This window comes from Rhizobium mongolense subsp. loessense, assembly GCF_900099775.1.
In the GTDB taxonomy this organism is placed as follows: domain Bacteria; phylum Pseudomonadota; class Alphaproteobacteria; order Rhizobiales; family Rhizobiaceae; genus Rhizobium; species Rhizobium loessense.
The window spans coordinates 55,479-286,164 of record NZ_FMTM01000005.1; the positions used below are offsets into that span (position 1 = coordinate 55,479).

The window sequence follows — 230,686 nt, forward strand, 5'->3', positions numbered from 1 at the left end:
CGCTTGACCGCCCAGGCGGCAATCACCAGGCCGGCGATGATGAGCTGGAATTGGGCAAGGCTTTCCAGGGAGAGCCGTTCGCCGAGGAAGGCGACGGAGGCGGACGTGCCGCACCGACCAGAGCGGAGTGGAATAGGCAAAGCAGCGGGTCTTGCCAGCATCAATGAAGGTCATCGCTACCATGCCGAGCCCGGTGAAGGCCGCCATCTGCAAGAGGCCGATGCTGCTCGAGACAAAGCGTACAACAGCGAGCCAGAGCGACAGTGCCTGTTCCACCGAAAGCTTCATGATTGGCCAACTCAGTCCCCACAGCAAGATCATGCCGCAGAGGAGGGCAGTGTCGGGAACGGAGCCATTTGTTTTCCGCTGCGACGCTACCCTTGTCATCGCCTTCTACCTCTGCCTAGAGTGGGTAAAGTCATTCAGGAATTGCCGACAAATGAAAGAATCTGCCTCAAGTGACGATGAGCTCGACGCGATCGACCTCAATATCCTTCGTCATCTGCAGAAGAACGGGCGGTTGACGAATGCCGACCTGGCGACCAAGGTCAATATCAGCGCCGCGACCTGTCACCGCCGCACGCAGCGGCTTTTCAAGAAGAAAGCGATCAGGGGTGTCCGCGCCATCATCGATCCCACCGCCATAGACCTGGAAGTGGTGGTGATGGTAGGTGTCGTCCTCGACAGGTCGACACCGGAATCGTTTGCAGCATTCGAGAAGGCCGTGAAGGCCCTGGGTTTCGTCATCGAATGCTATCTGATCGCGGGCGATTACGATTACTTCCTGAAGATCCGCGTGAGCAGCATGCAGGCGTTCAACCGCCTGCACGGGAACCAGTTGCTGACGTTGCCCGGCGTGCGGCAGACCCGCACTTTCTTCGTCATGAAGGAAGTGACCGACAATGCACCCCTGGCCTTTTGACGATCAGCCGTTCCGGTAGGTGTAGCTGTAGCCGTTCAGTGCCGGGGCGCCGCCCAGATGGGCGTAAAGCACTTTCGATCCCTTCGGAAAGAAGCCCTTTTTTGTGAGATCGATGAGGCCCTGCATCGACTTGCCTTCATAGACGGGGTCGGTGATCATCGCTTCGGTGCGTGCGGCAAGGCGGATCGCCTCGTTCGTCTCGTTTGACGGCACGCCATAGGCCGGATAGGCATAGTCGTTGAGGATGACGATCTCGTCTTCGCGCACGGGACGGCCGAGCTCGACGAGTTCGGCGGTGTTGTCGACGATCTGCCGTACCTGGGCCCTCGTCTGTTCCGGCGTACCGGATGCGTCGATGCCGATGACCCGGTCGGCGCGGTTCTGCGCGGCAAAACCGACGATCATGCCGGCCTGGGTCGAGCCGGTCACGACGCAGACGATGATATAGTCGAACTTGACGCCCATTTCGGATTCCTGGCGCTCGACCTCTTCGGCGAAGGCGACATAACCGAGGCCTCCATATTTGTGCACCGAGGCGCCAGCCGGGATGGCATAGGGTTTGCCGCCCTCGTCGATGACCGACTGGATCGCATCTTCCCAGCTCTTGCGGATGCCGATATCGAAGCCGTCGTCGACGATCCGGCTATCGGCGCCCATCAGCCTGGTCATCAGGATGTTGCCGACGCGGTCATAGACGGCATCCTCATGGGGGACCCAGCTCTCCTGCACGAGCCGGCACTTCATGCCGAGTTTGGCTGCCACGGCCGCCACCATGCGGGTATGGTTCGACTGGACGCCGCCGATGGACACCAGCGTATCGGCATTCGAGGCGATGGCATCGGGAATGATGTATTCGAGCTTGCGCAGCTTGTTGCCACCCATGGCGAGACCCGAATTGCAATCCTCGCGCTTTGCCCAGATTTCCACGTCGCCGCCGAGCGCTTTGGTCAGGCGGGGCAGGAACTCAATGGCCGTCGGGCCGAAGGTGAGGGGGTAGCGTTCAAATTTTTCCAGCATCGAGGTCTCCGTCAATCGATGGCAAATTCCTACCATGTTACTTACGAAAGGTGCTTTCTAATGCTGCCGAAAATTGTAGATACTGATCCAAAGGCGAGATAAAAATGACGTTAATATCGCTATCGCTTGCCATCAAATGAAGGATCCTTTCATACGCTGACGGTTGGCCCGCCAGCCGACCTGGATTATTGAGGCCGTTGCGGGCGTGGCCCCATTGGACGGAGCAGGGGTCCCCTCAGGAGGGGCGTCCTGCGGTGAAATGCGGCTCAGCAACGCTGAAAAAAGACGAGCGAGGAGAGGTGGCAAGGATAATCCGAAGAGATATTTTTCATCTGGATCTCCAATGCGATCGCATCATCGCGCGGAGAAAAAGTATATATTGCAAGCCACTTCACCAACGAGAACTTCCCTGCTGCTCCATGTAGAAATGAACCTGTTGCCAAGATTTGGGTCCGGCCCTGGGGCTCTGAACCGAGCAATCTGATCTCGCTTCGCAGCACATCAGCGGTCGAGACAGGCGCCAAGTGTTGTCTTCGCCCTTGCGCGGTGGTAGTATTTAGCTGCAGTGTTGCAGCTTCAACGCGCTCTGCATGTTTTGTCTGCGAGTTGCTTCTGATCAACAGTAGAATCTCTCGCACATGAGGGACATACTCAGAAGCTTATTTTCGTCCGACGCCACTCATTGGCGCCTCCGCCGTCTGTCTTAAACGTGAACGGAAATACTTGGAGGAAAAGATGACCAAGCGCACGATAAGTCTTTCTCTCATAGGCTGCCTTGCCTTGTCCGGCTGCCAATCTGCTGCGACGTCGCAAGGAGGACGCAGTAACGAGTTCGGCTGCATCGCCGGTACGGTCGGCGGCGCGGTCGTCGGCGGATTGCTCGGCGCGACCATTGGCTCGGGGACCGGGCAACTCTGGGCTGTTGGCGGCGGCGCCACGCTGGGCGCTGCGGGCGGCAATGCCTTGACCTGCTATTGATGCGAAGGGGCGGGATGATGAAAAGAGTAGTCCTAGCGACAGGATTGGTTTTTTTTACCGCCATTGCGGCCGCCGCGCAGAATCAACCGATGGCTATGAACCAGGGCCAAATGGACCGGCTCGACCGTAACAAGAATGGAGCGGTCGACCGATCCGAATATCAAGCCTTCATGACGTCGGCGTTCGCGGGCCTGGACAAGAACAAGGACGGCAGCCTGAACTCCGACGAAGTTGCCCGAGTTCTGAATACCCAGCAGTTCGCGGCCTCCGACGCCAACAGCGATGGCAAGGTTAGTCAGAACGAGTTCTTGAATAGGGTGATGTCGGACTTCAAGGCCGCCGACCGCGGCGGCGACGGCAGCCTGCAGTAGCGTAAAAGGCAAAAGCGACCCTAGCGCCAGGGGCAAGCGTGTTTCTGCTCGCCTCTACGCTGCAGCGACGGCCCGGTGCGTTCGTTCCGTTGAGTAACCAGCAGGATGCTGTCAGGCAGCCTCACATAGCTTGTCCCTGTCTTCTGAGGCTCGAGGATGTGGCAATGTAGCATCCAGTCGCCCGGATTATCGGCGCGTTACTGGATGGTGCTGCGGCAGGTTCAGACGCTAGACATCCAGCGCCTTGAAGGAATAGCCATGCAAATGGATCGGGTGGGAGTGGTTCTAGGTGTTGATCAGATCGAAGATCGAAGCAAAGGGAGCTTCCCAGTGACCGACCTTCCCACGACCAAACCTGAGGAGTCAAAATACGACCGGCTGATTGCCGCTGCGCGGGAGGTTGCGCCTGCCATCACGATCGTGGCGCATCCCTGCGACGAGACGTCGTTGCGGGGCGCGCTCGAAGCCGCCGAGAACAGACTGATCGTACCTGTCCTGGTCGGCCCCGCGGCAAAAATTCAGGCGGTCGCCGCGGAGAACGGGCTTGATCTGAAAGAGTACGAAATGGTCGACGTTCCACATAGCCACGCCGCTGCGGCGAAGGCAGTCGTCCTGCTCCGAGAGGGAAAGGGCGAGCTCCTCATGAAGGGCAGCCTGCATACGGACGAACTGATGCGCGAAGTTACGGCCTCCGCCACCGGCCTGCGCACAGAACGCCGCGTCAGCCATGTCTTCGTGATGGATGTGCCTGGCCACGCCGACACGCTTTTCATCACGGATGCGGCGATCAACATCTCTCCCGACCTTGATGCCAAACGTGACATCGTGCAGAACGCAATCGACCTCTGGACGACGGTCGGGCTCGGTCTGCCCCGTGTGGCGATCCTTTCCGCCGTCGAGACCGTGACGACAAAAATACCGTCGACTATCGAAGCCGCAGCGCTATGCAAGATGGCTGAACGCGGCCAGATCACCGGGGGCGTGCTCGATGGCCCGCTCGCATTCGACAATGCGATCAGCCCCGAGGCCGCTCGCATCAAAGGGCTCACGTCGCCCGTCGCGGGCCGGGCACAGATCCTCGTCGTGCCCAACCTTGAGGCGGGGAACATGCTGGCCAAGAACTTGACATTCCTCGCCCATGCGGATGCCGCGGGAATCGTGCTCGGCGCGCGTGTGCCCATCGTGCTGACCTCGCGTGCCGACTCGGTGCGCAGCCGTCTGGCTTCGTGCGCGATCGCTACGCTCTACGCCGCCGCCCGGCCGCGTGCAATACAAGTGGCGGCCTGAACCATGGACGCGATCCTTGTCGTCAACGCCGGCTCGTCAAGCCTGAAATTCCAGATCTTCGAGATCGCCGACACTGGCCCCAAACGCTGCATTCGTGGTCAGATCGATGGCATCGGAGTACGGCCCCGTCTGGCGGCGAGCGCCGCCGACGGAACGATCCTGGTTGATCGCCAATATGCGCCAGAGGTAGTCGGCCACCTACCGGCGGCGATTGCTGAAACCCGTGCGTGGTTGCTGACCCTTAAGGGCTTCACGCTCCGCGCCATTGGACATCGCGTCGTCCATGGCGGCCCGGATTATGCGAAACCGATCCTCATTGACCGGGACACGCTCGACAAGCTTGCGACTTTCCAGGAGCTTGCTCCGCTGCACCAGCCGAACAACCTCGCGCCGATCCGCCTGGCGATGGAAATCAATCCGGATGTGCCCCAGGTCGCCTGTTTCGACACCGCTTTCCATCGCGGCCACGCTCCACATACGGATTGCTACGCCTTGCCCTGGGACTACTACGAGCATGGAGTGCGTCGATACGGCTTTCATGGCCTGTCCTACGAATACATTGCCGAGCAGTTGGCCGAAGTCGCGCCCGGTATCGCCGGTGGACGGATCATCGTTGCCCATCTCGGCAGCGGCGCGTCTATGTGCGCGCTGAAGGCCGGATCCAGCCTCGAAACAACGATGGGCTTTACGGCACTCGATGGCTTGCCGATGAGCACCCGGCCGGGCCAGATGGATCCCGGCGTCGTGCTATATCTGCTCGACCACAGAGGCATGACTACGGGAGAGGTTACGGACCTTCTCTACAGGGCGTCCGGTCTGAAGGGGCTGTCAGGCTTTTCCGGCGACATGCGCGATCTTCTTGCCAGCGATGACCCGCGTGCGGCATTCGCAATCGATCACTTCGTCCATCGTTGTGCGCTCAGCGCCGGCACGCTTGCCGCCGCGCTTGGAGGTCTCGACGCTTTTGTCTTTACGGCGGGCGTCGGGGAGAATTCGCCACCAATCCGCGCCCGCATCGCCGAACGGCTCGCCTGGCTGGGAGCCGAACTCGATCCCGCGGCCAACGAGGCGGGCGCGGTGCTCATTTCCACTCCCGCGAGCCGCGTCGAGCTCTACGTCGTGCCGACGGATGAGGAACTGATGATCGCCCGCCACACGCTTGCACTCATAATAGCACCCTGAGACCCCTGTCTCACAGGCGCCAAGTTGAAACATCCGCCTCGCCTTCGCATTCCCGGCAGATACCAATTGACAGCGATGTCGGGAGTCGGCATCCGCGGGCGTGAGAGATAGAAGCCAAGCGGCATCCAATCTAAAGCCACCCCCCTGAAAATCCTGCACGTCGCAATCCGATCACCAGAGGCTTGCATCGACGCATGATGTTCCAGAGCAAACCGGTTCGGTAGTTTTCGATCATCAGCACGACCGGGCCTTGATCAACGCCGAAGTGATAGGGACTGACCCACCATCCGGTCGGACTGTTTTCCACGGCATAGGTCTGGTTGAACGACGGTTTGAAACCGTAAAGCCGCGTCATGCCAAGCTTCATTCGCGCAAAGTTGCGAACAGTCGGCACGACGATCTCTGGCGCGAACGGCAGCGATGCGACAACGACCCATGGCGCGACGGTGCCATCATCAGGTCCGAAGGGTGCGCCGCGGGCGATGTAGTCGAAGAACTCCCGGTCGACGCCATTGATCGCCCGCTTACCCCAACCTGGTCCGTCACAGGCGGTAAACCCCCAACAATATTCCCCGTAACCCGCAAAACCCATTGGGTTGCGAATTGCATATTCCTGCTGCACGAACGATGCCTGCCGGCTGTTTTCAAAATAGTCGCTGTGGTGCTGGCGCATGAACTCGTCACGAATGCCTCGAAAGTCCACCCACATGTGCGACAGCTGGTGGGTAAAAAGCGGCCCCGAATAAAGCAATTCGCGGCCAAAGATGTTTCTCCATTCATAGCTCGCGGTGTAGGCGGCGTAACTCTCCCGTGGCAATGGATGGGTTGGCGATCCCAACCCGAGAATGTACAGCAGCAGACCCTCATCGTAACCACGCCAACGATAGGGAATAAACCCGCTTTCCGGGTGCCAGCCATGCGTCAAAGTGGGGCCGCCATCGCAAGCCCACATCCAGTCGGCTCGCTCGTAAAGCGCCGTCGCAAGCTGGCGGATTTCTGCCTCATCGGCCGTATCGCCATCAAAATAGGTCGCGGCGGTCAGGGCGCCAGCGAACAGGAAAGCCGAATCGATGGTGGACAGTTCGCATTGCCAGGCCCGGCGGCCCGTTTCGATGTCCAGAAAATGATAGAAAAAGCCCATGTACCCCGATGAATCCAGCTCCGGCCCCTGCGGGCATGCCATCAGGTATCTCAACCGCTTACGGGTTATCTTGGCCGCAAATTGGCGGATAAGGACGCCGCGTTCTACAACTACGGGGATGGTCGCCAACGCCATACCAATTGCCGCGATGCTTGCCGGGGCGTTCGGTTCTGTCTTGTCACGCACCAGGCCGTTGTCCGGGTTCGTGCATTGGAGATAGTACAACAGTGTCGTAAATTGCAGGCGAGCGAGGTCCTGGTCCGTTGGCATGCGGTCGAGATCAGCGTCCGTCGAGAGCGTTTCGGGCATGGCCGCTAACCAATTATAATGTGGACGTCATGCAGACGTCCGTCTTCCACAAGCGGAACGGTTTCGTTCGCGACTGGTTCACCGTCCAGCGTGACGGAGTGCACGCCTCGGCCGATGCCCTTCGCGTTGTCGAATTGGATGCGATAGGTCGCTGATCCATATTGGTATGCGATTTCATAGGCCGGCCAGCCCGCCGGAACGCACGGCTCGAACCGCAGAGACGGCCCTTGCTGGCGAAAGCCGAGGATCGCCTCGAGCGCGACGCGGTAGAACCAACTGGCCGATCCGGTGTACCAGGTCCATCCACCGCGCCCGGTGTGTGGGGGCGCGCCATAGATATCGGCGCTGACCGCATATGGTTCCACTTTGTAGCGTTCGACCTGATCTCTGGTTACGCTATGACAAATCGGATTGATCAGGTTCCAAAGCTTTAAGGAGAGATCGCCGTCGCCCTGCAAAGCCGTTGCCCAGACAACCCAAGTTGCCGCATGCGTGTATTGGCCGCCATTTTCACGGATGCCGGGGACATAGCCCTTGATGTAGCCCGGCTGCAGCAAGCCATCGTCAAAAGGCGGGTCGAAGAGTTTGATCAGCCCGTCCTCTTGGCGTACCAGCCGATCGTAGACCTCACGCATCGCTTTTGAAGTTCGTCCAGCATCGGCTTCGCCCGAAATGACAGCCCAGGCCTGCGGGATGGCGTCGATCTGGCATTCGTCGTTCAGGGACGACCCGAGCGGCGTGCCATCGTCAAAATAGGCGCGGCGATACCAGCCACCGTCCCAGGCGTTGGCTTCAAGGGCTGTGCGCAGGGCTTCGGCCCGTTCGCGGCACCAGGCGGCACGGCTTTGATCTCCCCGTGACGCTGAAATCGTGGCAAATGATTTGAGGACCGTGAGAAAGAACCAGCCGTTCCAGACGCTCTCTCCCCTGCCTTCCGCACCGACCTTGTTCATGCCGTCGTTCCAGTCGCCTGTTCCCATCAGGGGAAGACCGTGACTGCCCAAACGGTAACCATGCTCCAGCGCACGGACGCAGTGCTCGTAGATGGTGCCGGACTGCTTGCTGGTCGCCGGCTGGTTGAAGTCTTCCTCCTGGTCGTCGTTCAGCAGCGGCGACGTGATGTATGGCACCATCTCGTCAAGCAGCTGAACGTCGCCTGTCGTGGACACGTAGTGGTGAACGACAAGGGGCAGGAAATACAAGTCGTCGGTGATCCGGGTACGCACGCCGATGCCGGATGGAGGATGCCACCAATGCTGGACGTCCCCCTCCTCAAATTGGCGTGCTGCCGATCGCAGGATGTGGGAGCGGGTCTCGTTCGGTGTACTATATACCAGCGCCATTACGTCCTGAAGCTGATCCCTGAAACCGTAAGCACCGCCCGACTGATAATTGGAGGTGCGCGCCCAGACGCGGCATGCCAGGACCTGGTACAGCAACCAGCGATTCATCATCAAGTTCAAGCCTGCGTCCGGCGTCGAGACCTGGATCGAGTTCAGAATGTTGTCCCACTGGTGGGAGACCGCCGACAGGCTTGCGGCTGCGCGTTCGAGGTCGGCATACTCGTGAACGAGCCTGCTGACTTCATCGAGGCCGGCAGCCTCTCCAAGTACAAAGACAATCTCTCTGCTTTCGCCGGGGGGCACGGAGATATCCACCATCAGCGCGGCGCAGGGATCCAGCAACGGCCCAAAACGTTCTGCCAGATTGGTTCGTCCCAACGCTGCCGGCCGAAAAACGGAACCGTATTTGCCCAGAAACTCCGTGCGGTCGGAGGTTGCCGACCTCGTCGGCTGACTGGCGGCTGCAAAAGCCAGCTTCCCGGCAAAATCTCCGGCCCAGGGGTTCTTGGCCGTGATCGCACCCGATCTGGCATCCCGCTCGCAGACGATCCGTGTTGCTGTCTCTTCGCGGTGGGTCCCAAGCACCCACTCGGCGAAATAGGTTGCGGTCACGTGCCGAGCTCGGGTGTCGTCGTTGCTAAGCCTGAGATGCATGATCTTGACCGGATCATTAGGCGGGACCGATACCGTCAGCTCTTGATTGAGATGACGGCTGTGGCTTGCAAACCGGCTGTAACCTTGGCCGTGACGAACGGTCACGACTGCACCGGGACCGAGAGGCAGCGGCGTCGGCGTCCAGACATCTCCGGTTTCTTCGTCTCGCAAATAGAGGACCTCGCCCGGCGCATCCGTAACCGGATCGTTCGACCACGGCGTGAGCCGGTTCATCTGGCTGTTCTCCGACCAGGTGTAGCCCAGACCGGCTTCAGTCGTAAGGCAGCCAAAATCAGGGTTTGCGATCACGTTGGTCCAAGGCGCCGGCGGCAGGGCAGGGGCCTGTGGTCTGATCGCGTCCACGAGCACGACATACTCGCTTCCGTCAGGCGTGAAGCCTCCGAATTCGTTCCAGTGCTGCAAATCCTCGACCGGGTCAGGACGGGAAGCTTTGGGTTGATCGCTTACCCGTGCGGCAAAAGAAGGAATTGACGGGACCGGAAAGGGCCGGTTGAGCTGATCGACAAGCTCGCCGGCGCTTCCCAGCAGGACTATGCGCGCCGCCGCGGCGATGGTTCTCAAGGTATCGCTTTCGGTATCGGGCTCGGAAAGGACAAAGATTCCGCCGGGCTTACCAATCACTTCGGCCTGCGGGCCGGATTGCAGCTTTTCGACGAGTCGCTTGGCGCTGGCTGCACCGCCCTCGTCAAAAAGGACGAGGTCAAATCTCAAGCCTTTCCGACGAGCGAAATCGTGGCCCATCATCACCTGACGAACGAGGGCATGATCCCTGTCGCCATTCGCGCGAACCAGCACGATCGGTAGATCGCCGGAGATACCATGCGCCCACAAAGCCGCCCGATCCAATCGATCGCTCTGCAGCGCAGTCACTTGCCGCAGGGCCGGGTTCGCAAATACGACACTCCCGGCCAGACGATTGAACAGCGAGACGTCATCAGGGGTAAGGCTCAACGTCTGAAGCTCGCTTTGATACTTATCCGATGCCTCGGAGAACGCTCGTTCGGCCGCGTCGATCTTGGCGTATCTTTCGGCGATGAGCTGCACGGCTGACTGGTCGTCCGCAGCGCCTGTAACAAAGGCGACGCGCGCTTCGCCGCCTGGGGAGAGATGAACTGTCCGTCGCAAACAGAAAATCGGGTCGAGGACCGGGCCGGTCGTCCCGGAAAGCGGCCCACCCGTGTCGAATATCACGGGGCTTTCTGTCGTTCGGCCCCGGCCAAGAAATCTCAACCGATCAGTTTCATATTGGACCTCTTGGGAAGGCGGCAGGTTCGATGAGGAAACGTGAACTGCCCAAGTGGCCTTTTCCCCAGCGGCACGGGGCCTGCGGCGCGCAAATAAGGCGCCTGACGCCCCGTCATACCGTGTTTCGACAAAAAGTTTGGCAAAACCCGGATGCGCCATGTCCGCACGACGATTGTTCAGGCAGACTTCGGCATAGCTTGTCAGTTCGAGGGTTCGCTCCCGCGCGCCATTGTTCGTGACCGTGAGCATACGCACTTCCGCGTCCACATCGGGCGCCACACAGATTTTCCAGACGATTTCGATGTCACCCGCATGACAGCGGAATTCGGCCCTGTCGCCGTGAAAGGCGTGCTCGTAGACATTTGAAGGCCGAAATAATGGCTGCTTTCCGATGGACCAGAGGTCGTTCCCGGTTAGATCCCGAACGTAACAAAATTGGCCCCAGCAGTCACGGCTGCTGTCCTCGCGCCATCGTGTAATGTCGAGGCCCTGCCACGTTCCGTAACCCGCCCCGGCGGCTGTGACGAGAACACTGTACCGATCGTTGGAAAGCAACGCGACCGCGGAGCCCGGATACGCCAACTCCGCGACGCTATTTTGTCGTGCTGCCTCGGTCGCTCTCGCTGCCACTGGAACCTCCGTTAGGTTGGATGCCGTTGCTCAAGCATTGTCCCCTTCAGTCGAGGTTTTATGGCGGACTCCTGACTTGCCTTTCGAGCCCCATTTCCAGCCGCTTATTGCGGGCATGTCGTCGCCGTACTTCTCGATATATTGCCTGTGTTCGACCAGCTTTTCGTGAATTGCCTGCTTGAAATAGGCCGCACGTGCGCCGAGTTGCGGCAGCCGGTCGATTACGTCCTCGACCAGATGGAAGCGGTCCATATCATTCAGAACTACCATATCGAACGGCGTCGTCGTCGTTCCCTCTTCCTTGTAGCCGCGGACGTGCAGATTGCCGTGGTTGGTGCGGCGGTAGGTGAGCCGGTGGATAAGCCATGGATAGCCATGGAAAGCGAAGATGATCGGTTTGTTCTTGGTAAAGAGGGCATCAAAATCGCGATCCGGCAGCCCGTGCGGATGCTCGGATGGCGGTTGGAGCTTCATCAGGTTTACCACATTGATGACGCGGACTTTCAGCTCCGGCAGATGCTCCCGTATGAGCTCGACTGCAGCAAGTGTCTCGAGCGTTGGAACGTCGCCGCAACATGCCATCACGACGTCAGGTTCGGTGCCCTTGTCGTTGCTCGCCCATTCCCAGATACCAAGGCCCTCGTTGCAATGCTTGATGGCCTGATCCATCGTGAGCCACTGCGGGGCAGGCTGCTTGCCGGCGACTACGACGTTGACGTAGTTGCGGCTGCGCAGGCAGTGATCGGTTACCGAGAGAAGTGTATTGGCATCCGGTGGCAGATATATCCGGACGACGTCTGCCTTTTTGTTGACTACGTGATCGATGAATCCCGGATCTTGATGACTGAAGCCATTGTGGTCTTGCCGCCAGACATGGGAGCTCAGGAAATAGTTAAGCGAGGCGATCGGTCGCCGCCATGGAATGTGGTTGCATACCTTCAGCCATTTGGCGTGCTGGTTGAACATCGAGTCGATGATGTGGATGAAGGCTTCGTAGCAGGAAAAGAAGCCATGCCGGCCGGTTACGAGGTAGCCTTCCAGCCAACCCTGGCATTGATGCTCGCTAAGCACCTCCATCACCCGACCGTCCGGCGCCAGATGATCATCATCCGGATAGATGTCCGCCATGTAGCAGCGGTTGGTGACTTCCAGCACATCCTGCCAGCGATTCGAGTTGTTTTCATCAGGACTGAACAGGCGGAAGTTCTTGCTCTCCATGTTCATCTTCATGATATCACGAAGAAACGCGCCCATCGTCCGCGCAGACTCGGCAATGGTTGCCCCAGGGCTCGGCACGGAGACCGCGTAATCCCGGAAATCGGGCATCTTGAGGTCCCGCAGCAGCAAGCCGCCGTTGGCATGCGGGTTGTCGCTCATTCGGCGGTGCCCTGTAGGAGCAAGCGCTGCCAGCTCCGGTTTGAACCGGCCACCGTCGTCAAACAGTTCTTCGGGGCGGTAGCTCTTCATCCATCCTTCGAGAATACGGATGTGCTCCGCCTTGTCCATGTCGCCCATCGGCACCTGGTGCGACCGCCAATAGCCCTCGGACTTCTTGCCGTCTATCTTAGGCGGGCAGGTCCAGCCCTTGGGTGTGCGGAAAACGATCATCGGCCACATGGGACGTTTCACATTGCCTCGGTCGCGGGCATCTGCCCAGATTTCCTGGATATCCGCCATTGCAGTATCAAGGGCGCCGGCCAATTGTTGGTGCACCTTCGTGGGGTCATCACCCTCGACGAAATACGGCGTGTAGCCCATGCCTTCGAAAAATTTTCGCAGCTCGTCGCGGGGAATGCGGGCTAGGAAGCACGGATTAGCGATCTTGTAGCCGTTTAAGTGTAGGATAGGTAGCACACAGCCGTCGCGTGCAGGATTAAGGAACTTGTTGCTTTGCCAGCCTGTCGCAAGCGGCCCCGTTTCGGCTTCTCCGTCGCCGACAATGCAGGCGACAATCAGATCCGGGTTGTCGAACGCAGCCCCGTAGGCGTGGCTGAGGGCGTAGCCAAGTTCGCCCCCCTCATGGATGCTGCCGGGTGTTTCCGGAGCAACGTGGCTCGGGATGCCGCCTGGGAAGCTGAACTGCTTGAAAAGCCTCCTCATGCCCTCCACGTCTTGGCCAATATTGGGATAAACCTCGCTGTAGGTGCCTTCGAGGTAGGCGTGTGCCACCAACGATGGTCCGCCATGTCCCGGCCCGATGACGTAGATCATGTTGAGATCGTCGCGTTTGATGACGCGATTGAGGTGGGCGTAGAGCATGTTCAAACCTGGCGACGTGCCCCAGTGACCTAACAGTCTTGGCTTTATGTGCTCGCGCTTTAGCGGTTCTTTCAGAAGTGGATTGTCGAGAAGATAGATCTGCCCAACGGACAGATAGTTCGACGCGCGCCAATAGGCGTCCATCGACTGCAATTCTTTCGCCGAAAGGGGGCCGCCCGTTGCCATTTTCTCGTTTCTGGCGACCTTTACAACTCCTGCCGTCTTAAGCGAAACCATGGGTGCCTCCTCCTCTGAGCCAAGATTGCTGCGGTAAGATCTTCCAAGGTGAGAATCGTCGAATTTGCTAGGTGCCCGCTGTTTGTACGAGCGTTGCCCGGCTTGGCGGAGGGATGCTAGGGGCAGGGGCACAGTCTGCAATACGATCGGTATTGACCCCGATGGCCTATCGCATGCAGCTCATTCAGCTTAAGACGCTTGCCGGCCCCGCATTCAAGGCCGGTGAACCGTCATCCATACTTCTGATTCAAGTATGTATAGCCCTGCCGTCAGTCCATTCTTCGTGCCAAGCCAGCAATATGCGAATGATCTAATATTCGCACAAAAAGCGTCCGAAGCACAGTTAAAATCGAAAGCAACGGAGATGTTATTCGAGACGGAGCTATATCGGAAACTGGTGTCGCAGATCCCATTCTGCCTGTCACGGGCTGTCCTCGGGAAAATGCTCAACCACTCCTCTCACGCCGCGGACGCTCTCGGCCGCTACACGCGCTGCCTTCCTGCACTCTGCCGTATCAACGTTTCCCCATAGGTGAGCGACACCGTCGATGACGGTCACGGTCATGTCTTTTCCTTCAAGGCCTGTATTTTCGCTGAGGCGGATCGATATGCTGCGACGGATGGCGTCGTCACCCGGCGCCGTTTCATCGTGGTGCGCCGTAACAATTGCTTTCAAAAGGTCCGCACGACTGACGATGCCGATCAACGCGCCCCCTTTCATAACCGGAATGCGCTTGACGCCATGCTCTTGCATCAACGCAGAGACGCTCACCAGAGACGCATCTTCTTCAACGACGATAGGGTTACGGCTCATGACGTCGGCCACCCGCCAAGCATTGCTTTTAACGTAGGCCTTGGCTCTCTCCTCGGCGGAAAAAGCCTGGTCCCCAAGCTCGTCAATGGCTCCCCGGCCCAACTCCGTTCTCCGTAACAGGTCGCCCTCGCTGATGATCCCGACGAGCTGACCGGCATCGTCAATAACTGGAACACCACTGACGTGATTGGCGAGCATGATCTCGGCGGCTCGCCGAACACTGTTGTCCGGCGACACTCCGACAACCTTCGTGATCATTACGTCTTTAACCAGCATCTCCGCACCACCTTCCCCCCGTGGGCACCGAAGAGGAGACAAAATAAACCTGTTGCGAGCCTTCGACAACTGGTTCACCTGCCTCGCAGAGCCAGGGCGCTAGGCTCCGTCCACGTCCACCTGAATCTTCACCGCACTCCAAGACCGCGTCGCAGCAATCGCGCAATAAGCCTTGCACTAAGCGATATTAGGCAGGAGGCGAGAGCCCTTCCTTTCGAAACAGCCAGTAGTGACCCGGACGGTTCTCCGTCCCCGCCGAAGCAGGATGAAACCGTCTATAACCGTCGCCGCTCACTGGCCAACTTGCGTAGCTTTGCTCGCAGCGATGCTAGTTCCGATTCGCGATAGCAGTGGTATTGTATGGTTGAGCACGAGAGGCCCTGCAATGCAGACCCGATGGAGCATCGTCAAAGGCAGCCCCGCCACCTGGGCTGTGCCGCTGCGGTTGCATCTGAGCGTCATAATCTTGGCGCTATTGGCTTGCACCTCGCTTCCGCTCATCTGGATTACTTACACGCAGGGAAAATTTGCGGCCCTGTCGACCGGCGAAGCCCAAATGCGTCAGATTGGGCTACGGGCGATCGAGGATTATCGCAACGTCTTCCACGGTGGATACTCAGCGGTAGTGACCGCGTCGGCCGTTCCCGAAATGCTGACCGCACCTCCCGATGACGTGCAAGCCAAGCAAAACTTCTTATTAAAACTCTTGCAGTCTTCCTTTCGCGTCGACGGTGTATATGCAGGATATGCCGATGGCGGCTTCATTCAAGCTGTCGACGTGGCGTCCAATCCCGAAACGCGCGCCAGCTTGAGAGCCCCACCAGAGGCCGCATACGCCATGCGGGTCGTCAGCACGGTCTATGGTGCCCCCAGCACTACCTGGGCCTTCTACGATATGGAAATGCGTCTGCTGGTTCGCCGCGCCGATCGTGATGATATCTTCGACCCACGCATTCGCCCCTGGTATCTGGCGGCGGTTGGCGAGGGCGAAACAGTATCTGTCGGACCCTACGTCTCGGCATCGACTCATTTCTTGACCATGACAATTGCGACACCTGCGGGACCGAGCCATCGCGTGGTGATTGGCGCGGACGTGATGCTGGTGACGCTCGGAGAGATTATCGACGTGAGCGCCCTTTCTGAACATGCCCGTGGATATGTCTTTGATCAACAAGGTGATTTGATCGTCCACTCCGACAAGACTCTCATGAGTGAAGTCAGGAGTCGGCTTCGACGCGGCCGAGAGGTGTCGACAGCAGAGCTGGCGCAGGCAGATCCAGCACTTCCGGCAGTCACGAATTTGCTCACGGGAGGCGGCAATACGGGGTCAGGGGCAGTTGTCCATTTTCAGGTAAAGGGACGTGACTACCTGGCACAGGTTTTTGGCGAAGCAGTCGCCGATCTTAGCAGCGTATATACCGTCGTCATAGCGGCGCCGCTCGAAGAGCTTGTCGGGCCGGTCGAAGAGAGGCTGAAGCGCAATCTGGCGATCGCCGCTGCCTGTCTTGCCTTAGGCATCCTAACGGCAATCGTCATCTCCCGGCTTGTCAGTCGATCGCTATATCTGCTCGCCGACGAAGCAACGCATATAGGTAAGCTTGAATTCGGCGAAAGCGGGGTTTCCCATTCCTGGATTTCGGAGGTCAACGCCCTTGCGAAGGCATTGAGTTCTGCGCGCCATGCAATCTGGACGTTTTCGCTTTATGTGCCCCGAGAACTCGTGCGCAGAATTGTCATTGCGGGCCAAGCGGCCGTTGGCGCTGCCGTCCGGCAGGACATTACCGTGCTCTTCACAGACATACGCGACTTCACCACCATTTCCGAAGAGAACTCGCCTGAGGAGGTCGTGGCCCTGCTCTCGGGCTATTTTGAAGCCCTCAACGAGATTGTCGAGCGTCACGGCGGCACGATCGTGCAATATTTGGGGGATGGCGTCCTTGCAATGTGGAACGCACCCTTGCACGACCTCCATCATGTCGAAAATGCTTGCTATTGTGCGCTTGCGATGAAGGCTGCGATCGACGCCATGAACGCCGCAAACGCTGCGGACGGGCGGCCTGTCCTCATCACACGCTTTGGCCTGCACACCGGCCAAGCCGTGGTAGGCAGTGTTGGTGCAGAAACACGCCGGCAATATACCGCCATCGGAGATACCGTAAACATCGCTTCACGTCTCGAGGGTCTCAACCGGCAGTATGGGACCACTATCCTCGTCAGCGGCGCGGTCCGCGATGCAGTTGGCGAGACGTTTGAACTCGTTGCTGTCGGAATGGTCAGCGTCAAAGGACGAACGGGTCAGACGGAACTCTTCGAGCTTAGAGCTTAGGATCCTGCTCAATCCAGCTCCTCGCATCGACCCGGTTTCCGGCCCTTGTGCACCAGCGAACTGTTTTTATCATCCGGACGGCTGATGCCGCCCGGACAACTGAAACTTGAATTCGCTCAAACAAAGATGCCTTCTGTGCTGCCTAGAAGCGCTACGCTTGCGTGTGATGCTGTCGATGGGCACAGCATCTTCGCAGCAGGATGTTCGATGTCCCGAGCTGCGCTACCGCTTCAGGTCCCACGCTTGGCCAGATGCGCGGAGTTCTTCAAGTGTCTTGCCTACGCAACTGCCGGCCTCCTCGCCACCAGTCGCTTTTGCCTGGCCGTCCAATGTGATGTTACCGGCGATTCGATCCGACGCCACATAGGTTGCCACACCATCTGGCGAGATCCTCGAGACGTAGAAGGCGTGATGGGTGTCCTTGTACTTACAATGGATGACCAGCGGAAACTGTGCGAAAGGACTATCTTCGGCGCGAACTTCGGTGGTGTTAGAAAGTGGAAGCCATGCGCTGGCGCCGGCGACCACTGCGACGATCAATTTCAGCGATCCATTTGACCCGCGGCGGGATGCGTATGTCATAATCAAATCCCCTGTGTGCGATCCAGATGAAATTTCCAAAAAAAGCGCCTACGGCCATGTGTCTGGCGGAAGCCGTCCAGATTCGAGATCTCGCCCGCTTCGACCGCTAGTTCGTAAGGGCCATGAGCGTGTCCCGGTCCAGCAATCGAACCGATCACTGCAGTTTGCCGTTACGGCGAATGATGCGTCTTTCGCATAAGTTGGTCAAGGAGCGTACGACGGTTTCGGTTGTGAGGCCAAGATAGTCGGTGATGTCACTGCGTGACATCGTCCAAGCAGTTCTTTCGAGCGGTCAGGTAGATCGCTCTTTCAACCTGCAGGGAAGCATTGTCGTCGCGGCTACGCTCCTTCATCTTGCACGCGTGCCTGATAAAAAGGTTCCAATGGCAGGGTTGTTTGAGCGAGGGAGTATGATCGGGGCTTGCGCGGTCAGGCCTTTTTAACGTCGTGGAGCAGGTCGCCACTCAAATCGAACGACATGCCGACGGATCGCGAAATCAGCGGCGCGGAACCTGTCTGATAGCTGCGCTGCAAGCGCCTGATCGGAGTATTCCGCCCCGGCATACAGGCGACCTTTACTTTCCTCGCGTGGGCTCAATGGCGAGACCCAAGGCTCTCAGTCCGCCAAAGAACCTCTCCTGGTCTTCCTGCCGTTGCAGGCGTAGGGAAACCTCCCGGCGGATGTTGTTCATCATGTCAGGTGCGTGGACATCCAGCCAAACCTTTTCCTGCTTGGCCTCGGCTGTTTTCCCAGCCGCGCCAAGGATCGAAAGGAGCACGAGGCGATGCATGGGATTATATTGCAAATCAGACATGCGGGACCACAGTTCTGCGGCCTGAATATCGTTCCTCATGAGGGCGCACAATGCCATGCCGACTTCGTAATATCCCTTAGGCCTGGCGTTCTTGTTGACGGCGCTGGAAACCAGCTCGCAGCCCGATTGCCACCTTCCGGACATTGCGAGCCGCAAGCCGTACTCACCTGCGACTTCTGTGTCGTTGGGGTTCGTGGCATAGGCCGCCGCGCCGGCTTGCAAGGCTTTATCGATCTCATCGTTGAAGAAACTCACCAACATGAGAGCCTGGAGGACGCGTGCATTGTTGGGGGCAAGGGCTGCCGCCCGCTCTGCGGCGCTGGCAGCGAGTTCGAGCGGCTGGACCGTGGACGATATGCCCAGTTTATAGCGGAATCTCATCTCATCGAGATAGGTCAGAGACAGGAGCGCCCAGGACGTGGCGCTCTTCGGAAATCGCTGCGTTGCTCGTTCCAGGCAATCGCGTGCCGTGTTGTGACTCTGAGTGTTCATCGACTGGCGATAGCTGTAATATGCCATGGTACAGACATGGGCGTCCCAACCTCCGTCCTGGGGCTGCCGAGCGATCGTATCGGTGTCGGTTTGGAAAATGGCGCCATATGGTTCAGCGACAGCGCTGGCGATCTGCTGTCCGACGTCGGCCTGAATCGAAAGCTTGCTCTGAGCCTTAAGATTCGCATCATAGTTGTTGGCCCAGATCACGGCGCCATCGGATTGACGCACTAGTCGGGCGACGGAACGCAGCCGGTCTCCATCGAGTTGGACATTACCCTGCAGCGTGTAGCTGGCCGCGGCGGCATGATCGGTTCTCAATGGCAATGGATCAGAGACGACGACGATGTCATCGAACTTCGCGAGCTGACTGATAATTTCATCCCTCAAGCCATGCGCGATGTCTGAGATCGCAAGCGAGGCACCAGTGTCCGAGAAAACTCCTACGACAACTCTAGGATGAGATTCTTCCGCTGGCGATGCCCCGGGGGCTCGCGATACGGAAAATGGGGGCGCGAGAGCGATGTAGAGAAAAGCTGCGACGATCACCAGAACAGTCCCGAGCACTAGAGGCGTCAGGAATTGCGAACGACGAGGGCCGCGAACTTCACGCTCATGTCTGATGGGTTCGACGCCTTGCGCAACATCGGGACCTTGTACTGGTGATGCCGGCAATCGCACGCCATGAGCGTACTCGAAATGCGGCACGTATCCGCCTTTGGGCACCGTGATAATTACCTCGTCAGCCTGCCCGGCGACGAGATAATAACGCTCGAGTGCCCTTCGTATTCGTCCGGCTTCGATCCGGACGGCGGGATCATTCTGCGGGTCGAATGAAGCCTCCCGACCAAAGACCTCATTTGCAATCGTGAAGGCCTTCAAGAACTCCGATCGCCCTGCCAGGGTCTCGCTTATAATGAATTGCAGGAACATTCGACCCCGTTTCGGCCGGTGGAATTCCTCGCTTGAAAGGATCCGCTCGAGTTGCCGGCAGACTTCTTCAGCCGTCGGTGCAGGGTTGGTGACAGGATTGACTTTTGCGCTGCTCATGGTCGCCCCCAGGCAAAGTCACGTAAAAGCGCCTTTTATCTAAGTCATTTCTAACGCATCATATCTCAGAGCTACGAACGGTTGCAACAGCTACGGCTAATATATGTTAGCATGGGTTCGGGCCAAGGCGGAGATCGTTGTGAGCGGTTGCACAACCCCGTCAACAGGTCTGCCAAGGTTGCGCGCTCCCATCTTGCCCATCACGGTCTCCGGCGCGGATTGCAATGCAAAGTTGTCTCCCTCAACTTATCGACAAGCGAGTGGATCACATCGGCAAAACTGCTGACGACAAGCACCAATGGAATGAGGAGAACGAGGCGGGCCACAGTAATGACGATGGCGACAATGGCTGGCGGGTTTCCGAGAACCCTTGAAAGTGCCTCGAACATCGTCAAGAGGGCCACCGCAAGGATGGCCGACTAGACGGCGATGAGCGCGCGAAAGGAGCGATAAGAAGCAGGGTCCAATAGGCGAAAAGCCCGATAATGCCCGATCTGACAAGATCGCTTACTTTTGCCTCTATGGAAATCTGACCGGCGTCGGATCTCTGCGTCGTCGTATCGCTTGCCTGCTCCATTTTCGCATCCCGTTCCCCCGCATTCCCGGTTCCCGCCTTTTACAGCGTCATGTCGGGCACGACGTGCCGGATACTGCGATCCTCGATATAGTCCGACGGCCGCTTTTGCCGTTTGCCGAGATCCGGTGCCCCAAACTTCACGCGCTCGTAGGGGATCGACTGCAGGATATGCGAGATGCAGTTTATCCGGGCGCGCTCCTTGTCGTCGGAAGGTACGATCCACCACGGCGCGTGATTGCTGTCCGTCATTCGCAGCATCTCGTCGTAGGCACGCGTGTAGTCCCACCAGCGCTGATAGGACTCGACATCCATGGGACTGAGCTTCCACTGCCTGACCGGGTCATCGATCCGGCGCTTGAAGCGGACTTCCTGTTCCTCCTCGCTAACGGTCAGGAAATACTTCAGCAGGATAGTGCCGCTTTCGACGATTGCGGCCTCGAAACGAGGTGCCAATTCAAGAAAGCGCTGCGCCTTCTTCTCGCTGCAGAAGCCCATGACACGATCGACGCCCGCACGATTGTACCAGCTGCGGTCGAAAATCACGATCTCGCCCGCCGCAGGCAAGTGCGCAATGTAGCGCTGCATATAGATCTGCGACTTTTCACGATCGCTGGGAGCGGGCAAGGCGACGACACGAAAAACGCGTGGACTGACCTTCTCCGTCATCCTCTTGATAATGCCGCCCTTGCCGGCGGCATCCCGCCCCTCGAAGATGATGACGATCCGGGCCCCCGATTTCTTCACCCATGCTTGCAGATGCGCCAGTTCGATCTGCAGTCGCTTGAGTTCCTTGTTGTAGTCCCATGACTTCTTTTTCTTTTGCTTTCCCTTGCGTTCCGTCGGCGTCTCTTGGTTCAGGTCATATACTTCGTCCATCGCTTTCTCCATCATCTTCATGTCACTTCGGCATTCACTGCCCTGGGGAGCTCAAGAGCGCTCGCAACGCCTCTTCCCTGCCGTTGAAAAGGTTGTGAGCGCCGATCGTCTCGACGACGCCAGCGCGCTCGAGGATGCCGCGGCTTTCCTCGCCGAGGTCGGCAATTGCAAAGGTTATGTTCCGCCTCGCAAGGGCTTCGGCCACGGCGTCGAATGCGACCGCGCCGGTGCTATCAATATGCGTGATGGCACTGGCATCCAGCACAAAGTACTTCGTTTCGGCAGCGAGTTCCTTTGCAACCGCCATCAGCCGCATGCGCACATAATCGGCGCTGTAGAACAGGACGTCGCCGTGGATCGCGAAGACTGCCGCGCCCTCGACTGGGCGAGCTTCCGGAAAGCGGGCGAGGTCGAAGAAGCCGTGCCGTCCCTCGATGCGGCCAAGCAGGCCATCGCGTGGAAACATCGTCTTGCGCAACAGATAAACGAGGGTTGCGGCAACTGCGACAATCACGCCGTTGAGAACGCCAAAGCTGATTGCGCCCCACATGGCGATCAGCGCGAAGACGAATTCCATGCGGCTGATGCGCCAGATCTTCCTGAGTTCATGAACGTCGATGAGGCTGATGGCCGCCATAGCAAGGATGGCGGCGAGCGCGGGTATCGGAAGTATTCGCAGGGCGCTCTGAAGGAAAACGAGCGCTGCAATGAGGGTGGCCGCAGAAACCAGCCCTGCAGCCTGAGAGATACCGCCGGTCGACAGGTTTATGGCGGTTCTCGAATCCGACATGCTAACGGGAAACGAGCCGAAGAGCCCCGGCGCAATGTTGGCGGCGCCGAGACCGATTAGTTCCTGGTTTGCATCAACATCTTCACCGGCGCGCGATCCAAAGCTTCGGGCGCTCACGATGCCGGCGCCGAAGCTTACGAGAAAGATGGCAGCCGATCCAAGAACGATCTTGTCCAAAGGCATCGTGTAAAATGCCGGCAAGGAAAACGTTGGCAACCCGCTCGGGATGTCACCGACGACGGCAATGCCCCGTCCCTGGAAGTCGAAGAGTGCCGAAAGAATGACGGAGATCACGACGACGAGAACAGGGCCCGGGACCTTAAGATTGGTTGCCTTGATGATCCAAAGCAGCGCGAACATCGACAGGCCGAATAGGAGCGACGGCCAGTGGATGAAGACGGTCTTTCCGAGGATTTCGATGAGCGGGGGAAGCAACCCATCCGACTCGATCTTCACCCCAGTGAAGCGGCCAATCTGCCCGACGAGGATGGAGAGCGACACACCTGCGAAGAATCCAACGAGGATGGGACGGGATAGAAAGCTCGCCAGGACGCCGAGTCGCAGCAGCTTTGCGGCGATGCAGAAGACACCGACGCCTAGGGCCAGGGCCGACGCGATGGCAACCCGATCGACGCTGGCAGCGGCGGGCTCGGCAGCGATGATAATGCCCATCGCAGCAGCGAGCACGGTCATTGTGGCGGCGTCGGGACCGACGATCAGGAGTCGGGAAGGACCGAAGATCGCGTAGGCGATCGGAGCCACGATGCTTGCATAGATGCCGGTTTCCGGCGGCAGACCGGCAATCGCGGGATAGGCGATGGCGCTCGGCAAGCCGACCGCAGCAATCGACAGCCCGGCCGGAATATCACTGCGGAGCCAATCTCGATTGAAACCGGCCAAACCCCGCAACAACGGAAGACTGCCTATCACCGCTTGCTCCTTATTGCTTTGTCATGGCCCCTCGTTCCCGCCATCGCGCCCGCACTCGCCGACGGTCGAAGGGACCGGCGTCTCATTTCAGTGTTCGAGGAATGCGCAGTTCATACAGCTGCTCATGCGCAAAAGCGCCTTCCGGAGAATTGCGACGTGGTGCCAGTGTTCGGTGTAGACGGCGGTAGATCGCTGCCCAGATAAAAAGCAACGGCCAAATGGCATGGAGCGTGAAAAGGCTCACCCATGTCGCAACGCCTATTGCATCCTGAGGGTGATTTCGCGCCATGGCGATCAGATGAGGAATGTCGTGAATTGCGATCACCGCATAGAACAAGGTGGCGACAACGAAGACCAGCACCCCCAAAGCAAAATAGTCGAGAAACACGGCTCCTCCATTTCGGCTTAGCCCAAGCCGAGCCGTTCGATCGCTATCGATGTTGAAATAGTAGACCCGCTTTGACGCAAACGCCCGTAGCATCGCGTAACCTCTATCGATGCAATTGAAGGCGGATGGCTGCTGAAGGATGATCCCGAACGGCCAATTCGGCTGTGCGCTTGAGAATGGCGCAACTGCCGGCGGAAGACCGAACCGGTCTTTCAAGTCCAAAGCGGACCGGCCGTAGGATCGCGTAAGTTACGCCTCTGCCTTCGGCAGCCGTTATATAATGCACCCATCTGCTTAGCGCATTTTGAAGATGGAGGTGGCATGACCTCGTCAGAAAGCAATTCGACCCATTTGTCCGCTCTTGAGACGGCCGAGGCGCATTTCCCCGACCAGAAGAGGCTGGTGCAGCGGCTTTTCTATCTGAATGAGGCATTTCAAAGCATGTGCGAGGATCTGACTGCCGCAGCGGAGGCCTTGGCGCATGTCGAACGCCTACCAGACAGCCTGCGTGAAGCACGGCGAGAAGAATATGCTGCCCTAGTCGATGCCCTTTTGAACGAAATGGGAGAGGCGCTCGCCCAGTCGAAAATCGTGATGTTCAGGCGGCCACCGGACACCAGACCAAGATCTTCGTGAGGCGCGCATAATAAAAAATTGGTTTGATTCAGAGGAGATCGACGCGCGATGAAAGCAATTTACCGCAGGCTGCTCGGCGGACTGTCGGCCCTCGCACTCACTTCATTGCAACCGTGCCCGCTGGCCTACTCCCAGACACCAACACCTACGCCCAGACCCGCGTCCGCGCAGATTGCCGCGGCCGAGACGGAAACCGGCCTGCTTTCGGAGGACGAGCTTGAGGTCCTTGTGGCTCGCATCGCGCTTTATCCGGATGAACTTGTCGGTGCGATCTCCGCGGCGTCGCTGTTTCCGCTACAGATCGTCGAGGCTGCCCGCTTCCTGGAGGCCAAAGAAAAGAACGCCAATCTCAAGCCAAAGGATGATTGGGACGGAAGCGTCATCTCGTTGCTGAACTACCCGGACGTCGTCAAGATGATGAGCGACGACCTCGACTGGACGCAGTCGCTGGCGGAAGCCCTTACCAATCAGCAAAAGGACGTGCTGATCGCCATTCAGCAGCTTCGCGACGAGGCGGTGGCGAAAAATGTTATTAAGACAGACGACAAGATCACCGTGGTGACGGAGAACGAAAACATCGTTATCCGGCCGACCAATCCGGAGAAGGTCTACATCCCGCAATATCCACCCGAAATGTTCTATGAACCAGGCTACGCGGTCGAGCCGATTTCCTACTATCCCGATTCCTACGATAGCTACTACTACCCGGGCGCCGCATTCTTCGCCGGCGCGATCACCGGGATCGCATGGGGGGCCATCGTCAACTGGGACGACTGGGGTGTCTGGGGTGGCGATTGGGATGGCGACTTCGACATCGACTGCAACAACTGCTTCAACGATCGAGACTTCAACGGCAAGGTCAAGTGGAACGACATCGACTGGACCAAGGTGGACCGGAGCAAGCTAAGCATCGGAAAGGATCAGATCGCCAACCTTGATCGTTCGGCCATCAAGTCCAGCCTGCAGTCGGACAGCCGCAACCAGCTGAAGAACAAGGTCAGCGACAGGCAAGGTAACATCGGGCCGGGCACCAGAAACATCGGCGCCCGGGCTGAGGACATCCGCAAGGGCACGGTCGAGGGCTTGAAGGCAAGTCCGAGATCGCAGCCGGGCAATGTCGCCGCCAATCGACCGGGTGCCTCCCGGCCGGAAGCCCGTCGAGGCAATGCGGCCGATCGGACGGGCGCGGCAGCGAGCCGTCCATCAAAGCCGGCTGCGAAAGCAAAGAAGAAGCCAAGCTCACCGAAGATGGCAGCACGGCCCGACAATCGTTCACGTCAGCAAAGTGCCCTCGGCAACGTGCAGTCCGGCCGCCGCGAAGCGGTTGCTTCAAGGAGAGGAGGACAGAGCATGGGAGGGGGGCATCGCGGTCCGCCGCGCGTTGCCCAAAATCGCCCGCCCCCGAGGATGCATGGCGGCGGCGGCCGCGGCGGCGGTCGCGGCGGCGGCGGTCGCGGCGGTAGACGGTAGCTTCGCTGCTTTTCAGATCACCGGAGACAAACCATGAGACGACAGTTGAGATTGATCCCGCTGCTGCTTGGAACGGCTCTCTCCCTTGCTTTCGCAGCCCCGACCACGGCCCAGATGCAAACGGACCTTTCGGAGTTCGCGACTGGAACCCCGCCATCGTTCGACGATCCATCGGCGGCTCTTGAGCGGTTCAAGACCGTACTAAGCGCCGACGATCTCGACGGATTGGCAAATCTCCTTGGCCTGGACTCTGCCAAGCTGCGGTCCAGCACCGAGGCCATGACAAGCTATGGTCTTATCCGCGAGGGTGCTGCGCGGCAATTGCGTCTTCAGGCTCTGGGAGATCGCCAGATCGTTCAAGTGGGAGACGTCTTGTGGCCGTTGCCCTTCCCTTTGTCGCAGGACGAGGACGGCAAGTGGGCATTCGATACTGAGGTCGGACTACAGGAAATCGTCAACCGTCGCATCGGCGCGAATGAGCTCGCAACGATCGAGACCATGCACAACTATGTCACGGCCCAGCGTGAATATGCGTCTGAGGATCGCGATGGGGATGGCATTTACGAATATGCCCAGCGTCTGATCAGTCGTCCCGGTAAGGTGGACGGTCTCTACTGGGATCCGAGCGTGTATGGTGAAGAAAGTCCGGCAAGCGCTCTGGTCGAGAGCGCCGCCTTCGATAAAGCCAAGCGCGGCGAAGGTTACTTTGGATATCGCTATCGCATCCTGACGGGACAGGGAGATAACGTGCTCGGCGGCAAACAAAGCTATGTCGTCAACGGTCACATGACAGCGGGCTTTGCGTTGCTCGCCTGGCCAGTCAAATATCGGGTGACCGGCGTGCAGACATTTATCGTCAATGGGTTGAGCGACATCTACCAACTCGACCTCGGGCCGAAGACGGAAGAGCGGGCCGCGGCAATCAAAGACTTCAATCCTGACGCCAACTGGACGATCGTCCGCGACTAGTTCTGCGAGATACGTCTGCTCGGGGCAGAACCGAGCGCTCGCGGTCGCACGGCGACGTGCGACCATCGCGCGATTGGAGTATTGCTGGGCGCCCGTAACGATCATCCTCCCGCCATGCGAAGGCCAATCGAGCACCGAGCAGCCGCCTGCTCGGGTTATGTGACGGGCGGCTCCCAGGTCAGGAAGAAGCCGACGTCGCCGGGAATCCCTCCCGGGAAATTGATGATGGCGGCTTTAAGGCCGTAGCCCTGGGGCTTTGCTCTTTCTTGAAAGAGATCGTAAAGCTCCTTTGCCTTGCCTTGCAGGGTATTTTGCCAACCGGGCAGGTTGTTGTTGATGCCCCGACCGCTGTCGGTGCAGAGACTGGACGGGAAGCTGTAGATCATCGCCTCGTATTTTCCTTCCGCGGCAGCTTTCATCACCACGCGCTTGATGACCGCACGTTCCGCATCGCCGATGTGCTTCTGGAAAAAATCTTCGACGAACTCTGCATGTTTTTCCGCCTTGCGGGCCTTTATCTTGTCTTCGCGCTCCATCTCCAGAAGCTGAAGTTCTAGGGCCCGTTTGCGCAGCTCCTCCGCACTGGCCATCGACTGAGGGGTCGTCTCACTTGCAGTCATCGCCATGTCCTCCAAAGTTTGAGGAGATGATAGGGCGATTGAAGACGCTAAGGCAGTAAAATACGCCTGCACCAGAGTAGCATACGGTATGTTACGGCTGGCTTTCGGATTGCCCACGGTTGCGATCCGGTTAACAGCCAAGCGGCAAGTCGCGACCTGGCTAGGGCGCGCCCAACATACAAGTCTCGGTAAAATCGACCCCCGCAACCAACGCTTACAAGCAATATCGAGAGGGCAGCTACGAGATCAGCGTGTAACATGCTAAATCTTAAACATGTCAATAAACAAGCTCACTTGGGGCTCTTATGCCGGACAGTCCGCCGGCAGCCTTCGCTTCACGCGACGTGAAGCATTGGCGCTTGGTTTCTGTCTGTGCTGTCTGCCGGCGCGTGGATTTGCGACTGAATCCATTTCGTTGAAAGATATCGGGAGTGGCCTCTTCATTCGTGAGGCGCCGCACGAGGAAGCCACACGGGCCAACAACGGAGGCATTGCAAACACAGGCTTCATCATCGGACGCGACAGCGTGCTCGTGATCGATCCAGGAGGCAGTCTAGCAGACGGGCAATGGCTTCGCTCACAAATCAGGAAACGCACCAACAAGCCGATCCGGCATGTCGTGCTATCCCACGTTCACCCCGATCATTGCTTTGGCGCTTCGGCCTTTGCGGAAGAACAGCCGGAATTTATCGGCCATCACGCTCTGAGCCGAGCTCTCGATGCGCGGGGTAGCTATTACCACGAACGTCTTGTGGAGATTCTCGGACCTGAGAGCGTTGGCGGCATCGTTTATCCTACCCGGGAGATTGAAGATGTGGCCGAAGTTGATCTCGGCGATCGCATTGTCCGGATAACCGCGCATGATACCGCGCACACCGATTGCGACCTGTCGATGTTCGATACATCCACGGGAACGCTGTTTCCTGCAGACCTGCTCTTCGTCGATCGCGTTCCCTCGTTGGATGGTAGCCTGCCCGGATGGTTGAATGAAGCCAAGCGGCTCGAAGGCATTGGTGCCGCTCGAGCAGTCCCGGGTCATGGGCCGGCGATAGTCGACTTCGGACCGGCCATGGCAAAACAGGTGCGCTATCTTACGGTTCTACGCGATGAAACACGCAAGGCGATTGCGGAGGGCGTTGGGATAGACAAGGCCGGTCGAGTGGTCGCTGCCGGGGAGGCCGAAGGCTGGGCGCTGTTCGATGACTATAACGGCCGCAACGTCATTCAAGCTTACAAGGAGCTTGAATGGGAGTAGTATATCATTGAAAGAAGGAGGAGAACATGATGGAGATATTGCGACCGATCTTCGGGGCGGCTCTGATCATGGCGATCTGCGCCGGGCCGGTTCCCGCTGCGGATTCCTCTCAGGCGGATGCCAAGCGGGAGGAGCGCTGGCAACTGATTGCCGATTACCTCTTTGACGATCGGAAAGTTCTCCCGACCGATTCATTGATCAAGATTGATGCGCCAAAGCGCGCGACGGATGCTGCGCTCGTGCCTATCACTCTGACAATGCCCCAAAAAGACAAAATCAAATCGGTTTATCTTGTTATCGATGACAATCCAGCACCGCTGGCCGCTCATGTCACCTTCGGGCCAGCCGCGGACTCTGGCACGTTGCAGCTGCGTGTGCGGATCGACACCTACACAAACGTTCACGCCGTTGCCGAGACGAAAGACGGAAAGCTGTTTTCGACTGCCGCCTTTGTGAAGGCATCGGGCGGCTGCTCGGCGCCTTCCGGCCCCAGCGACGCGGAAGCGATGAAGGGGATGGGGGAAATGAGGATGAAGTTCGCCGAGAGCATTCAGCAGGGAAAATCTGCCGAGGCAACGCTGATGATCCGCCACCCCAACTTCAGCGGAATGCAGATGAACCAGCTCACCCGGCTTTACACGCCGGCGCGTTACCTCGAGAAGATGACTGTCTCCTACGGTGATCAGACCGTCCTGGACATTGTGGGCGATATTTCCCTGTCTACAAATCCCGTAATCGGCTTCAACTTTGTGCCGCGTGGCAACGGGCCAATGAACGTGGTCGCGTCCGACACCAAGGGAGCGCGTTGGGAACAGAGTTTCAAGGTGCCTCCAGCCACGAATTAAGAGGTGCAGACATGCCGAGGCTGATTGGAACCTTGCTAAGGGCTGCCGCCTCACTCGCGATTGCTTTATTTCTGACCGCCGCCAGCACGCAATGGTCCTGGGCCGAAGTGCGCGAGCCGAACGGCTTGTGGACTGGCCCGATGCGGGGGCAGACACCGACGACGCTCAGAGGTGCCATCGTCATCGATCTGGCAGGCCTTGAGGCGCTGATGCCAAAAGATCCAGTGCTTCTCGATGTTGGCCCCGCCGATCAGAAACCGGAGGACTTTCCCAAGGATCGACTTTGGCTGCCGACCCATCGCTCTATCCCGGACGCGGTGTGGTTGCCGGGCGCCGGAACAGCGGCTTTAGGGGCGACGCAAGAGGAAGCTTTTTTTCGTCGCGTAGAGGAACTGACACAGGGCGACAGCTCAAAACCCATCGTCACTTTCTGCCGTCCCGAGTGCTGGGGTAGTTGGAACGCTGGCAAACGGCTGGTGATGAAGGGCTTTACCAGCGTTTATTGGTTTCCAGGCGGCATCAACAGTTGGCAGGAGGTCCACGACACGGTCGAAGTCAAGCCCGATAAGGCTTGGCACCCAGAACCGGCGAAATAGCGTAAGAGAGCCGATACGAAACGCCCTTTAATCCCCGCTTCCGAGATAATCTACTCCGTCCATATACGGACGCCTAGGCTGCCGTTGGGTCAAGCACGGTCATGTCAATTTCCGTGAGTTCCACGCGGCGCTCGAAGGCAATGCCGGCCTCGTCGAAGAGGTGGCAATCGGTGGCGTTGATGCCCGTCACGACAGGCGTATCAGGGCGGATCCCGACACTGCCTGGAAGCATCGCGCAGAAGTTCTCGCCCTCGCCGTTAAGCGCGGCATAGGCGACCGTATGGGCGCCAAGCCGTTCGATAACGGTCGGCGTAACGGTCAGCGAGATGTCGCCGGATCCAAGCTGCACATGCTCCGGCCGGATGCCGAGCGTAAGCGTCTTGCCGATCATTCCCTCGCGCGGAGAAACCGGCAGAGTGACGGTCTGCCCGCCATGGTCCACTTCCACGCCGGCATCGCTGACGCTTTTGCAGGTTACCGGCAGGAAGTTCATTTTCGGATTTCCGATGAAACCGGCAACAAAGAGGTTGGCCGGCTTGTGATAGAGCTCCAGTGGCGCACCGGTCTGCGAGATATCGCCGGCATCCAGCACGACGATGCGGTCGGCCATGGTCATGGCTTCCACCTGATCGTGCGTCACATAAATCATTGTGGCCTTCAACTGGCGATGCAGTTTTGCAAGTTCGATACGCATATCGGCGCGCAGGGCCGCATCGAGGTTCGACAGCGGCTCGTCGAACAGGAATATCTTCGGCTCGCGAACGATGGCGCGGCCGATTGCGACACGCTGGCGCTGGCCGCCGGAGAGCATGCCGGGCTTCTGCTGCAAGCGCTGGTCGAGATGGAGAATGCGCGCCGCATTCTCGACCTTTGCCTTGAGCTTTGCCTCTTCCATCTTCTCGACGCGAAGCGGAAAGGCGATGTTTTCGAATACAGTCATGTGCGGATAAAGCGCGTAGGACTGGAACACCATGGCAATGCCGCGCTTGACCGGCGGCAGGTCGTTGACCCGGATACCGTCGATGACGATGTCGCCGGCAGTTGTCGCATCGAGACCGGCGATCATGCGCAGGAGGGTGGATTTGCCGCAGCCTGAGGGACCGACGAAGACAACGAATTCGCCGTTCTTCACATCGAGCTGCACGCCCTTCAGAACTTCGTAGTCGCCGTAGAATTTCTGCACCTTATTGAGAAAAAGCTGTCCCAAAACCTGTCTCCGGTCGCTGCTGAAGCAGCACTTGCATAATCAGGAAGGATCGCGGGTTGTTGCTCCCCGCGATCCCCATGAAGGCTACTTGAACGCCTCGATTTCGCCAGCAGCCTTCTTGAGTGCGTCGGCAGGCTGAGCCTGACCGGTCACGACGGATTGCACCATCGCAATCATCGAATTCTGGAAGCCCTTGTAGTCGGTGAAAAGGGGTTCCGGACCACCGTAGCTGATGCCGTCGATCAACGGCTTCCAGTAAGGCTTTTCAGTCACCAGCTTGTCGATATTCGGCGACGGACGAAGCGGCGTCAGACCGGATTCGCCGTTAAGCTCATATTCCTCCTGGGGACCGGGAGAGGTGATGAACTTGGCGAATTCGATTGCCTTGTCCTCGACGCCCGAACCCTTGAAGATCGCAAGACTGTCGGTGATGAGCAGAGTGCCCGGTCCCTTGGCCTGCGGGCCAAGCGGCAGGGTCGTGATGCCCCAGTCGATCTTCGTATCCTTCAGGCGGTAGGCAGCACCGGAACCTGCCTGGATCATCGCGACCTTGCCGTCGAGGAAGATGGCGCGGACTTCGTTCTGCTCGTAGGCCGTCGGGCCCTCTTCGGAATAGGGCACGATGCTCTTATAGGCCTCCAGCGCTTTCAGCACTTCGGGGCTATCGAGGGTAATTTTGCCTTCCGCGTCCGTCACCGTGCCGTTGTTGGTGTAAACCCAATGCATGAACTGATGCATTGTGTTGTCGAAGGTCTTGGCCGAAAGGCCGAAGCCGGGGATTCCGGTTTTCTCCTTGATGATCTTGGCATATTCGATTTCCTCGTCCCAGGTCTTCGGCGGCTTCTCCGGATCAAGGCCAGCCTGCTTGAAGAGATCCTTGTTCCAGTAAAGCGCCTTTGTCGAGAAAGCGATCGGAACGCCCCATTGCGTGCCGTCGAAGGTGACGGTGTCGACGATGTGCGGATAGTAGGCCTTCTTTTCCTCGTCGGTCATCGGGACCTCGACGATCAGGTCGTTCTGCGCAAATTCCTTGAGGGTACGCGAACCGACATAGGCCATTGCGACTGGAGTGCCAGCCGCAGCAAGCGTCGTTGCCTTGTCCTGGCACTGGGCCCAGCCAACCACTTCCGGCGCGATCTTCCAGCCGGTGTTCTTTTCTTCCCACTGCTTGATGTACTTCGCATGGATATCGTCGAGCTTGTCGCCACAGTAAATCCAGCTGATCTCCTGGTCGGCGGCTTGGGCTGTGACAGCGGTCAACGCCGTCGAACCGAGCAGGGCGAGTGCCATGAGGCCTGTTCTGATGGTAATACTCACGTTGTGACTCCCATTCTTGTGTTAGCTGTTCACTCGTTTTCTTGGTCTTATTGTTTCACCGCACCGGCGGTCAGCCCGCCGACGAGATAGCGTTGCAGGAAGAAGATGACGACCATCGCCGGCAGGATGCCGACGAAGGAAGCCGCCATCAGTTCGTTCCAGATGACCTCCTGCTTACCGAAATAAGCAAAGAGTCCCACCGGCAGAGGCATGTATTCGGTCTTCGAGTTGAAGGTCAGCGCGAAGATGAATTGCTGCGCATAGGCGCCGATGAAAGTGGTGATCGCCACGACGATGATCCCGGGCATGGCGATCGGCAGGATCACGCGGCGAAGCGTGTAGAAGTGGCTGGCGCCATCCATATACGCGGCTTCATTCAATTCCTGGGGAATGCGGATCATATAGGTCCTGAGAAGCCAGATCGCCGATGGAATGAGGAAGGCCACGCCCGGCACGATCATGGCGAGATAGGTGTTGAGGACGCCCATGCTGCGCATCAGCCGAAAGAGAGGGATCAGGAGTACCGCGCCGGAGAACATGTTGACCGTCAGGAAGGCGCCGAGAAGGATGCCCATGCCCCTGAACTCGAACCTTGCAAAGGCGTAGGACGCCGGGATGACGAGACACAGGACGATTATCGTGACGATGATCGATATGAAGAACGAATTGAAGATATAGCGCCCGAAACCTGGAACGCTGACCCACATCGTTCGGTAGGCCTCGAAGGAGCCGTTCTCCGGCCAGAACCGGTAAGGCGAGGAAAAGAGCTGGCTCAACGGTTTCAGCGATACCAGAAAGCCTTCGACGAAGGGCGAAAGAACGAAGGCTAGAAACAGCGCGATGCCGCAATAGATCAGCACGAGTTCCCACCAGCTGTAACGATCGATCATAGCGGGGCTGCTCATGCGCGCTTCTCCGGGTTGAGACGGCGGGTGACACGGAAATAGGCAAAGCAGAAGAGCGACAGGAAGATGCAGATCAGCACTGCACGTGCAGCACCTTCACCGTATTTCTTGGAGCCGATGGCAGTCTGATAGGTATCGATGATCATTGTGGTCGTTTGACCGCTCGGACCGCCCTGGGTCAGAATCCAGATGATATCGAAGGAATTGAACGTGGCGATCAAAGACAGCATCGACATCGTAATGATCGCCGGGACCATCAGCGGCAGGGTGATGCGGCGGAAACGATAAAATCGGCCGGCGCCATCGGTCCAGGCTGCCTCGTAAAGGTCCTTTGGAATGGATTGGATCGCGGCCAGGAAATAGATGGTGACCAGCGGAACGCCGATCCAGACGTCGGTGATGATCGTTGCCCAGAAGGCGGTGCTCCCGTAAGCGAGGAATGCCACCGGTCCGTCGGTCAGGCCGAAGCGCTGCAGAAGGCCGGAGATCATCCCGAACTGTCCGTTGTACATCCACCCCCACATGAAGATGCCGATCGCCATCGGCACGATCCATGGCGGCATGGTGAGCAGGCGGAAAAGCGAGCGGCCGGGCACGGCAGCGTTGAGCATCGTCGCGCCGAAGGTGCCGATGATCATTTTGATCGATACCGAAAAGAACGTCCATATGAAGGTGCGGAGGATGACTTCCGCAAACGTGGCGTTGAAGATCTTCTCGTAGTTGATCCAGCCGACCCAGTTCGTCGTCTTCCTGAGCGATGCATCGGTGAAGGAAAGAATGAACGTATCGACCAGCGGATAGGCGACGATCGCCATGACGTAAAGGACAGCTGGAAGGAGAAGGATCCAGGCGAAGATGACGGTGCTTTTTTGAACACTCATCCTGCCATCCTCCTCAAGCCGCTCTGGCGTGGAGCGCCTCGTCGAAGCGATCCCACACGGGACGCAGATCGACGACTGTCCTCTTCATCCGTGCCTCGTCCATCGCCAATGCAAGGATGCCCGCCTCGAGCGCATTCAGGGTCGAGACGGGGAGTTCGGTGCCGGTGCGGACGCTGTCGAGCAGGTCGGCGGCCATCTGTTCGTCTGCGCCGTAGTGCTGGGAAAGTTCGGTTGCGGCATACTTGGTCTCGACGATCTTCTTGCCGGTCAGCTGCTCGTGCACGTCGAGATAGCCGCGGACGAAATCGCCTTCCGCCATCCCGCGCGAACCCATGATGGCAAAGCGGCGGAACTGATCGGGAACGTTGAGATTGGTGTGGAAATTCATGCCGACGCCATTTGCATATTCGACGATCGCGACCTGGTAGTCGATGATGTCGGCATCGCTGTCGAAGACCCTGTCCGATCCCATCCAGCCGCTGGGTTTGCGGTGAAAGAGTTCGAGGTCGTTGATCCCTTCACGCGCTGGATCATTTGCAGGAATGAAGCTCTTGCGTCCGCCGAAGCTTGCGACGCGTTCCGCCCTGGCGCCGACCACACCGTTGTAGAGGTCGAGGTCATGGCAGCATTTTTCCAGCATGAAACTGCCGGAATAGCGCTCATAACGTCTCCAGTCGCGCATGAAGAACGCGCCGTGATAGGGTTCGATATGTTCGGATGCCTCGATCGAGACGATCTGGCCGAGCTTGCCGGCTGCCTGGATGGCGCGAAGGTCCTTGTAGAGCGGCGAATACCGCAGCACCAGGCCGACCATCAGCCGTTCATGGCCGAACTTTGCCATTAGCCTGGCGAGTTCGATGCTTTCGGCGATCGTGGTGACGATCGGCTTTTCGCAAAACACCTTCAAGCCGGCCTCAAGGCCCAGCCGGATGTGTTCCAGATGCATGTGGTTGGGCGAGCCGATCATCAGGAGGTCGAGCTTTTCGCCGGCAAGAAGCTCCTGAGGCGACGCGTAGGCCTTGCCGACCGAAATACCCTTTTCCGTCAAGCCGGGGAGACCGGCAGGCTCCGGATCGACATAGCCTGCGATTTCGAAGCTGCTGTCGATAGCCTTGAAGACATAGCCAAGATAGCCGAGCCGGAATCCCAGCCCTACGATTCCCACTTTCATGCTTAAGTCGTTCCCATTTCGTAATTTATTTTCTTCAGGTTGGGGCAAAAATTACAAGTCGTCAACTGTTAACGCGGCTTCTCCCGAAATCATGAAATTAATTTTCATGAGCCGAAAGTGGATCGCGATATCACCCCCGCTTTTCCGTCGGAAGTTTCTCAGATTCGGAGACTTCGCTTGGAGTGGCTATCGGGAGCATGTCGCGATAAATTCCCGGAACGGATCCTTCGATCGGGATCGCGCCAACGCTGCGGCGATAAAATTCCATCGGGCCGGCACCGCCAATGACGCCATAGGCGTAACCCTGGGCGTGCATGTCGAGCAGGGTGGCAATCAGCAAGGCCTGACCGACGCCGTGGCCGCGGGCTGAAACATCCACGCCTGTCGGCCCAAAGAAGCCTTTGGCCGTCGCCTCGTGGCAAGCAAAGCCGATGAGCTCACCGTTTTTGACGGCAACAAAACATGACGGCGGCTGGCGCATTGTGGCAACGGTCGCCTCCGACGCCCATCCGGCGCCAAAGCGCGGCTCGATCCACGAAGTGAGCGCTTTGAGCTCGGGTGCAAGCACCCGGCGGATCAGGATGTCCTGATCTGCCAAACGCTTCTCCAGCACGGGGTTGGGTTTGAGTTCGTAGAGTTTTACCAGCATGTCCATGATTATGTCCTTTGTCTTTCAACCCTTGACCGCGCCTGCCGTCAGACCCGCAACGATGCGGCGCTGGAAGAAAAGCACCACCAAAATGAGGGGGAGGGTAACGGTCACCGAGGCCGCCATGATCTGGCCGAAGGGATATTCGTAGCGGCTGTTTCCGGCAATGAGGCCGATTGCAACCGGCACCGTGCGGTTCTCGTCCGTCAAAGTGAAGGTGAGTGCGAAGAGGAACTCGTTCCACGCCAGGATGAAGGCCAAAATGCCGGTGCTGGCGAGCGACGGACCCATCAGCGGCAGCAGGATCTTCATCAGAATGCGAAAATGCGAGCATCCGTCGATGATTGCCGCTTCTTCCAGCTCACGTGGGAATTCCCGGATGAAGGTCGTGAGGACCCAGGTCGTGAACGGCACTGTCGAGAGAAGATAGGTCAGAACCAGCGCGCTTGGACGATTAAACAAGCCCATCCAGTTGATCAGCTCGAACATGCCGGAGAGAACGACGACCTGCGGAAAGATCGAGATCATCAGGATGATCATCAGCAGTGCCCGGCGCTGCGGAAAATCGATCCTCCCGAGCGCATAAGCGGCACTGAGGCCGATGAAAAGCGACAAGAACGTCGTCGCCACCGCGACATAGGCGGAATTGAGCAGCGAGCCCATGAAGACCGGATTGTCGATCAGCTGCCGGTAGTAGGTGAAATCGAGCGCGGGAACGAGGGCGGCCCGGTAGAGCGCTGCGCCCTGCTTCGTCGAAGACACGAAAGCCCAATAATAGGGGAACAGCGTGTAGATCAGCACGAGCAGGAGCGCTGCGGACTGAAAGAGCCTCACGATGCGTCGCCGCACCCGGTAGTAGGCGGCGGGTTTGCGTACCGTTCTGTAGAGTGCAACGTCCGTCATTTCGTCAGCTCCCCGCTTGCGCGATCGAGACGCAGCGCGCCGATGATGATGATGGCGGCGAGCGCCACCAAGAGGAACACCCATGTCGATGCGGCCGAGCCGACACCCAGCTCCTGAAAGCTGATGAGCCTGTCGCGCGCATAGATCGACACAGTCATGACATTCTCATTGCTGGCAGCCATGACATAGGCAAGGTCGAACATCCGAAGGGCATCGAGCACGCGAAAGAGCACGGCCACCCCGATGGCTGGCCGAAGCATCGGCAAGGTGATCGACCAGAATCGCTTCCACGCCGGAATGCCGTCCACCTCTGCAGCTTCGAATATTTCCGGCGAGATCAACTGCAGTCCGGCGAGGATCAACAGGACCATGAAAGGCGTCGTCATCCACACGTCGGCAAAAATGATGACGCCCATGATCAGCGAGCTGCTCGCCGTCCAGGCTATTCCGTGATCGATAAAGCCCAGTCCGATCAGGATCTTGTTGAGCACCCCGAACTGGTCGTTCAGCATCCATTCCCAGATTTTTGCGGAAACGACGACAGGGATCGCCCAAGGGACCAGGATGGCAGCACGCACCAGCCCCCGTCCGGGGATGGCCTCATTGATCAAAAGCGCAATTGCAAGGCCAAGCACGGTTTCTATCGCAACGGAAATGACCGTGAAGACGATTGTGTTTCTGACGGCCACCCACCAGCTTCTGTCATTAATCACGTCGAGAAAATTATCGATCCCAACCATGGAATAGATAGAAGGATCATCGAGATAGGCATCGGTGAAGGAAAAGAAGAAAGTCCGCGCGAGCGGCCAGACGGCGACGAGCAGCATCACGATGATGACGGGGACGAGAAAAAGCCATGCGGCCAGGTGGTCGCGGCGTGCCAGACGCGCGCTCATTGCTCCACTACCCTTACATTGCTGGCAGTCGCCCTTTTTTGCGGGATCCGCCGGTCCGCCGCGTCGAAGACGAATACCGCATCGTCAGCAAACTTCAGTCCGATCCGCAGGCCGATCATTTCCTTGGCAGGCGGAACATTCACCCGGATCACCCACACGACCTCTTCCGTAATGCGGCAATAGGCAAAATGCTCGTGCCCGAGGTCCTCGACACGCTCCAGGACGCCTGATATGCGCCCGGTGCCGTCGGCTGCGATGGTAAGGGCTTCCGGCCTCACGCCGATGGTCGCTGCCGTTGCATCGGAACCCAGAAATCCTGCGTCAACAGAAAGTCCACCAGGTCCTGCAATCTTCTTGCCGCTGGCGGCGTCTTGCATGGAAACGGACAGGAAGTTCATCCGTGGGCTTCCGATGAAGCTTGCCACGAAGCGGTTGTCTGGCGCGTGGTAAAGGGTTTGCGGCGTACCGACCTGCTCGATGCGCCCGTGATTGAGAACAACGATCCTGTCGGCGAGCGTCATGGCCTCGGACTGATCGTGCGTCACATAGATCATCGTCGTCTTGAGTTCGTCGTGAAGCTTGGCGATCTCCATGCGCATCTCCATGCGCAGATCGGAGTCCAGGTTCGAAAGCGGCTCGTCGAAAAGAAAGATCTCCGGCTGACGGACCAGCGCCCGGCCGATCGCAACACGCTGGCGTTGGCCGCCGGACAACTCTCTCGGACGGCGATCCAGGAGATGATCGACCTTGAGCATTCTTGCAACGGCGAGCACCTTGTCGCTGATGGCGGTCCGCGCAAGACCGAGCGTTTCCAGCGCAAAGCCGATATTGCGAGCAACGCTCATATGCGGATAGAGCGCATAGGATTGGAAGACAAAGGCAACGCCTCTCTTGGAGGCCGGGACGTCGGTGACATCGTCGCCGCCGATGCTGACTGCACCCTTTGTCGGGGACACCAGACCGGCGACGATACGCAGCAAGGTAGACTTGCCGCAACCAGACGGGCCGACAAAGACGATGAACTCGCCGTCCCTGATCCTGAGATCGACATCTTCGATCACGGAATGCGTGCCATAGCTTTTCGAAACGGAGTCCAGTGAAACCGATGCCATCTTACACCCGAATTTGATTATGCTGAAAAGCAACGGCCACTTCAGTGGCCGGCTGCACGGGCAAGCCGGCCGCGCGAGCAGGCAAGGGGACCTGCTCGCACCGGCTTGTCAGAAAAGCCTCAACGGCTCTCCTTCAACTTCTCAAGTCGCGCTGCAAGGGTGCTCAGCCCGGCCTTGATATCGCCACCGCCTGAAAGCATGTCGTGGACCGAGCGATAAAAGGCTTGCGAAACGCGGTTGTAGCTTGTGCCGGTATAGCCTGAGGGACGGCTTGCGCTATCGGCGAAGGCCTGCTGGTTGTCCTTGAGGAAGGGCAATTTTGCCAGCACGTCCGGATCGCTGTAAAGCGCCTGGATCGACGGGTTGTAAGCCGCCTCGATCGCCCGCATCTTCTGCATGTCGGAAGCAGTGATGAAGTTGACGAAATCGGCTGCAACCTCGGGCTTGGCACTGAACTTTGAAACGCCGTAATACATCGGGCCGAGGCAGCCGCTCGACTTTTGGCCCTCCTTGCCGACGGGAAGCGGCATCACGCCGACCTTGTCGATGACAGCACTGCCTTTCTGGTGGCTCGTTCCCCAAACATAAGGCCAGTTACGATGGAAAACTGCGTTTCCTGACTCGAAGATCGCGCGGGAGGCTTCCTCGTCGTAATTCAGCACGCCTTCCGGGCTGATGCTGCCGATCCATCCTTTGGCCTTCTCGATCGCTTCGGCTGCCTGCGGATTGTCGATCGTCACCTTGCCGTCGTCTGAGATGATCGTGCCGCCGCCGTTTGAGGCGACCAGTTCGATCGCGTCGCAGGTAAGACCTTCGTAGCTCTTGGCCTGCCACGCATAGCCCCACATCTCGCCATTGCCGGCGGCGCGTTCCTTGTCCTGAATTTCCTTTGCACTGGCTGCAAGTTCATCCCAGGTCTTCGGCGGCTGCTTGCCGTATTTTTCCAGAAGGTCCTTGCGATAATACATCAGCCCGACATCCATATAGGCGGGCATGGCGACAAGCTTGCCGTCAAGCTTGCCTGCGCCGAGCGTCGAGGCGAAATGCTTGTCCTGGTCTGCCTGCGGCACCAGGGTTGTCAGGTCGAGCAGGTTGTTTTTGAACATGCCGAGCCAGATGACGTCCAGGAACAGCACGTCGATGTCCTTGGATTTCGACGCCAGAAGCTGCTGATAAAGCGGGATGGCATCATCCAGCAAAGCCGGCATCTTGTTGATCTTCGCCTCGTTGCCGGTCTTTTCCTTCCAGGCATTGGCGACCGTCGTACAAAGTTCGAACTCGGTCGGTGAGCAGAATACGGAAATGGTTTCCGCATGGGCGTTCCCGGTCCAAATGCCGACGGAGATGGCTAAAGCAGCAAGACTTCTCTTCAACATGAACTGTTCCCTTTTTGTGATAGCGCTTCGGTATCTATGGAACTCTGTGGCTCCTGGGCACACATTAGGACTGGTTATATCCAGTCATGTCAATATGGACTTTGTCGAGAATTACGTGGAGAGTGGTTGCAAAATGACAGCAAAGGAAAGGGGAACAGGTTTGAACAAGCGTCAGGAGCGCCCGCTTTCCATTATGCCTCAGAGTCTGGTGGATCGCGAAGATCCCCGGCCGCTCCACAAGCAAGTCTATGAAGCGCTTTTGACGTCGATCCGGAACGGTAAGCTGCCGTTGCGGGGAAAATTGCCCTCAGAACGCGAATTAGTTGATCTTTTCGATGTCAGCAGGATTACCATTCGGCACGCAATACGCGAGTTGGTCCAGCAAGGCGTGGTGACGAGCCAGCCGGGCAAAGGGCTCTATGTGGCAGAGCATAGCGGCGGCTTCGAGCTTCAGGTTCTCAAGAGCTTCACCGCCACAGCCATTTCGAACGGCCGCGTTCCCGGACATCGCCTGATCGAGGCACGTGTCCTTCGTGCACCGCTGGAGATCAGCCGGCCGCTTTTCCTGCCGCCCGGTGCCGATGTCGTCGTGCTCTCCCGATTGCGCTTGCTCGATGAGATCCCGGTTGTCATTCAGACGGATTGGCTGCCGGCCGCCCGTGTTCCTGGCCTTCTGGACCTGGATTGGACGGTGGGCAACCGCTCGCTTTATGCAGAGCTGCGCCAGCACCATCACATCCATCCGTCGCGCGGGCAAACAACATTGAGCGCGCGTCTGGCGTCTGCAGACGAGGCGGAGATGCTTGGCTTGCATTCGCCGGCCGCTGTCCTGACCGTCGATCAGATTGCCTTCGACAACCGCAACCGGCCAGTGAACCTCACGGCCCTTGTGCATCACCCGGAACGCTATCCCCTGACGCTCGCGCAATCTGAAACGGGCGACATCGCGCAATATTGAAGAGATGTCGACGTCAAGGGGTTGGTCGTTTGGCGATTGGCCGCTTCGGTAGCAAAAGCCACCATAGTTCCGGCCTTTAGCAATTCAACGGCGACTTTGCTCCGAGTGGCAGCCCTGGAGACATGGATGTTTTCCGTCTATACTTGAGTAATCGGCGTAGAATTCTTTGCTAGTGGCGGAATGTTCGTTCGGGGGCGCCGATGTCTTTCACACCTTCAACAGCGTCTATGGTGTCCTTCGCAGTTATATCGGCGGTTCTTTTCACACAGAGCGATGCCCACCAATCCCGCAGCGCTTGGCCATACCCGCCGTGGTGCTGCAACGGTAAAGACTTCGGTGGAGACTGCGAGGCCATACCCAAATCTCAGGTGAGAAAGGGCGCCAATGGATTCGCTGTCATACTTCATCCGGGAGACCATCACCTGGTGACGAGAAACCAGTTGTTCCTGATCCCTTATGGAGATGAGAAGCCATCTGGGGACAGTGATTTTCACATCTGCCTTCAGCCAACGGACGACCCCAACGAAGCGGATGGGATAGGGCGGGGTGGACGATACCATATGAACTGCTTCTTTGCGCCTCCCGACGGCGTTTGAACGCTGATGCATCCCGGAAGCGTCGCAACCCGCCTTGTCAGGCATAGGCTTTCCTCTACCGACGATCGTCGCCTATCACTAATTGGCCCATGGACGAAATCCATTTGGCTGCTATGTCCCATCGGTAGACCAACGCGGAGAAACTCGATGTCAGAACTCGTGGTGCTCGGTTTCGATACCGCCGACAAGGCGGACGCCATTCTCAACCGGCTTGTCCAACTCGAGAAGGAATACCTTGTCGATCTGGAAGACGCCGTCGTCGCAGTCCGCGACAGCTCGGGCAAGGTCCGACTGAAGCAAAGTATCAACCTTACCGCGGCTGGCGCGGCCAGCGGCGGCGTTTCCGGTGCTCTGTGGGGATCGCTGGTCGGTCTCCTGTTCCTCAACCCGCTTGCGGGCATGGTCCTCGGTGGCGCCTTCGGCGCCGGATCGGGCGCGCTTGCCGGTTCAATAACCGACTATGGGATCGACGACGATCTCATCAAGCGGTTGGCCGAAGCGATTCCGGCCAATAGCTCGGCGCTGTTCCTTCTCGTACGCAAGGCGCAGCCCGAGAAGGTGCTGGAAGCATTCAAGGGTGAGCATGCCAAGGTCCTGCGCTCGTCGCTGTCTCCGGAGCAAGAAGAGCGCCTACGTCAGGCCCTTGCCGCCGAACCGCTCGTGCCATCTGCTCCGCCTTCGTCCAACGTGTGATGGCCGCTGGACCGTTGCGAATAGCGTTGGAAATTTGAAGCTTGTCTTTCGATGGTTGCCTTTGGCTACGGGGGACGCGTCGAAGACCTCGTAGTAAGGACGTAGCCGGTGAAGGTGCGATTTGCGAAGTCTTTCTCGCGATTATTGAAGACGCAAAGGAAGTTTCAGAGCTTCTTCGAAAAGGCTTGGAAAAGTTCGCAGACGAAAACGAGATCCACGTCGACCAGATCGAAAGGCGGCGCAAATCCGGTCCTTAGGGAGGTAGTCGGCTTCGGCAGTAACCCCGGACGCCTTGGAATGAAACTTTTTCTTCCGAAGCGGTTGCCAGCAAAGCCGGCGCTCGTCGTGATCCTTCATGGGTGCCGGCAGACGCCTGAGAGCTTCGACGCTTCAAGTGGATTTTCCAGGCTCGCTGCCCAGCGCGGATTTGTTCTTCTTTATCCGCAACAGAAGAATGCCAACAATGCCCATGGCTGCTTCAACTGGTTTCGGCCAAGTGCAGTGGCGCGCGACCGCGGCGAGCTGATGTCTGTCCGGCAGATGATCGAACATGCGATTGACCGCCATCGGATCGATCGGTCCCGAGTCTACATTGCGGGGTTATCTGCGGGGGGAGCAATGACATCGGCCCTTATCGCAACATATCCCGGCCTTTTTGCCGGTGTCGCAATCGTCGCCGGAATGCCCTTTGGAACCGCAAGGGACGCAGTATCCGCTTTGCGTGCGATGAAATCCGGCACCGCGCCTCCGCCGGGCGGATGGGGCAGCCCTGTCAAAGCGGTTTCGCCTGCGCAGAGAGTATGGCCACCAGTCTCCATATGGCAAGGAACAGAAGACCGCGTGGTGAAGTCCGTTAACGCGAAGGCATGTGTTGCCCAATGGCTCGAGGTCGCCGGCATCCCGGAAGAAGTGCGCCGCACAGTTGTACAGCCCTGGGGTACGCTTGTCCGGTGGGAGCAGGACGGAAGGTCTCGGGTGTTGCTCTACATGTTACAGGGGTTTGGCCATGGGCTTCCAGTGCGGGGCCTCGGGAAAGGCCAGGGGCGAAAGCTCGACCCCTATGTCCTTGATGCGGGTATTTCCGCTCCAGCCGAGCTCATGCGTCTTTGGGGTTTGAAACGGTCCGCTCTTTGAACGTGCCTACTGCCTTCCTTCAGGGCCAGATGGATTGCCCATCGCCGGCGGGCTCTTTTTTGACCATTCAACGCCAGAACCTTTTTGCATCCACGACGTCGTCGAGCGCAGTCTGTGCTTCATCGATCAGCTCTTGCTTGTCGGCATGCGAGATGACCGAGCTCGCAGCCGGATGATCTTCCAGGCCATGCTTCTTCAAGACGCTTGGCCCTGTTGCGAGGTCGTTCAGAGCGCCAAGGTGATCCTGCAGGTCGCCCATCGCCGAAATGAACCGCTTGTGGCGGCGCGCGCCGCGCTTGTCGGGAAAGAGCGAGGCGAAGAACTCGGCTGCATACCTCAGTTTCTTAGCATCCTTGCGGGCCTCATGACGTTGTTCGTCGTCAACCTTTGCAAGGGCACGGCCATGCTTCTTGAGCTTTTTGCGCATCCGGTCGAGCGCCTGACAGGCGAAGTCGACGGCCGCCCCATTGCGATCATCGGCGGTCTCCGGCCGGTCGAGGTACTCACCGCATTGAAGCCATTCGTTGAAGTCGAGCATCAGGGAACGGGCGCGCGAGGACTGAAGGGCGTCGACGACGTCGTCATAGGCGGTGTTTCGCGCGCTCTTCAGCCGCTCATGCATGTCGGCATCCTTGGCCTTGACGAGGAGAACGTCCAGGTTTCGGGCGTCGCCCAGTGTTCCCGCCAGCCACCGGAGCTCGTCCTTCAGGCGCTCTGCTTCTGCATCAGTAAGCAGCGGCTTGTAGAGCGAAAAGGCAGAGCGGAGGCGTCTGAGCGCCACGCGCGCCTGATGGAGAGCCTCCGCATACCTCCGGCAAAGGAGGACATCCTCATTCAGCCTGAATTGCCGGAAGCAGGATTGTGCGATGGTTTGAAAGGATATGACCGCGTTCATGTTCTGGTCCAGATCGACGGGTTCCGCCTTGAACATGAACTGCTGCGGCCCGATGAGCTGATAACCGCGGCCCGCCTTGGACTGAGCGCCGAAACGAACTGGCGCAACGGCTTCGATGCGCCTTGCGAGAACGAACAGATTCTGGCGGTCACCATCCTTTAGCTCAAGCTCGACCTCGCAGATTGGTGTTCTCCGCTCTCCCGAGATTACGGTTCCCTGGTCCACGACCACCTCGATCTGTGACCCGTTCTCGCTCCGGTTCCAGACCCGTCTGTCAACCTGGACATCGAACTGGGGAGTGACGTCGAGGTCAGGTCCGAACTCGGTCTGCAGCGGACTGGAATGATCGAGCAGGGGCGTGTTCGCGGTTAACGGAGTCTCCCATTCCGACCGTGCGAAGAGAGAGGCGCTTGATCCTGTCGCCTTTACCGTCTGCATCAAGGCCTCGCCTGTGCGGCGGATACGCAGGGTGAAGCCTGCCTTGAAGAGCTCATGGTCGGGCGTGTCGAAGTATGTCGAGTGTTGGCTGAGGACGTCTTCTGGCTCTCCGAGAAATTCGGAAGCGAGCAGCTCATTGACCGCTTCAGGTGACAGCTCGAGTTTCAATTCGATTTCGGCAGCCAAGGATGATCTCCAAGGTTCGTTCGAAGCCAGCAGATAGTTCAGCTGTGTCACGGTATCATGAAGGCGACATCTGAGCATTCGATTATAGCGGAAACGGTCGATCTTGCCGAGGCTGGATTCGAGTTGACCCGTTCACCGGGGTGCCGTCCGCTTGACGAGCATGCGCCCATCGAAGGACGACGATGTTACAGGATCGATCGCAGCCGGAAACACCCAGACGTAGACGATCTGCACCAGGCCGGCGCGTTTGCCCTCCGTGCGAAAGCAAGCTGAAGCAATCGGGCCTGTGCCGTTTCCGAAAATCATTCCTCTCGATCTGGGACCGGTCCGTGGACTCCACAACGGCACCGGTAGGGGCGGCTAAATCGTTCCATCTCCGGTGGCGATCTGCTCACGCTCTCGTCATTCAGGATGCCATTGCACTTTCGCGCGCGTTGCGCCGGATTGTCTGGGGCGGCTGGCCAAGCGTCCGCAGAAAAGCCCGGCGCATGCGATCACTATCGGCAAAGCCGGTTTCCTCCGCAATCACGTCCATGGAGTGGCGACCTTGTTCCATCATCAGCCGCGCCGCCTCCACGCGCAGGTTCTCCACGGCTTTGGCGGGTGACTGCCCGGTCTCTGACCGAAAGGCTCGGCTGAACTGACGCGCGCTCAAGCCCGCCGCATCCGCGAGCTCCTCAACCGACAGAAGGCTGCGCAAATTGGCCTTGGCGTAGTCGACCGATTTCTGGATCCGGTCCGACTTCGGGTCCAGTTCAAGCAGCGCCGAAAACTGCGATTGGCCGCCGGCCCTGCGGTGGTAGACCACCAGCTTGCGTGCGACCGATCGAGCGACGTCCTGGCCGTGGTCCTTCTCGACCATGGCGAGGGCCAGGTCGATGCCCGCTGTCATCCCCGCCGACGTCCACACGGTACCGTCGACGATGAAGATGCGATCCTCCTCTACCCTGACAGCCGGGAAACGCTCCCGGAGTTGGCGTGCAAAAGACCAGTGCGTCGTCGCACGCCGCCCATCCAACAGTCCGGATTCCGCAAGGATGAAGGCGCCGGTACAGGGGGCGGCCAGCCGTCGCGCGGTTTGCAAGGAGTGACGCACGAATTCGATCAGCCCGGGTGTCACCGGCTCGATCGTCGTGCCAGCTCCGAACATCACGGTGTCGTAAGCGGTGTGGTGGTCGAAGGCTTTGGTGTTGACCCCAAAGCCAGCGGACGATTTGATCTCGCCGCCGGCTTCGGAAAGCAACTCCATCTCGTAGGCCGGCTCTCCAAGCTGAAGATTGGCGATCTCGAAGACAGTTACCGCTGCAAAACCCAGCACCTGGAATCCTGGGAAGACCACGTAGCCTATTTTGTGCATGAGGCACCACCTTTGTCTGAAACTGCCGTATATATCACATTTACGCCATCGCAAAAAGTCCTGCGCTTTCATGCGAACCGGACGTTGGTCAGATCGATGGACACCAGAAGCGGATTTTCGATGACGTTATCATCCGTGGCCCGCAAGAAAGGCGCGGCGTTTCGTCGGAAACCGGATGCCATCGGCCTCGTCGTAATCGTAGACGCGCCGTGCGGCCGCAAAGCCACCGGCGACTTTGCCACCCCGGCTTTGTTGGGGGGTCGCCACGCAGGTGAGAAGGAGCGGGCGGGTACGCACTCCGGCCTTCGCTAGATTGCGTACCCGTAGACGTCATCGCCGAGATTTATGACGGCAGCGGCTTGCCGGCCTGCTCCTGTACAATGTAGTCGGCGTACCAGTCCGGCCAATTCTCGTCATGCCTGCCGCCGGTTCGCTTCTCGTGTTCGCCGTGGGCGGACGCCGCGCGCCGAAGTGTCGCCGCAAGCTCCGTCGACGAGGTGAACGTCGTAATGTTCGTATCCACGCGTCCAGGCAATCGCTCGGTGACTTCCTGGAGTAGCCATCCGTTGCCGTCCGGATCGCTGAACGAGGCGTAGGAGCGGTAGCTGCGCCGCTCGGGATCGCGACCGCTGACAGGCGGCTGTCCAGGACCGGCGCGGTGGATGATCTCGCTCACGTCCGCGCCACGACCGATGAGTTCGGCGCGCGCGACCTCGATATCCGACACGACGAGATAGAGCCCGCTTGCCGAGCCGGGTGCGGCCGACGTCAACCCCGTGCCGAAATGGATCGAGCTCGGCGAGCCTGGCGGCGTGAACTGCACGACCCGGAATGTATCACCGACGGCAAAGTCGGCGTCGAGCCTCCAACCCAAGCCGTCATAAAAGCGCTTTGCACGATCGACGTTCGAGATGGGGATAACGATGACCTCAAGTTTCAGGTCGGCCGTTTGCACGTTGGGGGTTTTGGTTGCATTGGTCATGGCTTTTTCCTTCTGGCTGGGAAGGCGGCGCGCTGAGCGCGTCCCTTCTTTCTCAAATCGACTAACGCAGCGACCTGAACGAAGCTCGCAACTCTTCAGTGAAGATTTCTGGCTGTTCCCAGGCCGCAAAATGCCCGCCCTTGGGCAGTCGATTGTAGTGGATTAGCTGCGGAAATGCTTTCTCGGTCCAACTGCGGGGAGCGGTATAGATTTCGTCAGGAAAAGCGCTCACCGCGACCGGGATGGTAACGCCCTTGGGAGCGAAGAATGCGAGCTTGCTCTCCCAGAAGAGGCGCCCCGAAGACAGCCCCGTGTTAGTCAGCCAGTAGAGTGTGATGTTGTCGAGGATGTCATCGCGAGTCAGCCCTTCAGAAGCCCCGTCAAAGACGCGGCCGATCAGCTTCTGGCTCTCCGGATCATGGTCAATCATCCACGCGGCAAGGGCGATGGGCGAATCGTCCAGGCCGTAGAGTGTCTGTGGCCGGGCCCCCATTTCCTGTGCATAGCCAACACGGTGCTTGTAGAAGAAATCGAGCTGCTTCCACGCATACTCCTCGTCGCCCGTCAGGCCCGTCGGCTGCGGACCGCCGGCCAGCGCCGCTGAAATGTTGTCGGGAAGCGTGCCGGGCATGTTGGTGTGGATGCCAAGCAGCCCTGCAGGCTTCTGTAGCGCCATCTGCTCGTTGACGGCGTCACCCCAGTCGCCGCCCTGCGCGACATACTTCTTATAACCCAGGCGGTTCATCAGAACGGCCCAGGCCCGGGCGACACGCTGCGGGTCCCAGCCGAGCTCGGTGGGCTTACCGGAAAAGCCGTAACCGGGGATTGATGGAATTATGACGTCAAACGCATCGGCTGCCGTGCCGGCGTGCGCTGTGGGATTGGTCAGCGGATCGATGATCTTCAGCTGCTCTATGATCGAACCGGGCCAGCCATGGGTTATGATGACCGGCAGCGCGTTCGGGTGCTTCGACTTCACATGGATGAAGTGGATGTCGACGCCGTCGATATTCGTCACAAACTGGGGCAGGGCGTTCAGCCTCGCCTCGACCTTTCGCCAGTCATACTGGTTGGCCCAATAGTCGGCGAGCTTCTGCATCGTGGCAAGTCGCACCCCTTGGGTGTCGTCTCCGACAAGCTCCTGGTCTGGCCATCGCGTAGCCTTGACCCGCCGCTGGAGGTCGACTAGGGCCTCGTCGGTGGCACGGAACTGGAAGGGACGGATGGTTTCGTCGATAGCCGGCTGGGCTTCGGACGCACCCTTTGCGGAAGCCTGCGCAACCTCGACGCCACTTCGCTCAGGAAAGTTTGTTTCGGCATGAGCCACGACTGTGGGAATAAAGATTGCGATCGCTCCCGCCAATGCGGTAGCGGCAAGGTGATTGCGCTTGCCAATTATCGAATAGGGTCTCGACATGATCATTCTCCTTGTTTTGAGGATCGACGAAAACGCCGCCGATAGCGCAGCACAATTGAATGGATACCTCTGAGGGCAGGCGCGAATTATTCCCCCACTCGATAGCGGGCGGCGGGCACGCTGTGGGAAAGGTTCGGCATGAGCTTCTGGCGCGCCACTTCGTACGCTTCCCAGTCGGCAACCTCCGGCAGCGACGGGATGGTCACCTTTTCGCCGAGATCGAAGCCTGCAAGAGATGCATCCACCATGTCCTCGGCGGACATGACGATCTCGCTCGGCACATTCTCAAGCGGCCTTCCGGCGATGCCCCAGAAATCGGTTGCCGTAGCGCCCGGAAGAACGGCTTGGACTCGGACATTCTTGTCGGCAAGCTCCTTCTGGAGCGACAGGGTGAGGGCCAGCACGAAGGCTTTGCTTCCGCCGTACACGCCGTTCAGCCGTTCCGGCGCGATAGCGACGATCGAGGCGATGTTGATAATCGCGCCGGTGCCCCGTTTCACGAAGCCGGGCACTGCAGCATAGGTCAGCCGCGTCAGCGCATTGACGTTCAGCGTGATCATCTCTTCCATCTTGTCGATATCGGACGCCAGCAGCGGGGCGGTCGCGCCGATACCGGCATTGTTGACCAACGTGGTGATGCTGGCGTCGGTCCGAAGTACTTTCTCGACGCGGCCGAGATCATCCTTGTTGCCAAGGTCCGCCGCGACCACCTCGACAGCGCGGCCTGTTTCGTCGGTGAGACGCTCGGCGAGCGCATCGAGGCGCTCCTTGTTGCGGGCCACGAGGATCAGGTCAAAGCCCCGGCGCGCCAGCCGATCGGCATAAATCGCGCCAATACCAGAGGAAGCGCCAGTGATGAGTGCGGTGCCCTTCGAGTTCTCAGTCATAAAAATCTCCATCAGGTTGGAATTTCTAGCCCCGATATTAGGACAAGACTTGCACGTCTCAAATGTCGTATATCCGTCGATTCAGGACATCCGGGCGACTACGTCGTCTTAAGGCAAGTAGGATTTTGGCTTGAGGCTCGGGCACCCTTCCCGGAAAGACGGGAAGGTAAAGACAGGGGCTGAACAATGGACCCAGGTTTGGCGCTCGGGCTTGTCTGACCTGAAGGAGCGCTACGGAGGTCGCGCTCGATCGAAACGGAGGCTAAACTCTCCGGCCGGGCGGCATGAACTATCGAACTGCGGTGGGTCGCCGAGGCGAGCGGCCCATGACCCGTTTGTACGCGGTTCTGAAGGGCGACGGACGGGGCAATCGTCGCAACCGATTCGCCCACCTCCCTGTCGGCAAAGCCGGCAATGATCGCGGCAAGTGTCGATTTCAGCGACGCCTGCGCGGTTGATACGGAGCGACACGCGCGGGTGGGACGGGAACCTTCTATGTGCATGGCGTGATCGTATCAGTGATGAAGGGTTTTGGTTTTCGGCGCCAGGATGGGAGTATCATCGCCGGCCGTTGAAGCCGGCAATGATGCTTTCAAGCGCGACGCCGTTTACGATCCGGTCAAAGCAGCCGGATCGTGACGTCGATATTGCCGCGTGTGGCCTTCGAGTATGGGCCGATCTGGTGGGCCTACAGTCGGCCGCATAACCAAGCGTGCGTCCGATAGAAAATCGCAGGCGGGAGGAACTCACCCGAGGTACCCGGAGACGCCATCCCACAACAACTTCAACGCAGTCACCACCAGCAATCCGTAGCAGGCTCGATAGATCTGGTGCTGGTCCAGCATGCCGTGAATCCGCCAGCCGAGCCAAACGCCGCTGGGAATGGCGAGCAGGCAAATCGCCATCAGCGTCCAGTCGCTGCCCGCGGGTCTCACCAGAAGCAGCCATGGTACGGCCTTGGTCGCGTTGCCGACAGTGAAGAACAGACTCGTCGTTCCCGCATAGACTTCCTTGCTGAGGCCGAGGGGCAACAGATACATCGCAAGGGGCGGTCCGCCCGAATGCGCCACCATCGTCGTAATTCCAGAGGTGAGACCGGCGGTGATCGCCTTCGGCGTCGATCGCTGCCGGAACGCCACCTTCCCGCCTCCGGCAAGCCACAGGCCGACGAACATCAAGGTGATAACCGCCATGATGATCGCGATGGCGTGATGATCCAGAAATCGGAACAGCAGATAGCCGAGCCCGATGCCGATCAGCAGTCCAGGCAGCAACCGGACGAGGTCCGGCCTCGACCAGGTCGAGGCCTTCCAGTAGCGCAGCGCGTACAGATCCATCGCGACAAACAACGGTGCGAGCAGGCCGCCGGCCGTCACCGGATCCATCACGATCGACAACAGTGGAATGCCGACAATGGCGAATCCACCGCCGAATGCGCCCTTCATGAAGCAGATCAGGAACACGCCGGCAAAGGCGACGAGGACCGTGGCCGCCGTCAGCTCCGGCGCAACCGATGAGGCTATCATGATAGCCTCGCCCGCTTGGAAGCGGTCATGAGCCCGTAGGCCGCCGCTTCGATCTCGGAACGTGCGAGACCGATATCCTTCAGCGCGTCGTCGTCGAGTTCGCAAAGCCTCGCAATGGCGGCGCGGCGGACGAGAAAGCGAGCGATTTCTTCTGCGGGCCGGATGATGGTTGATAGCATTGTAGACATTGTTGTTCTCCAGTGGTTACTCTGCGGCAATGCGACGCCGTCGGCACAAGCGCTTGTGAAGCGCGGCCGGGTGCTCATTGACTGCAGCGTTGGTAGTGCCGGGTGCAATCCGGTTGACGTAGACAGTATGCTCCGATAAAATCTCGGTGCAATGGAAACATTGAACTCGGTGCAATAATGTCGAAGTCCGAATATCTGAAGCTGGCCGACACCATCGCCGCTGAGATTGCCGATGGCACGCTCAAACCCGGCGACCGCCTGCCGCCGCAGCGCAGCTTTGCCTACGAGCGCAAGATCGCCGCCTCGACGGCGAGCCGCGTCTATGCCGAGCTATTGCGCCGCGGGCTTGTCGTTGGCGAAGTCGGCAGGGGCACCTTCATCTCCGGGGAGGCCAGGCGCGGCGCGGCGGCGCCAAGCGAGCCACGCGGCATCCGGATCGACTTCGAGTTCAACTACCCGGTGCTTGCGGGTCAGACCGCGCTCATAGCGAAAAGTCTGGACGGTCTGGAGACGCCGGCTGCGCTCGATGCCGCATTGAGACAGGCGACCAGCGCCGGAACACCAGCGGTGCGAAGCCTTGCGGCCGCCTATCTTTCGCAGGGCACATGGTCCCCCGATCCGGAACAGCTCGTCTTCACCGGTAATGGGCGGCAGAGCATTGCCGCCGCGCTCGCCGCAGTCGTTTCCACGGGCGGCCGCTGCGGCGTGGAGGCCTTGACCTATCCCTTCATCAAGGGCATCGCCGCCCGCCTGGGTATTTCGCTGGTACCGCTGGCGATGGACGAAGGCGGCGTACGGCCCGACGCGGTGCGAAAGGCGCATCACGAGGCCCATCTCTCGGCGATCTACATTCAGCCCGCGATTCAGAACCCGTTGGGCATGACGATGACCAAGGCGCGCCGGGCCGATCTCCTGCACGTCGTCGAGAATCTCGATCTTCCGATCATCGAAGATCATGTCTACGGCTTCCTCGACGACGAGCCGCCGCTTGCCGCTCTCGCGCCCGATCGCTGCATTGTCATCGACAGTCTCTCCAAGAAGGCCGCGCCGGGCTTAACGCTGGGCTTCATCGTGCCGCCGCCGCGGTTGCGGGAAAGCGTGATGGCCTCGGTGCGTTCGGGTGGGTGGACCGCATCGGGATTCGCGTTTGCGGCGGCGGAGCGGATGATAGGCGACGGCACCGTTGCCGAGCTTGCCAGGCTAAAGCGCCTCGACGCGCGAGCGCGCCAGAATCTCGCGGCCGATCGCCTTTCGAATTTCGAGATCCAGGCCAACCCGAAATGCTATCATCTGTGGCTGACGTTGCCAGCCCACTGGCGCTCGCAGAGTTTTGTCGCTGCCGCGGCCCGACGCGACATTGCGTTAACTCCTTCTACGACCTTCGCCGTCACGCCAGGTCATGCGCCCAACGCCGTCAGGCTCGCTCTGGCGGCGCCGACAATGGATCAACTCGATAGCGGCCTGCACACGCTTGCCGCGATGCTCAATAGCAGCGAGCACGATTTCGACTCGACTGAATAGGAAGGTGGGTCGGCTGTAAAAACGAAGGAAGGACCGGATTTGAAACCCCAGAAACGCTGGTTTTTGAGGGTCTCTAGGAAATATCTGTCGGATTAAACAGGGTCTTCTTTAACGGGCTTTCCCGAGTCAATCCCTTTTTATTTAGCTAATCCCTCGCCGAGGGCTTGCTTCTGTTGGGGTGGACGGCCCCGAACGGCGAAATGTGCCAGAGGGAGTCGTTGTGAACTCAAGCAAAGGGAGCCGTCCGTGGACCATGAGTTTGGGCTGACCGCCGGTAAAGGCACGTCCCATATCCCGCTACTGCTTGAACGGATCATGACTGACGAAACCATTCCAGCCCTGGCACGCGATCTATTCGCATCTCTCGCTGACGAATTTGTGCAGTTAGATGGGCGGCGGAAGAAAGTGGAGGCAAAACTGATAGCCTGGTATCGAATTAACGAATGCTGCCGTCGTCTTGCAAAAACCTCGGGTGTCGAGCCGATCGGGACAGTACTACTGGTGGTGAAAGCGCGCCGGCGCCGGAGTTGTTTGCGTCGGCAAGGCCGTGTGCCGCCTGGATGGGGCTGACGCCCCGGGACCATTCGACTGCATTACGAGGGCCGGAGATGAGGCATTGTGCGAAACGCTGGTTGTGGGCGCGACCGCGGTGTTGCAGCACCTGCGAACGGCTCTGCTCATGATGTCCCGCGATTGCGTTAAGCGGGACGCCTTTTCGAGGCCCGACCGCGCCGAGACCGCCAGTGTCATGAACCTTCATTTACCTCGGATACAGCCGTCGACGAAGAGATGGGCGCATGCGCGGGCTCTGGCTATAATCTCGTCGTCGGAGATGTCGGAGACCTGTCCCAGCATGACAGCGCGCTGGGGTTCCATGGCCATCATTCCTCGCAGCATCCCGGTGGCCAGCGGGACGTCGTCGAGACGGACAGCCTTCAGCTCTACCTGTCTTGTCAACCAGTCTTCCATCGCCTTGCTGGTGCGCTTGATTGCCTGTTCGTAGAACACGGACGCGATTTCCGGAAAGCGATCGGACTCACTGAGGACAAGCCTCGTGATGATGATCGTTTCGGAAGACAGGGTGAGCCTTCCGTAGGCGGCCAGAAGACGTTCCAATCCTTCCTGAAGAGAGAGTCCAGACAGGCTCTGGGAGTCGAGTCCGAGAAAATACCTGCTGATCTTGGTCGAGATGACGTCGGAGAACAGGTCCGCCTTGGCGGGGAACAGCCTATAGAGCGTCTTCGTCGAGACGCCCGCGGTCTGAGCGATCGCGTGAATGCTGGCGGACGCATATCCGGCTTTCTTGAACTGGTCGTTCGCCGCGTCGATGATGACACTTCGCGTCTCCTCGTCGGACCGGACCTGCGGTCTGCCGCGCGAACGTTTCTCTACCTGGGCATTTTGGTGCATCTTCAATTCCAATGTTCCTGTTGGCGCACCATAGTCATAATTTAGGAAAATATCAAGTTTCCTAAACTGATCGAACGTTTCGGTCCACGTCGGTAACGTTTCCAAGCGGCTGGAAAACCTCGTCAGCACCGAGCGGATGGTATAACGAGGGCCCACCGACAACACGGAGACGAGGCGAAGAGCCAGAAAGAGACCCTTTCTGGCCATGCGACCGAGCGAAGGCGCCTACCAGCGCTTCGAGCCGAAGGCTATGCCGAGCCGTGCTCGCGATCGCACCGGCCATCCGGAATTGCGGACAAGATCACTTTTATTTTGGAACATGATAATTTTCCAAATTCTTCTTGACATCGCAAACCTAGCGCATATTTTGGAAAATAGAAGTTTTCCTTAATGTGACCAAGCGGCTGCGGCCCAAGCGACGGCAACCGAAAATCAGGAGTGATCTCAATGGACGAGAACGTTATCGCACTGACTGGCAAGCCCGACCGCAAGGCTGCCGTATCTGAAATACCGGCACAGCCTGCGACTGCGGAAGCCGCACAGCCGGCTATCGCGACACCGGTTGCCGCGCCGACTGCTCTGATCGACGCCAAGAAAAAGGGCGACGGCCTCAAGAAGCTCGCAATGAGCGTCTCGCTCCTCGCGGTCATCGCAGGCGCTGCCTACTACGGCCACAACTACTGGACGGTCGGACGCTTCGAAGTCGCGACCGACGACGCTTATATCAAAGCCGACAACAGCGCGATCGCGCCCAAGATCTCGGGTTACCTTGCCAAGGTTTTCGTCGGCGACAACCAGACGGTCGAAGCCGGGCAGGTCCTTGCGACGATCGACGATCGCGACTACGCGACGGCGCTCGAGCAGGCGAGGGCGGACGTCGATGCGGCGCGTGCCACGGTCGACGCCAAGAAGGCTGCGCTCGAAACCCAGCAGTCCGTGATTGCGGCTGCACAGGCGTCCGTCGAAGTCGACCGCGCCAACGAGACCTTCGCCGAGCAGAACGACAAGCGCTATTCGCGGCTTGCCACCAACGGCTATGCTCCGGTCCAGACGGCGCAGCAGGCGTCGGCCCAGATCGCTGCCAACCGAGCCACCACGGCTCGCGACGTTGCGGCGCTCGAAGGAGCGATGAAGCAGGTTGACATCCTCAAGGCCGAACTGGCCCAGGCGGCCGCTGCGTTGGCACGCGATCAGGCGATCCAGCATCAGGCCGAACTCAATCTTTCATACTCGAATATCGTTGCTCCGATCGACGGCGTCGTCGGCAACCGCACTCTTCGCGTCGGCCAGTACGTCCAGGCAGGCACGCAGCTCATGACGGTTGTCCCGACAAAGGCCGCGTATGTCATCGCGAACTACAAGGAAACGCAGTTGACGGACGTGCACCCCGGACAGCTGGTCGAGATCGACGTCGACATGTTCCCCGGTCGTGTCTATCACGGTCGCGTCGAAAGCCTGGCCCCTGCCAGCGGGCAGGAATTCGCTCTCCTTCCTCCGGACAACGCGACCGGCAACTTCACGAAGGTCGTCCAGCGCATTCCGGTGCGCATCGTACTCGACGCGGAAAGCGCAGCCTCGGGCGATCTCCGCCCCGGCATGTCCGTCACCCCAACCATCGAAACCAAGACCGGCAAATAGCCGCCCGGCGAACCGACAAGGATCCAGGAGGATCAAGTCATGACTAACGTCACAACGTTGCCGACATCAGCCGCAATGCCGGTATCGGCCGGCTCGCAGAAGGCCGGCGCCAAGGAATGGATCGCCGTCCTCGCAGGAATGATCGGCGCCTTCATGGCAATTCTCAACATCCAGATCACAAACGCCTCCCTGCTCGACATCGAAGGCGGCATCGGGACGGGAGTCGACAACGGAGCTTGGATCTCGACCTCGTATCTGATCGGCGAGATTATCGTCATTCCACTGACGGCCTACTTCAGCAGCGTGTTCTCATTCCGGAGATACATTCTGGTGAACACGATCCTGTTCCCGCTTTTCTCGATGGCGTGCGCCTTCACCCACGACCTTAATTCCATGATCGCGATGCGTGGCCTCCAAGGATTCGCCGGTGGCATCCTCATTCCCATGGCATTCACCATGGTCCTGACGAAACTGCCGAAGCCGCAGCAGCCGATCGGCCTTGCGATCTTCGCACTGTCGGTCACCTTTGCACCTGCGATCGGCCCGACGATCGGTGGCTACCTGACCGAGAACTACGGGTGGCAGACGATCTTCTTCATCAACACGATCCCCAGCGCGATTATGGCGGTCGCGCTCGCCGCGACCCTCGACAAGCAGCCCATGCGTCTCGGCCTTCTACGCGAAGGCGACTGGGCGGGCATCTTCACCATGGCGATCGGTCTGGCCGCACTGCAGACGGTGCTCGAAGAGGGCAACAAGGACGACTGGTTCTCGTCGCCGTTCATTCTGAAGCTCAGCGTCGTGGCGTTCGTATTCCTTGCAGCATTCATCTGGATCGAACTGACTGTCGAAAAGCCACTCGTGAAGCTGCGGCTGCTCAAGCAGCGGAACTTCGGCATCGGCGTTGCAGTCAACGTGCTCGTCGGCGTCGCTCTATTCGGCACAGTCTACATCCTTCCCCAATATCTTGGGCAGGTGCAGCGCTACAACGCGCAGGAAATCGGCAACGTCCTGGCATGGACAGGCCTGCCGCAGCTGCTGCTTATTCCGCTGGTTCCGATCATGATGAAGCGTTTCGACGCCCGCTATATCGGCTTCCTTGGCATCAGCATATTTGCGATTAGCTGCTTCATGAACGTCATGCTGTCGCCGGACAATGGGGGCGATCAGTTCTGGATCCCGAACATCGTGCGAGCCATCGGTCAGGCACTCGTGCTGACGCCGATCACCGCGATCACGACGGGCAGCATCGCCCAGGCGGACGCTGCTGCGGCTTCAGGTCTGACGAACATGCTGAGAAACCTCGGCGGCGCCGTCGGGACGGCCACTCTGGGAACCGTCCTCACAAAACGCGAACAGTTCCATTCGAACATCATTGGCCAGTCCATCACGGCCAGCCGAGACGAGGTCAGGCAGCGCCTCGACCAGCTTACGGGCTACTTCCAGTCCCACGGTGTCTCGGACCACGCCAAGGCTACGGGCCAGGCGGTGGTCACTTTGGGCAGGATCGTGAAGCGCCAGGCGCTCATCATGGGCTTCAGCGATACGTTCGCGGTCATCGGCGTCGTGCTCGCGATCGCAGCGGTCGCGCTTCTGCTTACCAAGCGTACGAGTGGCGGCGGCGCCGGAGCGCACTGAGGCCGCCACCCACTATACCTCTGTATATTGTGATCGCGCGGGAGATCAGGGTGAAGCCTGCCTTGAAGAGCTGATGGTCGGCGGTGTCACGGTATCATGAAGGCGACATCTGAGCATGCGATTATAGCGGAAACGGTCGATCTTGCCGAGGCTGGATTCGAGTTGACCCGTTCACCGGGGTGCCGTCCGCTTGACGAGCATGATGGTATGGACGCCCCCTTCCGCCGGAGCCAGCCGCGAAGGATGATGGAGGCGTATCAACCAGGAGGCTCATGATGGAAGCTCAAGTCAGTGTTGTTGGTCTCGATATCGCAAAGTCCGTTTTCCAGGTTCACGCTGCGGATTCTGTTGGCAAAGCCATCATTCGACGCAGGCTCAAACGGGAGGAGGTAGAGACTTTCTTTCGCAAACTCCCACCGTCTCTCGTCGCGCTCGAAGCGTGTCCTGGTTCGCATTTTTGGGCCAGATTGCTTTGTGACATTGGCCATGACGTTCGTCTCCTCCCTGCGCAATATGTGCGGCCCTACGTCAAGACGAACAAGAGCGACGCGGCTGATGCCGAAGCGATCTGCGAGGCAGTCACACGACCGACGATGCGCTTCGTGCCGATCAAGGAAGAGATGCAACAGGAAGTTTTGGTTCTACATCGGGTCAGGGAGATGTTGATCCGCCAACGGACCCAGCTCATCAACTCGATCCGTGGCCACCTTGCCGAATTCGGCATCATTGCTCCCAACCGCGCTCACAACATCGGCCTTCTAACGAAACTGATCGAGGATGAAGAGTTCGACGAGCTACCGGCCGTCGCTCGCCATGCCTTGCGCTATCTGGTCGAACAACTGAGGGAGGTGAAGACGAAGCTCTTCCGCATAGATCGGGATCTTATCAGGGTCGTAAAAGGAAGCGATGCCTGCCGGCGATTGATGACAATTCCTGGGGTAGGTGTTGTTACGGCGACAGCGTTGGTGTCCTCGATGAGAGAGCCTTCTGACTTCAAATCGGGTCGGCATTTTGCCGCCTGGCTCGGGCTTGTCCCGAGGCAGCATTCCACCGGGGGCAAGGAGAACCTTGGAGGGATCAGCAAGCGTGGCGACGGATATCTTCGTCGACTCTTGATCCACGGTAGCCGTTCAATCATGCGCTGGCGCGGTCGTTCTTGGAATTGGCTTTCGAAACTAAGGGACCGTCGCCCGGCAAACGTTGCAGCGGTCGCGATTGCAAATAAAACAGCTCGCGTAGTTTGGGCGTTGCTCATGTTCGGTGGAACCTACGGGCATCCTGGGAAAGGCGCGACAATGAGAGCAGCGTGAGAGTAGCTTAAGTTTCGAATTCGACCCGGACTGGTCGATGTGGTTGCGAGGATAAAAAGCGAGTGATGGCAAAGCCGGGCTAAACCGGGAACCAGCAGAGCCCGTTGGGCGCATCGATCTTCGAGTTCGTGGTGCGTGATTGGGAGCTGGTTTGCGGATCTACCATCAAGGCCGGGGCCGCAGGGTGCGGCACATTTTAGAGGCCGAATAGATGACTGCAGCCACAGGTTTCGCCGGAACGGGTTATTTTACCCTTGCAAAGTCGGGGGCGTCCATAGATGCGCCCATCGAAGGACGACGATGTTACAGGATCGATCGCAGCCGGAAGCACCTGCAGGCGTAGACGATGTGCACCAGGCAGGCGCGGTCTGTTTGCGCCGGGACAGAAAAGGTCAGATCAGGGTTCTTCTGGTGGGCAGCCGCCGCAGCGGACGTTGGGGCCTTCCGAAAGGGCACATCGAGCCCGGTGAAAATTCAAGAACCGCGGCACAACGCGAGGCGTTCGAAGAGGCTGGCGTGACCGGCGTCGTCTCTGAAGAGGTCTTCGGAACCTTTACCTATTTCAAGGACGGCAGCCGCAACCGCTATCGGGTGAAAGTTCATTTGCTTGAGGCGCTGTCTGTCGCCGAATCCTTTCCTGAAAAATCCGTTCGTAAGACGCGCTGGTTTTCGATGAAGGGCGCCATTCGGGAAGCGGCTCAACCCGGATTGCAAAAGCTGCTCCAAAAACTTCTATGATGCGCAACAATGTGCTTGGCGTTGCAGAAATCAGCCAGAAGTATAATTCACGTTCAACATGCTTTGATTTCAATGAAGGACTCCACGCTTTCTGCTCAGGTTTCCTAAACGCTCGACCAGCGGCACCGAATGCGATCTCCGTCGAGGACCAGAGAACCCGACTTACGCCCTGTTGGTCCAAAGCGAGGCAGAATACTGCCGACTCATCGTCGCCGGGAAACCCCAGCAGCCTTCAATTGTTTTCGCAGACGAGCGAGAGCTAATTCGGATTTTGGTCCTGCATTCAAAGATCGCAGTTCGGCAGTTTGCGAGACGCGCTACACTTTGCGGACATCAATAGGTCAAGGTCGGTGGAGGACGGTCCAAACTTCTCATAGAGGCGCTTTGCCTCTTGTTCATCGAGCCGGTATTTCCTGGCAAATTCGTTCACACTGTACGGACGGCCGCGCAGAACCTTTCGCAGCGGCTTCTCCGCATTCAAGACATTGGTCATGATGTCCTCCTCTGACATCCCCGAGGGTGCGCATATCGGCGGTGAAAGAGTTGACTGGCGCCAGTGCGCCAGCCTGAACTTCACCCACGGGATGACGTCACCAACGCATTCGCTGACTGATTGTTTCGTCCCATGCGTTTAAGGCGGCCTTGGAATCGGCCATTCGCGACGAGTCTGTCGACCCGAGGAGGACAAACAGGATCAGGCACGAGGCGATTGTGCTGCGTCGCAAACCAAGCGACTTGATGCCCGTTCACGCTGCCGTTCGATCTGCATCTGACTTCGCACATCGACCGAGCCGCTGAGTTCGCTGCATTTCAAACCTTCTCCGCGACTTCATTCAGGGCGTTCTTCTGCAAACCGACGACCTTGTGCATTGCAAGAAGCCGCACATGAATGTGTATCGGTCATGTCTGAAGCGGATTGGGCAGGCTGATGCGCTGCAGGCAACATGCGGCCCGAAGTTCAGGTGTTTCTGTTGTTAGGCCGCGAGCCTTTGGACATCAATGCGTCGATCGTCGGCCGAAACGGTGATCTCGAAGTGGTCGGCCTGCACAACCTTGCGAATGTTCCGCGGCCGGTGTGCGACGATGTTCACGCCGGCTCTGCGTCGCAGGCTGTCATAAAGGATGCCGGCCACGCCGTTCGAACGCACTTGCTCACCAAGCGCTTGCGACGCGGCGTAGCTGGTGCCGTCATAGATCTCGGGCCGCAGCATCTGCTCTCCACGAATGTCGAGGTAATCTCCAAGCAGGATGGCCATGTAGCTTCGATAGGTGCGCGTCATCGTCGCCACACTGCGCGCAACAGCTTCGCGCCGAAGATGATGGCCAACCTCGGCTGCAGCTGTGCGGAGATCGTCGGCGGCATACCATGCGCCGAGATCGGGGCCGTTAAACCGCATTCCTCCCGGCGCAACATGGAGAAATGCCGCCATCACAATGCTGGAATTGGGGGTGCCGTAGACCCATTCACCCTGGGGAAGTCGTTGGATGCGGTCGGCAACAAGACGGTCATTGGTCCAGCCGGCAAGCTCCATCACCGCTTCGAGATCGGCCGCTGTCGCAACGGTATCAAAAAGCCCGATTGGCGGAAATTGCGATGGGATCAGCCGGTACGAAGGACGCGGCGCCTGAGCAAAACGATCAGTCACCGGAAGACGATGTCCCTGTCTTCGTAAGGCGTGAACGCTTCGTCCAGGATGTTCGGATGCATGTAGATGCCACCCCTTGCCGCATCGAGAAATCGACGAACTGTCATCAGGCCGTCCTGCGTTCCGCTCGTCAGGACGTCGAGTGGGGAGTGGCCGCCGAAAACAAGCGCTTCATGCGGCGTCCGCAGCCACGCAACGCCGACGCGTTCATCGGGAAAGAGGATCCCAAGCGCCTGATGAATGCCGAGCACGGCCGAGATTCGAATGAGGATGTCGACGTCCAGCGTGAAGGCACCATGTTCGCGCGCTTGCTTGGCCCAGTTGTGATAAGTGGATCGGGACGGGTAACCGAGTACAAGCAAGCGCTGCTCTTCGTTCAGGCCCCAAAGATCGGCGATCGCCAGAAAGGTTCGCAGAGCCGGGGCGCTCAACCTTTTGCGGGTTGCCGGAGCAAACCGGTCGGTTTCCAGGCGCTGCGGCTCATGCCTGTCCTGTCGCTCGGTGTGTCGTGCGTGCGGCATTATAGCCTCCAGTCTTGAACTAGACATAGCCCAAATCTGGACATCCGACAAGATCAATTTGGAGCGTTGGTCCGATGAATGCCTGCCCGACGATATGGGCGTTGAGCAAGTCCGTCACCCTTCGGCCCTTCCCACGGCGCGCGCCCAACGGGCTGCAGCCGGGTCGACTAGGGTCACACAACCCAGGCGAGCGCGCCGACTGGTGCCGAGGAAGAACAAGCGCCTAACTGGGCTTTCGGTAAAGTTGCCCTTGTAATTCGGAGATTGCAAAGTTATGTATATCCCAATTGGATATGCAGGAGATGCGCGATGACCAGCTCCACGGTTTTCATCAGTAATCGCAGCCAGGCGGTCCGGCTTCCCAAAGCCGTCGCCTTTCCCGAAAACGTGCATCAGGTCGATATTCTCAAGATCGGCCGCAGCCGGGTAATCGTGCCGCAAGGCAAGCGGTGGGACGATCTGTTTCTGAGCGGGCCGCGCGTCAGCGAGGATTTCCTGAGCGAACGTGAGCAACCGGCAGCGGAAGAACGTGAGCCTTTCTGATGCTCGCCTACATGCTCGACACCAATATCTGCATCTATGTGATGAAAAACTACCCGCTGGAGCTTCGGCAAAAATTCAACACGCTGGCCGAACAGCTTTGTATATCGAGCATCACGCTCGGAGAACTGCATTACGGGGCGGAAAAATCGGCTCGCCGCGTCGAGAACCTGATTGCGATCGAGCAGTTCGTGGCGCGGCTGGAGGTGCTGCCTTTCGGAGACAAGGCGGCGGCGCACTACGGGCAGGTCCGGGCCGAGCTTGAGCGAGCCGGAACGCCTTGCGGTCCCCATGACATGCAGATTGGCGGCCATGCTCGCAGCGAAGGATTGATCGTCGTCACCAACAACATGCGGGAGTTTGCCCGAATGCCAGGTGTCCGGGCGGAAAACTGGGTGTGACCTTCACCCGTTAACCAACCTTGAGCACCGATGGTTCGGCCAGCCTTGCGAGCGCCGACAGCCCGACGAATGCGCAACCCGCAAATGCAGAAGATTTTGCCGCCAGATTTCAAAAGGAACGGCTTGCCATGCACAAGGCATAGCCTGCAATGGCGGCAGATCACGGCGATGGCAAAGGCGCAGGATCGGTGAGCGCAGCGCGGCATAGATAGGCAAACGAAGCCTTAAGACGTCGAGCCAGCGAGAAACCCGACAATGCCCGCGCCGATCTGGCTCACGTGACAAAAGGCCAATCAATTGCTCTTAATTGAGGCGCTATGAGTCGCCCAGTGATGTCACCTTACGCAGGGTTTTAACTCCCCTGGAAGCTGCGAATTTTCTCCAGGATCTCCGGGGCGATCTCAAACCGTCGCGCCTTGCCGCGCCCCATCGAGTTCTTCACGAAGCTCTCCGTCAGGAGTCCGCGCCCGACCAACGGGTCTACCGTTTCGGTTACACCGGTGCGCGTCAAACCCGTAGTTTCGACGATATTTGAAAGCGTTAGCGGCTGATGTCCCTGGTGCATGATGTAGAGGACACTCATCATGCCGATCTGCTTCAACCGCGACTGAGGCGTTTCATCCTCCAGCGGATTGTCAAAAATCTCGTGGAAGATGAAGGCTGAAAAGGCAAGGTTGTGCCATTGGACGTTGAGTGCTCTTGTCATCTGTTTAACTGCATAATATAAGGCTGTATAAATTTCCAGACGATACAGACGCCAGCGGGCATCGTTGGCGTGTTGATTTTGGAGGGACGGCTCATGAAAAACCTTCTGATCAGGACGTTCGTGGCTCTTCTCAATGCCTCGCCATCATATCTCATTTCAGGGAGTCATGCGCGGGCAGATGATTGGGGATGCGAGGTTATCCTATGCCTTTCCAATCCCGGCGGCGCAACGCAATTTACCGAATGCCGCCCGCCGATTGAGAAACTGTGGCGAGAACTTGCAAAGGGGCACGCATTCCCGAGCTGTAACGGCGTTGGTTTTACGGCATCTGCGCCCGGTTACGCCCCTTACTATTGCGACAAAGGCTACCGCTTAACGACGCGAAATGGTGATCGCGGACGGCAGGTAAGCTGCATCTCGACCACACCGCAGACTGTCTCAAACAATGAATGCTACTTAAACAGCGAGCGCGGAGTTCATTCATCCGCCTGGCACTGGAATGACGGGCAGCGACGGTGCCGGCGTTACGTGACAATGCAGCCGCATGTGCGCGCGAAGCCGCACTATGTCGACGTCACCATTGACGGGATCGGAAACCAAAGGGTGTGGTACTAAGCAATGCCAGTCGCCTTCGTCGATCTTGCGCAGGCATGCGCTCCCAACATTGCGATCGAGACGATCGCTGCAGTTGTTAGCCTGGAGAGCAGGTTTCATCCCTATGCCATCCGCATCAACAGTGGCCCACCGCTTTCGGATCAACCGGCATCGAAGGCGGAGGCAATTGAGCTCGCCACTTCCCTCGTTGCGGCGCACCAGGACATTCAGATCGGTCTTGGCGGTCTCGGCTTGGAGGAACTGCACAAGCTGAAGCTTTCCATATCGGATGCGTTCGATCCCTGCCTTAACCTTAAGGCCGGCGCCACTCTTCTCGATGGGTACTATCGCCTTGCCTTGCGCGCGGGCGCCGATGCGGCACAAGCGGAAAACATCATGCTTCAGTCTCACTACGGCCGAGACGATCCGTCGCTGGGCAAACTGGTCCGATATGACGAGCAGGTCCGCCAGGAAATGGTCCGGCTGTCCCCCAAACTGGCGTCGCTTTCCATTGCCGAGCCGCACATTGAAGCTCGCTTCGAGAAGACCGCAGACTTTCAGGACGTGTCCGCGGTCGCAAAACGCCTTCCCCAAGCCGACGAGACCGCTTCATGGGACGTCTTCAATTCCCGGCGGCGATCTTCGGTTCTCGTGTTTCAGAATGATCGATCGGAGCAAAGTGAATGACTTCAAAATCCCGCCTTCGCCCTGTCGCTGCCTCTGCCTTGATGGCCGCGGCCATCGTTGCCTGCATGGTCGAACCGGCCTTCGCCCAGGCCGTAGGCATCGAAACCGTCCTGCAGAATATCGTCGATATGCTGACCGGCAACATCGCCCGCCTGCTTGCGGTCATCGCCGTGATCATCATCTGCATCGCCTGGATGTTCGGCTACATGGATCTGCGCCGTGCCGGCTACTGGATCATCGGCATCGGGGGGATCTTCGGCGCCACCGAACTGGTGAACACCATCGTCGGGAGCTGAGCGACATGGCGACAGCTCCCGACATCGAAGAAGACACCCTGTTCCTGGCCTGCACCCGGCCGGCGATGATTGCCGGTGTGACGATGGAGGCGGTGGGCTTGAACATCATGCTGACGACGATCCTCTACATCACGGCGGGATCGATTGCCTATGCGCTGGTCGGCGTCGTCTCACATTTCATGTCCCGCACGCTCGTCAAGCACGACCATAACATGTTCCGGATCCTGTTTTCCTGGATGGAGACCCGCGGTCGATCGCGCAACACGTCCTATTGGGGCGGGGCCACGCTCTCGCCGCTCAGGCTCACCAGACACTATGACGAAAGGGACCTAAGCCTTGCCTAGAAACGCAACGCTTCGATCCCGCGAACTCGGGCCGGAGACCTTTATTCCCTATTTGCGCCATATCGACGAGACGACGATCGGGCTCGGTACCAGAGCGCTGATGGTGATGATCGTGCTCGAAGGCGTCTCCTTTGAAACAGCCGACGTCGTCGACCTCAACAGCCTGCACCGCAACCTCAACACGCTCTACCGGAATATCGCCGATGAGCGCCTCGCACTTTGGACACATGTCATTCGCCGTCGCGACAACGGCTATCCGGAAGGACAATTTGCCAGTCCTTTCTCAAATGCGCTGAATTCAAGATACCGCGCGCGCATGATTGGCGAGGATCTATTTCGCAACGATCTCTATCTTTCATTGGTCTGGCATCCCGCACGCGATCCCGCCGAAAGGGCCGTGAGCCTTCTTTCCCGGCTGCGCAGAGCCCGCCGAACCAATGTCGAGCTCGACGAAACTGCGCTGAAGCACCTGCGCAGCAAGCTATCCGACATCACCGCGGGCCTGAAACGCTTCGAGCCTCGCGTGCTGTCCCTTTACGAGCAGAACGGCATACTGTTTTCCGAGCCGAGCGAAGTCCTCCACCAAATCGTAGGTGGCCGGCGCGAGCCAATTCCGTTGACTGAAGGAAGGATTTCATCGGCGATCTATTCCGATCGGGTGATTTTCGGCCGCGAGACCATCGAAATCCGTCACGAGGCCGAAAACCGCTATGCCGGGATGTTCGGGTTCAAGGAGTATCCGTCAACGACCCGCAGCGGCATGCTCGACGGCATCCTGACGGTCCCGTTCGAGCTTATCCTCGCACAATCCTTCGCCTTCACCTCGAAATCGGATGCGCGCATCATCATGGGGCGCAAGCAGAACCAGATGGTCAGCGCCGGCGACAAGGCGGCGTCCCAGGTCGAAGAACTCGACGCTGCGATGGACGATCTCGAATCCAACCGCTTCGTGCTCGGCGAGCATCACCTTACTCTTTCAGTCTTCGCTTCTTCGGTCAAAGCGCTCACTGACGATCTGGCGGAGGCGCGCTCGCACCTTACCAATGGCGGCGCGGTCGTCGCGCGCGAGGATCTCGGGCTTGAAGCGGCCTGGTGGGCACAACTGCCCGGCAACTTTCGCTACCGCGCGCGATCTGGCGCCATCACATCCCGGAATTTTGCAGCACTTTCGCCTTTCCATTCCTATCCGACCGGGCAGAAGGACGGAAATGAATGGGGACCAGCCGTTGCCCTGCTGAAGACCGCATCCGGCTCGCCCTTCTACTTCAACTTCCACCACCGCGACCTTGGCAACACCTTCATCTGCGGTCCCTCCGGCGCCGGCAAGACCGTACTCTTGAACTTCATGCTCTCCCAACTCGAAAAGCACGATCCCCATATGGTCTTTTTCGACAAGGATCGTGGGTCGGACCTTTTCGTCCGGGCGGCGGGTGGTGCTTACCTGCCGGTGAGGAATGGCGTTGCCACCGGCTGCGCGCCGCTGAAGGCACTTGAGCTGACTGCGGAAAACAAGGTGTTTCTCACACGGTGGATCGGCAAGCTCGTCGGATCGGCGAAACGCGAGCTGACGGTCACGGAGCTGCGCGACATCGCCTTGGCCATCGACGGCCTGGCGGACCTGCCCCTCGAACGGCGTTCCATCGGCGCCTTGCGCACTTTCCTCAACAATACCGAACCGGAGGGCATCGCCTCCCGCTTGCGGCGCTGGGAAAGGGGAGCGCCGCTTGGCTGGGTATTCGACAACGAGGCCGACGAGATCGGGATCGACGCCAAATTCATCGGATACGACATGACAGATTTCCTCGACAACGAGGAAATCCGCACACCGTTGATGGCCTATCTCTTCTTCCGCATCGAGCAGCTGATCGACGGGCGCCGCATCATCATCGTGATCGATGAATTCTGGAAGGCCTTGCAGGACGAGGGTTTTCGCGACCTCGCCGAAAACAAGCTCAAGACGATCCGCAAACAGAACGGGCTCATGCTGTTTGCGACCCAAAGCCCGCGCGATGCCATTGTCTCGCCGATCGCCCACACGATCATCGAGCAGTGCCCGACGCAGATCTTCCTTCCCAATCCGCGTGGCGATCGTGCCGACTACGTCGATGGTTTCAAACTCACCGAACGGGAGTTCGAGCTCGTCGCTCGCGAACTGTCGGTCGAAAGCCGCCGCTTCATCGTCAAGCAGGGACACAACAGCGTCGTCGCAGAACTCAACCTCAAAGGCTTCGATGACGAACTCGACATACTTTCCGGCCGCACCGCCAACGTGGAACTCGCCGAGGCGATCAGGGCAGACGTCGGTGACCGGCCAGAGGACTGGCTGGCGGTATTCCGGCAAAGAAGGAGAGCGGGATGATGCAAAGAAAGAAAGCAGGGTTTGCTCTTATGGCGGCAGCTGCCTTGCTGTCGGCCGCAATGGCATCCGCACAGGGCATTCCCGTCATCGACCGGACGGCGGTTGTAAAGCAGATCGAGAGCATCACACAGCTGAAGTCTCAGCTCGACACCTTGAACCAGCAGCTCCAGCAAGCCGAACAGCTTTATGGGTCGTTGAACAAGATCACCAACATGGCAGATGTCGCAAGCCTGCTGAACGACCCTTCGATCCGTAAGGCGCTGCCACGCGATTTCAGTGCTGTCGAGGGCCTGTTCAAGGGGTCGGGTACCGGTGTCTTCGGCAATTCCGCTTCGAAATTCCTTGAGAGCAACTCGAACTATCGCACCGACGCCAATGATTTCTACGCCCAGGAATTGTCGCGCGTCCAGAAGCAGAATGCAGGTCAGATGAGCCTTGGCCAACAGATCTATGATGCAGCCACCAAGCGCATCGAGGGCATCGATCAGCTGCGCCAGCAGATTTCCAGCGCCGCCAATGCCAAGGACGTCGCCGATCTTCAGGCACGGCTGCAGGCCGAAACGGCGTTTCTTCAAACCGATCTTCTGCGCATGCAGGGTTTGGAGATGGTCCAGCGGGCGCAGGTGCAGGTCGATGACCAGCGAAAGGCGGAGGATTGGCGCAAGCGCATGGACGCAATGGGAGCGGCGCTCAAATGAAACATGCCCTTCCTGCAGTGATCGCCGCCGCCCAGCCGGTTTGCGCCGGGCAGGCGGATGAAGGTGATGAGGCCTTGCTCGCCAACGTCATGGCCGGGTGCTGCAACAATCCGGCCAGACATGCTGACACGCGCAACACTACAGGAGACGGCGGATGCGGGGCTGCAGCTTCTTCGGATTCGCAAGTCATCAGGAGGCTAAGAGATGTATCAGGTCTTCAGTTTCGTCGACGGGCAGTTCAAGTCGCCCCTGGAGGCGTTCATTTCGTCGGGCACCGCAAACATCGCCGCCTGGGTGAGTGGCCCGCTCACCGCGGCGCTGACGCTTTACGTCGTGCTTTACGGCTATCTTGTGCTGCGCGGTTCCGTCCAGGAGCCCATCCTTGAGTTTGCGTTTCGGGCAATGAAGCTTGCAATCATCGTCATGCTGGTAAGGAATGCCAGCGAGTACCAGACCTATGTCACCGGTCTGTTCTTCGAGGCGCTGCCCAAAGAGATTTCCGAGGCGCTGAGCTCGGGCACCGCGCCGAGCGCCTCTACGTTCGACAGCCTTCTCGACAAGGGTCAGAAGGGCGCCCAGGAAATCTGGGCCCGTGCGTCCTGGCCGGTCGACATCGTCACCGGTATCGGCGGGATGATGGTCATTGGCGCGAGCTTTATTGTCGCGGCGATCGGTTACATCGTTTCCCTCTATGCGCGGCTGGCCCTTGCCATCGTGCTTGCGATTGGCCCGATCTTCATTGCGCTTGCAATGTTCCAGCCCACTCGCCGCTTCACTGAGTCCTGGATTGCGCAGCTTGCCAATTTCGTCATCCTCCAGGTCCTGGTCGTTGCGATCGGTTCGTTGTTGATCACCTGCGTCGACACGACCTTCACAGCGATCGAAAGCTATTCCGACGTGCTGATGCGCCCGATCGCGCTCTGCGCCATCTGCCTTGCAGCGCTTTACGTCTTCTATCAGCTCCCCGGTATTGCCTCGGCTCTCGCCGCAGGCGGGGCATCCTTGACTTACGGCTACGGCGCTGCTCGCGACGCTCACGAAAGCACGATTGCCTGGGCAGCCTCGCATTCGGCAAGAGCGCTCGGGCGAGGAGCCCGCCCGGTTTCGCGCCGCCTCAGATCGGGAGGGGAAAAGTGACGGCCACTCTCCTCAAGAAACGGACAGGTTGTTTGCGAATGCTTCGCATCGTTTCATTGTTTCTCGTCGCCGGGGCACTTCCCGCCTGCAGCTCGATGACGCACCCGCTTCCCAAATGTGACGGTTACCTCCGCCGGCCGCTGAACCGGTCCATGTGGCAACGGGAGGACGACGGCATGCTGAAGCAGCCTCAGTCCGTCCCGGCAAGCCATGCCGCCTCCTACGCGGAGGAACAGGCCACGCCAGTCGCCTTTGCGCTTTTCGATGTTCAAGGTTCTTACCGTCCGTGCAAGGGCAAGTGACATGGTGACGCCGGAAAATCTGAAGAGCTACTTCGACAAGGCGCGCCGGTTCGATCAGGATCGGTTGATCCAGGTGGAGCGTTCCGCCCGCATCGCCTGGTTCGTCGCTGGTTGTGCCGGCATCGTGGCCGTCGTCTCCGTCTTCGCCATTGCCGGGCTCACCCCGTTGAAAACGGTCGAGCCCTTCGTGGTTCGCGTCGACAACTCCACCGGCATCGTCGACGTGGTCTCGGCATTGACGTCGGCCGCCGGGAGCTATGATGAGGCCGTCACCAAGTATTTCGCCGCCAAGTATGTTCGCGCAAGAGAAGGCTATGTCTGGAGCGAGACCGAGGAGAATTTCCGGATCGTTGCCTTGCTCTCCACACAACCGGAGCAGACGCGTTTTGCGACTGTCTACCGCGGCAGCAATCCGCAATCTCCGCAGAATATCTACGGCCGCAGCGCGACGGCGCGCATCAGCGTTGTTTCAATCTCCCTGATCAATGCCAACGTGGCCTCCGTGCGCTACATGCGCACGAACACCCGCGGAGACGACGTGCGCACCACGCACTGGGTCGCAACGCTCACCTTTTCCTATGTGAATGCGCCGATGTCCTCAACCGACCGGCTGGTCAATCCCCTGGGCTTTGCCGTCAGCGAATATCGCGCCGATCCGGAGGCCGTCGATTGAAACAGATATTACTGATCGCCTCTGTTCTGAGCTTTGGTCTTTCGTCGACGGCGGTTGGCCTGGAAATTCCCCGCGGCGCATCAAAGGACAGCCGTATCCGCTTCGTCGATTATCAGCCCTACAACATCACACGGATCGTCGGAACGTTGCGGTCGTCGGTGCAGATCGAGTTTGCCGCCGACGAGGAGATTGCCCATGTCGCGCTTGGCAATAGCGTTGCATGGGAGGTGGCGCCGGCCGGCAACATCTTGTTCCTGAAGCCGCGGGAACATCAGCCGGTGACCAATATCTCGGTTGTGACGGCCAGGCGTGACGGATCGGCCCGCAGCTATCAGATGGAACTGACGGTGCGGGACGGAACGGTCGAAGCCGGACAGAACACCTATTTTTACGTGAAGTTCCGCTACCCGGCCGATGAGGCGGACCGCCGCCGTCAGGAGGCGGCCGCCCGTGCTCAGGCTGCTGAGGCCGGTCGGGCGGACCAGGTGCTCGCACTCCACGAGGTCTATGGGCCGCGAAACTGGCGCTATTCGGCGCAAGGTTCCGTGTCGCTCGAACCAAAGGCCGTCTATGACAACGGCAAAGTCACCACTTTCGCCTTTCCCGGCAATCAGGAAATGCCGGCGATCTACATGGAAAACTCCGACGGCACCGAGAGCCTGGTTCCAAAATCCGTCGACGGCAACCTGGTGCTGGTGCATGCCATCAGCCGCAAGTTCACTCTGCGCCGGGGAGGGGATGTGCTGTGCGTGTTCAACGAGGCCTACGATCGTGTCGGCATCAACCCTGAGACCAACACGACGTCACCGTCCGTCGAGCGTGTCGTCAAGACGCAAACCGCTATCGCGCAATAGGAAAGTGTCATGGCTGCGGAAGACAACACACCGATCCCTGGAGAGCGCGCGGAAACATCGGTCGGGCGGCGCCCGCTCGACAACGGCCCGATCGTCAAACGCGGCGCGGTTGCCGTTGCGATCGTTGCCTTCGTTGCTTTTGCGCTCTGGTCGATGCGCGGTCAGAACAAGCCGCCAGAAGGAACCCACCCCGAGCGCGTCGTCATCCGCCAGACGTCGGATTTCGAGCCCGCCAGGGAACCGGTTCAGCCAGTCGTGACGCCGACGGAGGTGCAACTGCCAACGCCTGTGGTAGCCGAGCAGGCGCCGGCCGAGGAGGATAAGCTCCTTGACGCTGCCCGCCGCGCGCCGGTGATCGCTTATGGCGGCGATAAGGCGCCGGTTGCCGACCGGCAGAACCAGAGTTCGGATGCTCCATCGGACGACTTTCCGTTCGACGCCAGTCCCGGCAATCTTGGTTCGCAGGCAGAAAACGAAGACCAGCGGTTCAACAGGATGCTGACGCCGACGCAATTGCAGGGCTCGCGCGCCGGCATGCTTGGAAATCGCGATTTCGTCGTCGCTATGGGAACGTCCATTCCTTGCGTACTCGAAACAGCGCTTTCCTCGGACCAGCCAGGCTTTGCAAGCTGCGTTATCAACCGCGATGTGCTGTCGGACAATGGTCGCGTCGTGCTGATGGAGAAGGGTACCCAGATCGTTGGCGAATATCGCGGCGGTCTTCGCCGCGGTCAGAAACGGCTGTTTGTTCTGTGGAGCCGTGCCAAGACGCCGAAGGGCGTGATCATTACGCTCGCGTCGCCTGCGACCGATACTCTCGGACGTGCCGGCATGGACGGCAATGTCGACACCCATTGGTGGGAGCGCTTCGGCAGTGCGATCCTGCTGTCGATCGTCGGCGATGCGACCTCCTACGCGAGCAGCCGGCTGCAGGAAGGCAATGTCGAAGCGCAGAATACCACGAGCGCCGGCCAGCAGGCCGCGGCGATCGCGGTGGAACAGTCGATCAATATCCCGCCGACGCTTCTGAAACACCAGGGCGAACTGGTCTTGATCTTCGTGGCGCGGGATCTTGATTTCTCTCACGTTTACCGGCTTCGCGTCACGGAGCCTCGCAACAGGATCTATGATCGCGCCGTTCTCGGGGATTTCAGCCCGGCTTCAACACTGGTCACCAAATAAGGTACGCCGATGAGGGAAGAAGCCGATTGCGGTGTCGTGCGCGAGCTTCTTGCGCCAATCTCCGCCTTTCTGCGCGACATGTCGCTTTACGAGATCATCGTCAACTGGCCGGGTCAGGTGGTGACCGAGGGGACGGGCGGATGGCAGACCCACGATCTGCCAGATCTATCGTTCGACAAGCTGATGCGTCTCGCACGCGCTGTCGCAAGCTATTCCAATCAAGCGATCGATGAAACACGGCCGATCCTGTCGGCCGCCCTGCCAGACGATGAGCGGATCCAGATCGTGATCCCACCGGCAACGACGAAGGGAACGGTCAGCGTTACGATCCGAAAGCCGTCGTCCGTTTCGCTAAGCCTTGACGATCTCGATGACGGCGGCCTGTTCGACGATGGCGTGATGGCCGAAAGAGACGGTGACGCGTCGGGCCGCAAGCTTTTGGAGTTATACAGGAACAGGGCCTACAAGGCGTTTCTGCGCGAAGCGGTTCAGGCGAGAAAAAACATCATCATTTCCGGCGCAACGGGCTCCGGCAAAACGACCTTGTCGAAGGCGCTGATACGTCATATTCCGTCAAGCGAGCGGATCATTTCGATCGAGGACACGCCCGAGCTGGTCATCCCGCAATCGAACCACGTTCGTCTCTTTTATTCCAAGGGAGGTCAGGGCCTGGCGAAGATCGGCGCCAAGGACCTGCTGGAATCTTGCCTGCGCATGCGGCCGGACCGAATTCTGCTGCAGGAACTGCGAGACGGAACGGCATTCTATTACATCCGCAATGTCAATTCGGGGCACCCAGGTTCAATCACGACAGTCCATGCCAACTCCGCGCAGCTCGCCTTCGAACAGCTGACATTGCTGGTCAAGGAATCGGAAGGCGGCAGCGACCTCGACAGGCATGATATCCGTGAGCTGTTGATGATCGCCATCGACGTCATCGTCCAGTGCAAACGCATCGATGGACGGTTTCGGGTGAGCGAGGTTTATTACCGGGACGCGCAAGAGACCACCGCCGGCATGCCTCGGCTCCCAGGATGCGCGCCTCGAACTTGAGTGCAAAGCCAAGACGCTGTAGCAAGGTGCCTGCTGATCTGCGCTCTGCGTGAGGCAAAATAGAACATTCATATCGACGAAACGGAGGTTCTATGAGAATCAGGTCCACAAAGCGTTTCAAAACCGGCCACAGCCAGGACGTCAGCCTTCCCATGGAGTTCCGCTTCCAAGGAAAGGAAGCGTTCGTGCGACCCTCGCGCAAGCCAGGTTCTTGGGACGGTTTGCTTGAGCTCCATGACAAGGAAGTCGTCCCTTCCGGCTTCATGGGGCCGCTCGACCGGAACCAGACGCCGCAGGATCGCGATCCCTTCGACGGCTGAGAGATCCCGAGTTAGATGCCGTACGATATATGCAACGCCACCACTAAATTCCGCCTTGCGCCAGCCCTAGTCCGTCGTCGCTTCTGATACATATGACTGATGGAGATCGCCATCGAGGTCATCGTCCAGTGCATACGCATCGAAACCTTCGCCGGCGGCGACTGTGCCCATTGGGTTCTTCTTCAGGTCCGAAACGCTTGCCGTTCTCTCGGCGAGGATTCTGTGCGGCATTTAAACTCCCTGATATTGGCACCATAAATAGCACTCTAATCAGGTCATTTCGGTTTGAAGCGGCGTAGCCGTTGTGAAAGTCGTCAGAAAAGGTGTGGAGGCTACGACGGATCGCCCGAGGCAGCGAGCGCCAAGGTCAGCGTTGGCGTACTCGCGTGAACATGCGGCGGACATACCAGAGGTGTCCGAAAAGGTCGATCAGTGCGATCAAATCGAGACATTGAAACCCGGTATAAGTGCTATTATATTAGCATTTAAGTGTAAAACTTGAGATATATGCTATTATGTTCACATTTAATTTGACCTCTCCCACCGAGGTAATAAGGGGCCTTTCAGAAAGAATGAAGCGTCGACGTATTGACGCCGGCCTCACGCAGAGAGAGCTCGCGGTAAGGGCTGGCGTTTCCTATGGATCTTTAAGACTGTTCGAGGAGACAGGAAAGATTTCGCTAGAAGCTATTGTGAAGATTGCGTTTGTCCTAGAAGCCGAGGCTGAGTTCGAGCACTTGTTTCCGCCTCGGCCGCCGAAGACGATTGACGACGTCGTTGGCCGTCCCGTCAGGAAAAGGGTGCGAAAAAAATGAGATTCACGCCGATCCGAAAAATGAGTGTCATTCTCGATATCGAGGGCGGGCAGAGAAATCTAGGAACTCTCGCGTGGAGCAGCGACGAACGTCGGGCCTATTTCGAATACTCGGCAGAATTCCTTGCCGCGCCGCCTTTGCTGGTGTCCCCCTTCAATTTGAAAGCAAATCCGGGCCTCCACGCGGCGCCGCGCGATCCGTTCGACGGCCTCCATGGATTGTTTAACGACAGTCTACCCGACGGATGGGGACGACTCCTGCTCGATCGCCGTCTTCAGAGGGCCGGTATCGACTATCACCTGCTCACTCCACTGGATCGCCTCTCGGCGGTGGGGAAGAATGGAATGGGAGCGCTGGCGTACATTCCCGAGCTACCCGACGAGAAGAAACTTGTCGATAACATGGACTGGGATTGGTTCGTCGAGCAGGTCGAGTTGGTCCAGGCGGAGATGGATACTGCCGACCTCGATACGCTGCAGGGCGCTCAGGGCGGCTCTGCGGGTGCGCGTCCAAAAATCATGATAGGATTTAACCCGGCCAACACCGCGTTCGTTATCGACTACGGCCAGGACATGCAACGCGGTTTCGACCGATGGATGGTGAAGGCGCGAAGCGTTGGCGACCCAATCGACATCGGCGTCGAGGAGCAGGCATATGCTTTGATGGCGCGCGCCGCCGACCTGGAAATGGCCGAGACGCGGGTATTCAACACAAAGAAGGGTAACCGTCTCTTCGCAACGAAACGATTTGATCGTACGCCTGCCGGCCGGCAGCACATGCATACCGCCAGCGGCATCTTGAATGCCAACCATCGCCAGGCATCGTTGAACTACGAACATCTCCATAAGCTGACGTTCATGATGACGCGTGACAGTTCCGAGGTCCTCCGGATGTTTCGGCATATGGTCTTCAACGTGTATGCTCGGAATCGTGACGACCACGCGAAGAACCACGCCTTCCTCATGAGGGCAGACGGGCGATGGAGGCTCTCTCCCGCGTACGACCTTACCTTCTCCGACGGGCCTGGCGGAGAGCACAGCGCTGAAATTGCGGGCGAGGGAAGAAATCCAGGCGTGCAGCACATGCTGGCCGTCGCTAGAGCAGCGTCGATCCCTGAGCGTGACGCCAAGCATGTCATCGATGAGGTCCGGACAGCTATTGAACGCTGGCCACAATTCGCCGAACAGGCGGGGCTATCCAAGTCCCGGACGAACGAACTTGATCGGATCCTAAACAATAGATGACCCGCTGAGATGCTCCGCCCCCATGGGGAGTGAGACAACTTCGTGTTTTCCATCCTACACGCTCGCGGAAACCAACACGCTGTGCAATGAGCCTGCTGATCAGGGCAGGCTCGGCGAGAAGCAAAATATTTATGATATTGCCTCGGCTGAACATCGGCGCTGGCTTGCGTTCGAGCGCTGGCGGCGAGATCGAGGCGCTTCGCGCAAGGTCGCGCGCCAGGAGCGGTCGATCGTCACTTGGTTTCTGCATGCTGGTATCACCAGATTACAACTTGCGGCTTTTCGCGCTTTCAGCTAATTTAGCTGCCGCTGTATGTTCGTTGAGGGGCGGCTTCCAGCCGACGTTCATATGTCCTACGATCTTTCAGTCAATGGTAAGAACTACGCCGTCGATGTGGATGGCGATATTCCACTTTTGTGGGTGCTGCGCGACACCATAGGTCTCACTGGAACGAAATTCGGCTGCGGCATCGCTATGTGCGGAGCCTGCACGGTGCATGTCGATGGTGTGCCCGTGCGGTCGTGTGTGATGCCGGTCGCCGAAGCGGCCGCCAAGCCCATCACCACGATCGAGGCGATTGGCGAGACTGACGAAGGCGCTCGGGTACAAAGGGCCTGGCTGGACATCGATGTCGTCCAATGTGGTTACTGTCAGTCTGGACAAATCATGTCCGCCACCGCGCTACTTGCGGCCAATCCGTCGCCTACCGACGACGATATCGATGCCGTCATGGCCGGAAATATCTGTCGATGCGGCACCTATCCGCGCATTCGGGCGGCGATCAAACTGGCTGCCAAGGCGAGGTGATGCGGATGTCCATCCACGACAAAGTTAACCTTGCTGTTTCGCGTCGGCATTTTCTGATCGGCGCATCGCTGAGCGGAGCCGGCCTGGTCATCGGCCTTCGGCCGTCGCCGTCATGCGCTGCTGTAGAGGCGTTTGAAGCAAATGCCTTCATTCGCATCCCTGCGGAAGGCAAGATTGTTTTCATCATGCCCTCCGTGGAGATGGGGCAAGGAATCTACACCTCGGTGGCAATGCTGCTGGCCGAAGAGCTGGAAGTCCGCCTCGATCAGATCACGCTGGAGCATGCACCTGCTGATCCTGCACGTTATGCAAATCCTTTGCTAGGTGACCAGATCACCGGCGGCTCCCTTGCCATCCGCGCTGTTTACGAGCAGATGCGCAAGGCAGGTGCCACGGCCCGGATCATGCTGGTAAACGCTGCTGCGCATGGTTGGAACGTCGCAGTCGATACGTGCAAGGCCGAGGCCGGGCATGTCGTTCACGCTGCAAGCGGCCGCCGTGCCGACTACGGGAGCCTGATACAGGCTGCAGCGTCAGAGCCCGTTCCGCAGGAAGTTCCGCTAAAATCTGCGTCCAGCTTCAAAGTGATCGGCCAGTCCATCCGGCGTCTCGACAGCCCCGAGAAGGTCAACGGCACGGCAAAGTTCGGTATCGACGCCCGCCCGGAAGGCGTGTCCTATGCGGCGATAGCGATCTGTCCCCACTTCGGCGGGAAACTGCGATCGGTCAAGGATGGACCGGCAATGGCGGTCAAGGGGGTCCGACAGGTCGTCCGGATCGAGGACGCAGTCGCCGTCGTGGCCGACAATACTGGTGCCGCACGCAAGGGGCTTGCAGCACTTTCCATTGAGTGGGAGCAGGGCGCCGATGGTGCTCTCTCGCTGGCCGATCTCGAGAAGCGCGCGGAGGACGCGATCGGCGGCAACGCCTTGCCCCACATAAACGAAGGTGATGTCGCAAAGGCGGAATCCCAACACAAGCCCGCTCTTGAATTCGTCTACCGCCTACCGATCCTCACGCATTCGGCGATGGAGCCGATGAATTGCACGGTTCACGTCCGCAACGATAGCTGCGACGTATGGGTCGGCACGCAGGTGCTGGGCCGGGCAAGACAAGTGGTTGCTGACGTCACAGGCCTCCCGTTGGATAAGGTCGTCGTGCACAACCACCTTCTCGGTGGCGGTTTCGGCCGGAGGCTCGATGTCGACGGCGTCATTCTGGCGGCGAAGATCGCAAAGCAGGTGGATGGCCCGGTTAAGGTCACCTGGAGCCGCGAGGAAGACATCCGCCACGACTGCTACCGCTATCTAAATTACAGTAAGATCACCGCGACGCTGGGTGCCGATGGCATGCCCGTTTCCTGGCGGCATCGCGTCATCGGCCCATCCGTGATGGCGCGTTGGCTACCGGCCTTCACGCGGGATGGCATAGACCTCGACATCATGGTTGGTGCGGAGACTCCCTATGCGATCCCGAACAAATATACGGACTTCGTGCGCCACGAGGCTCCGGACGGGATGTTGACCGGCAACTGGCGCGGCGTCGGCGCCACGCGCAACGTCCCGGCAATCGAAGGCGGCATCGACGAACTGGCTCACGCCGCGGGCATCGACCCGCTCGACTACCGCAGGCGGCTGCTTCAGCATAAGCCGCGCCTCCTTGGTGTCCTCGACCTAGCGGCGGAGAAGGCGGACTGGTCGACCATTCTCCCCGAAGGCAAGGGAAGGGGTATCGCCCTTTTGGAGGATTTCGGAAGCTTTGCCGCGATGATCTCCGAAGTAAGCGTAGGGGAGGATGGCAAGCTCAAGACGGACCGCATCATCTGCGCTGTCGACTGTGGCCAGATCATCAATCCAGACACGGTAGAAGCCCAGATACAGAGCGGCATCATCTACGGTCTAAGCGCTGCACTCTACGGACGCATCACGGTCCAGAACGGTGCCGTAGTGGAGGGCAACTTCGACGATTCTCCCGTTCTGCGAATACACGAGACGCCGAAGATCGAGGTGCATATCGTGCCCAGTTCCGAGGCACCAGGCGGCATAGGGGAGGTTGGCACACCCGGTGTTGCACCCTCGCTCTTCAATGCGATCTTTGCGGCAACCGGCAAGCGGCTGCGATCGCTGCCGATCGATCAGAACGAATTGCGGAGAGTGTGATGATGGCCAAGCGGTTTCTCGCTATCCCGCTCGCCGCAGTTCTCGCTACGATCGGTAGCGTTGCCGGCATAGGACCATTTGGTTATGCCCAAACATCGGATGGTGGAGCGCTGAAGACCGTCTCCCATTTCGATGCGATAACGGAGACCAGCGAGCGCTCAAAAGCGATCTTCGAAGAAGCCAGCCGCGTCATGACGCATCCGCGCTGCATAAACTGCCATCCGGCAACGCGCAGCCCGACGCAGGGAGAAGACATGCATCAGCATGTGCCGTTGATCAATGCCAGCCAAAGCTCGCTGGGTCCGGCTGGGCTTGTCTGCAGCACCTGCCACGGCGCGGAGAATCGTCCGATCGTAGGCAGCCGCATGAAATCCATCCCGGGCAACGCACACTGGTCATTGGCCCCGGCCAGCATGGCATGGCAAGGGCTGACGGTGGGTGACATATGCCGGCAGGTAAAAGATACAAGCCGGAACGGCAATCGTTCGCATGCCGACCTCATACGCCATATGGGCGAAGACCATCTGGTCGGCTGGGCCTGGCATCCGGGGGAAGGACGCAGTGCCCCTCCAGGCTCGCAGGAAACCTTTGCCGCGCTTGTCGCCGCCTGGGTCGAGACTGGGGCCGAATGTCCAGATTGAGCAATGGCACTCTGCAGACAGCCGTTGGCGTACCGCCACCGTTGTGGCATTTGCCAAGGTAACCCCAGAATTTTAACGGCGGTTCACGGACCTTGTATCCCCCCACGGGCCTAACTCTGATGTGGTTCGTCCAGCTGCTCCGTTCTGCCGAATTGGCAACGGCGGCATTTCTCCATCGGCAATACAGATCTGCGAGACGAAGGTCGCGAGCGATCCGGATGCGCTCATCGAACACTTGGTTTCACTGGGGTTTTGCTTTGAAGCGGGTCGGCCTTGAGGCATTCGGCCTTGCCCAATTCCGGAAGCGCTCAGATCCCGGGCCGTTTGACAAAAGGCGCCGGTTCCCGGATCGTCTGTGTTTGGTAGCAAGCTTGAAAGCAGTGTTAGAGAGATTTCAATTCGAGTGGGAGGATGGCATGAACGACCACGTTTACAAGAAGGTCGAACTGATCGGAAGTTCGAAGACCTCTGTCACGGAGGCGATCGAGACGGCGATTTCGCGGGCCTCAAAGACGATGAGGAACCTCGAATGGTTCGAAGTCGATCAAATCCGCGGACACATCAAGAATGGTGCGGTGGCCCACTACCAGGTGGTCATGAAGGTCGGGTTTCGCATCGACGACTGATGCGCCGACGGTCGCCGGTTTCAAATGGGAGAGCACAAGGAGCCTGAGCGGTACGATTGGCTTTGTGAGCATTTTTCAATCAGCAAGATTTCAAAAGACTTCTACTGTCTCTTAGATCAGTGAAATGGCGTTGATATCGAGAAGAAAGCTCACAGATCGACCTCGCGGGAGGGGCCGGGTTGCGGGCGAAAATATCGTCGTCAATATCGAGATCGGCCGGAAAGGGCTTCAGGTACCGGACCAGGCTAGGCCTATCCTTCCGGAGTGCCTTCCCTGCAGTCTCTGCGGCTCCTACGCTGACGAGGACGGCGGCGGCGCGACCGTGGCGCGTGATTGTTACAAACTCGCCAGCGGCAGCTTGATCAATCATATGAGAGAACGACGCCTTTGCGTCCTTTAGGCTAACTGTTGACACTACGTGTACCCTGAAAAGGGTCATTTGTGGCCTTTTTTTTGAGATTGACCCGTGACAAATTCAAGAAAGAAATTCAACCACCTGCCATGTTGGTTGAATTTCCTCGCAGTTGGCGACCCGCACTCCCGCCACATGGTTGAACTCGTAGCAACGATCAGGCGGCGGGCTTCGCCTGTCCGGCGATCACGTCGTAACGTCCGATCAGCGTCCTCCTGGCGGTGAGGGACGCGCGACTTTCCGCGCCGTACCGCGCTTGACCCAAAAAATCGTTGTGTGAGGTCGAAATTGCTACAGAAACGTGATTTTCCCGCAAAATCCCCGCCGTCCACTTCAAGCGAGGATAATGGCACGCAAACGTGACGTGCTGTAAGATGTCGTTGAGGCTCACTCCCAGGAAGATCTGTATGGAGCGCCGTCTAGCAGCAGTCCTGATTGCGGATGTCGTCGGCTACAGCCGAATGAGCGAGGTCGACGAAGAGGGAACGCGTGTCCGCTTCCACGCCGACCTGCACCAACTCTTCGAGCCGAAGATCGCCGCGCATCACGGCCGCCTGGTAAAGACCATGGGCGACGGCGTGCTCATCGAGTTCCACAGCGTGGTGGATGCCGTGCACTGCGCGGTGGAACTTCAACGCGAGAAAGCCGAGCGCAACGCAGCACTTCCGCCCGAACAGAGGATGGTTTTCCGCATTGGCGTCAATCTCGGCGACATCATCGTCGAAGGCGAAGACATTCACGGCGACGGTGTCAACATCGCCCACCGCATGCAGGTGCTCGCGGAACCCGGCGGCATCGCAATATCCGGAACCACCTATGACCAGGTGAGATCGAAGCTTACGGTCGGTTACCTTGCGCTGGGCGAGCGGATGGTCAAGAACATCGCCGAGCCTATCCGGGTCTATCGCGTGTTGCTTGACCCCGCAGTGGAACGCAGCACCATCGGCGCAACGAGGACCCCGCGAGCCCGGGCTATTTTCGCAGCCGCCATGGGTATCGCTGTCTTTCTATTGGCGGGATTGGCATGGTGGCAGCCTTGGCAGGCGGAGGATGATGCCTCCGTTGCTGCTGTCGACACCCGGCCGTCGCTCGTCGTGTTGCCTTTCGACAACCTCAGCGACGACAAGGAGCAAGGCTACCTTGCCGACGGCATCACCGAGGATTTGACAACGGAGCTGGCACGCATTCCCGGCCTGTTCGTCATTTCGCGCAATGCTGCATTCACCTTTAAAAACAGGGCCAGCCTGCCATCAGAAGTTTCGACCCAATTGGGCGTTCGATACATCCTGGAGGGCAGCGTACGTCGTGCTGGGGCCGAAATGCGCATCAATGCGAAACTCATAGACTCGACGACCAGTGGCAACGTGTGGGCGGAGCGGCTCGACGGGGCATGGAGTGACGTGTTCGAGCTTCAGGACAAGATGGTTGGGGAGATCGCAACCGCCCTCAAACTTCGCCTGGTCACGAGCCATCAAGTTGCATCGATTGCTGGTGGAACAAATAACCTTGCCGCATACGAGGCATATTTGCGTGGTCGCGAACTGGAACTGAGGGAAAGGCCGGAGGACTGGGTGGAAGCCGTAAAGTACTATGAGCGGGCTCTGGCGCTTGATCGCGCATTTGGCAATGCTGCGGCGGCACTCGCCTGGATGTATCGGGAAGCACATTGGACCGAGGCACGGTCGAAAGTGTTGGGGCTTACGCAGGATGAAGCCCGCAGCAAGGCAGACGCCTACTTCACGCAGGCCGCCAAGAATCCCTCTCCGGCGTATTACAGACTCCTCACAGCAAAGCTGAACCAGATGCAAAGGTCCGATGAGGCGATCGCCGCCGCGGAGCGGGCCATAGCGCTCGACGCGAGCGACCCTTCCAACTACGAGTGGCTGAGTATGGCCATGATTTTTAACGGCAGGGCCGAGGACGGTCTCGGCTATCTCGATGCCGCAACACGTGTGGACCCCGCTTGGTCACGCTGGCGCTACTTGCTTGCCGGGCTCGCCTACTTCTCGATGGACCGCTTCGAGGAGGCTGTCGTCGCCTTCGAAAAGATTGCTCCGGAATTGAAGGAAACCTCCTATTGGGACTTTTGGTCCAATTATCAGGGCCTGATGTTGCTCATCTCCGCCTATGGGCAACTGGATCGACACGCAGATGCTGCCGCCGCCCGTGAGAGGTTGAAGCCCTACCTGGCCCAAGCGCAGGAACCTGAATATACAGGGCTGATGGCTGCGGTCGAATTCCCGTTCAAGAATTACGTCGACCTGGAAAGAGTGCTGGTGGGTATGCGCAAGGCAGGCGTGCCGGAACTGCCCGAGGGTTTCAGCCCGAAGCCGGAAGATCGCCTCGACGGCGACGCGATAAGGGCTCTGCTCTTCGGTCACGAAATCCAGGGGCGCAATATCGAGACAGGCGAGGCATATCGGCGAGTGACGGCACCAGACGGCACGACAGTGATCACCGTCGGCGAATGGTCCGATCAGGGGAGTAGCAAAATCGAGGGCGATATGCTCTGTTCCATCTACCCGACGCGGTGGCGTTTCTGCGGCGTCATCGTCCGCAATCGCGACGGCACGTTCGCCCAAAAGAACGAGTATCGGTTGATTCTTCAGTGGGACAGGTTCGAATTCTCGATGGTGAAGTGAGCTGCGGTCTGACTGAAGTACATTTCGGTGGCAGGTGCAGCCTAACTCCGCGAGATTGCGCTCCTATACGCCCGGTAATAGAGCTTGTGCACGACGATCGCGGAGAAGCCGATGGGTCGTTTCGCAGTCATCAATCGCGCGACCGACGATCTTCCAACGACTTTGCTGAATGAGTGGCGGCGGATCGGCTGACAGCCGTGATGGATGTGCAGCCTGCCGCGCCCAGACAGAATTCGGCGATGGTGTCCTCGATATTGGCAAGCGCCTGCGCGCGACGATGGAGGCTGGTCTGTCCCGCGTGGTCGGAGCCGGGTGGAGCTTCCGCGCCCTGTTGAAACTTGGCGAGACCCTTGGCTGAGACTGGGATTGGTCAGCGCGGGGTTCCCGCCGATTGCCGCCGATTGCCGCGCCAGGCTGGCATCGAGCGAATACGTCCCTGTGGTCGGGTGGCGAGGCGGCGCAGCGATACCGCCGTGAGGCACTGAAATCTGGCGATGAGGCATGCCAGGCTCGCCTGTGAGCGAGGATGGACGACGAGGCGTTGATCCGGACGGTGCCGTGTATCATGGACGCGGGCGGTCTGCAGGCGGGACAAATCGGATGGCCACAGATGGACGTCTCGCCCATCGGCCGCATCGAGGACCATTCGCGTTTGTTATGCCGCCTTTTAAGGGGCCGGCCGCCATCAGCGTCAACCCGCAAGGGGTTCCCCTGCGCTTGCGCTCCGGTGACGCCTGCGGCTCGGCCCCTTCTTCGGGCGCCATCGGGAATGGTCCCGAGCAACCGAAGGAGACATACCATGGCCACCACGATCGCAACCCTGACGCAGAAGACCGACGGCACCCTCGAAGGCGTCTTCGCCACCATCCGGGTCAATGCCCCGATCGCCATCATCCCGAACGTCAACAAGGCGAGCGAGGAAGCCCCGGACTACCGCGTCATCCATCGCAAGACCGGCTTTGAAATCGGCGCCGCGTGGGCCCGCATCGCCCGCCAGACCGGCGAGGAATACCTCTCCGTCAAGCTGGAAGCACCGGAAATCGGCGTGATCTTCGGCAATCTCGCACCCGCTCCCGGCGGCGAACCGAACCGCAAGGTCATCCTCTGGAACAATCCGGCCTGATCGGGAATGCCGGCCCTGGCAACGGGGCCGGCCCCACCCGCGAACGCACCCCAATCCGATCCGAGGAGCCTCCCCATGAGCCGCTACACGATCACCGTCACGACAGCCGCCTCCCGCCATAGCGATCCCGACGCCGTCATCGGCTACGACCAGCCGCTGCAGACCTTCTTCCTGCAGGCTTTCCGGATGAAGACGGCGATGACCTCGCACTCTGGCTCGGAACCGAATTCCGCGCCTTTGAGATCATTTGCGCCCTGCGAGCAGCAGCGCTGGCGAAAGGTTATGATTTCATCCCGATCTCGTCGGGCACACTCCGGAAGTTGCTCGACGACTACTCGCGCGAAAGCCTTCGATCCGTGCCGGAGGGAATCATCCAGGATCACACCTGAGCTTCCCGGCTCATCTGGTCCGCCCCAACCGGACCGGGACGGAGATCCCGGCCAATCGGCCTCGCCGCGCAAGCGGACACGCATAAGATACAGCATTTACAACAATGCTGTATCTGGTGGAATTTTTATCCATAAAGACACTATAATCGCCGGCACCACATACCTATGGCGACCAGCATGCCCCGCACAGGTGGTTCCTATTCGACAAGCGATCTTTCCCGGAAATCTGGCGATATCATCGCCGAGGCATTGCGCCATCCAGTCACGATCACCCAACGCAACAAGCCGCGCCTCGTGCTTCTCAACATCGATGATTACGAACGCCTGATGCGGCAATCCGATGCCCGTTCAGTCGGCATGCTTGAAACCATGCCGCGCGAGTTGCTCGACGAATTCGAGGCCGCGGTCGACGCCTATGCGGAGACCGACGAGGCCAGCCGATGAGCAGCTATGACGACATACAGACCGCGACGGTCATCCGCTATCCCTATCTCTGGGCTAGAGAGGCCGGCAAGGGTGAGACTGAGGGCCGAAAGGATCGGCCGGTTGCCGTTGGCGTGAGGCTCCCCCGTCCTGATGGCGATCTGGTAGTGTTTTTCCCGATCACCACGAAGCAGCCGGAGAAGGCTCGCTTCGCCGCGGAAATCCCGGCCATCGAGAAACGCGGGCCGGCCTCAATGTAGATTTGCGGGCTCTGGATCATTTTAGAAGAATTCAACAGCGATCTCGTCGGCCGCTCGTTTTACCTTGAGCCCGAACCACCCATTGGGCGGTTCAGCAAGGTCCTCTTTCCTTCCCCTTCTCCGCGAGTTCATCGCACGTCGCAAGTTGTTTACGAGGTCAGCCGGTCCAGATGATGCCCGGATTTGCCCCGTCAGCGGGGCGGGGCTGGCTCACCCTCGGCCTGGGGGAACCCGGCGGCATCAGGATATTCCGCCTCCGAACCAGTCAATAACGAGCGCTCTTAGGCACAAAATTTGCCCCTGACGCGTGCCGTCGACTTTGTAACTGCCCTTGCGGCAACCTGAAGGTGCGCGAGCGGCAATATTTGGATTGCTCAGCCCTCCGCGCACTCCGGTTTCGGGCATCATGCGCGAGCAACCGGAAGAGGATTACTTAACGTTCCGGAGAAAAAACGAAAATCTATACCTGAGATTGGCTAAATACGTCCTTCAACTCGCAGACTTCATTGTGCCAAAATAATCTAATTTTGTTATACTCTCGACGAGGGGGGTTCGCGATGCTGCTCGATCGAGAGGGTCCACTCGAAACTTTGCTGAGCGCAATGCGGAGCGCTGCGGCCGGGCACGGCAGCACTGTGCTGGTCGAAGGCGAAGCCGGGATCGGCAAGACCTCTCTCTTGTGCGAGTTCGCGGTGCATGCCGACAAAGGCTGCCGGGTATTATGGGGTTGGTGCGAGGCGCTTTTCACGCCATGCCCGCTCGGACCCATGCAGGACATTGGGCAACTGCTTGACCCCCGTGTGGCAGCACTACTCGATCAGGCGGCTCCGCCGGAGCGGCTCTTTCCGGCACTGTTGAATGTGCTCCAGCACGCCAGTGTTGCGATCGTACTCATCTTCGAGGATGTCCACTGGGCCGACAACGCGACGCTCGACCTGATAAAATACCTCGGTCGCCGCATCTCCTTGCTTCCAGCAGTGCTAGTGCTCAGTCTGCGCAGCGACGAAATCGGCGCCGATCATCCCCTGACGCATGTCCTCGGCGATCTTCCGTCCGCATCGGTCACCCGCATTGCGCTTGAGCCGCTGTCTCCCGAAGCGGTGACGGTGTTGGCAGAGCAGGCGGGTCGCTGCGCCACCGATCTCTATCGCGTTACAGAGGGCAATCCCTTTTTCATCACCGAACTCTTGGCAAGCGGCGAGGCGGAGCCAGGTCGTGTGCCAGATTCGATACGCGATGCGGTCTGGACGCGCCTGTCTCGACTGACAGCGGGTGAACGCAAAGTGCTTGAGGTGATCAGCATTGTGCCAGGCAGCGTGGAACCGTGGCTCATCCGATCTCTGCTCGGTGTCGAGGCCGGGGCACTGGTGGACCAATGCGTGGCACGCGGATTGTTGCGGCAAGACGACCAAGGCGCCGTGATGTTTAGACATGAACTTGCTCGGCAGGCGACGCTCGACCGGCTGACGCCGAGCGTTCAGAGGTCGCTCCATGCAAAGGTGGAGGCGGCGATATCGCAACTCCCCACGACCCATGCGTCTGCCCTGCTTTCACGCCGGGTACACCACGCCGCCGGAGCCGACGATGGGGCGCGCGTTCTCGAACTGGCGCCACAAGCCGCGGCACATGCGGTGCGCCTAGGCTCTCACCGGGAGGCGGCTTCACATTTGGCGACAGCTCTCAGATACGTCGCGCAAGCCACACCGGAGGTGGCCGCACAGCTTTACGAGGATTGGGCCTACGAGGCGGGACTGTCCCTGCTCGTCTATGAACCGGTGATTGAGGCGCACCATCGTGCTATCGCGATTTGGCGCGAACTCGGACGCACCGACAAGATCGGTCCTAATCTGTGCAGGCTGTCACGGCTGCACTGGCGCCGCGGCGAAGGCCAGCCGGCGGAGGACTACGCAGACCAGGCGGTGCGCGAAATGGAAAAGCTGCCGCCTTGCTCGGAGCTCGCGATGGCCTACAGCACGCGCTCTCAACTTCACATGCTGCATTATCGCTTCGACGAAGCGATCGATTGGGGCTTGCGCGCGATCTCACTCGCTGACCAACTGGGCGAAATCGAAACGCGCGTCCACGCTTTGAACAATGTCGGCACCGCGCTCCTTTTCGCCGACCGTCCGGGTGGCCGCGAGCGGCTGGAGGAAAGCCTGGCGCTGGCGCTCGAGCACGGATTTCACGATCATGCGGCGCGAGCCTACACCAACTTCGCGGAATGCGCGGCCGTGTCCAAGGACTTTGACCTGGCTGAACGCCTGTTGGCCGAAGGCATCGCGTTCGCCACCAGGCACGATCTCGATTCAGCGGCGCAATACCTGCTCGGCCGGCAGGCGCAGCTTCGCATGGAGCAGGGCCGTTTTCGCGAAGCTGAGACCATTGCGCAGGGCGTCATGCGTCTGGAACGCCTACCGATGGTGATGCACCTGCCGGCGCTCACTGTGCTCGGAACGGTGCGCGTGCGACTGGGTGAACCCGGCAGCTTGGCGCTTCTCCAGCAGGCGCTCCAAGAGGGATTGGCCACCGGCGAGCTCCAACGAATCGTGCCAGTCCGCCTGGCGCTGACCGAAGCGGCCTGGCTTGACGGAGACGACAGTGCCGCCCATGAGCAATTAAATGCCCTCGTCGGGATGGATCTCGATAACTTCCGTACCTGGGACTTCGGCGAACTCGCAGTGTGGTGGCAGCGATGCGGTATGGCCAAACCGCTCCCCGCGCCGAAAGTGCAGATTCCTTTAGCGCGTTCCGCCGAGCTCCGCGGCAATACGCTGGCGGCGGCAAGGGAGTGGGATCGCCTGGGGCTTCCCTATGAAGCGGCGCTTGCCATGATGCAGGTTCGAGGAGCCGATGCCGGGCCGGCATTGGGTCGTGCAGTCACGATTTTCGAGTCGTTGGAGGCGCGTCCCGCTGCGGCGCTGGCGCGAAAGCAGGCGCAGCGCTTGGGTGTTGCGGGCCAGTTGCCGAAAACCCGCAGAGGGCCATATGGGGCGGCCCGCCGTCACCCGCTTGGTTTGACGTGGCACGAACAACAAGTGCTCGCCTTGATCGCAGCGGGCATGAGCAACAAGGAAGCCGCCCAGCGTTTGTCGCGCTCCCCGCGCACGATCGAGCATCAGGTTTCCGCCGTGCTCGGCAAATTCAACGCCGCCAATCGTATGGAGGTCCTCCTTCGCCTTCGCGGCGAGCCATGGCTCCTGTAAGCCGCTGGCGCGTTGCAAGCCGTCGAAAACGAACTTGAGCCGCGAATTTAGGGTACCAGGCGCCGGGAAATTGGGTGAGCGTACCGATGTGCCCGAGCTGCTTCGCGCATAGGCTGAGCTTGCCGCCATGGGAAGAGAATGCCCAGGCAGGATCGCTCGCGGAGGAGGGATAGCGATGACCAGACGTTATACCGCATTTGCAATAGCCTTACTCGCCACGACAGGCTTCGCCTCGGCCTCGGAATTGGCGCCACACAACGGCTACAGTATTCATCTCGACCGCTTCAATGGTGCGGTCTATTACACGGTGGAGAAAGACGGCGGCTACCGGGTGGTTGCGACCATGGCGTCCGGAGAAGAAGCACAGCCTGTCCGCTTCGTGTCCACACTCGCACCGGGGCAGCGGCTAATGATTTCCGTCCCTCGAGCCATCGGCCAGCCGTCCGCCGACTTCGAGATCTTACGTGATGGCGAGGTCCTTCTCGTGCAGGAGCCCAGCGTGACTCTGATCGATAACGTGTCGACCAGCGCCATAGAGGAGTGACCCTTTGGCCGGTCCGAAATCCTGATTCCGGCGGGCCATTCTGGACTTGCCGGGCGAGCGATCCAGCGGACCATCAACCCCGCAGGGCTGGTCGGGGAAAGAGCCGAGTGAACTTTACGTGCGAGAAAGTGACTTTTAAGGCACAGGAAGCTCGCTCGGCCTTTGTGGCAGCCCGCTCGTGACACAGTTAGGGCTCGATTCTTCTCGCTATTGGTCCGGACAACTCGCTGACGGATAACGCGGCTGATCGCGCCGCTAAGCGCCTTTGAGGCATAGGGAAGATGCGTCCATTGCAGCGCCTGCTACTATTTGCTGTCGTCGCCTGTGGCGTCGCAGTGGGTTCTGGGCGATCTTCGCAGCAAGCCGTGGCCGCCGACAAGTTCTACAAAGTGGTCGATGGGAAGGCCGATGCGCGGACCTACAACGGTTACCGGCGTTATCATGCCGGTTGCAACCATTGCCACGGCCCCGATGGAGTTGGCTCGACCTTCGCATCCTCTCTTGTCAACCGGCCGCTCGATATCGAGACGTTCAGGCGTGTCGTTCGCGACGGCCAGAGCACGAGCGGGAGTTCGATCATGAAAGGGTTCGCCAATGATCCCAATTTCGCTCCTTATATCGACGACATTTACGCCTATTTGCAGGCCCGTGCTGACGGCGCTCTCGGCCGCGGGCGGCCCAAAAGAGTGGAGCCGTAGAATCGCGTCAACGGACGAGGCAAGCCGTTTCCGGGCGCGATTTCTTTTGGGGGTCCGAGCGGTGGCTCGGTCGCGCACATTGCTGGCACTTGCGCGCACGACGATCCTCGAAATCTCTCAAGCAACCTGCAGCGCGCCAGCCTCCGGCGACCCGCTGTCCGGCGTCTAAGACGCCCTGGGACAGCGAGAGTATCGAGCATCTCGTCGGCACGATATAAAGCATGGATGAACCGGGGCGCATGCCTATGCGCCCTGGGGAAGCGTCGGGGGCGAGTTTAGCTCAGTCTCTTCGGTGTTCCCGGCCCAATGGGATACGAGCGAGCAATCAAAGCCTCCCGCTTATACCTTCGAAGCCTAGACGCTGCCATTGGTTGAAGTTGCCACACAGGACCGTGAATTTTGGCCGACCGCGTTGCAACAGTTCTCCGACTTTTTTCGCTTCAGGTGGTCGGCTCCGAGGCGGGAGCACTCGGAGCCTCGCAGTCAGAAGCTAAACGCATCCAGGCAATCCTTGGCCATCTGACGATATCGCTTACCGGTCAGAGGTTGGTTTTGACGAAACGGTTGGCCTTGGCCGCTTCATTCATGTCCTTGCGCCGAAAATAGATCGCTCGCCCGCAGCGGATCGGACTTTGGCCTTGGACGATAACGATCTGTTCGTCCTTTCGCATCGACTGCGTAATCTCGTGCGGCATGATCAGCGGCCTTCGCTGAAAACTCACGCTCTCCGATTGGCGAGATCCCAGGGTTGAACTGCTCCAGCCGACATTGCGCGACCGCCCCCTTACCTCGACGGTCATTTCCCCGCATTGGGCCGAGACGCTACGAGCGGTGTCGAGTGCCTTGACTGCGGCATAGGAGGCAAACGCGCAACCGTCGATCCATGAGGTAGCTCCGTCCTTGCCGAAGTGTCGTTCCAACTGTCCAACCGACTGGTACATGAGCATCAGCGAGATTCCGTATTTGCGGCCACGGTCGCGGGCTTCTTCCAGCACGCGCATGTAGCCGAGGAGGTCAACCTCATCGAGCATGAACAATGTGCGGCGGTCGAATGCGCCATCGGCCTGCACCATGGCCTTGATCAGCGAGCCGATGATCACCCTTCCGATACCTGGATAAGAGCGCAGGATGGCAGCCGGGATGTTGAGGAACACATCCTTTTTGCCAGAGACGATATCGCGGGATCTGAAGGCGTTGCCGCAGACGAGACCGGCGTAACTGGCGAGCGACAGCCACTGCGTGTCCTTCGATGCCGTCGAGTAGACGCCGGAAAACGTCTGCTCCGTCATGTTGGTGAAAACGCCGAGGGTTTCGCGAATGAAGGCGGACCCTGAGTTCTCCTGAACGTCGCGCAGCATGGCGAGTACCGATGGCTCCGGCTCGGAAACGATCTGGCGCAAACTGCGCAGTGTTCGCCTTCCGGAATATTCTGGCGAGAGCATCACATGTGCAAGCAGGCCGGTCAGCAGATTGTGCGCCTGGTTCTGGAAGTAGGCGCCGCTTGAAGATTCGAAACGTGCGCTTTCCGACAACAGCATATGTGCGATGCCAACGATGTCCTCTTCCTTGCGAGTCGACGTTTCAATGCCGTCGAGGACGTCGAAGCCGGTTGCCGGATCGGCAGGATCGAGCACAATCACGTCACGGCCGAGAACACGCCTGCGGTACTCGACCACCATGGGCGCAACTTCTGTCGACGGGTCGAGGCAGATGAGCGGACCGGAATATCGAAGTGCCGTCGGCACGACATTGCTGGTTGTCTTGAACCCGCCGGAGCCGGCAAAGAACAACATATGCGTGGAGTCAAAATCCTGCTGATAGGTCAGGAGCGGCGCCCTGCCGCCTTGTCCCCACGTCGAACGATCGTTCGGGTCGAAGGAGAGCTTATGTACGAGTTCGCGATCGACGCGATAACGCTCGCCGACGACGATTTCGCCATCAGGCGGGAAAAGTCTTGCGGCCGCACGCATCGAGAGCCAGTCGGCGTCGCCGAAGGCTCCATCCTTGGCTCGTTTGACCGGATCGGCGACGACGACGGAGATGCGTGCCGACACCGCAACAATCAGAAAGCCGAGAAACGATCCAACCACGGCGAATGCGTCGAGATAATTTAGCGCCTCGTCCCAGGCGATGATGCCGCGCTCGACGGAGGGAGCTAGGCGTCCATATTCCCGCAAGGCGTAGAAGCCGGCAACGACGAGAAAGCTAAGAAAGCTTGCGATCGCGATCGGCCGTCGTCGATGTAACGGCAAGGGCCAGACCGTCAGAAGCCCTGCAAGAGGCCCGAGCGAAAGTGCCGGCACGGGTGTTGACCGCAGGAACCAGTATTGCGCCTTGCCTGACATGCCAGCTGCCAATCCTGGCCATCGCCAGCCGGTCACGTAGACGGCAAAGGCGGTAACGGCGAGAGGGACGAGAACAAGCAGAAGGCTCGGATGCAATCGATGCTTCATTGCCATTCCGCTCTCTCCTAAACGGCATCCAGAGAAGAGGTCTTGAACGCCTCTTTGCCGATGTCGCGCAGCCGCTGATGTTCCGAAGAACCCGGAACGGTCCGGGCCAGTTCGAGCAGGCCGCCGAGCAGGAACGCCCGGTCAGCATTCGATAGACCGGCCCTGACGACGATTCCGCCGAGGAGGATTTTCTCCCGCGCCTCGCGCTTGCGCTCAGCCGTCATGTGAAACCGCCTCCGGCGTTCCAGGCCGGCCAGCCTCCGGTCGATACGGTTGAGGGGATGCGCCGGCTGTGTCCTTTGTTTTCTTTTGAAATCGCGCCGCGATCTCGGCGACAATCCCATCGAGCTCTCCGTCGGATAACTCCATCTCTGCCAGGCCCGCCTTCGTCGCGGCGTGAGCAAACCGCTCGGCGGATTTTACTATCAATAATTTTCTGCGTTCCTTCAGCTTCTCGATCTGCGCGTCGAGTTCGGAAATCGACAGTTTTGTTGCCATTGATGACGCTCCATTGTGTTCAGTCACTATGATCCTCGTATTTATACACACTAGAATAAGATAGTTAAATAGGCTAGCTTACACAGGACAAAGCAATCTCAAGCGGAATTCCCGCCGCTCGCCGACTTCCGGAAAAGCGGCATCGCCCACTCGGGCCGATCGGTTTGAAGGCGTCAACATGCGTCGCTTGAGCGACGTACTCGGAAGGTCGGGAGACGGTCGTGGCGATCATGTTCGTCAGAGCGCAGGTGATCAGCAGGGGAGCGGGACGCAGCATCGTCTCGGCCGCCGCCTATCGCCATCGCGCGAAAATGAGCGATAAGCAGGTCGGCACGACGTTCAGCCGTCGCGGCGTTTTGTCGGAACTGGTGCATGAGGAGCTGGCCCTCCCGGATGAGGCGCCGGCGTGGCTGCGCAAGGCGATCGACGGACGCTCGGTCGCCGGCGCCAGCGAGGTGCTCTGGAACGCCGTCGAGGCCTTCGAGAAGCAGGTCAACGCGCAGCTTGCGCGCGAACTGATGATTGCTCTGCCGGAAGAACTGATGCGTAATGAGAGCATCGCCCTCGTGCGCGAATTCGTCCGCGACAACCTCACCTCAAAAGGAATGGTTGCAGACTGGGTCTATCACGACAAGGATGGCAATCCTCATATCCACCTGATGATGACGCTCCGTCCTTTGACGGAAGAGGGCTTCGGGCCGAAGAAGGTGGTGGTAATAGGAGCAGACGGTGAGCCCCTGCGCGTCGTCACGCCGGACCAGCCGAAGGGCAAGATTGTCTATCGGTCGTGGGCCGGCGATCGGGAAACGATGAAGGCGTGGAAAATGGCCTGGGCGGACACGGCCAATCGGCATCTGGCACTCGCCGGTCATGAGATCCGGCTCGACGGCCGCTCGTATGCCGAACAGGGGCTGGACGGTATCGCACAGAAATGTCTCGGTCCGGCAAAAGCGGCATTGGTACGCGAGGGCAAGGGGGTGTTCTTCGCGCCGGCGGAGCTTGCCCGGCGGCAGAAAATAATTGATCGCCTGTTTGCGGATCCCGAACTCCTGTTGAAGCAGCTTGCCAATGAGCGCTCGACCTTTGATGAGCGCGATATCGCCCGAGCGCTCAACCGCTATGTCGACGATCCGGTTGATTTTGCCAATATTCGTTCCCGGCTGATGACATCGAACGATCTCGTCACGCTGAAGGCGCAGCTGTTCGATCCGCAAACAGGAAAAGCTGCAGAGCCGGCAATCTTCACCACGCGAGACATCCTGCGCAGCGAATATGACATGGCGCAGTCGGCCCGGATTCTCGCGGAGCGCTCCGGGCACGCCGTCGACGATCGGCGGATCACTGAGGCGATCAGAAGCGGTGAGATGCGTGATCCGCAAAGGCGCTTCCGCTTCGATGCGGAGCACGTGGATGCTGTCCGGCATGTGACAGGCGACAGTGCCATTGCTGCCGTCGTCGGCCTGGCTGGTGCGGGCAAATCTACATTGCTCGATGCCGCGCGCCTCGGCTGGGAAAGCGAAGGTCGCAGGGTGATCGGTGCTGCGCTTGCTGGAAAGGCTGCCGAAGGCCTGGAAGACAGTTCCGGCATCAAGTCGCGGACGCTCGCATCCTGGGAACTTGCTTGGGCCGACGGTCGCGACAGGCTCGGGCGCGGCGACGTGCTGGTGGTCGACGAAGCCGGCATGGTGTCGTCGAAGCAAATGGCGCGCGTCCTGAAGGTTGTGGAAGAGTCAGGCGCAAAAGTCGTCCTGGTCGGTGACGCCATGCAGCTCCAGCCGATCCAGGCAGGTGCAGCGTTTCGGGCAATCACGGAGCGGATCGGCTTTGCCGAGCTTTCTGGCGTGCGCCGCCAGAGCGAGCAATGGGCACGCGACGCGTCCCGACTGTTTGCGCGTCGCGAAGTCGAACAGGGTCTAGACGCTTACGTGAAGCGGGGCCATCTTGTCGAAGCAGAGACCCGGGAGGAAGCCATCAGACGCATCGTTTCCGACTGGACCGATGCTCGTCGTGAGCTGCTTCAGAAATCCGCCGATGAAGAAAGTCCCGGCCGTTTGCGTGGCGACGAACTACTCGTTCTCGCTCACACCAACGTGGATGTGAAGCGCCTGAACGACGCATTAAGGACCGTGATGACGGCCGAGGGCGCACTCGGTGACAGTCATGTCTTCCAGACCGAACGCGGTACGCGCGAGTTTGCCAGTGGCGACCGCATCATCTTCCTCAAAAACGCCCGTTTCTTCGAGCCGCGCGCCGAGCATCCCGATGCCCAATATGTCAAGAACGGCATGTTGGGCACGGTCGTTTCGACGACCGACAAACGCGGCCGGATACTGATTTCAGTGCACCTCGACAATGGCCGCGATGTCATCTTCAGTGAGGACAGCTACCGCAATGTCGATCACGGTTATGCCGCGACGATCCACAAATCGCAGGGCGCCACGGTCGACCGCACGTTCGTTCTCGCGACCGGCATGATGGATCAGCATCTGACCTATGTGTCGATGACCCGCCATCGCCACCGTGCCGATCTCTACGCGGCCAAGGAAGATTTTGAGGCAAAACCGGAATGGGGCAGGATGAGCCGGGTCGATCATGCCGCCGGCATCACCGGGGAGCTTATCGGTGTCGGTGGGGCACAATTCCGCGAGGGCAAGGACGTCGATCCGAGCCCCTACGCCGACGTCAAAACGGATGACGGGGTTACGCATAGGCTCTGGGGTGTGAGCCTGCCGAGGGCACTGCGGGAAAGTGGGGTCGACGTCGGGGACACGGTTACTCTGCGCAAGGACGGGGTCGAGAAAGTCAAGGTTCAGGTTCCAGTCATCGACGAGGAAACCGGGCGGAAACGTCTCGAGGAAAGGGAAGTGGATCGCAATGTCTGGACAGCCCGACAGGTCGAAGCCGCTGTGGCCAGGCAGCAGCGGATCGAGCGGGAACGCCATCGGCCGGAACTGTTCGATCAGCTCGTCGAACGGTTATCGCGCTCCGGGGCCAAGACCACCACGCTCGATTTCGAAGATGAGGCCGGCTACCAGGCTTTTGCTAGTGATTTCGCACGACGCCGCGGGATTAGTGATGTCGCGGAGATCGCCGCCGGGATAGAAGACTACGTTGCCCGCCAGCTGGCCCGACTTGCCCGAGTGAAGAAGGAACTGGCGGTGCTGTGGGAACGGGCAAACGTCGCCCTAGGCTTTGCGATCGAGCGCGAGCGGCACATCGCTTATGATGACCGGGTCCGGGCCCCATCGGTAGAGCAGACCAGTGTCGAGGACATGCGGTATCTTCTGGCACCTGTGACGTCTTTCTCAAGGAGCGTGGACGAGGATGCGCGTCTGGCGCAACTGGCTTCACGGGGCTGTCAGGAACGCGAAGCGATCCTTCGCGCGCAGCTTGGGAAGATCTTTGTCGATCCGGGCAAGGCGCTTGCCATGCTGAACGACCGAGCTTCACGCGTTAACGCCATGCCCTCGCGGCTTGCCGAGGACATTACGCGTGCGCCGGCCACGCTCGGACGTCTGCGCGGCTCGGACCGCTTGGTCGATGGGCGGGCGGCACGTGACGAGCGCAATGCCGCGAATGCCGCACTTGCTGAATTAAAGCCGCTGGTGCAGGCCCATACTGCGGCGTTCCGGAAGAACGCCGAACGCTTCGCCGCCCGCGAACGGGTGCGCCGCACGCATATGTCGTTTTCGGTTCCGGCGCTATCAATGGCCGCTCATGCGCGTCTCAGCGAGATCGGGGCCATCCGACAAGCAGGTGGGGAGGAGGCTTACAAGACGGCGTTTTTGTTCGCCGCCGAGGATCGTTCTATCATCCAGGAAATCAAGGCGGTGAGCCAGGCACTGACAGTTCGCTTCGGCCGGAGTGCCTTTACCGATAAGGCGAACGAGCATGTCGAGCGCAACGCCATGGAGCGCATGCCGGAGGATTTGGGGCAAGAAAAGCGCGAGGGGCTGGTGAAGCTTTTCACGGCTGTGAAGCGGTTTGCCGAAGCGCAGCATCAGGCCGAACGCCAGGATCGCTCGCGGATTGTCGCCGCGGCTGCCTTTGATCCGGAGAGATCGAAGGCGCCGCCGCTCCTTGCCGCGGTCACAGAATTCAAGGCGCCGATTGAGGAGGAGGCGAAAGCAACAGCCATGTCGACGCCGTATTACCAGCAGCGCCGTGCAGCCCTTGCGGAAGCGGCGATCAGCATCTGGCGTGATCCGGCTGCAGCGGTGACGACAATCGAGGCGCTAATCACAAAGGGTATCGTGGCGGATCGCATCGCTGCAGCCGTCGCCGGCGATCCCGGAGCTTACGGAGCGCTACGCGGTTCGGACCGCGTGATCGACCGGCTGCTTGCTTCCGGGCGAGAGCGCAGGGATGCGCTGCAAGTGCTTCCGGAGGCTGCCAATTGCCTGACCGCCCTTGCTTCGGCTTACTCGAAGGCATTCGATGCGGCTCTCCGCACGCTCGGCGAAGAACGGCGACGCATGGGCATAGCCATTCCGGGATTGAGCAGGGGCGCGCGCGATGATCTCATGCGTGTCACCTTAGCGGCCGCGAAGAACCCCCGGGCGTTTACCGGACTGATAAGGGCGCTTGATCCGAAGGTCCGCGACGAGTTCGCTGCGGTGAGCAAGGCACTCGATGCCCGCTTCGGGCCCGGCGCCATCGGGCGCGATGAGAAGGGCGCCCTCAACATGGTGCCACCGGCCGACCGAAAGGCATTTGACGCGATGCGGACCTCGCTCAAGGTCTTGCAGCGGGCCGTCCGGATCGAAAGCAGCCAGAAGATCCTGGCCGATCGCCAGGCCCAGGCAATCGGCCGTGGGCGCGGTCTCACTCAATAGCGCGCGAAAACGTATGCCCGGCAAGCCAATGGCTCGGCACAAGGCATTTGCGGTGGCTATGACGCGCATTATGCGTCGTCGCTTTGACCCGTCGGAAGTGGCGCCCGACCACGGCAAGTTCAATCTTACTGTTGCGTCGTGCCTGCAGGCGGCGCGACGGGAGCAGGCGCGGCATTATTGTCTGTCGGCGCGGCCGGGGTTGGTGGAGCCAGCGCGGGTTCGGAATTGCTGGTCGAAGCTGTGGTCTCTGGATCGGTGTCGGGTCCGCTAGACCACTGGGTGAGAGCGAAAGCGCCAATCGCAATCAATCCTACCGCTGCAATCCATGCGACCCAATTCGTGCGGCGATAATCAACCGGTGTGGTCCTAAGGTCAGGATCACGGTTTGAGTTTTTAGGATTGTACGTCATTTGGATCTCCTTGTTCCGTGGAAAGAGAATGTCGTGACGCGCTTTTGGTTCCAGGGGTCTGGTAAGCGGCATCGCCCGTACCGAATTTATCGCTCAACACCTGGCACGATAGGCGGCGTCCGGATCATATAACTCCGGGCCGTGAGTACTCGACCGTCGTTCAACGGCCCTGAGGCAAGGCAGTGTGGGAAGAAGGGGTGGTTCGATTTGGTGGCTCAGGGGTTGTCAATATATCGACGGACAGCGACCCTCCGGAATTCTGTTTCAGGACCGGAGGCCTGCGCAGGGTCGACGAGCCTTCATCTCGGAAACTTCGACGGGCTTATGGAGCACTCGTGATAGCGCAAGCATGGGTGTCGCCACGGTGGCATCGTGACGATGCGTCGCAGCAGCCAGCTATTCCACCAATCAAAAAGCGACGCGACTGCTCGACGGCGCTGCTCCTTATGTTTGCCGCCATTTAGAGATCGCGCAGGCTGTGACTGTCCTGGAAGTCCTGATCACGCAGTGGCAGGCGGAAAAATGATGTCTCGCACTGTCATTGATTGTTGAAATGCGGAAAAATGATCCGGTTTAAAACGGCTCGGCACCATTCTTGCTTGTTGTTTCATGATCACTCACGAGAAAAGGAATTCGCCATGCAGCAGACCGAAACTGTCCAAAGCGAAACTGCCGAAGGCGTGGTGTTATCAGTCAGGGGATTGACGGTTAGCCTACCCAAAAACATGGAGCGGACGCATGCTGTGCGCGATATCTCCTTTGACCTGAGACAGGGAGAAATTCTCTGCATCATTGGCGAATCCGGCTCGGGAAAATCCGTGACAGCCAACGCCATCATGGGTTTGCTACCATCGGCGATCGCCGTAACCGGTGGTAACATCTTTTTTAAAGGGATGGATCTTGTACAAACGGAAGAAGAGAGCTTGCGCACCCTGCGTGGCCGCGCTGTTTCCATTATCTTTCAGGATCCGCTCTCGGCGCTCAATCCGCTGATGACAATCGGCGACCAGATCGCCGAGGTGATGGAGGCCCACAAGATCGGCACGCGAGAAAGCCGTGCCATCAAGATCCTCGAGTTGCTCGATGAGGTGGGCCTGCCTGATCCGGCGCTGCTGCAACATCAATATCCCTTCCGTCTGTCGGGTGGTCAGCGGCAGCGCGTCATGATCGCGATGGCGCTGGCACTCGACCCAGACGTGCTGATTGCCGACGAGCCGACTACGGCTCTGGACGTGACGACACAGGCGCAGATTCTGGAATTGATCCGCAAGATCCAGCGTCGCAAGAACATGAGCGTCATGTTCATTACCCATGATTTCGGTGTCGTCGCCGAGGTTGCCGACCGCGTCATTGTCATGGAAAAAGGCAGCCTCGTCGAGGCGGGGCCGGCCAATGTTGTGCTCAATACGCCGGAACACCCCTACACGAAACGCCTAATCGCTGCCGTGCCACGCATGAGGGCTAACGACCGCGAAGGTACCGCCGATACGCCGATGGTGCTGGAAGTCGCGAACCTGAGCAAAACCTACCACACGTCGGGAGGGTTCTTTTCCAGGAGCCGAACGGTCAAAGCGGTCAACAATGTCAGCTTTTCGATCCGCAAGGGCCGAACGCTCGGCGTCGTCGGGGAATCCGGCTCCGGCAAGTCGTCGCTCGGCCGCGTTCTGCTCAAGCTGATGGACTGCGATGACGGCGAGATACTGTTCGACGGTCGGGATATCGCGCCCATGTCGAGCAATGACTTCCGGTCGACGCGCCCCTATATCCAAATGATCTTCCAAGATCCATTCGCCTCGCTCAACCCGCGCCACACGATCGGCAAAGTTCTGACCGTCGGACCGATCGCTCATGGCGTCTCGCTGCATGAGGCAAAGGCAAAAGCGCTTCGGACGCTCAAGCTGGTAGGATTGGACGAAGGTGCCTATGACCGCTTCCCGCATGAGTTCTCCGGTGGCCAGCGCCAGCGGATCGGTATTGCCCGGGCGCTGATGTTTGACCCGCTACTGCTAGTGGCCGACGAAGCGGTATCGGCCCTCGATGTGTCGATCCAGGCACAGATTCTGCAGCTGCTGACCAAGATCCAGAAGGAGACCAAGGTGGCGATGATCTTCATCACGCACGATCTGCGGGTAGCCAGCCAGATCTGCGACGAAGTTGCCGTCATGTACAAGGGCGAGATCGTCGAATACGGCCGGCCCTCGCAGATCTTCCGCGCACCTCATCACGATTATACCCGCAAGCTCGTCTCGGCGATCCCCGGCAGCGAGTGGGAGCCCGCCGCCTGACAATTTCGAAAGCGTAACTAAACCGTCCTGCTGAAAAGCAAGGCAGTTTTGTCGTTTTTGCCTCATCTTCATGGTCTATTCGCCTATCCGATAGGCATTCTTTGGCCGTGAACAAATTAGCGTCGAAGCATCAGAAAAAATAGTTGCAATTGTCCACTATCTAGCAAATCATCACCGCCGAAACGACGCCTGACACCGCTGGAGATTAGACTGACACACCTGTTTCCTTACCGGAAAACAGGACGCTATCCTTTTGTTTTTCGGAGCGTTAGTGCCGTGCTCGAGCCAAAGAAAACACCACCCATATCGATCGGCGACATCGATCTCGATGTGCTGGAAGATACACTCAGCTTCTATATCCGTACCGTCAATCTGGCGGTGTCACGCGATCTCGACGAGCGGCTGGAGGGCTGTGATGTCGCCCGCGGTACGGGGAAAATTACCACTTTGCTGATGGTCGATAGCCACCCGGGGATCCGCCCGTCTGTCATTGCGCAGCTTATTCTCAAGGATCGATCCGCGATGGGTCGGCTTGTCGATCAGATGGAAAATCACGGGCTTTTAACGCGCGAAACGTCGGTCGACGATAACCGTGCGCAAGAGCTTTATATCACCGAGAAGGGCGCGCAATTGGCCGTACAGGTGCGAGCCCTCGTCACCCAGCAATCAAAGGATTTTTTCGCCTTCATTCCCGAAGACGAGCAACGCTTGCTGATGGATATCCTGCGCAGGGCCTACCGGCGGATCGCCGGCCTGCCGTAAACCGCTTTCGGAGATCGTGCCATGCCGGCAAAACGTGTCGTATTAATTTCGGGAGCCAATCGTGGCATTGGCGCGGAGACGGCCCGGCTGCTGAACAGTCAGGGATGGTGCGTGTCGCTCGGCATGCGCAGGCCTATTCAGCCGGATTGGGCAGATTCGGCCACGGCAATCGTCTTTCCGTACGATGCCTATGATCCTGAAGGTGAGAAATCCTGGGTCGAAGCCTCCATCGCCACGTTCGGCCGCATCGACGCCATCATTGCGAATGCGGGCATCATGATCCCAAAAACAGTCATCGAGGCAGACGAAGACGACATCGACCGAACCATGACGGTCAACGTCAAGGCACCGCGCCGGCTTGCCAAGGCGGCTTGGGAACAGCTTGCAGCCAGCGGCCGCGGTCGGGTCATCATTCTCGGCTCCCTCTCCGGCAAGCGTGTGAAGAGTGCCACTGCCGGACTTTATTCGATGTCCAAGTTCGCCGCAATTGCACTTGCGCATGGCATCCGCCACACGGGCTGGGATTTCGGCATTCGCGCCACCGCCGTCTGCCCGGGGTTCGTTGCCACGGATATGGCGCGCGGCATCACCAGCCGCGCCGATGACCAGATGACCGATCCGCGTGATCTCGCCCGTATCATCGCCATGCTGCTGGACCTGCCGAATGAGGCGAGCGTCGCTGAATTCACCATCAATTGCCTGCTTGAGGAGTCATACTGAATGCCGGGACCTTACGTTGTTCCTGTCCACGGGGATGCTGACCTGCCCAAGGAAGTCGATGTCGTCGTCATCGGCGGCGGCATTATCGGCACCTCGACGGCACTCGAACTGGCCGAAAGGGGCCTGCGGGTCGCGCTGTGCGAAAAGGGCGGCATCGGGCATGAGCAGTCGAGCCGCAACTGGGGCTGGGTGCGCATTTCCCGGCGCGATCCGCGCGAAGTGCCGCTGATGGCGGAGGCGTTGCGGATCTGGAGCAGCCTCGATCAAAGAACCGGCCGCGCCACCGGCTATACCCGCGCCGGCATCATGTTCACCTGTGCCAACGATCAGGAATTTGAAGATCATGAGCGCTGGAAGCGCAATCTGGAGGGTTATCAACTCGACTCACGGATGCTCAGCGGCACCGAGTTCAAGGCTATGTTCCCGAATGCGAACATGGACATCAAGGGCGCGCTCTACACCACCGCCGACGGTCGTGCCGAGCCACAGAAAGCGGCTCCGGCGGTCGCTGAAGCTGCGCGTGACAGGGGTGCTACTATTCTGACGGAATGCGCAGCCCGCGGCATTGAAACATCGGGCGGCAAGATATCGGGTGTCATCACCGAGCGTGGTTCGATTGCCTGCTCTGCCGTCGTGCTGGCCGGCGGCGCCTGGTCGAGCCTGTTTTCCGGTAATCTCGGTATCAACCTGCCGCAATTGAAGGTGATGAATTCGGTGCTGCGCACCAGCCCCTTGGAAGGCGGGCCGGAACAGGCCATCTGGTCCAAGGGGTTTGCTGTGCGCAAACGCCAGGATGGCGGCTACACGATCGCATCGGGTCATGAGAATGTCGTCGATATCGTCCCGAAATCCTTCCGCTATGCCAAGGATTTCATGCCGGCGCTCGGCAAAGAGTGGCGCTCGCTGAGGTTCCGTCTGGGAGGCCGCTTCTTCGACGAGGCGCGCATCGCCAACCGCTGGGCGATGAATGAGGCAAGCCCGTTCGAATATAATCGCGTGCTCGACCCGAAGCCGGCAACCAAGCTTTCCGACCTAGCGCTCGCCAACCTGAAGAAGGCCTTTCCGGTCTTCGAGAAGGCGGAGATCGCCCAGCGTTGGGCCGGCTACATCGACGTGACGCCGGATGCCGTGCCGGTCATTTCAGCGATTGATCGGATCCCGGGCTTCCATATAGCCACCGGCTTTTCCGGTCATGGCTTCGGCATCGGGCCGGCCGCCGGACGGCTGATGGCCGATATCGTTACCGGCAGGCCGCCGGTCGTCGACCCTAAGGATTTCCGTTTTTCACGCTTCTCCGATGGCTCGAAGATCGAGCTGATCAGCGGCTTCTAGTCTGCCCAAAAAAAGAAGGCAGATCGCATAACGTGCAGAAAACGAAGTGGAACAGTGACTGAGCAACAGCAAAGGGAGCAGACCGATGTCTGACGAAACCAAGAGTGCGATTCTCAATCCTACGCGCCGTCAGGCGCTGACCATGATGGCGATGGCCGGTGCATCCGGCTTGATCATACCCAATCTTCTCGGCCACGGCAGGGCATTCGCAGCCGCCCCTCCCGCCAAGCCCACCGGACAGATGATTGTGGGTTTTTCGCAGGAGCCGACTGTTTTCAACCCGCATATGCCGCATATTGAAGTCGATGAAGGCATTCATTTCAGCCTTTTCGATCCGCTCTTTGCTATTTCCCCCGAAGGCAAATTTACGCCGGGGTTGGCGCTGGAGGTGCCGAGTGTCGAGAACGGCGGCATCTCCGCTGACGGCCTTTCCTGGAAAGTTAAACTCCGCGAGGACGTCAAATGGCATGATGGGACGCCGTTCACCGCCGATGACGTCAAGTTCACGTTGGAGCTCCTGGTAGATCCGGATTTCCGCAGCTGGCGCAAGACGGGGCATGAACTGGTGCGCGAGTTGACGGTGGTCTCACCCACCGAAATCACCTGGAAAATGGAAAAGCCGTTTGCACCCTATCCGTCGATCCTGGCGTCGACCTTCATCGTGCCGAAACACGCTTTGGGCGCTGAAAAAGACAAGAACACGGCGCCCTTCAACGCTGCTCCAATCGGCACAGGCCCGTTCAAATGGGTGGAGCGGGTCGCCGGCGATCACATCACGCTCGAAGCCAATGCCGACTATTTCGGTGACGGGCCATATCTTGAGCGCGTGATCTACAAGTATATTCCGGATCTCACGGTTCTCTATACGCAGTTCAAGACGGGCGACATCGACGTGGTGGGCCTGCAGTGGATCACGCCCGACCACTATGAAGAAGCCAAAGCGCTTGAAGGCAAGGCCGTTCTCGTCGTGCCGGGGTCTACGGTCGAATCCGTCACCTTCAACATGGAGAAGGCACAGTTCAAGGATCTCGCAGTTCGTCAGGCGCTTTATCATGCGCTCGACAAGGCAACGATCATCGACGCCCTGTATTATGGCCTGCCGACGCCGACCGAAAGCTACATGCCGCAGCAGTCCTTCTATGCAAATCCCGACCTGCCGAAGCACGAATACGATCCAGAAAAGGCCAAGAAGATCCTTGATGATGCCGGATGGGTACCGGGCAGCGACGGTATTCGCGCCAAGGATGGCGTCAAGCTCTCCTTCTCCAACTCGACGACTGCCGGAAACCATATCCGCGAACAGGTGCAGCAGTTCATGCAGCAGTCGTTCAAGGATATCGGTGTCGAAATGACCATTTCCAACCTGCCCCCCGCCGTAATGTGGGGCGAATACTGGATGATGTCGCAGTTCGATTCCGTCGTCGTCGGCATCGACTTTTTGACCGGCGCCGATCCCGATACATCCGACTATTTCAAATCGACGTCGATCGGCGCCAAGGGTGGCGCCGGACAGAATACATGGCAGTATTCGAATCCCGAGGTCGACAAACTCCTAACAGAAGGTGGCCAAATCTTCGTTCCGGAGGAGCGCAAGAAGATCTATCTCAAGATTCAGGAGATCATGCGCGCCGATCTGCCCTTCATGCCGGTCTTCCAATACGCGCAGGTGCGCGGCCACAAGACCGGTGCCGAAAGCGTCGTTCCGAACGTCAATACGCGCATCGACAGCTGGAACGTCGGAAGCTGGTATTGGGCTTCCTAGGCCGCCTGCATTTGAGCAACCCTCTCCCGTTTCGGGGGAGGGTCCAACGAAGCGTCTCGACGTCCTGACTGATGTCCACAATAGCAATCGGAGAGACTGCGATGCTGCGCTATCTTCTCGGCCGTTTATGGCAAAGCCTGATCCTATTGTTTCTGGTGTCCATGATCGGATTTGCAGTTCTCAATCTGGCGCCCGGTGGTCCGTTGTCGCAATATGCGCTGACACCGGGAATGACCCAAGAAGCGCTGGACCGAATTGCTAAGCAGATGGGCCTCGACCGGCCATTGCCAATACAATATCTCGACTGGCTGCGGCACCTTTTGCAAGGCGACTGGGGCCGCTCCTACCGCGACAGCCAGCCGGTTCTCGGCATTATAATGGGTCACCTTTTTGCCACGCTGCTGTTGATGGGGTCCTCGACCGTGCTTTCGATCGCTGTCGGCACCTGGGTCGGGATCAAGGGGGCAACAAAGCGCTATTCCATCTTCGATTATACCGCCACCATTGGTGCTATGGTGGCGCTGTCGATCCCGACTTTCTGGTTCGGCCTTGTCGCCATCTACCTGTTTTCCCTCAAGCTGAAATGGCTGCCGGCCGGGAACATGTACACGATCGGCGACGGCTCGGTCGCTGACTATGCCATTCACCTGATCATGCCGACCGTGGTTCTGGCGTTTGTCAACGTGGCGGTCTGGAGCCGTTACATGCGCACTGCAACGCTCGACGTCATCAACCAGGATTTCGTGCGCACGGCAAAGGCCAAGGGGCTTTCGGAGCGACGAGTGCTGATGAAACACGTGATTGGCAATGCGTTGCTGCCGATGATCACGCTTGCGGGCCTGCAGCTGCCAACCATCCTCGGCGGCGCGCTGGTCACCGAAACGGTGTTTACCTGGCCGGGTATGGGCCGGCTGTTCCTCGATAGTCTCGGCTATAACGATTATCCTGTCGTCATGGGTCTTTTGATGTTTTCCGCCATCCTCGTGCTGGTCGGCAGTCTTGTTGCCGATCTTCTCGTCGCTTTCGTCGATCCGCGCATCCGGCTGGGTTAGGAGAAAAACCATGTCCGCAACCCTATCCATTTCCCGCTCTGCGAAAGCGCATTGGTGGCAAAACCGGACCTTCCGCCGGTTCGCCCGTCACCGGCTGGCGATGCTCGGACTGCTGATGATTACCGTTTTGGCGCTCGCCTGCATTGTCGGTCCCTCTATCCTTCCCTACGACGAGCTCTACATCGATCTGCGCGCCCGCTTTGCGCCGCCCCTGACAGGCTACCATATTTTCGGCACCGATCCGCTGGGCCGCGATATCGCAGCGCGCCTGTTCATGGCCGGCCGTATTTCGCTGCTGGTCGGTTTCTTTGCGATGTTGCTCAGCACCTTGATCGGTACTGTCATCGGCGTCTGTGCAGGCTATTATGGCGGACGAGTCGGCGCAGCGCTAATGCGCTTCGTCGACGCCTTCCTGTCCTTTCCCAGTATCTTTCTGCTTCTGGCGCTGGCGGCCTTCATCAAGCCGAGCCCTTTCATGATCACGGTCATCATCGCGGTGACGAGCTGGATGGAGATTTCCCGCATCGTCGAGGCAGAGGTGCGCTCGCTGCGCGAGCGCGACTTCGTGCTGGCGGCGCGTATGCTCGGCCTTTCCAACAGCTGGATCATGTTCCGCGAACTGCTGCCCAATGCCATTGGCCCGATCATTGTCGCAGCAACCCTGACGGTCGCCCGTGCGATCCTGCTTGAAGCCTATGTCAGCTTCCTCGGCTATGGCATACAGCCGCCGCTGCCAAGCTGGGGCAATATGCTGAACGGCGCGCAGCAATATCTCGATAGGGCGCCTTGGCTGGCGATCGTGCCCGGCGTCGCCATTACGCTCGCCGTCACCAGCTTCAACTTCATCGGCGATGGCCTGCGCGACGCGCTCGACGCCCGCAGTGATCTTAGCTGAGAGGAGGCGATGCGCACGTTTTCTCCTTTCAAGACAACATTGTGGTATGCGACCGCCACGCCAGCTCCCGACACGACGAGGCTGCAAGGAACGGTCGACGCGGATGTTTGCATCGTCGGTGGTGGTTATACCGGGCTGACGACGGCACTGGAACTTGCCCAAGATGGCTCTCGTGTCGTGCTTCTGGAAAGGGAAGAGATCGGCTTTGGGGGATCCGGTCGCAATGCCGGACATTGCACCCCGACCTTTACTCATTACAGCCTGCCGGAATTGCGCAAGATGCTCGGCGAGCCCTGGGCCGAGCGTTTGATTGTCCGCCAAACCCGGGCCAACGACCGCGTTTCCGATATGATAAACCGCTACCAGATCCAGTGCGAATGGCAGCAGAACGGCTACGTCATGGGGGCATCCCATCCCGCCATGATGAAGACGATCGAGCAGAAGGTTCGGACCTATAACGCCGTGGGTGCCCGAACGCGCGTTCTTGATCGAAACGAGGTCGAAACCGTAACGGGCAGCCGACGTTTTTATGGCGGTTGGCTGCATGAAGAAGCAGGGCATCTCAACCCGCTCAGCTATTCCCGCGGGCTTGCCCGCGCGGTGATCCAGGAAGGAGGCGTAATCCACACGAATTCGCCCGTCACCGGATGCCAACGGAAAGGCAGCGGTTGGGTGATCAGCACGGACAGGGGCAAGGTCTTGGCCGATAAGGTGATTTTTGCGACCGGCGCATACACGGTCGGCGGCTGGCCGAAGCTTGACCAGACATTCAAGATCCAGAAGGTATTTGTCGCGGCGACACAGCCGCTTTCCGATGAGGAGCGCAGGTCGGTCCTACCGCAGAATACGACCATTCATGATGGACGCGGCGATATCTTTGTCTACAAATACAATGCCGAGGGGCGGATCGTCGCCTCGATGTTTCCCATGGGCCGGCGCGGCCGCGACGTGGAGTATACCCGCACCGTCATGAGCGACCGGCTGAAATGGCTGCACCCGCAGATCAAACAGGATATCCGCTGGGAATATTTCTGGTTCGGTGAGTTGGATATGCAATACCAAACCGTCCCGCGTCTCTATGACCTGGCGCCTGGTGTCGTGGCTCTCACTGGCCTTTCCGGCCGCGGCGTGCCCACCGGCAGTATGCTCGGCGGCATTCTTTCGGAATGGGCAAAAGGCGTGCCCACGCAGGACCTGGCGCTGAAACTTGAGCCGTTGACCGTCGCGCCCTTCTATATGAGCTACGGTCCGCAACTGATGCTGCGCTACTATCGCGTCTCAGACTGGATCAAGGCCAAACTCGCAGGTGTACCCCTCCCTCCGCACGCCTGATGTGGACCATGAGCCAAGCCGCTTGCGCAGTGGCAATTTGAGGGCGAATTACTGGCCGTCTGCCTGTGCGCGCCCCTGGAATTAATGGCGGCCCTTGGAGCCTTGATCGAGATGGCAGATCTCGCGGGTGTCAAAATCCCGGTGTCCGACCAAGCGCCACGGGCCGCAAAATCCGGGTGCTAAATGAGAGTCAAGACATCTTCTTCAGGGTATCGAGCGGGGTGATATGTCATCATTCGCCAGCATATGGTTGTCGGCAAGATCGGAGACGCGCCTCGCGGCGAATGGAATGGCCGTCGGACATTGCTGAATTGATGATCGTGGTAATTGGTGCTTTGCTAATATCTGTGCACTCTCGCTTCTGGTGGTTGTCGATTACGGTAGCTAGAAAGTAGGTTCTCTTCCAGACGGCGATAAAGATCATCGCAGATGCGTATTGCATCTGGCACCGTCGCGAGGCGTTGCATGCAGCAGCCCCTCGATCACCCCAAAGGGCTTGCCGACACTTAGATACCAAGAGATCACCAGCCGCTCGTCCAACCTTGCGAGAAAGAGACCGCTCTCAAGCAGCAGCTGAAGAGCGTGGCGGACGACGAGATCCCTGGCGCCGACCCATAGCAGAATGCCTCCCTCGAAGCCCCGAACGATTGCCTTGCCTTCGTCGAAGATGAGCGTCCGTTTCGTCCCGTTGCCACTGACCCTCCGGGCGGCATGGGAGATCGGCAGGGTAATCTCCTCAATAAGGTCGCACGGGTTCGGCGCAAAGACATAACTTTCGGCGGCATGTCCCCAGGTTTCGGCTTTCCGTGTTGATTGATCGTCAGTTGCCATGACAATGTTACCTCCTTAGTTTGTCTGGAAAGTCATATCCTTGCGCAACCGCCGGCGATGTCATTCCGTCCTTTGCCTCCACACTTGATTGATGACGAGTGCGGAATCCTACATTTGCAAGCCGGGGTTTGCAGAGGCGCATGACGAAAGCTTGGGCCGCGCTTCTATTGCAGTCCAGTTCGGCGTCGCGTTGACCTCAACCTATGTGCGCCGGTGCGCGAGAAAGTTTGTGAGCGGGGCCGGAGCACGAAAATGGTAGGAACTCCCGCGTGGCACCGGCTAGATGGGTTCGACGCTTCTCAAAGCGATCGTTCTACGCAGCGTTCGGAATGGCGAGGAACGCCGGAGGCGGAGGCCACCGGGCTGTCAGTAGCTGACGGTTGCGATAAAATGAGCCCATCGCCACACTTTCAGTGGGCTCCGATTATAAGGGGAATTCAGTCGTTCGCGCTGCTGAAGGTGGCCAGGAGAGAAATGAACTTCGGGCGCATCTTCTTCGGTATCGTCATGAACGTATCCACCAGCCGTTGCCCCTCGTCAGTCGCTATGAATTCCTCACGTATTTCCGCCTTGCGACTCAATGCTGCACCGCTGCCACAACCAGGCTTCGAGAGCGTCTCGAAGAAATAGGCCATCGGTACGTCAAGGACCGCGGCAATCTCATAGAGAACAGACGAGCTGACGCGGTTAGCGCCACGCTCGTATTTTTGAATTTGCTGGAATGAAACACCGACGCCGGCACCGAGCGCGGCCTGAGAAATTCGCAATTGCTGGCGTCGTACGCGAATGCGTTTTCCGACCTCTTGATCGACGGGGTGAAGTGAGACCGGGTTGCTGGTTGTTTCCTCAACCGGAAATGCCGGCCTTTCAAGGGGGTAATTCTGTGCCATATATGAGCTCCCACAGCCAGAAGTCCTGGCGGATCTAGCAGTCGGGGAGTTGGAAAGCCGTTTGATTCAGCCCCTGTGGACTTTAGCCCGAAGACCTTTTGCATACTCCACAGGCTCCCCGACCTGAAAGGTCGCGAAGCAGTCGCTCATAAAGCGCGTTATCAATCAAAAGGGGTTTCCACGCCCCAAGACGAACAGCGTCGCCTCCGCTTCAGTCTAACAACAAAACCCACGATTGCAAAGAACTTTAAGATCAGATCTTAAAACGGCTGGTTCATTCCGTGGTTGCTGCCGCCTGCAACTCTTTGACCGTTAGCGCTGGTCCTTGCCATTTCCGTCGTCTGTTTCGAGAACTATCATTCCCAGCAGATATCGTATGAACTCCAGGTCTTCATTCGGTGGATAACGGCGACAGACTTCCTCCACGATCCTTAGAAGGTTCTGGGTCTTGTCGTGCACGATTGCCTTGATGAAGCGCTGGGCGCTAGCTGCATCCATCAGTGATTTCCTGCGCCACGCCACGAGTTGAGTCTTTCCAGTCCGGGTGATGATCGACATGTCGTTCGGGGACGCGATCTAGCCCCCTTTGAAGGTTGGGTGGGAGCAAAGATTGCGTTATGCCATAAGCCAATCGATGATGTTGAAGCACCGTTGCTGATGGGTAAACTGCGGCTGCAACTATCGTCTCGCCATTGTAGAGCGCTGGCTTGCACAGATACCGGACAGGGTAGCCTCTACCCTTCATCATCTCGACAAGCTTGGGATGCGCCTCGATGATCACAGCCTCGGCGCCAACATGCACGAGGTACTCCAGAACGCCGGTCATCAACAGGTCCACAGCCGCAACGTTATCAATCCGCGGAGCCACCTTTTCCGCTGCACATCGTCCCCATTCGAAGACGCGTGGGCCACAGGGGTACGGTCTTCCTTCCAAGATCTCAGGGTAAATCTCTGAGAGAAGGTGCGGCAAGTTCGTGGGGAGCAGCCGCGAATAGCCGATGATGCTGTGGGCGTAGGTTAGAACGAGATGAATGGTGTGAGACGTGTCATAGGCATCCCGCTCGCATTCGTCCGCGCGGCGCACTGCCTCCCAGCCAAGCTCGTCCACAAAGCGGCGATGGCGATAACGCCAAATGGGCTCCATGAGCGCTTGGTCATTGGCCTGATTGCCGCGGATAATTTGGAGCATAAAGTCACCTCAGGTCGCACGTCGTGAGTTTACAACCGTCGGTTCTTCAAAACTATCCGCAAATTGTCGGTAGTTTTTATCGCCGAAGGCCCTGCCGGAAGGCTTCCGCGATCAATTGGGCCCGATTTTTGGCCTGCAGTTTCCGCTGAAGATTTTGTAGGTGGTCCTGTACGGTCCTTTGCGAGCGGCCGGTGATCCTGCCAATTTCCAAATCCGTCTTACCAGCCACGCACCAGGCAAGGCATTCGCTCTCGCTGCGCGTCACAGACACAGATTTGCGGACTTTGTTTTTGATGCCCTTGAGATCGAGAAGCCGCGCATAGGCGCTCGAGGCAACAATTTGCAAGAGGTTGTTCTCTTCGGCGGAAATATCCAGGCGTGGGCCTACGAGTGAGAAAACACCATCCAGCCCGGCATTGGAGTGGAGGGGAATGGTAAGACCATCCGCCAACCCGAAGCGGGCCGCCTCCTTCATGATCTGCCGCGCTTTCGGCGTGAGCCCCCGGTCGTCGATGGCCTTCGACCAAATGATCGGCTTGTCGTTTCGTTTGACGAGATCGACGACCGGATCGCGGTGGATATAGTTGTTGCGAAGATATCTCTCGAACCATTCCCGAGGCCAGCCGTTGAGCAAAAAGCAACCCTCCAACCGTTCATGGCGAAGAGGCAATGCTGCCATCACGAAGCACTCGAAACCGAGTTCCGTTACCACTTTGCCGACGAGACCCGTCAATTCGATGCACGCCTGCGCTGCGTCGCATGCCTTGAGAAAATCAAACATGAGGTTGGCTAAAATCCTGTTCACCCCAGATCACTCCGTCGAGCAAAAAAATTTTCTCTGAAATATGGCTTTGTCACAATCGGCCTGGACGGCAGCAGCTGCCGACGCAAAGCCGCCTTGATATGTCTACCGTGTATTTAACTTTCGCACCACTCAAAATTGCAGACCATGGACGTACGGCGTAAAAATCTCATAATAATGAGGAAATTTGCTCCACTATTCGGGTTATCATGTCGCGACGCCTTCCTATCGTAGTTTTGTATGGCTCTCCATTCGAGCGCGGTCGCCAGCATGGTTCTCTCTTCTCCTCTTCGATCAGAGTGGCTGTCGACTCGCTCCGGGAAAAAGCGGGACGGGCGGGTTGGAGCGCTGCGGAAAAAGTCGCCGCAGCGTCGTGGACATATCTTCTAAGCCACCAGCCGCAGATCACTGCGGAAATTGAGGGAATTGCAGCCGGTGCTGGATTTTCTCCGCTCGAGATCTATTGCCTGAACGGCTTCGAGTTTTTTGATGAACCGGCGGCGAAGGGCTGCACGAGCGTGGCCGTCTCGACATCGGCAGGCGCGGTTGTCGGCCAGAATTGGGACGGGCCGGTGGGTACCGACGAGCAGCTTGTTCTCATCTCTTATTGTGAGCGCGGTCTTCAATGCACAATGGTCACGTCGCCGGGTACGCTTGGCTGGGTCGGCTTCAACAGCTGTGGCTTTGCTTTCGTCACCAATGACTTGATGCTGGATCGATCGGTAACCGGCATCCCAAGCCTGGTTGCCAGGCGCCTGATCATCAGGCAGAGACGGGTAGGTGATGCCATCGCTGTCTTGCGATCGATCGATCACATGGGCGGCCGCTGCTATCTGTTCGGGGATGAGACGGGCGCTGTCGGAGGTGTGGAGATCTCTCCCAAAGCGGGCGTCGTTTCTCTTGAGGGGCCGGCTATCGTCCATACCAATCATCCTTTGACAGCTCCCGTCTTGCCGCACGAGAACGTGGACGTCGCGACCGCAGTCTATCCATCGAGCCAGGCCCGCCTGCTTGCCCTCAATCGCCTCCGGCCCTTGCTTGACGGTAAAGTAGGCGTCCAACGGGCGTTGAGCGACACCTCCGGTGCGCCGGACGCGATATGCAAGTCTTTTTCCGTCGGCGAGCCAACGCAGACTGCGTTTTCCTTCGTGTTCGAGTGTCGCTCGATGGAGGCTGCACTCTCCGTCGGGCGCCCCGCCGCGAATGCCTACCACGATTACGCCGCAGGGGACCCGATCATGCGTCATGCGGATGTCAGGTCTGCCTGACCGGAACGTCGGGCATATTCAGCGAAACGCGTGGCAAGCTCATGTGCCCGATCTTCGCATTCGTCCGGTCCGAATGCGTTGCAGTTATAGCCGAGGGTTTCGCGCATTATTTCGGCGGACTCTTCCACTATGTGCACCGTCCCGTCGTCATCAACCGCCTCGATGCCGTCGAAACGCTGGCATCGGCGGTTGATGTCGATGGCATCGTCAAGCGTTAATCCGCTTGGCAACTCGACCAAGAATCCGCTCTTGGAAACCCGCACCGGGTAACCTCCGACAAGCCCGAGGGGCCCAGGGCCATGAACGACGTCCCCCTTTCGTCGCGCGACCGCATGCAGCATGGCAGTCGCCGAGGATGCCGTCACGGACTGCCCGGCTAGACCCTTGATGCGGCGGAAGCGGCCCGCGACATGGCTGAAGAGTGTTTCATGATCAAGAGCGTCGGGCGAGACTTCCATTCCATCGGCGTAAACGGTCAAATGATATGGAGCACCGGCGGCCGTTCCCGTGCTCGGCATGCGGTAACTCAGATAGTGATGGGCAAAGAAACGCACGTCGATCGACGACGGATCGCGCCCCAGAAGATATGCTGCAGCAAGGCGAACACCAGGCACGGCGTTGGCGATGTTTCCGATGCCGACGGCAGGCGCCAGGCCCTCGGCGGCGAGTGCCGCATTGACGACATCGGGATAGGACGCGTTGACGACAATAGCGTTACTTTCTGCAAGCCGGACAGCTTTCATCAGTCGGCGGATAAGCACCATATGCATCGGCGTCCAAACGCCGCCACGTGCTCTATCAACGCGCTCATAGGCTTCCTTCGGCAGCTTGGTGATCACCCACCATGAATGGAGGGTGGTCGCGTTGAATATGATGTCCGGCCTCAGTTTCCCGATTTCTGCGGCGGTTGCTTCGACATCCATGAGATCCATTGGCACGACGACTACATTCGACGTATGCCCGAGATTCATGGCCGTGTAGAGAGCGAGATTGACGCGCAGCAGAGCGTTCTCGGGCCGTCGTGCGCCCACCATGATCTCATAGTGCGCGCTGCTTTGCGTGAGAAGATCCAACACATCGCCTCCCAGCACACCGCTGCCGACAATCAATATTTTTACCGGTCGCATTTCTTTTTGCATTGCCAATCCTCCACCTTCAGTGCTCGCGTTGCGATCATTCGTGATCGATGAGCTCTCTATGGTAGAATATGCTTGCCTTTCTTTAAAATTGCAATACAAAATTAAAGCCCGTATAAATTGTAGGCGATAGCGCAAATGTCCTCTTCAGAGCCGGAGTTGGAAATTGATCTGTGTGCCATCGGTTGGAACTTCCGGGTTTTGACCGCTCTGACTGCGGCGACGGTGTCGGCCGTGGTCAAGAGCGATGCCTATGGCCTCGGGCTGGAAGCGGTTGCCGGCGGCCTGTTTGCCGCAGGGTGCCGATCCTATTTCGTGGCTGATCTTAGCGAGGCCGAAAAGCTGCGACGCATCTTGCCACGTGCAGCGATCTACGTATTGGCGCCGGACTATGCGGCGGATCCGACCCCGTATCATGAGCGACGGCTGGTGCCCGTGTGCAACTCACTGGAGGATGCGACCTGTGCCGCTCTGTCTGCCGAAAGGGCTTCTTATGCGGTCAATCTGGAAACCGGATTTCACAGGTTCGGCTTGACCTTCGACGACGTCCGCAGACTGGCGCAAACACAGACGCATTTCCCGGCTGTCGCGCTTAGCCATCTAGCTTGTGCCGAGACGCGCGAAGCGGCAACAAACGCACTGCAATGGAACCGCTTCGTCTCGATGTGCGAAATGTTAAGGCCGCGAGGAAGAAGCCTTGGCGCGTCGGCAGCGATCTGGCTCGGCCGCCGCTTTCACTTTGATCTCATTCGCGCCGGATCGGCGCTTTATGGCCTGAAAATGCCCACGGTCGATCCGAGCCCAATTCGTCCGGTCGTTAGGCTCCGGGCTCCACTCGTGGCGGTTCAAACCGCCTGCACGCGTGAAGCCGTCGGCTATGGCGCAACATTTACGACATCGCGCGTCACGCGTATCGGCACTTTGGCACTCGGCTATTCGCATGGCCTACCCTTCGCTGCGGCGAACCGGATTTCCGTCAGCATCGGTGCGCATCAAGCGCCACTCATCGGTCGTGTGGCAATGGAATATGCGACGGTCGACCTAACTGACGTTCCTGAAAGCCTTTGTCGGCCGGGTATCGGTGTCGAAGTTGTCGGTCCGCATCTGCCGGTCGACGATTTGGCGCGTGCTGCGCAAACAAATCCCCAGGAGATTCTGCTGCGTTTAGGCGCCGGCTGCCGGCGCCGCTACGCCAATTCTCCTGTTGGGACGGTTGAGGACCGAAGCCGATGATGACGAGCCAGAGGAGCGCGGTTTTCTGTATCTTCGGGGCGACCGCTTTGTGGAGCACCGCTGGTCTTTTTATGCATATGCTTGCCACGCAGGCTTGGACGATCCTCTTTTGGCGCAGCCTCTTCGGAGCGATCTTCGTGGCTGGCTTCACATTCCTGCGAGGCGAGCGCGTCCTGATTTGCGAAACGCTGGCAATCGGCCGCCTGGGACTGGTCGCCTCAATTCTGTCGGCAGCAGCGATGCTGGCTTTCATTCCTGCCCTGCGACACACCTCCGTTGCAAATGTCGCCTTGATCTTTGCAACACTTCCACTTGTCATCGCAATAATGTCTCGGCTGCTGAGAGACGAACCGCTCTCGGCCCGTTCATCGGCTGCTGGCATCGGTGTATTGCTGGGCGCGGCCGTGATCTTTTGGGGCTCGGCCTCCGCGTCCGAGGCGGACCTGATTGGCGACATGCTTGCTGTTGTAATGACGGTTGCCATGGCGCTCATGGCGGTCGCCCTTCGCCTTTACCAGGGCCGCTCCGTTGTCGGCGTAGTCATGCTTTCCAACTTCATGACAACGGTCTTTGCCGCATTGATGGCGACATCCCTGACGGTGTCTCTTCGGGAGTTGGCGATCCTTGCTTGCTTCGGCCTGTTTCAGATGGCGCTTGGCCTGATCCTCTTCAGCGTTGGGGCTCGAAGCCTGCCAAGCGCTCAGGTCGCATTGATCACGACGTTGGAAGCGCCGCTTTCGCCGTTATGGGTATGGCTGTTTTTTGACGATCGCCCGAAAATCGCAACTGTTCTGGGAGGCGCTCTGGTCCTTTGCACAACCACGTCATACCTTCTTGCCGAGTGGCGGCAACCATCAGGCTCAGGCAAACAACATGAGGACGCAAAGCGCGATGGCATTCGCTAGGCCAACTCTTCTCACCGGTATTTCTCAAGTTTCGGAAGCCTACGACGGGTTCATCGTGGATTTGTTCGGCGTCGTCCACAATGGCGAAACTGCTTTTGCCGGAGCAATCGACTGCCTTGCTCATCTGATTGCGCGCGGCAAACGGGTCGTTCTCTTGTCGAACTCGCCACGCCGCAAACAGGAGGTATCAGACCATCTCCTCGGGATGGGGATTTCCGCTGCGCTCTATGACGGGTTGATAACGTCCGGTGAATTGGTCTTCGAAGCGCTGTCTGGAACTGAAAGCGGCGGACGCCTGCAATTGGGAAGACGTTTTTATCATATCGGCCCGAGAGTGCTGTCGAAATTAATGGCGGGAACAGGTAAACGTGCCGTCAAGTCAGTGAAAAACGCCGACTTCGTGTTGGTCACAGGGACGCTCGAGGAGCAAACCCTTGCCGAAAGGGAGGCGCTGCTGCATGCCTGCCATGAGCGCCTCCTGCCAATGATCTGCGCCAATCCTGATCTTGAGGTGCTGATAGGTGACCGGCGCCTGGAATGCGCTGGCGCGATTGCCGCACGCTACGAGGCAATCGGCGGAAAGGCATGGTATTTCGGAAAGCCACATCAGCAGGCTTATGCAAAGGCACTCGGCGTTCTGGCGCTGCCGCCGTCTTCAATAGTTTGCATAGGGGACGGATTGAACACCGATGTCCTCGGCGCAAACCGCTCGAAAATTGACGCAGTACTCATAGTGGGCGGAATTCACCAGTCGGAACTGCGGTCTCATCAGGACGGTGACATCGGATGGGAACAGCTCGATAACCTGATTTTTCTGCACCAAGCATATCCTCGCTTCATCGCAAATTTGCTTTCGTGGTGAGATTACGGCGAGCCGGACTGCTCGGCGATTTTGAGGCGTCGGGAACGAAGCAAGCGACGCAAAATGATGACCGCGCGGGATGGTCAAGCCAGGCAGATTGCCGGTTCTGTAGTGATGCGAATAGCGGGTGATCACCGCATTGGCCAGATCGGCCCGGTCGGTTCGACATAGGCGTCGGGATACGGCTTGGTGCCAAAGCCGAGGCTCTTCTCCACCCGGGATCCGGTCGGGCCATTGGCGAAGGATACGGTGGCACCGTTCTGGGTGACGCAGAGAGGCCGTTGGCGCCGTCCTTGGCCAAGCCAGTCCGCACGTGCCGTCGGCGACCATGTCATCACCCGGGTGAGGAGCGGCCGGTCGGCGAATAGCAACGACGATTAACCCTGCGACGGAATATCGCCCCTTCAGCCGGTGGCCCTCAGTGTTTCCTAGCGCTACAACGTCTCTCAATTTGAGGATATGGCGAATGGAATGGCAGTCCTATAGTGCTAAATTGATGATCGCGGTAATTGGTGCATTGCTGATAGTCTCTGCGCTCTCGCTGCTGGTGGTCATCGATTACGGCATCTAGCCCAAAACAAATGCTTAGCGAGCGGAAACTGCCCAGTCGATCTTCTTAGTGCCGCCTCCTCATTAGCGACATGTCCACCTGAGTAGCTCGAAGTTGATCATCGACGATTGACTGCGAGTCAGCGCCAACCCAGACTAAAGGCAAGAACGAAACACGTTCATCCGGTCGTGCGGATCGGGGCCTGCTAAAAGCATTCCTGCTGCCAACGTCCTGGTTTGGAAGAGTGACGTGGTGTTGGTTGAACAGGCAATCCTGTTTCTCGTGGAAGTAAGCCTCATAGCACGATAGCTTCGATGAAGGTGCTTCACGCAACTCGGGCGCTTGATGAAGTGTGATTTGCAAAAATGGCGATTTTTCCTCTTGCGACCAGAAAATCGAACCGACATAACGCACGGTGAAGTGAATAAAGGGGCGGGGATTCGATGACGGGCGTTATTACTTCCACAAAGAACGTGAACTTGACGGGTGATCAGAGAATTGATGGGCTTATCAGCGGCTATGCGTGGGACGGAACGATAACCTACGCGTTTCCCACCAGCTCGACATCGTACTTGTATAATGGCGAGAAAGATTACAGTTTCTCTTCGATTTCCTTACAGCAGCGGTCTGTTGCTCTGTTCTTTATGGAACGATCCTATGGAAACACCGCGAATGACGGTTTCTCGGTAGAAGGATTTACTAACGCCAATTTTGTGGTCGGGAACGTGGATACCGCATCGCTGCGGTTCGCTCAATCGTCGCACCCCAGTCTTCCGACGGCAGGGGCCTATTATCCAAGCACAGATAGCTGGGGTGGCGATGTCTGGTTCGGGACGGAATATGCTGGCACAGAAAGTGATTATCGCCTCCCGGAGTTCGGCAACTATGCGGGACATACGTTGGCGCACGAACTGGGTCATGCTCTCGGACTGAAACATGGTCACGAACCGGAGATCAATCCGGCGGTCGTGCCCAGCAACTACGATTCTATCGAATATACGATCATGACTTACCGCACGTATATCGGAGACGATACGAGTGGCTACAACTATGAGCAGAATGGCGCACCACAGACCTTCATGATGCTCGACATTGCCGCCCTACAGGAAATGTATGGTGCGGACTACACGACAAACAGTGGCAATACCGTCTATAAGTGGAAGCCGAATGAAGGCGTCACCTATGTCAACGGTGTTGCGGCCATCACGCCTGATGACAACAGGATCTTCGCGACAATCTGGGACGGCGGCGGTGTCGACACCTATGATCTGAGTGCCTATACCACGCGCCTTAATATCGACCTGCGACCAGGCGGCCATTCGGTTTTTTCCCAAGGCCAGTTGGCTGATCTAAACGGTGGCCCGAATAACGGCTATGCTCGCGGTAACATATTCAACGCGCTTCTTTATGGTGGAAATACCGCGTCATTGATCGAGAACGCTAAAGGCGGATCAGCTAGTGACACCATTCATGGCAATGCTGCGACAAATGGCCTCTGGGGTGATTCTGGGAACGACAAGCTCTATGGTGATGGCAACAACGATGGCCTCTATGGTAACGAGGGAAACGACCGCTTAGTCGGCGGAGCTGGCAACGACCGGCTTGGCGGTGGCGCGGGAAGCGATACCTTTTTCTTCGAGACATCGTTCAGTAGCCGGACAAATATCGATGTCGTCACGGACTTCACAAATAACAAGCAGCAGAATGACGTGTTCTGGTTGGATGATGCGATTTATGAGGCATTCATGCTCGGTGACCTTAGCTCATCTGCCTTCAAAGACCGCGCATTTGGCAGAGCTGATGGATCAGACCGCATCCTGTACTACCAGCACAGCGGGGAGCTCTACTATGATGCGGATGGATCCGGCATAACCTATGACCCCATCAAATTCGCGATCGTGGAGAACCACGCGACACTCACAGCAGCGGATTTTTTTATTGTCTGAACCTAGAGGTTCCGCCCGGTATCCGAAGATTGGTGCTTACCCTCGCAGAGGCGGTCTTCCCATCAAGAGGGCTCCCGAACTTTTCGAGGACGTGGCGAATAATGAAGCCGTCGCTACAGCCTCGTATAAAATGCGTATTGTGCGCTCGCATTCTTGATGTCCTGGAGCGGCGAAGTTCTAGGGCGATTTAGTTGCCGGGGTAACAATTGATGCTCTGGTGCAAATGCTTGTGACATCGCCATGCGGACCTGGCAGCCGTCAACTGGCGAGATGCTCTTTGCAAATGCCCTCCACAAGCGCCTGCAGGTCTTTCACGTGCGCGACTAGCCATTGCAGTTCGTCATTGTTGATCGTGTATTTCGAAGAGTATCGCGCCTCGACATAGGCCCGCGACAACAATTCAAAGCAGCGACGGGCAAAGCGGGTGTCGCGCGGCCAGGCCGCGATCAGGCGCGTATCGGCGCTTTCGGCTTGCGAACGCAGCACCTTGATGCGATGCGACTTCGGACTGTAGAGGGTTAGGACGAGAAGGGCGCAGTGATAAAGTGCCTCGCTTGCTTGATGAAGGAGAAACGCCTGTTGTTTTGGGAAGTTGCCCTGTAGCGCTTGCTGCGCCGTCAAAAATCCGGACGCATTCTCACTCCATTCATCGAAATACCGGCGTGCCTCGGCCCTTGCCTCCTCTGGTGTCAGCGCTTTCGGCTGGGTAAGCGGATGGCCGGGCTCCTCGTAGAGCACGATCCCGTCTTTGGCGATGTCGGTGAAGAATGGCCGGCCGCGCGCCAACTGGTCGTTGACGTCTGAAAGGCAGTGCACGATCGGGATCACCGGCGTTTCGATCCGATGGCTGATCTGCTCCTGCAGCAGCCGTTCCTCCAGCGCGCCCCACAGCTCGTGCTCCTCGGCAAAGCTCTTGGTGTTGACGACGATGAGAAGGTCATAGTCGGAACGGTAGCCGCTTGAGCGATCCTCGACCCAGTCGCCGCGGGCATAGGAGCCGTAAAGGATGACCATGAGAACCTTGCCGGCGGCCTTCTTGCCGGACAGCTTGGTGGCACGGAACTGCTCGACCTCGAAAAACAGGATTTGCAGAATACGGGCGAGCTCTCGACGCTTCTTGTCGGGCAGATGGTCGAGATGGTCTGTCAGGGTCACTGCCGCGTCGAAGCCTTCGGTGGGAATCGTATCCATCGTAGCGGCTCATCGGTTGTTGTGCATCTAAACTCTTTACGATAGTCGTTTAGGAAATGCAACCGTAAGATACGGGTCGCCCAGCAAATCGCAATCGCAACATCGCGTTTTTGGCTGTCAGGTCCGGTGTTATTCGGTCCTTTCACTTCCCGCCCATTGACACCTAGGCACCGCTAAAATGCGGTTCATCAAGTGGATTTAGTGAGGCTTCGATCTCATGGGCTTCTTGCTTTAGCATATCGACGAGCTGCGGGAGCCGTTCCGGAGTTAAACGAGCGCTCGTCAAATTGACAGCAAGAGCGGCAATCGCATCGCGCTTAGGCGGAAGTATGGGAACGGCAATTGCCGAGATGCCTGCAACAAGCTCACCTTGGTCGATCGCGTAACCGTGCTTCCGAATTGCTGCCAGCGCTTCCCGCACACTAGCTACGCTTAGATGGCTATAATCATCATAAAGCGGTGCATTGGCCGTGATGATCACGTCAGCTTCCGCTCGAGGCAGGAATGCCAGGATGGCCTGGCTCGCTGGACCCACACCCATCGGGATTTGGCCACCGATGTGACCCGTCAAGCTGTCGATGACATAAGTTCCCTGCTGGCGATCGACACAGACAATATTGAAGCCCGCCCGCGCCATGAGGAAGACCGAATCCCCTGTGGCTGCGGACAGGCGCATCAGCGCCGGGCGCGCTACTTTACGCAGTCCTGTTCCATCGGCTGCTGTCGCTCCTAGCGCAAAAAGCGCGAGACCGAGGCGGTAACGGCGCGTTTTCCGTTCTCGTTCGATCAGGCCATGCCGTTCCAAGGCACTGACAATGCGGTGCGCAGTTGACTGCTTCAGTCCCATCGCTTCAGCGATCACAGCCATGTTCGCCCCGGTTTGGCCAGCGTCACCAAGGAACTTCAAGATAGCGACGCCCCTGTCGAGCAACTGGGTACCCGTTGCCGCGACCTCTTCCTTTGCCATGCTGCCCTCGCCCGATGCTGTCTCACGGACTCCTATAGCAAAAGGGGCTCGATGAGCAAAACTACGACGAGAACTCGAGCGCTGCGAAAAGTTCTCTAGGGTCGGCGCCGGCACCTAGGGCGGCTATGGCATGTTTGATGGTCTGCATTTGTCCAGGGCGCGCAGGCAACAGACGGCTCAGATGGTCGAATTTTTCCTCGAGCTCTGCTGCCAAGAGCGGGTTCGTCGGCTCGCCGAGCGGTGTGATCACTTCCTCAGTGTATTGACCAGCGCTTGTCGTCAGCGTCACGCGCGATGGCGTCGAGTGGGGAAAAGATCGGCAGTAATCGTCGGCCGCGGCCAACTGGACTCTTCGCGAAAGCGCCAACACTCGGTCATCGACCAGGTACCGGTCCTCAAGTGGCAACAGCGCTACGGGGCCGTGAACCAGTGCAAGCGCCACGCAGAACGGAATGCTATACTGCGCCGCTTCGTTCGTCGCTGGTTCGTACTGGTTCGGAAGCGTTAAGGCGCGTTCGAACGTCTCGACGGTTATGGCCTTGATATTTTCAGGCGCCAGTAAATGCGCATGCTTGATTTCAAGTGCAGCATCGATCGCTGCATGCGCCCAGCGGCAGCAGCTATATCGCTTAAAATAAATCTGGCCCACGGCCCAGTCCCGTCCGAGCCGCTCGATGAGCCTCGAGCGATCATATTGTGCCGGGTCGTCAAGGATGTCCAACGGTCCTCGATGGCCGTGGGCGGCCAGTACGACGGCTTTCAATGCGTTGGCGGTGGCCCACGGAATGCCCTCTTTGACGGTGTGACCGAAACGTGTCCAGCCGGTTGCGGATTGGCTGGTTGATGTCTGTCCGGCGATTGCCATGGCATGGGCGATCATCGACACAGGAAGACCTTGAAGCCAGGCAGCGGCTGCCGTGACGCCATAACCGCACCACAGGCCGCTGTCGGTTGTGCGCAGACCAGTGATATCGCGAGACGCGGCAACCCTGATGGCAACCTCGTAGCCGAGAGCAATGGCAGTGAAAAGCCGATCAGCATCACATGCGACGGTCTCGCCAGTCGAAAGTACGGCCGGAATGATGGCCGCACCCGGATGTCCTGCGGCTCCTCTATGGCCATCGTCGAGGTCCAGCGCGGCGGCATAGGTGGCATTCACGAAGGCCGCCCCGACTGCCGTTACACGCCTCTTCGAAAACCACAGACGCGCTGGTCCTTCCCCCCATAATTCTCGAGCTGAATCGCGAGACGCCAATCCGGCCGGCGTTGAAGCTCCGGCTGCGGCGACGCCTAGCAGGTCCAGCAGCGCGTTCTCCGCAGCGTTAAATGCAGCAGGTGCTGTGGTGGTGGCGTGGCAGAACTCCGCCAACTCCGTGATTACCGTTTTCAAGGAACACTCCTTTTCTGGATACTATCTGAACGTGTGACGAACTTTGAGGCACGGCACAATTGATTTAGCCATTATACGGTAGCCTGTATTATTGACATCCACAATATGAGAAATTAACTTCAGTTTCACACTGCACGGCGACAGACTGCTGGAAAAGGCTCCGCAATGTTTAAAAGATTTACACACGCTATCCGCGATAATTTCATCATCTATGTTGACGGCGAGCCCGTCGATGCTTGCGAGGGCGACACGATTCTCTCGGCGTTGCTTTCGGAGATAGGTTTCGTTCGGCTCCTTGAACTCAAACCCGAGAAGCGGGCGGGTTTTTGCCTTATGGGCGCCTGTCAAGACTGTTGGCTCTGGCACCTCTCCGGCGAGCGGGCTCGTGCCTGCACCGAACGCGTCCTGCCGGGCATGCGTCTTTCGACATCTCAGCCAGGGAGCGTGCGATGACTTCAGGTGACCCAATCGTGATTGTTGGAACGGGTCCCGCCGGGATCAGTGCGGCGAAAACGCTCGTCGAGGCAGGTCAGCGGCCGGTCGTGATCGATGAAAATGCCTACCCCGGCGGACAGATCTTTCGCCGTCCGCCTCCAACACTCGCCCGGAGTGAAACACAGCTTTACGGCTTCGACGCGTCTCGAGCCCTCCGCCTGAAGTCGACATTCGAGGCAATCACGCCATCGATCGAATATCGAGCAGAGACGCTTGTCTGGTCGGTCGAGGGCAGGAGCCTTCATCTCTCAACTGCCAGAACGTTGAAGAGCATTCCGTTTACTCGAATTCTTCTCGCCACCGGTGCCATGGACAGGGTCATCCCAATCAAGGGCTGGACAGCGCCGGGGGTCTTCAGTCTCGGTGCAGCGCAGATCGCGTTGAAGGCGCAGGCCACCTTTATTGGTCAACGCGTCGTCTTCATTGGGACGGGCCCGCTGCTTTACCTCGTGGCGTACCAATATGCGAAGGCCGGTGCGGATGTCGCAGCCGTTCTGGACTCGAGCAAGCCGTTTTCCAAGATTACCGCGCTTCCAGCGTTGCTTGCGGATATCTCGAACTTTTCCAGGGGACTATTTTATGTCGCCCAGCTGTGTCTCAGGGGCGTCAAGATCCAAACAGCGATCGCGCCGATCGAAATCGTCGCCGGCGACCGCGGCGTGACCAGCATGCGCTATGAGCAAGGTGGTCAACAGCGTCAGTCGGATTGCGACGCTGTCGCGATCGGATACGGCTTGAGAGCCGAAACGCAGCTCGCTGATCTGCTTGGGCTCTCGTTTCATTTCGATCGACGCCAACGGCAATGGCTGCCAGTTACCGACGGTGCGGGACGAACATCAGTTCCGCACGTCTACATTGCTGGCGATGGAGCCTCTGTTCGGGGCAGCGAAGTTGCTGAATGGGAGGGAGAACTTGCAGCACTAAGCCTGCTCGAGGACATGGGCCGTGGCAGTCAAAAACGTGCATCAGTCTTGCGCAGGAGGATCGACTCGTTATCCCCGTTCAGGCGTGCGCTCGACGAGCATGTTTTTCCCTTCCCGCACCATTTCGCCGAAGCAATCCGTGACGAAACCATCGTTTGCCGTTGTGAGGGGATCACCGCCGGGCAAATCCGCGAAACCGTTGCCACAACGGGTGAGGCGGACATCAACCGCGTCAAGGCGTTCAGCCGCTTGGGGATGGGGCGCTGTCAGGGCCGCGTTTGCGGCGCGGCCGCCTGTGAATTGATCGCCGCGACGGCACGCACAGACATCTCTGCCACCGGACGCCTGCGCGGTCAGGCGCCATTAAAGCCAATTCCGCTCTCAATCCTTGCAGGAGATCGGCGATGACGAGATTTGATGTCGCGATCGTCGGCGGCGGCCTTGCCGGCTGCTCCGCCGCCCTGCATGCCCGGCTGAAGGGTGCATCCGTGATACTTCTGGAACGCGGACGATGCGGCGGTCAGGCAAGCGGCGTGAATTATGGCGGTGTCCGGCAACAGGGCCGCCATCCGGCGGAGCTGCCCCTTGCCTGCCGAAGCCGGCAGATCTGGGGGCGGTTGGCCGAGCTCGTCGGGACCGACTGTGAGTTCACCTCCACCGGGCACCTGAAACTCGCACGCAATGACGCAGACATGCAAACCCTTCTCGCCTATCGCGACATTGCGCGTGACTACGGCATCGATCTCGAAATCCTGAGCGTCGCAGAGCTACAGTGCCGCTATCCGTATCTCGGCGACGGCTATTGCGGAGCCTCGCTCTGTGCTGCAGACGGTCAGGCAAATCCAAGGCTTGCGGCGCCGGCATTTGCGCGCAAAGCCCAGGAGTTGGGCGTCACCGTCCGCGAGCATTGTGAGCTGGAGCACGCTGAGAAAGTTGCCGATGGATTCCAGCTTACGATCAAGGGCGAAACCGAGCAACTCACAGCGTGCCGCTTGATCAATACGGCTGGCGCTTGGGGCGCAAGGGTCGCGCGCTGGTTCGGCGACGAAGTCGATGAGCAGGTCATGGCGCCGAACATGTGCGTGACGGAACCGGTCGCGCCGCTGATCGGGCCGAACCTCGGGATCTGTGGCGGATCCATCTACCTCCGCCAGACCAAGAACGGCAGCGTTGTATTCGGCGCTGGCCTCGGTGTCGCAGACGCCGATCGTCTTTGGGCTCGTCCACTCGCAGACGTCAGCATGGAAGCCGCGCGTGGCGCAATCGCGATGGTGCCGCAGCTTGCCAACCTCCTCGTGGTCCGCACCTGGACAGGCATCGAGGGCAGAATGCCGGATGGGCTGCCTGTTCTCGGGGAAAGCCGCAAAGCTCAAGGGTTGTTCCATGCCTTTGGCTTTTCCGGCCACGGCTTCCAGCTCGGTCCTGCCGTCGGCGCAGTGCTTGCTGAACTTTGCCTCGATGGCTCCTCCGCAACACCAATCGACGGGCTGTCACTGGGTCGCTTCGGTCTAGCCCGGGCACTGGTTTCCGCACCGTCGACGTAACCAAAACAGCGAACAAGAAAGAAAGGGAACATCAATGAACGTTAAAAGAAAGCTTTTGCCCACCATCGTGGTGATCACACTTGCAGCTGCTGTGCCTGCCGTAGCAGGCCCTGACCTCTCGGCCTACAGATTGACTGAGCCGGGCGTGCTTTCGGTCGCCATCACAGGCGATATGCCCGGGCTTGTCGCGCGCAACGGCAAACTTGTCGGCTACGATGGCGAGATTCTGCAGATCGCCGCCGATCGGCTGGGCCTTACCATTAATCCTGTCCCCATGGAATGGTCGGGTGCGATCGCCGCAGTTCAGACCGGCCGCGTCGACCTGATCGGCGGAAACGTTGCCTGGACGGAGCAGCGTGCCGCAACGCTCTCCTTGACTGACCCGACCGGATACTTCCAGAACGGCATCACGAGCAAGGCCGGAGCAGGGTGGCATAGTCTTGAGAACTTGGAAAACAAGAATGTCGGTTCGATCACCGGATTTTCTTTTCTGCCGGAACTGCGCCGCATAACTGGTCTTCAGCTGTCACTTTACGATAGCTCCGACGCCGCCATCAGGGACATTCTTGCCGGGCGTATCGATGCGCTGGTCGGCGATCCGCCGGTGATCGACTACGCTATTGCCATGAATCCCGAATGGGGCCTGACGAACAAGCCGTTCACCGATAACAATCCCGATTTTCCGCTGCTGACCGGCATCGGCAGACAATACGTCTTCGGTCTCAGCCAGGACAACAAGACACTTGCCGATGCCTTGAGCGGCGAGATCCGCAAGCTTTGGGAAAGCTGCGAGGTCCGGGTCATCGGCAAACGATACGGCAACGTCAACGACGCCAATTACACCCCGTCTCCGGAGAATTTCAGGGTAGGGGTCGACCGTCCGGAAGGTTGGACGCCGCCGAGCTGTTCCAAATGAAATCAACAACCTTAAGCGCCGGTGAGCGGCTAGCCCCTCACCACAACTCCTGAGGTCGTAGTCATGCAAAGCCCTGCTCTGCTTTCAGTCGTCAATCTCACAAAGTCATTCGGCAGCTTTCCCGTTCTCAAGGGCGTGTCCTTCGAATTGTTACGGGGAGAATGTATTGCGATCATTGGTCCGAGTGGTTCTGGTAAGTCTACCTGCCTTCGCGCGATCAACTATCTGGAGCCACCTTCAAGCGGGGAAATCCGGCTTGACGGCAGACCGATCGGCAAACACGAAGATGGTCGGCGCATGAGCGATGCAGAGCTTGCTCCGCAGCGAGCCGACATGGGGATGGTATTTCAAAGCTTCAATCTTTGGCCGCATCTCGATGTTCGGGCGAACATCACGCTGCAGCCCCGGAAGGTTCGGAAAATGCCCACCAAACAGGCGGTAGAACTTTGCGACGCTGTGCTCGCAAAAGTCCACCTGAGCGAGAAGGCGTCACAAATGCCTCATTGCCTATCAGGGGGTCAGCAGCAGCGAGTGGCGATCGCCCGCTCGCTTGCGCAGCAACCGAAGCTTCTGCTCTTCGACGAGCCGACCTCGGCTCTCGATCCCGAACTGGTTGGCGAAGTCCTTACGGTTATCAAAGAACTTGCGCGCGAAGGCTTATCGATGGTGCTCGTGACCCACGAGATCGCCTTCGCCCGTGAAGTGGCAGATCGGATCTTGTTCATGGATGGCGGTGTCATCATCGAGGAGGGACCAGCACGACAGCTTCTCGACCAGCCACAGCACCCACGGCTGAAGCAATTTCTCTCGGCAATGGGCCTCCGGGAGGTCGCCTGATGGATGATGATCTTGTTTTCCGCATCGTCGCGGCACTGGGTTCCGGCGTCATTGTGACCTTGGAAGTGACGGCCGGGGCCCTTGTTCTTGCCGTCGGATTGGGACTGGCGCTAGCGGCGATCCGGCATCTGTGGCCACGGCGGGCAATCGACCTTGCCATCAGCTCCTACGTCGAGTTCTTGAGAAATATCCCGAGCCTGACGCTTCTTTTCCTCCTCTATTTCGGTCTTGCTGCCATCGGGATGCGTTTGCCGGCGCTGACGGCCGCGATCGTCGGGTTAGGGCTGATCGGCGCTGCGGTGGTCGTCGATATATTTCGGGCCGGCTTTCAGGCGGTTCCTCAGGGTCAACGCGAAGCGGCTGCGGCGATTGGACTGACGCCGATTCAGGCTTTCCGCCTCGTCATATTGCCACAAGGGTTGCGCATCGCTTTCGCCCCGCTCGGCAACTACGCGGTCTCGCTTGTCAAGGACACATCTCTCGTTGCGGCAATCGCGGCACCGGAAGTGATGTTCAACGCCCGGCAACTCGTCAATGAGACGTTCCAGACGACGCTGGTCTATGGCTGTGCAGCTCTTCTTTACCTAGTGATCACTTATAGCCTTGGTCAGGCAGTCCGCTGGGTCGAACATAGGACGGCGTACTGAGATGTTTCCGTTTGTAAGAACCATTTTGGAGAATTTCCCCGATTGGGGGCCGCGCTTGCTGGATGCTGGTTGGGTCAGTTGTACCCTGACGATATGTGGCTTCCTGTTGGCGTTCCCGCTTGGAATTGCCGTCGAGTTTATCCGCACGCGACGCTCGCTGATCTTTCGTCTGAGCGCTGACGCCTATGTGTCGGTAATGCGCGGAGTTCCGATCCTCGTTATTCTGTACCTCTTGTACTTCGCGCTACCGGAAGCGGGCATTGCGCTTCCATCGCTGCTGGCCGGTATTCTCGGCCTCGCGCTCGTCTACAGCGCCTATCTCGCAGAAGTGTTTCGCGCTGGCTTCGCCGCGGTCCCCTCTGGTCAGAGAGAGGCGGCGATGGCATCCGGTCTTGGGCCCTGGCAGACGTTCCGGCTCATTCTGCTGCCGCAGGTGATCCGCAAGGTACTTCCGCCGCTGCTCATCAACCTGGTTTCCCTTCTCAAGGACAGTTCCATCTGTGCGCTGATCGCCGTGCCCGAACTTACGCTTACTTCGCGGGCGATCATGTCGGAGAGCTTTCTCCCTTTGCATATCTTCGTCGTGACCGCGTGTGGCTACTTCATGATCGCATGGCCAGCATCTTTAGCCGTCCGCAGCCTTGAACGTTGGCTTTGCAGGCGCGCGGAAGGCTCGGAGACCGCACAATCAAGCCAAGACCTGCCCGACACGCCCGCCTGAAAACAATAATCGCCTCGACGCCCGTCAAACACGGAGACTGCAAATGAAGAAGTTCATCAATACCCCGGAGAGCTACGTTGACGACATGTTGACAGGTCTCGTTATGGCTCACCCGGACATCGTGAGGAAGGGGAAGCAGGGGCGCACCCTTGCACGCCGCGATGGTGTTTCAAACGGGCGTGTTGGGATCGCAACGGGCGGCGGTGCCGGGCACCTGCCGTTGTTTGCCGGATACCTCGGCGAGGGCTTCGCCGACAGCTGCGCCGTCGGAAACGTCTTTGAAGGCCCAAACCTGCAGTCTTGCGTCGACGCGATTAACCTGGCCGACGGTGGCAGCGGGGTTCTGCTTCTCTATGGGAATTATGGCGGCGACAGAATGAACTTTGACATGGCGAGCAAGCTCGCTGCGACAAATGACATCGAGACTGTGCTTGCAACGGATGACATAGCAAGTGCCAGCCGAGAGGAAATGTCGAAGCGACGGGGCGTTGCCGGCATCGTGTTCGCCTATAAAGCGGCGGGCGCCGCCGCAAGAACCGGTGCGAGCTTGAAGGACGTTGCAGATATTGCACGGCGGACAGTGGCTCGCACGCGGACGATCGGTCTTGGAATGAAGAGTTGCCGCTTGCCGGGTGCGACCGGTGAAATCTCCGAGCTTGGCGATAATGAAGTCGAGCTCGGCCTTGGAATTCACGGAGAACCTGGTCTGTGGCGCAGGCCTATGGCGTCCGCCGATGCGCTTGTCGACGAGATGATTAGTCGGCTTCTCGAGGAGGGGCCTGACGATAAAGGGCACCGGCGTCTGGCGGTAATGGTCAACGGTCTCGGAGCGACGCCTCTGGAGGAACTGTACATCGCCTTTCGACGGGTCGGAAATGTGCTTGCAGCGCAGGGACTTCATGTCGTCATGCCGCTGGTCGGTTCATTTGCAACCTCCATGGAGATGGCCGGTCTGTCGGTTACCCTATGCTTCTTGGATGACGAGCTTGAGAAACTGCTGTCGGCTCAGGCGACCTGCCCATTCTGGAGTGTGCAATGACTTGCCTTACATCCAATGACCTGTGGCTTTTCGTTCAACGTGCTGCCAACGCAACGACGATCCTCGAAGAGCGGCTCAATGCTGCGGATCGGGAACTGGGCGATGGTGATACCGGGACCATGTTGGCACGGCTGCTGCAGGCTCTGGCAGGCGTCGATATCCGAGGCACAAGCTTAAGTGAGGCCTTGAACACGCTTGCCTTCACCGCGAGCGCAAGCACCGGGTCAAGCCTTGGCACACTCATCAGCGCGGCTCTCTTTGCAATGTCGCAACAAACAAAATCGCATACCGGCCCACTGCCGGCGCCAGAGTCCGCGGCTTTGTTGAGATCCGCTCGAGACGCAATGCTGGAGCTTGGAAAATCGAGGCTCGGTGACAAGACGATAATCGATTCGGTCGATGCGGTTGCGGTTTCCATTGCCGGATTGAATGATTGGGCTGCGATAATGAATACAGCGGTGGAAGCAGCGGAGGCCGTCATCTTGCAATTCAGAGGCCGTCCTTGTCGGGTGGGTCGAGCGCGCATATGGCCGGAGAAAAGCCGAAATCTCGATGACCCCGGCATGGTTGCATTCGCGGCACTTCTGAAAGCAACAGCGCTGGCCGACCGTTATGGTCAAAGCCCATCTTTGCTGTGATCGGCCCACTGCCCCTGTTGCGCGACATGTTTGACCTGATTAATGGTGGACGAAGCTTTCGCAAGTAGGTAATTCTCACCTGCAAGGAATAATGTTGCAGCCGGACTGGTGAAGCGGCTCGGTCGGAGGCGCCAATTTGTATTATTTGACGACCCATATTCGCGTTGTAGCCGCGTTGCTCATCCGCGAAATGTCGACCCGCTTCGGCAACAAGCCCGGGGGATACATATGGGCGATCCTCGACCCCGCGGCGCATATTGCTTTAATGTCCATAATTTTTATGGGAATCGCGAGGTTACCGGCTCTCGGGACAAGCTTTCCGCTGTTCTTCGCAACCGGCTATATCGCATTCCAGTTTTATGCCGCGACGTGCGGTTTTTTGAACGGCGCTATCAAATCTAACCGCACTTTGCTCAGCTATCCAAATGTCGCCCCGATCGATACGATCGTTGCTCGTTATATCCTTCAGGCTACTACGACGATCTTCGTCGCCATCTGTGTTCTCGGCGCAATCATTGTGACAATGCGTCAACCGCCAGAGCTCTATTGGCCGGCGATCCTGGAGGCGGCCTTTGCCGCGACGCTCCTAGGACTTGGTGTCGGCATATTCAATACCGTAATGTTTTTGCGGTTTCCATTCTATGAACAGGTCTTCGGTATTATCAATCGACCGATGTTTCTGATTTCTGGCGTTTTTTTCTTGCCTGACGCGCTTCCGGGACCTATGCGTGAGGTGGTCCTATTCAATCCTTTGGTTCATGTGGTCATGCTATTTCGCCAGGGATTCTACCCCCAATACCGGGCCGCGGAACTCGACATGTTCTATCTTTATTCTTTTGTCTTTGCGGCGATCTTCGGCGGGCTCTTTGTTTTCACCAATTCCGTGGCGGTGGCAAGAGGCCGATGATCAGACTTGAACGCGCTACGATGTATGTAAAGACCAAGGGCTTTACGAAGCCAATCATCGAGAATGCTTCCCTTGTTATCCGGCGCGGAAAAAGTGTCGGTCTACTCGGCAGGAACGGTGCTGGAAAATCGACACTTTTGCAGTTGATCGCAGGCTCGCTGCGGCTCGATCGGGGGCGTATTGTAAGGCAAGGTAAGATTTCCTGGCCCCTCGGTTTTCAAGGTAGCTTTCAACCAAACATGTCCGGCGAGCAGAATGTCCGTTTTGTCGCCCGCATTTATGGTGTCGATACCGAAGAACTGGTCGACTATGTCACCGATTTTGCCGAGCTGGGCCCATTTTTCCACGCCCCGGTTGGTACTTATTCCTCCGGCATGAAGGCGCGTCTAGCCTTTGGTGTCAGCATGGGCGTCAACTTCGATTACTATCTAGTTGACGAGATAACGGCGGTCGGAGATGCGAACTTCAAAAAAAAATGTCATGATGTCTTCAAACACCGATTGCAAGATTCTGACGTTATCATGGTTTCCCACAGCACGAGTACGATCCGCGAGTACTGTGATTGTGGTGTAGTTCTCGAAAACGGCAAACTTACCTACTTCGACGATGTGGAAGATGCTATTCGGGTTCACGAGCGAAACATGAAGGGCAACTAATGACAAGCGCGAATCCGCCAAGTTCAGAGAGCAAGATGACCGAGCTCCGGGCTTTGGCTAAAAGGCCAAGCATTGCTTTGCTTGATAATCTGCTTAAACACGAGGTGCGTCCCGCAAAACCAGAGACGCCGCAGCCCAATCAGAAGAAACCACTGCACGGCTCTGTGAAAGTCGGGCATTTGAAGCTGCGGCACCTGATCATCTCTGCCAGTTTCGCCCTGGTCGTCGCCTTGCCGACTGCGCTTGCATCGTTTTACATGTTCTTCATTGCTGCAGACCAGTATCATAGTTCGGCGGCGTTCGCTGTGCGCAGCATCGATGGCAAGGTCAGCGGCGACCTTCTCGGGATGTTTACGCAAAGCACTGGCGGCAGCACGACAGGGTCTGATTCTTATATGTTGCTCGATTACATCGAAAGCGAGCGGATGATCGAGGCCGTTGAGAAGGTAGTTGATCTTGATTCGGTCTTTGCGCGTCGCGGAGCCGACTTTTATTTCAGCATGACGAGCGGGTTGCCGATTGAGGAACGGCTCGAATATTGGAAAAGGATGGTACATGTGGACTACGACCACAGCTCTTCCATTCTCAGTCTGACGATAAAGACCTTCGATCCCGAGAGCGCTCGAAACATCGCGTCGCTGATCATTGGCGAGAGTGAAAGATTGATCAACGATCTTTCGCTTAAGGCAAGGAATGATGTCCTGAAAGCTTCGCAAGATGAGGTGGCGCTGGCGGAAGCTCGTCTATCTTCAGCGCGGAATGCTCTACGCAATTTCCGGGATTTATCTCAGGAGGCCGATCCGGTGGAAGCGGCGAAGCTGGTTGGACAGTTAGTTGCGTCTCTCGAGCAGCAGCTCACTCAGCTCAATGCTGACCTGACGACTGCGCGCACGCGTATGGCGGCGGATTCACCGCGCATACGAGTGATTACCACGCGGATTAAAAGTTTGGAAAAACAGCTGGAACAGGAAAAACAGCGATTTGGTAGCGGCGCGGCTGGCGGCGCTGACCGAGGAGATGTGGCAAACCGAATGCTGCAGTTTGAAGAGCTCGAGACTGAACGGGAATTTGCCGAAAAGGCCTATACCGGCGCTCTTGCCAGCCTTGAGCAGGCACGAATGGATGCCAACAACGAGCAGCGTTACTTGGCCACATTCATTCAACCAACACTGTCCCAACTGGCACAATATCCAAGCCGATTTATGGGAGCCGCATTAGTTTTTCTTGGATGCCTTTTTGCTTGGGGCGTGTCCGTCATGGCCTATTACAATATTCGCGACCGGAACTGAAATGCTGACTGGAATTGGAGAGCCCTGTTAGGGGGCATATACGAGACAAAATTCTCTCCGCAACATTTGCGGATCACGATACTGGCGAAGCCGACGGATGTTCCCAGGCTAATTTATATTGCCGTCTGCGACCTAATGACGTGGGCGGCTCCCGCTCCCGGTATCGCTGTGCCTAGTGTGGCTGTCAAAGGTCACATAAGGGAGAGCCATCCATGGAGAATGTTAGTATAGTCGGTCCTGATATTGCCGAGCAGGTCTTTCAAGTTCATGGAATCAACGCCGCCCCTTGCCAAACGGAGCCGTCCATACGTGCCACGGGTCCGTGCCCCGCAACTGAAAGTTCAGATAGAGGCTGATTCGCTTTCCGCAAGTCCAGTCGCATTTCACCCTGCGTGCATCGCGGCAGGCTTCACCATCCTCTGTTCTGAAGGCGCGGCGCCCATCACTTGATCGCAACCATAGAATGCGATATCGGTCAGCGTCCACAAGCGAGGGGTACCATGGGCGCGACAATCACAATTGATTCGATCTACGACTTCAACTCTAGTCTGCCTGATTTTAGCTCCATCTACTATGCGGAGTCGTACTACCGGAATTCGACGATTTTTCGGGCGACGTACGATACGGGAGAGGCGGAGGAATTCCGGGGCAGCGGCTTCCGCTACAACAGCGATGGAGTTCCAACCGCCGGCACGGTGACAAGCTATTCGCTCCTATACGATGGAAACGTCGAAATCAGTATCAAGGGATTATCGATTGCCGCGGCCTCGTTCGTCGCGGTGGCCGATACGGTCAGCATAGACGATGATGCGGCCCTGATCGCAAGGGCTCTTACCGGCCATGATAGTTTCAGCGGCGGATCTGGCTACGATACCTTCAATGGCCAGGCTGGAAACGACAAGCTGAGCGGGAACTACGGCAGGGATACGCTCATTGGCGGACGCGGCAATGACATCCTGCATGGCGGACGGGACCAGGATTACCTGACGGGCGGATCTGGAGCCGATACCTTCGTTTTCTACTCGGTCAAGGAATCTCGTGCCAATAGTTCGGACCGTGACACCATCTATGACTTCACCATCGAAGACAGGATCGATCTGTCGGCGATGGACGCCAACGCGCTGACGAGGACGAACAATACCTTTACCTTCCTTGGAGAGGCGGAGTTCACAGGCCGGCCAGGTCAACTGCGGTATGAGAAGACTGCATTAGGAACTGAAATCTATGCCGACATCAACGGCGATGCGGTGGCCGACATGTCGATCTATCTCGACACCATAATGACGCTCGACAATGGCTTGTTCGTGCTCTGATCTCCCGACACATAAAAACTGGAACCAAGGCCCTGCAGCTGCGGCGGGGCTTTGTTTATCGGGGATAAAGGAGACGCCATGATCACCAATCCACAACTCGTCACTGGTGACCTGATGCCGGGACCGGAGGCCGTCCACCTCGTCAGGCGATCTGCCAGTTGAACATGCCGATGGAGTCACCAGTTTGGCCGCTGAACCCACCCACTTGGTCCTGTTGGCTAGATAGTAGACCTATAATCTATAGATCTATAGAGGCATTCTGAACGGCTGCTCCGGTCGCGCCGCAACATGTTCGGGCATGATTTTATAGCGCCCGCTATTGATTCGCTCCCGAAGAATCTGGAGACTCTTGCCTATGTCATTCCACGGAATATCAACCAGTATAGCTTCCTCATAGTCCCACCACCTAAGCTCAAGAAGTTCGCTAATGATTTTGGGAGAAAATCGGTACCTCAAGAGGCGTGCCGGCGCGCCAGCGTGAATCGCATAGGAGGGGACATCTTTAGTTACAATGGAGCCCGCACCAACGACCGCGCCGTCGCCTATTGTTAGCCCATTGAGGATCACAACATTGTCACCAATCCAAACGTCGCTTCCGATATCGAGACGTTGCGGTCGATCCCATGGCGGAAGATTGGCGGCATTATACTCTGGGTCGAAGAAATATGGGTGAGTCGAAAGCCAGTCCGTTGGATGTCGCCCAGCATTCAAGGTGCACCGTCGACCGATCGAGCAATATCGACCAATCGTCGTTCCGCTTCGGATCATGGAATCATTGACGTAGGAGCGGTATCCGATCTTCACCCCGGGGAATACAGAACTCCGGCCGGTTCTGACATATTTCTCGAACTCGTTAACCATCACTTCCACTGCACATTGTCGCGAACCACGACTGCAGGATTTCCTGCCACGGCACAGTTTTCACGTACGCTGAGTGTCACCACAGCACGCGAGCCAATAACTGCTCCGTCGGCAATCTCGACGCCGCGAGCAATATAAGCTTCATGTGAAACTAGAACGTGGTTACCGAGCCTGACATCTTCGGGTTCATTCAGTCTTCGATTACGACTTGAATCAAAAACCGGTCGTACATCAGAAGTTCGTACGGTCGCAGAGAACAAATGGCAATTGTTGCCAATCAAGATCCTTCGTCCTTCTGCAGCCGAAAGCATGCATGTGCCTGCGAGTGTCGTTTCGACGCCGATGATGATTGTAGCAGCGTCGGAAAGCGCGATTTTGCCTCCAAGTATGGAACCCCGTCCCACTGAGAGGACGTTTCCTGTGCCAGTCATCTCAATGTCAAGATTGCTGACGAGGATGTCGTCCTCAAAAAGAACGGAGTTTCCTCCTTCCGCGAACCGAATGTTCAGGTTTCCGTTGATTGCTTTCGGTGCGCCATCGACGCGATTGCGCTTAGCGAATAGGCTAAGCGCACGCGATCGCGACCAGAACAGCATCGAAAAATCTCCCTATCTTATTTCAATCTCGCATCCGGAAGACTAGGCGCTGCCGCCCGACAGGTCGCACCATCCGCAGGCCCTACGGCTTGCTCGCAACGAACTCGTACGTTGGCGATGCGTTCCAAACGTTCCCAGTAGCTTCGTACCCGATGGGCCCGATGATGCTCATAATCTCATTCATGTGATTGTCGTCGTGGACCTCGATAAACATAATAGGTTTGAATTCCCGAAGAACGCGCACTGCCCCCCTAAGCGCAAAAGGCTCTGCACCTTCAATATCCATCTTCACTAGTGATACTGGAACGTTGATCAAGTCATCAATACGGCGACAAGGGTATTTTATCGGCACCGCTGAGCTTGCGAGGCTTTCGACGACCTCGATCTCCCCGTCGAAATCGGAACATGCATACGGAATCGTGGAGATTTTCGTCCACAGTGAATTCAACTCGATGAACTTATTAAGCGCAGCGCGGGCCCTTCTTGTGGGCTCAAAAGCAAAGACGCGCGTTGCTTCCGTATTGGCAGCGAAATATACGGAATGGTTACCAATATTAGCCCCCACGTCCAAATAATTTCCCGTTATTCCGAGTGTCCGAATATAATCGAGCATCTCCTGTTCATACCAACGACCGCGAAGGAGTATGCGGCCGATTCGACCGCCAATCTCCGGCAATTTTATATCGGAGATTGGCATAAGAACACGTCTCTCATCTGCCGTGTCCTCTTTATCCTCCTCCCTCGGAAGGTCTGAAATGGTGTCTAGTGTCGCAATCGCCGCGGCAACGCCGTGAGCAGCCATTTGCATATTTTCGTAACCGCTTATCGGCGGTGCAGCGTCGCCTGCCCGTGGGTCAATTCCCTTGCCTGTGGCGGATTGAAGGACGACTTTCATGTCGGATGCCGCGGAGTTTATCTCTTGCCAAAGATCACTCATAGCTCGCCATGTCTTGTCCGAGACCGGACGTCTCCCGGAAGCCATTGAATCCACTGTACTCTTCGAAAGACCCAAAAAATCCGCGGCTGCCTGGGAGGATAGGCCGCAAAGTGAAAGGACATTCTTAAAGTTTGTCAAGTTTGTACCCCTAGCTGAACGTCGCGCGACTGTACATAAAAGATGTACAACATCAAGCCGGAAAACGGTGCGGTCCTGTTGCCTTCCCATATTGGTGTTACTAAATTGATCGCCTTTCAAAGGAGTTTGCCTCATGGATCTTTACGAGCAGCGCGAAAGGCGTCGTGCGAAGCTTGTTGCAGACACGCCCCTGACAGATTTAGGGTATTTTCAAACGAATAATTGCCGAGTTCTTCCGAATAGGTTGGAACTGTTGCATCACCTACCTGGTCGAGGCATTGTTGCCGAGATCGGAGCTGCTTTCGGGAGTTACAGCGCTGAGATCTTGGCGCGAAACCGCCCTCGAGAGTTACATCTCATAGATGCATGGGACACCGATCGGTACAGGGTAGGTATGAAGGAAATTGAGAAGAGCTTCGCGAGTGAGATACGGGCCGGACGGCTTCACCTTCACCAAGGCTATTCCACTGCGCGCCTGAAAAAATTCTCCGACAACTTCTTTGATTGGGTGTATATCGACACCAATCATACGTACCAGACGACCTGGGAGGAGCTGGTATTGTGTGATGCGAAGGTTAAGCGGGAGGGGCATATTGCTGGCCACGATTTTTGTACGGGGAACGTGGTTAGACCGATGGTGTATGGCGTCATTCAGGCGGTCGCGAAATTTTGCGCCGAATATGGCTGGCAGTACGAGTACATTACCCTTGAATCTCATGGGCATTTTTCATTCTGTCTAAAGCGGCTTGGCTTATGAATTTAGAATCAATCATTTCCGACCTGAGTAGAATGATTGAGCCCGACAGGCGTGCTGACCGGACTATAGCGATGGTCCTCGGAATGAGAGAAGAATCTGATGGTGGCGCATCCTATTGGGTTCTTGGCGATCGTAGATTCAATCGTGTGCCGCCGTTCACCGCTTCCATTGATGCTGCTATAATGGCGGCGGAGAGCGTGTGTCCCCTGAATTTTGGGGCATGCACATTTGGCGGGATGTCGGCAAAAGCGGCGTTGAATGACGGCCCTCCTCTTGAAGGTGGCACGCCCGCTATCGCCATATGTATGGCGGCGCTGAAGCATTTAAGTGACAGCGGCGGTTTGTAACGGGCCATCTCTCACAATGTGGACCTTCTGCTGGTATCAAGTTCCCGTGTATGCCTTATGCTTCAGAGCGGCAATACAAAGCGCGATTGCTGGAGTCACTGATTGAACGTATTGGCTTTCACCTAGCTTGGCGCTTCCCACGCCGGATTCCCAACTGAAGCCACCTGATTTGTCAGGGGCGATACGCATGACGAGCGCCAGGGCGTCATCAACGGCGGCTGTGAAGAAGGGAATTTTCTGCGGCAAACTCCCATCTGGTCTGATCCAGACGACTCGTTGTTCGGTATCAGCCGAGTTCGCAGCTCTTCGCTGGTATCCAACGGCCAATGCGATTTCGACATCTAGAGTTCTGTCGGGGCCTGTCGCGCTTTCCAGTCGCTGAATGATCTCCTCTAGCGTCAAAATGTGCACACTCCAATTTTTGGCATCGATCGCTTTGTAGCTTAACGCTGGCCGACTGAGAAGGCGCCTCTTCGACGGGAGTGCGACGAGCCGAAAATCGGTTAGCTAATATCTGAGTCTCCCTGGCACTTGATCGTTTGATCGCCGGCGCCTGCTTTGTTCACGAACGGCAGGGGGCTATGTTTCTATAAGTACTATGTGCCGTGGCTTGCGGTCTACCACCGCTGAAATGCCGTATAAATAAAACCTTGATCTTTGCGGAGCTGTGAAAGCTCTTCCACGCTGGCCCCGACCCTTTCGAGTTTCCGTTCGTAGGATATATATCTAACGGTCTTCAAGATAGGCAGTTGACGCCACCTGTAGTAAGCGTGCAGCAACGCCTCCGCAAATAACCGCTTCCAGGCCGGAAATATACTCTCAGTTATGGCTCTAATATAAATCTTTTTTGCTAGGCGCTTCCGCCCAAGAATTTGTAATTCTTCTGCTACATTGCGATAGAATTCGGAGAGGCCAGTCTTATCTTCCAAAATATTTATGTATTTCCGCTTTATGAAAAGGTGGCCACGAAGGCGATTCTTGTTGCTGGCGCTTATTCTATTTTCATGGTGTTCAACGTATACGCATAAGGGAGCGCTAACCGAGAGAAAATTGACGTTCTCCGAAATGCGAATAAAAAACTCCCAATCTTGGCAAGCGGGCAACGATTCATCGAAGCCGTTGACGGCTCGCGCCAACGATGCATCCACCAATACCGAAGACAGCGTGCCGATAAAATTTGATCGGACGATCGCTTCGCGGTTGAAGCTCGTTCGTACGAGCTGTCGAGCTATTATTCGTCCGCTCTCTGCACCGACCCGGTAACGACCAGTAACGCAAAGTGTTGCTTTATTTGCGTCTTTTTGAGCATCAAGTATTGCCATCTGTTCGGCAAGCTTTTCCGGCATCCAAAAATCGTCGCTATCGAGAAAAGAAATGTATTTGCATTTCGCGAGGCGAATTCCAATATTTCTTGAGTAATTGGCCCCTCTGTTCTCGCTGTTCTTCAACAATACTAAATTCAACCGGTCGGAAAATTCCCTAACGACCCGCTCTGTCGCCATCGCCTCCACCTCGTCAGAGCAGTCATCAATCACTAAAACCTCGGCAGGGGTCATGGTTTGAGCTTGAACGCTCGAAAGCGCTCTGTGAAGGAACTTCGATCGGTTAAAGGTTGGGATGACAACACTGACGTCGCAGGTTGTCTGTTTAGATGGCAGCCCACAGATCCGCCTATACGACTCGCGCGGAAAGTCGTGGTGTGAAGAATCTCTCAAGGTGGCTCCTGCATATTCACTCCAATCGTATCCTCTCCGCATGCCATGTTTCAAGTACGCCATTTCTTGTTCAAGATTTTTCATCGTCTACTTGACCCGCTACCCCTTGCTATGGAGGATGCCGCGCACATTGACGTATGAGGATATCGTATTGCGAGAATTCGAGACCGGCAGGCATATAGTTATAGTCATTAGGTTCTTGGTGGGGCGCAGCGGTGGGGCCGAGAGGATTTATTGTGAGTTAGCCAATATGCTCTCAGATGAGGGCTTCAGGGTGACGTGTCTTCACTTCGACGAGAAAGTAGGCGGCCCCTTTTATCCAGTGAATCCAAGAGTCGAAATTATTAATCTTTATGGAAAAACTAAAACAAAGGCCCAAAGGCGAGCTGAAGCACTGCCGTCATTTAAATTCGTGCCCGAATCTTGGCGTAACAAAGCGAATTGGATCATCAAGCACGACTTTTTTCTTGAGCAATTGGAAAGCTATTTTCGCTATAATAGCCCCGACCTCGCGATAAGCCTGTTGCCGTCCGCGAATACGGTTACGCTCATCGCAGGTCGGAGAACAAATACAAAGGTGGTCGCTACAAACCACAATGTGCCCAAGGAAGACTATGAGTCTCCTGCACGGTGGGATCCCAATCCGATCGACAGGGAGAAGCGGCTGAAGGCGCTCGACCATGCGGCGGCCATCCACGTTTTGTTTGACGACTTTGGAAACTGGTTCCCGCCCCATCTTCAAGACAGGATTGTAACGATTCCGAATTATATTTCGCCGGAGTTCTCGTTACATACCCCAGCGCCCGAGCGCGAAAAAATAATAGTAGCTGCGGGGCGCCTTGCTGCCGTTAAAAATTATCTTCAGTTGGTTAGGTCATGGCGAGAGGTTGCTGCCGACTTTCCAGATTGGAAAGTCCACCTGTTCGGGACAGGGCCGCAGCGTCACGACCTACGCAGGGAAGTCGAGGCCTTGGGAATAGGTGAGAGTTTCAAACTTCTTGGACACCGCAGTGATTTAGGCGAGGTGTATGCAAAAAGCTCTATATTCTGCCATCCAGCGCACCATGAAGGCTTCGGCCTAGCCCCTGCCGAAGCGCTCTATCTCAAAACGCCCGTGGTTTTTTATGATGATTGCCCCGGGCTAAGCAATTTCGTCAAGGATGGCTACAACGGCGTGGCTGTTCGTAAGCGATCCGGACCAGATGGACTTGCCGAAGGTCTTCGACTTTTGATGGCGAACGATGAACTGCGCCAGGCGCTCGCTGAGAATGGCCCGCGGTCGGTTTCAGATTTTACAATAGACAACTATCGCCATCGATGGATGAGTTTGATAGGCAAACTTATTGGGGAGGCTGCCTGATGGCAAAGCTCGACATCCTCATACCGCATTTTAATGACGTCGCAGGGCTCGACTTAAGTCTTCGTTCAATTGAAGCTCAGACCTGGCCGGGGCAAGTCCGCGTGGTAATCGCAGACGATGGGTCGGCTGCCCTTACGAAACTGAGGCTGAGAGAAGTTGCTGCTAGTTTCCCATTCAAGATCGAAATCATAGAAAATGAAGCAAATCGTGGACGTCCGTATACGCGAAACGTCCTTCTAGCTGCTATTGAGAGCCCGTATGTCGCATGGCTGGACGCTGGTGATGAGTGGTACCCATCAAAACTCGAAAAGCAGTTTGAAAAGCTTGCGGAGCTCGAGCAAACCAGCGGTGGAATCCCGTTTTGGGTTACTTGCAACTACGACTGGGTTTGGACCGGTGGATTGCCGCGCAGGCGCGTTCAAAAGGTAGACGGGGACCAATTGAAATCTCTTTTAATCGGGTCGCAATTGCGTGCCTACCTATGGACCTTGTTAGGGCCGGCTGCCAGCTTCAAGGATGTTGGTTGGTTTGACGAGCGCCTGCCACGGATGCAGGACCTCGATTTCTTTATCCGGTTTCAGATGCATGGCGGTCGAATTTATAACAGTACCAAGACCGAACCGCTTTGTGCATATCACAAATCCGACGAAGGTCGGAAAGCCCTCGAAATCCGAGAGTGCAATCAGATCATTTTCGACAAGCATCGAACGCTTTTTAGACGGTACGGCGATCGGTTCTGTGAGATGAGGTTGTTTCGAATGGATATGCTCGCGTGGCGATTTGCTCAAAATAATGGGGATATTGTCCTTGCCCGCCACTTTATGAGGAAGGCGGCGATAAGGCGCCCTATTGCGTTCGCTAAGCATGTCTGGAAGAACAAGGCGCTACGAGCATAGCTGAGAAGAAGATTAAGGGAACAGCAAGTGGGCGATACAATTCATGAGGTGCTTAAAGGTAAAGTACCTAGCGACTCTTCTGCGCAGGTCGACGCCTTTTCCATCATTAAACTGAATTCCGCGGAATTTGAAAACAAAACAGAAGTTCTTGATCTTGGAGCTGGAACCGGAGCATCTTTCGATCGCCTGAAGCGTTATATTCCTAACATAAAGTATACTGGTTTGGATATTGAAAGTTCTCCCGAAGTGGAATCGAGAACAAGGACGGATTTAGACTTTAGGGTTTATGACGGCAAAACTATGCCATTCTCGAATAGCATGTTTGATGTCATTTTCTGCAAGCAAGTACTCGAGCACGTCAGATACCCCGACGCCGTAATTGCGGAGGTTTCTCGAATACTAAAACCGGGTGGTATTTTTGTAGGGTCGTGTTCGCAGCTTGAGCCTTATCATAGCCACAGTATTTTCAATTGGACCGCATATGGAATCGTCCAGGTTTTCGAATCGCATGATTTATTCGTGAAGCAACTACGTCCGGGGATTGACGGAATAACACTTACGATGCGCCGAGTGATTGACCGAGAAAAGTTCAATAACTTCTTCGGTTTCGAGAGCCTGTTCAACCATTACATCGATGGCCGTTGGATCAAGTCCTCTCATGAAGAGAAAAACTTTCAAAAGCTCCTGATAGCAGGGCATCTCGTCTGGCTAGCGCAAAAGAGCTAGCACGCGGCACGTTTTTTAAGCACCCTACAAGAAATGTGCCGCCTAAGTTCAAACGGGAACGGTGTGCGCGGGCGGCTGATCGTGAAGCTTCATTGATCGTAAAAGTTCCAATGCCTCTTCGAATGTGATTTCGCAGTGGCGCATAGGGTCAAAGTAACGGGCGTATAAAATATATGCTGCTGCAAAGATCTCCTCGATCGATCGTTTTGCCGTTCGCCGTTCGCAGAGCTGACGATCGTCTGTGACGCCCCAACCGGCGTAAAAAGGCATCCCCAAACAGGTAACTTTGATGCCGCGTAGCAGTGCCTCAAAGCCTGATAAGGAGGTAATTGTATAAACATGGTCAACTGTTTCAAGGCTATCCGCCAAACTTATATCGGCATCCAGAACAAGGGCTATATCTCGAACCGCGTCAGGGCTCGACTGGGCGGCTCTTGTTCCGTGAAGTATTTCTGGATGCGGCTTATAGATAATTTGAGCATCGGGATTTTCCACTGCGGCAATTCGAACGACATCGTTGTTGTTTAATTTTCTGCTGCAGCCAAACTTTATTGATGCATCATCCTCTACCTGCCCCAATACAAGCACGCGGCGACAACGCTTAGGACCGTAAATTTCTTCAACGTCTGCATTCTGAGAGCTATTATATTTCGAGAGCCTCGAAGTAAGGAGCCTTTCAATGCCCGCGCGCGCGCGGGCCCTTGTCTCGTTATCGGTATCAAAGTCGTGCGTCTGAAGAATTCTTTCCAAGTCTGACGGCTCAGTCGCGTCGAAGTAAAGAGAGGAGGAGTCGAAGCATAAGGAGAGCGGAGGCGCCCGCGTTGCACCCAGAGCAACTGATCGGATAAAGCCGTCCTCAACTCTAATAAGGGGAACGTCCCAAGCGCGACAAAAATTCTTAATAAAGTCCGGGTGTTTGTATGCCCATACATAGACTTTAGAACGGGGATCAGCGAGGATGACCGGAGCCACTGTTGCGTAAAATCGCAACCAGGAGATGCTACGTCCGAATTTGTAGATTTTCTCACCCTCGAACCAATCGCCAAGGTAGGGGCGCCACGCGCTCAGCCCGATAATAAACGCTGGCCCTTTTTTGGACCGGCGAAGTGCACTGCCAAAGAGGGACGAGAAGATTAATCTGACTACATTAGTCATGAGATGCCGCGTTTCTTCTCCGTCGAATAGTAGGTCTCAAAGACGTAACTTGTCCAAAGCGGTTGCCGCCGATCGTATTGCCACAACTGCGACACTTCTAGCATGCGGTACGGAGGAGGGCTAACGGATCGAGTCCGATCCGCACAATTTCAAATCGGGTAGTCGAAACGAGACGGCATGGCAAGCACCTTGCGCAGTAGTCCTCGGGGTATTCGATCCAACGCAACTGCGCGTCATCTTTTAACAGGTCAAGCCGCGAGAAGATCTTGCCAGTCTGACAACACGGTCTGAATCAAGTGAAGGGCTGCAGAGCCGTGTATTCGACATCAAGGCGTAGTCGGCAACGGAGGATTGCCTTACATTATGTGTTGAGTTGCATGATGTAGCCAAGACACAAGAAAAGGCTACCTCGATGATTCCCCTCATTTGTAGCTCCTATCGCCCGATGCGATGGCTGGCGGGAGCGCTATGAGATCCATTGCTATGCAGCGCTACATCCGACCGCTACCAGCAATGCAGAACAATGATCACTGCCGGCCAAAAATTAGTAAATTGATCCCAATTTCAATCCTACAAAAAGTAGCGTTTCACATACAGCGGCATATGGAAACCTATCTCGAAATCCCGCCTTTCGCGCCCTTGGAAATGTCCCGATCGCAAAGGCCAGCCCAGCATTGCCGAGATCCGTCAGCGAAAGAATAGACTCCCAAGAAGGGTGATAAGGGCCCGCCCGCCCTACAAAGAGCTCAGCGTTGCAACCCGTCCAATCCCAATGATCCTGAACTATATCCAGTCGTGTTGCATCCACGTAATCTAGGCGATGCGGTTGTCTTCGGCAAATGGGGACAGAGATTCTCCGTTCTTGCTCTCCCGGCGAATCCGCGGCAATTTAGCGCGCAACTAGGAATGCGGAAGGAGGGGACAATGCCGAACAAGAAGTGGTCGCCGCTGAAGGTGCTAATGCTTCCTGTTTATGCGCTTCAGGTCATCACCGGCGAAAAGCGTTTTATTGAAAATCCGCTGCTTGGAAGCGAAAAGCTCAATCGCAAGGGCCTCCACATCTGGCGCGTCAAAACAGCCGCGAAAATTGTAGCGTCGCGACGCCGGCGCCTGCAGCATCTTATTCCTCAGAATGAGCGCACCTTCTTCGCGGAGAACGGCTATATCGAACGACGCAATTTCCTAGCGCCGGAGATGTTCGCGCAGCTGCGCTCGGAAGTCGAGGCTCTTCGCGCCCCGGCTCGCGAAATGACGCAAGGGAAAGCGGTCACGCGTAGGACCTCGCTTACACCAGAGGTCCTGAAAAATTACCCTGCCATCCGTGCCCTGGTGGACAGCAACGGCTGGAGCAATCCGCTGCGTTATGTTGGGGGGTTCAAGGCAGAGCCGGCCATCTGCATCCAAACGATTTTTGGGACGGAGACAGAAGAAGGCAAGGGGAAGGACCCGCAAACCGATCTTCATATGGATACGTTTCACTCGACGGTTAAGGCCTGGTTCTTCCTTTGCGACGTCCCTGAAGATGAAGGCCCCTTCACCTATGTTGCCGGCTCTCACAAACTGACCAAACGGCGGCTCGCCTGGCACAAGAGGAAGAGCATCCTGGCGTCGATCCGGGGCGAGAATGGCTCATTCCGGATTCCAGAGAACCAGCTGCACCTTTTGCGTTTGCCTGAACCTACCAAGTTCGCCGTTCCCGCCAATACGCTCGTGGTCGGAGATACATTTGGATTCCACGCAAGGGGCAAATCCGTCCGTCCATCCGTGCGCGTCGAGATCTATGCGTCGCAGCGACCCAATCCGTTCCTTCCGTTTGTCGGCCTTGACACAGCATTCTTGCCTTTCGTGAAGGGCCGAAAGGAGGTCATCGGCTGGTTTATCGAGGATTGCCTCGTCCGGTTGGGACAGAGGCGGCAAATCTGGAAAGATATCGGTACGGCGGGGCCGCTGGATCCCCGGTGATGGCCGACGAGTTCTGTTGCGGCAAGGATGACAACGGGTTACTGCCAGACGGGAAGAGATTTGCGATCCGCGAACGGCCCATGCTAACTTCGTCTTGCGATCGAGACAGCTAGATCGAGATGCAATGAATTACCTGATCGACCGATTGGCGGAACGCGTTCAAGATTTGATCGAACGGAAGAGATTCCTCCATGTCCTGAGCGTAGCCCTTGCCGCCGTTGCCTTCATCCTGCGTTTTCTGCCGATGCCGGCACACCGCCGTCGCATCTGTGACGGCTGGATGTATATTGCCTGTCAGCAGAAGAACTTCGAAAAGGCAGCCAAAATCCTCGTTGATCTAAGCAAACGGGAGACACCGGGTGCGGATTCGATGCGGTTATTCCTCTACGAGGTTCTCGGGCACGTTGATCCTCGATACGCCGACGAGTTGATGAAAGCGCCCCGGTTCGATCGAAACCTGTTGCCAGTTATTGAAGCTGCGCTTCTGCGCAGGAATGGAGAGTATGAAGCAGCTCTCTCTGCCTTGGATTATATTGCAGGGTCATTTCCTGCGCGGGTTCAGGTCGCCGAGTTCAGGAGAAGTTTGTTGCTGGAGGAACGTAGGCATGAAGAGTTCGCCGTAGACGGTGCGACGCGGCTCTCACACGATCCCAATGAACCTCTCTTCCAGTTCGCGGCTTCGGTTGCGGCCGCAGCCGATAGTGCCGGCCGTAATGACGTCCTCAGGTATGTGATCGAGCGAATAGTTCGTGATCGCGATGCGATTCTCAATGACCCGAAGCTTCTTTCGAGGTTCGCTCAACAGGCGGTCGACGCTTCGATGTGGCTCATAGACCTGGCAGGAGCAAAGCAAGTGGTCGAAGCTCTTCGCAAGAACGGGATGGAAAAAGCGGCAGATCGGTTAGAGGGACGGCTCAACCTTGATGCGCTTGAGCCGATGTCTGGCCTCATAGGACGCGGACACCAGGATATTCTGGCGCGCGCTGGGCTGAGCCCTCCGATGACCCAGACGCACGATGCGGTCATCGTCATCCCATCGGCAGCATTGCGGTCCAACAAAATCGACTATTCCGGCTTTCGCGCCGATATCAGGTTTGTTTTGCAGACCATCGCGGAGTGCCTCGACACAATCGGAATCCATTACGAGGTGAAGGGGCAGATCAAGCTGCACGGTGTCGAAGACTTGCCGATACCTTTCTTCTCGTATCACACGGTGTCCGGTCATCGAAATGGTCTTCACTTCAAGGAGACCGACCGTCCATCCCGCTTTAGCTTTGATGCCCGCGGCTATTCCGGATGGTCGGAATTCTCGAGAAGAAGCCTAGTCGAACTACCACTTCATGAGGTGGATGCGACGGCCGCCAGCAGGTTCTTTCAAGAGGATCAAGCGCAAACCATTTCCCGCAATTTGTCTAAATATACTCAGAGCCCGCTTCATACTGCGGAGGCTTTGCCGGCCCGCTTCGTTTTTGTCGCTCTCCAGATGATGGGTGATTCCGTGCAGGAGCTGGCGTTTTGCAGCCCCACCGAAATGATGGAGGAAGTCGTTAAAGTTTGCGAGAAGATCGGCTACTCCGTTGTTGTCAAACGGCATCCACTCTGTGGTTCGACAGCAATTGGAAAATACATCCGGGAAAACGAAAGCGCCGGCAGGATCATCTCAACAACTGGCAGCATTCACAGCATCATTGCAAAATCAGCTGCCGTATGCGTGATAAACTCCGGCGTAGGTGCCGAAGCACTCCTGCACGAAAAGCCGGTATATGTATTCGGTCGGTCCGACTATATGGCCGCGTGCTTCATTTGCGAGCAGCAGGGCGAGTTCGAGAAACAGTTCCAGCCTGGAAGAACTGCGGTCTCTGCCGAGGACCTTCGACGCTTCTGGTATCTGCTGCGCAACGAATATGCAGTGGATTTGCGAGATGCGGAAAAAGCCAAATCGGTTATTCATACGCGCGTCAAGCAACACATCTTGGGTATCGGTGAGGATGAAGGCTTAGTTGCGCAAGGATCGTGAGCAACGTCTCTGAGGTGATTGAAGTAACCTACAAGGACCCCAGTGCTCTTTTGGGAGCGCAGTGAGCTTCAGCCTTAATTCAGGAAGATGGCTTTAAATCTGGCATCGCGGACGCGGATCGCGCCACCTAGGAACCTCGGCACTTCTGTGGCAATGTCATGTTGGCTGTATGGATTGGTTTCGTCGTCCCGCTAACTAGTGGTCCAGCAGCTGGCCTCCCATGGATACGAGCGCCGCGGTCGCCGTCGCGATGTTTTCAGCGGATCGGCAAAGATTTGCCGCGTTCCGGCTTGTTTAAGCGCCTTTAACTCAAATTGTAGATAGTTCGCTGGGGCTGCTTGCGGGAGCGTGATTGAGCCCTTACTGCACTATGGCATTGATAACGCAGCTGTGATTTTTTTAGGGATCGGTCCGCCAATTGGCTTGTTGTGAGACGTCCAGTGTGCTTTGCAGGTGCCAATTAGAATCTTTTGCAAATAGGTCGGTTGTGACATCGAGGATCAATGTCTTCGCCGATATCGAGGGAAATCAATTGGTTCGATCGAGTATTGTGTTGATCTGCCTTGCCTTGGCGGGCTGCCAGGGGCTGCCTGCGCAGGGACCTCTTGCCGATACAATAAACAAGGATGCCGGGCGATCCGCTGCAGAAGTCGGCCGCCGAAATGCTGCCGTTTTTGATATCGTCGACGTCGACAGCCGCTCTGCCACTCTCGTTTCCAACTATGTGGCGACGGCCCTCAATCGCCGTTTTGGCATCGGTGGCGGCGTCGGCCGCGTGGTGATCGGCGTCGGGGACCACTTGAAGGTCTCGATTTTCGAAGCAGGCAGCGACGGGCTCTTCTCGACGACGGAATCGAAGCAGACGAACCTCGATATCGTAGTTCAGCCGGATGGTATGGCCGCAATTCCCTATGCTGGATCGGTCCAGTTTGAGGGCAAGACACTTGAAGAAGCCCGTAAGGCAATTCTTGCGTCACTTGCGAACAAAGCCGTCGAGCCGGACGTCATTGTAACGAGCGTGAGCACGGCATCCCGAAATGTCACGGTCTCTGGTGAGGTCGGCAAGCCGTCCCAGGTGCCGCTGAGCCTGGTCAGCGAAAAGATCACCGAGGTGCTTGCGAAGGCAGGCGGCTCGCAGGCACAGCCCTATGAGGCCTATGTTACGCTCGTCCGTGGCAAGAAAACCGGCACGGCGCTTCTGAAGTCGATCATCGAAAATCCCTCGGAAGACATTTACGTCCAGCCCGGCGACCGGATTTTCGTGTCGAAGGACCCGCGTACCTTCACTATTCTCGGCGCCGCCAACCTCAATGCGCGCATCAATTTCGGTGCGAACGATCTCAATCTGCTTGAGGCGGTCGCACTTGGTCGAGGCGGCAACGATCTGGCGACGGATGCAAAGGGATACTTCCTGTTCCGCTATGAGGAACCTGATGTCGTCATGAGCCTGCTTGGAAGCCAGCGGTTCCATGAACTTCTGAATAAGGGACTGGCGCCTGACAGCGTCGGCCGTTATCCGATCGTCTATCGTTTCGACATGAGTCATCCGGATAGCTTGATCGTCGGACAGACGTTCCCGGTCAAAAATCGCGATGTTATCTACATCTCGCGCCATCCTGCCGTCGATATTCGGATGTTCCTCGGAATTGTCGGGCAACCGGTCGGTATTGCCGCGCAGAGTGCTGGAATTTATAACAACATGAACAATTAGATCCAGTTGCTCATCGTTGCTATGCTTTGAAGGGGTTCCATCAGGAATGGTGGGGCTCCTTCCTTTGTTTACAATCGGTTACGGTTGTTATTGAAAGTTATGGGAATACAACCGCAGATACGATTTTTTCGGATGACAAGCCGCAGCTTTTATGATGTGAACTTTAGCTGGCATTGATAGCCACCCTCTGCCGCCTACCGCTATAACGACACCGGGTGAACATGACGATTGAGATTATTGGGCGCGCAAGCGTTGCTCCAGGCGCTTCTTCAGTGGATGAACTGCGGCAAATTCTCGAGGACGGGAAGTGCACCGTCAGCGAAATCCCGGCCGAGCGCTGGCAGCTCGCCCGCTACTGGCACCCGCATCAAGGCATCCAAGGCAAGACCTATACCTTCGCCGCCGGCGTTCTTACTGACGTCTATCATTTTGATCCGGCTGTTTTTGGTCTTTCTCAGCGCGAAGCGATGCAGATGGATCCGCAGCAGCGGATATTGCTTAGCCTTGTCTGGCGTGCGCTTGAGGACGCCAATCTTCCTGCGGCCTCCCTGAGTGGCGAGCAGGTGGGCGTCTATGTCGGTGCATCCAGCCTCGATAACGGCAATCTGGCCGTCGAGGATCCGGCGACCGGCAGCCCTTATTTCATGACGGGCAACACGCTTTCGATCGTTTCAAACCGTATCTCTCATATCTTCGGGCTGCGCGGCCCGAGCATGACGATCGACACGGCCTGTTCGTCGTCGCTGGTGGCGCTCGACCAGGCCGTACGCGCGCTTGATCGCGGCGACATCGATACGGCAATCGTGGGCGGGATCAATCTTTTGGCGCATCCGCTTTCCTTCGTCGGCTTTGCGCAGGCGCGTATGCTGTCGCCCGAAGGCCTGTGCCGAGCTTATGACACGAATGGCCATGGCTATGTGCGCGCCGAAGGGGGCGTCGTGCTGGTGCTTCGCCGCACCGACAAGGCTCTGCGCGAAAGGGATCGCAGCTACGCCCGCCTTCATGCAACCGGCGTCAATTCTTCAGGCCGTACCAATGGTATTTCCTTGCCGTCCCGGGAGGCGCAGGCTGCCCTCCTGAAGTCGGTTTACGAGGGCGCCAATATCGATGTGAACCGGATCGCCTTCATAGAAGGCCATGGTACGGGCACGCGCGTCGGCGACCCCGCTGAAGTCTGGGCTATCGGCAGCGTCATCGGCAAGAACCGCCGGGCACCAGTTCCGATCGGCTCCATCAAATCGAATATCGGTCATACTGAACCAGCCTCCGGCCTCTTCGGTCTCCTAAAGGCAGTCATTGCGCTTGAAAACAACTTCCTGCCGGCAACGCTTCATATCGAGCGGACCAACGAAGACATCGATTTCGAGGACCTGAACGTTCGCGTCAACACCTCTCCGATCGAACTGATGCCTGCGAAAACTCCGCGCTTTGCAGGCGTAAACTCGTTCGGCTTTGGCGGCACGAACGCCCATGTCGTGATCAGCGATCCGGACCCTGTCGCACCGCCCGAGCCGCAAGCAAAGGGTGATCGCGTCATCTTCATGGCAAGCGCCCATAGCGCCTCGGCGCTTGAGGGCCTGCTTGATGACTATAAGCAGCGTCTGGAGCAGGCCGAAACTAGAGAGGCGCGCCAGCTTGTCGCTTCGGCGGTGGCGAACCGTGAGGCAATGCGCCACCGTTTTGCTGTCAAAGCGAAAGACAGCGACGGAGTGCTGGAGGCAATCAGCGCTCATCTGGCAGGCGAGCCGACGGCTGGCGAGCACGGCGAGGTTCCCGGTCAAGGCGTGCGGGTTGCATATGTCTTTGCTGGAAACGGATCGCAATGGCCGGGCATGGGCGTGGATGCCTATCGCGAAAACGCCCATTTTCGCCAATGCTTCCAGTCCTTCAGCGCGCTCTTTGAGTATTATCTCGGCGAAAAACTGACTGATCTGCTTTTTTCCAAAGACCTGCCGGAGCGGCTTGCCGACACTAAGATCGCTCAGCCGATGCTGTTTGCGGTACAGGCGGCATTGACCGACTGTCTATCGGCGCAGGGCCTGAGACCCGATGCGGTTTTTGGTCACTCAGTGGGCGAAATTGCCGCTGCCTACGCCGCCAAGGTGCTGACGGCCGCAGAAGCTGTGGCGATTGTCGCCAAGCGTTCGCAACATCAGGACCTGCTGGCCGGCGAAGGCAAGATGGCAGCGGTCGTCATGAGCTCGGATGCCGCGCTTGCTTTCGCAAAAGCGAACGGCTTTGACAATATCTGCATCGCAGCCATCAACGCGCCGAATTCAGTAACGATTTCCGGCCCATCAGACGAGGTTCAGGCCTTCCGCGACGCCGCCCGCAAGGCGCAGATCGTGGCGCATGTTCTCGATATTAATTATCCGTTCCATCATCCGATCATCGATCGGGCGAAGGAGGCATTCTTCGACGATCTGCCGGATCTCGAGCCAGATGCTGGCGCCGGCACGTTCATTTCCACCGTCACCGGCCGCCATGCTGATGGGCAGACGCTGGACACGGCTTATTGGTGGCGCAACGTGCGCGATCCGGTTCTGTTCAAGGACGCTTGTGAAGCCGCGATGGAAATGGGTTGCAACCTTTTCATCGAAATCTCGCCGCGCCCGATTCTTTCGAACTATGTGACGGACATCGCCAAGAACATTTCGCATCAAGCGGCCGTAATCCCGACGCTTGCCCGTGAAAGCGGAACCGGCCGCGATCCGGTCGCGCAGTCCTTCGCGCGTGCTGTGGCTCATGGTGTATCGCCGCTTCGCTCACGCAACGCCGCCGGTCGCAACGCCTTCATTCAACTTCCGCCGCTGCCGTTTGAGAAAGTCGAATTGCGTCCGCAGCCGACGAGCGACGAGATCGACATCTTCGGTCGCGACCAGCGAGTGCCCTATACGCTGCTCGGCTGGCGAACCGATCCGAACGCATCGAGCTGGAAGAACCATGTCGACGCCAACCTGCTGCCAGACCTTGCAGAGCATGTTGTGGATTCAAAGGCGATCATGCCTGGAAGCGGCTTTATCGAGATCGCCGTAACGGCCGCGCAGCAATATTATGATACGGACGAGGTCGAACTCGGAAATCTGGAAATCGTCCGGCCGCTGGAACTGCGGCATGATCGTATTGCCGAACTTTCGACCGTCCTTTCTCCCGAAACCGGTAACATCGAAATCCGCTCGCGTGAACGGCTGAGCAATGACGACTGGACCGTTCATGCCGTAGCCCGGGTGCGCAAGACGATCGATGCTGTGGCCGACGAGCGCGCAGCCCCCGTCGCCGGCGAAGTCAAATCGGTTCTGACGGCCGAGAAAACATATGAGAAAGCTGAGCGCTTTGGTCTGCAATATGGTCCGCATTTCAGGTTGTTGTCGAAGGCCGTCGCATTCGGGCACGGTCTGATAGAGGTCGATCTCAAGACGGCACAGAAGGCTGCACACCCGTACCTGAGCTACAATCTGAATCCGATGTCGGTCGATGCAGCGTTTCACGGTCTGGTGGCGCTTTTCGATCAGCTGTCCGGCGATCAGGCGGGCGCGCCCTATATCCCTGTGCGCTTCGGCTCCGTTCGCGTCAGGCGTTCCGAACGGCCGGTGGTCAAGGCGACGATCGGGATCGAGCGGTTCAGCCAGAATTCGATCAAGGTGCGTTTCCGGATGTTCGACGATGCCGGCACGCAGGTTGCGGCATTCGACGATTGCCGCTTCCGCCGGACGTATCTGAGGCGTCACCACACGCTCGATTCCGTCGCGTTTCACTATGAGAGCGTACCGTCCGCGCTTTTTGCCGCGACATCCGACATTCATGCGCTTCCAGTCATTGCCGGCGCCCCGGACGTGGCGCTGAATAACGCAACCCTTCTACTCGACGCCGCCGTCTATCGCGCATGCCACGAGATCGCGCTTGCGCTCGCGGCAAAGAATGGCTCGATTGCGATTGACCGTCTCCACGGCGATGCGGCGTTCCGATCTTTCCTCACTAGCTGCCTCTTCAGCCTTGAAGATGCTGGAATTGCCTCTTCCGATGATGGAAAATGGACCGTTGCGACTGAGTTCACGCTGCCGCCGGTCCAGGAGGTTCTGCGGGAACTCTATGGTGAAGATGCCGGCCGCATCGCGGAAGCCGTCCTCATCAACGATGCGCATCGCGACGCCCTCGAGAAAATCGCGGCCATCAAGCAGGGCAACGATATTCCTTCTTCGAAGTCGGTTAGCGAAGCGACGCTGGAGCATGTTCTCGCCCATTCGCCGCTGAGCGTAAAACGCCTTTCCGTCGTAGGCGGCATGGTCGATGGTGTGCTGAAAGCGAAGAAAGGCGGTATCCGTCGGATTCTGGAAGTTGGATCGATCTCGGCCGCCTTCAGCCGCAAGCTTGCCCTGGCGGCAGCCGAACACGGCGCTTTGCTCGTCATTGCCGACCCGCGCGAAAATATCCGGCGTACGCTGGAACTCGCCTTCGAAGACAGTGCACATGTCATTGTCGCAGACCCCGATAAGCTCGGCGATCAGGCCGCGACCGATCTGGTTGTCGTTGCGGGCGATCAGAGCCAGCATTATCTTTCCAGCGACGAGGCGCTCCAGGCTGTCGTGCGCAAGGCAGCGGCTCACGGTGCGACGCTCGTCCTTGCCGATCGTGCGCCTTCGGCTTTCAACGACTTCGTATTCGGCCTGTCGGACGGCTGGTTTGCAGGAAGCCAGTCTCCGGAATTTCCGATCGGAAAGCTCGGAACCGCTCGACAGATTGAGGATCTTGCACATTCGCTCGGATTTGCGGACGCAAAGGTCGACGAAGCCGAGTATCCGGAAGGCAGGCTCGTTTCGCTCGTCGCGCAGCCGAAGGCGGTAAGCGAAAAACCACTGGCCGCCGAGACCGGCAATGGCCCGCTCTTTGTGATCGGCGAAGGCTCAAGCCACGCCTCGGACTTCGGGGGGCTCGCAACAATATCCGTTTCGGCCGACGAGCCGAAGTCGGCTTATGCTGAGGCCTTCGCCAAATTTGCGGGCCAGCCGGTGCGTGCGGTCTATTATGCCGAGCGCGCGTCGAAGGAAGACCCATCGAAGCTGTTACAGGATCGGCTCGTCACATTTGCGTCTTTTGCAGAAGCGCTTGCCGCCTACATGCAGTCCGGCGAGGCTGCCGCAAATAGCCGTCCGCAGCTTCTTCTCATCGCGCCCGGTGGCTCGCCGCTTTCCGGTGATGGGACCGACAGCGGAAACTCAGCGCTTTGGGCCTTTGCCCGCGTCCTGCAGAACGAGTATGAATTCCTGGACGTCCACATGCTCGATGCGGAACCCGGCGATCGGCGTGTTCCCGGCATCGTGAATTCGATCTTCACATCACATGGGGCAAACCGCGAATGGATGCTCGACGCGGCAACCGGCGAGGTCCGTGAACTGCGCGCTGTTACCGGGCCGTCAACGTCCTCGGCCCGGATGACCGGCGGTTATGCCGCTGCCACGATCCGCCAGCATTCGGCCGGACGACTCGACAGTGTTGCCTGGGAAGCTTGTGAGGTACCGTCTGCTACCGACGGCGAGATCGTCGTTGCCGTCGAGGCAACAGGTCTCAACTTCCGTGATGTCATGTGGGCCATGGGCCTGCTCCCCGAAGAAGCACTGGAGGACGGCTTTGCCGGCGCCACGATCGGCATGGAGTTTGCCGGACGTGTTGTCGAAACGGGCAGGGGCGTCAGTGATCTAAAGCCTGGCGACAAGGTGATGGGCATCGGCCCGGCGGCCTTCTCGACGCATGTGAGAGTTCGCCGGGATGGTGTCACCAGGCTACCCGAACGGATGGATACGGTCGCCGCAGCAACCGTGCCGGTCGCATTCCTCACGGCCTATTACGCCATGGTCGAGCTTGGCCGCATTCAGCCCGGTGAGACGATCCTGATCCATGGCGCCGCAGGCGGTGTCGGCCTGGCCGCCCTGCAGATCGCAAAGCTGAAGGGCGCGAGGGTCATTGCCACGGCGGGAACGCTTGAGAAGCGTCGCTTCCTGGAAACGCTCGGCGCCGATCATGTCTTCGATTCGCGCTCCCTGGATTTCGTGACCGATATCCGCCGGATTACCGACGGTGCCGGTGTCGATCTCGTTCTCAATTCGCTCTTCTCCGAAGCCATGGAGCGCAGCCTGGAGCTCGTGAAGCCGTTCGGGCGCTTCCTGGAACTTGGTAAGCGCGACTATTATTCCGACCGCAAGATCGGGCTCCGGCCTTTCCGCCGCAACATCAGCTATTTCGGCATCGATGCCGACCAGCTGCTCGTTAATGTGCCGGAGCTCACGAAGCGGATATTCACCGAAATCGGAGAGTTGTTCTCGGCCGGAAAGCTGGTGCCGATCCCTTATCGCGCTTTCGGTTTTGACGAGATCAGCAGCGCATTCCGTCTCATGCAGAATGCCGGCCACATCGGCAAGATCGTCGTCCGTCCCCCGGTCATTGGCAAGGACAAGGTCCTTCCGGCGCCCGGCAAGCCGCTTCATTTCGATTCCGATGGCATCTTCCTCGTGGCAGGCGGCATCGGCGGCTTCGGTCTTGCGACCGCAAACTGGCTGGTTTCGAAGGGCGCCCGGAAGATCGCGCTTTGTTCGCGCAAGGGCGTTGCCGATGACGAGACCCGCAAGGCGATCACCGAATGGACAAAGAAGGGCGTCACGGCAAGCGTGCATGCTTGCGACATTACTGAGGAGAGGGCGGTCGCCGCCCTGCTTGGCGAATTGCGCGCCAAGGCATCTCTGAAGGGTATCGTCCATGCAGCCATGGTGCTTGACGATGCCCTGCTTTCGAACCTCACGGCAGAACGCAACCGCCCCGTCGTCGAAGTCAAGGTCAAGGGCGCGGAAATCCTCCACCGGCTGACGGCAGATGACGACCTCGATCTCTTCCTGCTTTTTTCGTCCGCGACGACGATGCTCGGCAATCCAGGGCAGGCGAACTATGTCGCAGCCAACGGCTACCTCGAAGGCCTGGCGCGCCAACGCCGCGCAGCCGGACTTGCCGGTCTGGCGGTCGGCTTCGGCGCGATTGCAGACAAGGGCTACCTGGCGCGTAACGCCGAGGTGAACGAGGTGCTTTCGAAGCGCATCGGCAAGTCGGCATTGAAAGCGGGCGATGCGCTGGAGCAGGTCGAGCGCTACATGCTTGCCGATCAGGGCCGCATCGAGGGTGCGACCGTCATGATCGCCGAGGTCGACTGGAGCGCGGCGCGGCTTCTTCCAATTGCCGGAAAGTCACTTTTCGAGACGATCATGCGCCATGCAGGAAGCAGCCAGGCGACCAATGACAACGAAACCATCGATCTCGAGGCGATGATCGCCGGCAAGTCTGCAGACGAAGCGCAGGCCCTTCTCCATAAGCTGGTCGCTGCCGAAATCGCTGCGATCCTGCGTATCACTGAAGATGGGATCACACCCGAAAAGGTGCTGAAGGATATTGGCCTCGACAGCCTGATGGCGATGGAACTCGGCATGAGCTTCCAACAGAAGACCGGTTTCGACATACCGCTGAGCGGTATCAGCGATGGCACGACCATCGGCGATGTTGTGGCTCGTCTTAGGGAGCGCGTGGCCAGCCGTAGCGGTGGAAACGAGGGAGCAGGTGAAGCCGAGCAGGTTGTCAGCCAGCTGATCCAGAGTCATTCTGGCACGGTTCAGAAAGCGGCAATGTAAAATGACGGACAATCCAAACGGCAAGGCGCAGGACCGGAAAACGGGACTGCTCGATCAGATGCGGCACGCCAACGAGTCGTCCGGCAGGAACAGAGCAGCCCGGATGAACCGCCACCCTCAGCCGCCGGTTCGCCAGGTGACACGATTCGACGAACTGCCGGAATACCAGCGGGTGATGACCCAGAAGATCGGGGCGCAGATGGCCGGCATCGGCAACCCCTTCTACCGGTCTCATGACAGGGCCGCAGGTGCAACGACTGTCATGTCCGGACGGGAGTTCGCAAACTTCGCCTCTTATGACTACCTCGCAACCAATACCGACCCGCTCGTCAACAAGCGGGCAAAAGAGGCGATAGATCGCTTTGGCATTTCCGCGTCGGCAAGCCGGTTGGTTGCCGGAGAGCGGCCCGTGCATGTCGAACTTGAACATGCGCTTGCCAAGGTCTACGGCGTCGACGCTGCGGTCTGCTTCGTCAGTGGTTACCTGACCAATGTTGCTGCGATCAGCTGTCTGATGGGCCCGCAGGATCTCGTAATTCACGATGAGTTCATCCATAACAGCGCGCTTGCCGGGATCAAGCAATCGGGCGCGACACGCCGTCTCTTCAAGCACAACGATGTCGAGAACCTCGAATCTGTTCTGAAGTCGCTGTCCTCCGACTTCCGGCGTATCCTGGTGATCGTCGAAGGCGTCTACTCGATGGATGGCGATATCGCCGACCTGCCGGCTCTGGTCGAGCTGAGGTCGCGGTACGGCTTCTGGCTGATGGTCGATGAGGCGCACGCTCTCGGCGTCCTTGGAGAAACCGGTCGCGGCAGCTTCGAACATTACGGCATCGATCCACATGACGTCGACATCTGGATGGGAACGCTTTCCAAGACGACATCGAGCTGCGGTGGCTATATAGCCGGAAGCCAGGCTTTGGCGGACGTCTTGAAGGCGGAGGCCGGCGGCTTCGTCTATAGCGTCGGCCTTGCGCCGGTACTGGCGGCTGCGGCATTGACCGGCCTGGAAATATTGACGAAAGAGCCGGAGCGTACTGCCCGGTTGCGGCGCAACGGCGCGCTCTTCCTCAAGCTTGCAAAGGAAGCCGGTCTCGATACCGGGCTTGCGACCGGCTATTCCGTCGTCCCGGTCATCGTTGGGGATTCCGTTCGCGCCGTGCAGCTTTCCAACGATCTTCTCGAAGAGGGCGTAAACGCGCTGCCGATTATCCATCCGGCAGTTCCCGAGGGCATGGCGCGACTGCGTTTCTTCATCACCTGCAATCACACGGATGAGCAGATCAGTCATGCCGTCACTGTGACGGCAAAGCGGCTGAAAGATTTACAGGACCGCAATTTCGGCCTAGGTTCGATCGACTTCGAAAAGGTCATGAAGCTCCTGCCGATGAACCAGATGGCGGGCAAGCCTTAAGGCAGGACGATGCAATGCATGTCATCGTAACCGGCGGTTCAAGTGGTATCGGATTAGCAGTCGCAAAGGCTTACGCCGCCAGAGGCGAGCGTGTTTCGCTGATTGCACGCGATGCGGCACGCCTCGATCAGGCGGTTTTAGACGTCCAGGCTGTATCGAAAGGCGGAAGCTCTTTTGCCGTTTCGGCTGACGTTTCCAAGCATGAGGACCTGGCATTGGCGGTCAAAGCCTGTGAAACGGCAAACGGCCCCTGCGATGTGCTGATTGCCTCTGCCGGCATTGTCGAGCCGGCCGCCTTCGATGCTCTTTCAGCCGCGGCCTTCGACCAGCAAATAACCACAAATCTCCTGGGCACCGCAAATGCCGCCCGTGCCGTCTATCACAGTATGAAGGCGAGGGGACGGGGCACCATCATGGTGGTCTCGTCGGGTGCCGCATTGATTGGCCTTCACGGTTATGCGGCCTACTGCGCCTCTAAATCTGCCCTCAAGGGTTTTGCTGAAGCCGTACAGGCGGAAGCCGTCGGAACGGGAATTCGCGTCTCCATCTGCTTTCCGCCGGACACGCTGACACCCCAGTATCAGCGTGAAATGACGATGCGGCCATGGCAGGCCGAGGTTCTCATGGGCAAGGTGAAGCCGTGGACCGCGGAAGCAATTGCACAGCGCATTATCGCCGGTATCGACCGCAACTGCTCGAAGATCCACTTTACGCCATCTCTCATGGCGCTTGCCTATCTGGGGCCTTTCATCAAGCCGCTGCTTTCGCGCTGGTACCGATATCGATTGAAGCGTGGCGTAAGGGAAACGCATGCAAGATCATCGACTGTGCATTTGAAGACAGGGATATCATCGGGCATTGACACGCCCAAGCTTTAATCGGATTTGGCATTTGTTGCCGGTAATAGAAAATCGATGGTTCCTTTGCGCTTACATGATGTGCCCTTTCTATTGGTTGCCTCCTGCTTCGTCCTGACGTGCATCTTCGTCTACGCAACGGACTGGTTCGCGATGCCGTCTGACGTCTATCGCCAAAACAAGGTCGAGCGAACACCTGCACGCTATGCGCTCGATCTTGCTGCGCGCCTTCCGGTTATCGCTCTGGTCTTTGCGGGTTTCTTTTCGGTGACGTGGCGGCCGATCTACGCCATGCAGGCGACGATGAGCTTCTTTGTGATTTTCACCGGGATTTCGCGCGCCAAATTCAAGTTCATCCGAGAGCCGCTGATTTTCTCCGACATCGCGCTCGTCGTCGATGTCTTCAAATACAAGGAGATCTTCTACGCGACCTCGCTGAACGTCTTCTTCTGGATATTCTCGTTCCTTTACGTCTTCGGCGTGACCGGGCTATATTTCTATTTCGAGCCGCATATCTTGCCTGACAGCGCACGGGTGTTCTGGGTCCTGGTCGGCCTTGCCGTTGCCTTCGGTCCGTGGCTGGCGCTTTTCTACGGCCCTGTGAACGGGCCGGTTTCGCGGGCCACACAGCAGCTGGTTGGACCGATCGATATCAAGAAGAATACGGTCCGCTTCGGCACGTTCACGTCTGTCGTCCTGCATTTTATCATATGGCTTGGCCGCCGCCGCGAGAAGATCGTGCACGAGCTGTCGGTCATGCTGAAGTCGGCGCTGCACGATCTTTGGGATCCGGACGGCGATAACGAGCCGCCGCTCATCGTCGTCTGGCAGTCGGAATCCTTCATCGACCTTCGTCATTTCGAGGTCAAAGATTTAAAGCTTCCCAATCTTGATCGACTGCGAAAGCGGGCGGCGCAGTGGGGCCGTATGACGAGCGTCTTCGAAGGCGGCTATACGCTTCGCACCGAATTTGCAATCTTAAGCGGCCTTCAGCCCGACGACGTGCATATCGATGCGAGCTATCCCTATCTGAGCGCAAGCCAATACACGGATGTCGTTTGGCCGAACAAGCTGAAGGTTGCCGGCTGGAAGACGCAGTTCATTCATCCTTACGACCGCACCTTCTTCCTGCGTCATAAGGCGATGCCACAGCTCGGCTTCGATCACATGATGATGCTCGACGAATTTGATCACAATCCGGAGCGCGACGGCCCTTATGTCAGCGATCAGGCGCTTACGAAAAGCGTGATCCGCGAGATCGAAAAGGATCCGGATATCAAGAATTTCCTGTTCGTCGCCTCAATGGCCAACCATGGCCCCTGGGAGGCCGGTCGCGTCGGTAATCTCACGGATCCTGTAGAGATCTATTCCGAGCTCCTTCGCCGCGCCGACCATGCGCTTGGAAACTTGGCCCATCATCTCGACACACTGGACCGGCCAGTCTGGTTGCTCTTCTACGGCGATCATGCGCCGCTCTTGAAGGCTTTTGCTGATCCGTTTCCGGATCCTCGTACTGACTATATGATTGTGCCGCTTGGTCGCGCTCGGGCGCATTCGCAGCGTCCAGTCCCGCCGCGGGAAGAAGCGCCGTGGAACCTGCTCGGGACCCTGCTGCGCTATGCCGGCCTCAGCAAAGAGTTGCCGGCGGAATGATCGTGCCGGTGGTCCGCTCAGAGGAGAAGGCGAAACGCGTCTTCCTGTTTCTCCAAGGGCCATCGTCCATCCTCTATTGCCGGATCGCGGACCGCCTTGAGGCAGCCGGTTGCGCGTGCCTCCGCGTCAACCTTAATAGCGGAGATTGGCTATTCTGGCGCAGGCCGGGCGCCTTGAACTATCGCGGTCCTTTCGCCGCCTGGCCGGGGTATGTCCGTCATCTCATCGCGGACCGCAAGATCACCGACCTTATCGTCCACGGAGAGGAAAGACCCTACCACCGTGCTGCCATCGCCGAAGCCCGTGCAATGGGCGTTTCGATCTACACCATCGAGATGGGGCATTTGAGGCCTGATTGGGTGACGATCGAGCGCGAAGGCCTTTCGTCCAACTCGCGCTTTCCCGTTGATCCGGATCATATACTTGCGGCTGCTGAAGGCCTGCCGGAACCGGATTGGAACAGGCATTACAGCCATACTTTTCTCTCGGAAGCGATCGCCGATCTGCTTTACTATCTGCCGACCGTGTTCTTCTCGCTCTTTTATCCTCATTACCGGCGGCACGGGCTGTTTCATCCGCTCGCCGAATATGCGGGCTGGCTGAGGAGGCTCGCAACGGCCCGAAAGAGGGCTCGCGCGGCGAATTTCAAAGTGGACCGGCTGTATTCCGATAACGCAGCGTTCTTTGTCTATCCCCTGCAGATTGAGACCGACTATCAGTTGCGCGCCCATTCGCCGTTCCACAGCCAGAGGGATGCGATCCGCTATATTCTGCGCTCATTTTCCGAGCACGCACCGCAAGAAGCGAAGCTGCTCGTCAAAGTCCATCCGCTCGACAACGGGCTTATCGACTGGGACGACTATGTGAACGCCACCGCCTTGTCGCTCGGCCTGTCCGGCCGCGTGCAGGTTATCGACGGCGGTGATCTCTCGGCGCTGATCGCCGCAAGCCGGGGCATGGTCACAGTCAATTCGACAGCTGCGCTTTCAGCATTGCAGGCAGGCAAGCCTGTTAAGACGCTCGGGGTGACGATCTATGATATCGAAGGGCTGACGGATCCAAGTTCCATCGATCGTTTCTGGCAAGATCCACAGCCGCCTTCGTCAAAGCTCCTTGACGCGTTCATGCGATTGCTCGCTGCCTCCGTGCAAGTTCGCGGCAACTTCTATTCGAAAGAGGGAGCGAATGCTGCTGCCGAAAGCATTGCCTCGAGGTTACTGGCGCGAAATGTCAACGAGCCGAGCGCATACGTCGAGCCGCCGATCCGCAAACGTCCGATGAAAATAGACGTCCCCTGACCAACATCTGGTAAGAAGTCGGTTGAGTGAAGATTCGCCGGCACGCAGGGCAAACGGAGATAAAATGATACTCGGGAAGACGAAAGCGGTCGTAGTGTCAACGGGCCTCGCCTTGTTGGTTGGCTGCCAGGGGGGAGCGCCCTATATCGACAGCTCCTTTTTGCAGCCCGATCTTGGGTATCAGAGGCCGCATCCTCAGCGACCAGACCCGTCCGTGCCGTCGCCTGATGAAGGCCAAAACACTGGGCCACTAACGCCCGTCGAGGAAAACCCCACCGACACCTCGCCACCAAGCGAAGAGGCTGGACAAAACACACCGTGCGGACAGGCGACGATCTCCAAAATAAAGGCCCCTGGTTCAGAGCCCGTTTCATTGCAGTGTAATATCCAGCTGTCTTCGCATGACGTCGTGAGCCATCAGCTGATCTTCGAAGGAAGCGCCGCTTCAAACGCGGTACTTGATTGTGGGGGAGGGCTAATTGACGTTAGTTCCGGTAGTTCACGCATGCAAAAAACCGGGATCATTGTTCGCTCAACGCGAACTGCGTCAGGGCAATGGGATGCTCCGCGCAATGTCACCATTCGCAACTGCCGGATCAGAGGATTTGTCAGGATTTACGGTCTCGGAGAAAATGCCAACGGCGAAGTTATGAAGGCCTCTTCACTCAAGCCTAACCACACCAATTATGCCCAGGCAGCGGCACCGGCCAACGTGAGATTTGAAAAAGTCCAAATCGAGGCGCCCAATGGCATACCCTTCTATGTGGGTCCGGGCGTAACGGGAGCGGCTTTGTTATCGTCTCAAATATCCGGCCGCAGCACCGCCGTTGCCGTATATCTTGATGCCGAGTCAGCCCGCAATACGATCTCCGGAAACGTCTTCAGCATCAAGACGGATAAGCGTGAGTTGATAGCAATCGATGGTTCTGCAAGAAATACGATTTCCCGCAATACATTCGAAAACTCCGACAATGGCGGAATATTCGTCTATCGCAATTGCGGAGAAGGCGGCGTTATTCGCCACCAAAAACCGGAGTTCAATCAAATAACGCAGAACACGTTTCGCTATTCTTCTGGCCGCCAGCAGCCGGCAGTTTGGCTGGGATCTCGCAACGGAGGCAAGGACTATTGCTTTACCGACCCGGCCTATCCATTTGGCAGCAGCGCAAGCAATGCAGACTTTGCTGACAACAACGAGGTCGAAGGAAACAGGATCGTCGGTGGTGGTCGCAATCTGATCGTCAGCAGGGGCGGCAACAATGTCGTTCGAGACAACACATCGCAATAGGCGGCTTCTGACAACGGAAACCATGGCTACGTGCTTTTTTGCATCTGCTGGCACACGCCATATCTGTGCTAAGCGGTCGGAGTATGCGGATTTTAGAAAGGAATGGCGGAGCAAATGGCTGTGAGCGAGACGCTACCTGCGGCAGGCACGAAACAGGTGATCTGCATAAATTGGGGTACGAAGTTCGGCCCCCCCTATATTAATCGCCTTTATGCCATGGTTGCGAGAAACATAACTCCGCCGTTTACCTTCACATGTTTCACCGATAACCGAGATGGCATTCGGCCTGAGGTTCTTTGCGAGGACCTACCACCATTAGACGTCGCGAAAATGCCAGAGAAATCCCCAGGGATTTGGAATAAGGCGCGGCTTTGGGGCGAAACTTTAGGGTCACTCAGAGGCCCAGTTTTGTTCCTCGATCTGGACCTTGTGATTGTTGCGTCACTCGATCCGTTTTTTGAGGTTGGCAGCGCCGACGACGTTGTCATGGCGCGCAATCAGACCACGCCATTTGAAAAGCTCGGACAGACATCGCTGTTTCGATTTCCGGTGGGCAAGCTCGCACCACTGCAAGAAAAGTTTAAGGCGGCACCGCAGGTGATTGCGGATCAATACCGGTTCGAGCAGCGTTTCGTAACCAGGAACGCTCCGGATGGTCCGAAGTTTTTCCCGCGCGAGTGGGTGCTGCACTTTCGTCAAGATTGCCGCCGTGCATGGCCGCTCAATTACTTCCTTGCACCGCGGCTCCCCCAGAGCGCAAAAGTAGTCATTTTCCCTCGTGGCCTGCGCCCAGAGCAGGCGATAAGAGGGAAGTACCACGAACGGGGCGCCGACACTCCGTTTGGACATCTCATGGCAAGTTTCAACAAGAGAAAGCGGCTGAAGCGGGACTCGTTCTTCGCGCATCTTCGGCATTTTATCCTCCCGACACGCTGGGTGGCCGATCACTGGAGGGAGTAAGCATGTTAAACTGCCGTTTCTCTTCGCAGGCCCGGCGACGATCGACGTTATGATTTGGCTAGCCGCTAGGCCGAGGCTGCAGCGATCCTTTCTCGTCCGAACGAAGCTAGCCGGTCCTCGGAGCGCCGGCTGAACAATGCTCGGGCCTGTTTACTCGCCGGAAGTCAGCGGCTGCGGAGACGTCCTTGATTGAAAATATAACGATGACGCAGTCCTTGCCTCATTGCGGGCAAATCGCACGGCTACGGATAGCCGCGATTCAGCGGTCGAACTTTCCAAAGGAGCCGAAATGATATTGAGCCAAAGCCGGCCCAGTTATAGGGCCGAGCTCGATGGGCTGCGCGCCGTCGCCGTAATACCGGTTGTACTCTATCATATCGGACTGGCCTGGCTTCCCGGCGGCTTCGTTGGCGTCGATGTTTTCTTTGTCCTCTCCGGCTATTTCATGGCCAGAATTATCTCGTCGGAGATCGCGGCGGGCTCCTTCAATATCTGGCAGTTCTACAGTCGCCGCATCAGACGAATTTTGCCCGCGCTCACCGCGGTTCTTGCCGCAAGCACGATCGCAGCGTGGTTCCTGTTCATGCCTCAGGAGTTCGAATACTTCGCTAAGAGTCTGATCGGAGCAGCTACTTTTACCGCCAATATACTGTTCCAAAAAGAAAGCGGCTACTTCGATCTTGCAGCGCACACGAAGCCTCTGCTTCACACGTGGTCACTGAGCGTCGAGGAGCAATTCTACATATTCTTTCCGCTTACCCTTCTCCTGGCGCGGAAGTCGCGCGCAGTGACATTGGCAGTTTTGATAGCGGCATTCTTTTTGTCATTTGCCGCCAGCTGCTGGGCCGCCTTCAACGCCACATCTCAGGGGTTTTACCTGCTTCCTTTTCGGGTATGGGAGCTCCTGCTTGGGTCGCTGGTTGCCCTTGTTCCTGCACCGAAACTGACGCAGCGCAGCGAAAGCTTGATGGCTGGGGTGGGCCTGCTTGGAATCGTTGCTGCTTTCTTCGCCTACAATGTTGACACGCCCTTTCCTGGCTACTACGCGCTCCTGCCGTGCCTGTCTGCTGCCGCAGTGATATTTTCACGGGCCGAGGGGAGCTGGAGTTACGCCCTTCTAAAGGCGCCGCCGATGATGTTCATCGGAAAGATTTCGTACTCTGTCTATCTCTGGCACTGGCCCATTATCGTTTTTACCCGCTACCTCAACCTCGGAATGGAGGCCTGGTTGGAAGGCGCAATGGTCTTTGCTTGCGCGCTCGCGCTCGGATACCTCTCGTGGCGTTTTATCGAGCAACCATTCAGGCAAGGCGGCGGCATGAGTATAGTCACGCCGCTTGTTTCGGGCGGGGCGGCAGTTGCGGCCTCGGTTGCAGTTGCGAGCACGATCATTGCCTATCATGGGATGCCGTGGCGTCTCAGCGGGGATGCGCTCCAGCTTTATGCGGCAACTTACGATCAAAGTCCTTTTTCTCAACCGCGTTGCTTTGCCGATACCAACGGAAACGGCCTGTCCGTCGCGGCCATAGAGGAGGGCCGGCTTTGCGTTGTGGGTGATCCCTCCACAACTGCTCCCCCGTCCTTTGTCGTTTGGGGAGACTCGCATTCGGCCGCGATGGCTCCTGCAATCGATCTTGCAGCGCGCAAGGCAGGAATAAGGGGTGTACTTGTCGGTCGTGGCGGTTGCCCACCGCTCCCTAACGCCGCATTTTCATCTCAAAAGAACGTCGAACGCTGCGTCGATCACAACAAGGCGGCGCTTTCCTTCATTGAAACACAGAAGATCCCTTATGTATTTCTAGTCGCCTACTGGCCAAAATATGTCCACCGATCCGAGCTGCCTAATCAGGGCATCTTCTTCGATCCTAACATTGCTCCACCCGTCGAAGACTGGTCCGGGCCGGTGCGCAACAGCCTGGAGGAAACCATCACGCGGTTAGACGCGGCTGGAACGAAGTCTGTATTGGTACTTGACGTTCCTGAAATGGGCGTACCGGTCCCCGAAGCACTAGCGAGAGCCGTAACGACAAGCCGCTCTGAGGATATTGCTCCCTCGCGCGACTACACCGATCAACGACAGTCGTTGGCAAGAATGGTGCTGAACGATGTCGCCAAGCGCAAGAACGCCTATCTCGTAGACCCTCTCCCTAAGCTGTGTGACGCTACCCGTTGCCACGCGATCATCAACGACACTGTAATGTACAAGGACGCCGATCATCTTTCCGCATCGGGCGCTAGAATTCTTGCTCCCATCTTCGACGGTGTGATCAACGTGATTGCGCATTCCGTTCCTGCGCAAGCAGTTGGCGGGAAGCCTGGATCGTCAGAAGCAATAAAACCACCATTCGATGTGGCGTTTTAGTATGCGCAAGGGGCGAGGGGCGCATTGACACTTCGGCCCTAACGCGTGTCGGCATGGCTGAATTGAGGCCGATAATTGATATCTATTCCGTACAATACACCGTCGAGCGCGCGGGCATTGATACCATTTCGCTTACTCCTGGCAAAACTCGTTAACTGCGGGCAAAAGAGATCGGGCTAGCCATGTGTTTATCGATGTCATCCCTGTTTCGAACGAGGGGAAGGCCGATTTGCGCGGAGAGCTCGCCCTCGGTGGTGAACACATTCCCGCGATTTCGGAGCTGCGTCAGCACAAAAGTATCCTCCGCGATCTGTCGCCGAAGCTTGCCCTTGTCGTTGTAAGAATGGCCCATTTTCGTCACGGAGAACCCGGCCAGGGTCACTGATGGCGCGCCCATGAAAAGGGCGTAACAAACAGCCGCAACTCCGTTTGTGACTTTTCCGAGTTCTCCCACACCAGGGGGGAGGCCACCGCTCACGGCGGTGACGATCGCCTCACGCTCCTCTTTGGTGGCGCGCATCAGACTCTTGTACTGCACCTGGCGCATCAACAGCAGCCTCAGTCGCATAAACCATAGGGGTTTCGTGTGGAGCCATAAAAGACCTCTCGTTCTCACGTGAGGGTGCTCATCCCAAGACTTCTTTCTCTTTCGAAACGTCAGGTCGGCCGGTGGGAGACCCAAGGCGGCAGCCGTTTTGCCCGAGTTGTTGACGTCGACGCGAGCGCAATGTCCGATCAAGTCAGCCGGCACTGTAGGGCATGGGGCGGAGCCGAGGATCAACCACGGCTGATCGCGAATGTCGAGCTGCGAGAGCCAGCGGCGGTGTTTTTCCCGGAGGATTTCGAGCGCGTCAGGTCCAACTGTCATCTAGAAATTTCCGTCGCTTAGTTTGCAAGTAATATTCTGCGCCATGTCTTGCATAACCCAATCGACGTGTCCACTCCGGCTGAATTTCCGTGACGCCGTTAATCGCGGCAGTTTATATTCGGCGTTTCCCCTCCCGCACACCAAAGACGGTTGATGCACAGTCACTTGAACAACTTGGCCACGATGATATGATTCAGGTGTCGTGAAGGCCCTGTTGGGCTGCGACGGGCCATATCAGCCGTAAGATCGCGGCTACCCCGCATCTGCGGTAAATCGGCCGATTCTGCATCCGACGGTAGCAAGTCACGGCGATTTTCGAGATTAATACTGCATTTTCTGGTTCTCTTTTCGTGGGCCAGCGACCGCGGCGCTGGAGAACATGGCATTCGTCAAGCGCTTGAATTTGTCCGTTATATTCCCTCACGTCCGATGCCGACAGTGTGGCTATCGTTCCTCCGAACGCCGCTGTGGCCTTCCTCCGCGCGTATGATCGAGGTTTGTGCTTGCAGGCTCAGCGATGGAATGCAGTCGCAAAAAAGTCCATGTTCTTTTGTGATTGATCACAAAGTCGGCCCGCATGGATCTTGCATATGCCGATCTTCTCTGTGCTGACGTTGCCTAGCGACATTTCGCAAGCAGGTGATTGACGAGGCCAGCGGCTCGGCTACAAGTGGTCCGCCTCCAAGAGGGGTTGAGCGGGTTACATTTCCCCTGCCTGAGGCAACGTCCGCGATCGGTAGTCCGTAGAGGAGCAGCTCGATTTTAACATATCGACCCATTGAGTATCGACCCGGTCTGGACGGATTGCGAGCCGTTGCAATCTTGCCGGTGCTCCTATTTCATGCAGGTTTCGGGGCGTTCAGCGGCGGGTTCGTCGGTGTTGATGTGTTCTTCGTCCTCTCGGGATTTTTCATGGCGAGGATCATCCTGGCCGACCTTGACCGCGGCAGATTCAGTCTTCTGGAGTTTTATGTCCGGCGCATGCGGCGCATCTTCCCGGCGCTGTTCTCAATGATGGCTGTTTCGGCTGTCGCGGCATGGTTCTTGTTCATGCCGCAGGAATTTTTGTATTTCGCTGATAGCCTAATAGCCGCCGCATTGTTCACTTCAAACGTTCTGTTTCATCGCGAGAGTGGCTATTTTGATATTGCCGCCGAGGTGAAGCCTTTGCTTCATACTTGGTCCCTGTCTGTCGAGGAGCAGTTCTACCTTGTTTTCCCCGTCGCGCTTTTCATTTGCTATAAATTTGCAGGCAGGCGCATGTTCGGGATCGTTCTGGCGGTCTCGCTGCTGTCGTTTATAGCAAGCATCTTCGAAGTATATCATAAACCGGAGAAAGCATTCTACCTGCTGCATTTCCGCGTTTGGGAATTGCTGATAGGAGTTCTGGTCGCTATTGCGCCGCAAGCGAACTATCGAGCCCGCGCGTCTCAAGCCATGACAGCACTGGGGCTCGTTGCAATCTTCGCAACCGTCTTTTTCTATTCCCCTAGCACTCCTTTCCCGGGGTTTACTGCCGCAGTTCCCTGTGTTGGTACGGCACTTGTGATCCACGCCAATTGCCGAGACGGCTTGATTGCCCGCTTTCTCGACAATCCCGTTTCGGTCTTTATCGGCCGTATCTCGTATTCCCTCTATCTTTGGCACTGGCCTGTTATCGTGTTTTCGCGCTCCGCTCTTGAACACGAACTGACGACCGAGTGGGCACTGACGGTCGTCGCATTGTCGTTCGCGTTGGCCTACCTTTCCTGGAGGTTTGTAGAGCAACCCGCCCGATACGGGAGGCTAGCGCCCTCGGGTGCAGCCATAGCCGGCCTGAGCAGCGCCGCAATTGTTTCGGCGATCGCCTTCGGAACTGTCGTCAAAAGATTTGAAGGCATTCCCCATCGTTTACCCGAAGAGGCTCTCCGGCTTTACCAAGCCACTCATGATGAGAGCCCGTTTTTCTCTCGGTTGTGCTTTGCCGATTCGGACGGGGATGGCTTGACCTTGGCTCAGATAAGAAGAGGCGACCTTTGCAGGATTGGAGTGCAATCTTCAAGCGAGCCGCAGTTCCTTGTGTGGGGTGACTCTCACGCCGCGGCCATTGCTCCGGCAATCGACGTTGCAGCCCGCGAGATGGGTCTGTCCGGTATGTTCCTCGGCCGCGCCTCCTGCCCGCCCTTACCGAATGCGGACTTCGGCCCCCCTTGGGCGGTGAAGCGGTGCATCGAGTATAATTCAACAGTAATGTCGTTTATCGAGCAGAGGAAGTTCCCTTTCATCTTCATGGTTGGTTACTGGCCGAAATACGTACATAGGGCCGAGCTTCCGGGTGGGGGCGTCTTTTTCGACCCGCGTGTAGAACCCACCTTGGCAGATTGGTCTTCGCCTGTCAGGGCGAGTTTAAACACCACACTCGCTAAGTTCGCTCACGAGGGGACGAAGGCGGTGCTGGTAATGGATGTACCGGAGGTTGGCTCCGACGTCCCAGAAGCCCTCGCCAAAGCCGTAGTCGCTGGAAGATCGCTTGATATAGCCCCTCCTCTTGATTACACGAGCAAAAGGCAGGCGTTAGCACGGCGGGTGCTGGACGAGGCAGCCAAATCGAACGGAGCGCTGGTGGTAGACCCCATGGGCGCAATCTGCGATGCTTTCAGATGTCACGTGATGCGAGAGGGCACTGTCCTGTATAAGGACGGAGATCACCTATCGGCCAAGGGTGCGGCGAGTCTATCGGAAGTCTTCCGCCCCGTCATGGGTATTATAAGAGCGGGCGTCCCTTCTTTGACGTCTGAAAAGCGATCATGACCTTTCGCTAAAACGCGGCCAAGCGGCGCTGGAGGAGAGCCTTAGGGTATTTGATTACCAGTGATGAACTGCAGATCGTCAGCAGGTATAAGCGCATGGCGCTCCTGCACAAGGTCTACGGGCTGAAACCGCTGAACTCAATGCGGATCAGAAATGCTCAAACGGCATAAACGCCGTATTGTTCGCGCTCTATCACAAGACGCTGGCCGTCATAATCACAGGCATTACCCGAAATCAGTCGGCCATGCCTACAATAAGGAAGCAACGGCTGTCTCGACAGCGTTGCTGTCTTCGCCAAAGCGCCTGCCAAGCTGCGCTCTAGGTGAGGTGCGGCACGCTCGGAATTGCCCAGATCGGGGCTTCAATCCCATACTTCAGCCAGATTTCATGGAAATTTCCTCGAATGATCCGGACATTCGATCTGCCGGATGGGAGTCTCGCTCACTTTCATAAACCAGCGGAGAGAGCGATGGCAGATATTCGTACCGACCGACCGATTTCAGCGGCGGCAATATTTCAGATCTTGCCCCGGTTCCTGCGCCGAGGGATCGCAATTGAGGCCCCCGGCTGCACCGAATTGGCGTCACGTCGGCAGGATAGACGAACTTTCCAGGCACTTGCCAAGTTGAGTGATGAACACCTGCGCGATATTGGCGTCTATCGCAAGCCGTGCGGTGTCAAGTCAGACTATCTCTCCCGGGACTTTCATCTGGGCAAGGAAATCGAATTCGCCTACTATCGCTTGGATGAATAGGTGTATTTTCGTTACTTGCATGTTGGCCTTTGCCATTCGGAAGGGAAATCGTGACCGACAAGGGGGGTTGTTGCATGACAACGGGTGTACTCTTGCGGCGTGCCGAGCGGCGCGATGCGGAAGCCTTGTCGACATTCGCCGCCCGAGTGTTCTGGGAGACCTATGCTGACGACACGGCCGCCTCCGACCTGACCGACTACATCGGCAAGAACTTTCGCGTCGCGCGGCAGCACGCTGAAATCGTCGATCCTTGCGGCGCAGTTTTCCTTGCTGTGAAGGGTCAGGGCGGCAGGACGATCCTGGGATATGCGCAGCTTGTCGTTGAGGCGCCATGCGACGCGCCACCACTCCTCAATCGCCTCTACATCGAAAGGGAATGCAGGGGGACCGGCCTGGCCGGCCGGCTGCTCGAGGAGGTCCGAAACGAATGCCGTCGGCGCGGAGCCGCCAAACTGCGGCTGACCGTGTTCGAAAAAAATACTCGCGCGATTGCGTTCTACAAGCAGTCGGGATTTGCTGTGACTGGATTCACAACCTTTCGCGTTGGCCATGATGTGCAGAGAGATATCGAAATGGAGACCCAGGTCGATGCGGCCGAGCGCCGCCACAATACCGGACCTGGTAGCCAAAACGGCTGATTTAGGAAGATGTTCGCACCGACTGATCAGGGGAGGTCGATGAAGCCTGCGCTGATCTACGAATTCAGAGGCCACCTACTCGATCTCGGTCGCCGAAGGCTCCAGCGTGGCGGTAACGACATCATGATACGCCCGAAATCGTTGGCGCTTCTGGTGTATCTGATAGAGAACCCTGGCAGGGTCATAGACAAGGAAGAACTGATCGGCGCGATTTGGCCGAACTCCATTGTCTCGGACGATTCTCTCAGCCAATGCCTGAAGGACGTGCGCGCAGCCCTTGGAGTGGAAGCTGAAGGTCTTATCAAGACGGTACCGCGACGCGGCTATATCGTGGATGAAGGGCAGATCCGGTGCCGAAGCGAGCTTCCCCCACCGCAATCAGAGAAGCCTTCCATAGCGATCCTTCCCTTCCGGCCGCTGGCAAGCGACCGCGAGCACAATTGGTTCGCGGAGGGATTGACCGAGGACATTGCAACGGCGCTTACACGAAGTCGGCAACTGATGGTCGTGTCGAGGCTAGCCCGGCCTCCCGAGCCGAAAGTTTCGCGGTCGGTGGCCGAAGTCGCCGGCTCTTTCAGGGTCCGCTACGTCGTGGACGGCAGCATTCGACTGGTGGGGAATCGTCTACGCGTATCGTCCCAGCTTATCGACGCGCATTCAGGCTCAATCCTGTGGGCGGATCGCTTCGATCGATATGTGAACGATGTCTTCGCCATTCAGGACGAGATTACCGATGCGATCGTGAGACATCTCGAGATCAAACTTCTGCCTCAGGAGCGGCGCTCCATACAACTGTCCCGAACTGACAATATGGAGGCCTACACTTACTATCGGCACGGATGGCAACTGGCGCGCCATTGGACGAAGGCCTATCTGATGGTGGCGCGCCGGATGTTCACACAGGCGGCCGAACTCGATCCGATCTTCGCACGTGCGCATTCGGCCATTGCCCTGTGCGATTGTTATCTGCTGGAATGGTTCGCCAGCAACGAAACCCCCGGCTCCATTCTCGCCATGGCCGAAAAGGCGCTGGCGCTCGATGCGAACCTCGCGGAGGCGCATGTGGCCCGCGCCCTGGCTTTCCAGAAATCCGGCCGCATAGATGATGCCCGGACCGCCTATGCGGAAGCCCTGGCCATCGACCCGACCTGTTTTGAAGCGCGGCTGTTTGCTGGTTTCCTTGCCTGGACACAGGGGCAACGCGACGTCGCCATGGCGCAATTCGTCGAGGCGGCACAGCTGCGGAGGGAAGACTACCTCGGCCCGTATTTCGTTCTCGCCGCGATTGACAAAGCCGACCCCGAAAAGCTCAAATGGGCTCAACTCGCTCTCGAACTGGCGGAACATGCGGCAGTCCTTCAACCCGACAACCCCGCACCTTTGTCCCGGGGGGCTGTGGCGCTCTATCACCTCGGCAAATTCCAGGAAGCCGTCTCGTGGATCAAACGCGCCTTGATACTCGATCCCGACGATCCGATCACAAACTACAATGCCGCGGCGGTATACTCCGTCATCGGCGACCAGGCGACCGCGTTGCGATTTCTCGAAGCCTATGTCCAGCGCAGCTCGGAGGACATGGTTGATCTGGTCAGGAATGACGACGACCTCGCCGGCATCCGGAGCTATCCAGGGTACAATGAACTCCTGGCAAGGAGCTGGGGTCTCATTTCGTCGACCTGATGGCCGGTCCATCCTCCAGCACTGCGCTCTTACGAATAACCGCTGGCACCACTACGGCGCGATTTCGGAACTTTTCGCCGCAGATTCATGACATTCTCGCTGCCTCTTTCATAGCCGCTCCGGCAGGTCGATCCGGCCGGACGGCTCACCGGCAATGCTAAGACCAGAGGCGGAAAGCCGCCTCTGGTCTCGACCTCAATCGTAAGGGTGTCCCGCTTCCATATTGACTGAGCTGCCTTTTGCAGTGCCGAGCACTGGAGGACATGACGGGGGATGCCGACTATACCCCTATAGCCGCCGTCCTACGCCTCGCGCCACCTCTTGGACTACAGGGGGTGTTTCCCGACGCTCGGCATGTAAACTGATAGCCATCTAAGCCGAGGGAGGTAACGCCGGTGTCCCGATTTCTTGCTGTTTACACTATGAAGCCCGAAGACCTCGCGTCGTTTCGAAGCCTGTCTAAAGCCCAAGAAGGGATATCCGCTACAGTAGATCCATATGTGTCGCAGGCTTCAGGCATCCCGATTTGGACTGGCGCTTTGCCAGCGGGACAGCGGTGCGACCGACGATATCTCGGGTCGGGAGAGGGGGATCGAGCGACCGGTCACGAATTCGACCATCGAGCGGTCTTCCACTAAACTTGCTTCTATGTTTTGACGGGTCGTTTCCATTTTCTTCTTCAGGAAATCCGCTGAGACAATGTAGTCGGACCCGCGGGCGATCTTCTCGGCCATTTCCTGAGCCGACTTGCAGTAGTAGTGGTTCAGCTGGAGATACTCGTTTGAATAAAAACTTCGTTTCTTCCTGCCGTCCCTGGTCGTGCGAAATCCTGCGTCATTGACGGTGAGGTCGCCGAAGGACCGCGTCTTGAATTGGTGCACCGTAACCTCTACGACTTCGCAGGGATCTACAATGCACTTGAAGTTGGAGAGGTGCTTCGCTTTGCTGAGCGGATCGTCGTTGCGCCACGTATAGTTCATGACAACGGGGCCTTGCGGCCTCACCTTATGTCCGCCCGTGCCAAACATATGCCAAGGCAAGGAGACATTCGGAAATCCCTGTGTTGCTTCCAGCGCTTCCTCGATCGTGCCTCCCTTGCGCGGAAGCAAGAATTCGTCGACATCGATAAAAGCTATGCGGCTGAATCTACCGCCGAAAGTGCAGACGGCATGGGAGAAGGCGAGAACCTGGCTATTGATGAACCTCGATTCCAGGTACATCTTGCCGGACCATGGGATGATCGTAAGCTCGCCGGCAGTGAGAACCGACTGCAATATGCTGCATGTGGCATCGGTCGAGCCGTTATCATAAACGAGAAAGTGACTGATCCCTACGGCTTTATGAAACATCGCCCATTCTTCGATATATGATGCCTCGTCTTTGACGATTACGGCAATCGCGATTCCCGATCGGCCTGGCAGAGGCTTCGGCGGAATGATGGCAAGACTATTGATCGGAGTGCTCTTTCGTCTGAACCACGACATTTTGCCGCCTTATGTCCCTGGATTGGAAGAAGTTGAATCTCGTTTCAGGAAAGTCGCGCTATAATAGCGCTGGATGGGAATCAAGTGACGTCGCGGCTTTTTTGAGAGCCGGCCCTGGAAGGTCTCCATGTGAATTGACACAGGGTTTCTGGTGGTGCACAGCTTCGGACCGTCAGAGGAACTTTTCCCTCTCCATGAGAGGGGCGACCTTAAAAGAGGTCTCTGCACAGCCAAAATGAAAGGATCATCGATGAGAGATGCCGTTGCTCGAATTTTTGTCGGTTTTGATTCCAAAGAGGTAGTTGCCTATCACGTTCTATGCCAGAGCATTATAGAGCACTCCTCGATCCCTGTCGCCTTTTCGCCTATTGTCCTCGATAATCTGAGGGACATTTTCACGCGCGAGCGCAATGCGCTGCAGTCGACGGAGTTCTCCTTCTCTCGCTTTCTGGTTCCCTACCTCAGCAACTATGAGGGGTGGAGCATTTTCATGGATTGCGACATGCTGGCGCGCGCCGACATCGCAGAGCTATGGAATCTCCGGGATGATCGATATGCTGCGATGTGCGTGAAGCATGACTACGTTCCGAAGGTTGAAACCAAATTTCTAGGCCAGACTCAGACGAAGTATGAGAAGAAGAACTGGTCGAGCATGATTTTGTTCAACAACTCAAAGTGCAGGGCATTGACCAAGGACTTTGTCAACACGGCCACTGGCCTGCAGTTGCACCAGTTCAAGTGGCTAGAATCCGACGAGCAGATTGGCGATATACCCGTCACTTGGAACTACCTGGTAAACGAGTACGACAAGCGCGACGATGCGAAAATCGTTCACTTTACCGATGGCGGCCCGTATTTCGACGAGTACAAGAATGACGATTACGCCGACGAATGGTTTGCCATGCGCGAGCGCGTGCTTGCCGTCACCCAGAAGGCTGCCGGGAGCCCAAGTTGATCACGCCTACCGATCAAAGCGCAGGCACGCTTCAGCTTAAGGGCGCCGTCGCTGATCTCTCTGATACTATGGACTGGAAGAGGGTTTTCTCCCAGTTCTCACACATTGTCCTTGTCGCCAACAGCGGTCTAAATGACGTCCAACTGCTCGAGCGCCATTATCCTGCGAGCACCTTGTTCGTGTTCTTCAACAAGGTCTACAAAACCTTGTCTGAAGATTTCAAAGGCAACGCTATTCTGGTCTCGCGCGGTCAACCCGCGGGAGCAAATATCGTTTACAAAGGCGAAGTGGACGAGGTGCTCGCGTTTTTCGAGCAAGCGACATTTCTTGGCATTCTGAATCTCCGCTTGTCCTTGCTGGAAAAGCTGAACACGTCGGCCGATTTCCACGGCGCCCCGACCGGTCATCTCGATCTTGTTGGCTTCACCGACCGATTCTACACTCCCGGAAAAACCCCGACCAGCGGCTTTGCGATGGCGATGTGGCTGACAGGTATGAAGCTTCCCGGCTCTATCGTACTCGCGGGATTTTCAGCGCGCCGGACCGAAAAGTGGAGAGTGGTTGCTGCACATGATTGGAATTTTGAGCAAACTTGCTTTAGACTGCTTGCAAGGGCCGACAAGATTTCGATACATGATGGCGTTGCAATAAACGCTTACGAGAACTTGAGCGATCTCTTTCCGGAAATTTCAAAGACGGACATTGCCTTGGCCGCTGCAGAAGTGTTTTCGGAGCGTCTCGGGAACACCGATGCCGAGGTCGATAAACTTATCAGTCTGACGGGCGCGGCGCGAAAGATCGATCAGATGTTTAGATCGCTCAGACCGGCGTGGATGAAAAAAAAGAAGCCGCATTTTCCTGGGTCCAAAGCGGAATAGATCAACGGCGACTTTCATTGCTGACCGTCTGGCGTTCGGCCGCGGCCGCTTCCAATTCGTCGCATCGCTTCGTCCTTGAGGCAGCATCCGATATTTCAGGTTCCACGTTCACCAATTCACTACTTTACCTTGCAGTACCTGAGTAAATAAAACACTCACGGGGGGCGGATGAGCAGTATGCGTTCGCCAAAACTGGCTGGCCGAATATTGATGGTAGTTGCCAGGTTGGAAGTCGAGCTATTGTTCTCTGGAATACGAGCCGAAGCTGAAGATCGCGGCTGGGATGCTAGCTCCGCGAAGAGAGTGGCCCGACCGTAGTCAGAGGTTCGCGAGCCCCAGCGCCACGACTCCCTATTTGGGTGCGAGATTCGCAACAAGGTCCTGGCGTTTTCCATGGAACGCATAGTGGAAACGGAATGGGTTGTATTTTTTAAATATGCAACATCTATGCGGGGAAATTGACCTTTCGTTAACCAGGATATTTGCAATCTTGGCGAAATTAGATTCGCGTGCTGATTGCTGATCCTGGACCCCAACATGACCTCGATTTTAACAAACACAAGTGCTACCGCCGCTCTCCAGACGTTGAGAACGGCAAGCATCCAGCTTACGAAGACACAGAACCAGGCTTCATCCGGATTGCGCGTTGAGAAAGCCGCTGATAACGCGGCCTACTGGTCTATTGGCACAACCATGCGCTCCGATGTTAAGGCGCTTTCGGCAGTCAGTGATGCAATTCAAATTGGCGCGGCTAAGACCGATACTGCCTACGCCGCCACATCGTCTATCATCGACGTTCTCAGTGAGTTCAAAGCAAAACTTGTCGCGGGGAAGGAGCCGGGGGTAGACAAGTCCAAGGTACAAGACGAGCTAAACCAGCTTAGTGAACAAGCCGAATCGGTTGCGAAATCCGCCAGCTTCAATGGCCAGAATTGGTTGATCACCGACGCCACCACTCACCTGATGAAAACCCCTGACCTAACTGCGCAGGTGGCTTCGGCATTCGTCCGGTTCGCAGACGGATCGATCTCAGTGGAGCAGTCCGACGTAAATCTAAAAAATACGTCGATGCTGAACGCGGGTGGCGGCGGCATCCTGCAAAAGGAAATTGGCGGTCTTGGTGACATTGGCGGATTTAGAAACACCAACGCAAATTCCGTCGCGCACCAGGGGCACGAGAGCCATGACTTCACTGGACCTACAACTTTTGGCGCGACCGACAGCTTGGAATTCGATCTGATCCTTGATGCGGGTGCTCATACAGCGGGCGTTACTTACACCGCCCTGCGCATCGACAAAAGCGTTGTCGATGCGGCACTCGGAACAACGGACGGCATCATCCGCCGCGCTGATGATTTGCGAAAAGTGTTGAACAAGATTTTCGCTGACAATTCGATTGGAGCAACTGCCGACGAATGGCTGTTTAGCGGTGGACCGGCACCGACGTCGAATGTTGTTGAGATCGCGTCACTTGAAAGCTCAGGGCACCCGGGCTCGTCAATAAATCTTGCCAATTTCGTCTCAAATATCAGCGGGCACCCTGCAGGGTTTGCTATGGGACTTGAGAGCGTCAAAAGTAATCACGACAATATGTATCCATTCGCGAGCATCGACTATACGAAGCCGTTCACCGTTTCGGATACTGCCGAGATTTATTTCGATGCACAAGTCGGACCAGGAGCAACCCAATCGTTCACTATTAACCGGAGCGTTGTTGACGCAGCCCTCGGAACGACTGACGGCTACGTCGGCAATGCCACCGATCTTGCCGCAGTCATCCAGTATGTAACGAGTGGTATTGGACTGTCGGTCACGGCCTCCGGCTCGACCATCACGTTTGCTGCTGATCAGTCTGTTTATCCTGACGCTGGAAATCGTGCCGCGCGCGTCATGGTCGGAAACGTTCACTCCAGCCCACGTTGGACACTCGATTTCGATTTGTCGGAGGTGGATGTCACTGCCAGTGACTTCTCGGTTGACGACTACATTACAGGCATAGAGTACATGCTGAAGCGTTCAACAACGAGCGGCAGCGTTCTCGGATCGTTGAGCAAACGATTAGAAATGCAGGCGAGTTTTGCGGAGTCGTTGCAAGACAGCCTGAAGTCCGGGATCGGTCGTCTTGTCGATGCAGACATGGAATCTGTTGCTGCTCACTCGGCAGCGCTTCAGACGCAGCAGCAGTTGGCGATCCAGTCTCTCAGCATCGCCAATGCGTCGCCGCAGAATGTGCTGCAGCTGTTCCAGTAAAGAGAAGCCTGCCGGACCGATGGATGGGAACAGGGCAGTCTTGCTACCGAAGAGAACGATATTGCCCATAGGCATGCCCGCAGATGAAAAGCAACATTCCGACCCTCACTGTTTTTCGACGTTGAGTGGTGAAACTACACTGCACAACTCGATAGTGGGACTCAACACGAGCTCGCCCTGCCGCATCATCGTTCGCTGCGAACACAGGTGGTGCGGCTTGAGCCTACAGCGCTCCGCCACCGACATGCCCGGCTGTGGGCTTTCAGATACGATCCTGGCCTACAGCCACAATAAGCGTCCGGTTGGGGAATGCGTTGTCAATTCAGCTTTATGAGTCCTGCCTCTGTTGGCCTAAATCCGCAGTTCCGGTAGGAGGAGGTCAGATGCGGTGCGAAGTCGACATGCAACCACTTTGCTCCACGGACTCGGGCCACATTTGTCGCCTCTCTTACCATGCGGGTAGCTCGATACCCTGTTTTCGCGTCCGAGGGTGGACACAGGTATCGAGGATAAAGGCGTGAATGCCTCCGTCCCATGCGACGTTCACAAAGCCGACGAGCCGATTGTCTTCATGAGCCCCGATATGCGCGAGGCTGCGCGATAGAACGCCGGAGAAGTCTTTGGGCTCGCGGCGGCCCCAAGCTTCTAACCAAAGCATATTCAGGTCGTCTGCGGACGGAAACGGATCAATTTGAAGCATCACCATGTCGCCGCTATCCATTCACCGTTGGGAGATTGTCGTTGGCACGTCGTAAGCGTCCGGTGAAGCTGCCTTTGAGATTTCCGTCGAACACGTGAAGTTACGAGCGAGCAAACGGGAATTCATTGCGCGATTACATGCGACGAAAGAAGACCTTCCAAAGGACGCAATCGCAATCGACGCCACGCCACCAAGCGCACGCGTCGTGGACGGAATTCTTGAAAATGCCAACTAGATCAAGAAGTTCCAAGCCATGACGAGACACTGCAAGCGAGAGCCCTAATCAACTAAAGAGGCAATATCACGAAACATCGCTGTCGCGTCGCGCTTAGCTCGCGCAACATACTCTGCAGCAGCAACCTTTTCGGCATCGCTCCATTTGAACTCCGAGCTAAATGCTGTGCCCGCGTCTGTCGCCAGCAACCCCGGAATGCCTGCGTCTATCAGCATCCCGCGCGTCTTGGACGTGTTTGACGCAACAGCGACAAAGGGAGTATCGGCAAGAAGGCAGAGACAGGCGGCATGAAAACGTCCCGCGACAACGCCTTTTGCCTGGGCGATCGTTGCCAAAATCTCAGTCGCCGGACGGAAACGAGAAAAGTCTCTAGTCATGGCCCAGCGCTGCATCATGTTGGGTCGGAAGACCGACTTTCGAAAGGCCTTGTATGATATGCGCCCCGGAGAGCGATGAGGCGGAGTCCCCCTAACTTGGCCGCTCGGGGAAAATACCACACGAGGTCGCAGCTGTTGATCCATGAAGGGATTTTCCAAGTCGCTGGTGTTGAGATTCAAGAAAGTCGTATCCTTCCGTCGAATCGCGAGATCGATGATTTCCTTTTGCGCCACCTTGTTGGCGTTATCCGTGACAACAATTTGGGTATTCCGTTCTGTTCCGGACGTCGGAGCAAATACATTGCTTGAGATCGTCAAATCCGGCACCACATTGACGCTAAGGCCCATTGAAGTGGCGCTTTTTGCGCTCAGAGATTCCCTGACATAGATCTTGTCGAAAGAACTGCATGCCTTTGCGATAGCCTCGTCATTTCTTTCGAAAACCGAGTTTATGAGTACGCAAGCCACCCCCGCATCACGGCAAAAAGGCGCGACATCTGCGAGAGCCTTTGCCTGTTTGGTTGCATCATGGAGAGTACCTTCACCATTAACAATAACGAGGTCTGCCTTTCGCATATGTTCCTGTACAAGTGGCTGCTCACGCCAATCGACATGAACGGATGACGTCGCGCTAATTTCGATGCCCTCTTGAGAGGCGAGGTTTACAATTTGAGCTACAACGAGACGGCATCCCAGGTGCGGCTTTGTAGAGGTATCATTGATCAAAACGGCTTTGCGAATGGCCATGGAAAATCCTGAGAATACGAGAACATGTTTGCCTGCCTTGAGCAGAAGCGGAAGAAGATCAAGTGCCGTAAGAAGGCCAAAACTGGATCTACCCATCGTCGGCCATAAGGTCGCCCGACTGTAAGGCAGGGCTTTGATAACGCCAATTCTAAACACCTATAAAGACGATAATTATGAGGCAATGCGCCTGGAGCTCGGTCAATTGATTAGAGTGCCAACGATATTCTTTGCGACAACATCTGCACCTGCCCTCGTGAGGTGAAGTTTGTCGTAAATATAAGCCTGGCCTCCGGATGCCAAAACACAGTTATTGTCAGTTGTGCGGCAAAAAGAATGCGAGGGAAAAACCCTGACTATATTGCCACCCTTTATGCTGTCCAGGTAATCAACTGCGTCTTTCGCCTGGGAAGAATATTTTTCCTTAGAAACCGAAACTGTTGGCTTCAGGTTGCCGGTTAGCATTAGTTTGGCGACCTTGGCCACAACCTGTGAATCTCCTCTGGGGACAGGGTACAGCAAAACAACCCGAATGCCGGCTTCCTGTAGTTCATTCACCGTCGATTGAAGCGCTTCGCGCACCATGGCTTTCCCCTTCGAAGACGCAAGCGTGATTTGTTGTTTGTTGAGCACCAGGTTCTTCTCGTCGAAAAACGTGATCCACGCCCCAGCCAGGATAACTGTTTTAACCCCACTGGCTTTGATACGTTCGAATGCAGTCCGAATATAGTTTGGACAGCCTTGTGCGGACTCTCCACTGCTCTTAATTCCCACAATTGGAGCGCATGCGGTATGTGTCATCTGCTCCAAAGCAATGCCGTGTCGATCGAGTTGCGCGGCTAGAGAGGGGCTCAGTGACGAAGCTATGGAATCCCCTACGATCGCGTAGCTGGAATCATGCTCAGAATTATAAACGCAACTTGGTTCCGGCAATTGAAGCGGAGAAGGGTCCTTAAATGCTAGACAGCGTCGATTCCATGCGTTCTCTTGAATAAAATTAGAAATTTGCGGTGGTAGCCGGGAAGGGGCGCCTTTCGTGAGGTTTCCGTAGATTCCAAAACTAACAAGCGCGATTGTAAAGACAGCGCAGCCACCGACGAATCCTTTGCTAAGATGAACTTCTTGATCAGGCTTGCGTCTGAATGGCAGCTCAATGAAACGGTATGTGCAATATGCCAATGCCAAGGAGACGACGATCAAGGCGAACATCGTCATTCCGTTTGGCACGTCTACGCTGCGAATTTTAGCAAAAGCAAACAGGGGCTGATGCCACAAGTACGCGCTGTAGCTGATCGTGCCCACCATCACTAGAGGTGGTAGTGATAGGCTATTTCCTACAAAATTCCCGCTTCTCGCAAATGTTAGGACTAAACATGTTCCAGCTACTGCCAGACTTGCTGCGGGGAACTGAGAGCTCTCATCGAAACAGATAACCGCAGCGCCGATAAGGATGATCCCCGCGCAAGCCCACCATCCGTGATCGCGTTCTCGGCCGCCGGAGAAGACAGCGCAGGCCCCTCCAAAGAAAAACTCCCATGCTCGTGTCGGAAGAAAATAAAAGTTCAGTTCGGGATCATATTTCGAGCATATGTAACTTACTATAATACTGACTGTGGCTCCTGCCACTAAAAATAGTAGCGTTGCGTTCTTCTTGTATGTCTTCTTGCCTATTACACGTAGCAAAAACGGATAGATCGCGTAAAACTGCTCCTCGACCCCAAGGCTCCATGTATGAAGTAGCGGCATTTGGGCCGTTTCAGGCGAAAAATACCCACTTTTTGTCCAGAAGAAGATATTTGATACCGACAGGCATGCTGCAATAACTGAATCCGAGAACGCGCGTAATTCCGCTGGCATCATCCAATACCACGCGGCCGGTACACAGCATGCGATTACAAAAAAAAGAGCGGGTAGAATTCGCCGCGCACGCTTTTCGAAAAAGCGTGCGATGCTGAATGTTCCTGCCTCTATATCCCTTAAAATGATCGATGTTATCAGATAGCCGCTAATCACAAAAAATACATCGACGCCGATAAAGCCTCCGGGCAGAGCATTTGGATACGCATGGAAAACAATCACGGACAAGACAGCTACGGCGCGAAGTCCTTCGATCTCTGTCCTGTATTTCATAAATCGGCGCCCTCGAGTGATTGAGAAGTCGAGGTCATATTTGAATGAGCAAAAATAGCAATATCGAGGCGGCTCCTTCAATCGGGGCGCTTCCGGTAAGCCACAGCGAAATATCTGGACCAGCAAATGCCGCAGCGTTTACACGCTCTTGATGGATGTGCGCCGATCATCAGCAGAATTCGCTCCTGAGGCCACGTCCCGTTGTCAAGCTTGAAGAGTACCCGCTATCCCCTCATTGTGACCTGCGACCAAGAAGTATCCTCGGGCGGGGACCGCCTTGCGAAGTTCCGGGTCTCCCGTCAGTCTGCGCACTCCATCGACCTAGTGTGGCTATACGTGGCATTAACGCATTACGCCGGCATTCCATAGCGGTATGCCGATCGCTGAGGAAACTTGAGGGTCCGCGGTGTAAAGCGGCCACCCATCGCGCAACAGCTTGCTGAAAACCATCTCGTCCATCGTTTGATGAAGTCGCCCAAGATTTTCGTCATTGTACGCATGCCCGGTGGACCGAGGATTAATACCGGTAATTATGACTTCACTCGCGCCATGGCAAAAGGCAAACAGCACCGCATTTACCCCGTTGGAACACTTTTCACTCGCGTCCATTTCCGCAGTCTTTAGGCCGCAAACTTTATCGAGTAGCGCCATTCTTTCGTACTTGTTGACAAGCGTTAGACTCTCGTACTGGTAGTGAAATGCGCTCAAGCCCGCCTTGAGTGCTTCCTCACCCTCCGGCCAGAGAAAGACATATAAGGCCTTTGTGGACTGCCCCCGCAGCACCCGGCGAACCTCAACCGCGTTGGTATTTTGACCTCTGATCTGGTTGAATTGCATGAATGTAATGTCTGGTCTCTCGATGCCCCAGCTTTTTGTGACAGCCTGAGACCCGTTGACTGTCACAATGCTATAATTGCGATCTAATCCAGCAGGGAGATTTGCTTGCGGGGCAGATCCAACCACGACTACGGGACCGCGAAACGGACTGCGTAAATCCGGAGGGCTTGGCCGTGCAAGTTTGTATTTTAGTGTTCGGTACACCCGCTTGCGAAGTTGACTAATGTTCATAATAACTCAAGGATTTCATAGAAGTAGGCAGTTCGCGTGACAGCCAGTTTTCTACCGGTCAGTTCGACGTTCGGCAGTCGAGATACGGTTTTGTTCTCGTCGTGATTATTACCTTGACACTTCTAGTAGTCGCAAGCCAATAACTTTGCAAAGACCACACTTTGAACAATCACACGCGCGGGGCGGCCTTCAGGAGACGCTACAGATAGCGAAGATTTCAAGCGCCCGCTCGGCCTTGCTAAGAAAACGATCAGGTAGCGTTGTCATGGGAGAGATATTTCACTCAGCAAACCGCCCGTTGTCACGATCCATTATTAAAATCGGCGTTAGGCTGTTTCTCGGCCGATCTAAAAGCCATTTTCAAGATTGGCTGCCGGGGCTCAAAATAATTTCCCCCGAGGAGCGGCAACAAGCCTTAATTCGTTATCGGTCGGTCGATATTGTTGAAACGCTGGCTTTTGCCGATGTCAATCCAAACAAGCCTGACTGTGTTTTTATCGTCGGCAGCGGCCCGTCAATCAACCAGTGCGCAATTGAGAAGATACCGGCCGGCAGTGCGTTGTTACTCAACGGAGCGATAAGCCTTATTGGATCAAAGATACAAGAGCCGCTCGCTGTAGTTGTGGAGGATGAGCGCTTCGTGTGGAGGCATTTCACTCTCCTTAAGGAAAAGGTTCCTCAGAACCTTCCATGTTTACTATCGATCAGCGTCATTCGAGCGATTTGTGAGATTGACAGTGCCTGGCTTCGAGACAGAAAGGTCGTGCTCATCAGAAACATTCTTGCACCATATGGGCAAAAACGACGTTCAGAAGTGGCTGTTCAAAGCGGCTGGCTTTTCCGGAGTGAGAATTCGGCAGTATCGATAGATCCTGACAAAGGCATATTCCCCGCGGGCTCTGTCGCCGCAACTGCCATGCAATTTGCGTTAGCGTCGGGCGCGACACGCATTGGCCTTTTTGGTATAGATATTTCGAACGCGAATCTCCCTCGGTTTTACGAAAATGAGACCTCCTCCGCTTATACTGGAATTTTATCGGCGGAGCGTCGTATTCTCGCGTTCTTCGCGGCGGCAAAGCAGTATGCAGGTAGAAAGTCCATTGAATTGGATTGTTTTTCGCCCGTTTCCGCATTGCTGAAAATCGGCTATCGCTACGACGGACGCTTCGAAAACGACTGACTATTCTCCAGTCAATGGTCCGGGTTGGAACCCGATCCTTCGTTCAATGACGCGCGCTATACGCTTGGCTTCATTTAGCGGTGAATACGAATAAGCCTCAAGTCGACCTTCGAACGACCGCGTCAATTTCAATGTTTCTCGCAGATCCCGATGAAAGCGCTCAAACTTCACCAGCCTATCGCCGGGAACAGCTGACAGATCCAAGGAATATACCGGTCGGCCGGTCACTAGCGCCTCGCATGGCATTGTCACTGAATCCTTTGTGATGAGAAAGGCGTCAGCCGCCGCGACGTAGTCAATGTAAGGATTTGGCTCACATCGATCCCAAACGGTGACGGTTGGTGATTCCATCTCGCGTAGTCTTCGCAAAGTCTCATCGTCGGATCTTCGAGATGTTGACACGAGAACTTGCCAGTCGCCGTCTGCAAGAGTTCTAACTGCGTCCTGGATGCCGCTTATCGCCCGATCGTCATAAACGTAGGCACCGTTTGAACCTCCCACGAATACGGAGGCTATTTTGCGTCCGTGCGGACTATACCGGCGCCTGGCATTTTCCCGCCGGAGCAGTATCTCTTCGGCCCGGAGCCGATGTGGCACGCCTACCATCCGCTCGTATTGCGGCAGTTCATCGAACTCATTTGTCCAGTCATGATTGGATACGAAAACCAAATCATAACCGGATACCCTCGGACGCTGGAGATGCACTATAAACGGCCGGCTTTTGAAGGCTCGTTTCATCTTTATGACGTGGCTTTCAGACCTAAAACCACAGGAAATGATGACATCAGGCCTTGCTTCTCGTGAAGAGAACAAACGCGGCGAAAAATATTTTGAGATGCCGTGTTTTACTACAACGGGTTTTTGAAGGACTGGCCCACCAAAATTATTCGCTACGCCGGTGCATTGAGACATCGTACCAATTTTGGACTCGCTGACAACCCATGCGTTGAGCAGGTCGCTCTTGACCGGATCCATTCTAATTACCCTGTTCGAGACCACGTGGCTGACGTAGTCCCTTCGCTTGTTTTCCGAGGTCATGTTGTTATCAAGCCGTCTCACGGATTCCAAGTGAGGTTCACCAAGTGAGTATCAGGAGACCAGATCAGGATTCTGCGACATTTTTCGTGTCTGGCAATATCCCAAGGCGGCAAACGCTCGCAGGCCAAAACGAGGACGGCCACGTGATCTCGTGGCAGCAGCGTGACGTCAATCTGCTGCCCGACCCCATTCTAAACTTAATGGCAGTCGCGTTCCGCCGCAGCGTTTACATGAATCTGATGGCTATGCAAGACGACCAGCCGAATGCTTCCCGGCAGATGCGCCGTTTTGTCAGGCGCGATGAATACTCGACTTTCCGGTCATTGGCCGGTAATACGCCAGCTCGAACCTTATCGCTTGGCTGAGCCGGCGGGGAATTCATACGAGCGCTCATGTCTCCAGCAAAACAGAACGTCCGCACTCTTGAGATATTGAAGCGGGTGGTCTCCGAAAATTTTAGGGACCATATTCCAGGCTATAGCTTCGCGATAGCCTGCCTCGCTGCGGTCGCGCTTTCTACTGCCTATACGGCTTACGTGATGAAGAGCATTGTCGATGAGGCCTTCGTCAGTAAAGACGCGGAGCTCGTCGGGCTAATCTGTCTCTCGCTCTTCGCCGCATTCGTCATCCGAGGATTTGCAAGCTATGGTCAGGCTGTTGCTCTTTCAAGGGTCAGCAACGGTATCGTCGCCCGCTACCAGAAGCGGCTTGCGGCCCATCTAATGACGCTTCCGGTCGAATTTTTCGACCAGCGACGGTCGGGGCAGGTCGCTGGGTTATTGAGCCAGAATATTTCCGGCATACGCGACGTTCTCAATCTGACGGTTACGTCGACGGCGAGGGACATGCTCTCCTTCGTCTCGCTGCTCGCAGTGATGGTCTATCAGGACCCGCTGCTAAGTACCGTCGTTTTGGTGATGGCACCGGCGCTGCTCTTCGGGCTCAGGTATTTTTCACGTCGCCTCAAAGAAGTTGCGGCAAGAGGCATCCGGCTCAACAGCATTTTCTTCGGAACTTTGCAGGAGACGATCCAGGGCATTTCCGTGGTTAAGGCTTTTACGATGGAGCGCGCGCTGGAGGCCCGGGTCGAAAACGTCATCATTGCGGTCGAGAATCGAGCCAATCACCTTGCCCGCCTCTCCGAACGCAATGCACCCGTAACCGAGAGTTTTGCCGGCCTCATGCTGGCCGGTGTACTTGCTTATGCCGCCTATCGCTCGATCTATTTCAACGTACCGCCGGGTGCCTTCTTCTCTTTCTTCACGGCGCTGCTGCTGCTCTACGATCCACTGCGCCGTCTTGCGAAGCTGCAGGTGCAGATGGAGCGCGCGGCCGTCCACGCACGGATGATCTATGAAGTGCTGGACATGGAGCCACGCCAGCGCGACCTGCCCGATGCTAAGCCGCTGAGGCCGACGGAGGCACGGATCGAATTTCGCGACGTCTCCTTCGCTTATGGCGCCGATAGCGTTCTCAACGGCGTCAGCTTCGTCGCCGAAGGCGGTAAGACGACAGCGCTCGTCGGCCCGTCCGGCGCCGGAAAATCGACGATCATGAATCTGATCCCGCGCTTCTATGATCCGGCGGGCGGCGAGATCCTGATCGACGGGCAGGACATCGCCCATGTCACCAAACAGTCGCTGCGTGAGCAGCTCGCCTATGTCTCGCAGCAACCCTACCTCTTCGAAGGCTCGATCCGCAACAATATCCGATATGGCCGGCCGGATGCGACGGATGCCGAGGTCGAGGAAGCCGCACGGCTTGCCTACGCGCATGATTTCATCTTGGCGCAGCCGCAGGGCTACGATACGCCCGTCGGCGAAAGCGGCGTGACGCTGTCGGGCGGCCAGCGCCAGCGCCTGTCGATTGCCCGCGCGCTAGTGCGCAACGCTCCGATCCTCTTGCTCGACGAGGCAACCTCCGCTCTCGACACCGAATCCGAAGCTGCCGTCCAAAGGGCTCTCGACGAAGCGATGACCGGCCGCACCGTCGTCGTCATCGCCCACCGGCTTTCCACCGTCGTGCGCGCCGACAAGATCGTCGTCATGCAGCAGGGCCGTGTCGTCGAAGAAGGCAATCACGAGACGCTTTCGAAGCTTAATGACGGTCTTTACGCTCGGCTTAGCCAGTTGGGATTCAGTGCGTAAAATCGTTGCGGTTCAGAACTCGCGCGGAATTTGGTGTCTTCGCCACAAACCCGTAGTGCCTTGTGCTCGAACGGGAGCTGCCGCCAACGATGTCGCCGAGGGCGCGCGGTGACCTTACAACGCGCTTCCGCAAGAATGCGATATGATAAAAAACGCATCCTAGCCAGCTGCTTAGCTTAGAATTGCACGGAAAATCAGACTCTCACTCTGATGATGTCAGGAATTTCGAGGGGGATGTGCGCCTCGTGGGCGGCATCGATGAAGGCTTGCCTTGCTTGCTCTTTCGACGTTCTTCCCTCAGCTACGCCGATGCATACTTCCATGGCATCGAAAAATGCTTTGCCATCAGAGACTGGCCAATACCGGAGAAGCATATCTAGGGCTTCCCGGGTATTTGTAATAGTGTAGAGTTGTCCGCTTTTCTTGCAGACGATCATTACCGGCTGAACCCATTGCGCACTGTCCATGGCTCGCCCCACAACCTATCGGCAAGTTAACTCTCGCTGGAATCTTGCGCAGGCGCAAGCGGATTCAGAGGCTGGATTAAGTTCTCATCGATCCAAGAAGGCACAAAAGAACGCGGGGGAGCACTTACCGCGCTCATGCAGTGTTTTGTTCGATAAAGCCTGAACGCAAAGCGGTTTCCGGAGCCTTCGCACGGGAAAGTTCCTGCAGGAATTGTTCCATCAGAGGAGAATCTCCAAAGCGCCGATAGTTGCGTTCGGAGGCCAGCGAAAACTCGGGTTTGGTTTGCACCAATCGCGCCATTGCAACCTGGGCTTCCGCCACATCCCCGCGACCCGCCAACAATGCGGTTCGGATCAGCAGGCAATCCGCGTCCTGCGGCGCACGGATCAGGCACTCTCCAATGACGCTGTCTGCCTCTTCCAGACGACCAGCGGCATAAAGTGCCTGGCCGTGGACATAGGTGTAGTATTCCGGCGCCATAGGGTGTAGGCGCCGCGCGCGTTCGGCATTGCTTACTGCCTCGCGGTAAGCTCCGAAACGGACCTGCGCCTTTGCCAAGGCCATCAGGCTGTCAGGGTCGTTGGGGTTGAATTCCACCGCGCGACCCGCGGCCTGCATGGCGCCGGGATAATCACCGCTGACTGCAAGACCGAAGCTCAAAACCTGGTAACCAATGGCAAGGTTGGGATCGAGACGGATGGCCTGTCGCGCCTCGCTCAAGCCCGTCTCCACGTCGGCCATCGTGGCTCGCCCGCTTACGCCTTGCGTCATGTCGATGATGTAGGTCATGCCGAGATGGGCTCGCGCCAACGCATATCCCGGATCGAGCTCCAACGCGCGATGATAGAGTGCTCGCGCGGCAAGAAGCGCTTCTTTGTCTTTCGAACCATGTTTGTAACGGTCGCGCGCCTTAAGGACGAGATCATAAGCCTCCAGGTTTTCGGTTGGCCGCTTTGAGGCGTCGGCAACTTCGGATTCGCGAACATATGATACGAGGTGCGAAACAATCTCGGTCGTGAGTTCCGTCTGTACGGCAAAGACGTCTGCGACGCGGCGATCGTAGCTTTTCGACCACAGATGGGCGCCGCTGCGCGTATCAATCAGCTGTGCTACGACGCGAAGCTGATCACCCACTCGCCGCGCGCTGCCTTCCACGACATAGCCAGCATCCAACTTTTCGCCGACTTCGCGAATATCGGTTGCCTCTCCACGCAATGCGAATGTGGAATTGCGAGCGATCACTTGAAGCTCGGGATTGCGTGCCAGTTCCGTGATGATGTCTTCCGTGAGGCCATCGGCAAAGTAGTTCTGTCCCGTATCGCCACTCATATTGTCGAAGGGAAGCACGGCAACTGAGGGACGCCGATCCATATCGCTGACGCCGGACAGCCAGGTAACCCTGTCGGCGATCGTTTCTGTCATCGCCCTCAATCCAGGAATCTGGGTTGCTGCGATCACAAGGAAGAGGACGCTTAAGCCAATCGCATAGGGCGCCGCCCAGCGCGACCGGTGCAGGGCGCGCGTGAGGCGCCTCAATCCGTTACCGCTGGCGTCGTCTAATCTGACCGCATAGACCTCTAGTTGCTCGGGGATGTTTTTGACTTGCCGGAAGCCAATTCTTTGGAAAAGGTCACTACGACCGCGGTCGGCGCTCCGCACGACCGCAGCACTGACAAGGATGCTGCCAGGCTCGGCCATGGATTCAAGCCGCGACGCGACGTTGACGCCATCACCAAACATGTCGCCATCATCTTCGATGACATCTCCAAGATTTATACCGAGACGCAGATTGAAAGGCCTTTCGGCAAAGCCGACCTGGATGCCGATAGCCGCATCAAGGGCCTCATTCACGCTTGGAAATGCGGCAAGGAACCCGTCGCCGGCGCTCTTGAAAATTCGGCCACCGTGGCGCTCGACCGACGGTTTGATTACATCGTCGAAAACTGAACGCAGCTCAGCATAGGTCGTCGCCTCATCCTCGGCCATGAGGCGGCTATATCCGGCGATGTCGCCGGCCATGATTGCAGCGAGCTTTCGTTCCACGTCGAGTCCTCGTTACTCCGGCTGAAGATTACAGCATGGTCGCGATCTCAGCCATTCACAGTTGAGTGCGCACAAGGTTTCAGCCGTGGATGCGACCTGCATGGCCCTTTGAAACAGACGCCAGTTTTTGAGCTTGGTGCGAGCGTTGCTCTGCCAACACGGCCTGCCTTCGGGTGGGAAGAAAAGGATATCAGCCCTTGCGCTTGGCCGTTCCTGAAATCCATTTTGCCTGCTGGCCGCTCAAAAGGGCGCGATAGCGTTCCTGGCTCGCGGTCAGGTGGGCGCGCATGGCAGCGCGGGCAGCTTCCGGGTCGCTTGAGGAAATCGCCTTCAGGATTGCCAGATGTTCGCGCTGCAGACCTTCCTGATAGTTGCGCGATAGCATGCTGTCGGTACCCCAGGGCGAAGCGACGTCGCAGGGGATCGCCCGCATACCGAGTGCATCGAGAACCTCGACATAATAGGAGTTGTTCGTAGCAGCCGCAATTGCGCGGTGGAAAGCAAAGTCGCTCTTGCCCGTTGCCTCGCCACGCTCAAGCAGCCGGTCGAATTCGAAGAAGGCTTCGTGGATCTGTGCCTCCTGGGCGGCATTGCGCCGGAGGGCAGCCAGCCCCGCACTTTCAATCTCGAGCCCCATGCGCACCTCGATCACGTTAAGCGCATGGGAGATCTTGTTACCGACGTCGAGGGTGATCGAACCGAAGGCAAGCGTCGGGTGGTCTTTGACGAAGACGCCCGCACCTTGCCGCGCCTCGACGAGTCCATCGGCGGCAAGGGTCGCAATCGCCTCGCGGACAACGGTGCGGCTGACGCCGAAGAGCTCGCCCATCCGGCTTTCCGTCGGCAGCTTCTGGCCGGGCGCGTATTCCCCGGACAAGACCTGCGCGCGGATGGCCGAAACCACGCTTTCGGAGAGTTTCGGCCTTCGCTCGATCCTCAAATCAACGGCTGTATCGGCCGCCATGTCGCTCTCCTACTTGAACGCAGCCGGCAGCCACAGTGAAATTGCCGGGATATAGGTGACCAGTCCAAGCACCACGAGGCCTGCGCCGTAGAACGGCCAGATCGAGCGCATAGCCTCCCAGACCGAAATCTTGCCGACCGCACAAGCCACGAATTGCACCGCGCCAACTGGAGGCGTGTTCAGTCCGATGCCGAAATTCAGGATCATGATCACGCCGAAATGCACCGGATCGACGCCGTAGGCCTGCGCCACCGGCAGGAAGATCGGCGTGCAGATGATGATCGTCGGTCCCATGTCCATGAAGGTGCCGAGCACAAGCATCAAAACATTGAGCAGGAGCAGCACAGTCAGTGGATCGTCGGCTACGGCCTTCATCCAGACCACCAGCGACGCAGGCACTTTAAGGAAGGCCATCAGCCAGGAGAAAGCGGCGGCGGTGCCAATGATCAAAAGCACCATTGCCGTCGTGCGCACGGCGCCTTGCGTGGCGTGGACGAAGTCTTTCCAGCTCATCTGGCGGTAGACGAAGACGGTTACGAGCAGCGCGTAGAGCACAGCGATGCACGAGCTTTCCGTCGCCGTGAAGATGCCGGACCTCACCCCGCCGAAGATGATGGCGATCAGCAGGAGCCCGGGCAATGCGACAGCGAGCAGATGCGCCACCATGGTAAAGCCGGGGAACGGCTCCGTCGGATAGCCGCGCGAGCGCGCGACGATGTAGGCAGTCACCATGAGTGCAGCTGCAAGCAAAAGGCCTGGCAGAATGCCGGCGGTGAACAGGTCGGCGATGGATATTTTGCCGCCGGCAGAGATCGAATAGATGATCATGTTGTGGGAGGGCGGCAGAAGCAGCGCGATCAGCGCCGCCATAGAAGTGACGTTGACGGCGTAGTCCGCGCCATAGCCGCGCTGCTTCATCTGCGGGATCATCAGGCCACCGACAGCTGCGGCTTCCGCCACCGCCGAACCGGAAATGCCGCCGAACAAGGTCGCAGTGACGATGTTCACCTGGCCGAGGCCGCCGCGCACGTGGCCGACGAGGGAAGCAGCGAAGGAGACGATGCGGCTCGCGATGCCACCGCGCACCATCAGATCGCCGGCGTAGATGAAGAAGGGGATGGCGAGCAGCGAAAACACGCTCATGCCGGAATTGAGCCGCTGGAAGACGACCAGCGGCGGCAGGCCCATGTAGACCACCGTGGCGAAGCTGGCGACGCCGAGGCAAAAGGCGATCGGCGTGCCTATCAGCATCAGAGTGGTGAAGACACCGAACAAGATCCAGAGTTCCATCGCACTACACTTTCAAATTGACGTTCGGGTCGGCATTGATGTTTTCGATCTCAACCGCGATTTCGGCCGGCAAAACCTCGTCCAGCGCATCGTCGATCGGTTCGCCGGCGAGGCGGAGCGCGATGCGCTCCAGCGAGAAGATCACGGCCAGCACACCGCCGCCGGCGAGCGGCAGATAGTCGAACGCGCCGGAAATACCCAAGGACGGCAAGGTGGTGTTCCAGGTCAGGCTCATGAGCGCACCGCCGTACCAGATCATGCCGGCGCCGAAGGCGAGAATGACCACGTCCGAGATCATGCGCAGGACGCGCTTGCCGGATTTCGGCAGCACGTAGAGCAGTACGTCGAAACCAAGGTGGTTGTTCTCGCGGATGCCGACGGCAGCGCCGAGGAAGATGAACCAACTCATCAGCATGACGGAGCCCGGCTCCGTCCAACTCGGCGAGTCATTCAGCACGTAGCGGCAAAATACCTGCCAGGCGACGAAGGCCGTCATCAGCACCAGGCCGGCGCCGGCGAGCCACAGCGCGGCGTTGCTCAGGCGGGCCAGGAAGTTGACGGCGGGTGTTAGGCTATTCGACATAAAGGACCTCGTCGAATTGGGCGTTCACTCTCCCTTATCGGGAGGATCGATGAAGATATGCGCGAAACGGCGAGGGAACCGGGGTGGAGGTGACCGCCCACCCCGGTCGTTACGTCGCCTTCCCGCAATAAAGGGAGGCAAGGTGCGACTACTGCACCGCCTTTACATCCTCGACCATCTTCTTCAGCACGTCGTCGGTGACGTGCTTCTCATAAACCGGGGCCATGGCGTCGATGAAGCCCTGCTTGTCCGGCGTGGTGATCTGCGCGCCGAGCTTTTCCACATTGGCGCGCGATTCAGCGACCTTGGCTGCCCAAAGCTCGCGCTGCTTTGCGACGCTGTCCTTGGCCGCCTGTTTGAAGATCTCCTGATCCTCCGGCGTCAGTTTGTCGAACGCGACCTTGTTCATGACGAACACCTCCGGCAGGATCGTGTGCTCGTCGAGCGAATAATTCTTCGCCACTTCGGCGTGCTTGGCAGTGTCGTAGCTCGGGAAGTTGTTTTCCGCGCCGTCGATGACGCCCGTTTCGATCGCCGAGTACACTTCGCCATAGGGCATCGGCGTGGCGTTGGCGCCGAGGGCCGCCACCATGTCAACGAAGATGTCGGACTGGATAACGCGGAACTTCAGGCCTTTCATGTCGGCAACCGTGCTGATCGGCTTCGTCTTGTTATAGAACGACCGCGCGCCCGCGTCATAATATGCCAGTACCACGAGGCCGGCCGGTTCGAACGCCTTCTTGATCTGGTCGCCGATCGCGCCGTCCATAACCTTGTGCATGTGCTCTTCCGAACGGAAGATATAGGGAAGCGCCGGAACGATGGTTTCCTTCACCGTCCCGTTGAACGGCGCCATCGAGATGCGGTTCAGCTCGATCACGCCCGAACGCACCTGCTCGATCGTGTCCTTCTCCTCGCCGAGTTGGGCGGAATGATAGACTTCGACCGAGTAGCGGCCCTTTGTGCGCTCCTTCACCAGCTCGCCGAAATATTTGACGCCCTCAACGGTCGGATAGCCGTCCGGATGCGTATCGGACGATTTCAGCACCGTTTGAGCGCTGGCCGCGCTGCCGATGAACGAGGCGGCAACCATAATACCCGCCGCCAGTTTAACTAAGTTTTTCATGCTTTCCTCCCGTTTTGCATGACGATTTAATGTTTTAAAGCCGGTACGCCATCCTTGCGCGCCTAAGGAAGGCCGTCGCAAAGCTTTCGTCCTCCTTCCGGCGATCTCCCGCGATCGGACGCTGGTGGCCCGCCACGATTGAGAAGCTTCACGGAATTAGAAAAGGGCTCATCGAGGGCATACCGACATATCTCGGGCCCCTTTAGGCTCACGATGGCGCGCGCTGTTTACCTCTGCACAGAGGCACGTGCGCTCTTCTCCTGGATACAGAAGATTTGGATCGATCAGCCCCCTCATTCTTGCCGCTCCTCCAACCGGCTCATTATGGCTAGAACCAGCAAGGTGTAATGTCAACATACAAAACCTACGCACTTGTATGATGAATTTTTTGCGCCGCCGCGCCGTTTCTCATCGGTCAGGGCGCGGGAGAAACAGGCAGAGGAAGTTGGAGATCTGGCCACATCGAGGACGTTGACAAGCAGCTGAATGCGGGCATTCCTGTATCGACCGACTGAAAGAGCTGGAGAGATTGAGTTGGCAAAATTGCGCATCGGGCTGATCGGTCTCGGCATGGCAGCAGCGCCGCATGCCAAAGGGCTGCTCGATCTTAAAGATAGGGTGGAGGTCGCTGCCGCCTTCAGCCCGACGCCTGCGAGGCGGCAAGCATTTTCAGAAACTTATGGTTTTGCGACTTGCGAGGACGCCGGGACAATATTCGCCGACCCGTCGATAGCTGCGGTCATGATCCTGACGCCGCCCAATACGCATCTTGAGCTGGTGCGGCGGGCAGCCGAATCAAACAAGCATGTGCTTCTCGAAAAGCCGCTGGAGGTCACACAGGAGCGGGCGAGGGCGCTGGTCGAGGTGACGGAGCATGCCGGCATAAAGCTGGGCATCGTGCTTCAGCATCGCTTTCGTCCGGTCAGTATTGCACTTGCCGCACTGATCCATGAAGGGCGCCTCGGCGAGATCGTCAGCGCTTCGGCGCGTCTCCACAACTGGCGGCCGCAAAGCTATTATGATCAGCCAGGACGCGGCACGCGGGCTCGCGATGGCGGCGGCGTGCTTCTTACCCAGGCCATCCACACACTTGACCTTCTGGTTTCGCTCGCCGGCCTTCCGGAGGAGGTCAGAGCCTATACGACAACCAGCAAGGTGCACCGCATGGAGACGGAAGATCTGGCGATGGCAGCCATTCGCTTTAAAAGCGGAGCAATAGGCACCGTAAGCGCTACCACCTGTGCCTACCCCGGATATCCGGACGAGATCGACGTCATCGGCACGCGCGGCATGGCCCGCCTTGACGGGCGACGTCTTGCCGCTTCCTTCCACGATGGAACCGAAATCTCAATCGAAGACGAAGCAGCCGGCGGTGCCGGCGCCGATCCTATGGCCTTCCCGCACGACCATCATCGCTCTGTGCTTGCCGATTTTCTCGATGCCGTTGAGCATGGACGCGAACCGTGCGTCAACGGGCGCGAGGCCCTGAAAGTTCACCGCCTCATTGACGCCATTCTCGCCGCCGCTCAAAGCGGCCAGTCGGAACATCTGTAAGCTTCCGCGAGTATCAAGCCGGCAGGGCAATCTCCGTCTGGTGCTGGAACTGGTTCAGGAACTATCCTTCTTCGCCGGAGTTGAGCGGTGGAAAGGAGAAACCGACATGCCAGCAAAATCCAAAGCACAGCAGAAGGCGGCTGGAGCAGCCCTCTCGGCAAAGCGAGGCGAAACACCGAAAAGCGAACTCAAGGGGGCTTCCAAGCAGATGGTCAAATCCATGAGCGAGAAACAGCTCGAGGAGTTTGCCGCGACCAAGACCAAAGGAAAGCCAGAGCACGCGCCCCGGAAGGGGTAGGATAACTGCGTCAAAGACGACCATCGGTCAGAACGCAATCGCCAAAAGGCTCGAACTCGCGAGGGCTATGAAACTGGTGCCGTGACTGCCGTTGTCTCCGCCTGCAAGGGGACAATCGTTGCGCCGGTTTCCACGCTAAAACAGCTTGAAAGGCTGATAAATGCAGGAAAATCTGCGCGCCGGCCTTTGCCGATACCTTGCTGCCGGTTTTCCCGTCGAGTAGTCATAGTGCCGGTGGCCTTCATCCCCGGCATCTCCGGCGAGCTCTTCCGCCAGTTCGCCGTGTCGGTATCCTCGTCGGCTGTCGCCTACTTGACGGCTGGTGAAGTCGAACCGCCTTGCTCGTGATGACGCTCAAGCCTTTGCAGCGCGCGCGAAGTCCGTCCTTCCGTCGATGGGTTGGGTTGCGAAACCCCGGCATGGAACAAATACCACATGGACCGCTCCTTCTTCCGTTGCTTGAGGTATTTCATGGATGAATGTTACCTTGAAGGCTCGCTATGTCATCTTATGGCACCTTGAGGTAACATCCGGTTGACAAATTGAGTAAATGCTGAAAATGTACTCTTGAGGTTACTTTACGACACATAAGGAGCTTTCAAGGTATCATGGTAGCGAAAAGCGCACTACTTTTGGCACCGCCTTACGCTGTAGAGCGCTCACTGAACGTCCTGGGGGCGAACCTCAAGACAGCTCGCCTTCGTAGGAACCTTACGCTTCAGGAGGTCGCTGAAAAGATCGGTGTCATTAGGCGCGTGGTTTCAGACGCCGAGAAGGGTAAGCCTTCAACCAGCATAGCCGTATATGTCGCGCTGCTTTGGGCATATGGCCTTACGGAACAACTCACGCAAGTTGCCGATCCCGAAACAGATCAGGAAGGGAAAGCTCTCGAAAGGGCACGGACACCTCAGCGGGCACGACAGGGAAGAACATTGGATGACAATTTCTAACGACGGTCCTTCGGATTGCTTTGTTTATATAACGCTTCCAGAACAGACCAAGCCGGTAACTGCTGGCCGCTTTTCGCTAAAGCAGGATCGGCGAGGCACAAACGTGGGGCAGTTTGTCTACGGTCGGAGCTATCGGGAAAACCCGGAAGCCGTTGAGATTGACCCTGCTGAACTATTAATTGCCGCTCGAACTTATGAAACAGCGGCAATGGGTGGTATCTTTGGTTCATTACGCGACGCAGGACCAGACCACTGGGGGCGTAGACTGATCGAGAAATACGTTGGCAAAGCGCCTCTGGGCGAACTGGACTATCTACTCCATTCCCCTGACGACCGCGCGGGCGCGTTAGGATTCGGATTGAACGTCGTGCCACCTGCTCCGAGCCGCCATTTCAATAAGACTATTGACCTCGCACGACTACAAGAAATCGCGGACGAAATAGTGCGCGACGAGGATGTCGACGAAACTGCCGAACGAGAGCAGATTGAGAAAATCCTATTGCTCGGCACGTCCATGGGCGGTGCACGACCGAAAGCAGTCGTAGAAGACGAAAGCGGCCTATGGCTCGCCAAATTTAACCGTATCGATGATCGTTGGAATCAAGCGCGAGTGGAGCATGCGATGCTACTACTCGGCCGTGAATGCGGTGTCGTGACGGCTGATAGTCGCATTACGTCAGTCGCCGGGCGGGATGTCCTTTTGGTGAAACGGTTTGATCGAGAAAAATCCGAAGACGGCTATTACAGAACGAGGATGGTGAGCGGATTGACGTTGCTCCGTGCCGAGGACAGCCACCGTTCTCGTGATCTATGGTCATATATTTTACTTGCGGAAGAATTGCGTCGTGTGTGCGCAGAACCGCAACGTCAGGCACAAGAGTTATTCAAACGCATGTGCTTCAATGCACTTATCTCGAACACCGACGACCATCCTCGAAATCACGCAGCTATTGCAAAGAACCGGAGCTGGAAGTTGTCGCCCGCCTATGACCTGACTCCCTCGACGCCAATAAGTGTTGAACAAAGAGACTTGGCACTCATTTGTGGAGATCAAGGTAGGATAGCTCGTGCAAGCAATTTTCTCTCTCAGTGCCATCGTTTCCTCTTAGATAAGGAGGAGGCCGTTAAGATTGTAAAAGACATGACAAATATCGTTCGGACGACATGGTACGATATTGCCCGATTAGCGGGCGTTTCTGAAAGCGATTGCAGGACCATTGAAGGCGCATTCGCCTATCCAGGATTCGAGGCCGAAAAATTGTGAGCAATGAAGTCAGCCTTGCGACCGATTGCGAGATCATCGCTGCATAGTTCTGCGAAACTCAGCGGCGAACTTCAAGCCACCCGGGAAGCCAATGTCATCGTCTACAATATGCCGCCGATCATCGGCCTCGGGCTGCAGTTCCATACCAGCTTGTGCGCCTCAGCGGCGGCAGTGCCGCCGAAATTGCGCAACCTCTATGCTCAGATCGGATTTGTGTTGCTGATTGCGGGCGGCGAAGAACGGCGAATGATGGCGGCAAACGCAAGCGAGAGGGATTACATGCGTGCCGTTTTATTCTGCCCCTCGAACCATCCGGTAATGGCGTCGAGGCGCCGTTCCACTCTCGTTTTGCGGCCCGTCGAGCGGTGGAGTTCGGCAAGGCTTTGCGTGGCCTTCAATTCCCAGGTCTTTGCGCCCTGTTTTTGAGCGAAGGCAGCCGACTTGCGGAACGCGCGCTCGGCGGAGTGAGCATCGCCTTTACGGTAGAGGCCGGCCACGCCTCCGAGGCGGAGCAGCTCCGCTGTAAAATAATGCTCACCTGTCTTCTTGGTCAGCGCCAACGCCTCATCGATGACGCGGGCGGCACCTTCGAATTCGCCGAGCGCAAGGTTTGCCTCTGCCAGCAGGCCGAGATAGCAGGGTTTGTCTATCTGCTGTTCGCCGAGGTTGTCGCAGGTGCCGCGCATCTGCTTTAAGCCCCGGCCATCGTGATGGGCATGAACCATCGCCCAGCCTTGAAAGAATGATGCCAGGTTCGCCCATAGCTGAAAACCGTTCGCCTTGGCGAGCGGCCCCAGCTCGTCCACCATTGCCTGCAAGGCGGCCACGTCCTTGCGCAGAGCCATCAGAACGCAGCCGTTTCCAAGCCAGGCCGCCAACCGGTAAGCGGATTGCTGGCGCGCATCCTGCTCTGCCTCGTGATAAAGCATAATGGCGCGCTCGTGATGCCCTAGCAGATGCAGTGTCCATGACAGATAGATCATCGTCATGTTCGGAAAATCGCTGCCGACCTCATCGGCCTTCGCGCGATAATCGAGAGCCTCCTCCAGATATTGCCGAGCCTCTTCGAGCTTGCCCTGCGAAAAGAGGCACATGCCCTTGAATTGCATGCCGAGGACCAGGGCTTTCAAATTCTGCTGCTGACGCCCCATATTGAGCAGTTGGTCGCTTGCCCATTCCGCATCGGCGAACCGCGCTGAATTCAAGGCGGTACCAAACAGCCCGTCCAGGGCGCGGATACCCGCTTCCGGATCGCCGAGACTTTCGCTCAAAGACATGACATTGCGATAGGCCGCGCTTCCTTCGGGCGTGACGTGGCCGAACGTGGCATAAAGCACATCGCCGCGTTCGAGCTCGAGCCTGAGGCATTTTTGGTCGCGTTCCCGCGACGGCGGCAATTTTTGAAGGCACTCCAGCCCATTTGCGAACATGTTAGCCGCCTCGACCTTTGCCCAGGTGGCGCCCGTCTTGCGGCCGGCGGTGAGCCAGCAATCGGCTGCCCGCTGGTAGAGCCCGGCCGCAGCGAGATGTTGTGCAAGGACTTCCGGATGCTCGGCCGCCTGTCTTGGATAGAGCTTTTCGATCCCTTCGGCGACAAGCTGGTGCAATTGTCGGCGGCGATCGCGCAGGAGGGTAGCCTGGGCTGCGTCTTGCAGGAGGGCATGGGTAAAACTGTAGCTCGGCCAGTTTATCGCCGGTTGCGGCGCGATCAGCCCGGCTTGGATCAGGCGATCCAGGATAGAAACCAGAGCCTCTTCGGATAGACCGGAAAGATGCGCAAGCAGCCCGATGTTGAACACTCTGCCGATGACCGCCGCCATTTGCGCGACCATCTTGCCGTTCCCCAGCTTGTCGAGGCGCGAGAGCAGGAAAGACTGCAACGTCACCGGTATGTCGGCCGCCGTATCCGGTCCTTCCTTCAATATGCTGGCAGCATGGCCGTCAGCGACCGCGCGGCACAGTTCCTCGACATAGAGCGGCACTCCTTCGGCCCTGGCGAGAACGAAATCGTTGGCGGCATCGGTCATAGTGCTGCCTTCTGCCAGCACGCGGCAAAGCGCCTGTGCTTCGAAGCGGGTCAGCCGCTTTAGCCGGAGCCCTTGAAGCGACGGATTTTTCAAAGGCGCCTGCAGCGTTGCCTCACGCGAGGTGACGACGAGCAGCATCGGCGCGAACCGCACTTCATCGATCAGCGCTTTCAGCACATCGCCGGAGGAGGGGTCGATCCATTGTTCGTCCTCGATCGTCAGCCACAGCGGGTTGGCCTGCGACATGTCCTGCAGCCATTCGACGAAAAAGCGGCGCACGATCGTCTGCTGCTCTTTCGATGTCAGGTCCGGCAAGGAATAATCGGTTTGCTCGATCGCCAGCAGTTGCGAAAACACGGGCAGCGTTTGGGAAAGTGGAATATCACTGGAGGCCAGGATCGTCTCCAACAGTTCCACATTCGCCTTTGCCGGCGCGGCATCGTTGATACCCGCATGACGCTTCAGCAGATCCAGAAACGGATACAATGCGCTGTTGGAATAGGCAGGCGCACATTGAAGCGTCAAAGCTGTAAAGTGCGGAGCGCGTGAGCGCGCCTCGAAAATCAGCCGCGATTTGCCGATGCCCGCTTCGCCCGAGATCAGGATCGCCCGTCCGCTCTTTTCAGCCACGATCCCTTCTGCAAGCTCACGCAGGCGGTCGAGTTCGGCGCGCCTGCCCACAAGCTTCGTCAAGTGGGTTCTTTTTGCGAACCGGTTTTCCAGCGTTCGCGCCTTGTCGACACGCCAGATTCGCACCGGATCGCCGAACCCCTTCAACGACTTCGAACCGAGATCGACAAAATCGAAAGCTCCGTTGGCAGCGTCGCGGGTCTTCTGGTCGGCAAGAATTGTCTGAGCGGCGGCCAATGTCTGCAGTCGTTGGGCGAGGTTTGGCACCGGTCCGAAGGCGACAGTCGACACGCCGGCGGGCGCTCCAGCGAAATCGCCGACAACTACAAGCCCGCTTGCAATCCCGATGCGGATCTGCAACCGGGATCCGTCAGGCGTTTCAATCTGCGGCATCGCTTGTATGAGGCTGAAGCCGAGCCTGATTGCGCGTTCCGCGTCATCCTCTTCCGCTGTCGGATAACCGAACAATGCCTGCAGCGCGTCTCCGATATAGTTGGCGGTGAACCCGCCATGCGCCTGCACGAGTGCGGCGCATCGGTTGAGATAAGTTTGCGTCAGCTTGCTGAAGTCTTCGGGATCGAGGCGCGCGGCATATTCCGTCGAGCCGACCATGTCGCAGAAAAGGATGGTCAGCGGCCTTCGTTCCACGGGCACCATCGGCCGCTGACGCGGCTCGTGGGCATCGTCCAGCTGTGTGATGGCGGAGAGGATTTTTCGGCGCGGACCGAGAGGGATTCCAAGCTCCTTGAGGTCATCGTCGGACAAGAGACGAAGCGTGTCGAAGTCAATCTGCGCCTGCGCAAAGACTTCCCCAAGCCGAGTGAGGCCGAGCGTGTTCAACCATTTTGAAACCTCGTCCATCGAATTTTCTGCCCGAAATCCGTTCTTCGGCGTTCACACTGATCTGCTGAGGTCAATCGCAATCACTCCGCCGGTGTCATCGTCCCGCGGCGTCTGATTCATATTACATGGAGCACTGAGTAAAGCGGAATATGCAGCCATTCTAAATTTAGCAATTTCTTTCTTACTATTTCGATATAATGTACTCTAGCGTCAGTTGGGGACTTCATCAAACAGTGCATCGCGAGTGCGGCGGCTTCAATTCTAGTCGAACGACCTATGCTGATTGGGAGAGAAGAGCTGTTCGGCAGTAACCTCGCAAAACAACATGGCCGTCAGGGAGAGTCTCATTCCTGCGGAAGGCGAAAAGCCGCATGCGAAGGACTATCGAAGTTTGGATGAAGCGATGGGCAAAGATTTCCGGGCGCTTCGCCCGAAGGTCGGGTTGTCCGGTTCGGCACGGCTGATGCAGAACGCCTCCTATCTCGGACACGCACGATATTCCGAGCCGTCGAGTTCAATGGAACGCCGGGAATACCGGCTGGACTTTCCCGGCACCTGCAATCGCCGATATGCAATCCGCATCCTTCCGAAGAGATTTTGCTTCGACCAAAGCGATGTTGCCTTTGGCTTCGAGGACTATCTGATTTTAGCGGATGTGCGATGCGATTGATGGCCGCGACTGGAGCCGCGGCCACCTCTTGGGTTCAGGATGACATGACCTGATCGCAGGCAAGATCGCGGCAGCGCCTGATGCCTATGGCAGTGATCAACGCGCCAGCCACGGCGGCTGCGACCGGGACGATCAGCGCCATTTGCAGCGATGCCAGCCGGGCTTCGGCAGATGTAGCTTCGCCGAGAACATAGGCGCCGATCGCACTTGAACCCGACAGGCCGAGGGCTGCGCCGAACTGAAAGGCGGTATTGACCAGCCCGCCGGCCAGCCCCTGTTCGTCTTCATGAATGCCGTCGGTGGCAGCGATTGTCAGCGGGCTGTAGGCGATCGAGAAGGCCAGTCCGAGCAAAAGCATGCTTGGGAAGATTGCGGCATATGTCCAGTCGAGCTCCATCCCCAACAGCAATGCGTAGGAGATGGCGGCAAGAACGAAGCCTGCGAAGATAACGCGGTCGTTTCCGAAGCGATCGACAAGCCTGGGCGTGAGCATCGGAGCAACGACCGCGTCGATGCCGATCACAAGCATCGCAATGCTGGTCTTTATCGGCGTCCAGCCAAGCAGCTCCTGGAGATAGAGGGTCGCGATGAACTGGAAGCCGAAGAACGACCCGGCAAACAGCAGCGCTCCGAGGTTCGACCGGACGAGGGAGCCGGAGCGGAATATTCCGAAACGCACGAGCGGCGCGGCGGACAGGCGCTCGATCAGGAAGAAGGCAAGCCACAGGGCCGCGCTCACGCCGAATATGGCGAGCGTCCATGCCAAGTTCTGGTCGGGATGTTCGAGGCGGGTCACGCCATGAACCGCAAGCAGCATCGCTGCTGTGAGCGCAACGGCGCCTGGAATGTCGAAGCGCTCCCTGGTGGTTCTAGACTGCCTGTCGGCGATGAGCCTGATTGCGGCGACAAAGATGAGGAGCGCCAGGATCACCGGCGCAAAGAACACCCAGCGCCAGTCGATTGCAGCAAGCAATCCGCCCAGGACGAGCCCGAGTGAGAAACCGGCAGAAGCCGTGGAGGCGTAGATGGTCACTGCGCGGTTGCGCTGGGGACCCTCCGGAAAATTCGTCGCGACGAGCGCGAGGCCCGCCGGTGTCATGAACGCCGAGGCGGCGCCCGTGACGAAGCGGGCCAACAGCAGCATCCAGCCCTCCGTCGCAAGGCCGCCGAGTCCGGAGAATGCAATGAAGACGACAAGTGCGGAAAGGAAGACCCGGCGTTTGCCGAAAATGTCCGCAGCACGGCCGCCGAGCAGCATGAAACCGGCATAACCCAGCACATAGGCGCTCACTACGCCGCTCAGCGTGGTTGTCGTCAGATTAAGATCGGCCCGGATTGCCGGAAGCGCGATATTGAGCATGGCAACATCGATGCCCTCAAGAAAGATGGCTCCGCAGAGGACGATCAGCGTCGCTGCGGCACGCGGCGTCATAGGTGCCGCGTCGGCTTCAGAAGAAGAAAGGGTCGTGGACATAGGCATGGTCCTTCGTTGACGATGAAGAGAGTGGGTGACTTTTCGTAAGTCAGTTCCCTCTTGTAACCATCAAACAATTAGGTCATGCTCCGGACCCATGAAAGAAGGCACTTTAAACTCACCGAGTAACCTTTGCAGCAGCGAGGCGGATTACGACGTCCTGCAATGGGATGTGCGCGAAGGCTGCGAGGTGCGCCAGATCCTCGATCGGATCGCCGATAAATGGTCGCTGCTGGTGATCGCTCTTCTGGAAAAGCGCACGCTCCGCTTCACGCAATTGCGCAACAGCATCGAAGGCATCAGCCAGCGCATGCTGACGACCACCTTGCGCAATCTCGAACGCGACGGAATTATCGAGCGAACGGTCTATCCCGTCGTGCCGCCGCGTGTGGAATATGCGCTGTCGCCGCTCGGCTGCACGCTGCACGAAACCATCCGCGCGCTGGTGGGATGGACGGAATCGAACCAGGCTGAAATTCTGGCGGCTCGAGCCCGTTACGATGCCAAGGCAGCCAGCGAGCGCTGGTGAAAGGTGATTTGCCAATGCCGACTGAACTTCCGACTTCGCCTGTAAGGGCGACGCTTGCTTCCATCGATCGCTTCTGTCGCGCCGTCTTCATCGCAGCGGGTGCTGACGAGGCTACCAGCGATGGAGCGACGCGGGCGATGATGCATGGGACGCGGCTCGGCATCGACAGCCATGGCGTCAGGCTTCTGCCGCACTATGTCAAGGGCCTGATCGAGGGCCGCATCAATCGGCAGCCGAAAGTGGCGCTTGCTTCGGCATTCGCAGCGGTCGGTGTGCTCGACGCCGACAATGGCCATGGAGGGCTTGCGACCTTCATGGCGATGGATCATGCGATCGAATTTGCGGACCGATATGGCATCGGCGCCGTGGCCATCCGCAATTCCTCGCATTTCGGGCCGGCCGGCGCCTACGCGCTTCAGGCGGCCCGGCAGGGCTTCATCGGTTTTGCGTTTTGCAATTCCGACAGCTTTGTCCGCTTGCATGACGGCGCGATGCGCTTTCACGGCACCAATCCGATCGCCTGTGCGGTGCCGGTTCCCAACGACAATCCCTGGCTCTTCGACATGGCCACCAGCGCGGTGCCCTATAACCGCGTTCAGCTTTACAGGAGCCTTGGCAAGAGTTTGCCGGCCGGTACGGCGTCCGATAGCCACGGCTACGACACCATCGACCCGGAACAGGCAGATATGCTGGCGCCGCTTGGCGGTGAATTCGGCTTCAAGGGGGCCGGGTTGGCCGGAATCTCCGAAATCCTCAGCGCCGTGCTGACCGGCATGAAGTTGAGCTTCGACATCGCGCCAATGCCAGGTCCGGACTTCTCGACACCGCGGGGACTGGGTGCCCTCGTGCTGGCGATGAAGCCCGAGGCTTTCCTGGACAGACGCCGGTTCGACGCCGCCATGACGCGTTATCTGGAGACGCTGCGCAATTCGCCGGCCCGCGATGACTTGAACGTCATGGCGCCAGGCGACCGCGAATGGAAAGTCGCCGAGGACCGCGAGAGAAATGGTGTCGAACTCGACCCTGCCACAGCGGAATCTTTTGCGGCGCTTGCCGCACGTTACGCTCTGAAACCGCCGTTCGGTCCATAGAGCCCGTCAGCCCGTCCTTGCGGCGGATTGACGCACGAGACGATCAATGTTACGAATGGATGAATTGGTCAGGCCACTTGGCCAATTGCGCGTTTGAGGAGAAACGCGCCAGGGAGGCTAGATGTTCTCGGCTGTTGAATCGCGCCGCCTCTACAGGCAGGTGGCGGACCAAATTCGTTCGATGATCGCGACTGGCGAGCTGGCCGTTGGCCAGCGCCTACCGCCGGAGCGCGAACTTGCCGAAAAGCTGGCGGTTTCGCGTCCGACCATTCGCGAAGCATTGATCGTGCTGGAAGTGGAGGGGCTCGTGCATATCCGCATGGGCTCGGGAATATATGTCGCCCGCAAGCACACCGTTCAGCCCGCTCAGCCGGAGCGCGAACCGTTCGAAGGGCCGTTCGAGCTGCTGCAGGCCCGCTCCATCATCGAATGCGCGATCGCCGAGGAGGCTGCGCAGCGCGCAACCTCAAGCCACATTGCCGTGCTCGACGAGAACCTGCAGCAGATGGCAAGCGTTGTGAACGATACCGATGCGGCGCTCGAAATCGACCGCGCCTTCCACACGGCAATTGCCGGCATCGTCGGAAATGCCGCGCTCATCCGCTTCACCGGCGAGATCTACGATCAGCGCATGACGCCGTATTTCGAGAAGCTGGCGAGCCATTTCGAGGGACCGGATTCCTGGTCCCGCGCGATGGAGGAGCATCGTGCCATCAGAGATGCGATCGCCGCCAATGACCCCGCAGCCGCCAAACAGGCCATGCGGACGCATCTCGACAGATCGCAGAAGAGATTTTCCGAAAGCTTCGGGGAGGAGCTTTTCGGGGAAGACGAAGGCGGCCGCGCTGCGGCCCGGAGGAATGCAAAGATCTAACGCAAGCTCGGGAGGAAAGAGCGATGAAGAGCAGACTGGCTACGATAGTTTGCACCGCAGCCGCCATCATGGCGACGACGGTTGCCGCACATGCACAGACGGTCCTGAAATGGGCCCATGTCTATGAAACGTCCGAACCCTTCCACACCGATTCGGTCTGGGCATCCGAGGAGATCAACAAGCGCACCGGCGGGCGCTACAAGATCGAGGTCTATCCCGCTTCACAGCTCGGCAAGGAAGCGGACATCAACCAGGGACTGAAGCTCGGCACCGTCGATATCATCATTTCCGGCTCGAGCTTTGCCGCCCGCGATTACAAGCCGATCGGCGTCACCTACTATCCCTATATCTTCCGCGGCCCGGAACATCTGATCGCCTACACCAAGAGCGATGTCTTCAAGCGCCTTGCCCAGGGCTACGAAGACAAGACCGGCAACCATATCACTGCCGTCAGCTATTACGGCACGCGCCAGACGACCTCGAACAAGCCGATCGCCAAGTGCGCCGACATGCAGGGTCTCAAAATCCGTGTTCCCGACGTTCCGGCCTATCTCGCGATGCCGCGCGCATGCGGGGCAAACACCACGCCGATCGCCTTTGCCGAGGTCTATCTTGCGCTTCAGAACGGCACGGTCGAGGCACAGGAAAATCCGCTGACGACGATTGAGGCGAAGAAGTTCTACGAAGTCCAGAAGAACATCATCCTGACCGGCCATATCGTCGATCATCTGAACACCGTGGTTTCCAAGACCCTATGGTCGAGCCTTTCGGACGAGGACAAGACAATCTTCGAGACGGTGATGCGGGAAGCTGCAGAGCGCACCACGAAGACAATCGAAGGACGGGAAAAAGGCCTCATCGCCACCTTCAAGGAGAAGGGGCTCAACGTGACGGAGGTCGACAAGGCCGATTTCGAGAAGGCAGTTACCGAGAAAGTGGCCTTCGAGGATTTCGGCTATGAAAAGACCGACTGGGAAGCCATCCGCGCTATCCAATAATCGAAAAGGATGCGGCGCCATTGAGCGCCGCATCCTCCCTTCCGGCGAAAACGGACGTTCCCCATGTCGCAAGAAGTCCACACCCAGATCACCCCAGACGAGATTGCCCATACTTTCGAAGCCGCGGCTCCGACCGCAAAAGCCTCGGATTATGCCCCGGAGGACTGGATCACCCTGATCGTCTTCTGGCTCATGACCGGCTGCGTCTTTCTCCAATTCTTCACGCGCTATGTATTGAACGACAGCTATGCCTGGACGGAAGAGATCGCCATCAACTGCCTGATCGGCGTCGTCTTCCTCGGTTCGGTCATGTGCGTGCGCACCTCGCGCCACATCCAGGTGGACGTGTTCTACCACTACATGCCGCAGCGAATGGCGAGGATCCTCGCCAGCTTCGTCGATGTCGTCCGTATCGCCTTCTTTGCCTACGCCTGCCATCTGATGTGGCGTTATGTGCAGGTCGTCGCCGGAGAGGAGATGGTGACCATCGCGCTGCCGCGCAACATCGTCTTCTACAGCGTCTTTGCCGCATTCGTCCTGATGCTGCTGCGCGCCATCGTGGTCTTCGTTGCCAATATGCGCCGCGGCTATTCCGTTCTGGAGCGGCCCGAGGAATTCCAGAAAATCGAGGATTGATCACATGCTCCTGCTTGTCGGCTCGTTTCTCCTGCTGATGGTCATCGGCGTGCCTGTCGCGATCTCGATGGCGACCGCCTCGGTGCTCTATATTGTTCTTTACGGCGTCGCGCCCGACATCATCGTCGCCCAGCGAATGATCGCCGGCGTCGAGAGCTTTCCGCTGCTTGCCGTTCCCTTCTTCATTCTCGCCGGCAACCTGATGAATTCGGCCGGCGTTACCGGACGTATCTATTCGTTTGCGGTTGCCCTCGTCGGCTGGATGAAGGGCGGCCTCGCGCAGGTCAACATCATCGGCTCTGTGATCTTCTCCGGCATGTCTGGAACCGCGCTTGCGGATGCCGCCGGGATCGGCACCATCGAGATCAAGGCGATGAAGGACCACGGCTACCCGGTTGAAGCAGCCGTCGGCGTCACCGCCGCCTCGGCGACGCTCGGCCCGATATTCCCGCCGTCTCTGCCCTTCGTCATCTACGGCATGATGGCGAATGTCTCGATCGGCGCCCTGTTCATGGCCGGCATCCTGCCCGGCGTCGTCATGACAGTTCTGATGATGGTGACCGTTGCCGCATTCGCCTATGCGCGGAGCTGGGGTTCGGACGCACCCTTCGATGTCAAGCAGCTTCTGTCGGCGTCGCTGGAAATCGTCGTGGTGCTGCTCGTTCCTGTCGCGATCTACCTCATGATGCTTGCCGGCTTGTCGATGAACGTGTCGGCCGGCATCGCACTTGCCGCGCTTCTGGCGCTGGACTGGTATTTCTCCTTTTCAGCCGTCATGGCCCTGATGACGCCGGTCATACTCATCGGCGGCATGACAATGGGCTGGTTTACGCCGACGGAAGCGGCGGTCGCGGCTGTGCTCTGGTCGCTTTTCCTGGGCCTGGTGCGCTACCGCACCATGACGCTATCGACACTCGCCAAGGCGAGCTTCGATACGATCGAGACCACGGCCTCGGTTCTCTTCATCGTCACCGCGGCCTCGGTCTTTGCCTGGCTGCTGACGGTCAGCCAGGCCGCGCAGCTCTTGTCGACGGCGATCCTTTCGATCACAGACAACAAGTGGGTTTTCCTGATCCTCGTCAATCTGCTGATGCTTTTCGTCGGCTGCTTCCTGGATACGATCGCGGCGATCACCATCCTTGTTCCGATCCTGCTGCCGATCGTGATGCAGTTCCAGATCGATCCCGTGCAGTTCGGCCTGATCATGACGCTCAATTTGATGATCGGCTTGCTTCATCCGCCGCTCGGAATGGTATTGTTCGTCCTTTCGCGCGTGGCAAAGCTCTCCGTCGAGCGCACGACCATGGCTATCCTGCCCTGGCTCGTTCCGCTGTTCGTCGCACTGATCCTGATCACCTTCATCCCGTCGGTCTCGCTCTGGCTGCCGCAGCAGCTCGGGTTGCTGAAGTAATGGGGAGAAATATTATGCAGACGCGATTTGCCCGGCTTTACGGAGCGCGCGACCTGAGGGTCGAGGCAGGCTCCGTGCGGGAACCGGGCGAAGGCGAAGTGCTCTTGCGCATGGCGGCTGCAGGGATTTGCGGCTCCGACCTGCATTACTACCAGGACGGCGGCTTTGGGCCGGTGCGCGTACGCGAGCCGATCATTCCCGGACACGAGGCGTCGGGCTTCGTCGAGACGGCGGGCGCCGGAGTGGCCCTGCCTGAGGGCACCCTGGTCGCCGTCAATCCGAGCCAGCCGTGCGGATCGTGCGAATATTGCAAGCGCGGGCAGCCGATCCACTGCCTCGACATGCGCTTCATGGGAAGCGCCATGCGGCTTCCCCATGAGCAAGGCATGTTTCGCCAATGGCTGGTCGTGCCGGCGGTGCAATGCGTTGCTGTTTCCGGAGATGTCAGTGCGGCCGAAGCGGCATGCGCCGAGCCGCTCGCCGTGTGCCTGCATGCAGCGTCACGCGCGGGCGATATTGCGGGAAAAAAGGTGCTGATCACCGGCGCCGGCCCCATAGGGTGCCTTGCCGTAGCCGCGGCCCGTTATCACCAGGCTGCGGAAATCGTCGTCACCGACCTTGCTGACGCAGCACTCCGGCGCGCAAGCGCAATGGGAGCGGACAAAACGATCAACGCAAACGATCAGGATGCGCTTGGGACCTACGAAGCCGGCAAAGGCTATTTCGACCTAGCTTTCGAATGCTCTGCCGCAGCACCGGCAATCCGCTTTGCGATCGCGTCGGTCAAGCCGCGCGGCACGATCGTTCAGGTGGGCGTGACCGGCGACATCGCCATTCCGCTCAATGCCCTGGTCGGCAAGGAACTGCATATCCACGGATCGCAACGCTTCCACAGCGAGTTCAAAGATGCGGTGGCATTGATCGCCAGCCGGCAGATCGACATCCGTCAAATCATCAGCCACAGCTTTCCGCTCGAGCGCGCTTTGGAGGCTTTTGAACAGGCCGGCGATCGCTCGGCCGCGTGCAAGGTGCAGCTGGTGTTCTAATGGCAGAAGCCTGACGGATGGTACCAAACGCCAGAGGACCGATCCGGTGGCCGACATTTCCCATGCGACGTGACTATTCCTCCGGAGAAGGGTAAAATCCAGCCCGACCGCAGCGCCCTTGGACAGCGCATCAGGCGCCGCATACCTTAGCGAACCAGGGAGGGCGATATGGGAACGGCTGCACCGAGCGTAGCCATCCGCGCGCTGGCCGAGACCGATCTGCCGGAAGCCGAAAGAATTTTCCGGCTGGCCTTTGGCACCTTCTTGGGAGCACCCGAACCAGAGACGTTCTGGTCCGACCGCGACTACGTACGCGGCCGCTGGCAGGCGCCCTACGTCGCCGCCTTCGCCGCGGAGGTGGGCGGTGAACTGGTGGGCTCCAACTTCGCAACCCGCTGGGGCAGCGTCGGCTTCTTCGGACCGTTGACGATCCGCCCCGACCTTTGGGACCGGGGCATCGGCGCGCGGCTCGTCGAGGCCGTCACGGCGAGCTTCGATGAATGGGGCACGCGGCATGCAGGCCTGTTCACCTTCGCCCAGAGCGCCAAGCACGTGGGCCTGTACCAGAAGTACGGCTACTGGGCTCGTTTCCTCACGGCCATCATGTCGGCGCCGGTCCGTCATAGCCAGACCGAGCCGGTGCGCTGGTCGCGGTATTCCGATCTGACAGAGGAGCAGAGACTGGAATGCCTGAAGTCCTGCCGTGACCTGACCGGCGCTCTTTACGACGGGCTCGACCTGGGGGCGGAAATCCAGGCCGTGGAGGCGCAGGAGCTTGGGGAGACGGTCCTGCTCGGCGATATGGCGGGTGCGGGCTTGGAGGGTTTTGCCGTGTGCCACCATGGGCCGCGCAGCGAAGCAGGCGACGGTGCTTGCTTCATCAAGTTCGGGACCGTGCGTCCAGGATTGGCGGCGGGGGAGACCTTCGACAGCTTGCTGCATGCCTGCGAGGCGCTTGCCGTAGCGGAGGGGATGCCCAAGCTGCTGGCCGGGGTGAACATGGCCCGCCACGAGGCGTACCGGCACTTGGTCGGGCGTGGCTTTCGAACCGAAATCCAAGGGGTCACGATGCACAGGCCCAATGAGCCGGGTTACAGTCGCGCCGGCGTCTTCGTGCTCGACGACTGGCGCTAGGGATGGAATCTAACGCTTGGTGCCCACGCCTCACGGGAGTGACGATTTCATCCGGATCAGCCGTCCAGGTGAAAGGCTTGGGACGCGAATTGGTTTCAGCGACGTACCGGTTGATGGCCTGCTGAAGATCGACCACCGAATGGAAGACGCCGCGCTTGAGCCGCTGGCGGGTCAGCTTGGCGAAGAAGCCTTCAGTGGGTTGCCTCGACCGGTGGGTCAGAAAGCGTCAGGTTGACTACCCGCTCGGCCATATCAGGGAGAAGCGCCTTGATCCGGGAGGGGCAAGCCTTGTTCGCGCAGTAGGCCATTGACACCTTCCTGCATGAAGCGCTCCTGCCAGCGCCAGACGCAGGTCTTAGAGGTGCCGGTCCGGCGCATGATCTCAGTGGTGCAGACGCCATCGGCGCTCAGCGGCACGACAACTGCCCGCCAGACGTGTTTCTGAGCCGTGTTCCGGTTGCTGGCGACGGCCTCAAGGCGCTGCCGGTCGGAGGGGGTAAGAGTGATGGAAATGCCAGCATGCCACAGCCTCGCATGCACGCTGGCCAAAAGGAATCCCAGATCGGACCGTTCCGTCAGGCTCAGACCACTAGGGAGCAATAAAGAGCTCGCCCAATTCCTCGCGCGCGATCTTGCGCAGCCGCGTCGCCTCCGTCTCGTCGATGGCGCGGTAGGGCCACCGTAGCCGTGTTCCGACAGGTCCCCAATTGCCGATTGCGCTCAGCAGTTTATCGAGCGCAGCATTCGAATAACCGGCCTTCTGGCGGAAGGGGACGATATGTTCGTCCATGAAGCGGCAGATCCGGCGTTCCGTGTCCAATGCCGCCTCGAGGTTGGTCTCAATCAGATCGGTCCATCGCTGCGCGCCGCGCGGGCTGAGGCAGGCTACGTTGGAAAATGCGCCTGCAGCCACGCCTTTACTCATGCCGGTCGCCAGGTGATGGCCGGGTACGAAGAGCGAGAATTCCTGGAGGTGCTTTCGCGCTTCGCCATACCAGTCCGCGCCGCCATCGGAAAGCTTGATGCCGACGATAGCAGGGCAGGGGATGCAGATATTTGCAAGCTCCCTGGGTGTCAGAACGCGTTTGGCATGCGGCGGATTGTAGAGGATCAGCGCAATCCCGGTGGCGACCTTAGATGCCCTCGCCAGGAAATCGGCAGCTTCGAGATCGCTGACCGGCCACCAGTCCGGCAGGATCACCTGTATGGCAAGCGGCCTGAAGGAGGCTGCACGCCGGATGCGGTCCAGCTGGATCATCGCATCCGGCTGGCATGCGCCGATGACGAAGGGCATTCCGGCTTTGGTGCACCGCTCGGCCAGCATGGACTGGATACGGTCGAATTCCGCTTCGGTCTGGTTGTGGAATTCGCCCGCCGTGCCGTTCGAATAAATACCATCGACGCCGGCTGCGATCAGAATATCGATTTCCTCGCCGAGCTTATCGAAATTTATGCTGTCGTCTGTCTCGATCGGCAAGAGAAGGCTTGCCCAGTTCCCGCCGATCGGATGCCGCCTTTTCGCTGTCACCGAATGCTCCTCTTGCCGATCAATCCAGGTCGTCTCGAATGCAGGCCTTGAAATGTCCAGGGGCCACTTCGCGCAGTTCCGGCACGGTCCGGGCGCAGGCATCCAGCGCCTTTGGACAGCGCGTCCGGAAGACGCAGCCGCTTGGCGGATTGGCCGGGCTTGGAATGTCGCCCTTCAATATCTGCCGGTTACGCCGGGCATCCGGGTCAGGCGAAGGGATCGCCGAGAGCAGGGCGCGGGTATAGGGATGTTGTGGCCTGGCATAGAGATCGGCGCTCGTTGCGATCTCCATGATCCGCCCGAGATAGAGCACGATCACGCGGTCGCAGATATATTCGACCACCGCCAGGTCATGCGAAATGAACAGCATGGTGAGGCCAAGACGCTGCTGCAGATCGCGCAGCAGGTTGATGACCTGCGCCTGGATGGAGACGTCGAGCGCTGAAACGGGCTCGTCGGCAACGATGAATTCCGGCGACAGCGTCAAGGCGCGGGCAATACCGATGCGTTGGCGCTGCCCACCGGAAAATTCATGCGCATAGCGATTGAGCGCGTCGGCCGGAAGATCGACCTGGTCGAGTGCGGAGCGCGCCCGGTCGAGCCGTTCCTCGCGCTTTCCAATGCCCTGGATCTTCAGCCCCTCCGTCAGGATTTCGCCGATCGTCATGCGCGGCGAGAGGCTGGCATAGGGGTCCTGGAAAATATACTGCATGCGCGGCCGCGCGCGCCGCATGGCGGAAGCGGACAGCGAGGTGAGTTCGGTTCCGTCAAAGCGCACGCTTCCGGAGGAGGGCTCGACCAGCCGCAGCACCGAGCGGCCGATCGTCGTCTTGCCGCTTCCGGATTCTCCGACGAGGCCGACGACCTCGCCCTTGCCGATATCGAAGGAGATATCCTGCAGGATCGTTAGTTTGGTGCCGCGCGACGTATAATGTTTCGCGAGACCGCGAACGGAAAGCAAAGGCTCGTTCATCTAAATCTCCCGCCAGCGGATGCAGCGGCTTCGATGCTGCGGACTGACGTCTTCGAGCGGCGGGACGGCCGCGCGGCACGCGTCTATGGCGAACTTGCATCGAGGCGAGAAGGCGCAACCGTGCGGCATTTTCATCAGGCTCGGCACCATGCCGGGAATGGCGGCAAGCTTTTCGCCGGCGAGCTTCATGCGGGTTGCGTCGCCGAGCCGCGGCATCGAGGCGAGAAGGCCGATCGTATAGGGATGCTTCGGATGGCGGAAAACCTCGCCGACCGGCCCCTGCTCGACGATCCGCCCTGCATACATGACCGCGACGCGGTGGGCGATTTCCGCGACGACGCCGAGATTATGGGTGACGAAGAGCATCGCCATGCCGCGCTCGCGCTGCAGCTTCAAGAGCAGATCGAGGATCTGCGCCTGGATCGTCACGTCGAGCGCCGTCGTCGGCTCGTCGGCAATCAGCAGCGCCGGATCGCAGGCGAGCGCCATGGCGATCGTCGCGCGCTGGCGCATGCCGCCGGAAAGTTCATGCGGATATTGGCCGGCACGGCGCTTCGCATCGGGAATGCCAACGCTTTCGAGCAGGGCAATGGCCGCATTCATCGCGGCCTTCCGGTCCGCCCCGCGATGAATGCGGATCGGCTCCGATATCTGGTCGCCGATGGTGAAGACGGGATTGAGGCTCGACATCGGCTCCTGAAACACCATGCCGATATCGTCGCCGCGGACTTTTCGCATGTCCTGCTCGTCAAGCAGGACAAGGTCGGCGACCGTGCCGCTCTTCCGCTTCAGGCGAATGCTGCCGGCGGCGATCGCGCCGATATTGCGGGTCAGCAGCCGCATGACCGAAAGGCTCGTTACCGACTTGCCCGAGCCGGATTCGCCGACGAGTGCCAGCGTCTCGCCGGCGGCGACGGTCAGGTCGATGCCGTTGACCGCAGTCACCTCGCCGCCGCGGATGCGAAAGATCGTCCGCAGTCCGCGAATGTCGAGAATGGGATCGGCGGTCCGTTGCATGGCGATCATCAGCCAAGGAGCCCGGTCGCGCGCAGGATCTCGTCGATCTTGGCGGTCTCGGCTTCGTTGAGGGGAGCACGCGGACGCGGCATGAAGGCGGTATCGATGATGCCAAGCCGCTTCATGGCGGTCTTGAAGGCGCCGATGCCCGAGGCACCGCCGCTGACACGGCCCTGCGCGACCCAGACGATTTCGAAGAGCCGGCAAAGACGTTCCTGCTCCTTCTTCGCGAGAGCCCAGTCGCCACGCTGCGCCGCATCCCAAAGGCGGACATAACCTTGCGGGTCGACATTGGCGATGCCGGGAACGACGCCGTGGGCACCCATCAGCAGCGCGGTATCAACAACGATTTCCGAGCCCGTCATCAGGAAGATGTCCTTGTGCGCGGCAAGATCCAGAAGCGCATAGCGGAAATTGCCGTCGTCGCCGCTTGAATCCTTCAAGCCGATGATTGTGCCTTCCTTGGCGAGCGTCACCGTCGTTTGGCGTTGCAGCTTGACGTTGACGCAGACGGGAATGTCATAGGCGATGAGCGGCACATCGACGGCGTCGCGGATATAGCGGAAGTGGTCGAGGATCTCGGGCTGGCTGGTAACGGTGTAGAAGGGGGCTGTTACGACAACGGCGTCAGCACCCGCGGCCTTTGCGATCTTCGCATGCGAGATGACCCGATCGGTCGTCGGATCGATGGTGCCGACGATGAGCGGCACGCGGCCGTTCACCACCTTCGCCGAATGTTCGATGATCTCGCGCCGCGTCTCGTCATCGTAAAAGACAACCTCGCTCGTCGAACCGAGCACGAAGACCCCGTGGCAGCCGGCGCCGATCAGGTGCTCCAGAACGCGCGTATAGGAGGGATAGTCGACGGTGAAATCCGGGTTCAGCGGCGTTACGACAGGAGGAACCACACCCTTGAATTTGCTCATTTTCGCTTTCTTTCGATTGTCAGTTTAATTCGGCGCGAGGGTCGAAGGCGTCCCTCAGACCATCGCCAATGAAATTGATCGCAAGCACGGCAAGGACCAGCGCCCCACCGGGGAAGAGCCATTGCCATGGATACTGTTCGAGAACTGCGGTGGAGCGGGCGGCATTCAACATGTTGCCCCAGCTTGCAGCCGGCGGCGCAATGCCGAGCCCGAGGAAGGAGAGGCCAGCCTCGAGAAGAATGGCATTGGCGATCTGCAGCGTCGCATAGACCATCAGGATATCGATCGAATTCGGCAGGCCATGACGAAAGAGCAGGTGCGGCAAGCCGGCACCCATGCCGCGCGCCGCCAGGACGAAATCGCGTTCGCGCAGTTCCAGCAGTCGCGAGCGGATCATGCGGGCAAGCAGCGGCCAGGACAGCAGCGAGATAACCAGCACCGTCGGCCAGATGCCGGTACCGGCAATCGAGGCGAGCACGAGCAGGAAGATGACGGGCGGCAGCGTCATCACCAGGTCGACGAAGCGCATAGAAAGCGCATCAGCCCAACGGCCGGCCAGGGCGGAGACGGCGCCGAAGAGGAAACCGATCATCGCAGAGATCGCAGTCGAGGCGACGGCGACCAGAAGCGAGATGCGGCCGCCCTCCAGAACCCGGGCAAAGACATCGCGGCCAACGCCGTCAGTGCCGAACCAATGCGTCGCGGTCGGGCCGCTGTTCATCGCCAGAAGATCGATGTCGTTCGGCAGGAAAGGCCACCAGAGCGGATATGAGAGGATGATCGCCAGCATCGGGATTGCGACGCATAGCCCGAAGACGGCTGCCCGGTTGAGAAGGAAGCGGTCAAAGGCGCGGGCGAGGGGGCCTGGGCTGCGGGTTGCGGTGCGGGCCAGCATCACTCAACCTACCTTGATGCGCGGATCGATGACCGCATAGGCGATATCGGTCAGCAGATTGACGATGATGACGCAGGTGCCGATGACGAGCGTCGCACCCATGATGACGGGATAGTCGCGCGTCTCCACGGCATCGACGAGCAGCAGGCCCATGCCCGGCCAGTTGAAGACGCTTTCGATGAAGATCGCCCCGCCAATCGCAAGGCCGATGGTCGAACCGATCAGCGTGACGACGGGCAACAGCGCGTTTCTGAGAGCATGCTTGGTGATGACCCAGAATTCGACGACGCCTTTGGCGCGGGCGGTGCGCACGTAATCCTGGTTGAGGACTTCGAGCATCGAGGCGCGCATGTAGCGCATGATCAAGGCAGCCTGGGCGATGGCGAGCAGTGCGGCAGGCAGGATCAGATGCCGCAGGAGATCGAGAACGGAAAACGCCTCGCCCGGCGTCAGCATTCCGCCCGATGGCGTCCAGTTCAGCCGGACGGAAAAAATGTAAAGACCGATCAGCGCGCTCAGAAAGGCCGGGCTGGAAATGCCGGCAAGCGCGAACACCGAAAAGGAAATGTCGGCGACGGAATTGCGCCGCACGGCGCTGATGACGCCGATCGCAATCCCGGCGACGATCGAAATTAACAGCGCGGTGCCCATTAGGAGCACCGTCGGGCCGATGCGCGAAAGCACGAGGCTAAGGACCGGCTGGTCCAGCCGCTTGATCGAATAGCCGAGATTGCCCGCGAGCGCCTGCTGCAGCCATGCGAGATACTGAACCGGCAAAGTCTGGTCGAGCCCGAGCCGGTTGCGCAATTCAGCAAGATCAGACGACGACATCGGGATGTTGGGATCGATATAGGCATCGATCGGATCGCCGGGGGCAAGGCGCAGCAGCAGGAAGATCAGCGCGCTCAAGGCAAGGAGCATGCCCATCCCGATGATCACGCGCCGGAGGCTGTATCTAAGCATTGGAAATCCATTCCGTGAGGGTGGCCGAAGCCACCCTCGATAGTTCAAGAAGAGCGCCTTATTCGGCGATCGACCACTGCTGCGGATTGGCCTGGTACGGCCCGCCGCCTGGAGCAGGCGTCCAGACGAAATCCTTGACCTTGGTCGACACCACGCCGTAGCGGTTCGCGACCCAAAGTGTTCCCCAGGGCAACTCGGTGTTCATCACCTTGCAGACCTGCTGATAGCGGGCATCGCGCTTGCTGCTGTCGGTTTCGGCAAGGGCAGCATCAAGCGCTGAGGTCAGATCCGGCATGCGGGCGCGCACGACGTTCGGGCCTGCCGGCGGAATCTGCTTTTCGTTGAGGCCGGGATTGATGCTGCCGGCATCCGGGCCATTTTGCAGGCCGGCATAGACCATCTGGAACTGCGAGATGTCGGCATCTGCCTTTAGCACGATGCTGTTGTAGGTCGGCGCATCGACGGCGCGCGGCACGACATTGATGCCGACCTGGGCGAGCATCGCCTGCACGGCCGCGAGCACGTTGGTCGCAAGCGGCGTCGTGTAGTAGGTCAAAAGCGTGATCGGCTTGGCGCCGTTGATCTGATCCCAGCCGGCTTCCTTGAGCAGCTCCTTGGCCTTTTGCGGATCGTAGGCGTAGGCTTCGATATCCTTCGGCACCAGCCGATCGGCGATATAGGCGCAATTGGCCGGCGTCGCAGCGCCGCCGTAAAGACTTTTGATGATGGCGTCGCGATTGATGGCATACATCACCGCCTGACGGACGCGCACATCCTTCCAGATCGGCGAATCGTGGTTGAACCCCAGATAGTTTACGACGAAGGAATTGCCTTCGATGACCTTGAAGGACTTGTCGTCCTTGAAGGTCGGCACGTCGTTGGAATCGACATAGGTGAACTGGATTTCACCGGACCGCAGCGCAGCGATTGCTGCCGCCGGATCGGCGAAATATCGATTGATCACCTTTTCCAGCGCCGGCTTGCCGCCGCGATAATCGATGTTGGCAGCGAGCTCGACATATTGGTCGGTGACGTATTTGGTGAACTTGAACGGGCCAGTACCGATCGGCGTCGTCGACCACCAGGTGCTCTTTGCAAGCTGGTCGGCGGGGGTGGAGGCGAGCGCGTGCTCGGGCAGCATCATCACCTTGGTCATCGTATCCAGGATACTGGCGCTCGGTGCGCTCAGCTTGACGACGAGCGTACGGTCATCGGGTGCCTCGACCGCCGAAACGGGCTTGAGGCGCGCGGCAAGCACCGAGCCCGTCTTGGCATTCGTCGCCAGTTCAATGGTGAATTTCGCATCCTTCGCCGTGAAGGACTTGCCGTCATGCCACTTCGCATCCGCGAGCTTGAAGGTGTAGGTCTTCTGGTCCTCGCTCACCTCATAAGACGAGGCAAGCACGCCGACGACCTTCTGCAGCTTCTCGTCATAAGCGACGAGCGGCTCATAATAGATGCTGAGCCAGGTGAAGCCGGCGGTTGCGGCCAGCGGATTGAAATTGCCCTGAAAGCCGCCGGGGCCGACGTCGAAGCCGCCGGAAAGCGTTGCCGCTTCGGCCGGCGCTGTGAAGGCTGGAATGGCGGTCGTCGCCATCATCGCGGCGAGCGCGATGGCCGATAGTCTGGACAGTCGTTTCATTGTGTTCCTCCCACATTTGAACTTGTCTTGTTATTTGCGATCACCCGGGAGATGCCGGCATAATGGCGATCCAGGCGTATGCGCGCTTCCTCCAGGTCCCTTGCTTCCACAGCATCGACGATCGCTTCGTGGTCCCTCCACGTGGCCATAGGATCGACATTGTCGAGATTGACGAAGTCGGACGCCTTGTAAAAAGCCAGCCAGAAAACATCGATCAGCCGAACGAGCGTCTCGTTGTTCTGGCAGCGGAAAAGCAGGCGGTGGAATAGCTGGTCGTCTTCCGCGAAGGATTCGCCGCGCTCGGCATGGAGGCGCATCCTGTTTGCCGTGGCACGCAGCTCGGCGATATCCTCATCGCTGATCATCTCCAGCGTCTTGCCGATGAGGCCGACTTCGAGCGTGCGGCGGATCTCGAGGACTTCCTCGATCTGGCGAAGCGCGCCGCCGAGGCCGTAAGCCAGATTGTCGAGCAGCGGCTCGAAGGAGAAGGCCTTGACGAAGATGCCGACACCGCGCCGCGATTCCAGAACGCCAAGCGACTCCAGCGCTTTGATGCCCTCGCGGAGCGAATTGCGGCTGACGCCGAGTTGGCTTGCAAGCTCTCCCTCGGCTGGCAGCAGCGTTCCCGGCGCAACGCCGTTGTCTGCGATATAGGCGCGAAGGCTCTCTTGCACCGAGACGTGCAGAAGAGGCGCCCGCGTCAGAGGCTTCATCGTCTTTAGCGTCATGCCGTTCTCGTTCATGCATGAGTTCAGGATATGACAGACATATCCACTTGTAGGATATCTGTCAATTGGACATAGAGCGCGGCCGCGCCTGGGGTAAATCGGCATCGGTTGCATCCATTGCTGTTGAAATCGTTCAGAGAGCCCGGCGTGACGTTCGTGATCGGCCGATTATTCCGCCGAAAATCTTAAGGCGAGATCATGATTTTTGGGGAGAGCCATAGAGTTGAACTTAACCTATATAAATAATAGCTATTTATTGTGCTTTCATGCTTTCGGCGCTATTTGCATGGATAGAAGAAAGCAGCGCGCGAATTTGCGGGGCGATCGAAAATGCTGACTAAAAAAGGAAAATACGGATTGAAGGCACTGGTTGATCTGGCGCGTCTGGCGCCGGGAGAAACCGCCTTCATCAACGATGTCGCTGCACGCAACAATATCCCCAAAAAATTCCTCGATACGATCCTCCTGGAACTGCGCAATGTCGGCATCCTTCGCTCCAAGAAGGGGCCGGGCGGCGGCTATTCGCTGTCGAGGCCGGCGTCGGAGATCCGCATCGGCCATGTCATCCGCACGCTTGACGGGCCGCTCGCTCCCATTCGCTGCGCAAGCCGCACGGCTTATGAAGCCTGCGACGACTGTTCGAATCCGGAAACCTGTCATGTGCGCCGCTCGATGACCGAAGTGCGGGATGCGATCGCCGATATCCTCGACAACATGACGCTCGAGCAATTCGTCGCGAAGGGCGGCAAGCTTAGCGATGCAGACCACGAGACCTCGCCGGTTTTCGCGGCAGGCTGATCTAGCGATCCTTACGCAAATGTTGGGCGGCGCGCTGATGAAGAACATCGGCAGATGTTCTCAGCGCGCGGATGCGGGCGTTCCGCCAATGCCGGTCGAGATTGAGGCCGATACTCGCGGCGTTTTCCCCCATCAGTTCGAAAATCAGGTTCGAGGCATCTATTGCCAACTGACTTGCGACGGCGCGCGCGGCACTAGCGGAGAAATAGGCGTCTTCGGCCGAAGGCCCGCTGATATTGATCTGCGCGATGTCGAGCTTGCGGCCCGCCCTTTCCAGAAGCGCGGCTACGGTCTCTATGCCGATCGCGAGCTTGCCAATGTCGTTTGCCTGTGCTGCGCCGGCATCGGCGGAAAGAACCGCACGCGCGATCCCAAGATCGACGGCCGCATGCAACAATTCGCCGATCGCCGATGGTGCGTGCGCGACAAGCGCGACTGCGTCTGCGTTGACATGCAAGTCGCTGGCCACGATGGCGGCTGTGCCGTTGGTGCGCTGGCCAAGGCCGTCCCAATCATCGACAAGTTGAAGGCCTTCGCTGTCTGAGGAAAGGTAAAGCGTGGTCTGATCATGTCCGACTGCGATCCAATCGGCAAAGAGCACCGCCGGCGAAGACGTGCTGCGGCCATTCAGTCGATACCCAAGACCCCGGGAACTGACTGCGGCAGCATCCGCAAAAGCGGCCGCGGCAAAACGATCGCCGGCGAGTACTCGCGCAAAGAGGGCGCGCTGCAGCTCTTCGCCAGCCTGCTGCCGAAAACCGTCGAGGACTGTAAAATGGACTTCGAGGAACTCGCCGATCGAGGGATCGCCTTCAGCGATGATCGCAACGATTTCGGCGAGCAGCGAATTGGCAATGTCCAGTCCTTCATATTCGGGCGGAACGGTGATCGCGCCGAGGCCGGATTGCGAGAGGGCGTCGATTTCCTGATAGGGTAGAATGCGATTGATGTCGCGCTCGCTCGACTGCCGCTGAAAGGCGGCGGCAAGGGTGCGCGCCGTGTTGATCGCCTCTTCCTCGCTTCCAATGCGTTGCGCGACCGGTCGCGCCCGGTCGTGAAATTGCGATACGGTTCCCATCAATCGTACTCTTGTTCGATGACGATAGGAGTGATGGATCACAACCGGGATGATAAGGCCGGTTTTTCTACAAAGTCGGTGTTGTTTGAATTTTCTTACCAGCTTGATAGAGATGGCCATGCCTGACCATCCCACAAACCTTTCAATTCTCAACCGCGCAGCTTTTAGTCAGGAACAGGATTGATTATGGCTCATCCATTGAAGATGACCAAGAGGTTCCCATGATGCTATCGCCCGCCCGGCAACGCCTTCAGCTCGATCCCGGCGACAGGCCGATCTATGCAGTCGGCGACATCCATGGGCGGCATGATCTGCTGCAGATGGCCGAGTACACGATCGTGCGGGATGCAGCACGCCTGCCCGGGCGCAAGCTCATCATCATGCTTGGCGATTACATCGACCGCGGTCCGTCATCTGCGCAGGTGATCTCGCATCTGATGGGGCCGGCGCCGGAAGGTTTCGACCGCATCTGCCTGACCGGCAACCACGAAATCATGATGCTCGACTATATCGATGGGAAGATTTCATTTTCCGAATGGATGCGCATGGGCGCCGATTCACTGCTGCGCTCCTATGGTCTCGACGCCGAGCACCTGCCGCTGATATTTCCGACGGCTTCGAAGCTTGACGGCTTCATCCGCCAATCGCTGCCGCGCCAGCATATCGATTTCATGCGGGCGCTGCCGATCCTCGTCGATACGCCGGACGTTTTGTTCGTCCATGCCGGGATCGACCCAAATTTTACGATCGAGAAGCAGAGCGACGAGGACCTCGTCTTCATCCGCGAGCGGTTCCTCGACAGCGGCATCGCGCTGCCGAAGCTTATCGTTCATGGCCATACGCCCTGCAGCGAGCCGGACGTCCAGCCGCTGCGGCTCAATCTGGATACACGGGCCTTCAAGACCGGGAGGCTGACCGTCGCCCGCCTGTGGCGGGGTCGGGTTCACCTCTTCTCCACCTGATCAGGCTTCGGCAGACTGCCGCTTTGGAGGAAGTTCCTCCGTGTAGTAGCTGACATATTTGTGGTGGTAGCGTTCCGTTCCGCCGAAATTGCTGAACTTGGCGAGCTCGGTCATATCCGTCTTGTTGAGGATGACGCCGAGGATCTTCTGCTTGATCTGCGGTTCGGCATTCACGATATCGCGGACCATGTTGGTCGGTGTCTGGCCCCATTCCGTCACGAACAGGAAGCCATCGACCTGCGGCGCGAAGGCCTTCGCGTCGATGACCGGGCCGAGCGGTGCAAGGTCGACGACGATGTAGTCGAACATCTTGCGGGCATTTTCCATCAAATTGAACATGCCCTGCGAGGCAAGGAGCTCGCTGGTGTGCATCAGGTTGTCGTTCGAAACGACGGGCAGGATTGCAAGCTTGGTGCGGCTGTCGACCCTGACTGCGCTTGCCCACGGTACTTCGCCAAGCACCGCTTCGACCAGACCATGCTGCGGCGGGGTTTTCAGCATGCGCGTCAGGCCCGGGTTGCGAAGGTCGGCGTCGATCAGCAACGTGCGCTTGCCGCTGGAGGCAAGCAGTGCTGCAAAGTTCGCAGCGGTCGTCGACTTGCCTTCGCCGGGAAGGGCGGAGACGACGCCGATGACGCGGTCGCTCTTGCCTTGGAACATGACGTCGCTTGCAAGCTTGGCGTTGCGTAGCGTTTCGGCAAAGACCGAGCGGGGCGCTTCGAGAACGATACGCATGATGCGCTCGAAACTCGCGCCGTCTTCTGGCACTTCTGCGGGCTGGGGTAGCGGGGTCTTGCGCGGTTGGAAGACCTTGCGCTCCTTGGGCAATTTGCCGACCAGCGGCAGATAGCCGAGGAACTTCAGGCCAAGGATAGAGCGAACGTCACCCTCGACGCGGAAGAAACGCTCGCGGAATTCCTGGAATGCCGTCAACGCGCCGCCAGCCATCAGGCCGAGGACGATCGCCAGACCGAGCGTCATCGTCTTCTTGGGGCTCGACGGCGACGTCGGGATACCGGCTTCGGAAATCACACGCGCCTTGGCGATCGGGAAGGACTGTTGCTGTGCTGCCTCCTCGTAACGGCCGAGATAGGCTTCATAAAGCGTCTTCAGCGCGGTTGCCCGCTGTTCGAGATCGTTGAGCTTGACGATCGACTTGTCGGATTCTGAGTTCTTTCCGGTCAGATGCCGGATGTTTTCCTGCAGCGACTCCTGACGCGATTTCGCGACCTCGAACTCATTTCGGTAGCTGGAGGTAAGCTGCTGGAGTTCTTGGAAGATCTGACGCGTCAGGTCTTCTTTTTCCGTGCGCAGCTGCACGGCCTGCGGATGGTCGGCACCGAAATTGGTGGTGATCTCCTGCTCGCGGCGGGTGACCCCGATGTAACGTGTGCGCAGGTCCTGGATCACGGAATTGTCGGTCTGGCCGGAGGAAATTGCGGCGTTGTTGACCGCACCGTCCGGACCCTGATCGACAATCGACTTGAACTGGTTGTAACGGGCCGAGGCGCTGGCGGCATCAGCCTGCGCGACGATGAGCTGCTTGTTGAGGTCGGCAAGCTGCTGCTCGGACATCAGTTCGCCGTTCGCCGAGGTCAGGCCGTTTTCGGTCTTGAACTTTGCAACTTCGAGCGCAGCCTGTTGCGAACGGTCGCGCAGGTCGGCAAGACGTTCCTGCAGCCAGACGGAGGCGCGTTCCGTTGCGTCGAAATTCGCGTTGAGCTGGTCGTTCAGATAGGCGTCGGCATAGGCCTTCGTGACCCTTGCCGCCAGCATCTGGTCCGTCGAGCGGAAGGCGACGGCGATGACAGAACTGCGGGAAACGCGTTCCACCGACAGCGCCTGCTGCAGCATGGCCGCAGCCTTCTGACGGCGGCCATTGCGGGCATTCTCCTCCGAGGCCGGCGGGCCGCCCGGTGTCAGGGCGCTGGCAATGAGTTTCACGCCGGATTTCACCAGTTCGACAGGCCCCTGGCCGGGATCGAGGATGGTGTCGTTCTCGGAGAGGTTTTGAGCATCGACGACGGCCAGTGCCAACTCGTTCGACTTCAGAATCTCGACGGCGCTCGCGATCTGCATATCCACCTGCTGGGCACTGGCGGCAGGCGCCTCATCCTCGGCATATTTGGTCATGCTGTCATCGAGCAGGATCTGCGTCATCGATGTGTAGACGGGTGTCGAAAGGATCAGAAAGATGGCAGCAAGCGCCACGAAAGCGACGACGCAAAGCGCGATCGAACCGGCGCGGCGAAACAGGATCGCAATCAGCCGATCGATATCGATGAAGCTGTCGGAATCGTCGGACGCTTTCGGTACCGTGCTATGCAGGGTCAGGTTTCGTTGATTCATGAGGTCATCCTTTGGGCGAGCGCGGCGCGCTGCCGAACGTTGGAATGTCTGTCTTGAGGCCGGCGCGATTGCGCAATGCCGCGGCCAATCTGTTTATGCGGACAGCGATCGGCATCTTGAGGTGGCGCAGCGCAATCGGATCGCTCCATGCCGCCTTGATCGTGCCGGAGATCGATCTGTTCTTCATGCTGTCGACAAGGAGAAGGAACGATCTCGCCTGCCGCAGGCTGCGTGTCCGGAATTTCTGCGCAGAGGAGGCCTCCACATCGAGCGTATGCTTGCCAAGGAAGACCCTGTCTCCCTCCATCATCGCCTCGATATGCCGGAGTTCGAGCACCCGGGAGATGGAACCCTCGCGGATATGGTAGTCATAGCCCGCAACGGGCTCGACCACGCAGCGCGCGCCAAGCGCCAGTGCGGAGGCGAGGAATACATAGTCCTCGCCGATCCGCAGATTTTCGTCGAAGCGCAGTGCATGCCGCTCGATGAAGGCTCGTTCGAAAACCGGCTTGAGATAACCAAAGTTATGCGTCGTCTGGAAAAGCGCATTGGAGCGAATGAAATCGGCCAGCGTCAGTTCCGGCATGGCTGCCAGCGCACTCTCGGAAAACATGGTTTCCGGCGGCGTGCCGTCGGCGCGGATCACCCGCAGATTGTCGACCGCGATCTGCGCACCAGCTTTCTCGGCGCGGGCAATCAGCCTGGCCAGCCGCCCCGGCTCGATCGCATCGTCGGAATCGAGTACGGCAAGCCACCGGCCCGTTGCCGCGGCAATGGCTGCGTTGCGCGCTGCGGCCGGTCCGCCGTTCGTTTCGAGCGCGAGCAGACGGACATTCCTGTCCGAATAGCTGCCGGCCACCTCGCGCGTGTCATCGCCCGAGCAATCGTCTGCAACAATGACCTCGACGGTCACGCCGGTCTGCGCCAGCGCGCTTTCGATCGCCTTCGAAAGCGTTTCGGCTGCGTTATAAGCTGCCATGATGAAACTGATGTCCGGCAGTACTTTCGTCATGCAGTGCCCTCTGCTGCGCCATATTGGCGAATCTCACGAACGCCGAGCAGGCCGCTGACGACGCCGAGATGCATCGTGCCGCGAAGTGCATAGCGATAGCGTGGAACGGGCACCAGGATGCAGACGAGCGCCACGCCCAGACAATAACCGGCCTTCGCGGTGGCAAGTCCGATCTGTTTCAGGCGTTTAAGACCCTGATTCCTCTCCTGCAACAGGCGTCCATGCGTCTGGCCGAAACGGAAACGGCGTTTTGCGAGCCATGATAGCTCCGCCCGGTTTTCCGGCACCGCCTCATAGACATGTGCTTCGGGAGCATAGGCGATGCGTCCGCCGTCCCGGTGCATATGGCTGAAGAATTCGGTGTCTTCGCCGCCCGTCTTTCCAAGCGCCAGGTTGAAGCGGCGGCCCTTCACATGTTCGGAGCCGAGACGGAGCAGCACGTTGCAGGTGTAGCCCGTGCGAATTTCGTCGCCCACCCAGACCGGCAGCGTCGAGTGAAAATCACCTTCGCGCATCCAGGCAGGTGCGGTCGATGCATAGACGCTGCGGACCGGGCCGAGAATCGCATCGGCGCCGGTCTTTTTTGCCGCATTCAGCAGTTCCACCAGCCAGTTTTCCGAGGCATCCTCGTCGTCGTCGATGAAGGCCAGGAAATCGCCCTTGGCATTCTCGAGGCAGGCGTTGCGGGCAATCGAGATGTTCGATGCCGGGCAGTGCACATAGGCGATCTCGTGCGGGATCGTCGGGCGCAGCGCGTCGACGCGTTCCTGCGCGCTCGCCGTCACATCGTTGTCGGCAACGATGATACGCAGGGTGACGTTTTCAGGAACCGCAAGCACCCCAAGGGAAAGCAGCGCCTCATCCAGCGAGGCGCGGCGGTAGGTGCAAACGCCGATATCGATCTGCATGCGTTGGTCCTTCATCAAGACGCCTTGCGGTTGCGGAAGCTCAGGAGCTCCATCCAGAAACCGGCCGACCAGGCGAAATGCATCACCATGGCAGAGAGCGCGGCAAGCGGCCCGTATGGATTGCGCTGGCCGACCGCCATCCAGAAACCGTAGCCGACGCAGGCGACGGCCCAAAGGCTGAACGGAATGACCGCAATCCAGCTCAGCACGGCCAGAAACGCACCGATAAAGACCGGCACCACCGCGAGCGGCAGCATCTGGCGAAGGTTCGGCATGCTGCCGTGCTTCAGGATGTTCTTAGCACGGCCCCGGCCGTAGCCGAGATATTGCCGGAAAAGCGTTCCAACGGTTGATCGTGGATAATAGATCATCCGTGTCTTGTCGGTCATCCAGATGCCAAAGCCCGCCTTTTTCAGACGGTAATCCAACTCCGCGTCCTCATTATGGCTGAATGTTTCATCGTAGCCGCCTACGGTCTCGAAGGCTGCGATGCGCATCAGCGCATGGTGGCCGTGATCGGTCCAATGGCCCTTGGCTCCTTCGCGATGCTTCGAGCCGCCATTGCCAAGTTTGGAGTTCTGCGCGAAAGCGGTGGCCTTCTGGAAAATGCCGAACCCGATCGTCTCCATGGCGACGACGACCGAATCCGCCTGAATAAGCTCGGCCTCTTCGACGAGCCGCTGGCAGTAATCCGCCGGATAGTCGCCGTGGGCGTCGATCCGGATCAGGTATTCGTAATCGCGGCCGAAGGTCTTGACCGCGAGATTGATGGCTGCGCTCTGGATGCGGCGGGGATTATCGAGAAGAATGACGCGCGGGTCGGTTTCGCTGATGCGGCTGACGATCTCACGCGTGCCG

General features: G+C 58.0%; 199 protein-coding genes and 5 pseudogenes (1 of these 204 running past the window's edge). 117 read left to right on the plus strand and 87 right to left on the minus strand.

Translation table 11 applies throughout. The features are described from left to right. Positions 1–439 precede the first annotated feature (439 nt). Positions 440–922 carry an Lrp/AsnC family transcriptional regulator gene (locus tag BLP23_RS17665; RefSeq protein ID WP_092586474.1) on the plus strand — a complete coding sequence of 161 codons (483 nt, stop codon included), beginning with the start codon at positions 440–442 and terminating at the stop codon, positions 920–922. A gap of 3 nt (positions 923–925) precedes the next feature. Here the strand turns inward: BLP23_RS17665 and BLP23_RS17670 are convergent, their stop codons facing one another. Continuing rightward, on the minus strand, positions 926–1,939 hold the full coding sequence (locus BLP23_RS17670; protein ID WP_167363921.1) for a 1-aminocyclopropane-1-carboxylate deaminase: 1,014 nt from the start codon (positions 1,937–1,939) through the stop codon (positions 926–928). 735 nt (positions 1,940–2,674) lie between these two features. Between BLP23_RS17670 and BLP23_RS17675 the strand changes: the two genes are divergently transcribed. Next, positions 2,675–2,917, plus strand: a complete 243-nt coding sequence (locus tag BLP23_RS17675; RefSeq protein WP_092586192.1) for a glycine zipper 2TM domain-containing protein — start codon at positions 2,675–2,677, stop codon at positions 2,915–2,917. A gap of 17 nt (positions 2,918–2,934) precedes the next feature. After that, the gene (locus tag BLP23_RS17680) at positions 2,935–3,288 is read left to right on the plus strand and encodes an EF-hand domain-containing protein (protein ID WP_092586475.1); all 354 of its coding nucleotides are present in this window, start codon (positions 2,935–2,937) and stop codon (positions 3,286–3,288) included. Between the two features lie 116 nt (positions 3,289–3,404). Here the strand turns inward: BLP23_RS17680 and BLP23_RS35330 are convergent. Then, positions 3,405–3,482 (minus strand): annotated as a pseudogene (locus tag BLP23_RS35330) (multicopper oxidase domain-containing protein); the annotation flags it as partial. 34 nt (positions 3,483–3,516) lie between these two features. Then, positions 3,517–3,567 (minus strand): annotated as a pseudogene (locus BLP23_RS35335) (multicopper oxidase domain-containing protein); the annotation flags it as partial. On the opposite strand from BLP23_RS35335, the gene BLP23_RS17690 reads away from it, so the two are divergent. Both BLP23_RS17690 and BLP23_RS17695 read left to right on the plus strand, forming a co-directional pair. Beyond that, complete coding sequence (locus tag BLP23_RS17690) at positions 3,553–4,575, plus strand: phosphate acetyltransferase (RefSeq protein WP_167363942.1); 1,023 nt, start codon at positions 3,553–3,555, stop codon at positions 4,573–4,575. The pseudogene BLP23_RS35335 and the gene BLP23_RS17690 overlap by 15 nt on opposite strands. Before the next feature lie 3 nt (positions 4,576–4,578). Further along, entirely contained in the window at positions 4,579–5,757 is a 1,179-nt protein-coding gene (locus BLP23_RS17695) for an acetate/propionate family kinase (protein ID WP_092586195.1), read from the plus strand. A gap of 130 nt (positions 5,758–5,887) precedes the next feature. On the opposite strand, the gene BLP23_RS17700 is transcribed toward BLP23_RS17695, so the two are convergent. The 4 genes from BLP23_RS17700 to BLP23_RS17715 all read right to left on the minus strand — a co-directional run bounded on the left by BLP23_RS17700 (position 5,888) and on the right by BLP23_RS17715 (position 14,686). Continuing rightward, positions 5,888–7,207 carry a glucoamylase family protein gene (locus BLP23_RS17700; protein WP_167363922.1) on the minus strand — a complete coding sequence of 440 codons (1,320 nt, stop codon included), beginning with the start codon at positions 7,205–7,207 and terminating at the stop codon, positions 5,888–5,890. A 5-nt stretch (positions 7,208–7,212) separates the two neighbouring features. Beyond that, on the minus strand, positions 7,213–11,100 hold the full coding sequence (locus BLP23_RS17705) for a GH36-type glycosyl hydrolase domain-containing protein (protein WP_092586196.1): 3,888 nt from the start codon (positions 11,098–11,100) through the stop codon (positions 7,213–7,215). A gap of 30 nt (positions 11,101–11,130) precedes the next feature. Beyond that, entirely contained in the window at positions 11,131–13,596 is a 2,466-nt protein-coding gene (locus BLP23_RS17710; protein WP_092586197.1) for a phosphoketolase family protein, read from the minus strand. Positions 13,597–14,017: 421 nt separating this feature from the next. Continuing rightward, positions 14,018–14,686 carry a CBS domain-containing protein gene (locus BLP23_RS17715; RefSeq protein WP_092586198.1) on the minus strand — a complete coding sequence of 223 codons (669 nt, stop codon included), beginning with the start codon at positions 14,684–14,686 and terminating at the stop codon, positions 14,018–14,020. Between the two features lie 385 nt (positions 14,687–15,071). On the opposite strand from BLP23_RS17715, the gene BLP23_RS17720 reads away from it, so the two are divergent. After that, positions 15,072–17,012, plus strand: a complete 1,941-nt coding sequence (locus tag BLP23_RS17720) for an adenylate/guanylate cyclase domain-containing protein (RefSeq protein ID WP_092586199.1) — start codon at positions 15,072–15,074, stop codon at positions 17,010–17,012. 222 nt (positions 17,013–17,234) lie between these two features. Here the strand turns inward: BLP23_RS17720 and BLP23_RS17725 are convergent, their stop codons facing one another. From BLP23_RS17725 to BLP23_RS17750, 6 genes and pseudogenes are all read right to left on the minus strand, one after another. Further along, complete coding sequence (locus tag BLP23_RS17725; RefSeq protein ID WP_092586200.1) at positions 17,235–17,594, minus strand: hypothetical protein; 360 nt, start codon at positions 17,592–17,594, stop codon at positions 17,235–17,237. Between the two features lie 154 nt (positions 17,595–17,748). Beyond that, positions 17,749–17,862, minus strand: a pseudogene (locus BLP23_RS17730) (helix-turn-helix domain-containing protein); the annotation flags it as partial. Between the two features lie 307 nt (positions 17,863–18,169). Next, positions 18,170–19,951, minus strand: coding sequence for a hypothetical protein (locus BLP23_RS17735; protein ID WP_092586202.1), 1,782 nt, complete (start codon positions 19,949–19,951; stop codon positions 18,170–18,172). Between the two features lie 616 nt (positions 19,952–20,567). Beyond that, positions 20,568–21,404 carry a polyphosphate kinase 2 gene (gene ppk2, locus BLP23_RS17740; protein ID WP_092586477.1) on the minus strand — a complete coding sequence of 279 codons (837 nt, stop codon included), beginning with the start codon at positions 21,402–21,404 and terminating at the stop codon, positions 20,568–20,570. Positions 21,405–21,438: 34 nt separating this feature from the next. Then, complete coding sequence (locus tag BLP23_RS17745) at positions 21,439–23,124, minus strand: SulP family inorganic anion transporter (RefSeq protein ID WP_092586203.1); 1,686 nt, start codon at positions 23,122–23,124, stop codon at positions 21,439–21,441. An 82-nt stretch (positions 23,125–23,206) separates the two neighbouring features. Beyond that, on the minus strand, positions 23,207–23,512 hold the full coding sequence (locus tag BLP23_RS17750) for a DUF3302 domain-containing protein (protein ID WP_092586478.1): 306 nt from the start codon (positions 23,510–23,512) through the stop codon (positions 23,207–23,209). Positions 23,513–23,833: 321 nt separating this feature from the next. Between BLP23_RS17750 and BLP23_RS17755 the strand changes: the two genes are divergently transcribed. From BLP23_RS17755 to BLP23_RS17765, 3 genes are read left to right on the plus strand one after another with little or no spacing between them, the layout of a single operon-like run. Continuing rightward, positions 23,834–24,148 carry a hypothetical protein gene (locus BLP23_RS17755; protein ID WP_092586204.1) on the plus strand — a complete coding sequence of 105 codons (315 nt, stop codon included), beginning with the start codon at positions 23,834–23,836 and terminating at the stop codon, positions 24,146–24,148. A gap of 48 nt (positions 24,149–24,196) precedes the next feature. Beyond that, positions 24,197–25,618, plus strand: coding sequence for a DUF3300 domain-containing protein (locus tag BLP23_RS17760; RefSeq protein WP_092586205.1), 1,422 nt, complete (start codon positions 24,197–24,199; stop codon positions 25,616–25,618). Between the two features lie 33 nt (positions 25,619–25,651). Then, complete coding sequence (locus tag BLP23_RS17765; protein ID WP_092586206.1) at positions 25,652–26,587, plus strand: DUF2950 family protein; 936 nt, start codon at positions 25,652–25,654, stop codon at positions 26,585–26,587. Between the two features lie 155 nt (positions 26,588–26,742). Here BLP23_RS17765 and BLP23_RS17770 read toward each other — a convergent pair whose 3' ends face one another. After that, the gene (locus BLP23_RS17770) at positions 26,743–27,207 is read right to left on the minus strand and encodes a hypothetical protein (protein WP_376773795.1); all 465 of its coding nucleotides are present in this window, start codon (positions 27,205–27,207) and stop codon (positions 26,743–26,745) included. A gap of 415 nt (positions 27,208–27,622) precedes the next feature. Here BLP23_RS17770 and BLP23_RS17775 point away from each other — a divergent pair, with 415 nt between their 5' ends. The 3 genes from BLP23_RS17775 to BLP23_RS17785 all read left to right on the plus strand — a co-directional run bounded on the left by BLP23_RS17775 (position 27,623) and on the right by BLP23_RS17785 (position 29,903). After that, complete coding sequence (locus tag BLP23_RS17775) at positions 27,623–28,462, plus strand: quinoprotein relay system zinc metallohydrolase 2 (RefSeq protein ID WP_233426752.1); 840 nt, start codon at positions 27,623–27,625, stop codon at positions 28,460–28,462. Between the two features lie 68 nt (positions 28,463–28,530). Continuing rightward, on the plus strand, positions 28,531–29,307 hold the full coding sequence (locus tag BLP23_RS17780) for a quinoprotein dehydrogenase-associated SoxYZ-like carrier (protein ID WP_233426753.1): 777 nt from the start codon (positions 28,531–28,533) through the stop codon (positions 29,305–29,307). Between the two features lie 11 nt (positions 29,308–29,318). Then, positions 29,319–29,903, plus strand: coding sequence for a rhodanese-like domain-containing protein (locus BLP23_RS17785; RefSeq protein WP_208603167.1), 585 nt, complete (start codon positions 29,319–29,321; stop codon positions 29,901–29,903). Between the two features lie 73 nt (positions 29,904–29,976). Here BLP23_RS17785 and BLP23_RS17790 read toward each other — a convergent pair whose 3' ends face one another. From BLP23_RS17790 to BLP23_RS17835, 10 genes are all read right to left on the minus strand, one after another. After that, entirely contained in the window at positions 29,977–31,110 is a 1,134-nt protein-coding gene (locus BLP23_RS17790) for an ABC transporter ATP-binding protein (protein ID WP_092586210.1), read from the minus strand. 84 nt (positions 31,111–31,194) lie between these two features. After that, positions 31,195–32,400, minus strand: coding sequence for an ABC transporter substrate-binding protein (locus BLP23_RS17795; protein ID WP_074062246.1), 1,206 nt, complete (start codon positions 32,398–32,400; stop codon positions 31,195–31,197). 74 nt (positions 32,401–32,474) lie between these two features. Next, entirely contained in the window at positions 32,475–33,332 is an 858-nt protein-coding gene (locus BLP23_RS17800) for a carbohydrate ABC transporter permease (protein WP_022718731.1), read from the minus strand. Next, positions 33,329–34,213 carry a carbohydrate ABC transporter permease gene (locus tag BLP23_RS17805; protein ID WP_022718732.1) on the minus strand — a complete coding sequence of 295 codons (885 nt, stop codon included), beginning with the start codon at positions 34,211–34,213 and terminating at the stop codon, positions 33,329–33,331. The genes BLP23_RS17800 and BLP23_RS17805 overlap by 4 nt, the downstream gene beginning before the upstream one ends. Positions 34,214–34,226: 13 nt before the next feature. Continuing rightward, the gene (locus BLP23_RS17810) at positions 34,227–35,384 is read right to left on the minus strand and encodes a Gfo/Idh/MocA family protein (RefSeq protein ID WP_092586211.1); all 1,158 of its coding nucleotides are present in this window, start codon (positions 35,382–35,384) and stop codon (positions 34,227–34,229) included. A gap of 130 nt (positions 35,385–35,514) precedes the next feature. Further along, the gene (locus BLP23_RS17815) at positions 35,515–36,039 is read right to left on the minus strand and encodes a GNAT family N-acetyltransferase (RefSeq protein ID WP_092586212.1); all 525 of its coding nucleotides are present in this window, start codon (positions 36,037–36,039) and stop codon (positions 35,515–35,517) included. 18 nt (positions 36,040–36,057) lie between these two features. Beyond that, entirely contained in the window at positions 36,058–36,936 is an 879-nt protein-coding gene (locus BLP23_RS17820; protein WP_092586213.1) for a carbohydrate ABC transporter permease, read from the minus strand. Continuing rightward, positions 36,933–37,832, minus strand: a complete 900-nt coding sequence (locus tag BLP23_RS17825) for a carbohydrate ABC transporter permease (protein ID WP_022718736.1) — start codon at positions 37,830–37,832, stop codon at positions 36,933–36,935. Before BLP23_RS17825 ends, BLP23_RS17820 begins: the two co-directional genes overlap by 4 nt. Beyond that, the gene (locus tag BLP23_RS17830; RefSeq protein ID WP_092586480.1) at positions 37,829–38,944 is read right to left on the minus strand and encodes an ABC transporter ATP-binding protein; all 1,116 of its coding nucleotides are present in this window, start codon (positions 38,942–38,944) and stop codon (positions 37,829–37,831) included. The genes BLP23_RS17825 and BLP23_RS17830 overlap by 4 nt, the downstream gene beginning before the upstream one ends. Before the next feature lie 119 nt (positions 38,945–39,063). Next, complete coding sequence (locus BLP23_RS17835; RefSeq protein WP_092586214.1) at positions 39,064–40,320, minus strand: ABC transporter substrate-binding protein; 1,257 nt, start codon at positions 40,318–40,320, stop codon at positions 39,064–39,066. A 193-nt stretch (positions 40,321–40,513) separates the two neighbouring features. On the opposite strand from BLP23_RS17835, the gene BLP23_RS17840 reads away from it, so the two are divergent. From BLP23_RS17840 to BLP23_RS17855, 3 genes are all read left to right on the plus strand, one after another. Beyond that, positions 40,514–41,278 (plus strand): GntR family transcriptional regulator, encoded by a 765-nt coding sequence (locus BLP23_RS17840; RefSeq protein WP_039846943.1) that lies wholly within the window; start codon positions 40,514–40,516, stop codon positions 41,276–41,278. Positions 41,279–42,021: 743 nt separating this feature from the next. Then, positions 42,022–42,567 (plus strand): DUF1269 domain-containing protein, encoded by a 546-nt coding sequence (locus BLP23_RS17850; RefSeq protein ID WP_092586215.1) that lies wholly within the window; start codon positions 42,022–42,024, stop codon positions 42,565–42,567. Between the two features lie 108 nt (positions 42,568–42,675). Then, positions 42,676–43,701 (plus strand): extracellular catalytic domain type 1 short-chain-length polyhydroxyalkanoate depolymerase, encoded by a 1,026-nt coding sequence (locus tag BLP23_RS17855; RefSeq protein WP_092586216.1) that lies wholly within the window; start codon positions 42,676–42,678, stop codon positions 43,699–43,701. 67 nt (positions 43,702–43,768) lie between these two features. On the opposite strand, the gene BLP23_RS17860 is transcribed toward BLP23_RS17855, so the two are convergent. The 8 genes from BLP23_RS17860 to BLP23_RS17890 form a co-directional block, all read right to left on the minus strand. After that, complete coding sequence (locus BLP23_RS17860; RefSeq protein WP_167363923.1) at positions 43,769–45,220, minus strand: CYTH and CHAD domain-containing protein; 1,452 nt, start codon at positions 45,218–45,220, stop codon at positions 43,769–43,771. 132 nt (positions 45,221–45,352) lie between these two features. Next, positions 45,353–45,526, minus strand: a complete 174-nt coding sequence (locus tag BLP23_RS33735; RefSeq protein ID WP_167363924.1) for a hypothetical protein — start codon at positions 45,524–45,526, stop codon at positions 45,353–45,355. Between the two features lie 100 nt (positions 45,527–45,626). After that, positions 45,627–46,577, minus strand: coding sequence for a GlxA family transcriptional regulator (locus BLP23_RS17865; RefSeq protein ID WP_092586218.1), 951 nt, complete (start codon positions 46,575–46,577; stop codon positions 45,627–45,629). Positions 46,578–46,920: 343 nt separating this feature from the next. Then, positions 46,921–47,559 carry a VOC family protein gene (locus BLP23_RS17870; protein WP_092586219.1) on the minus strand — a complete coding sequence of 213 codons (639 nt, stop codon included), beginning with the start codon at positions 47,557–47,559 and terminating at the stop codon, positions 46,921–46,923. Positions 47,560–47,620: 61 nt separating this feature from the next. Beyond that, on the minus strand, positions 47,621–48,976 hold the full coding sequence (locus BLP23_RS17875; protein WP_233426754.1) for an epoxide hydrolase family protein: 1,356 nt from the start codon (positions 48,974–48,976) through the stop codon (positions 47,621–47,623). 86 nt (positions 48,977–49,062) lie between these two features. Next, positions 49,063–49,863 carry an SDR family NAD(P)-dependent oxidoreductase gene (locus BLP23_RS17880; RefSeq protein WP_092586220.1) on the minus strand — a complete coding sequence of 267 codons (801 nt, stop codon included), beginning with the start codon at positions 49,861–49,863 and terminating at the stop codon, positions 49,063–49,065. Between the two features lie 746 nt (positions 49,864–50,609). Beyond that, positions 50,610–51,389 (minus strand): sulfite exporter TauE/SafE family protein, encoded by a 780-nt coding sequence (locus BLP23_RS17885; protein ID WP_092586221.1) that lies wholly within the window; start codon positions 51,387–51,389, stop codon positions 50,610–50,612. Next, on the minus strand, positions 51,386–51,577 hold the full coding sequence (locus BLP23_RS17890) for a DUF1127 domain-containing protein (protein ID WP_022713686.1): 192 nt from the start codon (positions 51,575–51,577) through the stop codon (positions 51,386–51,388). Before BLP23_RS17890 ends, BLP23_RS17885 begins: the two co-directional genes overlap by 4 nt. A 177-nt stretch (positions 51,578–51,754) precedes the next feature. Between BLP23_RS17890 and BLP23_RS17895 the strand changes: the two genes are divergently transcribed. Beyond that, positions 51,755–53,098 (plus strand): aminotransferase-like domain-containing protein, encoded by a 1,344-nt coding sequence (locus BLP23_RS17895; RefSeq protein ID WP_092586222.1) that lies wholly within the window; start codon positions 51,755–51,757, stop codon positions 53,096–53,098. A 246-nt stretch (positions 53,099–53,344) separates the two neighbouring features. Then, positions 53,345–53,668 carry a hypothetical protein gene (locus BLP23_RS33230; protein WP_139187081.1) on the plus strand — a complete coding sequence of 108 codons (324 nt, stop codon included), beginning with the start codon at positions 53,345–53,347 and terminating at the stop codon, positions 53,666–53,668. Positions 53,669–53,854: 186 nt separating this feature from the next. Here the strand turns inward: BLP23_RS33230 and BLP23_RS17900 are convergent, their stop codons facing one another. Continuing rightward, positions 53,855–54,508 (minus strand): TetR/AcrR family transcriptional regulator, encoded by a 654-nt coding sequence (locus tag BLP23_RS17900; RefSeq protein WP_092586482.1) that lies wholly within the window; start codon positions 54,506–54,508, stop codon positions 53,855–53,857. A 447-nt stretch (positions 54,509–54,955) separates the two neighbouring features. On the opposite strand from BLP23_RS17900, the gene BLP23_RS17905 reads away from it, so the two are divergent. The 4 genes from BLP23_RS17905 (at position 54,956) to BLP23_RS17925 (ending at position 59,832) form a co-directional block, all read left to right on the plus strand. Then, positions 54,956–56,146, plus strand: coding sequence for an HlyD family secretion protein (locus BLP23_RS17905; protein WP_233426755.1), 1,191 nt, complete (start codon positions 54,956–54,958; stop codon positions 56,144–56,146). A 75-nt stretch (positions 56,147–56,221) separates the two neighbouring features. Beyond that, positions 56,222–57,784, plus strand: coding sequence for a DHA2 family efflux MFS transporter permease subunit (locus BLP23_RS17910; protein ID WP_092586484.1), 1,563 nt, complete (start codon positions 56,222–56,224; stop codon positions 57,782–57,784). Positions 57,785–58,059: 275 nt separating this feature from the next. Further along, positions 58,060–59,094 carry an IS110 family RNA-guided transposase gene (locus BLP23_RS17920; protein WP_092586224.1) on the plus strand — a complete coding sequence of 345 codons (1,035 nt, stop codon included), beginning with the start codon at positions 58,060–58,062 and terminating at the stop codon, positions 59,092–59,094. 348 nt (positions 59,095–59,442) lie between these two features. Further along, positions 59,443–59,832, plus strand: a complete 390-nt coding sequence (locus BLP23_RS17925; RefSeq protein ID WP_324613747.1) for an NUDIX hydrolase — start codon at positions 59,443–59,445, stop codon at positions 59,830–59,832. Positions 59,833–60,115: 283 nt separating this feature from the next. Here BLP23_RS17925 and BLP23_RS17930 read toward each other — a convergent pair whose 3' ends face one another. The 3 genes from BLP23_RS17930 to BLP23_RS17940 form a co-directional block, all read right to left on the minus strand. Then, positions 60,116–60,325, minus strand: coding sequence for a hypothetical protein (locus tag BLP23_RS17930; protein WP_092586226.1), 210 nt, complete (start codon positions 60,323–60,325; stop codon positions 60,116–60,118). Between the two features lie 481 nt (positions 60,326–60,806). Continuing rightward, positions 60,807–61,478 (minus strand): RES family NAD+ phosphorylase, encoded by a 672-nt coding sequence (locus tag BLP23_RS17935; RefSeq protein ID WP_092586227.1) that lies wholly within the window; start codon positions 61,476–61,478, stop codon positions 60,807–60,809. After that, on the minus strand, positions 61,475–61,999 hold the full coding sequence (locus tag BLP23_RS17940) for an antitoxin Xre/MbcA/ParS toxin-binding domain-containing protein (RefSeq protein ID WP_092586228.1): 525 nt from the start codon (positions 61,997–61,999) through the stop codon (positions 61,475–61,477). Before BLP23_RS17940 ends, BLP23_RS17935 begins: the two co-directional genes overlap by 4 nt. A gap of 309 nt (positions 62,000–62,308) precedes the next feature. Between BLP23_RS17940 and vapB the strand changes: the two genes are divergently transcribed. Further along, complete coding sequence (gene vapB, locus BLP23_RS17945) at positions 62,309–62,542, plus strand: type II toxin-antitoxin system VapB family antitoxin (RefSeq protein WP_092586229.1); 234 nt, start codon at positions 62,309–62,311, stop codon at positions 62,540–62,542. After that, entirely contained in the window at positions 62,542–62,940 is a 399-nt protein-coding gene (vapC, locus tag BLP23_RS17950; protein WP_092586230.1) for a type II toxin-antitoxin system tRNA(fMet)-specific endonuclease VapC, read from the plus strand. Before vapB ends, vapC begins: the two co-directional genes overlap by 1 nt. 352 nt (positions 62,941–63,292) lie before the next feature. Here the strand turns inward: vapC and BLP23_RS17955 are convergent, their stop codons facing one another. Then, on the minus strand, positions 63,293–63,646 hold the full coding sequence (locus tag BLP23_RS17955) for a MarR family transcriptional regulator (RefSeq protein ID WP_022718530.1): 354 nt from the start codon (positions 63,644–63,646) through the stop codon (positions 63,293–63,295). A 93-nt stretch (positions 63,647–63,739) separates the two neighbouring features. Between BLP23_RS17955 and BLP23_RS17960 the strand changes: the two genes are divergently transcribed. The 13 genes from BLP23_RS17960 to BLP23_RS18020 all read left to right on the plus strand — a co-directional run bounded on the left by BLP23_RS17960 (position 63,740) and on the right by BLP23_RS18020 (position 74,145). Beyond that, complete coding sequence (locus BLP23_RS17960) at positions 63,740–64,261, plus strand: hypothetical protein (RefSeq protein ID WP_092586231.1); 522 nt, start codon at positions 63,740–63,742, stop codon at positions 64,259–64,261. Positions 64,262–64,264: 3 nt separating this feature from the next. Continuing rightward, positions 64,265–64,927 (plus strand): transglycosylase SLT domain-containing protein, encoded by a 663-nt coding sequence (locus BLP23_RS17965; RefSeq protein WP_092586232.1) that lies wholly within the window; start codon positions 64,265–64,267, stop codon positions 64,925–64,927. Beyond that, complete coding sequence (locus BLP23_RS17970) at positions 64,924–65,223, plus strand: TrbC/VirB2 family protein (RefSeq protein ID WP_092586233.1); 300 nt, start codon at positions 64,924–64,926, stop codon at positions 65,221–65,223. The genes BLP23_RS17965 and BLP23_RS17970 overlap by 4 nt, the downstream gene beginning before the upstream one ends. A gap of 5 nt (positions 65,224–65,228) precedes the next feature. Continuing rightward, positions 65,229–65,567 (plus strand): VirB3 family type IV secretion system protein, encoded by a 339-nt coding sequence (locus BLP23_RS17975; protein WP_092586234.1) that lies wholly within the window; start codon positions 65,229–65,231, stop codon positions 65,565–65,567. Then, the gene (locus BLP23_RS17980) at positions 65,560–67,926 is read left to right on the plus strand and encodes a VirB4 family type IV secretion/conjugal transfer ATPase (protein ID WP_092586235.1); all 2,367 of its coding nucleotides are present in this window, start codon (positions 65,560–65,562) and stop codon (positions 67,924–67,926) included. The genes BLP23_RS17975 and BLP23_RS17980 overlap by 8 nt, the downstream gene beginning before the upstream one ends. Continuing rightward, on the plus strand, positions 67,926–68,624 hold the full coding sequence (gene virB5, locus BLP23_RS17985) for a P-type DNA transfer protein VirB5 (RefSeq protein WP_092586485.1): 699 nt from the start codon (positions 67,926–67,928) through the stop codon (positions 68,622–68,624). Before BLP23_RS17980 ends, virB5 begins: the two co-directional genes overlap by 1 nt. A gap of 204 nt (positions 68,625–68,828) precedes the next feature. Further along, the gene (locus BLP23_RS17990; protein WP_092586236.1) at positions 68,829–69,761 is read left to right on the plus strand and encodes a TrbL/VirB6 family protein; all 933 of its coding nucleotides are present in this window, start codon (positions 68,829–68,831) and stop codon (positions 69,759–69,761) included. 38 nt (positions 69,762–69,799) lie between these two features. Further along, positions 69,800–70,063, plus strand: a complete 264-nt coding sequence (locus BLP23_RS17995; protein ID WP_092586237.1) for a hypothetical protein — start codon at positions 69,800–69,802, stop codon at positions 70,061–70,063. A gap of 1 nt (position 70,064) precedes the next feature. Continuing rightward, on the plus strand, positions 70,065–70,736 hold the full coding sequence (locus BLP23_RS18000; protein WP_092586238.1) for a VirB8 family type IV secretion system protein: 672 nt from the start codon (positions 70,065–70,067) through the stop codon (positions 70,734–70,736). Beyond that, a complete protein-coding gene (virB9, locus tag BLP23_RS18005; protein ID WP_092586239.1) occupies positions 70,733–71,590 on the plus strand; it encodes a P-type conjugative transfer protein VirB9 in 858 nt (285 codons plus the stop codon). The genes BLP23_RS18000 and virB9 overlap by 4 nt, the downstream gene beginning before the upstream one ends. 9 nt (positions 71,591–71,599) lie before the next feature. Further along, a complete protein-coding gene (gene virB10, locus BLP23_RS18010) occupies positions 71,600–72,772 on the plus strand; it encodes a type IV secretion system protein VirB10 (protein WP_092586240.1) in 1,173 nt (390 codons plus the stop codon). Positions 72,773–72,781: 9 nt separating this feature from the next. Next, a complete protein-coding gene (gene virB11, locus BLP23_RS18015; protein ID WP_092586241.1) occupies positions 72,782–73,825 on the plus strand; it encodes a P-type DNA transfer ATPase VirB11 in 1,044 nt (347 codons plus the stop codon). A 92-nt stretch (positions 73,826–73,917) separates the two neighbouring features. Continuing rightward, positions 73,918–74,145 (plus strand): antitoxin, encoded by a 228-nt coding sequence (locus tag BLP23_RS18020; protein ID WP_092586242.1) that lies wholly within the window; start codon positions 73,918–73,920, stop codon positions 74,143–74,145. A 66-nt stretch (positions 74,146–74,211) separates the two neighbouring features. Here BLP23_RS18020 and BLP23_RS33740 read toward each other — a convergent pair whose 3' ends face one another. Beyond that, positions 74,212–74,376, minus strand: coding sequence for a hypothetical protein (locus tag BLP23_RS33740; protein ID WP_167363925.1), 165 nt, complete (start codon positions 74,374–74,376; stop codon positions 74,212–74,214). Positions 74,377–74,717: 341 nt separating this feature from the next. Between BLP23_RS33740 and BLP23_RS18025 the strand changes: the two genes are divergently transcribed. From BLP23_RS18025 to BLP23_RS18055, 6 genes are all read left to right on the plus strand, one after another. Beyond that, positions 74,718–74,960 carry a helix-turn-helix domain-containing protein gene (locus BLP23_RS18025; protein ID WP_092586486.1) on the plus strand — a complete coding sequence of 81 codons (243 nt, stop codon included), beginning with the start codon at positions 74,718–74,720 and terminating at the stop codon, positions 74,958–74,960. Between the two features lie 20 nt (positions 74,961–74,980). Continuing rightward, entirely contained in the window at positions 74,981–76,204 is a 1,224-nt protein-coding gene (locus BLP23_RS18030) for a type II toxin-antitoxin system HipA family toxin (protein WP_233426756.1), read from the plus strand. 349 nt (positions 76,205–76,553) lie between these two features. Next, positions 76,554–77,012 (plus strand): (2Fe-2S)-binding protein, encoded by a 459-nt coding sequence (locus BLP23_RS18040; RefSeq protein WP_092586245.1) that lies wholly within the window; start codon positions 76,554–76,556, stop codon positions 77,010–77,012. A gap of 5 nt (positions 77,013–77,017) precedes the next feature. After that, positions 77,018–79,171: a xanthine dehydrogenase family protein molybdopterin-binding subunit gene (locus BLP23_RS18045; protein WP_092586487.1), complete on the plus strand. Its 2,154-nt coding sequence runs from the start codon at positions 77,018–77,020 to the stop codon at positions 79,169–79,171. After that, positions 79,171–79,812, plus strand: a complete 642-nt coding sequence (locus BLP23_RS18050; protein WP_092586246.1) for an Isoquinoline 1-oxidoreductase subunit — start codon at positions 79,171–79,173, stop codon at positions 79,810–79,812. Before BLP23_RS18045 ends, BLP23_RS18050 begins: the two co-directional genes overlap by 1 nt. A gap of 416 nt (positions 79,813–80,228) precedes the next feature. After that, positions 80,229–80,438: a dodecin gene (locus BLP23_RS18055; RefSeq protein ID WP_092586247.1), complete on the plus strand. Its 210-nt coding sequence runs from the start codon at positions 80,229–80,231 to the stop codon at positions 80,436–80,438. A gap of 79 nt (positions 80,439–80,517) precedes the next feature. On the opposite strand, the gene BLP23_RS18060 is transcribed toward BLP23_RS18055, so the two are convergent. Then, positions 80,518–80,877, minus strand: a complete 360-nt coding sequence (locus BLP23_RS18060; RefSeq protein ID WP_324613748.1) for a type II toxin-antitoxin system Phd/YefM family antitoxin — start codon at positions 80,875–80,877, stop codon at positions 80,518–80,520. 434 nt (positions 80,878–81,311) lie between these two features. Here BLP23_RS18060 and BLP23_RS18065 point away from each other — a divergent pair, with 434 nt between their 5' ends. From BLP23_RS18065 to BLP23_RS18100, 8 genes are all read left to right on the plus strand, one after another. After that, a complete protein-coding gene (locus BLP23_RS18065) occupies positions 81,312–83,492 on the plus strand; it encodes an adenylate/guanylate cyclase domain-containing protein (RefSeq protein WP_233426767.1) in 2,181 nt (726 codons plus the stop codon). Positions 83,493–83,661: 169 nt separating this feature from the next. Then, positions 83,662–83,850: a hypothetical protein gene (locus tag BLP23_RS33235; protein WP_139187083.1), complete on the plus strand. Its 189-nt coding sequence runs from the start codon at positions 83,662–83,664 to the stop codon at positions 83,848–83,850. 441 nt (positions 83,851–84,291) lie between these two features. Continuing rightward, positions 84,292–84,615, plus strand: coding sequence for a DUF736 domain-containing protein (locus BLP23_RS18070; RefSeq protein WP_092586249.1), 324 nt, complete (start codon positions 84,292–84,294; stop codon positions 84,613–84,615). Positions 84,616–85,181: 566 nt separating this feature from the next. Continuing rightward, positions 85,182–85,448: a type II toxin-antitoxin system prevent-host-death family antitoxin gene (locus tag BLP23_RS18080; RefSeq protein ID WP_092586488.1), complete on the plus strand. Its 267-nt coding sequence runs from the start codon at positions 85,182–85,184 to the stop codon at positions 85,446–85,448. After that, positions 85,445–85,687 (plus strand): hypothetical protein, encoded by a 243-nt coding sequence (locus BLP23_RS34600; RefSeq protein ID WP_233426758.1) that lies wholly within the window; start codon positions 85,445–85,447, stop codon positions 85,685–85,687. The genes BLP23_RS18080 and BLP23_RS34600 overlap by 4 nt, the downstream gene beginning before the upstream one ends. A 557-nt stretch (positions 85,688–86,244) precedes the next feature. Next, positions 86,245–88,890 carry an ATP-binding protein gene (locus BLP23_RS18090; protein ID WP_092586250.1) on the plus strand — a complete coding sequence of 882 codons (2,646 nt, stop codon included), beginning with the start codon at positions 86,245–86,247 and terminating at the stop codon, positions 88,888–88,890. 175 nt (positions 88,891–89,065) lie between these two features. Next, positions 89,066–89,434: a hypothetical protein gene (locus BLP23_RS18095; RefSeq protein WP_092586251.1), complete on the plus strand. Its 369-nt coding sequence runs from the start codon at positions 89,066–89,068 to the stop codon at positions 89,432–89,434. Between the two features lie 365 nt (positions 89,435–89,799). Then, positions 89,800–90,132, plus strand: a complete 333-nt coding sequence (locus BLP23_RS18100; RefSeq protein ID WP_233426759.1) for a c-type cytochrome — start codon at positions 89,800–89,802, stop codon at positions 90,130–90,132. Between the two features lie 539 nt (positions 90,133–90,671). On the opposite strand, the gene traG is transcribed toward BLP23_RS18100, so the two are convergent. Genes traG through BLP23_RS18115 form a run of 3 tightly spaced genes read right to left on the minus strand, consistent with a single transcriptional unit; the run spans position 90,672 to position 93,083 of the window. Continuing rightward, complete coding sequence (traG, locus tag BLP23_RS18105) at positions 90,672–92,591, minus strand: Ti-type conjugative transfer system protein TraG (protein WP_092586253.1); 1,920 nt, start codon at positions 92,589–92,591, stop codon at positions 90,672–90,674. Positions 92,592–92,602: 11 nt separating this feature from the next. Then, a complete protein-coding gene (locus BLP23_RS18110) occupies positions 92,603–92,809 on the minus strand; it encodes a conjugal transfer protein TraD (RefSeq protein WP_092586254.1) in 207 nt (68 codons plus the stop codon). Then, positions 92,799–93,083 (minus strand): TraC family protein, encoded by a 285-nt coding sequence (locus BLP23_RS18115; protein WP_092586255.1) that lies wholly within the window; start codon positions 93,081–93,083, stop codon positions 92,799–92,801. The genes BLP23_RS18110 and BLP23_RS18115 overlap by 11 nt, the downstream gene beginning before the upstream one ends. 221 nt (positions 93,084–93,304) lie before the next feature. Between BLP23_RS18115 and traA the strand changes: the two genes are divergently transcribed. Continuing rightward, a complete protein-coding gene (gene traA, locus BLP23_RS18120; RefSeq protein ID WP_092586256.1) occupies positions 93,305–97,918 on the plus strand; it encodes a Ti-type conjugative transfer relaxase TraA in 4,614 nt (1,537 codons plus the stop codon). Between the two features lie 125 nt (positions 97,919–98,043). Here the strand turns inward: traA and BLP23_RS34605 are convergent, their stop codons facing one another. Further along, the gene (locus tag BLP23_RS34605) at positions 98,044–98,328 is read right to left on the minus strand and encodes a hypothetical protein (protein WP_092586257.1); all 285 of its coding nucleotides are present in this window, start codon (positions 98,326–98,328) and stop codon (positions 98,044–98,046) included. 638 nt (positions 98,329–98,966) lie between these two features. On the opposite strand from BLP23_RS34605, the gene BLP23_RS18130 reads away from it, so the two are divergent. The 8 genes from BLP23_RS18130 (at position 98,967) to BLP23_RS18165 (ending at position 108,468) form a co-directional block, all read left to right on the plus strand. After that, the gene (locus BLP23_RS18130) at positions 98,967–100,613 is read left to right on the plus strand and encodes an ABC transporter ATP-binding protein (RefSeq protein WP_092586258.1); all 1,647 of its coding nucleotides are present in this window, start codon (positions 98,967–98,969) and stop codon (positions 100,611–100,613) included. Between the two features lie 276 nt (positions 100,614–100,889). Continuing rightward, positions 100,890–101,375 (plus strand): MarR family winged helix-turn-helix transcriptional regulator, encoded by a 486-nt coding sequence (locus tag BLP23_RS18135; RefSeq protein ID WP_092586259.1) that lies wholly within the window; start codon positions 100,890–100,892, stop codon positions 101,373–101,375. A gap of 21 nt (positions 101,376–101,396) precedes the next feature. After that, on the plus strand, positions 101,397–102,095 hold the full coding sequence (locus tag BLP23_RS18140; RefSeq protein ID WP_092586260.1) for an SDR family NAD(P)-dependent oxidoreductase: 699 nt from the start codon (positions 101,397–101,399) through the stop codon (positions 102,093–102,095). Then, positions 102,096–103,427: an NAD(P)/FAD-dependent oxidoreductase gene (locus BLP23_RS18145; RefSeq protein ID WP_092586261.1), complete on the plus strand. Its 1,332-nt coding sequence runs from the start codon at positions 102,096–102,098 to the stop codon at positions 103,425–103,427. An 85-nt stretch (positions 103,428–103,512) separates the two neighbouring features. Next, positions 103,513–105,189: a peptide ABC transporter substrate-binding protein gene (locus tag BLP23_RS18150; protein WP_092586262.1), complete on the plus strand. Its 1,677-nt coding sequence runs from the start codon at positions 103,513–103,515 to the stop codon at positions 105,187–105,189. A gap of 101 nt (positions 105,190–105,290) precedes the next feature. Then, positions 105,291–106,241 (plus strand): ABC transporter permease, encoded by a 951-nt coding sequence (locus BLP23_RS18155; protein WP_092586263.1) that lies wholly within the window; start codon positions 105,291–105,293, stop codon positions 106,239–106,241. A gap of 10 nt (positions 106,242–106,251) precedes the next feature. Then, entirely contained in the window at positions 106,252–107,136 is an 885-nt protein-coding gene (locus BLP23_RS18160; RefSeq protein ID WP_092586264.1) for an ABC transporter permease, read from the plus strand. A 9-nt stretch (positions 107,137–107,145) separates the two neighbouring features. After that, positions 107,146–108,468 (plus strand): NAD(P)/FAD-dependent oxidoreductase, encoded by a 1,323-nt coding sequence (locus BLP23_RS18165; RefSeq protein ID WP_092586265.1) that lies wholly within the window; start codon positions 107,146–107,148, stop codon positions 108,466–108,468. A 420-nt stretch (positions 108,469–108,888) separates the two neighbouring features. Here the strand turns inward: BLP23_RS18165 and rctB are convergent, their stop codons facing one another. The 5 genes from rctB to BLP23_RS18190 form a co-directional block, all read right to left on the minus strand. After that, positions 108,889–109,299: an SMa0974 family conjugal transfer regulator gene (gene rctB / locus BLP23_RS18170; protein ID WP_092586266.1), complete on the minus strand. Its 411-nt coding sequence runs from the start codon at positions 109,297–109,299 to the stop codon at positions 108,889–108,891. Between the two features lie 437 nt (positions 109,300–109,736). Next, positions 109,737–110,189 carry a helix-turn-helix domain-containing protein gene (locus tag BLP23_RS18175; RefSeq protein WP_092586267.1) on the minus strand — a complete coding sequence of 151 codons (453 nt, stop codon included), beginning with the start codon at positions 110,187–110,189 and terminating at the stop codon, positions 109,737–109,739. Between the two features lie 312 nt (positions 110,190–110,501). After that, complete coding sequence (locus BLP23_RS18180) at positions 110,502–110,687, minus strand: hypothetical protein (RefSeq protein WP_092586268.1); 186 nt, start codon at positions 110,685–110,687, stop codon at positions 110,502–110,504. Further along, positions 110,674–111,378, minus strand: coding sequence for an acyl-homoserine-lactone synthase (locus BLP23_RS18185; RefSeq protein ID WP_092586269.1), 705 nt, complete (start codon positions 111,376–111,378; stop codon positions 110,674–110,676). The genes BLP23_RS18180 and BLP23_RS18185 overlap by 14 nt, the downstream gene beginning before the upstream one ends. A gap of 76 nt (positions 111,379–111,454) precedes the next feature. Further along, a complete protein-coding gene (locus BLP23_RS18190; RefSeq protein ID WP_092586270.1) occupies positions 111,455–112,159 on the minus strand; it encodes a helix-turn-helix transcriptional regulator in 705 nt (234 codons plus the stop codon). A 230-nt stretch (positions 112,160–112,389) separates the two neighbouring features. Between BLP23_RS18190 and BLP23_RS18195 the strand changes: the two genes are divergently transcribed. Continuing rightward, a complete protein-coding gene (locus BLP23_RS18195; protein WP_092586271.1) occupies positions 112,390–113,448 on the plus strand; it encodes a C45 family autoproteolytic acyltransferase/hydrolase in 1,059 nt (352 codons plus the stop codon). On the opposite strand, the gene BLP23_RS18200 is transcribed toward BLP23_RS18195, so the two are convergent. Beyond that, positions 113,424–114,587 (minus strand): hypothetical protein, encoded by a 1,164-nt coding sequence (locus tag BLP23_RS18200; RefSeq protein WP_092586272.1) that lies wholly within the window; start codon positions 114,585–114,587, stop codon positions 113,424–113,426. The two genes, BLP23_RS18195 and BLP23_RS18200, sit on opposite strands and share 25 nt — an antisense overlap. A gap of 135 nt (positions 114,588–114,722) precedes the next feature. On the opposite strand from BLP23_RS18200, the gene alr reads away from it, so the two are divergent. From alr to BLP23_RS18225, 4 genes are all read left to right on the plus strand, one after another. Continuing rightward, positions 114,723–115,817: an alanine racemase gene (gene alr / locus BLP23_RS18205; RefSeq protein WP_092586273.1), complete on the plus strand. Its 1,095-nt coding sequence runs from the start codon at positions 114,723–114,725 to the stop codon at positions 115,815–115,817. Next, positions 115,814–116,722 carry a DMT family transporter gene (locus tag BLP23_RS18210; RefSeq protein ID WP_092586274.1) on the plus strand — a complete coding sequence of 303 codons (909 nt, stop codon included), beginning with the start codon at positions 115,814–115,816 and terminating at the stop codon, positions 116,720–116,722. The genes alr and BLP23_RS18210 overlap by 4 nt, the downstream gene beginning before the upstream one ends. Then, positions 116,709–117,584 carry a TIGR01459 family HAD-type hydrolase gene (locus BLP23_RS34610; RefSeq protein WP_233426768.1) on the plus strand — a complete coding sequence of 292 codons (876 nt, stop codon included), beginning with the start codon at positions 116,709–116,711 and terminating at the stop codon, positions 117,582–117,584. Before BLP23_RS18210 ends, BLP23_RS34610 begins: the two co-directional genes overlap by 14 nt. A gap of 993 nt (positions 117,585–118,577) precedes the next feature. Next, the gene (locus BLP23_RS18225) at positions 118,578–120,080 is read left to right on the plus strand and encodes a M10 family metallopeptidase (RefSeq protein WP_092586277.1); all 1,503 of its coding nucleotides are present in this window, start codon (positions 118,578–118,580) and stop codon (positions 120,078–120,080) included. Between the two features lie 258 nt (positions 120,081–120,338). On the opposite strand, the gene BLP23_RS18230 is transcribed toward BLP23_RS18225, so the two are convergent. The 3 genes from BLP23_RS18230 to BLP23_RS18240 form a co-directional block, all read right to left on the minus strand. After that, the gene (locus BLP23_RS18230) at positions 120,339–121,271 is read right to left on the minus strand and encodes a HEPN domain-containing protein (protein ID WP_092586278.1); all 933 of its coding nucleotides are present in this window, start codon (positions 121,269–121,271) and stop codon (positions 120,339–120,341) included. Between the two features lie 163 nt (positions 121,272–121,434). Continuing rightward, positions 121,435–122,238, minus strand: coding sequence for an IclR family transcriptional regulator (locus BLP23_RS18235; protein WP_092586279.1), 804 nt, complete (start codon positions 122,236–122,238; stop codon positions 121,435–121,437). A 61-nt stretch (positions 122,239–122,299) separates the two neighbouring features. Continuing rightward, positions 122,300–123,628: an MmgE/PrpD family protein gene (locus BLP23_RS18240; RefSeq protein ID WP_092586280.1), complete on the minus strand. Its 1,329-nt coding sequence runs from the start codon at positions 123,626–123,628 to the stop codon at positions 122,300–122,302. A 165-nt stretch (positions 123,629–123,793) separates the two neighbouring features. Here BLP23_RS18240 and BLP23_RS18245 point away from each other — a divergent pair, with 165 nt between their 5' ends. From BLP23_RS18245 to BLP23_RS18305, 13 genes are all read left to right on the plus strand, one after another. Beyond that, entirely contained in the window at positions 123,794–124,081 is a 288-nt protein-coding gene (locus tag BLP23_RS18245; RefSeq protein ID WP_092586281.1) for a (2Fe-2S)-binding protein, read from the plus strand. Then, positions 124,078–125,454, plus strand: a complete 1,377-nt coding sequence (locus tag BLP23_RS18250) for an FAD/NAD(P)-dependent oxidoreductase (protein ID WP_092586282.1) — start codon at positions 124,078–124,080, stop codon at positions 125,452–125,454. Before BLP23_RS18245 ends, BLP23_RS18250 begins: the two co-directional genes overlap by 4 nt. Beyond that, positions 125,451–126,590 carry an NAD(P)/FAD-dependent oxidoreductase gene (locus tag BLP23_RS18255; RefSeq protein WP_092586283.1) on the plus strand — a complete coding sequence of 380 codons (1,140 nt, stop codon included), beginning with the start codon at positions 125,451–125,453 and terminating at the stop codon, positions 126,588–126,590. The genes BLP23_RS18250 and BLP23_RS18255 overlap by 4 nt, the downstream gene beginning before the upstream one ends. A 34-nt stretch (positions 126,591–126,624) precedes the next feature. Next, on the plus strand, positions 126,625–127,506 hold the full coding sequence (locus BLP23_RS18260; protein ID WP_092586284.1) for a substrate-binding periplasmic protein: 882 nt from the start codon (positions 126,625–126,627) through the stop codon (positions 127,504–127,506). A gap of 63 nt (positions 127,507–127,569) precedes the next feature. Further along, positions 127,570–128,343, plus strand: a complete 774-nt coding sequence (locus BLP23_RS18265) for an amino acid ABC transporter ATP-binding protein (protein WP_092586285.1) — start codon at positions 127,570–127,572, stop codon at positions 128,341–128,343. Beyond that, positions 128,343–128,990 (plus strand): amino acid ABC transporter permease, encoded by a 648-nt coding sequence (locus BLP23_RS18270; protein ID WP_092586286.1) that lies wholly within the window; start codon positions 128,343–128,345, stop codon positions 128,988–128,990. Before BLP23_RS18265 ends, BLP23_RS18270 begins: the two co-directional genes overlap by 1 nt. 55 nt (positions 128,991–129,045) lie before the next feature. Then, positions 129,046–129,711 carry an amino acid ABC transporter permease gene (locus BLP23_RS18275; RefSeq protein ID WP_233426760.1) on the plus strand — a complete coding sequence of 222 codons (666 nt, stop codon included), beginning with the start codon at positions 129,046–129,048 and terminating at the stop codon, positions 129,709–129,711. A 43-nt stretch (positions 129,712–129,754) separates the two neighbouring features. Next, a complete protein-coding gene (locus tag BLP23_RS18280) occupies positions 129,755–130,750 on the plus strand; it encodes a dihydroxyacetone kinase subunit DhaK (protein ID WP_092586288.1) in 996 nt (331 codons plus the stop codon). Then, positions 130,747–131,388: a DAK2 domain-containing protein gene (locus tag BLP23_RS18285; RefSeq protein WP_092586289.1), complete on the plus strand. Its 642-nt coding sequence runs from the start codon at positions 130,747–130,749 to the stop codon at positions 131,386–131,388. The genes BLP23_RS18280 and BLP23_RS18285 overlap by 4 nt, the downstream gene beginning before the upstream one ends. 136 nt (positions 131,389–131,524) lie before the next feature. Beyond that, positions 131,525–132,295, plus strand: coding sequence for an ABC transporter permease (locus BLP23_RS18290; RefSeq protein WP_092586290.1), 771 nt, complete (start codon positions 131,525–131,527; stop codon positions 132,293–132,295). Beyond that, the gene (locus BLP23_RS18295; RefSeq protein ID WP_092586291.1) at positions 132,292–132,951 is read left to right on the plus strand and encodes an ABC transporter ATP-binding protein; all 660 of its coding nucleotides are present in this window, start codon (positions 132,292–132,294) and stop codon (positions 132,949–132,951) included. Before BLP23_RS18290 ends, BLP23_RS18295 begins: the two co-directional genes overlap by 4 nt. A gap of 35 nt (positions 132,952–132,986) precedes the next feature. Beyond that, positions 132,987–134,240 carry a KpsE/RkpR family capsule polysaccharide export protein gene (locus tag BLP23_RS18300; RefSeq protein WP_233426761.1) on the plus strand — a complete coding sequence of 418 codons (1,254 nt, stop codon included), beginning with the start codon at positions 132,987–132,989 and terminating at the stop codon, positions 134,238–134,240. 500 nt (positions 134,241–134,740) lie between these two features. Continuing rightward, positions 134,741–135,553: a calcium-binding protein gene (locus BLP23_RS18305; RefSeq protein ID WP_092586293.1), complete on the plus strand. Its 813-nt coding sequence runs from the start codon at positions 134,741–134,743 to the stop codon at positions 135,551–135,553. 246 nt (positions 135,554–135,799) lie between these two features. Here BLP23_RS18305 and BLP23_RS35125 read toward each other — a convergent pair whose 3' ends face one another. The 3 genes from BLP23_RS35125 to BLP23_RS18320 form a co-directional block, all read right to left on the minus strand. Beyond that, positions 135,800–136,414 (minus strand): CatB-related O-acetyltransferase, encoded by a 615-nt coding sequence (locus tag BLP23_RS35125; protein ID WP_092586294.1) that lies wholly within the window; start codon positions 136,412–136,414, stop codon positions 135,800–135,802. After that, a complete protein-coding gene (locus tag BLP23_RS18315; protein ID WP_092586295.1) occupies positions 136,414–137,010 on the minus strand; it encodes an acyltransferase in 597 nt (198 codons plus the stop codon). Before BLP23_RS18315 ends, BLP23_RS35125 begins: the two co-directional genes overlap by 1 nt. An 82-nt stretch (positions 137,011–137,092) precedes the next feature. Then, positions 137,093–137,947: an FkbM family methyltransferase gene (locus BLP23_RS18320; RefSeq protein WP_167363927.1), complete on the minus strand. Its 855-nt coding sequence runs from the start codon at positions 137,945–137,947 to the stop codon at positions 137,093–137,095. Between the two features lie 271 nt (positions 137,948–138,218). On the opposite strand from BLP23_RS18320, the gene BLP23_RS18325 reads away from it, so the two are divergent. Then, entirely contained in the window at positions 138,219–138,842 is a 624-nt protein-coding gene (locus BLP23_RS18325) for a class I SAM-dependent methyltransferase (protein WP_092586297.1), read from the plus strand. A gap of 383 nt (positions 138,843–139,225) precedes the next feature. On the opposite strand, the gene BLP23_RS18335 is transcribed toward BLP23_RS18325, so the two are convergent. Both BLP23_RS18335 and BLP23_RS18340 read right to left on the minus strand, forming a co-directional pair. Continuing rightward, positions 139,226–139,591 carry a hypothetical protein gene (locus BLP23_RS18335; RefSeq protein WP_092586299.1) on the minus strand — a complete coding sequence of 122 codons (366 nt, stop codon included), beginning with the start codon at positions 139,589–139,591 and terminating at the stop codon, positions 139,226–139,228. A gap of 215 nt (positions 139,592–139,806) precedes the next feature. After that, complete coding sequence (locus BLP23_RS18340; protein ID WP_092586300.1) at positions 139,807–140,988, minus strand: glycosyltransferase family 2 protein; 1,182 nt, start codon at positions 140,986–140,988, stop codon at positions 139,807–139,809. Between the two features lie 46 nt (positions 140,989–141,034). On the opposite strand from BLP23_RS18340, the gene BLP23_RS33240 reads away from it, so the two are divergent. From BLP23_RS33240 to BLP23_RS18355, 3 genes are read left to right on the plus strand one after another with little or no spacing between them, the layout of a single operon-like run. Further along, positions 141,035–142,264, plus strand: coding sequence for a glycosyltransferase (locus BLP23_RS33240; protein ID WP_167363928.1), 1,230 nt, complete (start codon positions 141,035–141,037; stop codon positions 142,262–142,264). Beyond that, positions 142,264–143,160 carry a glycosyltransferase family 2 protein gene (locus tag BLP23_RS18350; protein WP_167363929.1) on the plus strand — a complete coding sequence of 299 codons (897 nt, stop codon included), beginning with the start codon at positions 142,264–142,266 and terminating at the stop codon, positions 143,158–143,160. The genes BLP23_RS33240 and BLP23_RS18350 overlap by 1 nt, the downstream gene beginning before the upstream one ends. 27 nt (positions 143,161–143,187) lie before the next feature. Further along, the gene (locus BLP23_RS18355) at positions 143,188–143,886 is read left to right on the plus strand and encodes a class I SAM-dependent methyltransferase (protein WP_167363930.1); all 699 of its coding nucleotides are present in this window, start codon (positions 143,188–143,190) and stop codon (positions 143,884–143,886) included. A 48-nt stretch (positions 143,887–143,934) separates the two neighbouring features. Here BLP23_RS18355 and BLP23_RS18360 read toward each other — a convergent pair whose 3' ends face one another. Then, complete coding sequence (locus BLP23_RS18360; RefSeq protein ID WP_092586303.1) at positions 143,935–145,041, minus strand: capsular polysaccharide export protein, LipB/KpsS family; 1,107 nt, start codon at positions 145,039–145,041, stop codon at positions 143,935–143,937. Between the two features lie 924 nt (positions 145,042–145,965). Here BLP23_RS18360 and BLP23_RS18365 point away from each other — a divergent pair. The 11 genes from BLP23_RS18365 to BLP23_RS18415 all read left to right on the plus strand — a co-directional run bounded on the left by BLP23_RS18365 (position 145,966) and on the right by BLP23_RS18415 (position 168,230). Then, positions 145,966–147,003 carry a phytanoyl-CoA dioxygenase family protein gene (locus BLP23_RS18365; RefSeq protein ID WP_167363931.1) on the plus strand — a complete coding sequence of 346 codons (1,038 nt, stop codon included), beginning with the start codon at positions 145,966–145,968 and terminating at the stop codon, positions 147,001–147,003. A gap of 124 nt (positions 147,004–147,127) precedes the next feature. Further along, a complete protein-coding gene (locus BLP23_RS18370) occupies positions 147,128–149,020 on the plus strand; it encodes a capsular polysaccharide export protein, LipB/KpsS family (protein ID WP_092586305.1) in 1,893 nt (630 codons plus the stop codon). Between the two features lie 532 nt (positions 149,021–149,552). Beyond that, positions 149,553–150,731 carry a polysaccharide biosynthesis/export family protein gene (locus BLP23_RS18375; RefSeq protein ID WP_092586489.1) on the plus strand — a complete coding sequence of 393 codons (1,179 nt, stop codon included), beginning with the start codon at positions 149,553–149,555 and terminating at the stop codon, positions 150,729–150,731. Positions 150,732–150,952: 221 nt separating this feature from the next. Next, on the plus strand, positions 150,953–158,395 hold the full coding sequence (locus tag BLP23_RS18380; RefSeq protein WP_092586306.1) for a type I polyketide synthase: 7,443 nt from the start codon (positions 150,953–150,955) through the stop codon (positions 158,393–158,395). A 1-nt stretch (position 158,396) separates the two neighbouring features. Beyond that, complete coding sequence (locus tag BLP23_RS18385; protein ID WP_092586307.1) at positions 158,397–159,812, plus strand: aminotransferase class I/II-fold pyridoxal phosphate-dependent enzyme; 1,416 nt, start codon at positions 158,397–158,399, stop codon at positions 159,810–159,812. A 14-nt stretch (positions 159,813–159,826) separates the two neighbouring features. Continuing rightward, on the plus strand, positions 159,827–160,690 hold the full coding sequence (locus BLP23_RS18390) for an SDR family NAD(P)-dependent oxidoreductase (protein ID WP_092586308.1): 864 nt from the start codon (positions 159,827–159,829) through the stop codon (positions 160,688–160,690). 6 nt (positions 160,691–160,696) lie between these two features. Beyond that, complete coding sequence (locus BLP23_RS18395) at positions 160,697–162,322, plus strand: LTA synthase family protein (RefSeq protein WP_407691800.1); 1,626 nt, start codon at positions 160,697–160,699, stop codon at positions 162,320–162,322. Beyond that, complete coding sequence (locus tag BLP23_RS18400) at positions 162,319–163,620, plus strand: capsule biosynthesis protein (protein WP_092586310.1); 1,302 nt, start codon at positions 162,319–162,321, stop codon at positions 163,618–163,620. Before BLP23_RS18395 ends, BLP23_RS18400 begins: the two co-directional genes overlap by 4 nt. Before the next feature lie 64 nt (positions 163,621–163,684). Further along, positions 163,685–164,908 carry a right-handed parallel beta-helix repeat-containing protein gene (locus tag BLP23_RS18405; RefSeq protein ID WP_208603168.1) on the plus strand — a complete coding sequence of 408 codons (1,224 nt, stop codon included), beginning with the start codon at positions 163,685–163,687 and terminating at the stop codon, positions 164,906–164,908. A gap of 114 nt (positions 164,909–165,022) precedes the next feature. Further along, positions 165,023–165,868: a glycosyl transferase gene (locus BLP23_RS18410; protein WP_092586490.1), complete on the plus strand. Its 846-nt coding sequence runs from the start codon at positions 165,023–165,025 to the stop codon at positions 165,866–165,868. Positions 165,869–166,157: 289 nt separating this feature from the next. Beyond that, positions 166,158–168,230: an acyltransferase family protein gene (locus tag BLP23_RS18415; RefSeq protein WP_092586491.1), complete on the plus strand. Its 2,073-nt coding sequence runs from the start codon at positions 166,158–166,160 to the stop codon at positions 168,228–168,230. Positions 168,231–168,381: 151 nt separating this feature from the next. Here the strand turns inward: BLP23_RS18415 and BLP23_RS18420 are convergent, their stop codons facing one another. Then, entirely contained in the window at positions 168,382–169,098 is a 717-nt protein-coding gene (locus tag BLP23_RS18420) for a hypothetical protein (RefSeq protein WP_092586311.1), read from the minus strand. A 759-nt stretch (positions 169,099–169,857) separates the two neighbouring features. Here BLP23_RS18420 and BLP23_RS18425 point away from each other — a divergent pair. The 4 genes from BLP23_RS18425 to BLP23_RS18440 all read left to right on the plus strand — a co-directional run bounded on the left by BLP23_RS18425 (position 169,858) and on the right by BLP23_RS18440 (position 174,960). Beyond that, a complete protein-coding gene (locus BLP23_RS18425; protein ID WP_092586312.1) occupies positions 169,858–171,888 on the plus strand; it encodes an acyltransferase family protein in 2,031 nt (676 codons plus the stop codon). Positions 171,889–172,357: 469 nt separating this feature from the next. Then, positions 172,358–172,642 carry a YjiS-like domain-containing protein gene (locus BLP23_RS18430; protein ID WP_167363932.1) on the plus strand — a complete coding sequence of 95 codons (285 nt, stop codon included), beginning with the start codon at positions 172,358–172,360 and terminating at the stop codon, positions 172,640–172,642. A gap of 74 nt (positions 172,643–172,716) precedes the next feature. Then, entirely contained in the window at positions 172,717–173,280 is a 564-nt protein-coding gene (locus tag BLP23_RS18435; RefSeq protein ID WP_092586314.1) for a GNAT family N-acetyltransferase, read from the plus strand. 39 nt (positions 173,281–173,319) lie between these two features. Further along, positions 173,320–174,960 carry a tetratricopeptide repeat protein gene (locus tag BLP23_RS18440; RefSeq protein WP_167363933.1) on the plus strand — a complete coding sequence of 547 codons (1,641 nt, stop codon included), beginning with the start codon at positions 173,320–173,322 and terminating at the stop codon, positions 174,958–174,960. A gap of 512 nt (positions 174,961–175,472) precedes the next feature. Here the strand turns inward: BLP23_RS18440 and BLP23_RS18445 are convergent. Next, complete coding sequence (locus BLP23_RS18445; RefSeq protein ID WP_092586316.1) at positions 175,473–176,444, minus strand: glycosyltransferase family 92 protein; 972 nt, start codon at positions 176,442–176,444, stop codon at positions 175,473–175,475. Positions 176,445–176,694: 250 nt separating this feature from the next. Here BLP23_RS18445 and BLP23_RS18450 point away from each other — a divergent pair, with 250 nt between their 5' ends. The 3 genes from BLP23_RS18450 (at position 176,695) to BLP23_RS18460 (ending at position 180,527) form a co-directional block, all read left to right on the plus strand. Further along, positions 176,695–177,399: a glycosyltransferase family protein gene (locus BLP23_RS18450; protein ID WP_092586317.1), complete on the plus strand. Its 705-nt coding sequence runs from the start codon at positions 176,695–176,697 to the stop codon at positions 177,397–177,399. Positions 177,400–177,467: 68 nt separating this feature from the next. Beyond that, positions 177,468–178,277 (plus strand): 3-deoxy-manno-octulosonate cytidylyltransferase, encoded by an 810-nt coding sequence (locus BLP23_RS18455; protein WP_092586492.1) that lies wholly within the window; start codon positions 177,468–177,470, stop codon positions 178,275–178,277. Between the two features lie 537 nt (positions 178,278–178,814). Continuing rightward, positions 178,815–180,527, plus strand: coding sequence for a flagellin N-terminal helical domain-containing protein (locus BLP23_RS18460; protein ID WP_092586493.1), 1,713 nt, complete (start codon positions 178,815–178,817; stop codon positions 180,525–180,527). A 317-nt stretch (positions 180,528–180,844) separates the two neighbouring features. Here BLP23_RS18460 and BLP23_RS18465 read toward each other — a convergent pair. The 4 genes and pseudogenes from BLP23_RS18465 to BLP23_RS18480 all read right to left on the minus strand — a co-directional run bounded on the left by BLP23_RS18465 (position 180,845) and on the right by BLP23_RS18480 (position 185,781). Next, positions 180,845–181,233, minus strand: a pseudogene (locus BLP23_RS18465) (GNAT family N-acetyltransferase). Positions 181,234–181,506: 273 nt separating this feature from the next. Continuing rightward, positions 181,507–182,586, minus strand: coding sequence for a polysaccharide pyruvyl transferase family protein (locus tag BLP23_RS18470; RefSeq protein WP_167363934.1), 1,080 nt, complete (start codon positions 182,584–182,586; stop codon positions 181,507–181,509). A gap of 198 nt (positions 182,587–182,784) precedes the next feature. Next, on the minus strand, positions 182,785–184,713 hold the full coding sequence (locus BLP23_RS18475) for an acyltransferase family protein (RefSeq protein WP_092586319.1): 1,929 nt from the start codon (positions 184,711–184,713) through the stop codon (positions 182,785–182,787). A 342-nt stretch (positions 184,714–185,055) separates the two neighbouring features. Then, entirely contained in the window at positions 185,056–185,781 is a 726-nt protein-coding gene (locus tag BLP23_RS18480; protein ID WP_092586320.1) for a membrane-anchored protein, read from the minus strand. Between the two features lie 265 nt (positions 185,782–186,046). On the opposite strand from BLP23_RS18480, the gene BLP23_RS18485 reads away from it, so the two are divergent. Continuing rightward, positions 186,047–186,961 carry a glycosyl transferase gene (locus BLP23_RS18485; RefSeq protein WP_139187086.1) on the plus strand — a complete coding sequence of 305 codons (915 nt, stop codon included), beginning with the start codon at positions 186,047–186,049 and terminating at the stop codon, positions 186,959–186,961. Here the strand turns inward: BLP23_RS18485 and BLP23_RS18490 are convergent, their stop codons facing one another. Continuing rightward, positions 186,962–187,936 carry a mitochondrial fission ELM1 family protein gene (locus BLP23_RS18490; protein WP_092586494.1) on the minus strand — a complete coding sequence of 325 codons (975 nt, stop codon included), beginning with the start codon at positions 187,934–187,936 and terminating at the stop codon, positions 186,962–186,964. Between the two features lie 149 nt (positions 187,937–188,085). Between BLP23_RS18490 and BLP23_RS33245 the strand changes: the two genes are divergently transcribed. Both BLP23_RS33245 and BLP23_RS18495 read left to right on the plus strand, forming a co-directional pair. Beyond that, positions 188,086–188,364, plus strand: coding sequence for a hypothetical protein (locus tag BLP23_RS33245; RefSeq protein ID WP_167363935.1), 279 nt, complete (start codon positions 188,086–188,088; stop codon positions 188,362–188,364). A gap of 27 nt (positions 188,365–188,391) precedes the next feature. Then, positions 188,392–190,146 carry an ABC transporter ATP-binding protein gene (locus tag BLP23_RS18495; RefSeq protein ID WP_092586322.1) on the plus strand — a complete coding sequence of 585 codons (1,755 nt, stop codon included), beginning with the start codon at positions 188,392–188,394 and terminating at the stop codon, positions 190,144–190,146. Positions 190,147–190,340: 194 nt separating this feature from the next. Here BLP23_RS18495 and BLP23_RS18500 read toward each other — a convergent pair whose 3' ends face one another. The 6 genes from BLP23_RS18500 to BLP23_RS18525 form a co-directional block, all read right to left on the minus strand. Beyond that, complete coding sequence (locus tag BLP23_RS18500; RefSeq protein ID WP_028739911.1) at positions 190,341–190,613, minus strand: DUF982 domain-containing protein; 273 nt, start codon at positions 190,611–190,613, stop codon at positions 190,341–190,343. Between the two features lie 133 nt (positions 190,614–190,746). Next, positions 190,747–192,657 carry an adenylate/guanylate cyclase domain-containing protein gene (locus tag BLP23_RS18505; protein WP_092586323.1) on the minus strand — a complete coding sequence of 637 codons (1,911 nt, stop codon included), beginning with the start codon at positions 192,655–192,657 and terminating at the stop codon, positions 190,747–190,749. A gap of 190 nt (positions 192,658–192,847) precedes the next feature. After that, positions 192,848–193,621: a FadR/GntR family transcriptional regulator gene (locus BLP23_RS18510; RefSeq protein WP_092586324.1), complete on the minus strand. Its 774-nt coding sequence runs from the start codon at positions 193,619–193,621 to the stop codon at positions 192,848–192,850. 9 nt (positions 193,622–193,630) lie between these two features. Continuing rightward, a complete protein-coding gene (locus BLP23_RS18515) occupies positions 193,631–194,911 on the minus strand; it encodes a TRAP transporter large permease (protein ID WP_074069371.1) in 1,281 nt (426 codons plus the stop codon). A gap of 4 nt (positions 194,912–194,915) precedes the next feature. Continuing rightward, a complete protein-coding gene (locus tag BLP23_RS18520; RefSeq protein WP_092586325.1) occupies positions 194,916–195,494 on the minus strand; it encodes a TRAP transporter small permease in 579 nt (192 codons plus the stop codon). A gap of 148 nt (positions 195,495–195,642) precedes the next feature. Further along, positions 195,643–196,620, minus strand: coding sequence for a TRAP transporter substrate-binding protein (locus tag BLP23_RS18525; RefSeq protein ID WP_092586326.1), 978 nt, complete (start codon positions 196,618–196,620; stop codon positions 195,643–195,645). Positions 196,621–197,154: 534 nt separating this feature from the next. Here BLP23_RS18525 and BLP23_RS18530 point away from each other — a divergent pair. The 4 genes from BLP23_RS18530 to BLP23_RS18545 all read left to right on the plus strand — a co-directional run bounded on the left by BLP23_RS18530 (position 197,155) and on the right by BLP23_RS18545 (position 200,686). Beyond that, the gene (locus BLP23_RS18530) at positions 197,155–198,174 is read left to right on the plus strand and encodes a Gfo/Idh/MocA family protein (RefSeq protein ID WP_092586327.1); all 1,020 of its coding nucleotides are present in this window, start codon (positions 197,155–197,157) and stop codon (positions 198,172–198,174) included. Between the two features lie 106 nt (positions 198,175–198,280). Further along, the gene (locus tag BLP23_RS18535; RefSeq protein ID WP_092586328.1) at positions 198,281–198,472 is read left to right on the plus strand and encodes a DUF3008 family protein; all 192 of its coding nucleotides are present in this window, start codon (positions 198,281–198,283) and stop codon (positions 198,470–198,472) included. Positions 198,473–199,080: 608 nt separating this feature from the next. Then, complete coding sequence (locus BLP23_RS18540) at positions 199,081–199,422, plus strand: helix-turn-helix domain-containing protein (protein WP_074069367.1); 342 nt, start codon at positions 199,081–199,083, stop codon at positions 199,420–199,422. Continuing rightward, positions 199,409–200,686 (plus strand): type II toxin-antitoxin system HipA family toxin, encoded by a 1,278-nt coding sequence (locus tag BLP23_RS18545; RefSeq protein ID WP_092586329.1) that lies wholly within the window; start codon positions 199,409–199,411, stop codon positions 200,684–200,686. Before BLP23_RS18540 ends, BLP23_RS18545 begins: the two co-directional genes overlap by 14 nt. A gap of 275 nt (positions 200,687–200,961) precedes the next feature. Here BLP23_RS18545 and BLP23_RS18550 read toward each other — a convergent pair whose 3' ends face one another. Beyond that, entirely contained in the window at positions 200,962–204,204 is a 3,243-nt protein-coding gene (locus BLP23_RS18550) for an AAA family ATPase (RefSeq protein WP_092586330.1), read from the minus strand. A gap of 385 nt (positions 204,205–204,589) precedes the next feature. On the opposite strand from BLP23_RS18550, the gene BLP23_RS18555 reads away from it, so the two are divergent. Further along, positions 204,590–204,856 carry a hypothetical protein gene (locus tag BLP23_RS18555; protein WP_139187088.1) on the plus strand — a complete coding sequence of 89 codons (267 nt, stop codon included), beginning with the start codon at positions 204,590–204,592 and terminating at the stop codon, positions 204,854–204,856. A 34-nt stretch (positions 204,857–204,890) separates the two neighbouring features. Here BLP23_RS18555 and BLP23_RS18560 read toward each other — a convergent pair whose 3' ends face one another. Beyond that, a complete protein-coding gene (locus tag BLP23_RS18560; RefSeq protein ID WP_208603169.1) occupies positions 204,891–206,330 on the minus strand; it encodes an MFS transporter in 1,440 nt (479 codons plus the stop codon). 97 nt (positions 206,331–206,427) lie between these two features. Here BLP23_RS18560 and BLP23_RS18565 point away from each other — a divergent pair, with 97 nt between their 5' ends. The 8 genes from BLP23_RS18565 to BLP23_RS18600 all read left to right on the plus strand — a co-directional run bounded on the left by BLP23_RS18565 (position 206,428) and on the right by BLP23_RS18600 (position 214,049). Continuing rightward, positions 206,428–206,859, plus strand: coding sequence for a winged helix-turn-helix transcriptional regulator (locus BLP23_RS18565; RefSeq protein ID WP_039845766.1), 432 nt, complete (start codon positions 206,428–206,430; stop codon positions 206,857–206,859). Between the two features lie 14 nt (positions 206,860–206,873). After that, entirely contained in the window at positions 206,874–207,950 is a 1,077-nt protein-coding gene (locus tag BLP23_RS18570) for an Ldh family oxidoreductase (RefSeq protein ID WP_092586333.1), read from the plus strand. A 121-nt stretch (positions 207,951–208,071) separates the two neighbouring features. Further along, complete coding sequence (locus BLP23_RS18575; protein ID WP_092586334.1) at positions 208,072–208,824, plus strand: FadR/GntR family transcriptional regulator; 753 nt, start codon at positions 208,072–208,074, stop codon at positions 208,822–208,824. Positions 208,825–208,847: 23 nt separating this feature from the next. Continuing rightward, positions 208,848–209,822 carry a sialic acid TRAP transporter substrate-binding protein SiaP gene (locus tag BLP23_RS18580; RefSeq protein ID WP_092586335.1) on the plus strand — a complete coding sequence of 325 codons (975 nt, stop codon included), beginning with the start codon at positions 208,848–208,850 and terminating at the stop codon, positions 209,820–209,822. A gap of 63 nt (positions 209,823–209,885) precedes the next feature. Further along, a complete protein-coding gene (locus tag BLP23_RS18585) occupies positions 209,886–210,458 on the plus strand; it encodes a TRAP transporter small permease (protein WP_092586336.1) in 573 nt (190 codons plus the stop codon). Positions 210,459–210,462: 4 nt separating this feature from the next. Continuing rightward, positions 210,463–211,869 (plus strand): TRAP transporter large permease, encoded by a 1,407-nt coding sequence (locus BLP23_RS18590; protein WP_092586337.1) that lies wholly within the window; start codon positions 210,463–210,465, stop codon positions 211,867–211,869. Positions 211,870–211,883: 14 nt separating this feature from the next. After that, positions 211,884–212,915, plus strand: coding sequence for an L-idonate 5-dehydrogenase (locus BLP23_RS18595; RefSeq protein ID WP_092586338.1), 1,032 nt, complete (start codon positions 211,884–211,886; stop codon positions 212,913–212,915). A gap of 168 nt (positions 212,916–213,083) precedes the next feature. After that, positions 213,084–214,049 (plus strand): GNAT family N-acetyltransferase, encoded by a 966-nt coding sequence (locus BLP23_RS18600; protein ID WP_092586339.1) that lies wholly within the window; start codon positions 213,084–213,086, stop codon positions 214,047–214,049. A gap of 1 nt (position 214,050) precedes the next feature. On the opposite strand, the pseudogene BLP23_RS18605 reads toward BLP23_RS18600, so the two are convergent. The 9 genes and pseudogenes from BLP23_RS18605 to BLP23_RS18645 form a co-directional block, all read right to left on the minus strand. Beyond that, positions 214,051–214,577 (minus strand): annotated as a pseudogene (locus BLP23_RS18605) (helix-turn-helix domain-containing protein); the annotation flags it as partial. A gap of 61 nt (positions 214,578–214,638) precedes the next feature. After that, a complete protein-coding gene (locus BLP23_RS18610) occupies positions 214,639–215,577 on the minus strand; it encodes a dihydrodipicolinate synthase family protein (protein ID WP_233426763.1) in 939 nt (312 codons plus the stop codon). A 19-nt stretch (positions 215,578–215,596) separates the two neighbouring features. Beyond that, positions 215,597–216,550, minus strand: coding sequence for an ABC transporter ATP-binding protein (locus BLP23_RS18615; RefSeq protein WP_092586341.1), 954 nt, complete (start codon positions 216,548–216,550; stop codon positions 215,597–215,599). Further along, positions 216,551–217,567 (minus strand): ABC transporter ATP-binding protein, encoded by a 1,017-nt coding sequence (locus BLP23_RS18620; protein ID WP_092586495.1) that lies wholly within the window; start codon positions 217,565–217,567, stop codon positions 216,551–216,553. It lies immediately after the preceding gene. Between the two features lie 8 nt (positions 217,568–217,575). Beyond that, positions 217,576–218,493, minus strand: coding sequence for a dihydrodipicolinate synthase family protein (locus tag BLP23_RS18625; protein WP_092586342.1), 918 nt, complete (start codon positions 218,491–218,493; stop codon positions 217,576–217,578). 19 nt (positions 218,494–218,512) lie between these two features. Next, positions 218,513–219,388 carry an ABC transporter permease gene (locus BLP23_RS18630; protein WP_092586343.1) on the minus strand — a complete coding sequence of 292 codons (876 nt, stop codon included), beginning with the start codon at positions 219,386–219,388 and terminating at the stop codon, positions 218,513–218,515. A gap of 3 nt (positions 219,389–219,391) precedes the next feature. After that, positions 219,392–220,351 (minus strand): ABC transporter permease, encoded by a 960-nt coding sequence (locus BLP23_RS18635; protein WP_092586344.1) that lies wholly within the window; start codon positions 220,349–220,351, stop codon positions 219,392–219,394. Positions 220,352–220,409: 58 nt separating this feature from the next. Next, positions 220,410–221,993 (minus strand): ABC transporter substrate-binding protein, encoded by a 1,584-nt coding sequence (locus BLP23_RS18640; protein ID WP_092586345.1) that lies wholly within the window; start codon positions 221,991–221,993, stop codon positions 220,410–220,412. Further along, on the minus strand, positions 221,990–222,721 hold the full coding sequence (locus BLP23_RS18645) for a FadR/GntR family transcriptional regulator (RefSeq protein WP_092586496.1): 732 nt from the start codon (positions 222,719–222,721) through the stop codon (positions 221,990–221,992). Before BLP23_RS18645 ends, BLP23_RS18640 begins: the two co-directional genes overlap by 4 nt. Before the next feature lie 330 nt (positions 222,722–223,051). Between BLP23_RS18645 and BLP23_RS18650 the strand changes: the two genes are divergently transcribed. Further along, positions 223,052–223,519 carry an RrF2 family transcriptional regulator gene (locus BLP23_RS18650; protein ID WP_092586346.1) on the plus strand — a complete coding sequence of 156 codons (468 nt, stop codon included), beginning with the start codon at positions 223,052–223,054 and terminating at the stop codon, positions 223,517–223,519. Position 223,520: 1 nt separating this feature from the next. Here the strand turns inward: BLP23_RS18650 and BLP23_RS18655 are convergent, their stop codons facing one another. Then, a complete protein-coding gene (locus tag BLP23_RS18655) occupies positions 223,521–224,597 on the minus strand; it encodes an acyl-CoA dehydrogenase family protein (RefSeq protein ID WP_092586347.1) in 1,077 nt (358 codons plus the stop codon). Positions 224,598–224,821: 224 nt separating this feature from the next. Here BLP23_RS18655 and BLP23_RS18660 point away from each other — a divergent pair, with 224 nt between their 5' ends. Then, the gene (locus tag BLP23_RS18660; RefSeq protein WP_092586497.1) at positions 224,822–225,559 is read left to right on the plus strand and encodes a metallophosphoesterase; all 738 of its coding nucleotides are present in this window, start codon (positions 224,822–224,824) and stop codon (positions 225,557–225,559) included. Here the strand turns inward: BLP23_RS18660 and BLP23_RS18665 are convergent, their stop codons facing one another. The 4 genes in view from BLP23_RS18665 to BLP23_RS34070 are tightly spaced (at most 14 nt apart) and all read right to left on the minus strand, a layout consistent with a single transcriptional unit that may run on beyond the window. Continuing rightward, positions 225,560–227,908, minus strand: coding sequence for a polysaccharide biosynthesis tyrosine autokinase (locus BLP23_RS18665; protein WP_092586348.1), 2,349 nt, complete (start codon positions 227,906–227,908; stop codon positions 225,560–225,562). A 4-nt stretch (positions 227,909–227,912) separates the two neighbouring features. Continuing rightward, the gene (locus tag BLP23_RS18670) at positions 227,913–228,920 is read right to left on the minus strand and encodes a glycosyltransferase family 2 protein (protein WP_092586349.1); all 1,008 of its coding nucleotides are present in this window, start codon (positions 228,918–228,920) and stop codon (positions 227,913–227,915) included. Continuing rightward, positions 228,917–229,828, minus strand: a complete 912-nt coding sequence (locus tag BLP23_RS18675) for a glycosyltransferase family 2 protein (protein ID WP_407691801.1) — start codon at positions 229,826–229,828, stop codon at positions 228,917–228,919. Before BLP23_RS18675 ends, BLP23_RS18670 begins: the two co-directional genes overlap by 4 nt. A 14-nt stretch (positions 229,829–229,842) precedes the next feature. Then, positions 229,843–230,686, minus strand: partial view of a glycosyltransferase family 2 protein gene (locus BLP23_RS34070; protein ID WP_208603175.1) — the 3' portion only. It continues 152 nt past the right edge of the window; 844 of the gene's 996 nt are visible here — the last part of the coding sequence; its start codon lies beyond the right edge, outside the window; its stop codon occupies positions 229,843–229,845.

What these genes read in the sequence shown, in the direction of transcription:
- BLP23_RS18615 (WP_092586341.1), bottom strand. Translation starts at nt 216,550, where the DNA reads ATGAACGAGCCTTTGCTTTCCGTTCGCGGTCTCGCGAAACATTATACG.
- BLP23_RS18065 (WP_233426767.1), top strand. Translation starts at nt 81,312, where the DNA reads ATGAGCGAGGTCGACGAAGAGGGAACGCGTGTCCGCTTCCACGCCGAC.
- BLP23_RS18535 (WP_092586328.1), top strand. Translation starts at nt 198,281, where the DNA reads ATGCCAGCAAAATCCAAAGCACAGCAGAAGGCGGCTGGAGCAGCCCTC.
- BLP23_RS18630 (WP_092586343.1), bottom strand. Translation starts at nt 219,388, where the DNA reads ATGCTGGCCCGCACCGCAACCCGCAGCCCAGGCCCCCTCGCCCGCGCC.
- BLP23_RS18555 (WP_139187088.1), top strand. Translation starts at nt 204,590, where the DNA reads ATGGGCAAAGATTTCCGGGCGCTTCGCCCGAAGGTCGGGTTGTCCGGT.
- BLP23_RS35125 (WP_092586294.1), bottom strand. Translation starts at nt 136,414, where the DNA reads ATGGTTAACGAGTTCGAGAAATATGTCAGAACCGGCCGGAGTTCTGTA.
- BLP23_RS18320 (WP_167363927.1), bottom strand. Translation starts at nt 137,947, where the DNA reads ATGAGTGATCTTTGGCAAGAGATAAACTCCGCGGCATCCGACATGAAA.
- BLP23_RS17930 (WP_092586226.1), bottom strand. Translation starts at nt 60,325, where the DNA reads ATGACCAATGTCTTGAATGCGGAGAAGCCGCTGCGAAAGGTTCTGCGC.
- BLP23_RS18020 (WP_092586242.1), top strand. Translation starts at nt 73,918, where the DNA reads ATGAGAATCAGGTCCACAAAGCGTTTCAAAACCGGCCACAGCCAGGAC.
- BLP23_RS17715 (WP_092586198.1), bottom strand. Translation starts at nt 14,686, where the DNA reads ATGCTGGTTAAAGACGTAATGATCACGAAGGTTGTCGGAGTGTCGCCG.
- BLP23_RS17960 (WP_092586231.1), top strand. Translation starts at nt 63,740, where the DNA reads ATGAAAAACCTTCTGATCAGGACGTTCGTGGCTCTTCTCAATGCCTCG.
- BLP23_RS18400 (WP_092586310.1), top strand. Translation starts at nt 162,319, where the DNA reads ATGATCGTGCCGGTGGTCCGCTCAGAGGAGAAGGCGAAACGCGTCTTC.
- BLP23_RS18300 (WP_233426761.1), top strand. Translation starts at nt 132,987, where the DNA reads ATGACCGAGCTCCGGGCTTTGGCTAAAAGGCCAAGCATTGCTTTGCTT.
- BLP23_RS18585 (WP_092586336.1), top strand. Translation starts at nt 209,886, where the DNA reads ATGTCGCAAGAAGTCCACACCCAGATCACCCCAGACGAGATTGCCCAT.
- BLP23_RS17905 (WP_233426755.1), top strand. Translation starts at nt 54,956, where the DNA reads ATGGACGAGAACGTTATCGCACTGACTGGCAAGCCCGACCGCAAGGCT.
- BLP23_RS17910 (WP_092586484.1), top strand. Translation starts at nt 56,222, where the DNA reads ATGCCGGTATCGGCCGGCTCGCAGAAGGCCGGCGCCAAGGAATGGATC.
- BLP23_RS18675 (WP_407691801.1), bottom strand. Translation starts at nt 229,828, where the DNA reads ATGCAGATCGATATCGGCGTTTGCACCTACCGCCGCGCCTCGCTGGAT.
- BLP23_RS18080 (WP_092586488.1), top strand. Translation starts at nt 85,182, where the DNA reads ATGCCCCGCACAGGTGGTTCCTATTCGACAAGCGATCTTTCCCGGAAA.
- BLP23_RS17720 (WP_092586199.1), top strand. Translation starts at nt 15,072, where the DNA reads ATGCAGACCCGATGGAGCATCGTCAAAGGCAGCCCCGCCACCTGGGCT.
- BLP23_RS18545 (WP_092586329.1), top strand. Translation starts at nt 199,409, where the DNA reads ATGACAATTTCTAACGACGGTCCTTCGGATTGCTTTGTTTATATAACG.
- alr (WP_092586273.1), top strand. Translation starts at nt 114,723, where the DNA reads ATGTCCTCTTCAGAGCCGGAGTTGGAAATTGATCTGTGTGCCATCGGT.
- BLP23_RS18230 (WP_092586278.1), bottom strand. Translation starts at nt 121,271, where the DNA reads ATGGATACGATTCCCACCGAAGGCTTCGACGCGGCAGTGACCCTGACA.
- BLP23_RS17885 (WP_092586221.1), bottom strand. Translation starts at nt 51,389, where the DNA reads ATGATAGCCTCATCGGTTGCGCCGGAGCTGACGGCGGCCACGGTCCTC.
- BLP23_RS17735 (WP_092586202.1), bottom strand. Translation starts at nt 19,951, where the DNA reads ATGAGCAGCGCAAAAGTCAATCCTGTCACCAACCCTGCACCGACGGCT.
- BLP23_RS18635 (WP_092586344.1), bottom strand. Translation starts at nt 220,351, where the DNA reads ATGCTTAGATACAGCCTCCGGCGCGTGATCATCGGGATGGGCATGCTC.
- virB10 (WP_092586240.1), top strand. Translation starts at nt 71,600, where the DNA reads ATGGCTGCGGAAGACAACACACCGATCCCTGGAGAGCGCGCGGAAACA.
- traG (WP_092586253.1), bottom strand. Translation starts at nt 92,591, where the DNA reads ATGGCAATGAAGCATCGATTGCATCCGAGCCTTCTGCTTGTTCTCGTC.
- BLP23_RS17875 (WP_233426754.1), bottom strand. Translation starts at nt 48,976, where the DNA reads ATGTCGAGACCCTATTCGATAATTGGCAAGCGCAATCACCTTGCCGCT.
- vapB (WP_092586229.1), top strand. Translation starts at nt 62,309, where the DNA reads ATGACCAGCTCCACGGTTTTCATCAGTAATCGCAGCCAGGCGGTCCGG.
- virB11 (WP_092586241.1), top strand. Translation starts at nt 72,782, where the DNA reads ATGAGGGAAGAAGCCGATTGCGGTGTCGTGCGCGAGCTTCTTGCGCCA.
- BLP23_RS18235 (WP_092586279.1), bottom strand. Translation starts at nt 122,238, where the DNA reads ATGGCAAAGGAAGAGGTCGCGGCAACGGGTACCCAGTTGCTCGACAGG.
- BLP23_RS18380 (WP_092586306.1), top strand. Translation starts at nt 150,953, where the DNA reads ATGACGATTGAGATTATTGGGCGCGCAAGCGTTGCTCCAGGCGCTTCT.
- BLP23_RS18190 (WP_092586270.1), bottom strand. Translation starts at nt 112,159, where the DNA reads ATGTTTGATTTTCTCAAGGCATGCGACGCAGCGCAGGCGTGCATCGAA.
- BLP23_RS17755 (WP_092586204.1), top strand. Translation starts at nt 23,834, where the DNA reads ATGACCTCGTCAGAAAGCAATTCGACCCATTTGTCCGCTCTTGAGACG.
- BLP23_RS18030 (WP_233426756.1), top strand. Translation starts at nt 74,981, where the DNA reads ATGAGTGTCATTCTCGATATCGAGGGCGGGCAGAGAAATCTAGGAACT.
- BLP23_RS17820 (WP_092586213.1), bottom strand. Translation starts at nt 36,936, where the DNA reads ATGACGGACGTTGCACTCTACAGAACGGTACGCAAACCCGCCGCCTAC.
- BLP23_RS18350 (WP_167363929.1), top strand. Translation starts at nt 142,264, where the DNA reads ATGGCAAAGCTCGACATCCTCATACCGCATTTTAATGACGTCGCAGGG.
- BLP23_RS17870 (WP_092586219.1), bottom strand. Translation starts at nt 47,559, where the DNA reads ATGACCAATGCAACCAAAACCCCCAACGTGCAAACGGCCGACCTGAAA.
- BLP23_RS18360 (WP_092586303.1), bottom strand. Translation starts at nt 145,041, where the DNA reads ATGACTAATGTAGTCAGATTAATCTTCTCGTCCCTCTTTGGCAGTGCA.
- BLP23_RS17700 (WP_167363922.1), bottom strand. Translation starts at nt 7,207, where the DNA reads ATGCCCGAAACGCTCTCGACGGACGCTGATCTCGACCGCATGCCAACG.
- BLP23_RS18430 (WP_167363932.1), top strand. Translation starts at nt 172,358, where the DNA reads ATGGCAGATATTCGTACCGACCGACCGATTTCAGCGGCGGCAATATTT.
- BLP23_RS18095 (WP_092586251.1), top strand. Translation starts at nt 89,066, where the DNA reads ATGACCAGACGTTATACCGCATTTGCAATAGCCTTACTCGCCACGACA.
- BLP23_RS18580 (WP_092586335.1), top strand. Translation starts at nt 208,848, where the DNA reads ATGAAGAGCAGACTGGCTACGATAGTTTGCACCGCAGCCGCCATCATG.
- BLP23_RS17850 (WP_092586215.1), top strand. Translation starts at nt 42,022, where the DNA reads ATGTCAGAACTCGTGGTGCTCGGTTTCGATACCGCCGACAAGGCGGAC.
- BLP23_RS18495 (WP_092586322.1), top strand. Translation starts at nt 188,392, where the DNA reads ATGTCTCCAGCAAAACAGAACGTCCGCACTCTTGAGATATTGAAGCGG.
- BLP23_RS17670 (WP_167363921.1), bottom strand. Translation starts at nt 1,939, where the DNA reads ATGCTGGAAAAATTTGAACGCTACCCCCTCACCTTCGGCCCGACGGCC.
- BLP23_RS18255 (WP_092586283.1), top strand. Translation starts at nt 125,451, where the DNA reads ATGACGAGATTTGATGTCGCGATCGTCGGCGGCGGCCTTGCCGGCTGC.
- BLP23_RS18070 (WP_092586249.1), top strand. Translation starts at nt 84,292, where the DNA reads ATGGCCACCACGATCGCAACCCTGACGCAGAAGACCGACGGCACCCTC.
- BLP23_RS17765 (WP_092586206.1), top strand. Translation starts at nt 25,652, where the DNA reads ATGAGACGACAGTTGAGATTGATCCCGCTGCTGCTTGGAACGGCTCTC.
- BLP23_RS18195 (WP_092586271.1), top strand. Translation starts at nt 112,390, where the DNA reads ATGTCGCGACGCCTTCCTATCGTAGTTTTGTATGGCTCTCCATTCGAG.
- BLP23_RS18365 (WP_167363931.1), top strand. Translation starts at nt 145,966, where the DNA reads ATGCCGAACAAGAAGTGGTCGCCGCTGAAGGTGCTAATGCTTCCTGTT.
- BLP23_RS17695 (WP_092586195.1), top strand. Translation starts at nt 4,579, where the DNA reads ATGGACGCGATCCTTGTCGTCAACGCCGGCTCGTCAAGCCTGAAATTC.
- BLP23_RS17940 (WP_092586228.1), bottom strand. Translation starts at nt 61,999, where the DNA reads ATGCCGCACGCACGACACACCGAGCGACAGGACAGGCATGAGCCGCAG.
- BLP23_RS18250 (WP_092586282.1), top strand. Translation starts at nt 124,078, where the DNA reads ATGACTTCAGGTGACCCAATCGTGATTGTTGGAACGGGTCCCGCCGGG.
- BLP23_RS18315 (WP_092586295.1), bottom strand. Translation starts at nt 137,010, where the DNA reads ATGCTGTTCTGGTCGCGATCGCGTGCGCTTAGCCTATTCGCTAAGCGC.
- BLP23_RS17920 (WP_092586224.1), top strand. Translation starts at nt 58,060, where the DNA reads ATGGAAGCTCAAGTCAGTGTTGTTGGTCTCGATATCGCAAAGTCCGTT.
- BLP23_RS17955 (WP_022718530.1), bottom strand. Translation starts at nt 63,646, where the DNA reads ATGACAAGAGCACTCAACGTCCAATGGCACAACCTTGCCTTTTCAGCC.
- BLP23_RS18090 (WP_092586250.1), top strand. Translation starts at nt 86,245, where the DNA reads ATGCTGCTCGATCGAGAGGGTCCACTCGAAACTTTGCTGAGCGCAATG.
- BLP23_RS18590 (WP_092586337.1), top strand. Translation starts at nt 210,463, where the DNA reads ATGCTCCTGCTTGTCGGCTCGTTTCTCCTGCTGATGGTCATCGGCGTG.
- BLP23_RS17865 (WP_092586218.1), bottom strand. Translation starts at nt 46,577, where the DNA reads ATGCACAAAATAGGCTACGTGGTCTTCCCAGGATTCCAGGTGCTGGGT.
- BLP23_RS17815 (WP_092586212.1), bottom strand. Translation starts at nt 36,039, where the DNA reads ATGGACATGCTGGTAAAACTCTACGAACTCAAACCCAACCCCGTGCTG.
- BLP23_RS18575 (WP_092586334.1), top strand. Translation starts at nt 208,072, where the DNA reads ATGTTCTCGGCTGTTGAATCGCGCCGCCTCTACAGGCAGGTGGCGGAC.
- BLP23_RS18295 (WP_092586291.1), top strand. Translation starts at nt 132,292, where the DNA reads ATGATCAGACTTGAACGCGCTACGATGTATGTAAAGACCAAGGGCTTT.
- BLP23_RS18455 (WP_092586492.1), top strand. Translation starts at nt 177,468, where the DNA reads ATGGACTGGAAGAGGGTTTTCTCCCAGTTCTCACACATTGTCCTTGTC.
- BLP23_RS18245 (WP_092586281.1), top strand. Translation starts at nt 123,794, where the DNA reads ATGTTTAAAAGATTTACACACGCTATCCGCGATAATTTCATCATCTAT.
- BLP23_RS18665 (WP_092586348.1), bottom strand. Translation starts at nt 227,908, where the DNA reads ATGAATCAACGAAACCTGACCCTGCATAGCACGGTACCGAAAGCGTCC.
- BLP23_RS18045 (WP_092586487.1), top strand. Translation starts at nt 77,018, where the DNA reads ATGTCCATCCACGACAAAGTTAACCTTGCTGTTTCGCGTCGGCATTTT.
- BLP23_RS18225 (WP_092586277.1), top strand. Translation starts at nt 118,578, where the DNA reads ATGACGGGCGTTATTACTTCCACAAAGAACGTGAACTTGACGGGTGAT.
- BLP23_RS18600 (WP_092586339.1), top strand. Translation starts at nt 213,084, where the DNA reads ATGGGAACGGCTGCACCGAGCGTAGCCATCCGCGCGCTGGCCGAGACC.
- BLP23_RS18620 (WP_092586495.1), bottom strand. Translation starts at nt 217,567, where the DNA reads ATGCAACGGACCGCCGATCCCATTCTCGACATTCGCGGACTGCGGACG.
- BLP23_RS18510 (WP_092586324.1), bottom strand. Translation starts at nt 193,621, where the DNA reads ATGGCGGCCGATACAGCCGTTGATTTGAGGATCGAGCGAAGGCCGAAA.
- BLP23_RS17795 (WP_074062246.1), bottom strand. Translation starts at nt 32,400, where the DNA reads ATGGCACTCGCCCTGCTCGGTTCGACGGCGTTGACCGCTGTCACAGCC.
- BLP23_RS18270 (WP_092586286.1), top strand. Translation starts at nt 128,343, where the DNA reads ATGGATGATGATCTTGTTTTCCGCATCGTCGCGGCACTGGGTTCCGGC.
- BLP23_RS18325 (WP_092586297.1), top strand. Translation starts at nt 138,219, where the DNA reads ATGGATCTTTACGAGCAGCGCGAAAGGCGTCGTGCGAAGCTTGTTGCA.
- BLP23_RS18625 (WP_092586342.1), bottom strand. Translation starts at nt 218,493, where the DNA reads ATGAGCAAATTCAAGGGTGTGGTTCCTCCTGTCGTAACGCCGCTGAAC.
- BLP23_RS18000 (WP_092586238.1), top strand. Translation starts at nt 70,065, where the DNA reads ATGGTGACGCCGGAAAATCTGAAGAGCTACTTCGACAAGGCGCGCCGG.
- BLP23_RS18520 (WP_092586325.1), bottom strand. Translation starts at nt 195,494, where the DNA reads ATGTCGAATAGCCTAACACCCGCCGTCAACTTCCTGGCCCGCCTGAGC.
- BLP23_RS17880 (WP_092586220.1), bottom strand. Translation starts at nt 49,863, where the DNA reads ATGACTGAGAACTCGAAGGGCACCGCACTCATCACTGGCGCTTCCTCT.
- BLP23_RS17835 (WP_092586214.1), bottom strand. Translation starts at nt 40,320, where the DNA reads ATGTTGAAGAGAAGTCTTGCTGCTTTAGCCATCTCCGTCGGCATTTGG.
- BLP23_RS18370 (WP_092586305.1), top strand. Translation starts at nt 147,128, where the DNA reads ATGAATTACCTGATCGACCGATTGGCGGAACGCGTTCAAGATTTGATC.
- BLP23_RS18185 (WP_092586269.1), bottom strand. Translation starts at nt 111,378, where the DNA reads ATGCTCCAAATTATCCGCGGCAATCAGGCCAATGACCAAGCGCTCATG.
- BLP23_RS18445 (WP_092586316.1), bottom strand. Translation starts at nt 176,444, where the DNA reads ATGTCGTGGTTCAGACGAAAGAGCACTCCGATCAATAGTCTTGCCATC.
- BLP23_RS18260 (WP_092586284.1), top strand. Translation starts at nt 126,625, where the DNA reads ATGAACGTTAAAAGAAAGCTTTTGCCCACCATCGTGGTGATCACACTT.
- BLP23_RS18480 (WP_092586320.1), bottom strand. Translation starts at nt 185,781, where the DNA reads ATGAACATTAGTCAACTTCGCAAGCGGGTGTACCGAACACTAAAATAC.
- BLP23_RS17825 (WP_022718736.1), bottom strand. Translation starts at nt 37,832, where the DNA reads ATGAGCGCGCGTCTGGCACGCCGCGACCACCTGGCCGCATGGCTTTTT.
- BLP23_RS17810 (WP_092586211.1), bottom strand. Translation starts at nt 35,384, where the DNA reads ATGAAAGTGGGAATCGTAGGGCTGGGATTCCGGCTCGGCTATCTTGGC.
- BLP23_RS18405 (WP_208603168.1), top strand. Translation starts at nt 163,685, where the DNA reads ATGATACTCGGGAAGACGAAAGCGGTCGTAGTGTCAACGGGCCTCGCC.
- BLP23_RS33740 (WP_167363925.1), bottom strand. Translation starts at nt 74,376, where the DNA reads ATGCCGCACAGAATCCTCGCCGAGAGAACGGCAAGCGTTTCGGACCTG.
- BLP23_RS18385 (WP_092586307.1), top strand. Translation starts at nt 158,397, where the DNA reads ATGACGGACAATCCAAACGGCAAGGCGCAGGACCGGAAAACGGGACTG.
- BLP23_RS18655 (WP_092586347.1), bottom strand. Translation starts at nt 224,597, where the DNA reads ATGGGAACCGTATCGCAATTTCACGACCGGGCGCGACCGGTCGCGCAA.
- BLP23_RS18140 (WP_092586260.1), top strand. Translation starts at nt 101,397, where the DNA reads ATGCCGGCAAAACGTGTCGTATTAATTTCGGGAGCCAATCGTGGCATT.
- BLP23_RS17675 (WP_092586192.1), top strand. Translation starts at nt 2,675, where the DNA reads ATGACCAAGCGCACGATAAGTCTTTCTCTCATAGGCTGCCTTGCCTTG.
- BLP23_RS18660 (WP_092586497.1), top strand. Translation starts at nt 224,822, where the DNA reads ATGCTATCGCCCGCCCGGCAACGCCTTCAGCTCGATCCCGGCGACAGG.
- BLP23_RS17975 (WP_092586234.1), top strand. Translation starts at nt 65,229, where the DNA reads ATGGCGACAGCTCCCGACATCGAAGAAGACACCCTGTTCCTGGCCTGC.
- BLP23_RS18650 (WP_092586346.1), top strand. Translation starts at nt 223,052, where the DNA reads ATGCTGACTAAAAAAGGAAAATACGGATTGAAGGCACTGGTTGATCTG.
- BLP23_RS18570 (WP_092586333.1), top strand. Translation starts at nt 206,874, where the DNA reads ATGCCGACTGAACTTCCGACTTCGCCTGTAAGGGCGACGCTTGCTTCC.
- BLP23_RS17965 (WP_092586232.1), top strand. Translation starts at nt 64,265, where the DNA reads ATGCCAGTCGCCTTCGTCGATCTTGCGCAGGCATGCGCTCCCAACATT.
- BLP23_RS18160 (WP_092586264.1), top strand. Translation starts at nt 106,252, where the DNA reads ATGTCCGCAACCCTATCCATTTCCCGCTCTGCGAAAGCGCATTGGTGG.
- BLP23_RS18155 (WP_092586263.1), top strand. Translation starts at nt 105,291, where the DNA reads ATGCTGCGCTATCTTCTCGGCCGTTTATGGCAAAGCCTGATCCTATTG.
- BLP23_RS18130 (WP_092586258.1), top strand. Translation starts at nt 98,967, where the DNA reads ATGCAGCAGACCGAAACTGTCCAAAGCGAAACTGCCGAAGGCGTGGTG.
- BLP23_RS18340 (WP_092586300.1), bottom strand. Translation starts at nt 140,988, where the DNA reads ATGAAAAATCTTGAACAAGAAATGGCGTACTTGAAACATGGCATGCGG.
- BLP23_RS18390 (WP_092586308.1), top strand. Translation starts at nt 159,827, where the DNA reads ATGCATGTCATCGTAACCGGCGGTTCAAGTGGTATCGGATTAGCAGTC.
- BLP23_RS17690 (WP_167363942.1), top strand. Translation starts at nt 3,553, where the DNA reads ATGGATCGGGTGGGAGTGGTTCTAGGTGTTGATCAGATCGAAGATCGA.
- BLP23_RS18055 (WP_092586247.1), top strand. Translation starts at nt 80,229, where the DNA reads ATGAACGACCACGTTTACAAGAAGGTCGAACTGATCGGAAGTTCGAAG.
- BLP23_RS18115 (WP_092586255.1), bottom strand. Translation starts at nt 93,083, where the DNA reads ATGGCAACAAAACTGTCGATTTCCGAACTCGACGCGCAGATCGAGAAG.
- BLP23_RS17800 (WP_022718731.1), bottom strand. Translation starts at nt 33,332, where the DNA reads ATGAGCAGCCCCGCTATGATCGATCGTTACAGCTGGTGGGAACTCGTG.
- BLP23_RS17680 (WP_092586475.1), top strand. Translation starts at nt 2,935, where the DNA reads ATGAAAAGAGTAGTCCTAGCGACAGGATTGGTTTTTTTTACCGCCATT.
- BLP23_RS18670 (WP_092586349.1), bottom strand. Translation starts at nt 228,920, where the DNA reads ATGACGAAAGTACTGCCGGACATCAGTTTCATCATGGCAGCTTATAAC.
- BLP23_RS18210 (WP_092586274.1), top strand. Translation starts at nt 115,814, where the DNA reads ATGATGACGAGCCAGAGGAGCGCGGTTTTCTGTATCTTCGGGGCGACC.
- BLP23_RS18285 (WP_092586289.1), top strand. Translation starts at nt 130,747, where the DNA reads ATGACTTGCCTTACATCCAATGACCTGTGGCTTTTCGTTCAACGTGCT.
- ppk2 (WP_092586477.1), bottom strand. Translation starts at nt 21,404, where the DNA reads ATGGACGAAGTATATGACCTGAACCAAGAGACGCCGACGGAACGCAAG.
- BLP23_RS18435 (WP_092586314.1), top strand. Translation starts at nt 172,717, where the DNA reads ATGACAACGGGTGTACTCTTGCGGCGTGCCGAGCGGCGCGATGCGGAA.
- BLP23_RS17805 (WP_022718732.1), bottom strand. Translation starts at nt 34,213, where the DNA reads ATGAGTGTTCAAAAAAGCACCGTCATCTTCGCCTGGATCCTTCTCCTT.
- BLP23_RS17840 (WP_039846943.1), top strand. Translation starts at nt 40,514, where the DNA reads ATGCCTCAGAGTCTGGTGGATCGCGAAGATCCCCGGCCGCTCCACAAG.
- BLP23_RS18280 (WP_092586288.1), top strand. Translation starts at nt 129,755, where the DNA reads ATGAAGAAGTTCATCAATACCCCGGAGAGCTACGTTGACGACATGTTG.
- BLP23_RS17890 (WP_022713686.1), bottom strand. Translation starts at nt 51,577, where the DNA reads ATGTCTACAATGCTATCAACCATCATCCGGCCCGCAGAAGAAATCGCT.
- BLP23_RS17665 (WP_092586474.1), top strand. Translation starts at nt 440, where the DNA reads ATGAAAGAATCTGCCTCAAGTGACGATGAGCTCGACGCGATCGACCTC.
- BLP23_RS18450 (WP_092586317.1), top strand. Translation starts at nt 176,695, where the DNA reads ATGAGAGATGCCGTTGCTCGAATTTTTGTCGGTTTTGATTCCAAAGAG.
- BLP23_RS17830 (WP_092586480.1), bottom strand. Translation starts at nt 38,944, where the DNA reads ATGGCATCGGTTTCACTGGACTCCGTTTCGAAAAGCTATGGCACGCAT.
- BLP23_RS17895 (WP_092586222.1), top strand. Translation starts at nt 51,755, where the DNA reads ATGTCGAAGTCCGAATATCTGAAGCTGGCCGACACCATCGCCGCTGAG.
- BLP23_RS18525 (WP_092586326.1), bottom strand. Translation starts at nt 196,620, where the DNA reads ATGAAAAACTTAGTTAAACTGGCGGCGGGTATTATGGTTGCCGCCTCG.
- BLP23_RS18485 (WP_139187086.1), top strand. Translation starts at nt 186,047, where the DNA reads ATGGGAGAGATATTTCACTCAGCAAACCGCCCGTTGTCACGATCCATT.
- vapC (WP_092586230.1), top strand. Translation starts at nt 62,542, where the DNA reads ATGCTCGCCTACATGCTCGACACCAATATCTGCATCTATGTGATGAAA.
- BLP23_RS18305 (WP_092586293.1), top strand. Translation starts at nt 134,741, where the DNA reads ATGGGCGCGACAATCACAATTGATTCGATCTACGACTTCAACTCTAGT.
- BLP23_RS18470 (WP_167363934.1), bottom strand. Translation starts at nt 182,586, where the DNA reads ATGGCCATTCGCAAAGCCGTTTTGATCAATGATACCTCTACAAAGCCG.
- BLP23_RS18415 (WP_092586491.1), top strand. Translation starts at nt 166,158, where the DNA reads ATGATATTGAGCCAAAGCCGGCCCAGTTATAGGGCCGAGCTCGATGGG.
- BLP23_RS18540 (WP_074069367.1), top strand. Translation starts at nt 199,081, where the DNA reads ATGGTAGCGAAAAGCGCACTACTTTTGGCACCGCCTTACGCTGTAGAG.
- BLP23_RS18175 (WP_092586267.1), bottom strand. Translation starts at nt 110,189, where the DNA reads ATGGCACAGAATTACCCCCTTGAAAGGCCGGCATTTCCGGTTGAGGAA.
- BLP23_RS17785 (WP_208603167.1), top strand. Translation starts at nt 29,319, where the DNA reads ATGCCGAGGCTGATTGGAACCTTGCTAAGGGCTGCCGCCTCACTCGCG.
- BLP23_RS18060 (WP_324613748.1), bottom strand. Translation starts at nt 80,877, where the DNA reads ATGACCCTTTTCAGGGTACACGTAGTGTCAACAGTTAGCCTAAAGGAC.
- BLP23_RS18645 (WP_092586496.1), bottom strand. Translation starts at nt 222,721, where the DNA reads ATGACGCTAAAGACGATGAAGCCTCTGACGCGGGCGCCTCTTCTGCAC.
- BLP23_RS18025 (WP_092586486.1), top strand. Translation starts at nt 74,718, where the DNA reads ATGAAGCGTCGACGTATTGACGCCGGCCTCACGCAGAGAGAGCTCGCG.
- BLP23_RS17760 (WP_092586205.1), top strand. Translation starts at nt 24,197, where the DNA reads ATGAAAGCAATTTACCGCAGGCTGCTCGGCGGACTGTCGGCCCTCGCA.
- BLP23_RS18150 (WP_092586262.1), top strand. Translation starts at nt 103,513, where the DNA reads ATGTCTGACGAAACCAAGAGTGCGATTCTCAATCCTACGCGCCGTCAG.
- rctB (WP_092586266.1), bottom strand. Translation starts at nt 109,299, where the DNA reads ATGGCAACTGACGATCAATCAACACGGAAAGCCGAAACCTGGGGACAT.
- BLP23_RS17970 (WP_092586233.1), top strand. Translation starts at nt 64,924, where the DNA reads ATGACTTCAAAATCCCGCCTTCGCCCTGTCGCTGCCTCTGCCTTGATG.
- BLP23_RS18050 (WP_092586246.1), top strand. Translation starts at nt 79,171, where the DNA reads ATGATGGCCAAGCGGTTTCTCGCTATCCCGCTCGCCGCAGTTCTCGCT.
- BLP23_RS18165 (WP_092586265.1), top strand. Translation starts at nt 107,146, where the DNA reads ATGCGCACGTTTTCTCCTTTCAAGACAACATTGTGGTATGCGACCGCC.
- BLP23_RS18595 (WP_092586338.1), top strand. Translation starts at nt 211,884, where the DNA reads ATGCAGACGCGATTTGCCCGGCTTTACGGAGCGCGCGACCTGAGGGTC.
- BLP23_RS33235 (WP_139187083.1), top strand. Translation starts at nt 83,662, where the DNA reads ATGAGTGGCGGCGGATCGGCTGACAGCCGTGATGGATGTGCAGCCTGC.
- BLP23_RS18640 (WP_092586345.1), bottom strand. Translation starts at nt 221,993, where the DNA reads ATGAAACGACTGTCCAGACTATCGGCCATCGCGCTCGCCGCGATGATG.
- BLP23_RS18460 (WP_092586493.1), top strand. Translation starts at nt 178,815, where the DNA reads ATGACCTCGATTTTAACAAACACAAGTGCTACCGCCGCTCTCCAGACG.
- BLP23_RS18040 (WP_092586245.1), top strand. Translation starts at nt 76,554, where the DNA reads ATGTCCTACGATCTTTCAGTCAATGGTAAGAACTACGCCGTCGATGTG.
- BLP23_RS18565 (WP_039845766.1), top strand. Translation starts at nt 206,428, where the DNA reads ATGAAAGAAGGCACTTTAAACTCACCGAGTAACCTTTGCAGCAGCGAG.
- BLP23_RS18200 (WP_092586272.1), bottom strand. Translation starts at nt 114,587, where the DNA reads ATGCAAAAAGAAATGCGACCGGTAAAAATATTGATTGTCGGCAGCGGT.
- BLP23_RS34605 (WP_092586257.1), bottom strand. Translation starts at nt 98,328, where the DNA reads ATGACGTACAATCCTAAAAACTCAAACCGTGATCCTGACCTTAGGACC.
- BLP23_RS17900 (WP_092586482.1), bottom strand. Translation starts at nt 54,508, where the DNA reads ATGCACCAAAATGCCCAGGTAGAGAAACGTTCGCGCGGCAGACCGCAG.
- BLP23_RS18145 (WP_092586261.1), top strand. Translation starts at nt 102,096, where the DNA reads ATGCCGGGACCTTACGTTGTTCCTGTCCACGGGGATGCTGACCTGCCC.
- BLP23_RS34610 (WP_233426768.1), top strand. Translation starts at nt 116,709, where the DNA reads ATGGCATTCGCTAGGCCAACTCTTCTCACCGGTATTTCTCAAGTTTCG.
- BLP23_RS18560 (WP_208603169.1), bottom strand. Translation starts at nt 206,330, where the DNA reads ATGTCCACGACCCTTTCTTCTTCTGAAGCCGACGCGGCACCTATGACG.
- BLP23_RS17770 (WP_376773795.1), bottom strand. Translation starts at nt 27,207, where the DNA reads ATGACTGCAAGTGAGACGACCCCTCAGTCGATGGCCAGTGCGGAGGAG.
- BLP23_RS18420 (WP_092586311.1), bottom strand. Translation starts at nt 169,098, where the DNA reads ATGACAGTTGGACCTGACGCGCTCGAAATCCTCCGGGAAAAACACCGC.
- BLP23_RS18110 (WP_092586254.1), bottom strand. Translation starts at nt 92,809, where the DNA reads ATGACGGCTGAGCGCAAGCGCGAGGCGCGGGAGAAAATCCTCCTCGGC.
- BLP23_RS17995 (WP_092586237.1), top strand. Translation starts at nt 69,800, where the DNA reads ATGCTTCGCATCGTTTCATTGTTTCTCGTCGCCGGGGCACTTCCCGCC.
- BLP23_RS18265 (WP_092586285.1), top strand. Translation starts at nt 127,570, where the DNA reads ATGCAAAGCCCTGCTCTGCTTTCAGTCGTCAATCTCACAAAGTCATTC.
- BLP23_RS34600 (WP_233426758.1), top strand. Translation starts at nt 85,445, where the DNA reads ATGAGCAGCTATGACGACATACAGACCGCGACGGTCATCCGCTATCCC.
- BLP23_RS17725 (WP_092586200.1), bottom strand. Translation starts at nt 17,594, where the DNA reads ATGACATACGCATCCCGCCGCGGGTCAAATGGATCGCTGAAATTGATC.
- BLP23_RS17780 (WP_233426753.1), top strand. Translation starts at nt 28,531, where the DNA reads ATGGCGATCTGCGCCGGGCCGGTTCCCGCTGCGGATTCCTCTCAGGCG.
- BLP23_RS18180 (WP_092586268.1), bottom strand. Translation starts at nt 110,687, where the DNA reads ATGGATGCAGCTAGCGCCCAGCGCTTCATCAAGGCAATCGTGCACGAC.
- BLP23_RS18515 (WP_074069371.1), bottom strand. Translation starts at nt 194,911, where the DNA reads ATGGAACTCTGGATCTTGTTCGGTGTCTTCACCACTCTGATGCTGATA.
- BLP23_RS18550 (WP_092586330.1), bottom strand. Translation starts at nt 204,204, where the DNA reads ATGGACGAGGTTTCAAAATGGTTGAACACGCTCGGCCTCACTCGGCTT.
- BLP23_RS18475 (WP_092586319.1), bottom strand. Translation starts at nt 184,713, where the DNA reads ATGAAATACAGGACAGAGATCGAAGGACTTCGCGCCGTAGCTGTCTTG.
- virB5 (WP_092586485.1), top strand. Translation starts at nt 67,926, where the DNA reads ATGCAAAGAAAGAAAGCAGGGTTTGCTCTTATGGCGGCAGCTGCCTTG.
- BLP23_RS18500 (WP_028739911.1), bottom strand. Translation starts at nt 190,613, where the DNA reads ATGGACAGTGCGCAATGGGTTCAGCCGGTAATGATCGTCTGCAAGAAA.
- BLP23_RS17990 (WP_092586236.1), top strand. Translation starts at nt 68,829, where the DNA reads ATGTATCAGGTCTTCAGTTTCGTCGACGGGCAGTTCAAGTCGCCCCTG.
- BLP23_RS18410 (WP_092586490.1), top strand. Translation starts at nt 165,023, where the DNA reads ATGGCTGTGAGCGAGACGCTACCTGCGGCAGGCACGAAACAGGTGATC.
- BLP23_RS18490 (WP_092586494.1), bottom strand. Translation starts at nt 187,936, where the DNA reads ATGGATCCGGTCAAGAGCGACCTGCTCAACGCATGGGTTGTCAGCGAG.
- BLP23_RS33735 (WP_167363924.1), bottom strand. Translation starts at nt 45,526, where the DNA reads ATGATTTTCGGAAACGGCACAGGCCCGATTGCTTCAGCTTGCTTTCGC.
- BLP23_RS18440 (WP_167363933.1), top strand. Translation starts at nt 173,320, where the DNA reads ATGAAGCCTGCGCTGATCTACGAATTCAGAGGCCACCTACTCGATCTC.
- BLP23_RS17710 (WP_092586197.1), bottom strand. Translation starts at nt 13,596, where the DNA reads ATGGTTTCGCTTAAGACGGCAGGAGTTGTAAAGGTCGCCAGAAACGAG.